This window comes from Rhizobium sp. CECT 9324 (assembly GCF_918741265.1).
Lineage (GTDB): Bacteria > Pseudomonadota > Alphaproteobacteria > Rhizobiales > Rhizobiaceae > Allorhizobium.
Genome location: NZ_CAKKMZ010000001.1, coordinates 166,716 through 397,401, shown reverse-complemented (window position 1 = coordinate 397,401; position 230,686 = coordinate 166,716). Strand labels below are relative to the sequence as shown.

Sequence of the window (230,686 nt, the reverse complement as noted above, 5' to 3'; positions counted from 1 at the left end):
CGGCTCCCGCAACAGCTTGATCAGATCGGCATTCACCCCCGAGACGATCACCTGCGCCAGCGGCAGCACGAGAAACAGCCCCGCCAGCAGGAGCACGGCAGCATCCAGCAACCGGATCGGCAGCCCCATGCCGTCAAATCGGACAAACCGCCGGCCGCTGGTCTGGCCGGTATCGACCGCCGCCGGCAGCAGGCTCAGGGCAGAAAGGATCGCGCCGGTGACGACGATCTGCATCAGCGCCAATGACACCGCCCGTTCCGGATCGAAATCGAAGCGCAGCGCCTGATAGATCGCCACCTCGATCGTCGTTGCCGCCGGCCCGCCGCCAAACACCAGAACCAGGGTGAAGCTGGTAACACAGAGCATGAAGATCAGCCCGCTGGCACCCGGAATGACCCGCGCCAGCACCGGCCATTCGATGAAGCGGAAGATCGACAGCGGCGACAGGCCGAGGCTTGCCGCCGAGCGCCAGTATTCCGCCGGCACCCGCTCTAGCGCCGACAGCATCAGCCGGGTCGCCAGCGGCAGGTTGAAGAACACATGCGCGATCAGGATGCCGGAAAGTCCGTAGATCGACACCGGTTCGGCAAGGCCGACAAAGGCTAGGCCATCATTGATGATGCCCTGCCGCCCGAAGATACCGATCAGCCCGAGCGCCCCGATCAGCACCGGCAGGCCCATCGGCACGGCCATCAGCCGGATCAGCCAGCGGCGACCGGCAAACCCCGGCTGGCGCGCCAGCGCACTGGCAACCGGCAGGGCAAGCATGACCGACAGAGCCGTCGACAGGGCCGCCTGAAACAGCGTGAAGCGCAGCACCGAATGCACCACCGGATCGCCGATCACGCCAAGCGATGCGCCGTCCATCCGGCCGCGGAGCAGCGCAACCAGCGCCGTCCCGATGAAACCCGCGACCAGCGCCAGCACCAGAAGACCGCCGGCCAGAGCCGGCAGCCTTTCCGCGTTTGACAGGATGCGCGGGCGTGCCATGCCGCAAGGCTCAGTTCAGCGTCATCGCTGCCAGCCATTCGTCGATCCACGCCTTGCGGTTGGCAGCGACCTCGGCCGAATTCATCAGGAAGGTGGTCTTCGGCTGTACCAGCTTGCCAAAGGCGTCGGGCAGCGGCTCGGATGTGGCCGCCGCCGGCATCATCCAGTTGTTCGTCGGAATGGTATCCTGGAAGCCCGGTTCCAGCATGAAGGCGAGGAACTGCCGGGCCAGATCCTTGTCCGGCGCGTTCTTCAACAGGCCCGCGACCTCGATCTGGATGTAGTGGCCCTCGGAGAATTCCGCCGCCTGGTAGCGATCGGTCTCTTCCGCCACCATGTGATAGGCCGGCGAGGTCGTATAGGACAGCACCATCGGCGCCTCGCCCTTGGTGAACAGGCCGTAGGCCTCCGACCAGCCGGGTGTCACCGTCAATACGCGGCCCTTGAGCTTCGCCCAGGCTTCCGGCGCCTTGTCGCCATAGACCGACTTGACCCAGAGCAGCAGACCGAGCCCGGGCGTCGAGGTGCGTGGATCCTCGATGACGATCTTCTGGCTCGGGTCGCCCTCGACCAGTTCCTTCAGGCTCGTCGGCGGATTTTTTACCGTCTCACTGTCGTAGACCACGGCGAAATGGCCGTAGTCATAGGGCACGAAGACATCGTCGGAAAAGCCGCCCGGCACCTTGGCCTTGGCAAGATCGATGCCGGAGGCTTCAAAAAGGCCGGTCTGCTTGGCTTCCTCGGTCAGGCTGGTATCGAGCCCGAGAACCACATCAGCCTTCGAGCCTTCGCCTTCCAGCTTCAGCCGGGTCAGCAGGGCCACGCCATCGGCAACGCCGACGAAATTGACCGTGCAGCCGCAGCTCTTCTCGAAGGCTTCCTTAACCTTCGGACCCGGACCCCATTCGGAAATGAAGCTCTCATAGGTATAGACGGTCAGCACCTTGTCGGCGGCATGCGCCGGCAGCACCAGACCTGACCCGAGAAAGGCTGTTGCGAGAAGCGCTGCGGCAAGACCGGAACGCAAGGTGTCGACGAGATATGATGGCATGACGCCCTCCTCCTAAAAAACAATTGATCTCGGGATAGGGCGCTTTGCGATCGACGCGTCTAATCCCTCCGCCGGTGTTAACCGGATCAGGTTCCGCGGGTTGGCTGTCGCCTCTCAGCATTTCGTCCCGATGGAACGAAAGGCACCCCGTTAGAGCAGTCTTGAGATAGCGCGCCGCGCGGGTCGGCGCAAGATGGGCCTTGCGTATCGTGCACGGCAGGGCCGCGCCAAAGGGTAAGGGAAACGCAAGCCCTGCATGCTAGACCTTGTCTGCGATCGATGGGATGAGTGCGCATGGTAACCTTTCATACCGAACAGCAGAGCGCTGCCGAGGGCACGCTGCCGGCTGCCGAACTGAGCTTCAACCGCCAGCTTTCGATAGCCCTGGACAGTTTCTGGCAGTCGGCGGTGCGCAACCGCATTCTGGCGTTCGCCACCGCCCTGCTCGGCATCATTCTTCTCACCGCCTACGGCACGGTACTTCTCAACCAGTGGAATGCACCCTTCTACAACGCGCTGGAACGGCGCGATCTTTCAGCCTTCCTCAACGAATTGCGCAACTTCGCCTTCATCGCCGGCTTCCTGCTGCTGCTCAATGTCATCCAGACCTGGCTCAACCAGATGACGGCGCTCTATATGCGCGAGGGCCTGTCGCGCGATGTCGTCGACCAGTGGCTGACGGACAGGCGGGCCTTCCGCCTGTCGATGTCGAGCCCGCTCGGCGTCAATCCCGACCAGCGCCTGCATGAAGACGCGCGCAAACTCGCCGAAATGACCACCTCGCTGACCATTGGCCTGGTCCAGTCGACCATCCTTCTCGTCAGCTTCATCGGCGTGTTGTGGAACCTGTCGAGCAATTTCACCTTTCATGTCGGCACATACAGCTTTGCCATCCCCGGCTACATGGTCTGGGGCGCCATCCTCTATGCGCTCGCAGCCTCGCTGCTCAGCCAGCTTGTCGGCACCAAGCTCTCGCGGCTCAATGCCGATCGTTACGCCCGCGAGGCCGAGCTGCGATTTTCGCTGATGCGGGCGAACGAAAATCTCGAGGCGATCGCACTCGCCCGCGGCGAGGAAACCGAACGCCGCCATATCCACCAGACGCTCGACACGGTCATCGGCTCGATCCGCCATCTGGCCATGGCGCTGACCAATCTCACCTGGGTCACCGCCGGCTTCGGCTGGCTGGCGATCATCGTGCCGATCCTGATCGCCTCGCCCGCCTATTTCGCGGGCCCGATGAGCTTCGGCGGCCTGATGATGGCGGCCGCCGCCTTCACCCAGGTCTATTCGGCGCTGCGCTGGTATGTCGACAATTTCGGCGCCATCGCCGACTGGCGCGCCGCCCTGATGCGCGTCACCGTCTTTCGCGCCGCCCTGATGGATCTCGACCGGCAAGTCCCGACGGCTGGTCGCATCGCGGTGGCAAGCGGCAAGCCAGGGCAGGTCGATCTCGATGCGCTCGAGATCTGCGTTCGGGTCAACGGTGATGCCTGCGAAAGTGCCTTCCGCCTCAAGGAACGCCAGATCACCATCAAGGCCGGCGAACAAATCATGGTCAATGGCGATCAGGGTGTGAACCGCAAGCTTCTGTTCAATGCGCTGGCGGGCCTCTGGCCCTTCGGCGAAGGCAGCATCACGCTGCCGGCCAACGAGGAAATCCTCTTCGTGCCGCAGGTCGGCTACCTGCCGGAAGGCCGTCTGCGCAGCCTGCTCGCCTATCCGGCGCCCTCTGCCAGCTTCACCGATGCCGAACTGGGTGCCGCACTCACCCGCGTCGGCCTCGACGAACTGGTCCGGCGCCTCGATGACCGCGCCCGCTGGGACCGCGTGCTCGACAAGGACGAACAGATGGCGCTGGCCTTCGCCAATATTCTCCTGCGCAAGCCGCGCTGGGTGGTCTTCTATGACGTCCTCGAAGGCCTGGAACCCGCCACCGAAGAGCGGCTATGCCGCATCCTCGGCGAACTCGGTGACGCGACACTCCTCTATATCGGCCGCTCCGCCGCCTATCTCCGGGCCACCAATCCAAGGCTGCTGCATCTGGAACGCACCGGTCATGCTGCCGAAGCGCTGGTGGATTGATCAACGTCTGTCCGCCGTCCCGTATACTGGTTTTACAAGGCCGGCGCGCGGCCCCGCGCCGCCTGAGCGGAAGAAGTCGCCGCAAAGCGGACGGCAAGGGTGGGCAGTGACTTCCTTCTCCCCTCGAGGGAGAAGGTGCCCGAAGGGCGGATGAGGGGGCTCACCCGCCAAACCGCCAAAAAACCACCTCCCGCGGGGATGACTTTTTCAAATTCCCCAACGTTTTCAATAAAACTGCCCCCATTTCATCCCCCTGGTTTTGAGCTGTGCCATACTCCCCTCCGTTCCGCTTTCGGATACACCGGGGATTGCGAGCCCGGCGAAGCGGAACCGGCGCCGGAGGGCGCGGCTGTCGCTGGCCAGACCCTCCGGGCCGGATGCAACGGTCTCCCTCCGGTGGCGGGACGGTGGATGGTGAAAACCTCGGATGGTTTGAGCCAGCCTCGATCCCAACGGCCATCGGGCGTGCCTCAGGGGCACACAAACAAGGCGCCGGATCCGGTCAAACGGATCTGGTGACAAAGACGGCGGGAGCTGGGATCGCAAATGACCCGCTCCCCGGGCGAGGGTCAGGTCGGGATGTGCGCACATCCGCCGGAAACCTGAAACCTCCCGGGCACCCGGCCAGGACGTCTCAACGAGACGTTTCGGACCCGCGCCCGGTTGACGACGAGACGCCAAGTTTCGTCGGCCAAAGCCGCCTTGCCAGAGAGACGCATGCAACCGGCAAAAATCGCCGAACGGGGCGCCGGAAGGAGCCATATAAATTATTCAACAGGTTGCTTCTGGCGCCCTGTCCGAGACTGCCACCATCCCCGGAGGAGGAAAGTCCGACCGGTGTATTGGCATGGGATTTTTGAAGGTTCTGAGTGATGAAGAGGACGTTGAACCATGTGGATGGAAGTCGAAGCGTGGCCGTAGCAACAGTCTTGCCGGCAGCCGTCAGCGCCAGTTCGCCCCCCTCTGTCGGCTCCGCCGACATCTCCCCCACACGGGGGGAGATCACCGAGACCTCGGCGCAAGGGAGAGGATGGTGACCTTGGTGCAAGGGCGACAAAACACCGACAGTCAGAAATTCCTCGTCGCACCGGCCTCATTTGCACAAGCTATCCGGTTGGACGAGCGGCCAGCCACCTGCCGATCTCCCTCCTTGTGGGGGAGATGCCCGGCAGGGCAGAGGGGGGTATCCAGAGGCAGCCGGTATCGTCAGTGGGACAATCCCCGGATACATCCGCGCTCCAGGCCCGGCAGGCAAGTATCGCCCCCTACCCTTCCAGTTCCTCGCGCAGCATTTCCAGCTCGAGCCATTCCTCTTCCATGCGCGTCACACTGGCGCGCAGCTTTTCGGTCTCGGCGGCGAGCGTGTTGAAGGTCGCCGGATCCTTGGTGAACAGCTTGGGATCGGCCATCTTCGCCTCGTGGGCGGCGATCTGCTTCTGCGCCTTTTCCATCTCCTTCGGCAGGTTTTCCAGCGCGAACTTCTGCTTGAAGGACAATTTGCCCCGGCTCTTTACGCTGCCGCTCTCGGCCGGCTTGCCCGAGGCCTCCTGGGCTTTCGCCTTCTCGGCTTTCTCCGCCTTTTTGCGCTCGTCCTCGACGCCCTTGCGCTGCGCCAGCATGTCGGAATAACCACCGGCATATTCGATCCAGCGGCCATCCGGGTTTTCCGGATCGGCCGGCGCGATCGTCGAGGTCACGGTGCGGTCGAGGAAGTCGCGGTCATGGCTGACCAGGATGACGGTGCCCGAATAACCGGCGACGATTTCCTGCAACAGGTCGAGCGTCTCGATGTCAAGGTCATTGGTCGGCTCGTCGAGGATCAAGAGGTTGGACGGCTTGGCCATGATCCGCGCCAGCATCAGCCGCGCCCGCTCGCCGCCCGACAGGTTGCGGATCGGGGTGCGTGCCTGTTCCGGCTGGAACAGGAATTCCTTCATATAGCCGGTGACATGCTTCTGCTCGCCATTGACCAGCAGGTTCTCGCCGCGGCCGTCGGTCAGGTAGTTTGCCAGCGTATCGTCCGGATTGAGATCCTCGCGCTTCTGGTCGAGCACGGCGATCTCGAGATTGGTGCCAAGCTTGATCTTGCCCGAATCCGGCTTCATCTGGCCGGTCAGCATCTTCAGCAATGTCGTCTTGCCGGCGCCGTTCGGGCCGATCAGGCCGATGCAGTCGCCGCGATGCACGCGGATCGAAAACGGCGCGACAATGGTCCGGTCGCCGTAAGCCTTGGTGATCTTGTCGGCCTCGACCACCAGCTTGCCGCTTTCGCGACCCTCGGTGGCGCCGGCCTGGATCGTGCCCTGCGGTCCCTTGTGGCCGCGATAGTCGGCGCGCAGGCTCTGCAGATTGCCGAGGCGGCGCATGTTGCGCTTGCGCCGTGCCGTGACGCCGTAGCGCAGCCAGTGCTCCTCGCGCTCGATCTGCTTGCCGAGCTTGTGCTGCTCGATCTCTTCCTCTTCCAGCACCTTGTCGCGCCATTCCTCGAAAAAGGCAAAGCCGCGCGCCAGGCGCCGCGACAGGCCGCGGTCGAGCCAGACGGTAGCGGTCGAGATCTTTTCGAGAAACCGCCGGTCATGCGAAATCACCACCAGGGCGCTGCGGCTCTTGGAGAGTTCGCCTTCCAGCCATTCGATGGTCGGCAGATCGAGATGGTTGGTCGGCTCGTCCAGCATCAGGATGTCGGGCTCGGGTGCCATGACGCGTGCAAGCGCTGCACGCCGCGCCTCGCCGCCCGACAGGCTGGCCGGATCTTCCTGGCCGGTCAGGCCGAGATGCTCGAGCAGATAGGTCACACGATACGGATCGTCGCCCGGCCCAAGACCGGCTTCGGCATAGGCCTGGACCGTGGTGTAGCTGCCGAAATCGGGGGCCTGTTCAAGGTAGCGGATCGTCGAGGACGGATGGCGGAAGACCTCGCCCGACTGCGCCTCGACCAGGCCGGCGGCGATCTTCATCAGCGTCGACTTGCCCGAACCGTTGCGGCCGACCAGGCAGATCCGGTCGCCCGGTTCGATCTGCAGATTGGCGCCGTTGAGCAAGGGTGCTCCGCCGAAGGAGAGGAATATGTCGTCGAGTTTCAGAATGGGAGGCGCCAAGGCTCAGGCTCCGGTCATGTCATGAGGGCGGGCAAGGATCACCGCGTCACCGCTTGTCAGCGAAAACCGCACGGGACCGTCCGCGACGTTGGAAATGGTGCGCGACGATCCGAAGGCAAGATCGTAGTTGGCAAGCGGATAACGGGCATTCTCGATCGTCAGGCCGGCAAGATCGGTGAGACCGAGGACGGAAAACAGCGAGCCCCTGGGCAGGTCGATCACCAGCGGCTGACGCAGCAGCGGATAGGCCTCTTCGAGACCAGAGCTCATCACCACATCGACCCCGCGCTTGGCCAGCGCCACCGCCGAGAGAAGATGCATCAGCGCATGATCGGAGCGTTCGCCGCCGAGCGCACCGGCCAGGATCAACCGTGAGGCCCCACGCGCGAGCGCCTCATCGACGGCGATCTCGCCATCGGTCGAGGCCTTGCGCGCCGGATAGGGCATGCGCTGTACGTCGGGGAAATCCTCGACGGGCAGATCGTCAGAACTGTCGAAATCGCCGACCCAGAGCTCGGGCTTGAGGCCGAGCGCCAGCGCATGGCGCATGCCGCCATCGGCCGCAATCACACGGCTTTCAGCGACCGCGGCCTTCAGCCGGTCGGTCGGTTCGACAAGCCCGCCGAGAAGGATGGTGAAAATGCGCTGCATCATGGCTCTGCCCATAACCCATCTTGGGCCAAAAGCAAAAGCCGGATCGCACGATGTCGGATCACAGGATGCCGATCACAGCATGAAAGCGCGGCAACGCAGACCGTTGCCGCGGATCGTGCTGTTCGCTTAAAGGGCCGAAATGGCTCAGCGCTTCTTGGTGCCGGAGGTTTCGGCCGTCTTCATCTGGTTGGTGAAGCTCGAGACCGGCGCGGAAGAGGCGGGCTTGTCCTTGTCCTTCTTCGGCTTTCTTACTTCGCGGTTCGAACGCTGTTGACCTTTAGCCATGGACCTTGTTCCTTCTGTATATGGGCCGGCGCCTGTTTCGGCGTCTGGCTGCGGGTGGGGTCGATATCGTCTTCGGCGACGCAACGATCGAAATTCTCGGCTTCGAAGCGCACGCGGTATTGGCGTTTGCCGCCGGTCTCGGGCAGCGTCGCGGTGATCTTGCAGACGCCCGGCGTCCGCGCCACGCGGACAGGGCCATCCTTCAGGAAGATCATGTCGCCGATTTTAAATTTATGTCCACTCATCAGGGTCTCCTCCGCGCGCCGGTGCTGCGGGTGTAGCAAAGCCGCCCGGACGCGCTGTTCGCATACCGGGGGCAGTTTCTGTTTCAAAAAGCACGCAGATCCGCCCTTGCGGCGGCTGGTGGCGACGACCGCAGGACGGTGGTCGGCTTTGTTGTGATCAAGGAAGAATAATCTGACACATCCGGCGCCGGTGATCCCGTCCCTGTGGGGGGAGACGCGCCTCAACTGGACATGTGAAACTGAAGTCCCTTCAGACTGTCAGATTTCCGCATAAATACAAGCTTTATCTTGCATGACGGGACCACCGATCCCTTACGTCGACGGCCGGCTTGCGCTTGCATGAACCGGTCCGGCTCACTAGGTTTTGCACCAGATATGGCATGGAATGGCATGGGGCAGACAGACAATGCAGTTCACCGGGACCGCCGATTATGTGGCCGACAAGGATCTGATGATCGCGGTCAATGCCGCGATTGCGCTGGAGCGGCCGTTGTTGGTCAAGGGCGAGCCCGGCACCGGCAAGACCGAACTGGCGCGCCAGGTGGCGGCAGCCCTCGGTCTCGACATGATTGAATGGAACGTCAAGTCGACGACCAAGGCGCAGCAGGGTCTCTACGAATACGATGCCGTGTCGCGGCTGCGCGACAGCCAGCTCGGCGATCCACGCGTCAATGACGTCGGCAACTACATCCGCCGCGGCAAGCTCTGGCAGGCCTTCGCCTCAGACAAGAAATGCGTGCTGCTGATCGACGAGATCGACAAGGCGGATATCGAGTTTCCCAACGACCTGCTGCAGGAACTCGACCGCATGGAATTCCATGTCTACGAGACCGGCGAACTGGTCAAAGCCAGGGTCCGGCCGATCGTCATCATCACCTCGAACAACGAGAAGGAATTGCCGGACGCATTTCTGCGTCGCTGCTTCTTCCACTATATCCGCTTTCCCGAGGCAGACACGCTCGCCCGCATTGTCGAAGTGCATTATCCGGGCATCAAGCAGACACTGGTGCGCAATGCGCTGACCCAGTTCTACGAGATCCGCGAGACGCCCGGCCTGCGCAAGAAACCGTCGACCTCGGAGGCGCTCGACTGGATCCGGCTGCTGGTTTCGGAGGATATCGATCCGGCCGACCTGCGCGGCGATCCGAAACAGGCGCTGCCGAAACTGCATGGCGCGCTGTTGAAGAACGAGCAGGACGTGCATCTCTTCGAGCGGCTCGCTTTCCTGGCGCGGCGAGAGGGGCGCTAGCGCGCACCCACTTTCACGCGCTGCGTTGCCACATGTTTTTTCGTTGATTTGCAGGCATGACAGGCGTAAACAGCGCGGGTGTTTCGTGGTGATTTGGCCGGCCGGCTTGCAGCCACGTAAAATAAGTCGCTAAAGGGCCGAGGCAAGTTCCAAGACTTTCCGAGGACCGGTAGCGATATGCAAAGCTGCCGGTATTTTTGTTTTGGCGGTCAAGCACCGTCGCGACACGGAAAGTTGAGAGCAAGATGCCGATCAGGATTCCCGATACACTGCCCGCCTTTGAGACCCTCGTGCATGAGGGCGTGCGGGTGATGACCGAAACGGTGGCCGTCCGCCAGGACATCCGCCCGCTGCAGATCGGCCTGCTCAATCTCATGCCGAACAAGATCAAGACCGAGCTGCAATTTGCCCGCCTGATCGGCGCCTCGCCGCTGCAGGTCGAGCTGACCCTCGTGCGCGTCGGCGGCCACAAGGCGAAGAATACGTCCGAAGAGCATCTCCTGTCCTTTTACCAGACCTGGGACGAGGTGAAGGAGCGCAAGTTCGACGGCTTCATCGTCACCGGCGCGCCGGTCGAGACCATGCCCTATGAGGACGTGACCTACTGGGACGAGATGGCGCAGATCTTCGACTGGACCGAGACGCATGTGCATTCGTCGATGAATGTCTGCTGGGGCGCGATGGCGGCGATCCATCATTTTCACAAGGTTCTGAAGCACCCGCTGAAGGAAAAGGCGTTCGGCGTCTACCGCCATCGCAACCTCGCGCCATCCTCGGTGTTCCTGAACGGCTTTTCGGATGATTTCCAGGTTCCGGTGTCACGCTGGACGGAAGTCCGCCGTGCCGACATCGAGAGGGAAAAGAGCCTGAACATCCTGCTCGAATCCGACGAAATGGGCGTCTGCCTGGTGCAGGAAGATCGCGCCAAGCGTCTCTATATGTTCAACCACGTCGAATATGATTCCACCTCGCTGGCGGATGAATATTTCCGCGACGTCAATGCCGGCATCCCGATCAAGATGCCGCACAACTATTTCCCGCATAACGACGACACGCTGGCGCCGCTCAATCGCTGGCGCGGCCATGCGCATCTGTTATTCGGCAACTGGATCAACGAGATCTACCAGACGACACCCTATGATCTGGACGAGATCGGCAAGGATTTGTAGCCATGGCCAATGCAGACGCAGCACCGGTGGACATCCGACCGCTCACCGCAGCCGACGAGGCCGACTGGCGGCGTCTGTGGAAGGCTTATCTGGCCTTCTATGAGACCGAACTGCCGGAGGAGATCTACCAGGCGACCTTTGCCCGGCTGATCTCCGGCGATGCCGGCGAATATCGCGGGCTGCTGGCATGGGTCGGCGGCAGGCCCGTCGGCCTTGCCCATATCCTCTTTCATCGCTCCTGCTGGCATATCGACAACATCTGCTATCTGCAGGACCTCTATGCCGACCCGGACATTCGCGGCAAAGGCATCGGTCGGGCATTGATCGAGGCGGTCTATCGGGTTGCCGAAGGGGAAAATGCCAGGGAGGTCTACTGGATGACCCAGGAATTCAATGGGACAGCCCGCAAGCTTTATGACAGGATCGCCGACAAGACGCCCTTCATCATCTACCAGAAGAACCTCTGAACGCCGATGTTCCTGCCTTTCTTCCTGCGGCTCAGACAAGAGAAGGTCCCGGTCACGCTGCGGGAATATCTGTCGCTGCTGGAGGGCATGCAGGCAGGGCTGGTCGACTACGATATTGATGGTTTCTATTTTCTCGCCCGCACCACGCTGGTCAAGGACGAGCGTTTCATCGACCGTTTTGACCGGGTGTTCGGCGAAATCTTCGGCGGCCTTTTATCCGCGCCGGCAGGCGACGGCGTCGAGACGGTTGCCATCCCCGACGAATGGCTGCGCCGCCTTGCCGAAAAGCACCTCTCCGACGAGGACAAGAAACTGATCGAGGCGCTCGGCGGTTTCGATGCACTGATGGAGACGCTGAGACAGCGGCTTGCCGAGCAGAAGGAGCGCCACCAGGGCGGCTCGAAATGGATCGGCACGGCCGGCACCTCGCCCTTCGGTGCCTATGGCTACAATCCGGAAGGTGTTCGCATCGGCCAGGAAGAGAGCCGCCACCGCCGTGCGGTGAAGGTCTGGGACAATCGCGAATTCCGCAATCTCGACGACAGTGTCGAACTGGGAACCCGCAATATCAAGGTCGCCTTGCGCCGGCTGCGCCGTTTCGTCCGGCAGGGGGCGGCCGAGGAATTCGACCTGGCCGGCACGATCCGCGCCACCGCCGAACACGGCTATCTCGACGTGAAAACCCAGGCCGAGCGCAAGAATGCGGTCAAGCTCTTGATGTTCTTCGATATCGGCGGCTCGATGGACGATCATATCAAGGGCGTCGAGGAACTGTTTTCCGCCGCCCGGTCCGAGTTCCGCCACATGGACTATTTCTACTTCCACAACTGCCCCTATGAACGGGTGTGGAAGGACAATCGCCGCCGCCATGCCGATACGATCGCGACGGGCGATATCATCCGCACCTACGGCCCGGACTATCGGCTGATCTTTGTCGGGGATGCGTCGATGAGCCCCTATGAGATCACCCAGCCCGGTGGCTCGGTCGAACACTGGAACAGCGAAAGCGGCGCCGTCTGGCTTGAGCGGCTGACCGGACATTTCCGCCGGCACCTGTGGATCAATCCACTCACCGAGCCGCAATGGGACTATACGATGTCGGTCGGATTGATTCGCCGGTTGGTGGAGAACAGGATGTTTTCCCTGACGCTGGGCGGCCTGGAGGCGGCGGCCCGCGAACTGGCACGATAAAATAGAAGAGCAATCGGAATACCGGGAGAGACACATGGCAAGGCAGGCATTCGGACAGACGGCAAACGGCGAGACGGTGGACCAGGTGACGCTGACCGGCGGCGGCCTGACGGCCTCGATCATCACCTATGGTGCAGCGCTGCAGGATCTGCGCCTGGACGGCCATGACGCGCCGCTGGTGCTCGGTTTCGACACGCTCGACGGCTACCTCAACCACTCGCCCTATTTCGGCGCCACGCCCGGCCGCTGCGCCAATCGCATCGGCAACGGCCGCTTCACGCTCGATGGCACCGATTACCAGCTCGAGCTCAACGAACGCGGTGTCAGCCATCTGCATGGCGGCTCCGAAGGCATGGGCAAGCGCAACTGGAAGATCATCGGCCTGTCGCACAACAGCGTGACGCTGGAGATCAGCGACGCGGACGGCCGCGCCGGCTATCCTGGCACCACGCGGACCACGACGACCTATACGCTGAAGCCGGAAGGCACATTGTCGATCCTCTTCGAGACCACGACCGACACGCCGACCATCGCCAATGTCTGTCACCATTCCTATTTCAATCTCGACGGCCGTGACGACATTCTCGGCCATGACCTGATGATCGCTGCCGATCACTATACGCCGGTCGACGCAAATCTGATCCCGACCGGCGAGATCCGTGCGGTGGCCGGCACCGACTTCGATTTCCGCGAGATGCGACCGATCTGCCATGCCGTGGACGGCGCCCAGCTCGGCTATGACCACAATTTCTGTTTCTCGACCGAGCGCACGGAAAAGCGCAGCGTGGCGCTCGCCCGCAGCGTCAATTCCGGCGTTTCAGTGGAAGTCCGCACCACCGAACCTGGCGTGCAGTTCTATGCCGGCGGCATGGTCAACCCGGCTGTGCCGGGCCTTGAAGGCCGCCGCTACGGCGCATTTGCCGGTTTCTGCCTGGAAACCCAGACCTGGCCGGACGCGATCAACCACGAGGGCTTCCCCAATGCGGTCCTGCGTCCGGGCGAGGTGCTGCGCCAGGAAACGGATTACGTGTTTTCGAAGAGCTGACTATGCGCTTGAAGGGACAGGTTCGCGTGCGAGCCTGTCCTGACATTCACGATACGGGAAATCGGGATACAAAACGCAACACGCAATGGCGTGCCAATTTCATCAATGTCGTGATTGGGAGAAAATGGAGCGGGTGAAGCGATTCGAACGCTCGACCCCAACCTTGGCAAGGTTGTGCTCTACCCCTGAGCTACACCCGCTCATAACCTCGATCCTGGGGTAGTCAGTGGATCGTGGGCCGCCGTTTCTGCGGCGACGGGCGCTATATCGCTCAAACGATTTTCAATTGCAACAGGGAAATGAAAGTTTGCTGCGAAAAAAATGTAGCGTCGCTCAAAAAATCTCGCAAACCCCAGAAAATGCGGGCTTTTTTGCCGCGCGTTAGATTGTCAGTTGTCGGTGGCGGGCCTATCTCTGGCGGCGAAATCCGCTAGACCTGCCGCAATAGTCATCAACAGGAATGCCAAAATGACCGCTGATACCGATATCGCCCCGCCGCAGAATGCCGATGCCAGGACCGCGGAAGACCTGTTCCGCTTTCTCGATGAACTGAAGATCGAGCACAGGACGAAGAGCCATGCGCCGGTCTTCACCGTGGCCGAATCGGTGTCTCTTCGCGACGAGATTCCCGGCGGCCACACCAAGAACCTCTTCGTCAAGGACAAGAAGGACCAGTTCTTTCTATTGACCGTCGAGGAAAACGCCGTGGTCGACCTGAAGACCGTGCACACGATCATCGGTGCTGCCAGCAAGGTGTCGTTCGGCAAGCCGGAAAAGCTGATGGAATATCTCGGTGTGGCTCCGGGTTCTGTGACCGCGTTCGGCGCGATCAACGATACGGGCCACAACGTCACCTTCGTGCTCGATGCGGATCTGATGAAACACGACATCATCAACGGACATCCGCTGTCGAATGATGCGACAACGTCGATCGGCAGCCAGGATCTGCTGCGCTTCATCGAGGCAACCGGACATCAGCCGCTTGTCTTGAAAGTGACAGCCTGACATACGATCTTTAAGGCAGTTCAGCAGCCCTGATCAGGCGGGCGAATAACAGGCGGGAGATACGCACATGAGCGACTACGGCAATCCCTTTGGCGGTTACGGCAACCAGCAGATGACGGCCAAGGCGCAATTCGGCGACAGCCCAGCCGCCGCCCCCGCCCCCGTAGCGGCGCTGATCAAGGATACGACGACCGCAGGCTTCACCAAGGACGTGCTGGAAGAATCGCGCCAGCAGCCGGTTCTGGTCGATTTCTGGGCGCCCTGGTGCGGCCCATGCAAACAATTGACGCCCGTGATCGAAAAGGCCGTCAACGAGGCCGAGGGCCGCGTCAAGCTGGTCAAGCTCAACATCGACGACCATCCCGCCATACCGGGCCAGCTCGGCATCCAGTCGATCCCCGCCGTCGTCGCCTTTGTCGACGGTCGTCCGATCGACGGCTTCATGGGCGCGCTGCCGGAAAGCCAGGTGAAGCAGTTCATCGACAAGGTCGCAGGCCCCGCAGGCGCCGACCAGGCAGCCGAGATTGCCGCCGTTCTGGAGGAAGCCGCAGGCCTGGTGACCGCAGGCGATATCGACGGCGCGGCGCAGCTGTTTGCCGCCGTGCTCCAGGCCGATCCGGACAATGTCAAGGCGCTGGCCGGCATGGCCGAATGCATGATCGTCGCCAACCAGCATGTCCGCGCCCGCGAGCTTCTGACGCAATTGCCGGAAGAGCTGGCAAAGGCACCGGAAGTGCAGGCGCAATTGAAGCGTCTCGACCAGATCGACGAGGCGCGCAAGCTCGGCGACCCGGTGGCGCTCGAACACACGCTGTCGCTCGATCCCGACGATCATGACGCGCGCATGAAGCTTGCCAAGATCCGCAATGTCGAAGGCCGGCGCGAGGAAGCGGCCGAACATCTGCTGCTGATCATGCGGCGCGATCGCGCCTATGACGACGACGGTGGACGCCGCCAGCTGCTGCAGTTTTTCGAGGTCTGGGGACCGAAGGATCCGGCCACCATCATGGCGCGCCGCAAACTGTCCTCGATACTCTTTTCGTGAGGGAGCCGCGCGCGGCCTTGAGATTTGCCGCTCGCGATCCACATAGAGAAGCGTGAGTGAATGCCGGCTGTGACCGGACAGGATGTGCTTCGATGCAAGTGGGAAATGCCAGATATCTGACCGCGGGTGACCTGCCGGAGACGATCCCGGTTTTTCCGATCTCCGGCGTGCTGCTTTTGCCGGGCGGACAGTTGCCGCTGAATGTCTTTGAACCGCGCTATCTGGCGCTGTTCGACGCAGCACTTTCCGGCAATCGGCTGATCGGCATGATCCAGCCGGCGATGAGCGAACCGCAGACCAATATCCTCCCGGAACGCCCGGCCCTGTCGCAAGTCGGCTGCATCGGCCGCATCACATCGTTTACCGAGACCGGTGACGGTCGTTATGTGATTTCGCTGTCGGGCATCTGCCGGTTCCGGCTGCTTGAGGAAGTGGCAGGCTCCAAGCATTACCGGACATTCCACATCGCCCCTTTCATGACCGACCTCACCAGCAGCGAGGACGAGGGTCAGGTCGATCGCGTCGGCCTGCTTGCCGCCTTCCGCGCCTATCTCGAGGCCAACAAGCTGGAAGCGGACTGGGAAAGCGTCGAGCGCGCCAGCAATGTGACGCTGGTCAATTCGCTGTCGATGATGTCGCCTTTCGGTCCGGCGGAAAAGCAGGCGCTTCTCGAAGCCCCGGATCTGAAGACCCGTGCCGAAACGCTGATCGCCATTACCGAAATCGTGCTGGCGCGCACCTTCGGCGATGCCGACAGCATGCTGCAATAGGTGATGCATGGTCGACAACCGCATCAGCCTGATCGATCCGAAACTGCTCGAGCTGCTGGTCTGCCCGTTGACGCAGAACACGCTGAAATTCGATCGCGAACACAATGAACTGATCTCGGAAAAGGCACGGCTTGCCTATCCGATCCGGGACGGGATCCCGATCATGCTGGTATCGGAAGCCCGCAAGCTGGAAGACTGAGCGGTCGCTGACACCGTGCAGGGCGGTGCCGAGCGCTCGCTGCTGACACCGGCCGTACAGGAATTCCTTCAGATAGACTGGCCGGACAGCAGCCGCGGCGCCCCGCCGGCCGATGTGCCGGCCGCCTCGCGGATGAAATAACCCTTGAGGCTCGGCAGGCGATCGACGATCCCGAGGCCGAGATCCCGCAAGACCCGGACCGGCGTGCTGTCGTTGGAAAACAGGCGGTTGAGCACATCTGTGGTCACGCCCATGCGGAAGGTGTCGAACCGCCGCCAGGTCTGGTAGCGCTCGAGCACGGTGAGCGAACCGATGTCGAGCCCGAGCCGGTCGGCCTCGACGACGGTTTCGGCGAGTGCCGCGACATCCTTGAAGCCGAGATTGAGACCCTGGCCGGAGATCGGATGAATGCCATGCGCCGCGTCACCCGCCAGCGCCAGCCGCGGCGCGACAAAGGCACGCGCCAGCGTCAGCCCGAGCGGGAAGGCGCGGCGATCCTCGGTCGCGCGGATCTGGCCGAGCTTGTGGCCGAAGCGCCGCTCCAGCTCGGCCTCGAAAACGAGGTCGTCCGAGGCGACCAGACGGTCTGCATCGGCGGTGCGCTCGGTCCAGACCAGCGAAGAGCGGTTGCCCTTGAGCGGCAGGATGGCAAATGGACCGGCCGGCAGGAAATGCTCTTCCGCCACGCCCTCGTGCGGGCGCTCATGCTCAACCGTGGTGACGATGCCGGACTGATTGTAATTCCAGGTAACGGTCTTGATCCCGGCCAGATCGCGCAGCTTGGAGCGCACGCCGTCGCAGGCGACGACGAGGCGGGCGGCAACCGTGGTACCATCCGAGAGCGTCAGTTCGGCCGACGGGCCGGTGTCGCGAAAACCAGTCGCGCGCAGACCATGGCGGATCACGATACCAGCCGTGGCGCAGGCATCGCGCAGGGCAGCCACCATGCTGACATTCGGGATCATGTGGGCAAAGGGCCGCCCGTCCTCGACGGCGCCGTCAAAGGTGAGAAACACCGGGCGCACCGGATCGGAGGTCTTCGAATCGGTGACGATCATCCGGTTGATCGGCTGGGCATCCGGCTGGATACGGTCCCAGAGACCAAACACTACGAGCATCTTGGTTGCAGCGGCGATGATGGCGGATGCGCGCGGATCCTTTGTCCAGGCAGTCTCCGGGGCCGCCTCGATCACCTCGACATTCAGATGCGGCGCAGCCTGCTTGATCGCAACCGCAACCGAAAGACCGACATAGCCGCCGCCGACAACCAGCACATCCAGCATGGCGAAATCCTTTGCTCTTGTAGACATTCTGCCACCTATATAGATCAGCCTTGAACGGGTGCCTATAAGCGGAGCAATGCATTATGTCGCAGCCACATGAACAGACGAAACCGATGCGGGACCTGATCGAACGCCTCGATCTGGAAAAGCTTGAGGAAAACCTGTTTCGCGGCAACAGCCCACAGAATGGCTGGCAACGCGTCTTCGGCGGGCTGGTGATAGCCCAGGCGCTGATGGCAGCGCAGCGCTGCGTCGACGAAGATCGCCTGGTGCATTCACTGCATGCCTATTTCATGCGGCCCGGCGATCCCTCGGTACCGATCGTCTATCAGGTCGAACGCATTCGCGACGGTGCGAGCTTCACCACCCGCCGGGTCGTGGCGATCCAGCACGGCAAGGCCATCTTCTCCATGTCCGCCTCCTTCCAGCTCGCGGAACCGGGTTTCGACCACCAGGCCGCCATTCCCGATGTGCCGCAGCCTGAGCAACTGATGGGCGAGATGGAATTTCGCGAGGCTTTTCTCGCCAGGGCTCCGGACACGGTGAAAAAATACTGGGGCCGGGAACGGCCGATCGAAATCCGTCCCGTGTCTATGGTGCATTACCTGTCGAAGGAAAAGCTCGACCCGCAGGCGCATATCTGGGTCCGCGCCGCCGGCTTCGTTCCCGAGGACAAGCACTATCAGGCAGCGATCCTTGCCTATCTCTCCGACATGACGCTGCTCGACACCTCGCTGTATGCGCATGGCACGTCGATCTTCGATCCGGAGCTTCAGGTGGCCAGCCTCGATCATGCGATGTGGTTCCACCGGCCCTGCAAGCTCGACGACTGGCTGCTCTATACCCAGGACAGCCCGAGTGCGGCCGGTGCGCGCGGCATGACCCGCGGCAGCATTTTCACCCGGGATGGCCGGCTCGTCGCGTCGGTCGCCCAGGAGGGGTTGATCCGCAAAAGAGCAAATGATTAAAACGCGGGCTATTTTGTTTTTTTGCACATATTTTATGCGCCCAGCGCCCGTTCATTTGCCTGTTTATTAGATCGCATCTTTATATCCTTTACATTTCAATAACTTATTTCCCATCTTCCAAACTGGCACATAGTTTGAATGGCAAGGGCTGGTCGCTCGGCGAATTGATCTAGCCAGCGTCAAGGAGAGTCGGCCCCGCGCCGAGGACAAGCAAAGGATGGGAAACCAGATGAAGATTGTGATGGCTATCATAAAGCCGTTCAAGCTGGACGAGGTGCGCGAAGCCCTCACCGCTGTGGGCATCCAGGGCCTGACCGTGACCGAGGTCAAGGGATACGGACGCCAAAAGGGACATACTGAAATCTACCGCGGCACCGAATATGCCGTCAGCTTTCTGCCGAAACTGAAGATCGAAATCGCAGTGTCCTCCGAGCTTGCGGACAAGGCAGTCGAAGCCATCGCATCGTCGGCCAAGACGGGTCAGATCGGCGACGGCAAGATCTTTGTCTATCCGATTGATCAGGCCGTGCGTATCCGCACCGGCGAAACCAATACCGAAGCTCTGTAAGAACGGCCGCTAGGGGAGTTTTTTCTGATGTCATTTGCCAAGTTGAATTCCACATTGCTGCGCATTGGCGCCGCGTCGGCAGCAATGCTGGCGCCGGTTGTCGCCTTCGCGCAGGAAGCAGCACCTGCTGCTGCCGAGGCGGTCGCTGCCGCACCGGTTCCGAACAAGGGCGACACCGCCTTCATGTTCGTCTGCACCATCCTCGTCCTGTTCATGCTGATCCCGGGCCTTGCCCTGTTCTACGGCGGTCTCGTGCGCGCCAAGAACATGCTCTCCGTTCTCATGCAGTGCACGGTTATCGGCTCTGCGATCATGATCGCATGGGTTCTCTACGGCTACTCCTTCGCCTTCGGCGGATCGACGAACCCGTATTTCGGCGGCTTCGCCAAGCTCTTCCTGGCCGGCGTCACGCCGGACAGCACGGCGGCAACCTTCTCGGACGCCGTCATTCCGGAATACATCTTCATCGTCTTCCAGATGACGTTCGCCGCCATCACCCCGGCCCTGATCGTCGGCGCCTTTGCCGAACGCATCAAGTTCTCGGCATCGGTTCTTTTCTGCCTGCTCTGGGTCACCTTCATCTACTTCCCGATCGCCCACATGGTCTGGGACGCAAACGGCCTGATCTTCGGCTGGGGCGCGCTTGACTTCGCCGGCGGTACCGTCGTGCACATCAATGCCGGTGTTGCCGGTCTGGTTGGCGCGATCATGGTCGGCAAGCGTACCGGCTACGGCAAGGACATGATGGCTCCGCATTCCATGACCCTCACCCTGGTTGGTGCGGCCATGCTCTGGTTCGGCTGGTTCGGCTTCAACGCCGGCTCGAACCTCGAAGCCACCGGCGGCGCCATGCTCGCCACGATCAACACCTTCGTTGCAACGGCTGCCGCTGTTGTGTCCTGGTCGATCGTCGAAACCTTCACCCGCGGCAAGGCATCCATGCTGGGCGCGGCTTCCGGCATGATCGCCGGTCTGGTCGTCATCACCCCGGCTGCCGGCATTGCCGGCCCGATGGGCGCGATCGTCATGGGCCTGATCGTCTCCCCGCTGTGCTACTTCTTCGTCTCCGTGATCAAGAACAAGTTCGGCTACGACGACACCGCTGACGTCTTCGGCGTCCATGGTATCGGCGGTCTGTTCGGCGCGCTGGCAACCGGCATCTTCGCCTCGTCCTCGCTCGGCGGCATCGGCTACGCAGACGGCGTGACCATGGGTGCGCAGTTCTTCACCCAGGTAAAGGCAGTGCTCGTCACCGTCGTATGGTGCGGTGTCGGTTCGGTCATCCTGTTCAAGATCACCGACGTCATCGTTGGCCTGCGCGTTCCGGTCGAAGCCGAGCGCGAAGGTCTCGACCTCGCCTCGCACGGCGAAGCTGCCTACCACAACTAAGAGACGGATCGCGCTCCGGCGCGGTCACCTCGCCAGCATCATGAACGCCCGGACCGCAAGGCCCGGGCGTTTTTTGTGCGCAAATCCTGTTTCGGCCTGCCTGTGGGCCGATCGGCCCACCATGGTTAATGCCACATTAACCCTCGGGCCTGTAGGGTATCGTAAAGCCATGCCGGTTCCCCAGCCGGCGCAAGGCGTAGCAGTGACCTCACGTGGACGGGCAGGCAATCACATGGACAGAGGAAATTCGGCAGCGCTTCCCGATCACCCGGCTCGCTTCGTGCTGACTGCTTTCGTAGTGCGTCAGATGCTCTCGCTGGCCGGTTTCGGCCTTTTCCTGCTGCTGGTTCTCGCGGTTGCATCGCTGGCCACCTGGAATGTCGCGGATCCGAGCCTGTCCTATGCGACCGACAATCAGCCAACCAACATCCTCGGTCTCTGGGGTGCGGTCTTTGCCGATCTGATGATGCAATTCTTCGGCCTTGCCAGTCTGCTGGCGCTGTTGCCAGTGCTCGCTTGGTCCTTCGCCTTGATCGGCGGACGCAGACTGACCCGCGTGCCGGCTCGCCTCGCCGCCTGGCTGGTGGGCGCACTGGTGGCCGCCGCCACCGTCGGCTGCTTTCCGCCGCCGCTGACATGGCCGCTGCCGAGCGGTACGGGTGGGGTTCTCGGCGACCTGATCCTGCGCTTCCCGGCTCTGTTCATCGGTGCCTATCCGACCGGTACATTCGCCTTGGTGATGGGGGCCATCCTTGCCGCGCCGACCGCGTGGCTGATGCTGTTTGCCGCCGGCATCATCGGGCGCAGCGAGCCGGAGATCCATGCGCCCCAGATCAAAGCCCCGGCGGACAAGAGCCGCAGCATGGCGCAATCGATCGAGGCCGATGACGAGGATGAGCCGGAAGGTCCGATTGCCCTGGCGCTCGGCGCGATTGCCCACAACTGGTACACGACGCGGGCGCGCATGCGCCGGCTGTTCGGCCTAAAGCCGGCCGAGCGCAGCCGCCGCGACTTCGACCAGCCCTACGACTTCAACGATGACGAATTCGGCACTTTGAACGAGCCGAGCCGGCCGAAGGCGCCCGCCTTGCATGCCCGCCAGGAACCGGTGCTCGATGGCGCGCCGCGCGCCACAACGCGATCCATCGTCTCGCCACCGCCGATGACCAGCGGCCATTTCGACGATGACGATGGCGCGTTCGACATGGATGACATGCCCCGTCCGGCCGGAATCCTGCCGGATGACGAGGACGACTGGAATTCTGCCCCCGCGGCCCCATCGCGCAATCTTGGCGCCGGTCGCAGTTCGCCGCGCGTCTCCGCGCCCGCCAGCCGCCCCAAGCCCGGCGCCCGGGTCGAGCGCGATGCGCAGGGCTCGCTGCTGCGCCCGGACGGTTTCCAGCTTCCTTCGGTGCATCTGCTGGCCGAACCGCGTGCGGTTGCCCGCGACGCGACGCTGTCGGCCGAGGCGCTGGAACACAATGCCCGCCTGCTCGAAGGCGTGCTCGACGACTTCGGCGTCAAGGGCGAGATCATCCATGTGCGTCCCGGCCCCGTCGTCACGCTCTACGAACTGGAGCCGGCACCGGGCATCAAGTCGTCGCGCGTCATCGGCCTTGCCGACGATATCGCCCGCTCGATGAGCGCGATCGCCGCCCGTGTCGCCGTCGTGCCCGGGCGCAACGCGATCGGCATCGAATTGCCCAACCAGACGCGCGAGACCGTCTATCTGCGCGAACTGATCGGCTCGAAGGACTTCGACGGCAACAAGGCCAAGCTCGCCATGGCGCTCGGCAAGACAATCGGCGGCGAACCTGTCATCGCCGACCTTGCCAAGATGCCGCATCTTTTGGTCGCCGGTACCACCGGATCGGGCAAGTCTGTCGCGATCAACACCATGATCCTGTCGCTGCTCTACCGCCTGTCGCCGGAAAAATGCCGGCTGATCATGATCGATCCGAAAATGCTCGAACTCTCAGTCTATGACGGCATCCCGCACCTGCTGTCTCCCGTCGTCACCGATCCGAAAAAGGCCGTCGTGGCCTTGAAATGGACCGTGCGCGAGATGGAAGAGCGCTACAAGAAGATGTCGAAGATCGGCGTGCGCAATATCGACGGCTTCAACAGCCGCGTCGAGCAGGCGCTGGAAAAGGGTGAGGTCTTGACCCGCACGGTCCAGACCGGCTTCGACCGCCAGACAGGCGAGGCGATCTACGAGACGGAAGAATTCGACCTGCAGCCGATCCCTTATATAGTCGTGATCATCGACGAGATGGCCGACCTGATGATGGTCGCCGGCAAGGACATCGAAGGCGCCGTGCAGCGTCTGGCACAGATGGCACGTGCGGCGGGCATCCATGTGATCATGGCGACGCAGCGCCCGTCTGTCGATGTCATCACCGGCACGATCAAGGCGAATTTCCCGACCCGCATCTCCTTCCAAGTGACGTCGAAGATCGACAGCCGCACCATTCTCGGCGAGCAGGGGGCCGAACAGCTGCTCGGCATGGGCGACATGCTCTACATGGCCGGCGGTGGCCGCATCCAGCGCGTGCACGGACCGTTCGTGTCCGACACCGAGGTCGAGGAAATCGTCGCCTATCTGAAGACCCAGGGCTCACCGCAATATCTGGAAGCGATTACCGTCGACGATGACGAAGGCGAGGACGGCGGTGGCCCGACCGGCACCTCAAACCTGTCGGAATCCGACGATCCCTATGACCAGGCGGTGGCCATCGTGCTGCGTGACGGCAAGGCGTCGACCTCCTATGTCCAGCGCCGCCTCGGCATCGGCTACAACCGTGCCGCCTCGCTGATCGAGCGCATGGAGAAGGAAGGCATCATCGGGCCGGCCAATCACGCCGGCAAGCGCGAGATCCTCGTGCCAACCGAATCCGACATCGAAAGGTGATGGAACAACTGCGACTGGGACGAGTTGCCGCACTGGACGCGCAGGCTTGCGTCATGAAGCCGCCGCCTTTTTCGGCAAGACATGCACGCATATGAAGGAGTACCGGATGAGTGAAGATAATGCAGAACGCGAGGCCTTCCTGCCTGCGTTGACCAGCCGTCGCCAGTTCGTCCTGGGCGCTGCAGCTTTCATGGCCTATGCCGCCCTGCCGCCTATGCCTGCGTTTGCCGCGACCGATGCCGCCCAGAAGATCGCCGACCATTTCTCCAGCGTGAAGAACATGATGGGCGAATTTGTCCAGTTCGGCCCGCGTGGCGAGCAGACCGGCGGCAAGTTTTTCATCCAGCGTCCCGGCAAGCTGCGCTTCAACTACGAGAAGCCGTCGCCGATGCGCGTGATCGCCGACGGCAAGAATGTCGTGATCGGCAATACCAAGCTGAAGACCTGGGATCTTTATCCGCTGTCGAAGACGCCGCTCAGCCTGCTTTTGGCCGAGCGCATCGACCTGGGCAACAAGATGGTCCGCGACGTCAAGGAAGAGGCTGACCTCACCACAATCGTGCTGGGCGACAAGACGCTGCTCGGCGATTCGACGATCACCCTGATGTTCGACCCGAAGACCTTCGAACTGCGCCAGTGGACGATCACCGACCTGCAGAAAAAAGACACGTCGGTGATGATTTTCAACGTCCAGACGGGTGTCGATTTCGACCAGACCGTCTTTGAAATTCCCTATGCGGACGTTCACAACCAGCAACGCTGATTGCAAGTCTCACTTGTGGAGAAAGGCGGCGGACAGAAATGTCCCGCCGCCTTTTCCTGTTCATTGCGGGTGAAACTTCCTAAGAACGGAAGACATCTGGGGAACAACCGCCATGACGCTTTCGATAACCACCTGGAACATCAATTCGGTGCGGCTGCGCCTGCCGATCGTCGAGGATTTCCTCAGGCAGACAAGCCCGGACATTCTCTGCCTCCAGGAGATCAAGTGCCAGAACGACCAGTTCCCCGCTGAGCAGATCGCCGCACTCGGCTACACGAACATCGTCCTGCATGGCCAGAAGGGCTATCACGGCGTTGCCATCTGCTCGCGCCTGCCGCTGACCGAGGATCACCGCCAGGACTATTGCGGCGTCGGCGACAGCCGCCACATCTCGGCTGTGTTCGAATGGGCCGGCCGCCGCATTCGCCTGCACAATTTCTACGTCCCCGCCGGCGGCGACGAGCCCAATCGCGAGATCAACCCGAAATTCGGCCACAAGCTCGACTTCATCGCCGAAATGAAGGCGCTGTCGGCCGATGGCGAGCCGGGCACGGCGTCGGTTTTGGTCGGCGACCTGAACATCGCACCGCTCGAGCACGACGTCTGGTCGCACAAACAGATGCTGAAGATCGTCAGCCACACGCCGGTCGAGACCGAAGGCCTGCTGGAGATCATGCGCCAGGGCAACTGGGTCGACCTGATGCGCCAGCATGTGCCGGACAGCGAGAAGCTCTACACCTGGTGGAGCTACCGCGCCAAGGACTGGGCCGCCGCCAACAAGGGTCGCCGCCTCGACCATATCTGGTCGTCGGCCGATCTGGCGCCGCTGCTCAGGCGCGTCGATATCCTGAAGGAAGCGCGCGGCTGGAACCAGCCGTCCGACCATGTGCCGGTCACAGCGACGTTCGATATCTGATAGCAGGCTATGTTTATTCGAAGCGGCCTGCCATGGCGGCCGTGCCGTCGACCAGTGCGCTGATGGACTGCTTGATGCGCGCCTCGACATGGCGGGCCATCGACGGGTATTCTTCCAACAGTCTGTGAAACATTGCCCGGGTGATGCGGATAACGTCGACGTCTTGGCTCGCAACGGCGGTGAACTTGCGCTCGACCATGGTGACCAGCGCAAGCTCGGACAGCATGAAACCCGGGCCGACCGTGGTCTCGAGCCGAGACTTGCCGCCACGGCCGATGACATGCAGTTCCAGCGTGCCGCTGACCACAACATAGGCGCATTCGGCCGGCGATTTTTCGCGAAACAGCACCTGGCCCGTCGCGATCTGCCGATGTTCGGCGCCGAAGGCGACCAGACGCAATTGATCCTTATCGAGGCCGGAAAACAGCGGCACCGCCGAAAGCAGATCGATATCGTCGCTCAGTGCCATCAAGCTCTCCCGTCGCAAGCCGCCAAGTCGTCGCAAAGTCCTGGCAAAGTCACCGCCAGTCTGGCAGCGGTGCTCAAGCCTTAGCGCAAAAGCGCAGGCGAGACGAGCCATGCGCACGCATCATCCCCGGCTGTCCGATGCCGGCTGCGGACAAGGGACAGGCCAGAGCCGGAATGAAGGCCGATAGCAAGACCGATATCTGGGCCGATTTCAGGGAATGATCTTGTAGCCGCCGTTCTCGGTGACCAGGATCTCGGCATTCGACGGATCCCGCTCGATCTTCTGGCGCAGCCGATAGACATGGGTTTCCAGCGTATGGGTGGTGACGCCGGAATTGTAGCCCCAGACTTCCTCCAGCAGCACGTCGCGCGTGACCACCTTCTGGCCGGCGCGGTAGAGATAGCGGATGATCGCCGATTCCTTTTCGGTCAGCCGGATCTTCTTGCCGTCGTCGGTGGTCAGCAGCTTCTGGCTGGGCTTGAACAGATAGGGACCGACGCCGAAGGTCGCGTCCTCGCTCTGCTCGAACTGGCGCAGCTGGGCGCGGATGCGGGCGAGCAGGACGGCAAAGCGGAATGGCTTGGTGACGTAATCATTGGCGCCGGCTTCCAGGCCGAGGATCGTGTCGGAATCGGTATCGTGGCCAGTCAGCATGATCACCGGCGACTTGAAGCCGCCCTTGCGCAACAGCTTGACCGCCTCGCGCCCATCCATATCCGGCAGGCCGACATCCATGATCAGCAGGTCGACCTGGCTGGTCTTTGCCGTCTGCATGGCGCGCGTGGCATTGTTTTCCTGCAGAAGCTGGAACTCTTCATAGTGCGAGAGCTGTTCGACGAGGATCTGCCTCAGATCCTCGTCGTCATCCACGAGCAGAATGGTCCGCGCCGTCATCCTTGATCCTTCCAGATTGGGTCGTATTTTCGAAGGCTTATGCTCTTATCTTCAGGCAATTATGGCTTTGCCGAAACATATGAAGTGCTATGAATACAACATTCTTCACGAACAAGGCAAAATCTCGTGAATGTGACAGCCGACAAGCCTAAAATTCCGGAAAAGACGCTGCGCCGCCTGCTTGTTCGTCGGGCGCCGACCGGCAAAAGCCAGGCGATCCTGCAGGCCGGGCCGTTGCGCCTGCGCGCCGCCATTGGCCGCTCGGCCACCACCAGCCGCAAGCGCGAGGGTGACGGTGCGACCCCCATTGCGACGATGAAACTCGTCTCCGGCTACCTGCGTGGTGACCGGGTGCGCGAGGCGAAGACTGCCTTGCCGATGCAGCGCGCCAGCGCGGCCATGCTCTGGTGCGACGCGTCCGGCCATGCCAGCTACAATCGCCCGGTCAAGGCGCCGTTCCGGCCGAGCCACGAACGGCTGATGCGCGATGACGAACTCTATGATCTCTGCATCGTGCTGGACTGGAACCTGTCGTCCCGAAAGCGCGGCCGCGGCTCGGCAATCTTCTTTCATATCGCCCCCCCCGGCTACCAGCCGACGGAAGGCTGTGTTGCCCTCCATCCGCGCGACATGCGCCGCCTTCTGCCTTTTCTGACGGCCAGAACCAGCCTTCAGGTTCTCTGACAGAACGATCAGGCTAATTGCATCTCGATCCCCTTTCATTGGCCAGCAGCCTTCCTAAGTAGGGAATGGGAAACAGGGGCCAGCCCATTTGAATAGTTATGTGCTGGCCCGATTCCGACAGCTGGACAAACCGTGCCGGCATCAATCATTTCCGAAGACCTCCGCCGTCTTCAATCGCCCGATACTTCATGGAGATTTCACCGATGACAGAGCAAACCCATATCACCCTGAACGATGGCAATCGCATCCCCCAGGTCGGTCTCGGCGTCTGGCAGACCCCGGACGACGAAGCTGCGCCCGCGGTCAAGGCGGCGCTGGATGCCGGTTATCGCCACGTCGACACGGCCGCCGTCTATGAAAACGAGGAAGGTGTTGGCAAGGGCATAAAGCAGTCGGGCGTCGCCCGTGGCGAAATCTTCCTGACAACCAAGCTGTGGAACGTCGACCAGGGCTACGATTCGACGCTCAAGGCATTTGACGCCAGCCTGAAGCGTCTCGGCACCGACTATGTCGATCTCTATCTCATCCACTGGCCATCGGCCCATCGTGGCCTGTTTGTCGATACCTGGAAGGCTTTTGCCAAGCTCAAGGAAGAAGGCCGGGCAAAATCGATCGGCGTCTCGAACTTCTATCCGGAACATCTGGAAAAGATCATCGGAGAAACCGGCGTCGTGCCTGTCATCAACCAGATCGAACTGCATCCGGACTTCCAGCAGAAGACGACGCGCGCCTTCCACGACAAGCACAAGATCACCACGCAGTCCTGGAGCCCGCTTGGTCAGGGCAAGCTGCTGAACAACCCGGTCATCGGCAAGATTGCCGAGCGTCTTGGCCGCACGCCGGCACAAGTGATCATCCGCTGGCATATCGACAACGGCCTGGTGGTCATTCCGAAGTCCGTCACGCCATCGCGTATCGTCGAAAACTTCAATGTCTTCGACTTCACGCTTTCGAGTGACGACCTGGCAGAGTTGAATGCGCTGGACGATGCGGGCGCCCGCATCGGCCCGGATCCGAAGACCGCAACCTTCTGATTCACGTGTAACGCTTGGTTAACCACGACAAGAAAGGCGGCCCGACAGCCGCCTTTTTCATTGCAGAGACGGTTACAGACTGACGCAGATCGCGCCGGCCGCCACGGTCAGGCAGGCGGCCACCCGGCGGATCGTCAGGGGTTCGCCGAGAAACGCTGCCCCGATCAGGACCGCGAAGACGACACTGGTTTCGCGCACCGCCGTCACCAGGCCGGCCGGCGCAAAGGAATAGGCGACGACGACGAGGCCATAGGCCATCATCGCGACAACGCCGCCGGCAAACGCCTTCCAGGTGACACTGGCGCGAAAATCGATCAGCAAACCACGACGCAGCACGGCATAGGTGACGCAGATCATCACGCCGAACAGGAACAGCACCCACATGGCATAGGCGACCGGCTGTTCGACCAGTTTCACGCCCTTGGAATCCACCGTTGAATAGCAGGCGATGATAAAGCCGGTGGCAAGCGCAAACAGCAGCGAGGATGTGGCTGCCCGCGTCTTGCCGAGCGACAGGCTCATGATGCCGGCGGCGACCAGAGCGACGCCAAGCGTCTGGTAGGGCCCGAGCACCTCATGGAAGAACAGGAAGCCGCCCAGTGTCACCAGCATCGGCACGGAGCCACGCACGATCGGATAGACCTGGCCCAATTCGCCCTGGCGGTAGGCCGCCACGAGAAACAGGCTGTAGCCGACCTGGAGGCTGGCCGAGAGCAGGATATAGGGCCATGCGGCAAGATCCGGCAGGGGGAAATAGAACAGGAACGGCAGCGCGATCACACTGCCGGCGAGGCTCATCACGGTGATCGACCAGAGACGATCGTTGCCGGTGCGCAGGAAAGCGTTCCAGCTCGCATGCAGGATGGCGGCAACCAGGGCAAGGCCGATGGCGATCGCGCTCATGCACGCACCGCGCCGGCGCTGGCGATCAAGGAATTCGGCTGGGGCATGGAATGGGCCATCAAGGAGGGTTGCATGACAATTTTGTGACGGCGCGACGATAGCGGCTTTGCCGGCCTTTGCAATTGCCACTTTTGCAATTGCCCGTCTTTACGATCGTCCGGTGACACAACCGCAAAAAGAAGCCGCCCGCGTTGCTGCGGACGGCATCTGAAGTCACACGTGCGGCTTTCGCCTTACTTCCAGTCGCGGATATCGACGAAGTGTCCGGCAACGGCCGCGGCGGCGGCCATGGCCGGCGACACAAGATGCGTGCGGCCCTTGAAGCCCTGGCGGCCTTCGAAATTGCGGTTCGAGGTCGAGGCGCAACGCTCGCCCGGCTTCAGCCGGTCGTCGTTCATCGCCAGGCACATCGAGCAGCCCGGCTCACGCCAGTCGAAACCGGCCGCCTTGAAGATCACGTCGAGGCCTTCGGCTTCCGCCTGTTCCTTGACCAGACCGGAACCCGGCACGATCATCGCAGACACGGTCGAGGCGACAGTGCGGCCTTCGACAACCTTGGCGACTTCGCGCAGGTCTTCGATGCGGCCATTGGTGCAGGAACCGATGAACACCCGGTCGATGGCGATATCGGTGATCTTGGTGTCCGGCTTCAGGCCCATATAGTCGAGCGCGCGCCATTTCGAGGTGCGCTTGTTCTCGTCTTCGATGAGATCCGGGTTCGGTACCACGCCCTGGATGGAAACGACGTCTTCCGGCGAGGAGCCCCAGGAGACGATCGGCGGCAGATCGGCGGCGTTCAGCACGACGACGCGGTCGTAATGGGCGCCTTCGTCGCTCTGCAGCGTCTTCCAGTATTCGATCGCCTGTTCCAGCTGTTCACCCTTCGGCGCGCGCGGCTTGCCCTTGATATATTCGAAGGTCTTTTCGTCCGGCGCGATCAGGCCGGCGCGGGCGCCGCCTTCGATCGTCATGTTGCAGACGGTCATACGGCCTTCCATCGACAGCGCACGGATGGCTTCGCCGGCAAATTCGATGACATGGCCGGTGCCGCCGGCCGTGCCGATTTCGCCGATGATGGCAAGGATGATGTCCTTGGCGGTCACATGCTCCGGCAGAACGCCATCGACACGCACCAGCATGTTCTTGGCCTTCTTCTGGATCAGCGTCTGGGTGGCCAGCACATGTTCGACTTCGGACGTGCCGATACCATGCGCCAAGGCTCCGAAAGCACCATGCGTCGAGGTGTGGCTATCGCCGCAGACGATGGTCATGCCCGGCAGGGTGAAGCCCTGTTCCGGACCGACGATGTGCACGATGCCCTGGCGCTTGTCGCTGGCCGAATAATATTCGACGCCGAACTCGGCGGCATTGGTGGCGAGCGCCTCGACCTGGATGCGGCTTTCCTCGTTCTTGATGCCAAGATGGCGATCCGGCGAGGTCGGTACGTTGTGGTCAACGACGGCCAGCGTCTTTTCCGGCGCACGGACCTTGCGGCCGGCCATGCGCAGACCTTCGAAGGCCTGCGGGCTCGTCACTTCGTGAACGAGGTGACGGTCGATGTAGAGAAGACAGGTTCCGTCGTCCTGCTGATCGACCATGTGGTCGTCCCAGATCTTGTCGTAAAGAGTACGCGGTGCGCTCATGGCTTTATATCCGTGTGAAGATGATAGATGGCAATCGGGCGTGTGGTCGCCAAACGGCAAACCGGCGTTACGGCGTCCTAGACTAGACGGCTGTTGAGCGCCCCGGAGACACGCGCGAAAAAGCGTGCCGGCAGACGCTTGTGGTCTTGCAGCACGAAAATGTCTGGCGCGAGGCATCCGAATTTCGATCCCATGCGCGGTTCTTTAGCAGTTTTTCGTGCGGTCGGCAATGTGGCAGTAACCGGCGGCGTTATCGTCCTGCACGCATCACGCAATGGTTTGGCGAGCCGGGCTGGCCGGCCCATTTTCCAGCTGTCATAAAGCATTCGCGCAAACATGCGTTGATCTGCCGTTCGAACCCGGAAGGAGCCTTTATGTCCGCGCCCACGCATGACGACGTCAACCGCATCAAGAACGAGATCATCGACAGCTTCGACGAGGAACTGGAACTGGAGATGGAAGAGGAGCGGCTGGACGAACTCGTCGCCGAGGGCCTGTCCGAGCCGACGATCGACCGCAGGGTCTATTTCCGCGAACTGTTCAAGCTGCAGCACGAACTCGTGCGGCTGCAGGACTGGGTGCATTACAAGAAACTCAAGGTCGTGCTGCTGTTCGAAGGTCGCGATTCGGCCGGCAAGGGCGGCGCAATCAAGCGCGTGACGCAGCGCCTCAATCCGCGCGTCTGCCGCGTCGTGGCGCTTCCCGCACCGACGGAACGTGAACGCAGCCAGTGGTATTTCCAGCGCTACGTCAATCATCTGCCGACGGCCGGCGAAATGGTCATGTTCGACCGCTCCTGGTATAACCGCGCCGGCGTCGAACGGGTGATGGGTTTCTGCAGCCAGGACGAACTGGAGGAATTTTTCCGCTCCGTGCCGGAATTCGAGCGCATGCTGGCCCGCTCCGGCATCATCCTGCTCAAATACTGGTTCTCGATCACCGACGAGGAACAGGAATTCCGCTTCCGCATGCGCATCAACGATCCGCTGAAGCAGTGGAAACTGTCACCGATGGACCTGCAGAGCCGTATTCATTGGGAGGAATATACCAAGGCCAAGGAAGAGATGCTGGAGCGCACCCACATTCCCGAGGCGCCGTGGTGGGTTGTCCAGGCGGTCGACAAGAAGAAGGCGCGGCTGAACATGATTACCCATCTGCTCGGCCAGATCCCCTATGAAAGCGTGCCGAAGGAACAGGTCGTCCTGCCGGACCGGGTGCGCAACAGCGACTACCTTCGCCATCCGGTGCCGCAGGAAATGTATGTGCCGGAAATCTATTGAGGCTGGATCGGCCGGAAGCGGAAAGAATGGTCTTCCGCTTCCGGCCGAAAAACTCAGGAGCGCTCGGCCCGCGCGCGCATGCGCTTCTCGAAGCCGCGCAGCATCAGTGACAGGCCGATCGTCAGTACCAGATAGACATAGGCGACGATCGAATAGGTCTCGAAAAAGCGGAACGACCCGGAGGCATAGACCTTGCCCATCTGGGTGATGTCGGCGACGCCGAGCACCGAGACCAGCGACGAATCCTTGACCATGGCGACGAAATCGTTGGACAGCGGCGGGAAGATCACCCGGATCGCCTGCGGGAAAACGACGAGGCGGAACCGCTGGCTGCGGCTGAGTCCAAGCGCCTTGGCCGCTTCGATCTGGCCCTTGTCGATCGACTGGATGCCGGCCCGGAAGATTTCGGCGATGAAGGCCGAATAGCCGATCATCAGGGCGATGATCGCCCGCCACATCAAAGAGACGTCGCGCACCACCATCGGCTCCAGATAGCCGGCGGCCGTCAGTGGCGAGACGATGAGGTTGTAGAGCGCGACAAAGCCCGGAGCGCCGACGAAGGCGACATAAAACAGCAGGACGAGGATCGGCACGCCGCGTACCACCTCGACATAGAAGCGGGCGATCTGGCGCAGCACCATGCTGTCGGCCATGCCGAGCAGCGCGATCATCAGCCCGAGCGTGGTCGCCAGCAGGAAACCGGTCAGCGTTACGAAGACCGTCACCCAGATGCCCTTGGCGACCGTGTTGAACACTTGTGTGTACAGATCGCTGAACACGATGACGAGGCCGACCAGGACGGCCAGCACGACAAAGGCGACCAACCACCAGGGTCGGTCGCCCTTCTGATTGCCTTGCGGCAGGGTCTGGAAGCTCATCAGCCAGCGGCCCTGACGCCGTTTATGGCCAGCGGGCTCATTCGCCCATCTTGTAGTCGAGGAACCACTTCTTGTTCAGCGCGTCGAACGTGCCGTCGGCCTTCAGCGCCGCAATCGCGGCGTTGATCGGCTGAACCAGGTCGGAGCCCTTCGGATAGATGAAGCCGAAGTCCTCGGCACCGAGCGCGCCACCAACGACCTTCAGGCCACCCTGGGACGCATCGACATAGCCCTTGGCCGCAACGCTGTCGGTCAGGACCAGATCGACGTCACCGGCCTTCAGTGCCTGCACCGTGGCGCCGAAGGTTTCGAACAGCTTGATGCGCGGGTTCTGCTCGTTGCCGTCGAGGATCTCGTAGACGGCGGTGTAGAATGGCGAGGTGCCGGGCTGCGCGCCGACCAGACCGTCGGTCAGGGCCGCGAAGCTCTTGGCATCGGTAAAGCGGGCCTCATCACCGCGCACCAGCATGAACTGCTCGGAACGCATGTAGGGATCGGAGAAATCGACCTTCTCCTTGCGGTCGTCCTTGATCGTGATGCCGGTCATGCCGAGATTGTACTGGTCGTCGGACACCGCCTGGATCATCGCGTCCCAGGAGGTGTTCTGGTATTCGACCTTGAAGTTCAGCCGCTTGGCGATCTCGTTCATCGCGTCATATTCCCAGCCGATCGCCTGGCCGGACTTCGGATCGACGAACTGCAGCGGCGGGTAGGCGTTTTCGGTGACGACGACGACCGTCTTGCCGCCGAGATCCGGCAGGGCGGCAGCAGACGCTGCGAGCGGTGCGAGCACGAGGGCGGACAGACCGGCAAGAACAGCGCGGCGAAACAACATGGAACTCTCCTGAATTGTGGCAAGGCAGAGTGTCACAGTTTGTTTGGCCAAGGCAAGTGCTGCCCGCCTTTCCAAGGGCATGGTTTCACGGCCCGTATTGAATGCCAGCGGCCGATTTGATCAGCCGCCGGCGTTGAAATCTCAGCTGACGGCCCGCTTCAGCGGTTTCACGTGACGGATCACCAGCAGGTCGAGCAGCAGCACGCCGACAAGCACGGCGCCGGACAGCGGAAACAGCAGCGACACGGCAAGCATCACGACCGCCCCGGTCTTCCACAACGGCCCGGGTTCGCTGACCACCGGCGCAACGAGACGGGCGGCACCCTTCGGGCGACGCTTCCACCACATGACGATACCGCTGACCGACAGGAAGATGATCGACAGACAGAAGATCGTCACCAGTGCCAGGTTCCACAGACCCATGTCCCCCTCATGGAAGGCGATGCCGACCGCCATGGCCTTGCCAGCCGTGCCATAGTCGGAAAAACCGACATTGGCGAGGATCTTGCCGGTATACTGGTCGACATGCACGGTACGATCCGACAGCGGATTGGAGCTGTCATTGCTCATCGTGTCGCGCGAGATTGTCCAGACGCCATTCGCATCGCCCGGAAAGGCAAGCTGGAACCGCTGGTCGAAGCCCAGCGCGCGGGCAAGCGAAACGATTGCGTCGAGATCGACCGGCCGGCCTTCCGGCGTGCCTGCGACACCAGCTGCCGAGCCGGAAACCGGCATCGGCGTCTGCTCCAGCGTCCATGGCACGTCCTTGACCCCGCCATGGTTCATCTTGGCATGGGTTTCGTCGGACAGCGGCACGTTGTCCCATTTTTCCGCCGGGAAGGTGCTCCAGGCCTGGGTCATTTTTTCGCCCCAGATACCGGCCCAGGTCAGGCCCGACAGGAGGAAGACCAGCAGGATCGCCGAGATGTAGAAGCCAACGGTCAGATGCAGCGACTTCCACAGCGCCCGTCCCTTCGCGGCAAAGTTGGGAACCAGAACGCTGGCAAAGCCCTGACCGCCCCGCGGCCACCAAAGATAGAGACCCGTGACGATCAGCACCACACCGAAGCCGGCGGCGATTTCGATCAGCCGGTCACCGACCGTGCCGAGCATGAGCGTGCCATGGATCGTGTTGGCCAGATCATAGAGGCCGTTGTGCCGCTCCCAGGTGCCCAGAACCTCTGCCGAGTAGGGGTCAACGGCGACCATGCTGGAAGCATCGCCCCGGTTGATGCGGAATACGGCTGAACCGTCTGCCGTTCGCGGCGCGATATACTGGACGATCTGGCCGTCGGGCGCCGTCATGAAGGCGGCCTCGGCCTGTCTGGATACGGAAGCGGTCTCGGCCTGAGGTGTGGCGCTATAGAGTTTTTCGCCATCACGGCCGACGAAGACCGCGGACCACAACATGATGAGGCCGGTCACGGCGAGCATCAGCAGGAAGGGCGCGACATAGAGGCCGGCATAGAAATGCCAGCGCCAGGCGGTGAAATAGAAGCGGCGCGAGGCACTCTGCTGTGCCTCCGCTGCGGGGGCAAGACCTTGAACACTCGACATGGGATCCTCTTAGATCGATGGAAGCGGGAGATGCCCGTCACCGGCTGCCACCCGCGCCAGCGACGCCGGTTCGAGCAGGGTGACGAGATCGGACGTCTGGAAGTCGATGAAACCGACGCGCTTCAACCGGGTGAAGCACCGGCTGACGGTCTCGATCGTCAGGCCAAGCCAGTCGGCGAGATCGGCGCGGGTCGGGTAGAGATGGAAGGTGACTGCGCCACGCTTGCGCTGGCGGGCGGGGCGACCGAATTGTCCGGCAAGATCGAGAATGGCAAAGGCAACCCGCTCGGACGCCGTCTTGCGACCGAGCAGCATGGTCAGTGCCTGTGACCGCGCCAGCATCTCGTGCAGCGCCATTTCCAGCAAAGGGCCGGCACAGTCGCCATAGGGTTCAAGCCTGGTCCAGCCGAGGGTTTCAGCCGAGCAGTGGTTGCGATCGCCAAGGCCGAGCCCGAACACGCGCCCGGGGCCGACAATATCGATAATCTGGCGGCGGCCATCCGACAGAGCCTGCGATGTCGCCACGCATCCCTCAATCACCCGGTAGAGTGGCGAGCGGGCAAAGCCTTCGAGAAAGATCGTGGTGCGCGGCGGCAGACGTGCGGCGCTGTGGCGATCGGCGCGCTGCGTGTCCTGGTGCGCGGTGCCCATGGGAGGCATGGAAACCATGGTGGACGAAGCGCGCGAATGGGGAAGTGGATCAAGCATGGGCAGGTCCGGTCTTTGGCCGGACATGCCATATGGGCATGTTTAGCGGCCAGATTTGACGTATCCGGACGCAGGCAGCAGGGCCGCCGACGTACCGGGCTCAGTTCAAACGACCGAAACGGGAGGGGCTCGGGGGCCGCCATTGGGAGGAAAAAGCTGCCGGTAAAATGCCTCGGCGCGAAGCGGCAGGGCAATATGGGTGGCGATCGGCAGGCGCGTGCCGACCAGGTCGGTCGGCGTCAGCGGTAGGATCTGCCCGGAGATTCGGCAGGCTTCGCAATCGGTGGAAGCCGTATGCGTCTTCGATTTGCCGTCATCGCCCTGCCCGGGCAGGCACAGGTCGGGCAGCGATCCGTCGGGAAGCGTCAGGGCGGCAATCTCAGCCGCACTCAGGACCGTGGCATGGGCGACAGGTGCGCGATGGGCAAAACCGACAGCGCACAGGGCGACGACGCACGCAATGCGCATCATCGTCATCCACGTCGCAATTGGTCCACGCTTCGTCATTCTATCCCCCGACAGGCAAAAAGGGATAACAGGCAGACCGGCTCATCACAAGTCGCGAAATCCGGCAATGGCTGCGCGCGGATGTCGCACCAGCTTAAAACAAAAAAAGGCGACCCGAAGGCCGCCTTTCCCAAATCCCGAAACGGGAAAGTCTTATTCTGCGGTGCCTTCGGCAGCCGTTGCTTCCGCAGCAGCGGCAGCTTCTGCAGCGGCCTTGGCTTCAGCGGCTTCGGCAGCTGCCTTTTCGGCGGCCAGAGCCTGTGCTGCTGCTACCTTTTCGGCTTCCAGACGTGCCTTTTCTTCAGCGATCGCGGCGCGCTCGGCGTCGTTCAGCTTGCGGGCGCGGACGCCGGTGTCTTCAATGATACGAGCCGACTTGCCGCGACGATCGCGCAGGTAGTAGAGCTTGGCGCGACGGACCTTACCACGGCGAACGACTTCGACGCTTTCGACCATCGGCGAGTAGACCGGGAATACGCGCTCGACGCCTTCGCCGTAAGAGATCTTGCGAACGGTGAAGCTCTCGTTGATGCCGCCGCCCGAACGCGCGATGCAAACGCCTTCGTAGGCCTGTACGCGGGTACGTGTGCCTTCCTTGACGGTGACGTTGACGCGAAGCGTATCGCCAGCCGAGAATTCCGGCAGCTTGCGCTTGGCTTCGATCTTGGCGGCCTGTTCGGCTTCCAGCTGCTGAATGATGTTCATGTCTAACCTCAATTTCTTCTGAAACGGCCAGAGCGCTCAACGTTCATCCATTGGCCGTGGCCTCCGGATCTTGCCTCGAAAGGCGGGAGCGAATACGCGGTTCTTTGTTTTGGCAGACGGGCTTGTTGCCCATATCCGAGCGGGCCATTACACCATGGGGCGCGGCTTGTCACCCCTCGGGCCCCAATTTTATCCGCCGGAAGCCCTTGAAATGCGGCTTGTCGGTCGATTTTACGATGCTATGACTGCGACCAGTCGCATCAAAGGGAGTTTGCCGAATGTCCGTCGCCTTGATCTGCCTATTGTTCGTCGCAGGCTTTTTGTCCGGCGCGGTCAATGCCATTGCCGGCGGCGGCACTTTCCTGACCTTCGGCGCGCTGACACTGGCGGGCCTGCCGCCAATCAGCGCCAATGCCACCTCGTCGGTAACACAGTTTCCCGGGTACATCACCTCGACATTGGCCTATCGCCGCGAATTCGCCGGCCTCTGGAAAAGTGCGCTGGCGCTGGGCATCGTGTCCGCCATTGGTGCATTCGGCGGTGCGCTCTTCCTGATATCGCTCTCCAACCCGTCGTTCCGCGCCATGGTTCCGTGGCTGCTGCTGGCCGCAACCGCGGTCTTTGCGGCCGGTCCGAAACTGCGACCGAAGACGGCGGGAGAAAGCCACCCGGCCAGCCCGCTGGGCCTCGTGCTTCAGGCCGCAACCTCGTTTTATGGCGGCTTTTTCGGCGCCGGCATGGGCATCATGATGCTGGCATCGCTGGGGCTCGCCAGCGGTGGCGACTATCATCGCCTCAATGCGCTGAAAAACTTCCTGTCGATCGTCATTGCCGCCGTGGCGATCGCCGTCTTCGTCGGTGCGGGTGCGCTGTCCTGGTTACATGCCGCGATCATGATCCCGGCTGTCGCGCTCGGCGGCTATGCCGGCGTCGCCATGGCAAAGAAGGTTCCGCAGCCGGTGATGCGCTGGCTGGTCGTGGCGGCCGGTGTCGGCCTTGCGATCTATTACTTCGTGACAGGTTGAGATTTTGACGCGGCCAGCAGGTCCGGGCGACGTTCCTTCGTCAGCTTGACCGCTTCCGCCTGACGCCATTTCTCGATCGCCGCATGATTGCCGGAGGTCAGGATCTCGGGAATATCGCGACCCTCGAAAACTTGCGGCCGGGTATAGTGCGGATGTTCGAGCAGTCCGCCTTCGAAGCTCTCATGCACGCCCGACAACTGGTTGCCCATGACGCCGGGCAGAATGCGCACCACGGCATCGAGCAAGGTGAGGGCTGCCGGCTCGCCGCCGGACAATATATAGTCGCCGATGGACACTTCCTCGAGTTGCCGCGCATCGATGACGCGCTGGTCGACGCCCTCGAAGCGACCGCAAACGATCACCACGCCTTCGCCGTCCGCAAGTTCACGCACGCGCTGCTGGGTGAGCGGCCGACCACGCGGGCTCATCAGCAGTCGCGGCCTTGCATCGTCGGCTATGGAATCAATCGCCCGCGCCAGCACATCCGGCTTGAGCACCATGCCGGCACCGCCACCAGACGGGGTGTCATCCACACTGCGATGTTTGTCCTCGGCAAAATCACGGATCTGAACCGCTTCCAGCGACCAGTCGCCGCGTTCCAACGCCCGTCCCGCAAGCGCCTGGCCGAGATGGCCCGGAAACATGTCCGGATAGAGGGTCAGGATAGAGGCCTTGAAGCTCATGGCAGGATCATTTGCTGCCATAGGGCGGGCGCGGCTTGCCGAGGCCGTAGGGCTTTTCCTCGCCGTCGTCCTTCAGGCCGGCGGCGATCGGATCGACCAGGATACGGTTGCCTTCAAGATCGATCTCAAGCACGGCGGCTTCCGAGAAAGGAATGAGCACCGGCCGTTTGCCGGGACCTTTCAGCTCCAGCAGATCGCCGGCGCCGAAATCATAAACGCCGGACACCGCACCATAATGATTGTTCTCGGCATCATAGACCTCGAGACCTTCGAGATCGGCATAGTAGAATTCGTCATCGTCCAGGTCCTCATTGGGCAGGCTGTCGCGGTCGACGAACAGTTCCAGCCCGTTCAGCGCCTCGGCGGCATTGCGGTCGTTGATACCGCGGAAGCGCACGATCGCGACCGTCTTGGCTTCACGGATATCGAGGATCTCGAACTTGCGTCCGTCGGCACTGTAAAGCGCACCGTATTCGCCAAGCGACAATTGCTCGGCAGTATAAGTTTTCACCCGGACCTCGCCGCGCAAGCCCTGGGCAGCGCCGATCACGGCCATCAAGACGGGGTTCTGCAGCACGGTCATGGGTCTTTGTTATCCTGAAGAGAGGCTGGTGTGCCTACCCTTTTAAGGGCAAGCGCAGATAAAGAAAACGCAAAAACGGGCGGTGAGAGACCCACCGCCCGCTTGATCAGGGGGAGACCCTGTTATTCAGCAGCAGCTTCGGCAGCGGCAGCAGCGGCGTCTTCAGCCTTCTGCTTGCGCTCGGCAACGCGCTCCAGGGCCTTCTTGCCCGGCTTTGCCTTTTCCGGGTTGCTGCGGGCGTCGCGGGTCACGAGACCGGCATCGGCGAGGAACTTGGCAACGCGGTCGGTCGGCTGTGCGCCCTTGACCAGCCATTCCTTGATGCGGTCGGCGTTCAGTTCAACGCGCTTGTCGTTGTCCTTGGCGAGCATCGGGTTCCACGAACCGACCTTCTCGAGGAAGCGGCCATCGCGCGGCGAGCGGGCGTCAGCGATAACGATCTGGTAGTAAGGGCGCTTCTTGGAACCACCGCGGGCGAGACGAATCTTCAGGGACATTGCATTACTCCTTGGTTTTCAGTCCGGACTGCGCACGGCTGGTCCGGTTTTTTGTTGAGGCCGCCGTCAGGCGGTCTTTTCAGTTACGCCACCATGTTCGGCGGCAATGGCTTCATGATGCCGGATGACTTCGGTGATGATGAAGTTCAGGAACTTCTCGGCGAAATCCGGATCCAGATTGGCATCCTGGGCCAGGCGGCGCAGGCGGGCGATCTGGTATTCCTCGCGCGCCGGGTCCGCCGGCGGCAAATCGTATTGGGCCTTGAGCACGCCCACGGCCTTGGTGCAGCGGAAACGTTCCGCCAGCATATGGACCAGCGCCGCGTCGATATTGTCGATCGACTGGCGATAGCCGGAAAGCTGCTGCTTGACGGTCTGATCAGTCATGCGCGTCCTTTCACTTCTTCTTCGGCAGGCCGGGCAGGCCGGGGAAACCGCCGCCGAGACCCGGCAGTTTCGGGCCGCCGAGACCCGGCAGGCCGCCACCACCCAGACCCGGAAGACCGGCCCCCGGCTTCAAGCCGGCAGCTTCGGCCTGCTTGGCCAGCGCTTCAAGCTGCTTCGGGTCGAGGCTGGACAGATCGGGCATGCCGCCCATTCCACCCCCAAGGCCACCCATGCCGCCACCAAGCCCCATCTTCGAAGCCAGACCGCCCATCATCTGCTTCATCATGCCGCCGCCCTTCTTGCCGCCCATCATTTTCATCATGTCGGCCATCTGGCGGTGCATTTTCAAAAGCTTGTTGATCTGCGCCGCATCCGTGCCGGAGCCGGCGGCGATGCGCTTCTTGCGGGAATGCTTGAGCAGGTCCGGATTGGCGCGCTCTGCCTTGGTCATCGAGGAGATGATCGCGAGCTGGCGCTTGAATAGCTTGTCGTCGAGGCCGGCGGACGCCATCTTGTCCTTCATGCCGGCCATGCCGGGCATCATGCCCATGATGCCGCCCATGCCGCCCATCTTCTGCATCTGGCCGATCTGGTCGGCGAGATCGTTGAGGTCGAACTTGCCCTTGGCCATGCGGGCCGCCATGGCGGCCGCCTTTTCGGCATCGATGTTCTCGGCAGCCTTCTCGACCAGCGAGACGATGTCGCCCATGCCGAGGATACGGTCGGCGATGCGGCGCGGATGGAACTCGTCGAGTTCCGACATCTTTTCGCCGACGCCGATCAGCTTGATCGGCTTGCCGGTGACGGCGCGCATCGAAAGCGCTGCACCGCCGCGGCCATCGCCATCCATGCGGGTCAGCACGAGACCGGTGATGCCGACGCGTTCGTCGAAATTGCGCGCCAGGTTGACGGCGTCCTGACCGGTCAGCGCATCGGCGACCAGCAGGATTTCATGCGGCTTCGAGCGGGCCTTGATCTCGGCCATCTCGATCATCAGCGGCTCGTCGATATGGGTACGACCGGCGGTGTCGAGGATGACCACGTCATGGCCGCCGAGCTTGGCGGCCTGCACAGCGCGCGCGGCGATATCGGTCGGCGACTGGCCGGCGATGACCGGCAGCGTGTCGATACCGGTCTGGGCGCCGAGCTGGCGCAACTGTTCCTGGGCCGCCGGACGACGCGTGTCGAGCGAGGCCATCAGGACCTTCTTCTTGTCACGCTCGGTCAGGCGCTTGGCGATCTTGCCGGTGGTGGTGGTCTTGCCCGAGCCCTGCAGGCCGACCATCATGATGACGACCGGGGCAGCCGCCATCAGGTCGACGCCGACACCCTCGGTGCCGAGCATCTCGACCAGCTCGTCATGGACGATCTTGACGACCATCTGGCCGGGCTTGATCGACTTCAGCACGGCGGCACCGACGGCCTTCTCGCGGACCCTTTCGACAAAGCCGCGGACGACTTCAAGGGCGACGTCGGCTTCCAGAAGTGCACGACGAACCTCGCGCAACGCTGCCGAGACATCCGCCTCGGACAATGCGCCACGGCCGGTCAGTCCATTCAGAATGGAACCAAGGCGGTCCTGGAGGTTTTCAAACATCGGCTCTTCCTTGCTCGGTTTCGGATCTTCGAAACCTCGGTATTCCCTTGGACGAAAACAAGACGCAAAGCCAAAAAGCACCCGAGGGCGCATCGCGCTGTCGGGTGTTGACCTCCGGGAACTCTTTATACCTTGCGGGTCCCGGTCGGCGGCTCGGAGTGCATGTCTCGTCGCAGATGGACGGGGGTAAACAGCAAAACGGCGGGAAAGTCAACAATGCCGGCAGTTGCACTGGAGCTACCCCATTGCGACCACAAGAATGCACCCCTCATAATTCATTACATCAGAATTTACGTTAATTTGAATGTTTTCCGTGATTTTCCTCTGCACGGACAGGGCTGAGGAGAGAAACCATGACCGAGACGACAATCAAACGACCCCTTTGGGTCAAAATCACGGCCTATGGCTTTGCTGCAGTCCTGTTTACCAGCGCCGCTATCGGCGGCACCGCTTGGTATCGCCAGTCGAACATGAACGAGGAAGCGCTGCGCAAGGAGATGCAGAGCGACCTGGCGCTGATCGAAAACGACATGAATGCCCAGAAGAAGACGGCATCGACCGTTGCGCTGGCACTGGCCGGCGAACCCGAAACGGCAGGCCTGATCGAAAGCAATGCACGCGAGGAGATCATCAAGCGGTATTCCGGCAGCCTGCCGGAAATCATCAGCTCCGGCGGCGTCCAGCTGATTACCTTCATCAATTCCAAGGGTGAAGCCGTTGCCCGCATCCACACGCCGGACAAGTTCGGCGATGACATGACGGGCCGGCGCAAGACCGTCGTAGGCGCCCTGTCGAGCGGCAAGCTGGTTGCCGGCACGGAACCCGGCCGCACCGCCGTCAGCATGTTCGCCTCGGCTCCCGTTCTTCGCGACGGCAAGGTGGTCGGCGCCGTCGATACCGGCACGAGCCTTGCCAATGCCTATTTCAAGCCGCTGGCGGAGCGCATCCAGGGTGAAATCGCCGTCCATGTGCTTGTCGAAGGCAAGCTCGTGCAGCAGGCCTCGACGCTCGGCGACAAGCCGCTTCTGTCGGACGCGCAGTTGCAGTCCGTGTTCGACGGCAAACCCGTGCAGGCCCAGATGACGGAAGGCGGACGCACCTACATCATCGAAGGCGTGCCGTTCAACAATTTCTCCGGCGACAAGATCGGCGTCATGTCGATTGCCTCCGATGTCACACCAATCGTCGAAGGCAGCCGCGCGGCTCTCTGGACGACCGCGATCGTGACCGTGCTGGTTGCACTCCTGTCGTCGCTCGGCTTCCTGTTCTTTGCCCGCTCGCTGGCATCGGTGATTGCCAACATCACCGGCACGATCTCGCGTCTGGCTTCGAACGACCTGTCGGCAACCGTCGACAATGGTAACCGTGCGGACGAAATCGGCGCCATGGCGCGAGCCGTTCAGGTCCTGAAGGACAATGCGATCAGGGCTGTGCAGCTCGAAAACGAGGCCGACAAGCAACGCGACCAGAGTGAAGGTGAACGCCGCCGCACGGCCCAGCTCGAGCACGACCGTGCTGAAGCGATGAGCAAGGCCACCGCGACGCTGGCCGATGGCCTGAAGCACCTGGCGGCCGGTGATCTGTCCTTCCAGATCGACAAGCAGCTCGACGCCGATTTTGAAACCCTGCGGACCGACTTCAATCTTGCCGTCTCGCAACTGCGCCAGACGCTTGCGGAAGTGGCCCAGGCCGGCGGTGCAATCGACAGCGGTTCACGCGAGATCAGCCAGAGCACCGACGACCTGTCGAAGCGCACCGAACAGCAGGCCGCTTCGCTCGAAGAGACGGCAGCGGCGCTCGACGAAATCACCGTCAATGTCAGCAATTCTTCCAAGCGCGCCGAAGAGGCCCGCACGGTTGCGATCCAGGCCAATGACAGTGCCCGTCAGTCCGGCGCCGTCGTCGCAAACGCGGTCGCCGCCATGGGCAAGATCGAGCAGTCGTCCGGCCAGATTTCCAACATCATCGGCGTCATCGACGATATTGCCTTCCAGACCAACCTTTTGGCGCTGAATGCCGGCGTCGAGGCAGCCCGTGCGGGTGAAGCCGGCAAGGGCTTTGCCGTCGTCGCTCAGGAAGTGCGCGAGCTTGCCCAGCGCTCGGCCAATGCGGCGAAGGAAATCAAGACACTGATCCGCAATTCCAGCGACGAAGTCAGCAGCGGCGTCAAGCTGGTCAGCGAGACCGGCGAAGTGCTGAAGACCATCGAAACCTATATTGTCACGATCAACCAGCACATGGATTCGATCGCCACGTCGGCGCGCGAACAGTCGGTTGGCCTGTCGGAAGTCAATATGGCGGTCAACCAGATGGACCAGGTTACCCAGCAGAACGCCGCCATGGTCGAAGAGGCCAATGCGGCCTGCGCGACGCTTGCCAGCGAAGCCAATCGCCTGCGTGACCTGATCAGCCAGTTCCAGCTCAGCGGCAATGCAGGATCACTGCGCTCCGTCGTTGCCGAAATGGCCGCACCGCGCCGCACCGCTGCTCCCGCCGCACCCATGTCCGCACCTGCTTCGCCGCGCCGTGCGCCGGTTCGGGTAGCGGCCGGTGGCGTTGCAGTCAGCGCAGACAACCAGGATTGGCAGGAATTCTGATCTGATCCAGACCGGTGCCGCGTCCATGCGGCACCGGTCTCTCATCTTCCCCCTTACCCCACCTTCCTCTTGCTCCAGCCTTGGCCAGAAGAGTTCAAGGCAATTTTCGCGTCGGCCGCTGGATACCCTCATCTGCCTCCCCCATATGCTTGCCACACCAAAGGCAACAGGACAGACGAATTGACCGCGCCAGACAGCAAGAACCCCTACTACAAGGGTCCCGTTTCCGATCATTTCGACGGCATACGATTTTTCAATCCCAATGGCGTCGAGCCGGGCAATTTCCGCGACCTTCTGAAATGGCAGTTCAATGGCGAGCGGGCCCGTTGGCCGAAGTCGGTCGTCAGCCCTTTCGCCGGAGCAAAACCGGTGGAGCGCATCACCGGTGACGGTCTGCGTGTAACCATGGTCGGGCACGCCGCGCTTCTGGTCCAGGTGGCCGGGCTCAACATCGTGACCGATCCACTGTGGTCCAATCGCGCCAGCCCGGTTTCCTTCGCCGGACCCAAGCGTGTGGTCGCGCCGGGCATCGCCTTTGCCGATCTGCCGCCGATCGATCTCGTGCTCGTGTCGCACAATCACTATGACCATCTCGATGTCGCGACATTGAAACGCCTGCACAAGGAGCATGCGCCACGAATCGTCACGCCGCTGGGCAATGATACGATCATCCGTCGCGCCATACCTGATGCCGAGATCGCGACGCTCGACTGGGGTGGTGAAGCGAGGATTTCCGCCGATGTCCGCATCGTCGCGGAGCCTAGCCATCACTGGTCGGCCCGCGGAACCGGCGACCGGCGCATGGCGCTCTGGGCCGCCTTCGTCATCGAGACACCGGCCGGCCGGATCTATCATGTCGGCGACACAGGCTTTCACGACGGCATCAACTACGCGAGCGCTGCCGAGAAATATCAAAGCTTCCGCCTCGCCATCCTGCCCTTCGGCGCCTATGAGCCGCGCTGGTTCATGAAGGGGCAGCACCAGAATCCGGACGAAGCCGTTCGTGGCATGCTGGCGTGCCGGGCATCCCATGTCGCCGGCCACCATTTCGGCACGTTCCAGCTGACCGACGAACCGATCGATCACCCGGTCACCCATCTACGCGCGGCACTCGACCAGCATGGAGTCGATCACGCGCTTTTCCGCCCACTGCTGCCGGGAGAGGTCTTCGACGTTCCGGCAGGGTGAGACGCTTCGCGCTGCAGCACTGGTAATTTCATCGCTTTTCCGCCATATAAACCCTCAACAGGGCAAGGAAGCATGGCAATGGACAATCGGGTCGACTTCGCGAAGATGAACGGGCTTGGCAACAAGATCCTGGTCGTCGACATGCGCGGCCGCACCGACCGCGTCACCCCGGCAGCAGCCATTGCGCTGGCCGCAGGTGCCGAGACCCATTTCGACCAGATCATGGCGGTTCATGATCCGAAGATCGATGGCACGGACGCCTATATCGACATTCTCAACTGTGATGGCACCAAGGCTCAGGCTTGCGGCAATGGCACGCGCTGCGTCGTGCAGGCGCTGGCCTCGGAAACCGGCCGCAAGACATTCACCTTCCAGACCGTTGCCGGCATTTTGAACGCCGCCGAACATGACGACGGAACCATTTCGGTCGACATGGGCAAGCCGGTGTTCGAATGGGACCGCATTCCGCTGTCGGAAGAGTTCTACGATACCAGCAAGATCGAGCTGCAGATCGGCCCGATCGACGCACCGATCCTGCATTCGCCCTCGGCCATGTCGATGGGCAATCCGCATGCGATCTTCTGGATCGACCGCGACCCGATGGACTTCGACCTGGAACGCTTCGGCCCACTGCTGGAAAACCATCCGATTTTCCCGGAAAAGGCCAATATCACCCTGGCCTACGTCACCTCGAAAACCACGATAACCACCCGCACCTGGGAGCGCGGCGCCGGCCTGACGCTCGCCTGCGGTTCGGCTGCCTGCGCCACCGCCGTCTCTGCGGCCCGCACCGGCCGTACCGAACGCAAGGTGACGATCACTGTGGCCTCGAGCCCGAACCGTGGATCGCTGATGATCGAATGGCGCGAAAGCGACAGCAAGGTCATCATGACCGGTCCTGCCGAATGGGAATGGTCGGGTTCTGTCGATCCTGTCAGCGGCGATTGGCAGCGGGATGCTGACAAAGCCGATACTGTCGCCGGGGCGTCGGCCTCGTGAGCGGCATCGACGTTATCACCTTCGGCTGTCGCCTCAACACCTACGAATCCGAAGTGATGAAGGCAGAGGCGGCCAAGGCAGGCCTGAACCATGCGATCCTGGTCAATACCTGCGCCGTCACCGGCGAAGCCGTAAAGCAGGCCCGCCAGGCCATCCGCCGCGCCCGCCGCGAAAACCCGGAAGCCCGCATCATCGTCACCGGCTGCGCCGCCCAGACGGATGCCGAAGGTTTCGCCGCCATGCCGGAAGTCGATGTCGTGCTCGGCAACGAGGAAAAGCTGAAGGCCGAGAGCTATCGCCGGCTGCCCGATTTCGGGGTTTCGGCCGAGGAAAAGCTGCGCGTCAACGACATCATGAGCGTCACCGAGACCGCGCCGCAGATGGTTGCCCATATCGACGGCCATGTGCGCGGCTTCCTGCAGGTGCAGAATGGCTGTGACCACCGCTGCACCTTCTGCATCATTCCCTATGGCCGCGGCAATTCCCGCTCGGTGCCGATGGGTGCCGTGGTCGAGCAGGCGCGCAAGCTGGTGGAAAACGGCTATCGCGAGGTGGTGCTGACCGGCGTCGATGCCACCAGCTACGGCGCCGACCTGCCCGGCCGACCAACGCTTGGTCAGCTGGCAAAGACGCTGCTGAAGCAGGTGCCGGAAATCCTCAGGCTGCGGCTGTCCTCGATCGACAGTATCGAGGTCGACAAGCATCTCTTCGACCTGATCGCCGACGAGCCGCGTTTCATGCCGCATCTGCATCTGTCGCTGCAGCACGGCGACGACCTGATCCTGAAGCGCATGAAGCGCCGGCATTCCAGTGCGGATGCGATCGCATTCGCCAGGAAGGTCCGTGACCTTCGCCCGGATTTCGCCTTTGGCGCTGACATGATCGCCGGATTTCCGACAGAAACGGAAGAGATGGCCGCCAATTCCGCACGGATGGCAGAGGAAATCGGCATCGCCCATCTGCATGTCTTTCCCTATAGCCCGCGGCCGGGCACGCCGGCGGCCCGTATGCCGCAGCATGACCGCGCCGTCGTCAAGGCCCGCGCGTCCACCTTGCGCGCCGTGGCCGAGCGCCTGCATGTAGCCCACCTCGATCGCCTGATCGGCACGCGACAAATGCTGCTGGTCGAACGCAACGAAATGGCCCATACGGAAGACTTCACCTTCGTTTCAGCGCCAGGCTTTACGCCGGGCATGCTGGTCGAGGTTTCGATCGGTGGCCATAATGGCCGCCATCTGACGATTGCATCGGCAACGGCCTCCAGCGCCGCGGCCTGAGAAGACGGATTAACAAGACCCATGGCCCTCGGTTTCTTCAAAAAAGTCTTCACCTTCGGCAAGGAAAAGCCGACTGAAACGGTGACGGAGACCGATGAAGACAAGGCGCTTGACGACAACACGCTTGAAGAGAGGGCGCTTGAAGACAGGGCGCTGCCCGCTGAGGTCGAAGCCGCGATCATAGCCGAAAGCGAGCCGCGCGACCGGGTAGAGGACCTGCCGCTCGCCGACGATCCGGTCCTAGCCGCGGACATCGATACCGCTGGCGGCCCGGCACCTGACCTCGACGCAGAACCAGCGCAGGCACAAGCGCCCGAACCGTCCGACGTCGATCTGGCCATGGTGCCGCTGGAGCTTTTGAAGGCCGAAGACGAAGCCGAGCAGCAGGCTGTCGAGCCGGTCCAGACCGAGACCCTGGCCTTCCACGAAAATCCGGTCCAGCCGGCTGATATCTCGCATAGTGACAATGTTGAAACATCGGCTCCGGTGGAAGCAGTTGTGCCGGTCGCTCTGCCGAAGGGATTTGCCACGGCCGACACCCTGCCGGTCGAGCCGGCGGACGAGGCGCCGACGGCAAAACTCACCTGGTTCCAGCGCCTGACAGCCGGCCTGTTTCGCACCTCCTCGCAACTGACCAGCCAGATCACTGCGCTGTTTACCAAGCGCAAGCTGGACGAAGAGACCCTGGAAGAGCTGGAGGACCTGCTGATCCAGGCCGATCTCGGTGTCGAGACCGCGTTGCGTGTTACCGACACACTGTCCTCCGAGCGCTATGGCAAGGATGTGACCGGCGAGGACGTGACCCGGATCATGGCCAGCGAGATCGTCAAGGTTCTGAAACCGGTCGCCAAACCGCTGGCGCTCGACCTCAATCACAAACCGCATGTCATTCTCGTCGTCGGCGTCAATGGCACCGGCAAGACCACCACGATCGGTAAGCTGGCCGCCAAGCTGTCGGGTTCCGGCTTGAAGGTCATGCTGGCGGCCGGCGACACCTTCCGTGCCGCAGCCATCGAGCAGCTGAAGATCTGGGCCGACCGCACCGGCTCGACTTTCGTCGGCACCAAGCTTGGCGCCGATGCCTCGGGCCTTGCCTATGACGCCTTCGAGCGCGCCAAGGCCGAAAAGGCCGATGTCCTGATCATCGACACGGCCGGCCGCCTGCAGAACAAGACGGAGCTGATGGCCGAGCTCGAAAAGATCGTTCGTGTGCTCGGCAAGCTCGATCCCGATGCGCCGCATACCGTGTTGCAGACGCTGGATGCCACGACCGGCCAGAACGCCATGAACCAGGTCGAGATTTTCCGCAATGTCGCCGGCGTCAACGGCTTGATCATGACCAAGCTCGACGGCACCGCCCGCGGCGGCATCCTTGTGGCGATTGCCGCCAAACACAAACTGCCGGTCTATTTCATCGGCGTCGGAGAAGGCGTCGACGACCTCGAGCCCTTCGAGGCCGAGGATTTCGCCAGCGCGATTGCAGGTATCGCCCGATGAACAATTTTCCGGACAAAACCACGAAAGACGACACCATGACCGTGCATTCCAGCGATGTCGAATCGACCCCGGCCGAAAAACATCACCCGATGCTGAAGATGGCGCTGGAACTCGGACCATTGCTCGTCTTCTTCTTCGGCAACCTGCGCGGCGAATGGCTGGCCAAGACCTTCCCGGTGCTGACCGCCGTCGGCGGCCCGTTGTTCATCGCGACCGCGCTGTTCATGGTGGCGACGATCATCTCGCTGATCGCCTCCAAGCTGATCTTCAAACACCTGCCGATCATGCCCTTCGTCTCCGGCATCGTCGTCACAATCTTCGGCACGCTGTCGATCTGGCTGCAGGACGAGACCTTCATCAAGATGAAGCCGACCATCGTCAATTCGCTGTTCGGGGTCGTGTTGCTCGGCGGCCTGCTGTTCGGCAAATCGCTGCTCGGCTATGTCTTCAACGCCGCCTTCCAACTCGACGCCGAGGGCTGGCGCAAGCTGACGCTGCGCTGGGGGATCTTCTTCCTCTTCCTGGCGGTGATCAACGAAGTGGTCTGGCGCAATTTCTCCAACGATGTCTGGGTGAATTTCAAGGTCTGGGGCACGATGCCGATCACCATCCTGTTCACGCTGGCGCAGATGCCGCTGATCATGAAGCACTCGCTGGAAGACGATAGCGCGGGCAGCAAGCCGGGCAGCAAGCAATGACCGCGCCGACGATGAGCGAAAGCGAAAACAGATCCAGCCTGAGCTTCTGGCTGATTGCCACGGCCGTCGTGCTGATCGTCCAGATCGCCGCGCAATATTTCATGGGCCGCCTGTGGATCTGCTCCTGCGGCTACATCAAGCTGTTCGAGCCGGGCGTCAACACGCCGGGCAATTCCCAGCACCTGTTCGACTGGTACACGCCGTCGCACATCATTCACGGCTTCCTGTTCTACCTGCTCGGCTGGGCCGTGCTGCGCAAGGCCTCGATCGGTGCGCGCCTGACACTGGCCGCCGTCATCGAGGCTGGCTGGGAAATCCTGGAAAACTCGCCGATCATCATCAACCGCTATCGGTCCGCAACCATGGCGGTCGGCTACGAGGGTGACAGTATCCTGAATTCGGCCATGGACATGGTCGCGATGTTCGCCGGCTTCTGGTTTGCCGCTCGCGCACCGATCTGGCTGACGGTGGTGATTGCCATCGGCTTCGAACTGGCCACGGGCTACATCATCCGGGACAACCTCACACTCAACGTGCTGATGCTGATCTGGCCGGTCGATGCGATCAAGGAATGGCAGGCGGCGCTCTGAGGGTGCTCAGGCGGCTTTGAAAGCGGGAATTTGCGCCAATTCCGCTTCGAGAGCGGAACTTTCCCGCTTCAGATCATAACCGGCCTGCAGGTTCAGCCAGAACTCCGGTGTGGTTTGAAAGAATTTGGCCAGCCGCAAGGCCGTATCCGCGCTGATGCCGACTTTCTCGCCGACGATACGTTCGATACGCGTCCGCGGGACGCGTAGCTGGCGGGCGAGGGAGTAGGGTGTCATGTTCAACGGCGCGAGATAGAGCTCTTTCAGAATTTCTCCCGGATGGATCGGCGGTGCCTTGCTGATACTCATCTTGTCGTCTCCTTGCAGCCTTCTGGCTCAATGGTAGTCGGTGATCTCGACGTTTTCAGGCCCGGCATCAGTCCATACGAAACAGATGTGCCATTGGATATTGATCCGGATTGAATACTGGTCTTCTCGATCGCCACTGAGTTTCTCCAGCCGATTTCCGGGCGGCGATCGCAAGTCTCTCAGATCCTTGGCTGCATCAAGCAAAGCCAGCAATTGTTGCGCCCGACGAACGAGATCGGCGGGGAACCCTTTACGGATGGATCCATCATCTATCGAACGGGTGCGCTTGTCCTTGAATGAACGGATCATGGTTCGACCTCCGCCAGCGTATCATCAAGAGATACGAAACGGATGTCAAGACTTAGTATCAAAGCATGATACGGGCTAGCTGCCTGCGGCCAGCGCCTTTTCGATCGCCGGCATCAACTGCGTCTCGATCGACTGCGGATCGAAGGGACCGACCTTCTTGTAGAGGATCGTGCCGTCGGGGCCGACAAGATAGCTCTCGGGGATTCCGTAGACCCCCCAGTCGATCGCCGCCTTGCCGTTCGGATCGATGCCGATCGCCTGGAACGGGTTGCCGAGTTCACCGAGGAACCGCAGCGCATTGTCAGTGCGGTCCTTGTAATTGATGCCGACGAGATTGATGCGGGGATCCCTGGACAGCTCCAGCAGCATCGGATGTTCCTCGCGGCAGGGCACGCACCAGGAGGCAAAGACATTAACCAGCGTCAGCTTGCCGGCCATGACGGCTGTGGTGAGGGCTGGTCGCTTGGATCCTTCGAGGGCGGGCAGCGCCAGGTCCGGCGCTTTGGTGCCGATCAGCGCCGAGGGAATGACGGAAATGTCGCGGCCGTTGACATCCTGCTCGTAGAGCATCTTCGCCGCAGTGCCGGCAATCACGGCAAAAAAAGCCAGTGGCAGCAGCGCGAAAACATAGCGACCGAACCCCTTGCGGGTCCTTACTGGTTCGGAGGGCTGCGTGTTCATGCCCCCTCACCCGGCTTGACGGCTGCAGAGCGACGGCGAATGCCGGAAGCCTCAAGGGCCTTCAATTCGCCCTGCCGTGCCCGGCCATCGAGCCAGACCCAGCCGATCAGCACGAGACAGATCAGCGCCGTCAGGAGATAGGAACCATAGACATAGAAGGCATGGCTCATGCGGCGTGCTCCCGGCTGGCCTGTCGGGCGGCCATGCGGCGCTGGGCGCTGACACGGCGCCGCCAGATCTCGTTGCGCATGGCGGCAAAATGCAGGGTGAAAAACAGCATGGTGAAGGCGACGGCCATGACCAGCAAAGGCCAGAGGAATTCCGGATCCACCGTCGGGCCATCCAGCCGGATGACGCTTGCCGGCTGATGCAGCGTGTTCCACCACTCGACCGAAAACTTGATGATCGGGATGTTGACGAAGCCGACCAGGATCAGCACCGAACTCAGACGCGCGGCCTTGGACGGATCGTCCATCGCGCGGTTGAGCGCAATCAGGCCGAGATACATCAGGAACAGCACAAAGACTGAAGTCAGGCGCGCATCCCAGACCCACCAGGTGCCCCACATCGGCTTGCCCCAGAGCGAGCCGGTTATCAGCGCGATCAATGTGAAGGCAGCGCCCAGCGGGGCGGCGGCCTTGTGGCTGACATCGGCCAGCGGATGGCGCCAGACCAGCGTGCCGATCGCCGACAGCGCCATCACCGAATAACACATCATCGACAGCCAGGCAGCCGGCACATGCACATACATGATGCGCACCGTGTCGCCCTGCTGGTAATCGCCCTCGGTGGTGAAACTCATGTAGAGACCGACGGCAAACAGCAGCAACGTGATGCTGGACAGCCACGGCAGCAACCGCGCCGTCAACGCGAGGAAACGTGTCGGATTGGCGAGGTCGCCGATTTTCGAGATGGCAAGGCTGGTATCGCTCATGAGACTGCTTCTAACCTGTCATCCCTGTTGCTGCAATTGATCCTGGTCAATCCGGGCGTGCTTAGTCTGCGGCATTGCGCAGCGCCAGCGCTGCCGCCAGCGGACCGATGACCGCAAAAAACAGCATGATCGCGACCAGAAACAGGAAGGGTGGCATAAATGGGGCCGGATCCTCGACGGCGGCATACGAAGCGCTGACACCGAAGATCAGCACCGGGATCGCCAGCGGCAGGACCAGGATCGAAACCAGCAGGCCGCCGCGCGGCAGTGCGACCGCGACCGCGGCGCCCGCCGCACCGATGAAGGTGATCGCCGGAGACCCGACCAGCAGCGTCAGCATCACAGCACCGATCGCGACCTCGCTCATGTTCATGAACAGGCCGAGCAGCGGCGATGCGATGACCAGTGGCAGGCCGGTCGCCACCCAATGGGCCAGGCATTTGACGAAGACGGTCAACACCAGCGGCGTTTCCTGCATCAGGAGCACGTCCAGCGCGCCGTCGTCGCGCTCGGCCTGGAACAGCCGGTCGAGCCCGAGCAGCGCCGACAGAAGGGCACCGATCCAGACGATCGCCGGGCCTATGCGGGCCAGAAGGTTGAGATCGGGTCCGACGCCGAAGGGGATGACGGCGACGACCGTCATGAAAAACAAGACGCCGATCAGCGCGCCACCACCGGCACGCACGGAAAGCTTCAGGTCACGCAGGAAAAGCGCGATCATTGCACGCCCTCCATCCCGGCATGGTCGAAACCGAGCATCTCCAGTTGCTGCGCGCCTTCCAGACCGAGCGGCTGATGCGTGGCGGCGAGCACAATGCCGCCGGATGCGCGATGCCGGCGCACCAGGCCTTCGAACATCGCATCGGCACGCGAATCAAGTGCGGCCGTCGGCTCATCGAGGATCCAGATCGGCCGGTAGGCGACAAGCAGTCGCGCCATGGCGAATCGCCGCTGCTGACCGGCCGAAAGATAGCCATAGGGCAGGTGCGTAATGTCTTCGAGACCGACAGCCTGGGCTGCATCTTCGACCGACATGCTCTCGCCGCCCCCGACATCACCGAGATATCGGCGCCAGAAACCGAGGTTTTCATCAACCGTCAGTTCCCGCTTCATGCCATTGCAATGACCGAGATAGTGGCTGAATTCACCCGCCGGACGAACCTCGCCATCCGCCGAAATCAGGCATTCCGCCTGGCCTGTCTCGGGTCGCAGAAGCCCTGCAACGACACGGAGAAGCGTCGATTTTCCCGACCCGTTACGGCCTGTCAGCACCAGCGCATCGCCTGGACCCAAGTCAAAGGAAATGTTTACGAAAATGAATTCCTCGCCGCGTCGCGCACTCAGGTTTTCTACCGTCAGGCGCATGGCCGACCCTTCATTAAGATTTTAATCATCGCGTTGCAAAAATTTGTCAAAATTCGCCATTGGTCGGTCTGGAACCTTTCTTAGAAACTATCTATAAGACCTGCAAGCACGCCAGCGGTCGGCGTGAACTTCATCCTTGTGCCGAACATGAACGTTGCGACAGCAATATTTCACGGGCGGACAGCGGAAATGGCCGTACCCGCATCCTGATGTGCATGAAGTGCATAGGCGTCCGCACGATTGTGTTGGCTATCAGTATCAGCGGGGTTTCTATCCGTGGCTAAATCTCTCGACAGTTTCAATTGCCGTTCGGTCTTGACCGTAAACGGCAAAGACTACGTCTATTACAGCATCCCGAAGGCCGAGGCGAACGGCCTCGCCGGCGTGTCGAAGCTGCCCTATTCCATGAAGGTCCTGCTGGAAAACCTCCTGCGCAATGAAGACGGTCGGTCCGTCTTCAAGAAGGACATCGAGGCAGTCGCCGCCTGGCTCGTCGACAAGGGCACGGCCGAAAGCGAAATCGCCTACCGTCCGGCCCGCGTGCTGATGCAGGACTTCACCGGCGTTCCGGCCGTCGTCGACCTGGCTGCCATGCGCGACGCCATGGTCAACCTCGGCGGCGACCCGGAAAAGATCAACCCGCTTGTGCCCGTCGACCTCGTGATCGATCACTCGGTCATCGTCGACGAATTCGGCACCCCGACCGCCTTTGCCCGCAATGTTGAGCTCGAATATGAGCGCAACGGCGAGCGCTACCGCTTCCTGAAATGGGGCCAGCAGGCGTTCAAGAACTTCCGCGTCGTTCCTCCGGGCACCGGCATCTGTCACCAGGTCAATCTGGAATACCTCGGCCAGACCGTCTGGACCAAGGATGAGGACGGCGAAACCACCGCCTATCCCGACACCTGCGTCGGTACGGACAGCCACACCACAATGATCAACGGTCTCGGCGTTCTCGGCTGGGGCGTTGGTGGCATCGAAGCCGAAGCCGCCATGCTCGGCCAGCCTGTCTCCATGCTGCTGCCTGAAGTCATCGGCTTCAAGCTGACCGGCAAGGTCAAGGAAGGCGTGACCGCAACCGACCTCGTGCTGACCGTCGTGCAGATGCTACGCAAGAAGGGCGTCGTCTCGAAGTTCGTCGAATTCTTCGGCCCCGGCCTCGATTCGATGTCCCTCGCCGACCGCGCCACCATCGGCAACATGGGCCCGGAATATGGCGCGACCTGCGGCTTCTTCCCGGTTGACGGCGAAACCATCAACTACCTGACCATGTCCGGCCGCACCAAGGACCGCATCGCGTTGGTGGAAGCCTATTCCAAGGTTCAGGGCATGTGGCGTGATGGCGACGGTTCTGAGCTGGTCTTCACCGACACACTCGAACTCGACCTCGGCGACGTCGTGCCGTCGATGGCCGGCCCGAAGCGTCCGGAAGGCCGCCTGCCGCTCGAAACCATCGCGCCGAACTTCGCGACGGCCCTGGAAACCGACTACAAGAAGCCGGGCCAGCTGACCAATCGCTACGCGGTCGAAGGCACCGACTACGATATCGGCCATGGCGACGTGGCGATTGCCGCCATCACCTCCTGCACCAACACCTCGAACCCGAGCGTGCTGATTGCGGCCGGCCTGCTGGCCCGCAACGCGGTCGCCAAGGGCCTGAAGACCAAGCCCTGGGTGAAGACCTCGCTGGCACCGGGATCCCAGGTCGTCGGCGAATACCTGGCGAAGTCCGGCCTGCAGGTTTCGCTCGATGCACTCGGCTTCAACCTGGTCGGCTTCGGCTGCACCACCTGCATCGGCAATTCCGGCCCGCTGCCGGCGCCGATCTCGAAGACGATCAACGACAAGGGCCTGATCACCGCGGGCGTCCTGTCGGGCAACCGCAACTTCGAAGGCCGCATCTCGCCGGACGTCCAGGCCAACTACCTGGCTTCGCCGCCGCTGGTCGTGGCTTACGCGCTTGCCGGTACCGTCCAGAAGGACCTGACCACGGAACCGCTCGGTGAAGACCAGAACGGCAACCCGGTCTATCTCAAGGACATCTGGCCGACCTCGCACGAGATCCAGGAATTCATCCTGAAATACGTCACCCGCGAACTTTACGAATCGAAGTATGCCGACGTGTTCAAGGGCGATGCCAACTGGCAAGCCGTTCAGGTTCCTGCCGGCCAGACCTATGCCTGGGACGACAAGTCGACTTATGTGCAGAACCCGCCTTACTTCGTTGGCATGGGCAAGACCGGCACCGGCCTGAAGAACATCAAGGGCGCCCGCGTTCTCGGTCTCTTCGGCGACAAGATCACCACCGACCATATTTCTCCGGCCGGCTCGATCAAGGCGGCTTCGCCTGCCGGTGCCTACCTCACCGAAAACGGTGTGGCCGTGGCCGACTTCAACCAGTACGGCACGCGCCGCGGCAATCATGAAGTGATGATGCGCGGCACGTTCGCCAATATCCGCATCCGCAACCACATGCTCGGCCCGAACGGCAAGGAAGGTGGCTACACCATCCACTATCCGTCCAAGGAAGAGATGTCGATCTACGACGCGGCCATGCAGTACAAGGCTGAAGGCACGCCGCTGGTCATCTTCGCCGGCGTCGAATACGGCAACGGTTCGTCGCGTGACTGGGCTGCCAAGGGTACCAACCTGCTCGGCGTTCGCGCCGTGATCGCCCAGTCTTTCGAGCGTATCCACCGCTCGAACCTGGTCGGCATGGGCATCGTGCCCTTCGTCTTCGAGGAAGGCACGACCTGGGCCAGCCTCAACCTCAAGGGTGACGAGATCGTCGAGATCGACGGCCTGGAAGGTGACATCAAGCCACGCGAGAAGAAGATCGCCAAGATCACCTATGGCGACGGCACGGTGAAGGAGCTTCCGATCCTCTGCCGCATCGATACGCTGGACGAAGTGACCTACATGAACAATGGCGGCATCCTGCAGACGGTTCTTCGCGACCTGGCTGCCTGATACCCGTTTTCTTCGTGAACGAAACGAAGCCGCTGGCGCCCTGCCAGCGGCTTTTTTTGGGACCGGTGCGCAGCAGAAAAACGATGACGCAAATTTCACCCCATCGTGACTTTGCTGTCGACGATGGAAGGGCTATCTCTGCACCACCATAAAGCAAGGCTATGTCACGAAACATGCGAATGGATACTGCATCGATGAACAGGAACCGCACGTTTGCCAGCATGGCAACGTATTGTGCGGTCTTGTTTTGCCTGGCAATTCCATACGCCGAGGCTGAAGAGGTCATCAAGCCGAAGGGTGTTGTCGAGCTGTTCACCTCGCAGGGCTGCCGCTCCTGTCCTCCCGCAGATCGGGCTTTCGAGCAGCTGGTGCGCCAGGGGGACGTCGTGGCGCTCGCCTATCATGTCGACTACTGGAACTATCTCGGCTGGGCCGACACGCTGGCCTCGTCCGAAAATACCGAGCGGCAATATGGCTATGCCAAATCCTTTGGCCGTAGCGGCGTCTATACGCCTCAGGCGGTGCTCAATGGCCGCGACCATCTGAAGGGCACCGACGCGGCCGAAATCAATCGCCGGATCGACAGCATGAACGGCAAGGGACAGGGCCTGATCGTGCCGATCGACGCGCGCCGCACCGGCGACGAGCTGACGATTTCGATCGGTGCCAGCACCGTCGCCGGCATTGGCAAGGCCGACGTCGTGGTCGTCTACTTCCGTGAAAACCAGACAGTGGAAGTGCTGAAAGGTGAAAATACCGGCCAGAAGCTGAACTACTGGCACAGCGTGACGGATGTACAGACCGTCGGCATGTGGGACGGCAAGCCGCTTGACATCGTGCTGCCGGCAAAGGTCATCGGCTCCGACAAGAGCAATGGCTGTGCCGTGCTGCTGCAGGCCGCAAGCCAGGATGGCCAGCCGTCGCGCATCATCGGCGCTACCGTGATGATCAAAAAGCACAAGATCTGAGAGACTTTGGGATCGGAAAACCTGGTGTGGTCCGGCCCGGAAGCATTGGGGGGCTGGGGGTAAGGGGTCAATGCGCCAGACCGGACCTTTTTGGCGCCAGGCGCCAACCAAGTTGATTGGTTATATTTCATCGCAAATCTGGGCGCTGTTTTGTTCAAAATGCGGCAGATACGAATTTCTCTGTCACTGGTGAAATCCCCGGTGACGGATGTCACCGCACCGGCACCTCGTGACTATTGCCGACAAAAAGGCCGCCAGCGTTTCCGCCGGCGGCCTTTTTCGTTGTCAGGTTGATGTGTGGCGCCGGGTTACCAGGTCTTCGTCAGCTTGAAGGTGATCGTGCGCCCTTCGCCATACCCGCAGGTCAGCGTGCCCTTGCAGCCGGCGACATATTCCTTGTCGAACAGGTTGTTGACGTTCAGCGATGCGCCCCAGCTGTCTTTCTGGTAACGCAGGGCGAGGTCGGCCAGCACGACATCCGGCACCTTCGACGTGTTCGGCATGTCAGCCCAGGACTCGCCCTGGTAACGCAGACCACCACCGATGCTCACCCCTTCGAAGACACCAGTCGGCACCGTGTAGTCCACCCAGGCGGATGCCAGCACTTCGGGCGTCAGGTAGGGCGTGCTGCCGAGCAGCGAGCCGTTCTGGTCTGCGGTGACTTCGAGCGACTGATAGGTGAAGGAGGCCAGAAACTTCCAGTCGTCGTTGAGATCGACCTTACCCTCGATCTCGACACCATCGGAGGTGACTTCGCCGACCTGGGTCGAGATGCCGAGGTTTGTGTCCGTCCAGTTCTGCTTGGTGATATGGAAGACGGAGGCTGTGATCATGCCCGGAAATGCCGTCGGCTCGTATTTGAAGCCGCCCTCAACCTGATAGCCCTCCTCCGGCTCCAGCGCATCGCCCAGCGTCGTACCGATCACCGGATTGAAGAAGGTGCCAGCGCTGGCGTAGGGCGTGAGGCCATTGGCAAACTGATAGGCGAGACCGGCACGACCGGAAAACGCTGCATCGTTGGACTTGTAATCCGCGGTGTAGAGGTGGTCATCGAGTTCGGTATCGATGATGTCATAGCGCCCATTCAGCGTCGCAATCCAGCCATCGCCGAAGCGGATCTGGTCCTGGGCGTAGAAGCCAAGCTGCTGAAGGGTCAGCGTCTGATTGAGATAGACGCTGTTGGTCGGCTGCGTGACACCGTGGACCGGATTGACAGCGGTGACCGGCGTTGCAAATGCGAAGGCCTGGACGCTCTCGAGCTGATAATGCTTGTAGTCGAGACCGACCATCAGCTGATGATCGAGCGCGCCCGTCTCGAATTCGCCGCTCAGGCGATTGTCGACAGCGAAGCTATCCACGGCAGTTTCGTGATCGAAACCATAGCGCTGCAGCTGGGCATCGGCAGTCACCGGCGCCTGGAAGCTGGAATAGGCATTGGCCGGGTCATAGTAGCCGTAGGTATAGGGTGAGTTCTCATCCCGCTTGACATGACCGTAGCGGGCATTCTGCGATACCGTCCAGCCATTGTCGAATTCGTGCTCGAACTCGTAGCCGATCATCTGTTGGCGGATCGTGCTGTAGTCCGTGCCCGGTTCACCGTAGTCAACGGTGGGGTCGATCTTGCCGAAGGATGCATCGACCACGGTGCCGATATACGGCAGGAATCCGTTGGTGCCATATTGCTGGTCGAGATAGGAATAATAGCCGTAGACGTTGAGCTTGGTTGCCTCGTCCGGGCTCCAGGTGATCTGCGGATTGATCACGCCGCGGAATTCATCTCCAGTCTCGGTGTTGCCGCCGTCGATCTTGCCGGTGAGGCGGGTAGAAACGCCCTGCTCCTCGAACACACGGTTGACGTCAAAATTGAAGAAGGCCGTGCCGTGGTTGTTGATGCCGGTTTCGGTATAGGCCAGGTCCTCGTCGAGGGGACGCTTGCTGATCATGTTGGCGATGCCACCCGGATTGGCGCCACCGTAGAGCACAGAGGCCGGCCCCTTGAGCACTTCGACCCGCTCCAGGAAGAACGGATCCATCTGGAATCCACCGAAGCCGTAGCTCCACAGGTTGAGACCATCGAGGAAGACACCGGTCTGTGTCGCGTCGAAACCGCGAATATAGATCCAGTCGGTATCGCCGTCCGCACCGAAGGGCTGCGCCGTTACGCCCGAGGTATAGCGAAGAACCTCGTCGACCTTATTGGTGACCCCGCGGTCCTCGATCTCCTCGCGACCGACGACCGACACGGATTGCGGGATTTCGCTGATCGGCGTTGCGGCCTTGGAACCGGTGCCGGTCTGGCGTGCGGCATAACCCTCGACCGGACCCGTGGCGGTCTGCTTTTTGCCTTCGACGACGATGGTGGAAAGCTGCGTGCTGGTGTCCTGGGCCTGTGCCAGGACCGGTGCCAAGACCGGCGCGCCGACCACAGCCAGGGCAACACCCGCATAGCACGCCCGCGTCAACGACCGGTAATTCCTCACTGAAACCATCTTACTTACACCCCATCTGGCTGGATCTGGCATCCGCCTCAATTCCGTCAAATAAGATGAGTTTCTATATCAGGTATTATTGTGCTGCTTGTCCGATCCTGCTGCGACTGGATCAATTCTGGACAAACTTTGTGGCAGTGCACCCAAGAGCAGCGTGCAAACAGAAGGCGCTCAGGCCGCATAAGCCTTGCGCCAGGCAGACGGCGACAGGCCTGTATGGCGGCGGAAGGTGCGGGCGAAATGCGCTGGATCGGAAAAGCCCGTCTCGGCTGCAACCATGGTCAACGACATGTCGCGCTTTATCAGCAAGGCCTTGACCCGATCCATCCGCGCCCGCAATTGCCATTGATGCGGCGGCACGCCGGTGCTTGCCTTGAAGGCATGGCTGAAATGCGATTGCGACAGGCCGGTGATCGCAGCAAGCTCTTCCAGGCGGATCGCCCGCAGGCAATTGTGCTCCATGAAAGCCGTGACCTTGCGCAATTGCCAGGGCGCCAGCCGCGATCGGCTGCGCAGGGTCGGCGGCGCGATTTTCAGCACGTCGATCAGAAGCGCAAGCGTCAGCCCGTCGCCGTAGAGATGGTGCAGCGGATCGGGCGAGGCGCATTCGGCCGCAATCAGATCGGCAAGCGACAGCAGTCGCTGATCCTGCACCATGAATTTCGGTTCCTCGAGCCGGTCGAGCGGCAGATCCTCGCCGAAACGGCGGGTCAGCCCGTCCACATCGAAATGCAGATCGAGATGCTGGAGAAACTGCATACCCGACATTTCCGTGCGCAGTTCCAGCCCGGCCGGGATGAAGGAGACCGAGCGGCGATAGCAGGCGTCCACGAGCGGTCCGCCGATTTCCGCCATGACAAAATTGCCCTCGGGCCGTCGCCGCGCCGCGAGCACCGCAAACAATCTTGGATGCGGCCCCATGTAGTAGCCACCGGCATCGACCGCGCAATCGACATCCCAGAGATCGACGACCATGCCATCCCAATAGCGGCGGTGGAAATTGCGCAGGACCGAAAATCCTTCGGTCCGGGTCTGCATCTGGGGGAGGAAACTCATCTGGCCAAACCATCTGCGCCCGAACAGGCGAGCGCATGTGAAAAACAATACTTGAAGACGTTTATCATATTTAGTAGTTCGAGCTCAACACCTGTCACGTCTCGAGGGAGAGCGGTCAATGAGCCGGCAAGCAGCAGACCAACCGGCCGCATTTTCAGCCCATGACATTGGCCTGACCATTGATGCGCGGCAGATCCTGAAACAGGTGTCGCTCGATTTCGGCAGTGGCGAAATCACCAGCCTGGTCGGCCACAACGGCTCCGGCAAGTCCTCGCTTCTCAAGATCCTTGCACGGCAGAACAAGGCGACTGCCGGAAGCTTGCTGTGCGCCGGACAGGAACTCGACGGCTTTTCCTCGCGGGATTTTGCCCGGAAGGTCGGTTATCTGCAGCAGGATCTCGGCGCCGGCAGCGGCATGACCGTGCGCGAACTCGTCGCCTGCGGCCGCTATCCCTGGCATGGCGCGCTCGGCCGCTTCAGCGACATCGACAGGCGCAAGGTTGAGGACGCTCTGGCCCTGACCCATATCGAGCCGCTGGCGGATCGTCCTATCGAGACGCTGTCGGGTGGAGAACGCCAGCGTGCCTGGATCGCGATGCTGATGGCGCAGGATACCGAATGCCTGCTGCTGGATGAGCCGACCTCGGCACTGGATATCGCCCACCAGATCGAGGTTCTGTCGCTCGTACGCCGGCTATCGGCCGATCGCGGCCTGAGCGTGGTGATCGTCTTGCATGACATCAACATGGCGGCGCGCTTCTCCGACCGCATTCATGCCCTGAAGAACGGCGAAGTGGTGGCCAGCGGCACGCCGGCCGACATCCTGCAAGCCGATACCTTGCGCCAGATCTATGGCATCGACATGGACGTGACCCCGCATCCGTCCCTCAATGTGCCGATCGCCTATGTCCGCTGATCCGATGCGCCTGAACACCGCCCTGCCCTTCGGTCGCCGTCAATTGCTCGCCGGCCTTGCCACCAGCCTGCTGGCACCGCACCTTGCCATCGGTGCCCGGGCTCCGCAACGGCTCATCAGCCTCGACTACGGCCTTGCCTCGACAGCCATGGCGCTCGGCGTGGTGCCCAAGGCCATCGCCGCCGGTGCCGACTGGGACAGATGGGTCATCGAGCCGCCCCTGCCGCCGGAGGTCGCCGATCTCGGCTCTCCCTGGGAGGTCAATTTCGAGATTATCTCGGCGCTGAAGCCGGACCTGATCCTGAACACACCCTATGGCGGCGCCCTGACGCCGAGGCTCGAGGAAATAGCGCCGGTCCTGCAGCTCGAAGTCTATACGGCCGACGGCGGCGATATTCTGCCGAAGGCGGTCGCTGCAACCCGCAAGCTCGGCGAGGCGCTGGGCCGCGGCGCCGAGGCAGAGCAGTTCATCCTTGAGGCCGACGCGTTTTTCGATGCCTGCCGTGAGCGGATCGCCAAGGTCGGGTCTCGGCCATTGGCAATGGTCTATTTCATGGACCCGCGCCATGTTCGCATCTACACGTCGCCCGGCCTCTACGCCAATGTGCTAACCCGCATCGGATTGACCAATGCCTGGAGCAAACCGGGAAATTTCTGGGGTTTCGAAACGATCCCGATCGAAAACCTGGCCGAGATCACCGATCCCGAGGCGCGCCTGGTTGCCTTCGATCCCCTGCTACCCGATGTCCTGCCGATCCTGGAGCGAAGCCCGCTGTGGCAGGCCTTGCCCTTCGCCCGGCCGGGGCACCTGACCGTGCTGCCCGGTTCACTGATGTTTGGCATGCTCAGTGACGCCATGCGATTTGCCCGGATCATGACGGACTATGCGGAGGCCAGCGCATGATCAGCCGCGCGACCATTTTACCTTCCCTGATCACGTTACTTCTGATCGGGATGGGCATGAGTCTTTCATGGCTGCAGATTGCGCCCACTCTGGATCTGGCCACGACCGCGCCCGACTATGCCATTCGCTGGATGGTTCTGATCAATTCCACCTTGCCACGCCTGGCGACGGCATTGCTGTGCGGCGCAGCACTCTCGCTATCGGGAGCGCTGTTCCAGCAGGTCCTGCGCAATCCGCTCGCCTCGCCGACCACGCTCGGCATATCGGCCGGAGCCAATCTGGCGCTGGTTCTGACCATGCTGTTTTTCCCGGCGCTGCTGGGTGTCGGGCGCGATCTGGCCGCTCTTGTCGGCAGCGGAGCGGCAGCCGGACTTGTCTTCCTCCTGGGCTCACGGCGGGGATTTTCACCTTTCTCGCTGGTCATGGCAGGCCTCGTCATCAGTCTCTGGTGCGGCGGCCTTGCCGCGATCCTGACGCTGCTCAATGAGCGCTACCTGGTCAGCCTCTATATCTGGGGCGCCGGGTCTCTCTCGCAGCAGAGCTGGGACACGCCGGTCTCGCTGGCGTTGAAGCTGACCGTCATCGGCATCCTGTCAGCGCTGATCATCCGGCCCCTCGCGCTGATCGAACTCGGCGAGGCCGGTGCAGCCTCCGTTGGCCTGAGACCTTCTCGCCTGCGCTTCATCGCCGTGACACTGGCGGTCATGCTGGCAGCCTTTGTCACCAGTGCCGTCGGCGTCATCGGCTTTATCGGCCTGGTGGCCCCGACACTGGCAAGGCTCGCCGGCGCCAGACGTCCGGCCAGTCTGCTCGGCTGGTCGACAGCGATCGGCGCGAGCCTGCTGTTTTTCGCCGACAGCGCCCTGATGAACCTCGCCGGCGCCTGGTCCGACATGCTGCCGACGGGGGCGGTCACCGCTGTCTTCGGTTCGCCTCTGCTGCTTGCCATGTTGCCACGCCTGAAGATCCGCAACCGGATCATCGAGCAGCCGCGCTTATCGGGTTCGGGCCTGCTGTCGGCGCGATGGGGGCTTTGGATCGCCGGCCTTGGCTGCCTGGCAATCCTGATCGGCGCCATGTTCATCGGCCGCGCCACCAATGGCGATTGGGCGGTTGTCTCCCCGGATCTCTGGCAGAGCATTCTGCCGCTGCGCTGGCCCCGCCTGGTCGCGGCCTTTGCCTCAGGGGCCATGCTGGCTGCCGCCGGCACCATCCTGCAGCGCCTCACCGGCAACGAGATGGCCAGTCCCGAAGTGCTCGGCATCAGCGCCGGCGCAACGCTCGGCATCACCATCGCCGTGTTCTTTGTTGCTGTTCCGAGCCTCACCGGTCAGCTCGGGTATGCCGCGATCGGCGCGCTGTCGGTTCTGGCCCTGATCTTCCTGCTCGCCGCGCGCTCGGGTCTGGCGCCGGAACGGGTGCTGCTGGCCGGCATTGCCCTGTCGGCGATGGCAGATGCCGTCGTCGGCATACTGGGTGCGACCGGCGATCCACGCACGGTCTTCCTGATGCGCTGGATGAGCGGCTCGACCTACAACGTCAACCAGCAGATCGCGTTCACGGTTCTATGCCTCGCCGTCTTGCTGGTCGCCGCGAGCCTGCTGCTCAGGCGCTGGCTCGACCTGCTGCCACTGGGACAGCGCCCGGCAGGCTCCCTCGGCGTGCCCACAAGCGCCGCAAGACTGGCGCTGCTGCTGCTGGCAGGCCTTCTCAGCGCCGCGGCCACGCTCAGCGTCGGCCCGCTCACCTTCGTTGGCCTGATGGCGCCGCATCTGGCGCGCGAATTCGGCGCACGGCGCGCCACGAGTCAGCTTGTGATAGGTACGATCACCGGCGGTGGCTTGATGGTCTTGGCGGATTGGATCGGCCGGACGCTGCTCTTTCCGTATGAGGTTCCAGCCGGCCTGGTGTCTGCCCTGATCGGAGCACCGTTCCTGATCATCCTGATGCGGCGCAAAGCTTAAGGGTTCCGGCATCACAATGCCCGGACGCTGGAGCGATATGGTGCTGTGTCAGGAAAGCTACAGCCCGCAGCGGCCCTCGGCCACCGGGCAGACATTGCCGCAGCCGCCAACACCGGGAACGGCATAACGCAGGCAGCAGATGCGGCGCTGGCTGATGACCGAGCCATCCGGGCCGGGTTCAAAACGAAGCGTGCGATAAAGCGGGTTGCGCCAGCCATCCGGCCATGCTGCGTCTTCGATAAGGGGTAGGGCCTCGATCTCCAGCGCCTTGCTGCCCAGCCGACCAATTTCCCGGATCATCCAGTCGAGATAGCCGGCAGCATTGGTCCACAGCACTTTCTTGCCAAGCCCGGAATGCGCGGCCACAGCGCTGATCCAGGGCTCGAGGTGGTTGCGAATGACCGGGCGCAACGCGTCGTGAATGCGGATCCCGTTGCCACTGCGACCGGAAACGGTGCCGCTGTCTGCCAGCAGGAAACCCTTCGGTGCGCCTGTCGCCGGATCGATCAGCACCGTCAGTTCATCCAGAGCCAATGGCAAGGTTCGACGCAACTCCAGCCATGCGATTGCAGCGCCCATGCCGAGTGCACTCAGGTAATAGAGCGACCACAAGGAGACCAGCGCCCGGCGGTCCGTACCTTCGGGAAACTGGGCAGCGTAGCGATCGATGACGGCATTGAACCGACCTGCATCGAGCAGATCGGCGCAAGCGATGCCTTGAGTATTGTCCGGCTGGACGAAATGGAAGTAGCCCGCGGCATAGGCATAGCGCTCACCGACCACCGCGCAGAGAAGACCGCCAAAATCCTTCGGCTCTGGCGCTGCAAGTTCGCCCTTGCCCGCAAGAGGTCCCTGAACGCCGATCACAGTAGGCGTGCCGTTGCGGAGATCATCTGCCGTTGATGGCAATGGCGGCCGGACATCTGTCGGCTCACCGCTCCTGGACAAGGCATGGCAGCAATATCTCCAGTCATTCGGCCGGCCCAATGGGACCGACTTGCGTCAAATCATTGGCGCAAGGTAAATACCGAACAAAAGAGTCAACTTTAAATCTGCAGACGGCGATGACTTTTATCCGACGGCGATCTCGGCGATCAGTCCGACAGGGCGTCGTAGGCCGCCACGGACTTGATCGCGCGCTCGGAAATCAGAGCCGCTGAATCGCCAGGCTTGTACAGGCTTGTTCCGAGACCGAAGGCACGCACGCCGACCTTCCAGTATTCGGCAAAATTGCTGTCAGACACGCCACCAACGGCACCGATCGGCAGGTTCGGCGGCAGGATCGCCTTGATACCGGCGATGCCTGACGGACCAAGCGCGCTGGCCGGGAAGAATTTCAGCGCTGCCGCACCGGATTTCGCCGCCAGCAGGGCTTCGGTGGCGGTGAAGACGCCAGGCATGGTCACCATGCCGTACTGTACGGCGCGACGGATGACATCAGGCTCGACATTCGGCGTCACCAGCAGATTGCCGCCGACATCCTTCAGCCGATCGACCTGCGCGACTTCAAGCACGGTGCCGGCGCCGATCAGGCAGTTTGCCGGCGCAAGCCGGCGCGCCTTTTCGATCGAGGTGAAGGCATCGGGCGAATTCAGCGGAACTTCGATCGCTTCAAATCCGGCGTCGACAAGCGCTTCAACGGCCGCTTCGATGGCATCCGGCGTGATCCCGCGCAGAATGGCAACGAGATTGCGGCGGAGGGCAGGCCAGGCGACGACGGGAGCGGTCATGAAACTATTCCTTGAATTCGTGATCGAAAAGAGAAAGGGCGGAAGCCAGCAGGCCACGGCGCACCAGAAGTCCGCCGTCGAGCATGACAGCCTCGCCGCCGGCCCGGGCAATGGCGCGCGCATAGAGACGCGTCAGCTTGCCGGTACCGATCAGATAGGCCTTGCCGTGGCGCTTGAGGTCATCGGCGATCGCGGCGATCTCCGAACCAATCAGCAGGCCTGAGAGGCGAGCAGCCGGGCCTGTGTTGCCACCTGCCGACAGAAGACCTTCGGCGCGGATGGAAAACAGCCGCGAGGTCAGGGCAAAACCGGGCAGGAGTGCCTGGTCGACAGCCTGGTCGAAGATATCGAGATTGGCTTCGGCATCGCCGTCTTCCGGAACCGAAAGCCGCAGGATCGATTGCCGGCTGATGAGATTGTAGAGTTCGCCCGTCATCACGGTGGTGAAGCGGCTGATCTGGCCATCTTCCACCAGGGCCCATTTGGAATGGGTGCCGGGCAGGCAGATCAGTGCATTGTCGAGACCCTGTTCCAGCGCACCGGCCAGCTGGGTTTCTTCGCCGCGCATCACATCGAAGGCGCCATCCTTGCGCTGGCAGACGCCGGGCAGGATATAGACCGGACGGCTGGCGCCGTCCGGAATGATGGCATGCTGGAACAGGCCGACGAGCGGGGCCGGCGTTTCGACATACGGTGCCTCACGCCATCCGGTGCGCGCACCGGCCATGCCGGCAACGACCACGGGCAGGTCGGGTGACGCGCCGAAGGCCGATAGATGGCTTTCGAGCACGGCCGGGTAGGCGGAGCGCTCCAGGCTCCCCATGCCTTCGGCCGATTGCCGTTCGGCCAGAACCTCGCCCTGGCTGTCGACCAGCCAGATGCGGAAGTTGCTTGTGCCCCAATCGACCAGTGCTGCGAATGCTCTACCAGCCATGGCGCGGTCTCAGCGCAGATCTTCAGGCAGCAGGGCTGCCGGAATGTTCTGGTAGCTCACCGGACGCAGGAAGCGGCGGATCGCCATGGTCCCGACCGAGGTTGCACCGAAATTAGTGGTAGCCGGGTAAGGACCGCCGTGAACCATGGCGTCGCAGACTTCGACGCCGGTCGGGAAGCCGTTGGCCAGAACGCGGCCCGACTTGCGCTCGAGGATCGGCAGCAGCGCCTGTGCGGTCGGCGTGTCGGCATCGTCCATGTGCAGCGTCGTGGTCAACTGGCCGACAAAGCTCTCGGCAATCTTGACCATCTCGGCCTTGTCCTTGACGGTGACGAGAATGCCGAGCGGACCGAAGACCTCTTCACCGAGCACATGATTGCCGAGCCAGTTCTCACCGGTGGTGGCAAACAGATACGGCTTTGCATTGCGTAGGTCGCAGGTCGAGGTCAGCACGGCCTGCACACCTTCGGTGCCGGCAATACGGTCCGCACCGGCGCGATAGGCATTGGCAATGCCATCGGTCAGCATGGTCTGCGCATTGGTGGCAGCCAGGGCGGTCTTGGCGGTTTCGAGGAAGGCGTCGGCCTCGGCGCTTTCTTCGATGATCGCAATGCCCGGATTGGTGCAGAACTGGCCAGCACCCATGGTGAGCGAACCGGCCCAGCCCTTGGCCAGTGCTTCGCCGCGTGCAGCAACGGCTGCCGGCAGCAGGAACATCGGATTGACCGAACCGAGTTCACCGAAGAACGGGATCGGTTCGGCGCGACGGACGCAGAGATCGAACAGCGCGCGACCGCCGCCGAGCGAGCCAGTGAAGCCGACGGCGCGGGTCAAAGGATGCAGGCAGATCGCCTCGCCGGTTTCGCGGTTGCCACCCTGGACGAGCGAGAACACGCCCGGATGAACGCCGCAACGCTTGATCGCCGCATCGATGGCCTGGCCGACGATTTCCGCCGTGCCGGGATGCGCTTCATGACCCTTGACGACAACCGGGCAACCGGCAGCCAGCGCCGATGCGGTATCGCCGCCGGCCGTCGAAAACGCCAGCGGGAAGTTGGACGCGCCGAATACGCCGACCGGACCGATCGGGCGCTGCATCAGGCGGATGTCGGGACGCGGCAGCGGCTGGCGATCCGGAAGTGCAGCATCAAAGCGGCGGTCGAGATAGTCACCCTTGCGGATATGCTCGGCAAACAGCTTCAACTGGCCGGTGGTGCGGCCGCGCTCGCCGATCAGGCGGGCTTCCGGCAGGCCGGTTTCCTGGCTGCCGATCTGTGTGATCGCATCGCCACGCGCATCGATTTCCTCGGCAATCGCCTCAAGGAACTTGGCGCGGTCTTCGCGGGAAGAATAACCGTAAGTGACGAATGCCTCTTCGGCCGCCTTCATGGCGCGATCAACCAGCGCGGCAGATCCGAGCGAATAGGTGCGGCTCTCGCCGGAGGCGGGATTGGAGGCAAAGGTTCCAGAGCCTTCAACCCATTCGCCGGCAATCAGGTGTTTTCCGGTCAGGTTCAGCGTCATTGGGTAATCCTTTCAATAGAAGTCGAAATTATTCGACGAAGGGCTCGACGATACGGCGTTCGCCTGTGAGGAAGGCGTCTGCGACGAGCCGGAGAGGTTGGAAATCCGCGTCGCTTTGGCGGGTGCGGATGAGGTCGGCAAATCGGTCATAGATGCGGGCGTATTCGCGGTCCGGAGCTTCGATCGCCTGCTTGCCGTCTATATAGAGTTCGGCGCCGCCTTTTGCGAGGCGCAAGGTGCCCTGATCCGTCTCGACGACGATATCCCAGGTCTGCGGGCCTTCCTGGCGCCAGTCGAATTCCGCGGTGATCGGAGCGCCGGCGGCACTTTTCATTACCAAGCTGGCGGCGATCGGCTGCTGGCGATTTTCGGGGAAGTGCAGCAAGGCTTTTTCCACAATGGTCTGGCCGGGGATGATCGCGGTCAGGATCGACAGGGCATTGATGCCCGGATCGAACACGCCGAAACCACCGGCTTCCCAGATCCACGCCTGGCCCGGATGCCAGCGGCGCACGTCTTCCTTCCAGGTGATCTCGATCTTGCTGATCGTTTTGCCCAGCAGCCATTCGCGGGCCGGTTCGACGCCATTGGCAAAACGCGAATGCCAGGTGGCAAACAGGGTGACGCCGGCAGCATGGGCCAGTTCGGCCAGCGCCTGCGCTTCACCGATCGTTGCCGCCGGCGGCTTTTCCAGCAGCACATCCAGACCTTCAGCGATGGCCTTCTTGGCCATGTCGAAGCGCACTTCCGGCGGGGTGCAGAGCGAGATTGCACGAACGTCGCCACGGGCCTCGAGAAACTTCTCGTAGCTCTCGAAATTTTCGGCGCTGTCGATCTTGCCGTTGCGGCTGATGGCCGCCTTGATGGTGAAATCACCGCCGTTTTCAACCGAGGGAATGTGCTGGTCGCGGGCGATCTTGCCAACGCCGGCCAGTGCCAGCGCTATCTTCTGAGAAGAGGTCATAGCCTGCTCATCCTGTAATGTTCAATGGAATGAAGCGCGCCGGTGAGGCGCGCTTCCAGGGTCAGATCAAGAGATCAATGCGAATCCTTGCCGACGGCAGAACCGCGACAACCCTTGAGGAAGTCGAAGTCGGCGCCGGTATCAGCACCTTCGACATGGTCGTGGAACATGCGGGCATAACCGCTGGCCGGCGGCTCGACCGACGGACGCCAGTCGGCCAGGCGGCGCTGCATTTCCTCTTCCGAAATGTCGAGGTGAACGCGACGTGCTTCGACATCGATCTCGATGAAGTCGCCGTTGCGAACGATCGCCAGCGGACCGCCGCGGGCAGCTTCCGGCGATGTGTGCAGGAGAACCGTGCCATAGGCCGTGCCGGACATGCGCGCATCCGAGATGCGCACCATGTCGGTGATGCCCTTGCGCAGGACCTTCGGCGGCAGGCCCATGTTGCCGACTTCGGCCATGCCCGGATAACCGCGCGGACCACAGTTCTTCAGAACCATGACGCAGGTTTCGTCGATATCGAGCGCCTCGTCGTTGATCTTCGCCTTGTAGTCGTCGATGTCTTCGAACACCACGGCACGACCGCGATGCTTCAACAGATGCTCGGAGGCTGCCGACGGCTTCAAAACGCAGCCCTTCGGCGCGAGATTGCCGCGCAGAACCGCGATGCCGCCCTGCTGAGTGAGAGCGTTTTCAACCGGCAGAATGACATCCTCATTCCAGTTGCGAACGTCCTTGACCTCGTCCCAGATCGTCGTGCCGGAAACCGTCAGCGCATCCTTGTGCAACTTGCCCGCTTCGCCGAGACGCTTGAGCACAACCGGCAGGCCACCGGCGTAGAAGAACTCTTCCATCAGGTACTTGCCCGACGGCATCAGGTTGACGATCGTCGGAATGTCGCGACCACAGCGATCCCAGTCGTCAAGCGTCAGGTCGATGCCGACCCGACCGGCCATGGCAAGAAGATGCACGACGGCATTGGTCGAGCCGCCGATCGCGCCATTGGTGCGAATGGCGTTTTCGAAGGCTTCCTTGGTCAGGATGTCGGAGGGCTTGAGGTCATCCTTGACCATCTGCACGATGCGACGGCCGGACAGTTGCGCCATGACGCGGCGACGGCTGTCGACAGCCGGGATCGCGGCATTGCCGGACAGAGCCATGCCGAGCGATTCGATCATCGAAGCCATGGTCGATGCGGTGCCCATGGTGTTGCAGGTACCCGTCGAGCGCGACATCGAGGCTTCGGCTTCGAGGAACTCCTCCTGGGTCATCTCGCCCGCCTTGACGGCTTCGGAGAACTTCCACAGATGCGTGCCGGAACCGACGCGCTCGCCGCGGAAATAGCCGTTCAGCATCGGGCCGCCGGTGACCATGATGGTCGGAATGTCGGTCGATGCGGCGCCCATCAAAAGCGATGGCGTGGTCTTGTCACAGCCGACGAGCAGCACGGCGCCGTCGATCGGCTGGCCACGCATGGCTTCCTCGACGGCGAGTGCCGCAAGGTTGCGGTACATCATTGCCGTCGGGCGGAAGGTGTTTTCCGAGGCCGAGAAGACCGGAACTTCGACCGGGAAACCGCCCGCTTCCCAAATGCCTGCCTTCACCTTCTCCGCGAGTTCGCGCAGATGGCCGTTGCACGGCGTGAGGTCGGACCAGGTGTTCATGATGCCGATCACCGGACGACCGTCGAACAGGTCGTGCGGGTAGCCCTGGTTCTTCATCCAGCCACGGTGATAAATGGTATCGCGGGACGTGCCGCCATACCAATGCTGTGACCTGAGTTGGCGCGGCCATGCCGCTGGCTTGAAATTGCTCATGACGTTTCTCTGTCTCTATCTGGGAGCCCGGCGCGGAACGCGCCAGCAAGGCTCAGAGCATCTGGATGGCAACCGTTTCCTTGGCGGCAACGACAAGCTTGTTGCGCAGCGGAAGGCCGAATTGCGGAGCGTCGATCTCGAATACATCGCCTTCCCGCGTGACGAAGCCGTCAGCGACGGAGAGCGTTGCCGTGCCGTACATATGCACATGCAGGTCGCCCGGCTGGCAGAACAGCGCATACTTGAAATGGTGATATTCCAGGTTCGCGATCGTGTGGGACATATTGGCTTCCCCAGAGAGGAAAGGCTTTTCCCACACAGTCTTGCCGTCGCGCAGGATGCGGGACATGCCTTCGACATGGTCGGGCAGGGCGCCGACCAGAAGCTCCGGGCTGAACGACGCAGGCCGCAGCTTGGAATGGGCAAGATAGAGGTAGTTGATCTTTTCCGTCACATGGTCGGAAAACTCGTTGGCGACGGAAAAGCCCAGCCGGTACGCGACGCCATCGTCGCCGATGATGTAGAAACCGGCCATTTCCGGTTCTTCGCCGCCATCCAGAGCAAACGACGGCGAAATTAGGTCATCGCCATGGGCGACCGCATTGAAGCCGTTGCCCTTGTAGAACCATTCCGGCTGAACGCCGTTTTCGCCGGGCGCGGGCTTGCCGCCCTCGATGCCCATGCGGAACATCTTCATCGAATCGCTCATGCCGACCGTGTCGGCATGCATGCTGTCGCGCGCCGAAGCGGATCCAGTGTGGGTGAGGCCGGTACCGGTGAGGTACATATGGGCCGCATCCGGATGGCGCACCGGACAATCCAGCTTGCCAGCCGCGGCGAGCGCGACGATGTCCACGGCATCGCCGAGGCCCTGACGCTCGATCAGCGCTGCGACGGATACCTTGGCGGCGATGGCGGCCTTGGCGAGTTCATAGGTGGACTGAAAGCCATGAACCAGGCGTGCAGCGTCACCCTGGCGGCAAATGACGCCGCCAGTCTTCAATTGCGAGAGAAACATAGCCTTATCCTCAGACTGCTTTGTTCTTGTTGTAGACGTCGAAATACACGGCTGCGAGAAGCACGAGGCCTTTGACCAGCTGCTGGTAGTCGATGCCGAGACCCATGATCGACATGCCGTTGTTCATCACACCCATGATCAAGGCGCCGATGACCGCGCCGGTGATCTTGCCGACACCGCCCGACGCCGATGCACCGCCGATAAAGCAGGCCGCGATGACGTCGAGTTCGAAGCCGACACCGGCCTTCGGCGTTGCCGAGTTCAGGCGGGCCGCGATGATCATGCCGGCAAGCGCTGCCAGCACGCCCATGTTGACGAAGGTGTAGAACGTCAGCCGTTCGGTGTTGATACCGGAGAGCTTGGCCGCCTTTTCATTGCCGCCGAGCGCGAAGATGCGACGGCCGACAGTCGAGCGGGTGGTGATGAAGGTATAGAGCGCGATCAGCACGGCCATGATGACCAGCACGTTCGGCAGACCCTTGTAGGTCGCCAGCTGGTAGCCGAGGAAAATCGCGACAATCGAGATGACGGCGATCTGCAGGAAGAAGAACACGAAAGGTTCGTTTTCCGAGCCATGCTGAGCGTTGATCTTGCGCGAACGGAAGCCGTTGTAGACCATCCAGGCAACGGCCAGCAGGATGACGACGAGGGCGGTCCAGTTCTTGATCACGTCGGTTGCCGGATCGCTTGCCAGGAACCACAGAACGTCCGGGATGAAGCCGGTCGAAAGGATCTGGAAGTCCTTCGGGAACGGGCCGATCGGGCGGTTCTGCAGGACCAGATAGGTAACGCCGCGGAAAACCAGCATGCCGGCCAGCGTGACGATGAAGGCGGGGATCTTCTGATAGGCGACCCAGTAGCCCTGGGCCGCTCCGATCATGCCGCCGAGAACCAGACACAACGGTATGACGATGGCGAAATGGATGCCCATCTTGACCAGCAGGATCGCCGAGAGCGCGCCGACAAGCGCCACGATCGAGCCGACCGACAGGTCGATATGACCCGCCACGATGATCAGCAGCATGCCCAGCGCCATGATGACGATGAACGAGTTCTGCAGGATCAGGTTGGTGATGTTGACCGGACGCAGAAGAACGCCGCCTGTGACCACCTGGAAGAACAGCATGATGACGACAAGCGCCAAGAGCAGGCCGTATTCACGGATGTTCTTGCGCAGATAGTCGCCAACGGAAACTTTGGGGGTTTCTGTGTTTGTGTCGATAGCCATTAGTGTTTCTCCCCAGAGCGCATGATGGCACGCATGATGGACTCCTGACTTGCCTCTTCCTTCGAAAGCTCGGCAACGATGCGTCCCTCGTTCATCACATAGATGCGGTCGCAGGTGCCGAGCAGCTCGGGCATTTCCGATGAGATCATCAGGATACCCTTACCTTCGGCGGCAAGCTGGTTGATGATGGTGTAGATTTCGAATTTCGCGCCAACGTCGATACCGCGGGTCGGTTCATCGAGGATCAGGACCTCGGGGTTGGTGAACAACCACTTCGACAGAACGACCTTCTGCTGATTGCCGCCCGACAGGTTGACGGCTTCCTGATAGATCGAATGCGACCGGATACGCAGCTTCTGGCGATAGTCGGACGCAACCTTGGCTTCCTGGCGTTCGTCGATGACGCCCGCGGACGACACGGCGTTGAGGTTGGCAAGCGTCGTGTTGTCCTTGATGTTGTTGTTCAACACCAGGCCAAGATGCTTGCGGTCTTCGGTGACGTAAGCGAGGCCGGCCTCGATCGCCTTCGGGATCGTGCTGACATCGACCGGCTTGCCATGCATCGAGACGTCGCCGGTGATCTTGTGGCCCCAGGCCTTGCCGAAAATGCTCATGGCCGTTTCGGTACGACCTGCACCCATCAGGCCCGCGATGCCGACGACTTCGCCGGCACGCACGGTGAAGTTGACGTCGTGCAGGAACTGGCGGTCGCGATGGTTCTGGTGGAAAACGTTCCAGTTCTTCACCTCAAGCAGCGTGTTGCCGATATTGGGCGTGCGCGGCGGGTAGCGATCTTCCATGTCGCGACCGACCATGCCCTTGATGATCCGGTCTTCACCGATATCCTGGGTATGACAGTCCAGCGTTTCGACAGTGCCACCGTCGCGCAGGATGGTGATCTGGTCGGCAACCTTGCGGATCTCGTTGAGCTTGTGCGAAATGATGATCGAGGTCATGCCCTGCTTGCGGAATTCCATCAGCAGGGTGAGCAGGGCGTCCGAATCGGTTTCATTGAGCGATGCGGTCGGCTCGTCGAGAATAAGAAGGCGCACCTTCTTCGACAGCGCCTTGGCGATTTCCACCAGCTGCTGCTTGCCGACGCCGATATCGGTGATGCGCGTGCTCGGCGAATCCTTCAGCCCGACCTTTTCCAGCAGCGTCTTGGTACGCGCGAAGGTCTCGGGCCATTTGATCACGCCATTGGTGGCGACTTCATTGCCGAGGAAGATGTTTTCGGCAATCGACAGGAGCGGCACGAGCGCCAGTTCCTGGTGGATGATGATGATTCCGAGATGCTCACTGTCGGAGATCGTGGAAAAGCGGCGGACCTCTCCATCAAAATGGATGTCGCCGTCGTAGGTTCCTGCGGGATAGACGCCGCTGAGCACCTTCATGAGCGTGGACTTGCCGGCGCCGTTTTCGCCGACCAGCGCGTGGATTTCTCCCTCGCGCACCTTGAAACTGACGTTGTTCAGCGCCTTGACGCCCGGAAACGTCTTGGTGATGCCACGCATCTCGAGAATGATGTTGTCCATGTGCAGATTCCAGCGCGTGCTCGATGACGATTACGTCAGGTCGGCGGCGCAAGCTCCCTCAATGCGAAAGAAAAAGGGTCCGCGACGTTGTCGCGGACCCGCATGTATCCGAACGATCAGTTGTCGATCTGCTCAGCAGTGTAGTAACCGGAGGTGACCATGACATCCTTGATGTTGGCCTTGTCAACGGCAACCGGCTTCAGCAGGTAGGACGGAACAACCTTGACGCCATTGTTGTAGGTTTTGGTGTCGTTCACTTCCGGCTCCTTGCCACCCATGATGGCATCAACCATCGAGACGGTGACCTTGGCCAGTTCGCGAGTGTCCTTGAAGACGGTCGAATACTGTTCGCCAGCGAGGATCGACTTGACCGAAGGCAGCTCGGCGTCCTGACCGGTGACAACCGGCATCGGCATGTCGCCAGAACCGTAGCCAACGCCCTTCAGAGCCGAGATGATGCCGATGGAGAGACCATCGTAAGGCGACAGAACGCCGTCAACCTTGGCATCGGTGTAGGTCGAGGACAGCAGGTTTTCCATGCGAGCCTGGGCGACGGTGCCGTCCCAACGCAGGGTACCGACCTGGTCCATGCCCATCTGGCCGGACTTCACGACGATCTTACCGGAGTCGATCAGCGGCTGCAGAACCGACATTGCGCCATCGTAGAAGAAGAAGGCGTTGTTGTCGTCCGGCGAACCGCCGAACAGCTCAACGTTCTTGGCTTCGGTTGCAGCGTCAAGCTTCAGGCCTTCGACGAGCGAAGTAGCCTGCAGAACGCCAACCTGGAAGTTGTCGAAGGTTGCGTAATAGTCGACATTGCCGGAGTCGCGGATCAGGCGGTCATAGGCGATAACCTTGACGCCAGCATCAGCGGCCTTCTGGAGAATGTCCGACAGCGTGGTGCCGTCGATGGCGCCGATGACGAGAACCTTGGCACCCTTGGTGACCATGTTTTCGATCTGAGCCAGCTGGTTCGGGATATCGTCGTCAGCAAACTGCAGGTCTGCCGTGTAGCCGGCTTCCTTGAACAGCTTTTCCATGGTCTCGCCGTCGGAAATCCAACGGGTCGAGGTCTTGGTAGGCATCGAAATGCCGACGGTGCCCTTGTCCTGTGCAAAAACAACAGGTGCAAAAGATGCGATGCCGATTGCGACAGACGCAATCAGAGTGCCTAATTTCTTCACGGTAAACCTCCCTGGTCATACAATGCGGGACCAAGTCCTCCTGGTCACGCCGAAATCGTGAACGGGCGACCACCGTAGCGGACCCCAGCTCCGCCGCGAGTCTTATCGTGTGCTACATATCGATCAAATGATTATTTTGACTTTCTGCATATCGTGGTTGATATGTAGTTTATGTCTGAAACACGTATTGATCGTTTGCAGCCCAAACATTTGAGCCTGATCCGCTCGATCACAGAGCTCGGCCAGCTCAGTCTGGCGGCGCAGGCACTTGCGCTGACGCAGCCTGCCGCATCGCGGATGTTGAGCGAAATCGAACGCGATGTCGGTTCTGCCATCTTCACCCGCACGCCAAAGGGCATGGAGCCAACGGCGGTCGGCAGCGCGCTCGCGCGCCGGGCCCAGAATGTGCTTGAAGAGATGCGCGAGGCGGCGCGTGAGATCGATGCCATCCAGCGCGGGCTGATTGGGAAGGTTCGGGTTGGTGCCGTGACCGGGGGTGCGGTTGGCTACGTTGTCCCGGCGATACAGATCCTCAAGGGAGAAGCAGAGACGGCGGATCTCTATGTCGACGTGGCCTCGAGCGGCGAACTGATCCGCGATCTTTTGTCCGGTCAGTACGACTTTGTCCTCGGGCGCATTCCCAGCGGCATCGATTCGCGGCAGTTCAATCTCGAGGGCGGCATGATGGAAGAGGTGGAGCTCGTGGTCCACCAAAGTCATCCGCTGGTCAATGTCGATCGTCTGGCAATTGCCGACATGGCGCATTTTCCCTGGGTCATGCAAGCGCCGGGCACGCCTTTGCGTCAGGCTGTCGAGGGTGTTTTTATCGAGCAAGGTGCCCCTATCCCGTCCAATATCGTCAATACGACCTCGCTTCTGGTCATGATCGCGATGCTGGCGGCGTCCAATGCAATCGCGCCGATGTCGCGCGAAGTCTCCGACCTGCTCTGTCGCCAGACGGCAGCCGCGGGCCTATGTTCGCTGAAGCTGGAAGTACCGATCGTGGTCATGCCCTATCACCTGATCACCGTGGCCGGTAAGCGCCTGTCGCCGATTGCGGCACGCCTGCGCGACCTGCTGCTCAGCGAATTCAGCGCTCGCGGGAAGATGCGTGGCCTATGACTGCGCATCGGCCATATTCCGCAAAGCCTGAAGAGCTTGCAATTTCGTCCATGTCAGGCACACTGTCATGCATCCGTCATGAATGAAAGCTTCGAGGAGCATTGATGACCGACCAGCCGGAAGGGCAGCGCCAGGAGACCGACGGCGCGGATCAAAGGCTCGCAAGCGTCGTGGATTTGGGGACGTATCGTCAAGCACTCGACCCTCTGCCCGTAACCTTCCACAGGCGCGAACTCGACGCCATCCTCTGGATCTATGGCCGTATGGTCGGCGAGGGTGATTGGCGCGACTACGCGATCGATCACCTGAGGGACAAGGCGGTCTTCTCGGTGTTCAAAAGGTCCGGGGAATATCCGCTCTATCGGATCGAGAAGAATCCCAAGCTCGCTGCCAAGCAGGGTGCATTTTCAGTGATCGGTGCCGATGGCCGCATTTTGAAGCGCGGCCATGAACTGAAGGCGGTTCTGAAAGTGTTCGACAAGGGTCTGAAATCGATCGATTGAGTTCCCGCTCACTTTGCCCAACCGAGCGGCCCGCCTAGAAAGGCTTCTCGAAGATCTTGCTATGGGATGATGCCGGGGTAAGCGTTGAGATCGGGAGCGGTGGTATTTCCATCGCCCAGCGAGCGTTGCATAAAAACGGTATCCAGCCAGTTGCCATGCTTGAAGCCCGTGGCGGTCAGACGGCCGACCTGTTCAAAGCCGCAACTCAGGTGCACGGCAATCGACGCGGTACTGGCGCCGCCAATGACGCCGACCATCTGGCGGAACCCCAGCGACGTACAGCGAAGGACCAGTTCATTGAGAAGGGCCTTGCCGATCCCCATGCCGCGCGCCTCCGGCGCGAGATAGATTGAATCCTCGACGAGCCAACGATAGGCGGGTCTGGTGCGGAAAGCCGATGCATAGGCATAGCCCAGCACGGTCGCATCTGGCGACACCGCCGCGATATAGGGATAGCCCTTGTCGATGATTGCCTGGAAGCGCTGGTTCATTTCGGCCGCGTCCGGGGCGGTGAGCTCATAGCTTGCGCCGCCGTGATTTACCGCTTCGCCATAGATGGTGGTAATCGCAGCAATATCGGCCAGGTTCGCATCCCGGATGTCGATATCCATGCACGAAGCTCCTTTAGTCTGGCTTCTTTTTCCATGGCATCAAACGCGTCGCAAGATCTCACTTGTCACAGTGACAGGACGCAGACCGCAAAATGGAAGGACCCGGCGAATGAAGCCGGGTCCCTCGTGATCGAAGCATCTGTCGATGCGGAGACGGTCACACCATCAGGCGTGGATATCGTTGTCCTTGGTTTCCTTCAGGAAGAACATGCCGATCACCAAGGTGATGCCGGCAATGACGATCGGGTACCAGAGACCGTAGTAGATATCGCCAGCGGCCGCGCTCATGGCAAAGGCCGTTGCCGGGAGAAGGCCGCCAAACCAGCCGTTGCCGATATGGTAGGGCAGCGACATGCCGGTGTAGCGAATGCGGGTTGGGAACATCTCGACGAGCATGGCAGCGATCGGGCCGTAGACCATGGTCACGTAGATCACCAGGACCGTCAGGATGGCGATAACCCGCGTCCAGTTCACAGCGGCCGGGTCGGCGACCATGGTGAATGCACCAGCGTTCGGAACCGTGAATACAGCCATTTCAGGAGCGGCGGCTGCCTCTTCGGCCGTCAGCAACTTCTGAGTGGCGAGATCGGCTGCCGGTAGCATGACCTTTTCGCCGCCGCGGATGGCCGTGGCATCAAGGGCAAGTTCCGGATTGGCAGCTACGAACGCATCAAGCTTGCTGTCCGGAACCTTGGCGGGTGCGCGAACCAGCGGATAACCGTTGGCCTGCAGAGCCAGGTTGACCGCTTTCTGCATGCCGGCTTCCAGGCCCTTTGCCTTGTCACCGGCGGCAATCGCGTCGAAACCTTCGATCGTCTTGTCGCCAATCTGGATGGTCGCGATCGAGCCGGCCGGGCCAGGAACCACGTCATAGGGAACGGAGTTGCGGGTCAGGAAGGCCGTTGCGATATCGCAGGACGTGGTGAACTTCGCCGTGCCGGTCGGGTTGAACTGGAACGTGCAGTTCGCCGGATCGGCCGTGACCGTGGCACGAATTGTATCCTGCGCCTGAGCCAGGGCAGGGTTGCCGGCCCAGGTGAGTGCCTTGAACAGCGGGAAATAGGTGAGCATGGCAAGTATGAGGCCGGCCATGATGATTGGCTTGCGGCCGATTTTGTCGGAGAGCCAGCCGAATACGACGAAGAACATCGTGCCGATGGCAAGCGAGATCGCGACCATGATGTTGGTCGCCTGCGCGTCGACCTTCAGAACGTTCTGCAGGAAGAACAGCGCGTAGAACTGACCCGTGTACCAGACGACGGCCTGGCCGGCGACGGCGCCGAACAGGGCGAGCAGTGCGACCTTGGCATTTTTCCACTGGCCGAAAGCCTCTGAAATCGGCGCCTTCGACTGGGTGCCTTCCGCCTTCATCTTCTGGAACGCAGGCGATTCATTCATCTGCATGCGGATCCAGACAGACACGCCAAGCAGAATCGCCGAAAGCAGGAACGGAATGCGCCAGCCCCAGGCAGCGAAGTCTTCCTTGCCGAGCAGCATCTGGATTCCGAGAATGATCATCAGCGACAGGAAGAGACCGAGCGTTGCCGTGGTCTGGATCCAGGATGTGTAGAAGCCGCGACGGCCATGCGGCGCGTGTTCGGCCACATAGGTTGCAGCACCGCCGTATTCACCGCCAAGAGCCAGGCCCTGCAGCATGCGCAGGATGATCAGGATGATCGGGGCAGCGATGCCGATCGAGGCAGAGCCGGGCAAGATACCGACCAGGAAGGTCGATGCGCCCATGATCAGGATGGTGACGAGGAAGGTGTATTTGCGGCCGACGAGGTCGCCAAGACGACCGAAGACCAGCGCGCCGAATGGACGCACAAGAAAGCCCGCTGCGAAGGCGAGCAAGGTGAAGATATTGCGTGTGGTTTCCGGGTACTGCGAGAAGAAGGTGGCGCCGATATAGAGCGCCAGAGAACCGTAAAGATAGAAATCATACCATTCAAAAACAGTGCCGAGCGACGAGGCGAAGATGACCTTTCGCTCCTCGGCAGTCATGCTACGAGACGCACCGGTCTCGATTGCAACATTTGCCATTGTAGTTCCTCCAACCAAAAAGGGCCCCCCTGCACCGCCGGCCCAAGTCTCCTCCGGGTCGAATTGTCGCGGTAACGGGTTGTTTACAGACTGGCAGAAATCGCGGCAGAACAAGAGAGATGCTTTGGGCTTATGACTTTAGTCTAAAGCGGGCCGCCAAGGTGTGGCCCGGTCCCGTGATCGCGGCGCATCTCCCGCCACCAAATGCCTTTTCGACGCTTAGGCAGGCTGGTTGGCTTGACTCCTTTGTAAAACCTTGTAATGCCTCGGCCAGAAGAGGATTCTGGATCATGCCTTCCGGGCTGCATTTCATTGCGGACTCCATCAGCCTACGGCTTCCGGCCGCAGGTGGCGCATCCTTGTCCCTTTCTTCCACGACAATGGCCAAAACGACGACGAAAACCGTCTGACGTCTCCGGCCACCGCTCTCTCCCCGGCACGGCCGGGGATAAGGAAGGTGCGCGATCGCCGCGAACTTTCCTTCTCACCAGTTCCGCGGAGAGATAGAAAGAGAGCATTTAAATGGGTTTCAAGATCGCAATCGTAGGCGCTACCGGCAATGTCGGACGCGAAATGCTGAACATTCTCTCCGAGCGCGGCTTTCCGGTTTCGGAAGTCGTGGCCTTGGCGTCGGCCCGGTCCCAGGGCACAGAAGTGTCGTTTGGCGACTCGACGTTGAAGGTCCAGAACCTTGAGAACTATGACTTCTCCGACACCGATATCTGCCTGATGTCGGCCGGCGGGACGATATCGCAGAAGTGGTCGCCGAAGATCGGCGCCAAGGGCTGCGTGGTGATCGACAACTCATCGGCATGGCGTTACGATTCCGAAGTGCCTCTCATCGTGCCGGAAGTGAACCCTGACGCGATCGTCGATTTCAAGAAGCGCAACATCATTGCCAACCCGAATTGCTCGACCGCCCAGCTGGTTGTCGCCCTGAAGCCGCTGCATGATTTTGCCAAGATCAAGCGCGTTGTCGTCTCGACCTACCAGTCGGTTTCCGGCGCCGGCAAGGAAGGTATGGACGAACTCTTCACTCAGACTCGCGCCGTCTTCGTGGCAGATACGATCGTCTCGAAGAAGTTCACCAAGCGTATAGCCTTCAACGTCATTCCGCATATCGATAGCTTCATGGAAGACGGCTACACGAAGGAAGAGTGGAAGGTTCTGGCAGAAACCAAGAAGATGCTCGATCCAAAGATCAAGGTGACCTGCACCGCCGTGCGCGTTCCGGTCTTCATCGGTCATTCGGAATCGGTCAACATCGAGTTCGAAAACGAAATCTCCGCCGACCAGGCACGGGATATCCTGCGCGAGGCGCCGGGTTGCCTTGTCATCGACAAGCATGAAGATGGCGGCTACATCACGCCTTACGAATGCGCCGGCGAGGACGCGACCTACATCTCCCGCATCCGCGAGGACGCGACCGTCGAGAACGGCCTGAACATCTGGGTTGTTTCCGACAACCTGCGCAAGGGCGCTGCCCTGAATGCGATCCAGATCGCCGAACTGCTGGTCAACCGCGGCCTGATCAAGCCGCGCAAGGAAGCCGCCTGATCCCAATCTCTGGCCGCCCGTCGGAATGCTCCGGCGGGCGGGCTGTCTTCATGCAAACGTGAAGGCTTTTTCAGGCCATGCTGCAGGGTAAACATGTTGCCGCGGGTGACAGGAAGACCTTTCGCTGGCATGGTGCACGCAAATCAATTCAGTAAATAACGAGGCTTTAATGCGACTGACCAAGTATCTGTCGGCAGCTCTTCTTACAGTGGCGGCCACTGTTTCGAGCGCTCATCTGGCAATGGCTGCTTCATGCGGCAATACATCGGCCGGATTTGACGAATGGAAGGGCGCATTCAAGGCACAGGCTGCGGCAGCGGGCATAGACCAGAGAACGCTCGATACCGCTTTTTCCGCCGTCAACTACAGCACGGGCACGATCCGCGCCGACCGCGGCCAGAAGAGCTTCAAGCTGAGCTTTGACCAGTTCATGCAGAAGCGCGGCGGCCAGACCATCATCAACCGCGGCAAAAGCATGAAAAAGAGCAATGCGGCGCTGTTTGCCAAGCTCGAGCAGCGCTACGGCGTCCCGGCTGGTCCGCTGATCGCGATCTGGGGCATGGAAACGGGCTTCGGTTCCTTCCTCGGCAAGGAGCACACGCTCTCGGCCGTGGCGACCCTTGCATTCGACTGCCGGCGCAGCGACTTCTTCACAGACCAACTCTATGCGGCGCTCGAACTGGTGCAGCGCGGGTCGCTGGATGTCAGCGCGCGGGGTGCCGCCCATGGCGAAATTGGCCAGACCCAGTTCCTGCCGCGCAATGTCGTGCGTTATGGCACTGACGGCGACGGTGACCGGCGCATCGACATGGTTCGCTCCAAGGCGGATGCCCTGGCATCGACCGCGAATTTCCTCAAAGGCCATGGTTGGCAGGCCGGCGCGGGCTATCAGCCCGGCGAGCCCAACTTCGCCGCGATCCAGGGCTGGAACGCCGCCACTGTCTATCAGCAGGCAATTGCCCATATCGGCGCCCGGATCGACGGGCAATAACATCCATACAAAAACCGGCGGTCGATCCAGACCGCCGGTTTTTTTCGAAACAGTTGCGAAAATATCTTGTCGCTTTGATGGGAACGTCTGTCAGCCAACTGGCACCGAATGCCCCCGAGAACGGCTCCCAGTCTCAAAGTCGCAGTAGCGAACGATTTAGCCGAGAATCGGGCCTTCGAGCCGCACAAAATCGCGGGTTTTCGGATCCATCACCCACAATTCGCCGTTGCTGATGTCGAACCAGCAGCCGTGAATGCGCAGTTTTCCGCTCTCTTCCATGCTTTTGACATAAGGGAAGGTACGCAGATTGGCGATGGAATTGCGGATCGAAATCCGCTCAAGCGCTGTCTGCCGCTCCGTCGGCGTCATGACCGAATTTCCCTGGATTTGCTCGGCCGCCGGCGCCACGAGGTTCATCCATTTGCCGATGAAATCACCGGGTGACAGGGGTTCGGCATTCGGATCGAGGGCTGCGCGGATGCCGCCACAGCGACCATGGCCCATCACGATGATGTCGCGAACCTGCAGGGCCTGGACGGCAAATTCCAGTGCAGCGGAGGTCGAGTGATACTGACCGTCCGGCTCGTAAGGCGGCACCATGTTGGCGACATTGCGAACGACGAAGAGTTCGCCCGGATCCGCATCGAAGATCATTTCCGGTGCAGCTCTGGAATCGCAACAGGCAACAACCAGCGTATGTGGCTTCTGCCCCTGTTCGGCGAGCACGCGGTAGCGTTCCCGCTGGTCGACATAGCGGCCACTCATGAAATTGTTGTAGCCGGTCAAAAGAGAAGGAGGAAAACTGCTCATAACCTACCGATTACAGCGCAAGACGGGCCAAGGCAACCACTCACCTTGCACTGCAGCGTAACGGTGCTGAAAAAAATCAGAGCGGTTTGCGCGGCCTCTGTGCCGGATGGAGCAGTCTGCGCATCTGCACCAGCGCCATCGGCGTCGACAGGCTGGCAGCGTCGCTGGCCAGCGCGAGCTCATCGGCGCCGCGCTTGGCGGTCCGCGCCAGGATCTCGAACACGCTTGCCGTTGCCAACTGCAAGGCTCTTTCCTCATCGCAGCCTTCCAACAACCGTGCCAGAAATACGGCGCCAAGCAGATCGCCAAGGCCATTGGGTGCGTTGTCGATCAACCGATGCTCGGCGAGCAGCGCATTGCGGCCGGTGAGCAGAAGATTGCCGGTGCCGCCGGTCATCATCGGCACCGCCGATGTCACCAACATGCGCGGCGGGCCGAGCGACAGTGCCGCCTCCATGATCGCGGTGTTGCTGTCGAGCGTGCTGCCGACCAACCATTGCAATTCGTAGCGATTGGGCGTTGCGACCGAGGCCAGCGGGATCAGGCGGTCGCGCACGGCCGCGGCCGTTTCTTCCGGAATGTAGAGACCGCCGAGATCGCCCATTACCGGGTCGCAGACATAGAGCAGATCGGGGTTTCTGGCTTTCGTCGCCTCGACAAGCCGGGCGACGGCGGCCGGTTGCGCCGGGCTGCCGAAATAGCCGGTGAGGATAGCCTTTACCTCACCCAGCCATGGTGCCCTGATCAAATCGTCTATTGCTTTTTCGAAGTCATCGTCGGCAAATCGCAGACGGGTTGAGGCACCATGGCCCGGATGCCAAGGCAGGACCACCGTCGGCAAAGCCCAGACCGGGTGCCCCAATGTCTCCAATGCGAATACCGCGGCACGATTGCCGACAGAGCCACGCACGACATGGCTGGAAATGACGATGACGGCGCTTGGTGAATTATCGGGCATGAGGCAATTCCGCATTAAAAATTGAGCTTAAAGCGCATTCTGATGTCAGTTTTATCAAAAAGTTGAAGAATTCCGGGTGGGGAATGCGTTTTTTGACAATTTCTCCTCCGAATTTGCATCATACATACTTCTGCAAAACAATTTCTCAATTATGCCGACAAAGCCGACCAAGAGGAGAGGGTACATGGCCAAGACGCGGACCACCAAGCGGGAACAGCAGCTGCGAGGTGCCGGCCAGATTGCCGAAGCGCTGGGCGATGCCTTTGTCACGCCGGCAACACTTTTCGGCCGTGCAAGCAATGACGATCTCGATCGTTATACCCCGGAAATGCTGGCCTTTTCTGCGGTTCGCGCGGCCTCCGATCTGGCCGCCTGGGACCGCAAGATGCCGTATGTCAGCGTCACCCCGATCGCAGAAGTCAGCCCGGACGGCATGCCTGTCAGCGTGCTGTCGATCGTCGACCACAACAAGCCGTTTCTCTACGATTCGGTGATGGCGGAAGTGACCAGCGTCTATCGCGATATCTACATGGCCGTTCACCCGATCCTCGCCATGGGGCCCAAGGGTGAGGTTTCCCTGGCCAATCCCGATACGGATCCGGAGACTGTCGTCAAAGTCAGCTATATCCAGCTGCATCTCGCGACGCTGACCGATGAACAGGTGAAGGGGTTGGTTCAGCGCCTGCAGCATGTCCTCAGTCAGGTGAAGATGGCGGCCACCGACTGGAAACCCATGCTGGGCCTGCTGGACAGCGCACTTTCGGAGTTGACGGACCTCGCACCCGGCCGGAAAAAAGCCGATCGCGACGAAGCTCTCGCCTTTCTGGTATGGCTGCGCGACGACAATTTCACCTTCCTTGGCATGCGGGAATATATCTATTCCGGCGAAGGCACCGATGCCACGGTCGAGCGCGGCAAGGGCAAGGGATTGGGCATTTTGTCCGACCCGGATGTCTTGGTCCTGCGCCAGGGCAAGAACCATGTCACCACCACCCCCGAAATCCTCGCCTTCCTGCAGGGGCCGGACTTCCTGATCGTCACCAAGGCAAATGTGAAATCGGTGGTGCACCGCCGCGCCTATATGGATTATGTCGGCATCAAGCGTTTCGGACCGGACGGCAAGGTCGTTGGCGAATTGCGGATCGTCGGTCTGTTCACGTCCACCGCCTATACGCGCTCGGCCAACCAGATCCCGCTGCTCCGCGCCAAGATCGAAAAGATCGTCGAACATTTCGACTTCGATCCGCAGAGCCATTCCGGCCGCATGTTGCAGAACACGCTGGAAAGCTATCCGCGCGATGACCTGTTCCAGATCGAACCCGAACTGCTGGCGAAATTCAGCGAGCAGATCAACGATCTCTCAGAGCGTCCGCGTGTGCGCGTCCTGCCGCGTATCGACCAGTTCGACCGTTTTGTCTCGCTGATCGTCTATGTCCCGCGCGAAGACTACAATTCCATGGTCCGCGAAAAGATCGGCATCTATTTTAAGACCGTCTATGACGGCCATGTCTCCGCCTACTACCCGGCCTTCCCCGAAGGTGGCGTGGCGCGTGTGCACATCATCATCGGCCGCTCTGAGGGCAAGACGCCGCGCATTCCACAGGCCAAGCTCGAGGATGCCGTCCGCGAGATCACCGCGCGCTGGAGCGACCGTTTCATCACGCTGGCCGGTGCCGACGCGCCGCAACTGGAGGTCAGCCAGGCTTTTCAGGAAGCCTTTGCCCCGGAAGAGGCGGTCGCCGATCTGAAACATATCGAGGCATGTCTCGCGGGCGCACCACTCTCCATCGCCTTCCATCAGGTCGCGGGTGCAGACGGCCCGCTGCTGTATCTGAAGATATTTCATTCCGGTCATCACCTTCCACTGTCGCGGCGCGTGCCGCTGCTGGAAAACCTCGGCTTCGGCGTCATCAGCGAGCGCACCTTCGACATCGGCATTGCCGGCACCAATCCGGAGGAAAAGCCCGACAAGCTGGTCGTCCTGCATGACATGGAACTTCAGGTTCTCGGTGGCGGCAATTTCGACATCCTCCGCCAGGGCGGGGAAATCGAGGAAGCCTTCATCGCAGCCTTTACCGGCACCGTCGACAATGATGCCTATAACCGCCTGGTCCTCAATGCCGGCCTGAATGCACGCGAGGCATCGGTGCTGCGCGCCTACGGCGCCTATCTGCGTCAGGCCGGGTTCGTCTTCTCGCAGGGCTACATTGCCGAAACGCTGAACAAATATGCCGCAATCGCAACCGATCTGGTTCGTCTTTTCCGCAACCGCCTCGATCCATCCTTGAACGAAAAAAGCCGCGCAAAGCGGTCGGCCGAGCTTCACCAGGCGCTGGAGACCAGCCTTGCGGCGGTCCCGAGCCTGGACGAGGATCGCATCCTGCGGCGCTACATCAACGCCATCGAGGCGACGCTCCGAACGAATTTCTTCCAGAAGGGCTATATCGACAGCGACCGGCCGATGCTGGCGTTCAAGTTTGACCCGCATCGGCTCGACGGACTGCCGGAACCGCGTCCGTTCCGGGAAATCTTCGTCTATGGCGTCGAGGTCGAAGGTGTTCACCTGCGCTTCGGCAAGGTTGCCCGCGGCGGCCTGCGCTGGTCGGACCGCGCCCAGGACTATCGCACCGAGGTGCTGGGCCTGGTCAAGGCCCAGCAGGTCAAGAATGCCGTGATCGTGCCGGTCGGTGCCAAGGGGGGCTTCTATCCCAAGCTTCTGCCGCAGCCTGGCAATCGCGAGGCCTGGCTTTCCGCTGGCACCGAAGCCTACAAGACCTATATCCGGACGCTGCTGTCGATCACCGACAACATTGTCGGCGGTGACATCGTGCCGCCGGCCGACACCCTGCGGCTGGATGAGGACGATCCCTATTTCGTCGTCGCAGCCGACAAGGGCACAGCGACATTTTCAGACACCGCAAACGGTCTGGCCCAGGCGGCAGGCTTCTGGCTCGACGATGCCTTTGCCTCAGGTGGTTCGGCTGGCTATGACCACAAGAAGATGGGCATCACCGCCCGCGGCGCCTGGGAAACGGTCAAGCGCCACTTCTGCGAGATCGATACGGACATCCAGACCACGCCCTTTACCGTGGCCGGCGTCGGCGACATGTCGGGCGACGTCTTCGGCAATGGCATGCTGCTCTCGGAAAAAATCCGCCTGATTGCCGCTTTCGATCATCGCGACATCTTCATCGATCCGGACCCGGACACGGCCCGTTCGTTTGCCGAGCGCAAGCGCATGTTCGCGCTGCCGCGCTCGAGCTGGCAGGATTATGATCGCAAGGCGCTCTCGCCTGGTGCGATGATCATCTCGCGGTCTGAGAAATCGGTAACGCTGACGCCGGAAGCGGCCGCAGCCATCGGGTTGGAAACCCGCACGGCATCGCCCTTTGATATCCTGACTGCAATCCTGAAGGCGCCTGTCGATCTCATGTGGTTCGGCGGTATCGGCACCTATATCAAGGCTGCCGGCGAGACCGATGCCGAGGTTGGCGACCGTGCCAATGACGCAATCCGTATCACCGCGACCGAAGTCCGCGCCAAGGTGATCGGCGAAGGTGCCAATCTCGGCGTGACTCAGAAGGGGCGCATCGCCTATGCACTGAACGGCGGTCGGGTGAATTCGGATGCGATCGACAATTCGGCTGGCGTCAACTCGTCCGACCTTGAGGTCAATATCAAGATCGCATTTGCACCGGCCATGGCCGAAAAGCGCCTTACCCGGGACAAGCGCAACAAGCTGCTGGTCGAGATGACCGACGAAGTCGCCGAACTGGTCTTGCGCAACAACTATCTGCAATCGCTTTCCATCTCGCTGGTGGAAGCAAAGAATGCCGGCAATCGCGAAGAGCTGAGCCGGCTCATGGATTATCTGGAAGGCCTCGGCAAGCTGAACCGCAAGGTCGAGACCCTGCCGGATGCGGCGTCTGTCGCCGAACGTTACGTCTCTGGAAAGACCCTGACGCGGCCGGAAATCGGGGTGCTGCTGTCTTATGCCAAGATCGTCCTGTTCGATCAGCTGATCCAGTCCGACCTGCCGGACGATCCGTATTGCCAGAGCGCCCTGTCGAACTATTTCCCGGCCGGCATGCGCAAGAGCTTTGCCGCCGATATCGCAGGTCATCGCCTTCGTCGCGAAATCATCGCAACGGTTCTGGCAAACCATGCGATCAACCGGGGCGGACCGGGCTTTGTCGTTGCCGTGGGTGATGCAACAGGTGCAGCACCCGATGCAGTCGTCAAAGCGGCTCTGGTCACGCGTGATGCCCTGAACCTTACGTCTCTTTGGGACAAGCTCGACAATCTGGACGCCAAACTCTCCGGCCAGACCCAGAATCGTCTCTACGGCATCGTCACCGAAGTCTATGTCGGTATCACACGCCTGTTGTTGGATACCGGGCTCGCAACCGGTCCAATCAGTGCTGCGGTGGCCCAGTTGAAAGCGGCGGTCAAATCGGCGGGAGCGGTCTTTTCCACATCCCTGCCGACGTTGCTGCGTCAGCATTTGGACGAGCAGGTCGCGGAGCTTATTTCGGCCGGCGCGCCGGAGGAGATTGCTCGCGAGGTCGTCAACCTTCAGACCATGCTGCTGCTTCCGGAAACCATGCAGATTGCCGACAGGACCAAGGCGAGCCTCGCCCGGGCGATGGATGGTTTCTTTGCCGTCTCGGAAGCATTCCGGATCGGACGCATCATCGGCAATGCCCGCAGGCTGCAGCCGACGGATCATTATGACAGCCTGGCGTTGACGAGAAGCATCGATCGCATCGGTGCGGCGCGGCGCGAGATCGTTTGTGCCGCTCTCACCGCGCACGACGATCAGAAGCAGCCGGTCGAGGCATGGCTTGCCAAGGACAAGCTGCGCATCGACCGGATCGGCAAGGAAATCGCGGCGCTGGTCGACAGCGGCGAGCCAAGCATCTCGAAAATGGCCGTGGCTGCCGGCCTGCTCGGTGATCTTGCACAAGATCCCGCAAGATGACAGTGTCCCGGCAACTCGCCGGGGATGACGCATGAACGGATCGGCCGTAACCGACACCAAGGAGACTGGACGCCTCAACCGAGGCGTCCTTAGCTGGATGTTCTTCGACTGGGCGGCACAGCCGTTTTTCACGGTCGTGACAACCTTCATCTTCGGCCCCTATTTCGTGGCCCGCATGACCAGTGACCCGGTGTCTGCCCAGGCGTCATGGAGCAATGCCGCGACCATCTCTGCCATTGTCATCGCAATCCTCTCGCCGATCCTCGGGTCGATCGCCGATGAATCGGGCGCACGAAAGCCCTGGATTGCCTTTTTTGCGGCGATCAAGATCGTTTGCCTCCTGGGTCTATGGCTTGCGGCGCCGGGGGCTCCCGTCGGCATGATCATGCTGTTGATGATCTTTGCCAGCATTGCCGCAGAATTCTCGATCGTCTTCAACGACTCGATGATGACCCGGCTTGTGAGCCAACGGGATGTCGGCCGCGTGTCGAATATCGCCTGGGGGCTCGGCTATCTCGGCGGTATGATCGTTCTGATCGCGATCGTTCTGCTGATTGCCGCAAACCCGACCACGGGGCTCACCCTGATAGGTATTCCCCCCTTGTTCGGGCTCGATGCTGCAGCCGGTGAAGATGCCCGCATTACCGGCCCGATCTCGGCCATCTGGTATCTTGTCTTCATCCTGCCGATGTTCCTCTTCACCCCGGATGCAGCCCGCGGAAAGCCGCTGCGCCAAGCCGTCGGCTCGGGCCTGAAGGAGATCCGCAAGACACTCTCCGAAGTCCGTCACCGGACCGCCATCCTGCGTTTTCTCGTGGCGCGGATGATCTACCAGGATGGGGTCAACGGACTGCTGATCCTTGGCGGCGTCTTCGCGGCTGCCATGTTCGGCTGGTCGACGATGGAAATGGGCGTTTACGGCATCATCCTGAATGTGGTTGCGATCTTCGGATGCCTGATTGCGGGCCGTATCGATCGGCTCATGGGGTCGAAGGTCGTGGTGCTGATCAGTCTTTGCATGCTGATCGCAGCAACGCTCGGCATCATTTCGACTGGACCGGACTTCACCCTCTTTGGACTTGTCAGCCTGCCGATTACCACCACGGAAGGTCTCTTCGCCACGCCGGCTGAAAAGGCCTATATTCTCTATGGATTGCTGATCGGCCTGTCCTTCGGACCTGTGCAGGCATCGTCGCGTTCGTATCTGGCTCGCAGTGTAAAGCCGCATGAAGCGGGCCGCTATTTTGGTATTTATGCCCTATCGGGACGGGCAACCAGCTTCATGGCAACCCTGTCCTTCTCGCTGCTCACCGCCTGGACGGGTTCGCCGCGGGTCGGAATGGCCAGCATGCTGGTCTTCCTGGTCGTTGGACTGGCGATTCTGTGGAAGACAGCCTATCCGGCCGGTGACGGCAACGGAGCCCAGCACACCTGAAGGTAAAGAAAAAGCCGGCATCGCTTCCGCTGCCGGCTTTTCAATCGCGGATCGTCGATGCTTAGTGGCGGAAGTGGCGCACGCCGGTGAAGACCATGGTCACACCGTGCTCGTCTGCCGCCGCAATCACTTCCTCGTCGCGCATCGAGCCGCCTGGCTGAATGACGGCCGTCGCACCGGCCGCAATCGCGGCCAGCAGACCATCGGCAAAGGGATAAAAGGCTTCAGAGGCGACGGCGGCACCCTTGGTCAGCGGCGTCGTCAGGCCAAGCGCCTTGGCGGCATCTTCCGCCTTTAGGGCCGCGATGCGGGCCGAGTCGACGCGGCTCATCTGACCGGCACCGATGCCGGCCGTCTGGCCGTTCTTGGCATAAATGACGGCATTGGACTTCACATGCTTGGCGATCTTGAAGGCGAATTTCATGTCTTCAAGCTCGGTTGCCGTCGGCGCACGCTTGGTGACCACCTTGAGGTCGAGATCCTCGACCAGAACATTGTCGCGGCTCTGCACCAGAAGGCCGCCGGAAACCGTCTTCGCCATCAGGCCGCGCGAACGTGGGTCGGGCAGCGCGCCGGTCGTCAGAAGCCGTAGATTGGGCTTTGCCGCGATGATCGCCTTGGCTTCATCCGTCACCGAGGGCGCGATGATGACTTCGGTGAACAGCTTGACGATTTCCTGCGCGGTCGCGGCATCCAGCGTCTGGTTGAGCGCGATGATGCCGCCGAAAGCCGATACGGAATCGCAGGCAAGCGCTCGGCTGTAGGCTTCGACCAGCGTCGCGCCGGTCGCCACGCCGCACGGGTTGGCATGTTTGATGATCGCGCAGGCCGGGCCGTTTTCCGGCGCGAACTCGGCAACGAGCTCGAATGCCGCATCGGTATCATTGATATTGTTGTAGGAGAGCTGCTTGCCCTGCAGAAGCGTCGCCGTGGCAACGCCCGGGCGGTTCTCGCCGGTTACATAGAACCCGGCGCTCTGGTGCGGGTTCTCGCCGTAGCGCATCTTTTCCTTCAGGGCGCCGCCAACCACACGGTAGGCCGGCATCTCGATTTCCAGGGCTTCGGCAAACCAGTTGGAGATCGCGGTATCATAGGCTGCAGTCCTGGCATAAGCCTTGGCCGCCAGACGCTGGCGAAGCGCGTACGTGGTCTGGCCGTCGTTCTGCGACAGGGCCTCGATCACGTCGCCATAGTCGGCAGCATCGGTCACCACCGTGACATAGGCATGGTTCTTCGCCGAAGCGCGGATCATGGCAGGTCCGCCGATATCGATATTCTCGACCGTTGTCGGATAGTCACCGCCGGCCGCGCGCACCTGTTCGAACGGATAGAGATTGATCACCGACAGATCGATTGACTCGATGCCATGCGCCTTCATCGCCTCGACATGCTCGGCGTCATCACGGATCGCCAGCAAACCGCCATGCACCAGCGGGTGCAGCGTCTTGACGCGGCCGTCCATGATTTCAGGAAAACCGGTGATCTCCGATACGTCCGTTACTGGCAGGCCGGCTGCCGCGAGCGCCTTGTGCGTGCCGCCTGTCGACAGCAGCCGAACGCCGCGCTGGTGCAGCGCCTGGGCGAATTCGACGATCCCTGTCTTGTCGGAAACCGAAAGCAAGGCGGTACGGACGCGGACGAGGTCCGGGGCGGGGATTTTCTTGGAAACGACGGCCATGGTTCAGCTCCGATCTGACGGGCGCCCGTCGAAAAGATCTGCATGACGAGCGCGATGCCGCCGCCTAGCACAGCTTGCCCGCAGAACCAACAGTCTATGCGTGATGTGCGAGAAACCAGCGTATTTCCGGGCCGTGAAACACAATTTCCAGCTGCTGCGAAGGCCGAACGCCGGAGACGTCGGCGAAGAAGATGTCCTCCGCTATCGCCACCTCGCCGACCGGAAGCGAAAACACCCAACTCTCGCCATCCGGCGCGATCAGGCGGACCTTGCGCTCGTCCAGGCGGTCGAGCGAGATTGCAGGATGAACATGGAACCGGGCTATGGCCGGTTCAGACGGGAGGCTTGGAGCAGGCAGACCGTCCGGCAGAAGAAAGCGGTCGCGGCCTGCGATCTTGGTGCCGGCCTCGTTGATCCGCACTTCGCGCTCATGCAGCAGGCCGAAGCGCTTCAGGTAGCCATCATGGCTTGCTGACAGGCGGTCGCTGCCGTCCGGTCCTGTCTGGCGGCTGATCTCGACCTTCGCAACCCCTGAAACCAGCAAGGGGCCAAGGAAGTCTGACGATGACATTCGGGCCGAAGATACATCGCCGATGGCAACGGTTGAATGGGCAGCCGACGTGCGCGCCAGCTGCCGCAGTTTTTCACCGGCAAAACGCGGCGATCCACTGTTGACGATAAAGCGGTTGCGGCCCGACGAAAGTTCCAGCGACAGACAGCCGGCATGGGCGGTTCGCGACAGCGAGCCCATAGGCGGATGACCGGTGTCCAGGAGCAGGACCGTATCGCCGCCGGAAAGGCGCTGGTAGGCGGCGTGGGGCAGTGCCTTGAAGGGTTGTCCCGCCGTTTCGTCATAGCGCAGCACCGACATCAGATCCGTCGCGAGCGTCGAACTCGCACCGTTGAACAGGGCAAGATCTCCATTGCTGTGACGGAAGAAGCGCACGGCGGGATACATCCGGTCGATCGCCGGGATCAGCCTCTGCGGCACGTCATGGCCGAGATTGATGTAGGTCTGGCGAAGCGGCAACAGGTCGAAGAGCAATTCGACAGCCGACTGCGGATTGCGCGAGATGTGGCTGCCATCGGGGAGGATCTGGCGCTCCAGCTCACGATTGAGCTGGCGGCCCGCGCGTCGGATGGCGGAGGTCCGGGCTTCCGTGGAAATCGACGCCATCGCCAGCGCGATACGCGCGCGCATCCGCGGCAGGCCCTCGGGCAAGTGGCTCGCTATGCGGTGCAGATAACCGATCTGGTAGCTGAGTGACGCCATGAAACGCCGGTAGAAGCCGGCATCGGCGTCCTGAAGCACCACGGGTGAGTGGGATAGCCAGGCTATGATGCGTTGTGCAATGACATCGGCATCCCAGGCGATACCCGTCACACGTGATCCGTGCAAGTTGATCCACTGGTCGACGACCCAGCGGGCGTTTTCGCAGGCCGCATGCGACTTGTCGGCGCGGATATGGCGCAACCATCCGAACCCGTGCAGGCGCACCGCGAATTGCTGAGATGGCAGTTCAAGGTCGAAGGGCGATTGCTGGCCAGCGTCAAGCACGCGGCCGGCAAGCGGATATCGCCCCTGGAAAATCTCTTCGGCGACGAATGGATCGATCGCGCGAAGATCGGTTGGCGCAACGACCAGACGCATTGAACGAAAGCCGGCACGACCCTTGACCACGGGTAGTGCCAGCGCGATGGCTAGCCTTGCTCGGCGCCAGCCCTCCGCGAGATACAGTGAGATCAGTCTTCGACGATCCGTAATTCGCATTCTTATTCCCGTTGCTGCGGCCGGTAACTCAATGGTTTCCATGGGAAATTCATTTAGTTTCTACGGCGCAAGCCATTCCTCAAATCGCTTCATGACAAATCAGCCGATCGCAAAGGAAAAGTTCATAGCGAGTCTGCCGACGGGCAAGTGGCGCCCGTCAGCGGGATTTTCAGGTTCTAACAGTGTTATTGAATATTTCGCTAAATTTTAGCAATTACGCAAGCGTAGAATCCATCGAGACCACCCTCTGCGTGCAACATCGCCGGGGTGGTGCGGAATTCACCGCGATCGGTGATTGCAGCGTCCAGACCTGGCCAATCCTCCTTGCCGATCGGAAGGAGTTTCAACTCCGGATGGTCGGCGAGAACCCGGTCGACGACTTGCTCCCCCTCTGACGGGTCGATCGAGCAATTCGAAAAGACAATGCGTCCGCCCGGGGCCAGCAAGGTGAGGGCATGTCGGAGCAGTTTTTCCTGCAGGGCTGCGAGCTTGGCGATGTCTTCGGCGTCCTTGCTCCAAAGAACATCGGGATGTCGGCGGGTGGTGCCGGTGGACGAACAGGGCGCATCGAGAAGGATGGCGTCAAAGACCGTGCTGCCATCGAGATCAAGCAGATTGCTGGTGACGAATTCAGCGGAAAGACGAAGCCGCTCAAGATTGGATTGAAGTCGCTTCAGACGGGAAGCGGACTGTTCGACCGCAGTCACGGCGGCGCCAGCCAGAACAAGCTGCGCGGTCTTGCCGCCGGGTGCGGCGCAAAGATCGGCAACGCGCTTGCCGCTCAGGTCGCCAAAGAGCTTGGCAGGAATGGCGGCCGCAGCATCCTGGACCCACCATTCGCCATCTTCGAAGCCTTCGAGCGAGGGAATGCTGCCCTTGAAAGGCGCCAAACGCACAGTACCGGACGGCAGGACCTGGCCACCGAGTTTGTCGGCCCAGCCCTGGGCATCGTTCTTGACCGTGAGATCGATCATTACCGGCTGCAACTGAGCCTCGGCAATCGCCAGGGCGTGATCCAGGCCATAGACCGCAATCAACCGCTTCAGGAACCATTCCGGAATGCAGGGAATGTCATTAACCCACTCCAGCAGTGCTTCCTTCTCGCGCCCGACGCGGCGCAGGATCGCGTTTACCAGCTTGGCAAAGCGGCGGCTGCGGGGATCACGATTGGCCTGCTCGACAGCCAGATCGACCGCCGAATGATCCGGAACATCGAGGTAGAGCATCTGCGCTGCGGCGACGACCAGCAGATGGTGCAGCGAGCGGGCGCCTTCCGGCAGCGGCGTATCGAGCAATTCGTGCAGGATCGCTTCAATGCGCGGCAGATGACGAAGTGCGCTGTGCAGGATCGCGCGAACCAGCCCGCGATCGGCTTCGTTCAAGGCCCGGAATGCCGGATTGCCATGTTCGGCATCGAGCATGCCGTCCAGTGGCGTCTTGCGTTCAATCACGGCCGCCAGCAGGCGAGATGCCGCGATACGTGCATCGAGGCCTGGTTTTGCCTCGGCCTGTTCCGCCGGACGGGATCCGCCATTGCCCTTGTTCAAGTGCTTCTGCGGTTTTCCCGGTGCTTTATCGTTCAAGACCATGGTCCTTTGGGCGGTTCGGAGTTGCCACGTCCCCATCCGGTGTTCGGAACGGAGCGCGCTTTGGGCCTTGCATTAGCAGCGGGACCGGTTGGCGTCGATACCCCCGGCTGAATGTCGGTCATCGCCAGAAGCGCCTCGATACGGTTGCGCGTGTCCGGATGGGTCGAAAACAGATTGTCCATACGCCGGCCGCTGAGCGGATTGATGATGAACATATGGGCCGTTGCCGGATTGCGCTCGGCATCCATGTTTTCGATATGGGCAGCATCGCCGGCAATTTTCTGCAGCGCCGAGGCAAGCCCGCGCGGATTGCCGCTGATCTCGGCGCCGCGCCGGTCGGCGGCGTATTCCCGTGTCCGGCTGATCGCCATCTGCACCACCATGGCGGCCAGTGGCGCGACGATCATTGCAACAATGACGCCGATGAAGCCGAGCGGATTGCTGCGCTCGTCGCGACTGCCGGAAAACAGGAAGGCGAAGTTCGAGAGCATGGAGATCGCGCCGGCCAGCGTCGCGGTGATCGTCATGGTCAGCGTATCGCGATTTTCGATATGCGCCAACTCATGAGCCATGACGCCCGCGACCTCCTGCGGGTTCAGGCGCTGCAGCAGGCCGGTCGAGGCGGCCACGGCTGCATTCTGCGGATTGCGGCCAGTGGCAAAGGCGTTCGGCTGCGGGCTGTCGAACACGTAGACACGCGGCATCGGCAGATTGGCATTGCGCGCCAGTTCCTTGACCATCAGGTAGAATTCCGGCGCCGTGCGTTCATCGACCTCCTGTGCCCGGTAGGAGGAGAGCACCATGCGATCGGAGTTCCAGTAGGAGAAAAAATTCATGCCCGCTGCAACGATGAACGCGATCATCATCCCGCCACGGCCACCGATCAGAAAGCCGACGCCCATGAAGAGCGCCGTCATGAAGGCCAGCAACATTGCCGTGCGCATGAAGTTCATGTCTTGCTCCTATGAGATATGCATGCGGCAACGGGCCTGTTGCCGATTTCATCCGTTGATTTAAAAAGCGGCAATGCCAATTTCAATGTTTGCGCATAAAAACCGCGAAATAGAGGTGTAGTTATGTCCGAAGATCAAGAACACGAAGACATGGCGCCGGAACCGGCGCGCGAACTGAGTCCGGCAGCCAAACGGGCACTCGCCGAAGCCGAGGAACGGCGCAAGCGGGAGAAGCCAGCCAAGCCTGCTGCGGAAATCGGCGGTCGGGGAGGATCTGATCCAGCGCGTTTCGGCGACTGGGAGATCAAGGGCCGCGCGATCGACTTTTGAGCTGTAAATATTCCTATTGCCGACACGGTGTTATCGGAATATATTCCTTTTATGTTCAGATATCACGCACCGATCGTCATGCTGCTGGCCTTGCTTCAGCCGGGAACAGGGGACGCTGGCCAATATATCGAAGGCCCGGTGATGGCCGAAGTGGTGCGCGTGATCGATGGTGATACCGTTCTGGTTGAAGCCATGCCCTGGCCGGATCACCGCATCAATACTTATGTCCGACTGCGTGGCATCGACACGCCGGAACTGAAATCCAGCTGTCCGGCTTTCCGCGAGGCGGCCCGTAAGGCACAAGACCAGCTGAAAAGCCTGATGTCGGATCAACAACAGGTCGAATTGACCGAAATCTCAGGCGACAAATATTTCGGGCGGGTCGTCGCTACCCTAGTTCTCGCCGATGGCCGACGCCCGGCCGAACTCCTGCTGGAGCAAGGGCTGGCGGAACCCTACAAGGGCAATGCAAAAACACGACACGACTGCCCGTCCGGGTAGCCTAAAACAATTTCTGGCTGCATAAAATACCTAGACAATCTGCGGCAGAAATGGCTTCTATGCCGCCGATGACCAGAACCAGCCGCCGAAAAAGTCCCAAACCCCTCAAAATGCTGCTTTCGCTGATCCCCCTGCTCGCCGTCATGGAAACGGCAGCGGCACAGGAAACCGGAAATCTGGTTCTCGTCGCGGGCCGCACCTGCAAGCAGGTATCCAGTTGTGAAGAGGCAGTTGAGCTCTGGTGCGGCGGCTATCGGCGCGCAGATGCCGACAGTGACGGAATTCCTTGCGAAAACGTCTGCCGTTCGGTCGACCAGGTCAACGAAATCCGCCAATCGATCGGCTGCTGAAAAGGGCCCTCGTTGGAGAGCCCTTTCCAAGATCGGATCAAGCGCTGCGGTTCTGCCGGTTGTCGATCAGGTCATCGACCACCGCCGGATCGGCCAGGGTCGAGGTGTCACCGAGCGCACCAAAATCATCCTCCGCGATCTTGCGCAGGATACGCCGCATGATCTTGCCGGAACGGGTCTTCGGCAGGCCCGGGGCAAACTGGATCTTGTCCGGCGTTGCGATCGGGCCGATCTCGGTGCGGACGTGTTTGACCAGATCCTGGCGCAACGCGTCCGTTCCGTCATGTCCTGCCATCAGGGTGACATAACAATAGATGCCCTGGCCCTTGATGCCATGCGGATAGCCGACGACGGCGGCTTCCGAGACAAGATGATGCGAGACCAGCGCCGATTCGACCTCCGCCGTTCCCAGGCGGTGACCCGAGACGTTGAGGACGTCATCGACACGTCCCGTGATCCAGTAGTAGCCGTCCTCATCACGCCGGCAGCCGTCACCGGTGAAATATTTGCCCTTGTAGGTGGAGAAATAGGTCTGCACGTAGCGATCGTGATCGCCATAGACGGAACGGGCCTGGCCAGGCCAGCTGTCGGTGATGCAGAGATTGCCGTCGGCCGCCCCCTCCAGCACATTCCCTTCATTGTCGACCAGTTCAGGCTTGACGCCGAAGAACGGCAGGGTGGCCGAACCGGGTTTCAGTGCGGTCGCGCCAGGCAGAGGCGTAATCATGATACCGCCCGTCTCGGTCTGCCACCAGGTATCGACAACCGGGCAGCGCTGATCGCCGACCACGTTGTAATACCATTCCCAGGCTTCCGGATTGATCGGCTCGCCGACAGAGCCGAGCAGCCGGAGGCTGGAGCGCGAGGAGCGTTTCACAAACTCGTCGCCGACGCCCATGAGTGAGCGGATGGCGGTCGGTGCCGTGTAGAAGATGTTGACCTTGTGCTTGTCGATCACTTCCCAGAAGCGTCCCTGATCGGGGAAATTCGGCACGCCTTCGAACATCAGCGTCGTCGCGCAATTGGCCAGCGGTCCATAGACGATATAGGAATGGCCCGTCACCCAGCCGACATCGGCCGTGCACCAATAGACATCGCCATCGTGATAATCGAAGACATATTCATGCGTCATCGAGGCATAGACCAGATAACCGCCGGTCGTGTGCATCACGCCCTTGGGTTTGCCCGTCGAGCCTGACGTGTAAAGGATGAACAGCGGATCTTCCGCCTTCATCTTTGCCGGCGGGCAATCGCCCTTCACCGTCACGATTTCCTGATGATACCAGACATCGCGGCCGGGAGCCCAGCCGATCTTGCCGCCGGTTCGGCGCACAACCAGAACCTTGTTGACGATCACATACTGCTTGGCAGCAATATCGATGGCGATGTCGGTATTTTCCTTGAGCGCCACCGGCTTGCCGCCACGCACGCCTTCATCGCAAGTGATGACAAAGGTCGATTCGCAGTCGACGATGCGCCCGGCCAGTGCTTCCGGCGAAAAGCCGCCAAAGACCACCGAATGGATGGCGCCGATGCGGGCACAGGCGAGCATCGCATACGTCGCCTCCGGGATCATCGGCATATAGATGGTGACGCGATCACCCTTCTTCACGCCGTGCTTCTTCAGCACGTTCGCCATGCGGCAGACATGATCATAGAGCTCGTTATAGGTGATCTTCTTGTCGATATACGGATTGTCACCTTCCCAGATGATCGCCACCCGTTCGCCATTGGTCTTCAGATGGCGATCGATGCAGTTGTAGGAGACGTTCGTCAGGCCGTCTTCGAACCACTTGACCGGGACCTTGCCCTTGAAAGACGTGTTCTTGACCTTGGTATAAGGCTTGAACCAGTCGATACGCTTGCCGTGCTTACCCCAGAATTTCTCGGGATCCTCGATGCTTTCCTCGTACCACTTGCGATACTTGTCTTCATCGATCAGGGCCTGGGCTTTCGCCGACTTGAGCACCGGATAGGTCTTGGCTGACATTAACTCCTCCTCATTTAACGGCCAGGACTGTCGAACTTCGGACCGTCCTCCTCGGGCCTCTTGTACCCATTCTTATCAACTCAGAAGCGTCCAGCAATTAGACAAAGGTCATTCGTTACTTCGCGAATTGCAATTTCGTTACATAATCGGTATAAGGACGCCGAATTCCCGGAAATAGTGGTTTAAACCCACGGCTCGCGACAACCGGCGCGGACCTCAGAAGGATTGTATCCATGGCACAGACATTGCTTATGCCGAAGGCAACGGCCGTATGGCTCGTCGACAACACGGCGCTGTCATTCGACCAGATCGCCCAGTTCTGCAAACTGCACCCGCTTGAGGTCAAGGCGATTGCCGACGGCGAAGCGGCGCAGGGCATCAAGGGCCTGGACCCGATCGCGACAGGTCAGCTGTCGCGCGACGAGATCGCCCGGGCTGAAAAGGACGTGAACCACAAGCTGAAGATTTCCGAGCCGAAGGTTCGTGTTCCCGAATCCAAGCGTCGTGGTCCGCGCTACACGCCGGTCTCCAAGCGCCAGGATCGTCCGAACGCCATTCTCTGGCTGGTTCGCAACCATGCTGAACTGAAGGACGCACAGATCTCCCGTCTGGTCGGCACGACCAAATCGACCATCGAACAGATCCGCGAGCGCACCCACTGGAACTCGACCAACCTGACGCCGATGGACCCTGTCACGCTCGGGCTCTGCAGCCAGATCGATCTCGACCTCGAAGTTGAAAAGGCTTCTAAGGGCCGTCCGCTGCCGACCGCTGCCGAACTCGGCGCCACGCTGCAGGCCGCCACCGAGACCGAAAACCTCGACTTCGGCTATGGCCGCGACCGCGACGAAGAAAAGACGATCGACGCCAACGCCGTATTCGCCAAGCTGCAGTCGCTCAAGTCCGACCGCAACAAGGACGAGGACGACGATCAGTACTGATCGTCCCTCCGGTTCCACCAGACACCGAGCCCCGGTCGCACCATCAGCGCCCGGGGCTTTTCTTTGGCCAGATCAGGCAGCCACCTGGCCACAGGCTTTGAGCACGGCGGAAATCTCGTCCAAGACAATCGGATCATCGATGGTCGCCGGCATTTTCCAGGGAAGGCCGTCGGCGATCTTCTGCATCGTCCCGCGCAGGATCTTGCCTGACCGTGTCTTGGGCAGGCGATCGACCATCAGCACCGTCTTGAAAGCCGCGACTGGACCGATCTCATCGCGCACCAGTTGCACCACCTCTTTTGAAATGGCTGCATGATCCCGGTGCACATTCTTCTTCAACACGAGGAAGCCGCAGGGTATCTGCCCCTTGAGTTCGTCGGCAATGCCGATGACGGCGCATTCTGCCACATCCGGATGCATGGCGCAGACCTCTTCCATCGCCCCCGTAGAAAGACGATGTCCAGCGCAGTTGATGATGTCATCCGTGCGCGCCATGACGAAGACATAGCCGTCGTCGTCGATCACGCCGGCATCGGCTGTCTTGTAATAGCCGGGGAATTCTTCGAGGCAGGATGTCCTGAAGCGCTCGTCCGCGCCCCAGAAGGTCACCAAACAACCAGGAGGCAAAGGGAGTTTGGCAACGATGTTGCCTAGTGTTCCGTGGGCGACAGGATGACCGGCATCATCCAGAATCTCCAAGTCGTAACCAGGCATCGGTTTCGCCGGTGAACCATGTTTCACCGGCAAGAGCCCGAGACCGGCCGGATTGGCGGCAATGGCCCAGCCGGTCTCGGTTTGCCACCAGTGGTCGATGATCGGGATGTTCAAAATACGCTCGGCCCATTTCAGCGTCTCCGGATCCGCTCGCTCTTCCGCCAGGAAAAGAGCGCGCAGACCCGACAGATCGTACCGCGCAACATGTTCCCCTTCCGGGTCATCGCGCCGGATCGCCCGAAAGGCCGTCGGTGCTGTGAACAGCACCTTCACGTCATGGTCGCTGACCACACGCCAGAAAGTACCGGCATCCGGCGTGCCCACCGGTTTCCCCTCGAAGATGACCGTCGCATTGCCGGCGAGCAGCGGGCCGTAGACGATATAGGAATGGCCGACGACCCAGCCGATATCGGAGGCAGCCCAGAAAACCTCGCCCGGCTTCACGCCGTAGATATTGGCCATGGTCCAGTTGAGTGCCACCATGTGCCCGCCATTGTCGCGCACGACACCCTTCGGCTGGCCCGTGGTTCCGGACGTGTAGAGAATATAGAGCGGATCGGTCGCCAGAACGGGCGTGCAGTCTACGCTTGAACCATTGATCTTCTCGGCCTCGGCCGCCTGGGCAAGATCGACATCCCCATGCTCGTAGCGCAGGGGGGCGTGGTATTGGTCGCGCTGCAGGATAAAACAGTAGTCAGGTTTCACCTTGGCTATGTCGATGGCATGGTCGAGAAGCGGCTTGTACGGAACGATCCGCCCCGGCTCCAGGCCGCAACTCGCTCCGATAACGACCTTTGCGCCGCAGTCGTCAATACGGGTCGCCAGTTCATGCGCGGCAAATCCGCCAAAGACCACCGAATGGACCGCACCCAAGCGGGCGCAGGCAAGCATGGAAAACACCGCTTCCGGGATCATCGGCATGTAGATGATGACCCTGTCGCCTTTGCCGACCCCATGATTGCGCAGCACTGCGGCAATCGCGCTTACCTCGCTCAGCATCTGATCGTATGAGTAGCGTGCCGTCTGTCCGGTCATCGGACTGTCGTAAATCAGCGCGGTTTCGGACCCGTGGCCGGCCGCTATATGCCTGTCGATGCAGTTGTAGCAGGTATTGGTTTCACCGCCGACGAACCATCTTCCATACGGTCCTTGATCCGGATCGAAGGTTTTTTCCGGCGCCTTGAACCAATGCACCTGCGCGGCGGCCGTGCGCCAGAATTGTTCTGGATCTGCCTGCCAGAGGGCATAGGTTTCCTGATAGTTGCCCCGCATGTCGATCCTCCCGATGCCATGCATGCCTCTTGTCTTATTGGCAAGTGTAGGAAGCCGATGGGTCGGTGGAAACCCAGACGAAAGAGCTACGCCAAAGGTATTCGAATGAATCCGGTTGACTCTTGGGCGGAGCTCTGGAATTTATAGAACATAAAGTGAACATTATGCAGGAGAGACCGTCATGGGCGCAGGCCCTCAGGCGCAGGAGCAGCTTTTTGCCCTCAGACAGGCCGTCGCCCTGATCGAGGGAAAGGCGAGCCATGCCGCCCGCATGGCGGCCGAACCCGACCATGCCTATCTGTCAACACCGTCCGACCGGCCGATGGAGCCTGTTGCGGCAGCTTCTGAAAATGTCGAGTTCGCCAAGCTGATGGCCGAGATCGTGCGGGCGGGCGTGATGGTCGAGATCCGCAGCCAGCGCATGCAGGATGCGGGATCGGCCAGCGGGTTTGTGCTCGCTCTTGCCCGGTTGCTCAAGGGCCGCAATGGCGCGCCACGTCGTTCTCTTCTGATTGCCGATGCCTTTGGCGGGCGCGAGGCGGGCATGGTCTATGCACCCGGCCTTGTCGATTTTGGTCTTGAGCCTGGCGAGTTGGTGCATGCCATGCCGCGGCGCATGGAGGATGCGCTCTGGCTTGCCGATGCGGCGCTGACCTCACGTGCCTTTTCCGCCGTGCTTCTCGAAGTGCATGGCAACCCCAAGAAATTCGGGCTGACCGAAAGCCGCCGCCTCAGTCTGCGCTCACGCGATACAGGCGGTGCCCTTTTTCTCCTTCGTCAGGCCGGAGAGGAGGAGGCTTCCAGCGCTCCTCTGCGCCTGCTTGTCGAACCGGCGCCAGCGGTGGCGCGCAAACTCTCGGACGGCAGCCTGCTTGGCGGCAGCATTGGCCATCCCGTTTTTCGTGTCCTTGTCGAGAAGTCCCGATCGCCGGGGCTGTCTCAGTTCATTCTGGAGTGGAACATCCATGAGCGCCGCCTTTACCCTCTCTCTGCCGGATCCGTCGCATCCCCTGGACCGGCGTATCCTGGCGATCTTCTTTCCGAGACTGGCAACCGATCGGATCGCACGCCGTCGATGGGGACTGTCGTGGCGCTCGACCGGGCGTCCTGACCCTGCGCCGATCGTCTGTGCCGAGCGGATCTCGAATGCCATGCGCTTGACAGCGCTCGACGAGGCGGCCGAGGCGATTGGCCTGCGTGTCGGTCAGGGGCTGGCCGAGGCACGTGCGATTTGTCCGTCGCTCGATGTGATCGAGGCCGATGTGCAGGCCGACAGACATTTCCTCGATGCGCTGGCGGATTGGTGCGATCGTTACACGCCTCTGGTGGCCATCGATGGCGAGAACGGGCTGGTGCTCGACATCACCGGCTGTGCGCATCTCTTCGGTGGCGAGGCGAGGTTGCTGGACGACCTTCTCTCGCGCCTGACCGATTTCGGCCTCGATGTACGCGGATCGGTTGCGCCCACGCCAGGCCTCGCCTGGGCTGCGGCTCGTTTCTCCCGGGCGCAGATCATTGCGGCTGACGAGATGCCCGCAGTGCTTTCCCCCTTGCCAATGAAGGCATTGCGGCTTGCAGCCGAAACCTGTCTGACGCTCGCCAAGGTCGGCCTCAAGCACATCGGAGAGTTGATGACGGCGCCACGGGGGCCGATCATGCGGCGGTTCGGACCTGAGCCGCTGTTGCGTCTGGACCGGGCGCTGGGCCGTGAAGGCGAACCGATATCGCCGCGCCGGCCACTCGCCATGCTTTCGGTCGAGCGACGCCTGGCGGAGCCGATCAGCATGGAGGCACAGATTCTCGATCTTGCCGGTCGACTTGCTTGTGGCTTGAAGGCTGGCCTTCAAGCCCGGGGCGAAGGCGGTCGGCTGTTTGAACTTCTGCTTTTTCGCGTGGATGGACGGGTGTTCCGCATCGAGGTCGGCACATCGGGGCCCCTGAACGATGCGGTTCGGATCCGATCGTTGTTTTCGGAAAGGCTGCAGGTGCTGCGCGATGATCTGGATGCCGGCTTCGGTTTCGAGCTGGTCAGGCTCAATGTGTTGCGCAGCGAGAGCCTGTCGCCCAGTCAGCCGCTGTTCGATCAGGAGGCGGAAGCGGAAGGACGTTTCGGTCGCTTTATCGACCAGGTTTGCGCCCGGCAGGGGGCCCGCTGTCTGAGTGTACCGGTGGCGCTGGCCAGCCATTGGCCGGATCGGGCCGCGACATTGGCTCCGTTGGGCGATGGCCTGTCGCCAGGCCGACTACCCCATGCCTCGCCGCTCCGGGGCGAGCGGCCGATCCGGCTGTTTACCCGGCCGGAACCGGTGGAAGTGACAGCCGAGGTGCCGGATGGTCCGCCGGCGAGCTTTCGCTGGCGTCGGACACGGCACCGGGTGGCGCGTGCGGAGGGGCCCGAACGGCTGGCAGCGGAATGGTGGGTCGACGACGACAAGCATAAGCCACGCGATTATTTCCGTATCGAAGACAGCGCCGGCCACCGTTTCTGGCTGTTTCGCGAAGGGCTCTACGAGCGCGGTTCCGACATTCCGAGCTGGTACATGCAGGGGGTGTTTGCCTGATGGAGCAGGTCTATTTCGAGATTGGCGCGCGGAGCAATTTTTCCTTTCTCGAGGGTGCCGCGCATCCGGAAGACATGGTCTTGGCAGCGAAAGCGCTCGGCATTTCAGGTCTGGGGCTTGCCGATCGGAATACGGTCGCGGGCGTTGTACGCATGCATGCCGTGGCCAAGGCGCATGGCTATGCCTTTCGTCCCGGGGCTCGGCTGGTGTTTGCCGACGAGACGCCGGATCTGTTGGCCTATCCGATGAACCGGCGTGGCTGGGGCCAACTCTGCCGTCTGCTCAGCGTTGGAAACCTGCGATCCGAAAAAGGCAGTTGCAGGCTTCACGAGGCCGATCTTCTGGACTGGTCGGAGAATCTGCTGTTTGCCGCCATGCCACCGGACCTGACCGACCACGCGCAGGTTGACGGTTTTCGTGCTTGCCTCAAGCGTCTTTTACCGCATCTCGCCGATCGTCTCTATCTGGTGTTGGTGCCCCGTCACAATGGACGCGACCGGCAGAGCTTTGCCGAGCTGGCCGCTATCGGGCAGTCTCTGAGCCTGCCGCTGATTGCCAGCAATGACCCATTCTACGCGCTCGCCGAACACCAGCCGCTTGCCGATATTGTCACGGCCATTCGTGAGCATGTTACGGTCGCCGAGGCGGGATTTCGTCTTGCGGTGAATGCCGAGCGGCACCTGAAGACGCCTCTGGAGATGGCCCGTCTGCTCAGACTCCAGCCCAAGGCAATTGAGGCAACACAGAGGTTTTTTAGCCGGCTTCACTTTTCACTCGATGAGCTCAGCCATCAATATCCCGATGAGAGCATCGATGGGGAAGCCCCGGCTGATGTGTTGCGGCGATTGACCTATGAAGGTGCAGCAAGGCGTTTTCCCGACAGGGATATCCCCGCAAAAGTTCAGGGCCTGCTTGAATACGAATTGAAACTGATCGGCGATAAACGCTACGAACCCTATTTTCTGACCGTCCACCGGATCATCAATCATGCCCGAAGCGAAAGAATCCTGTGCCAGGGGCGCGGATCGGCGGCCAATTCCGCGGTCTGCTACTGCCTCGGGATCACGGAGGTAAATCCGGAAAAGACGACCCTGCTGTTCGACCGTTTCATCTCGACGGAGCGCGACGAGCCGCCGGATATCGACGTCGATTTCGAGCACAGCCGGCGCGAGGAGGTCATCCAGTTCATCTACAAGGCTTACGGACGTGAACATGCAGCACTGACGGCAGCGGTGATCAGCTACCGGGCTCGTTCGGCCGGTCGCGAAGTCGCCAAGGTCTTCGGCCTTTCGGATGATGTGCAATCGGCACTGGCCGGTTCGATCTGGGGCTGGTGGACAAAGAATTTCACCGAGGAACAGGCCAAGGCGGCCGGGCTCGATCTTGGCGATCCGACGACGCGGCGCGTGATGCATTATGCCGACCGCATTCAGGGCTTCCCGCGCCACCTGTCCCAGCATGTCGGTGGCTTCGTGATCACCCGCGACCGGCTCGACGAGGTGGTTCCGGTCATGAATACGGCCGACGGCCGTTATATGATCGAATGGGACAAGGACGATCTCGATACGCTGAAGATCCTGAAGATCGACGTGTTGGCGCTCGGCATGCTGACCTGTCTTTCCAAGGCATTGAAGCTGTTGGAGCAACACTACCGGCGCACGGAAACGCTTGCCTCGATCTTCAATGATGAGCAGCCGGCGGTGTATGACATGATCTGCCGGGCCGATACACTGGGCGTCTTCCAGATCGAAAGTCGTGCGCAGATGAGCATGCTGCCGCGGCTGCAGCCGCGCGTTTTCTACGATCTGGTGATCGAGGTGGCGATCGTCCGGCCCGGACCGATCCAGGGCAATATGGTGCATCCCTATCTGAAAAGCCGGCAGGAGTTTCGAAAATACGGCCGGCAACCGACCTATCCGAAGGCGGAGCTCGTGCCGGTGCTGGCCCGCACACTTGGCGTGCCGCTTTTTCAGGAGCAGGCGATGCAAATCGCGATCACGGCGGCCGGTTTCAAGCCAGCCGAAGCCGACCGATTGCGGCGAGCGATGGCAACATTCCGCCGGACCGGCCAAGTCAGCGATTTCAAGATACGCTTCGTCGAGGGCATGGTTGGACGCGGTTACGAGCGGACGTTTGCCGAGCGCTGTTTCAGTCAGATCGAAGGTTTCGGTGAGTACGGCTTTCCGGAAAGCCATGCCGCTTCATTCGCGCTACTGGTCTATATTTCCTGCTGGCTCAAGGCCTTTTATCCAGACGTGTTCTGTGCCGCCCTGCTCAACTCTCAGCCGATGGGGTTCTATGCGCCGGCGCAGTTGATCCGTGACGCGCGCGAGCATGGCGTCGAGATGCGACCCGTCGACATCAATCATTCCGATTGGGACACCGGGCTGGAAGAGGCCGAGTTCGAAACCGCGCGGATTTCGCCGCGCCATCGATCGATGGCGGGCGTCATCCTGACGGAAAAGGCGGTGCGGCTGGGTTTGCGGCAGGTCAAGGGCGTCTCGAAGACGGATATGGATCTGCTCGTGACGCGACGCGGATCAGGCTACGATTCGGTCCGCGATCTCTGGCTGCGCACGCGCCTCACGCGTTCGGTGATCGAAAAGCTGGCGGATGCGGATTGTTTCTCGTCGCTTGGACTTGCGCGACGCGATGCACTTTGGGCAGCTCAGGCGCTGGATGGCGAACAGGCGGTGGAAACGTTGCCGTTATTTGCAACAGTGCCGCAGGAGGGCATTCACATGGAGGCCGAGATGGCTTTGCCGCACATGCTGCCTGGCGAAGAGGTGCTCAGCGACTATCGCTCGCTCACCTTCTCGCTCAAGGCCCATCCGGTGTCCTTCCTGCGGGCGGACATGACACGAGCGGGGCTCCGTCGTGCCGTCGATCTGGAGACCCTGCGCAGTGGCGACAAGATCCTCATTGCCGGATTGGTGCTGGTGCGGCAGCGGCCAGGTTCGGCCAAAGGCGTTATCTTCATGACCATCGAAGATGAGACAGGTGTCGCCAATATCATTGTCTGGCCGAAGGTGTTCGAACAGTATCGGGCAATCGTCATGGGCGCGCGCTTCGTCTGTCTGCGCGGCAAGCTGCAAAAGGCGGATGGGGTTATTCATGTGGTCGCCGATCACCTGGTTGATGCAACGGTCCGGCTCGGTATCCTGCAACGCGATCTGAAGGATTTTACCACGCTTGCCCGCGCCGATGAGGTTCGACGGCCGGGTATCGATCATCGCCAGGGCAAGGAAGGCGCGACGGGTAGCAGCCGCGCGTCGCTCGCGGTGCAACGAAACCCGGCAGATGGACGCAAGGCGGACGGCGCTGCGATTGCAAGCGTCATGCCGAAAGGTCGCAATTTTCACTGAGCGACCGGATGTCGCGGTGCATCGGATTTTTCTTGACAAAGCGCATCCGGTTCAGCAGAAAGGCGACAGTAAGAGTCATGTTTGACGGTGCGCTTCATGCTGGTCTGCAGCTGCAATTACATCACCGACAAGGACATCAAGTCAGTCATCACTGAGTTGCTTGATGAAGATTGTTGGCAGTTGATCGTTCCCGCCAAGGTCTATCATGCCATGGGCAAGCGCGGTCGTTGCTGTGGTTGCTTCCCAAATGTGGTCGAGCTGATTATCCGCACGACCGAAGACTATCACGCTGCCCGCGAGACCGAGACGGCCGAGGTCGTTGATTTCATGGACCGTCTGAAGCGTTTCCATGAAGAGCAGCGTGCCGCGATCCAGGAACGTCGCTTGGCCTCCGTGGCGGCCCGTCGCGCTGGCTGATAGCTGCCTTTCATGGGATGCCTCGATTGGGCATGTGCCTATAAGTATCTCTCCCTCTTTTTTTTGACATGTCGGGCTCGCGTAAGTATCGGTGCTATTTCAGAGTGCTGGGCGTGCGTTCCTTCCACCGGCAATTATTGCTTGACGGATTGGTTCGCTTGCTTGCAGGCCAAACTACCTACCCAGCTTGAGTTGAAGGTGGCTTTGCATCCCGGGTAACTCACTTGGTTTCGCATGTCCGACAGTGATCTGGTTCCGTGGCGATGCTGCCGCGCGACATAAACCCCGTCCTTGAGCGCGCGTCCGACAACGGGGCTTGCCTGGCTGAGTTGTGTTTGGTTGCACTCAAGAATGGCAGGGAGCAAGCAGGAGGCCACGGGTGAGCGATGGTCCCTGAGGAGGCGCGAGATTGACATTGATCAATCGCTTTTCTCAAGCTCAGCGGATCCACACCAGGCCTAACGAATGACCCTCAGAGGCGGAGGGATCTCCTGCCAGAGGCATTCTGGACGTATGGGCAAAAGCGCGGAGCAGGATGTTCTTGAACCCACTTCGAGAGCACGAGATACGGCACCGCCGACGAAAGTCCGGCCGCGACAAACCGATCGTGGGCGAAACCATTGCGAAGGGAAACACTGCGCGCCTTACCTCGAGTGTGAAGGCGCAGGTGCAGTAGAACGAAAAGGCGGCTTTTAAAGGTGTCCGATGTGACGCGGTTCCTCATGGCACTTCTCATGGCAGCTCGCGGTACCGCAATCATGCTGCTGTCGCTGCTTGGATGCAGGTATGATGGAGTAAGCCTGTGGATGCTCGGGCTCCGCGCCCTTGCCCAAAGCTGGCGGTTGGTCGATGTCAGGGCTTGCATGGCGCGGAGGCCAACGTTGACCCACGGAGGTCGATGTTCAATCGCGGCGTTTCATCCCCTGTTTCAAGGCTGCGTGGCTGCATGGAAAGCGGTTGGGGTGACAGACAGGTTTCGCAGTGGGTTTTCACCACGAATGCAATGCAACCATATTAGAATACTTCTAAAAAACTGCTCGACAGAATTTCAAGCAGGGCGTAGAGTTCCGCCATTCCATTCACGTAGAGGACGAATTTCATGAAGGGTGATCCGAAGGTCATTGAACGGCTCAACGAGGCACTTTTCCTCGAGCTTGGCGCAGTCAATCAGTACTGGCTGCACTACCGCCTGCTTGAGGACTGGGGCTATACCAAGCTCGCCAAGAAGGAGCGGGCCGAGTCGATCGAAGAAATGCAGCATGCGGACAAGCTGGTTGCCCGCATCATCTTCCTGGAAGGTCATCCAAACCTGCAGCAGGTCGGCGCGTTGCGCATCGGCCAGAATGTCAGGGAAGTCCTCGAAGCCGATCTTGCCGGCGAATATGATGCACGCACCGCCTACAAGGCATCGCGCGATGTCTGTCACCAGGCTGGCGATTACGTCACAATGAAGCTGTTCGAAGAGCTGCTGATCGATGAAGAAGGCCATATCGACTTCCTCGAGACGCAGATCGAGTTGCTCACGAAGCTGGGCGAGGAAAAATACGGCCAGCTCAACGCCGACTCGGCCGACAACGCCGAATAATCCGTCGATTGCTTGCCTATTCAAGACCCCGGCGCCCTGTGCGCCGGGGTCTTTTTCATCTTGGGTACCGCAAGCGATCAAATCGGCCGCCCGGGCGCCAGATGGTGCCAAGGCCCGGAATCATCTGGGACCGCAGCGTTATGCATCGCATTCAATCTCAGACCAATGCGTCTGGCTGACAACGATTTCGCATGTCAGGCGTCGAGGCGAAAGCGTGCCCGATAGGCGGCCGGGCTTGTGGAAAGCCGGCAGCGAAAATGATGCCGCATCGTGGCAAGCGTGTTGAAGCCGGATATTCGGGCGATATCGTCCAGTGGCGCGGATCCGGGTTGCTGTAGCAATTCGATGCGGTCCATTGCGGCGCCGGCCAACTCCTCGAGAATGGCGAGATCCCTGGCGGTGAAGAGTCTCGGGTTGCGATCACTGGCGCATACTGTTCCGATGACATGTCCGTCTCTGGTCTTCAGCGGGACGCCGGCATAAAGGCGGATATGGCTGTCGCCTGTCACTGCCGGATGCTGTGCAAAACGCAGATGCTTGCGTCCTTAATGACCACCGGTTCCTGGTCATCGACCACATAGCGGCAGAAACTGTCTTCGCGCGGCACTTCATTGACGGACATGCCGGAACAGGCCTTGTACCACTGGCGATGGGCATCGATCAGGGTGACCAGACCGATGTCGATGGAAAACACCTGTTTGATCAGTCGGACAATGCGGTGGAAGCCTTCGTCTCTTGGGGTGTCGAGGAGGTCGAGCTGCTCCAACGCAGCCAGCCGCTCGAATTCCCGATTCTTCTTCTCTGCGGACGACTTCCCGAATGCTTTCGCAATCACCATTGCGCATCTCCTCAACAGGCTGAGATAGAAATGCCTGCCATAAATTGGTGAGCCGGAAATTGGTGACCAGGAAAGGCCTCAGGTCGTCAGGCGGCCAAATGTGAAAATTCCGCCACGACCTGATCATAGACCGCGCGCTTGAAGGGAACGATCAGGCCGGGCAGGTCCTGCATCGGTTTCCATTCCCAGGCATCGAATTCTGCCTGGTGGCCGCCGGGCGGCGGGTTGATGGCGATCTCGCTTTCGTCGCCTTCGAAGCGGAAGGCGAACCAGCGCTGGGTCTGGCCGCGGTATTTGCCGCGGAGGCCGATGCCGATCAGTTCAGGTGGCAGATCGTAGTTGATCCAGCGGCTTGCCTCGGCGAGCAGGGAAACCGACTTGATCCCGGTTTCCTCGTAGAGTTCCCGAATGGCGGCCGGCAGCGCATCCTCGCCGGCATCGATGCCGCCCTGGGGCATCTGCCAGAGCTGCGGCGAGCCGTCATATTCGGAATTGCCTTCAACCATGCGGCGGCCGGCCCAGACATGGCCCGCCTTGTTCAGCACCATGATGCCAACGCAGGGGCGGTAGGGAAGATCCTCGGCCTTGACCGGCTGTGCAGGTGCTTTGTTCATCATATCCTCAGGGCTTGTTGTCCGTGGCCAGGGCGGAGACGCCGACGATCTCGATGCCGCGGGCGACCGCCTCCTCGCGCCATTCGGCGACGGCGGAGATGGTCTCGTCGAAGGCAGAGCCGATACCGATCGCCTGGCCGTTGCGCTGGGCGATGCGTTCCAGTTCATCAAGCTTGGCGAGGATCGCCTTGCGATCCAGCTGGGCGTCGATCATCACGTCGCCGAAGGCATGGGGAATGCCGATCGCCTTGGCGAAGTCGCCCGACAGCGAGCGGGCGGTCGAGCCGTCGTCGAGGAACAGCAGGCCGCGATTGCCGATGTCGCGCATGATCGGGTCCATGGCTTTCTCGTCGGAGAGGAAACGCGCGCCCATATAGTTCATGATGCCGGTGTAGTTGGTGATCTGCGCCATCGCCTGATGCAGGTTGGCGAGATTGGTGACTTTACCCTTTTCGGCGACCAGCGTGCCGCGGCCGGGATCGTTGTTGGGGTAATCGAAGGGCTCCATCGGCACCTGGAGCACGACTTCATGGCCCTTGCGGCGCGCTTCCTGCATCCAGCGGGTGAGGCTGTTGCCGGTGGCGGCAAAGGCGAGCGTCACGTCGTCGGGCAGGTCGCGGATGGCCTTCTGGCTGCCGGTCTGGCTGAGCCCGATGCCGCCGATGACGATGGCGATGCGGTTGCCACGGGCGCCGGACCAGGGGCGGGCGTAGAATTCGACCGGTTTCAAGCCATCGGCGCCGATGATCGGCAGTCGTCCTTCAGGGCTGTCTTCGAGCAGGTCATCATTCGGCTGGCCGGCCAGGCGCGGGTCCTGGATGTGCGATCCGATGATCACCGGGCCTTCGCCGTCGCGCGGCTTGGGCGTGTATTTGGTCACGACGGAGCCGTCATCGGTCACGGTGCGCTGGACGTTGGCGCCATCCTGCGGCCGGCTCCGGCTGAGGCCCGAGCCCGCTTCGTCGAGGGCGGTTCTATCTTCAGCGACGGCAACGGGGGTCTCTTCGTCGGCGCCGGCGAGAATGATCGGCGGGGTGCCTTGAAGGGGAAGCGGCGAGAGTGCGGTCAGAGCGGAAAAGCCGACAAGCACCAGCACGGCGGCCGTCGAACCAAATGCCGAAAGGCGGAACCGTCGCTTGACGCGACTTCCGCCTTTTCGCTCCTGGCCGAGCGGTGCATGCAGATCCATGCGGAAATTCCAACGGCTACCGACGGGTCGAAACCCAGGCGCCTGCGCCCGTCGGGGCGCAGGCTATGGCTTGTTCGATTACTGCAGCGAGGCCTTCTGCGGATCGGCCGGGAAGGCCGGGTCCGTCTTGACGCCACGCAGCAGGTCGAGGGCATAGTTCAACTGGACGTCGTCCTTTGCTTCCGGCGGGACATAGGCGACCGAACCCGAACCTTCATCGTTCTCGTTCTGGCCCTTGATGTGACCCGGCAGTGCCGATTCACCTTCGGCACGGACCTTGCCCTGCAGTTCTTCCGGCAGCGGCTGTTCGACCTTGATGTCCGGCTCGATGCCGGTGCCCTGGATCGACTTGCCCGACGGCGTGTAATAGAGCGCCGTGGTCAGGCGCAGCGCACCCTTTTCGCCCATCGGAATGATGGTCTGGACGGAGCCCTTGCCGAAGGAACGCGTGCCGAGAACGGTGGCGCGCTTCAGGTCCTGCAGGGCGCCGGCGACGATTTCCGATGCCGATGCCGAACCGCCGTTGACGAGAACGACGAGCGGTTTGCCGTCGGTCAGGTCGCCTGCGCTGGCGTTGAAGCGACGGGTGTCTTCCGGATCGCGCGAACGGGTGGATACCACTTCGCCACGCTCGAGGAAGGCGTCCGAGACATAGATCGCCTGATCGAGCAGACCGCCCGGATTGAGACGCAGATCGAGAACGAAGCCCTTCAGCTTGTCGGCCGGAACGTCCTTCTTGATCTTCTCGATCGCCGCTTCCAGATCGTCATAGGTTTTTTCGGTGAACGAAATGACGCGCAGATAACCGACATCGCCTTCGACGCGCGACTTGACCGCGCGGATCGGGATAATTTCGCGCATCACGCTGAGTTCGATGGGCTTGTCGGCACCCTTGCGCAGGATGGTCAGCTTGATCGCGGTGTTGACCGCGCCGCGCATCTTTTCGACGGCTTCCTCAAGCTTGAGGCCGCGCACCGACTCGCCGTTGATCTCGGAGATGAAGTCGCCGGCGAGGATGCCAGCCTTGGAACCGGGTGTGTCATCGATCGGGGTGATGACCTTGACCAGTTCCTCTTCCATCGTCACCTCGATGCCGATGCCGCCGAATTCGCCGCGGGTCTGGGTCTGCATGTCCGCCGCGTCCTTGGCGTTCATGTAGACGGAATGCGGGTCCAGCGAGGTGAGCATGCCGTTGATCGCGCTCTCAACCAGCTTTTCCTCATCCGGCGGCGTGACATACTGGGCGCGGATGCGCTCGAACACGTCGCCGAAAATCGACAGTTCCTTGTAGGTGGAAGGGCCAGCCGCTTGCGCGGGGACACCAGCCGAGTAAATGACGCTCATCGCGGTTGCGCCCATCAGTGCGCCGACGAGTAGAAGAGAAGCTCTACGAATCATTCTGTGCCTTTCCAGAATCGCCTCCGACCCACCAGGGGCGGGAATCAACCGGTTTTCCGTCTTTCCGAAGTTCTATGTAAAGTGTCGGGCGGTCGGTTTCCAGCGCCAAAGCTGTGGCGCTTGCCACTCTTTTCTCACCCATCGTCGCGAGGGGTTCACCGGAAAGCACAAACTTGCCCTGACTGGTGCTGATCCGGTCCATTCCGGACAATACCATATGATAGCCGTCGCCCGTATTCAGAATGATCATCTGGCCGTAGCTTCGGAAATTTCCTGCAAACACCACCCATGCATCCGCCGGTGCGGTGACCAGGGCTCCCGGCGACGAGGCAATGACCATGCCCTGCGCCTGGTGGCCGGTTCCGTCCGGATCACCGAAATGCCGCAAGGTCTCGCCGGCGGCCGGCAATTCCAGTTTCTGCTGCAAATCCGAGAAGGGATATGCTGGCGCAATACGGTTTTTATCGGGCAATCCGGACTGCGCAAGCTCACGGGCGCGGGTGCGCTGTTCCTCGGTCATCTGGTCGCGCCTGGCCTCTTCGGCACGGGCCATTTCGGCCGCCTGGCGGGATGAAAGGATCTCGTTTTCCAGCGACTGGATGAGCGCTTCCATGGTGGAGGCGCGTTCGGCAAGTGCTTCTGATTGCTTGCGTTCTGCCTGCAGCTGCAGCGTATTGGTGCGGGCCAGCCGATCGTTTTCGGCAAGCAACAGATCCATGCGGCGCTCTTCTTCCTGGCGGCTGGAAATGGCCGCCACGAGCTGGTCCATTTCCGTCTTTCCGGCCTCTCGAAGGTCGATCAACTCTTTGAGATCGGCGGCGAGCTTGTCGGTCTGGTGGCGCATGCCAGGCACGACGGAGCCGAGCAGGATCGCGGTGCGCACGGAGGCCAGCGCGTCCTCGGGGCTGACGAGCAAAGCCGGCGGGGGATTGCGACCCATGCGCTGCAGGGCGGCCAGCACTTCGGCAAGAACGGCGCGGCGTTCACGGAAGGAGGCGCGGATGCCATCCTCCCTGATGCCGATATCAGCGAGCCGCTTTTCGCCACTGGTGATCTGTTTCTCGATGTCCTTGCGACGCGTGGCGGACTCGATCAGGGCGGTCTTGAGGCTCTCCGTTGTCTTGGCCAGCGCGTCGATACTTTTTTGCAGCTCGGCGGCCTTGTCATTGGATAGCCGCATGGTCTGCGAGATGTCCTGCAGTTCCCGGCCAATCTGGTCGCGCTTTGTCCGCAGTTCCACTTCGGCATTTGTCGGGGGGACTTCTGGTGTCGTCGTGGCGGGGACGCGTGCGCCGGTCTCGGCGGCTGGAGGTGTCGATCCGGTGATTGCCGGCTCCTGCGCCTGCACGCCAGACAGCGCGGTCGCGGTGATGAGCATGATGGCGAGGGGCAAAACACGCGACAACCACGTGGGCTGTCTGCGGCTGCGCGCATCGCTCATGCCAGTCAGGGCTGGCTGGGACATCTGGGTGGTTATCGATGGCAAATGCTGATCCCGGTTCGGCGGGAAAATACGCTGATTTGCCGCGCAGGCAAAGCGGCTTTGCGCCCATGCGGTCAAACGCGATGATAAGGATGTCCGGTGAGGATGGTGACGGCGCGATAGAGCTGCTCGGCCAGCAGGATACGGACCAATTGATGCGGCCATGTGAGGCGGCCGAGATTGAGCACCAGCCTTGCCCGGTCGCGCAATTCGGGATCGACGCCATCGGCGCCGCCGATGATGAAGACCATGTCGCGTTGGCCATTATCGGCGGCATCGCCAATGAATTTTGCGAATTCCGGGCTGTCAAACGCCTTGCCGCGCTCGTCGAGGACGACAATCAGCGCGCCGTCGGGGACCGTGCGGGAAAGCTCGGCGCCTTCCTCGCGTTTGCGGGTCTCGGCATTGCCGGCGCGGCTTTCGTTGAGCTCGACGGAGCGGGTGAATTCGAGCCCGCAGCTTGGTCCCGCCTTGGCAACGCGGTCCAGGTAACGGGACGCAAGTTCCTTCTCCGGTCCAGCCTTCAGCCGGCCCACGGCATAAATGCCAATTTTCATGACGGCGTTCCTCGTCCCTGGGTCACAAAACCATTTGCCCGGCATAGCGGGATGCTTGCCGCGTCACTCCGGCTTCGGGACCGCCTGAACGACGGCCGGCCGTTTCTAGTGCAGGCGACCTTCCTCGATATCCGGCGCGGACCACATTCTTTCGATGCTGTAGAACTCACGGATTTCGGGACGGAATACATGCACGATGATGTCTCCAGCGTCGATCAGGACCCAATCGCCCACTTCCAGACCTTCGACGCGGGCGGAGCCCAGGCCTTCGTCCTTCATGTCGGAGATGAGATGTTCGCTGATCGCCGTCACGTGCCGGTTCGAGCGTCCGGACACGACGACCATGTAGTCGCCCAGTGCGGATTTGCCGGCTATGTTGATCGAGACGATGTCTTCTGCTTTTGAGTCCTCAAGGCTCGCGAGGACCAGCTCAAGCGCGCGGGCTGCAGCATCGGCGCCACGTTCCGGGCTTTTCGGGATCGCGCTGTGCGCTCTTCCCTTGGTGTGCACTGTTGTCAGAGGTCTTCCTTTCCTTGGTATAACAGAACAGCACGTCTGTGATTCCCTGTTGCGGAAATCAGATTAAAAGGTGGCATCGATCCGTTAATCTTTCAAGACAGTCCATTGAAATGGAACAATCGACCGTTCAGTTCTCGGCGGCAGCGCGAAGGGCCGAGGAACTGAGCGTCGAGCGCGGGCCATGGATGAATGTCCAGGCGGGGGCAGGCTTGCGCCAGAGCACGCCGGCATCGTCCTCGTCGATGCGGGCGTAGTCGAAGGTGCGGGCCATTTTCGACGAAAGATAGGACAGCGTCGAGCCGGGCCGGTCGATCACGGCGATGGGGAAGGTGGTGGCGATCTTCTGCCAACGTTGCCAGTGATGGAAACCGGCGAGATTGTCGGCGCCCATGATCCAGACGAAATGCACATGTGGATTGCGGCTGCGGATGAAATCCAGCGTGCGCGCGGTGTAGCTGGTGCCGAGCGTCTGCTCGAAAGCGGTGACCTTGATGCGCGGATCGGCGGCCATTTTTTCGCAGAGCGAGAGGCGTTCGGCGAGCGGTGCGAGTTCGCGACGGCTCTTCAGCGGATTGCCGGGCGTGACCATCCACCACAGCTGGTCGAGGCCGAGACGGCGCAGGGCGATCTCGGCCACGAGCACATGGCCCTGATGCGGCGGATTGAACGAGCCGCCGAACAGGCCGACAACCATGCCCCGCTCGACATGCGGCATGACGCGGTGGTGGTGGGCGACATGTTCCACGATGTTCGGGACCGAGTTCAGGGTCGGACCTGGCCGGTGCCGCGCACGCGATATTTGAACGAAGTCAGCTGTTCGACGCCGACGGGGCCGCGCGCATGCATCTTGCCGGTGGCAATGCCGATCTCGCCGCCCATGCCGAATTCGCCGCCATCGGCAAACTGGGTCGAAGCATTGTGTAGAAGGATGGCGGAATCGATCTCGTTGAAGAAGCGCTCGACCACCCGTGGATCCCCGGCGATCACCGCCTCCGTATGATTGGACGAATAGCGTGCAATATGATCGATGGCGCCGGAAATGCCATCGACGATGGCAACCGAGATGATCGCATCGAGATACTCTGTGCGCCAGTCTTCCTCAGTTGCCATTTTCAGGCCGGGGAATGCGCGCAGGACCGTGGCCGAGGCGCGGATCTCGCAGCCGGATTTGGTCAAGGCTTCCAGCAGCGGCGTCAGATGGGTGGCGATCGCGCCGCTGTCAACGAGCAGCGTTTCGGCCGAGCCGCAGACGCCGGTGCGGCGCATCTTGGAATTGACGACGATCTTCCTCGCCATGTCGAGATCGGCCGAGGCATCGACATAGACGTGGCAGAGGCCTTCGAGATGGGCAAAGACCGGAACGCGGGCTTCCGACTGGACGCGGGCGACCAGGTTCTTGCCGCCGCGGGGCACGATGACATCGATCGAATTGTCGAGGCCGGACAGCATGGCGCCGACGGCGGCACGGTCGGTCGTCGGCACGAGCTGGATGGCATCGGCGGGCAGGCCGGCTGCGACAAGGCCCTTGACCAGGCAGGCATGAATGGCACGCGAGGAGTTGACCGAGTCCGAGCCGCCGCGCAGGATCACGGCATTGCCGGCCTTCAGGCACAGGGCACCCGCATCGGCCGTGACATTGGGGCGGCTTTCATAGATGACGCCAATGACGCCGAGCGGCGTGCGCACGCGTTCGATATGGAGGCCGTTGGGACGATCCCATTCGGCAATGATCGACCCGACCGGATCCGGCAGGTCGGCAATTTCGCGCAGGGACTGGGCAATTCCGGCGATGCGCGCGACGTTCAGCGTCAGACGATCGATGAAAGAGGGCGCGACACCGGTGTCTGCCGCGTTCTTCAGGTCGATGGCATTGGCGGCGAGAATGATCGCTTCTGCCGCGACAAGCGCATCGGCCATGGCGCGCAGCGCGGCATTCTTGGCGTCGGTCGATGTGTTGGCCAGTGGCCTGGCCGCGGCCCGGGCGCGCCGGCCAATGTCCAGCATCAGGGCTTCGACGGAATTCCCATTGGCTGCGGTCTCAAGCATGGGCTGTACCTTTCGTGGCGCTCCCGGCCAGCGTCTCTTCGACACGCTCCCTGCCGGCACTGTCCTGGCGATTGCCGGTTTCGGTCATGACGAGGTCGTCGCGGTGGATCATGGCGGCCCGGCCAGCATAGCCCAGAATCTGTTCAATCTCGTTCGACTTGCGGCCACAGATGCGGCGTGCTTCCTCTGCATCGTAGCCGGCAAGACCGCGGGCGATCTCGCGGCCCTCCGCGCCAATAATGGAAACGGTGTCACCGCGGTGGAATTGTCCCGCGACGGAGCGTACGCCGGCGGGAAGCAGGCTCTTGCCGGCCTGCAATGCACCTTGCGCACCTGCATCGACATGCAGCTCGCCTGCCGGCTGGAGCTGACCGGCAATCCAGGTCTTACGGGCGGTGACCGGCGACTTCGAGGCGGAGAACCAGGAATGGCGGGTGCCGTTTTCGATGCCTGCCAGCGGGTTCATGGTCTTGCCCGAGGCGATGATCATGGCGCAGCCGGCGCTGGTGGCGATCTTGCCGGCATCGATCTTGGTGCGCATGCCGCCGCGCGACAGTTCGGACGCCGCACCGCCGGCCATCGCCTCGATCTCCGGGGTGATGTCCTCGATGGTTTCGAGGAAACGCGCGTTCGGGTCGAGATGCGGCGGGGCGGTGTAGAGGCCGTCGATATCCGACAGCAGGATCAGCAGGTCGGCGCCGGCCATGGTGGCGACGCGGGCGGCCAGCCGGTCATTGTCGCCGTAGCGGATTTCGGTGGTGGCGACGGTGTCGTTCTCGTTGATGATCGGAATGGCACCGATCTTCAGCAACTGTTGGAGCGTGGCGCGGGCGTTGAGGTAACGCCGGCGTTCTTCCGTGTCGCCCAGGGTCAGAAGGATCTGACCTGCGACGATCGACGCGCGCGACAGGCTTTCCGACCAGTGGCGGGCGAGCGCAATCTGGCCGACGGCCGCTGCCGCCTGGCTTTCCTCAAGCTTCAGGGCACCTTTCGGCAGATCGAGCACCGTGCGGCCAAGGGCGATGGCGCCCGAGGACACGACCAGAACATCGGTACCGCGTGCCTTCAGGGCGGCGATATCGTCGCAAATGGCATCAAGCCAGGCCTTGTTCAGGCCGGACGCGCGATCGACCAGCAACGCCGAACCGATCTTGATCACGATCCGCTTGCAGCGAGAGAGCGAGCGAAGCTTGGTGGCCATTACGCGTCGCCTTCTCCGTCGAGGTCGTCCTCTGTCTCGGCATTGCTGTCGGTGCGGCTGTGCTTGCGGTTCTTTTCGCGGCGCTGGGGTTGCTCGCGGTTGCCGCCCGCCGAGACGATGACGTCGCGTAGCGCACGCAGCGCGTCGGTCATGCCCTTGCCGGTGATCGCCGAGAGCAGCAGCGGGGTCTGGCCGCTCGCCTTTTTCAGCTCGGCCATCTTCTTCTTCAGTTCTGTCTCGTCGAGCACGTCGATCTGGGACAGCGCGACGATCTCGGCCTTGTCTTCGAGCCCGCCGCCATAGGCTTCGAGCTCGTGCTTGACCGTCTTATAGGCCTTGCCGACTTCTTCTTCCTGGGCGGAGACGAGATGCAGGAGCACGCGGGTACGCTCGACATGGCCGAGGAAGCGGTCGCCAATGCCGATGCCCTCATGGGCGCCTTCGATCAGGCCGGGAATGTCAGCCAGAATGAATTCGCGCTCGTCGATCGTTGCAACACCGAGGTTCGGATGCAGCGTGGTGAAGGGATAATTGGCAATCTTCGGCCGGGCGCGGGTGACGGCGGCGAGGAAGGTCGACTTGCCGGCATTGGGCAGGCCGACAAGGCCGGCATCGGCGATCAGCTTCAGCCGCAGCCAGACGTTTTTCTCTTCACCTTCGAGGCCCGGATTGGCCCAGGTCGGCGCCTGATTGGTGGCCGACTTGAAATGGGCGTTGCCGAAGCCGCCATTGCCGCCGGCGGCGAGCCGGAAGCGCTGGCCTTCCTGGGTCAGGTCGATGATCAGGGTTTCGAAATCTTCCTCGAAGATCTGCGTGCCGACCGGCACTCTCAACGTGACATCGCCGCCATTTGCGCCGGTGCGGTTGCGACCCATGCCGTGGGTACCGGTCTGCGCCTTGAAATGCTGCTGGAAGCGGAAATCGATCAGGGTGTTCAGGCCATTGACGGCCTCGACCCAGACATCGCCGCCACGGCCGCCGTCACCGCCGTCCGGACCGCCGAATTCGATGAATTTTTCGCGCCGAAACGACACAGCGCCGGCGCCGCCGTCGCCTGAGCGAATGTAAACTTTTGCTTCGTCGAGAAATTTCATCTTGGTGCCGTTGATCTTCTGTCTGGTTTTGCGGATGGATGGGGCTATGGGGCATCGATATAGCCGGTTGAGGCGGAGGTCAAAGAGTATCGTGAAGTTCGTCAGCTACAACATCCAGTATGGCATTGGCCAGGATGGTCGTTTTGACCCGGAACGGATTGCACGCGCCGTCGAGGGGGCCGACGTGATCGCGCTGCAGGAAGTGACGCGCGGATTTGTGCGCAATGGCCATGCTGATCTTGTCGAAATCGTCACGTCGCTGTTTCCGACCTATTTCTCGTCCTTCGGCGCGGCCAGCGACGTGCTGGTCGACCATGCGATGGTCGAGGGCCGGCTCTGCGAGCGGCGTTTCCAGTTCGGCAATATGGTGCTGTCGCGCTATCCGCTTGTGGCTGCGCGCAATCTGCTGCTTCCCCGGACGCGCACCTTCGACAAGCTCAACCTGCAGCGTGGCGCGCTGGAGGCGGTGATCGATGCGCCGGACGGGGCGGTGCGCGTCTATTCGGTTCATCTCGACCATGTCTCTCCCGACGAGCGCATGGCCCAGATCGCCTATCTGAAGGAGCGGGCCAACGGCTTTGTCGACGAAGGCGGGGCGCTGACCGGCGCGATCGAATTTGCCGTGCCGGATCCGGCACTGCCGGCCGACTATCTGCTGATGGGCGATTTCAACATGGAGCCGGAGGGGCCGGAATATCTGAGCATGGTTGGCCGGGACGATGCCTTCTATGGCCGCGTGGCACGCGCCGACCGGCCGATCGACGCGGCCGCGCATCTGAAGGCGCGGACGGCGGACGGCTATAGCTGGATCAGTCCCGACGGAGTGGTGCGCAAACATCTCGACTACTGTTTCGTCAGCGGCGGCCTGGTTTCACGATTGAAGGCCGCCTTCGTGGATAATGAGACGACCGCCTCAGACCATTACCCGGTCTGGGTGGAGCTCGCCTGAGGCTTGTCCGGGCGGCGAACCGCCCGGATATCGGTGGACTAGCGGTCCCGATTGCGGCTTTGAAAACCGGACTGGGTTACCCGCATGTCGATCATCGGTGCCATGGCATTGCGCGACAGCGAATAGACATCACTGACTCCGACAATCGTGCAGCCGAGCTTTTCCAGCACCTTGAACGAGGCCGGATTGTCGGCAAAGGCACCGGCGGCGATCTCGGCCTGCGGCATGCGGCGGAAGACATGATCGAGCACGGCTTGCGTTGCCTCGCTCATCAGCCCCTTGCCCCAGTAGAAGCGGTTCAGCCAGTAGCCGAGATGCCAGAGGCCATGGCGCAGTTCGACCGACACCGTGCCGATATGCACGTCATCGGCCATGGTTATGGCAAAGAACCAGTCCGACTTCAGGCCGGATGTCACCGTGTTCAGCCAGTCGAGCGCATCCTGCCGGTCATAGGGGACCGGCACACGCGTCAGCATGCGGGCGACGGCAAAATCACCCAGCGAGGCGGCGATCGGATCGGCATCGCCGATCTTGTGCGGGCGCAGGACGAGGCGATCCGTCTCGATGACCGGGCAGGGGCCGGGCATCGGCATGTCGCTCCGCTCCGTCCGGGTGCGGGGCTTGCTCAACAGCGCGCTCACCGCATTTCCCCCCAGCTCTTCAGCGACAGCCAGGTCTTGCGATCGAGCCTGTACCATTCGACCGGCACCATGCCGCCCATGGCGAGGTTTCCGACCATGCCGGAGCCCTGGAACTGGAAGCCGCATTTCTGGATGACCCGGCGCGAGGCGATGTTGGTCACCCGGCATCGCGCATCGATGCGGGCAATGTCACGGGTGCGGAAGGCCATGTCGATCAGGGCATGGGCCGCTTCCGTGGCATAACCTCTATTCCAATAGGGTTCGCCCAGCCAGTATCCCATTTCCAGCGTGTCTTCATCCGCCGCATGCGGCTCCAGCGCGCAGCAACCGAGGAATTCGCCGTTTTCGGCTTTGGTGATGGCGTAGACGCACTTGCCAATCTCGCCAATATTCGTGCGTCGCACAAAATCGGCGGCGTCTTTTGCCGTATACGGGTGCGGCATGCGCGAGACCATGGTGGCGATCGCGGCATTGTTGGCGAGATAGGCAAGGGCGTCGATGTCTTCTACGTGCGGGCTGCGCAAAACGAGCCGTTGCGATAACAAGACGGGGCAATCGGTTCTCGACCGATCGGGCCTTGGCCGATCTTCGGGCGACCGCGATTGGTCGTCCCTTAACAGTAAGCTGTCCATGGTTCAGTCTCCTTCTGGTTGAAAAAAGGCATAAAAAAGAGGGGAGATGGCGCCCCATCTCCCCTTTTTTCTAGACTGAACCTGGTACGGCCAGCCGGGTCGATGAGACGCCGGCTGGTTTAAAACGCTACCGGCTTTTATTCTGCTGCTTCGGCCGCTTTCGGCATCACAGACACGTATACGCGGCCATTGGCCTTCGTACGGTAGGCGACATTGCCGGCGGTCAGAGCAAAAATGGTGTGGTCCTTGCCGAGGCCGACATTGGCGCCCGGATGCCACTGCGTGCCACGCTGGCGCAGGATGATGTTGCCTGGAATGACGACTTCGCCGCCGAACTTCTTCACGCCAAGGCGCTTGGAGTTGGAATCGCGACCGTTGCGCGATGAACCGCCAGCTTTTTTATGTGCCATGGGATTTCTCCTTTAAACCGTGTTTCTCGTTGACCGTTAGGCTGCCACGATGTCCGTGATACGGACGACCGTGTGATGCTGGCGATGACCGCGCGTGCGCTTGGAATTCTGGCGACGGCGCTTCTTGAACGCGATGACCTTCTTGCCACGGTTGTGTTCGACAACTTCTGCCTTGACGGACGCGCCAGCAACGAAGGGTGCGCCAAACGTGGCATCAGCACCTTCGCCGACAACGAGAACTTCGGTGAATTCGATGGTTGCACCAGCTTCGGCTTCCAGCTTTTCGATGGTCAGCACGTCGTTGGCGTTCACGCGGTACTGCTTACCGCCGGTCTTGATGACTGCGAACATTTTTTATCCTTTCATGTTCGTTCCGGCTCTGCCCTTGGGGCGGCCGTCTTTTTGTCAGTCGGATGGCAGGACGACGCATGCGCCTTTGTCCTGCCGGTGGGGCTCCGCCTGTGGCGAAGAACGAAAGACACAGTTACCCACGCCTTAAGTCACCGGTCGCATACGTGAGGCCCCTATCTCTGTCAAGATAAAAGCTTCTGAAGCCGTCACATTCGCTCTTGCATGGGGGGTGAACTCTCGCTAAGAGACAGCCCGCGCACAACTTGCGCCGACCAGCAAAGCGGAGAGGTGGCTGAGTGGTCGAAAGCACCGCACTCGAAATGCGGCATACGGGCAACCGTATCGTGGGTTCGAATCCCACCCTCTCCGCCATAGCTTGATCTAATGTGTTGATTTTACGTGATTTTCTTTGTGGCGATCTTCTTGGCCCATCATTCAGCCCATCACGCTGAATTGGATCTTCTCGCCGGAATTTTTTTCACGGCGGCGTGTTGCGCCATGAGAATATTCTGATACGCATAAAAGCTCATCCGGTGAACAAGTCACTGTGATGATTTTCGATTCGAAGTTTTGCGCAAGACGTGCTGGCTTCCCCAACACCGCGGAATGCGGGGAAAGGGGACGGTATGCGTAAATCTTCCGACGCGCACCCCCATGATTGCAAGCAATATGAGCGTGCCGATCTGGCCGCAGACACGATTAATGGTTATGCCGCCGCAAAGGGCTTGGCTGAGCCTAGCGCAAGCGAGGACGAGTACGCAGCCCAGATGGCGGGTCTGATCGCCCGACTTGTGGCGGACTTGCTACTTCCCAAGATCGGCGCCGCTCAAAAGCGGACATCTACCTCACCAGTTCTTGCGCCAGCCAAAGCAGAGCAACTTCTTACCGACAACGAGGTTGCCGCCCTCTTTAAGGTCAGCAAGCAGACCATTTGGCGCTGGATCAAAACGTCTGAGGGGTTTCCCAAGCCGTTGAAAGTCGAGAAAGGATCTACCCGCTGGCGTCTCAGCGAGGTCGTGGCATACGAAGCGCGTATGGCAGGTGAGCGATGAGAAAGCCCCGCCGCCGTAATCTCCACAGCGGGCGCCTCGCGAAGGTCAATCACTTCTACTCTCCCGACGAGGTGCAGGCCCTCTACGGAGTATGCCGCAACACGGTGGGCAATTGGCTGAGGTCTGGCTTATGTTGCTTCGAAAACGGCAGCCGCCGTCTGTTCCGAGGCGACCAATTGAATGATTTTCATCGCGCCCGGCGCGACCGTAGCAAATCACCATGCGGTCTATATGAGATCCACTGCGTCTCATGTGGGGGGAAACATTCCCTGCTGGAAGGGGGGCTTACCGTCCATCCAGGCCGCACCGGGTTGGTACGTCTGTCATTGGCTTGCTCGGAGGGACGTGGTCGCGCAAGCCGGTGGATGACGAATGAGCAATGGGCCGTGATCAAGGACGCCACAGAGCACAATCCCAATGGCACGATTCCAGACTAATGTAATGGTCACCTTCCCATTTGGATTGGGCAAATCAGACTAAATTGCCTTCGCCTGCAAAGGTGCCGGCCATCGATAGATTCTCGACGTCTTTCGATCGACCGCTGGCACCCCAACATCCCCGCAAACCGCTGTTTCCGGGGATGTTCGCAGAGGCAAAACCATGAGCAATGAATATATAAGAGAGTGAGACAGCATGCCTTCTCATCAGAATGCATTCGTTATCTACGACTATCAGACCAATCTTAAGCAAGCCCACGGCTTGAACGACAAGACGATTGATGCTGCTCTGCGGCACATACGTCAGTTCGAAGAGGCAACGGGCAATGTCGACTTCAGCCAGGTGAACCGCGATCAAATCATCGCATATAAGAATATCATGCGAGCCAAAGCCGAGGAGGAGGAGACGTTGTCCGCATCAACGGTCGTCCATAGCCTTGGCGCACTTAAAACGTTCTTCTTATGGCTCTCCAAGCAGCACAGCTTCGGCAAGATGCCACGCGATCTGCCGGACTACTTCACCCCCTCCAAACGCCTTGTAAAGATTGCCAAGGCGGCGACGGAAAAACATGTGCCGACTGCGGATGAGATCAGGACGTTGATTGCGGCGGCTCCGGTCAATACCGTTCTACAGCGGCGCGACCGCGCAATGATCGCCTTTCTCTATCTGACGGGCGTGCGTGATGGGGCGCTGGTCACGCTGCGTGTCAAGCACGTTAACACCTCGCGCAAGCTGGTCTTCCAGGATGCTAAGCAAGTCGCGACCAAAGCAAGCAAGACGATGCGGACGGCCTGGTTTCCGGTTGGCGAAGACATCGAGAAAATCGTCGTCGATTGGCTTGAGGAACTGCGAAGTCTTGGTGCACAGGATGATGATCCGCTCTTCCCCCGGGGCTCTAAAAAGCATTGGGGCGAGCTGAAGGATATGCGTTTCGATTTTCTTGCGTCCGCCACGCCTGTCCGGCATATGATGAAAGCCGCGGCCGAAACAGCGGAAGCACAATATTTCCGGCCTCATGCAATCCGTTCAACAATTGCCAGAATGATTGAACGGTGGGGTGCGACGGCCGAAGAGCGAAAGGCACTCAGCCAGAACCTCGGGCATCAGGACTACCGTACCACGTTGGTCTATTACGGTGCCCTGGACGAAGATCATCAGCACGCGCTCGTGGAATCTATCCGCAATCGAGGGGAAGTCGACCCACACCTCGATATCCTGCAACCATTCAGTAAAGCGCCCGATAATATCCGAACGGCGATGTTTGCGTTGCTTCAGCCCTATCGTTGAAGACCTAACGGCTCTTGCCGTCTGACCTTCGCGTTATCGAAATGCCCTTGCAAGCCTAGCAAGATTATGGAACTCGTGCGTATCGGTTCGCTAACTAGTCACGTAGCGACGAAGAGGAGCGGTGTCTGTCCTGGCGCTCCTGCCGATAGTCTCGGTGGCGCCGACGGAGGAACCAATCCGACAAGTAACAAACTGCCCTCGCTATGAAAATCATATCTAAGATGGTTCTCATGATGCTATCAAGCCGCGTATTACGCGCGGGTTGTCCAGTCTAGAACAACCCGCCTAAGATGAGAATACTGCGCGAAGCTCTGTTGCTTCGCTCTTCGGATTATGGAACCTATTTTGTCGGGTTGCTCACCAGTCATTGAGCTTTCAATGGAATGGTGCGTGAATTGGCATTCCTACCAGCTAAAACAGGGTCCTTACCGAAGGCGGCGGCCTAGGCTGCTCACTACCCCTTTCAGAGCGCAGCACCAAAGGCTAAGTGCCTAATTACCTCGACCGGCGATCGCTCCAGCGGCGCTGAGCGTTACTGCTTCTTACTTGGAGGTGATCATAATGCCGGTCTCGAAGCTCGAAATCGAAAAGCGTCAGGTAACCGTGATCCGGAAAGTCCCGGTCCTGAGAACCACATTCGAACCCCTTGAAGTATGCGACGTGGTTTTGAAGCACGTTAGGAGTACAGAGGTGGTACGGCTCGGGCTCAGCGAGAAGGCTCAGCCGGTTTCCAACGTGAAAATGCTGATAGACGAAACGACGAACGAGTTTCTCGGCTGCGAGGTTGAAATATTTTTCGAAGATGAAAGCTAGCCGGTCTCGTTTCGGGTCGCACTAGTTCGAAATGGTTGAGCGTGAGGAAATTTCCTACGCGAATGCAGATTCACGGTTTAAAGTTTTGGTCGCGTCGTGTCTGATTTGGGGCCGAGAGCGGACAGTCTGCTGCCAAGCACCGCCAGCGCATAGCGGCTGTTCGGAGCCAATCGATAGTTGCCAGACAGAGTGGTCGCCGTGACGCCAGACTAGCCATTCGCTCATGGGTCTTTCAAATCAGACGTTGCCGTCAGCGGCTCATTGCGCGCAAGCTACCTGGCTTCTACACTGGTTCCACGTTCAATCTCGCTACTCGGATACAGAACAACCGGCTCTTGTTTGCGGAGGCCTTCGAGAACCTGAGCTGCCAGCGCGTTTCGCTGGCCAATGGCCACCTTGCGAAGTGCGGCTCGGCCATCTTCAACGACGAAAACTCCCCAATCATCCCCGATCCGGAAAAAAGCGCCGAGAGGAAGCTGGGGAACAATCTCGTCGAACATGATGATATCGACATCCGCGCGGAATCCATGACCAAGGCTGCGCCAAAGCGCTGGTGAGGAGGCAATGTCGAGCACCACCGTCACACGTTGTTCCTCGATCCCAAGCGCCGACACCTTGGTTTCTGCGAGAGGCTCTATTCGTTTAACCCGCGCCTCAAGGTTGGCTCCACCCCAGTTGCGCACCACCGCACGCTGACCAACGCTCACTGTAACAGCATCCTCGGAGACGAGATCTACTGCGATCTCGATGTCTTCCGGATCACCAATTTCGAGCAGCGGCGTGCCAGCCTCGACGACACCCTCGCTGCGCCTGAGGACCTGAAGCACGAGACCATTAATGGGTGCCATCACGCTGATGCATTCACAGGCATTGCTCCGGCTCTTAATCTCTTGGCGCGTCAAAAGCTGCGTGCGTGTTCGACTGAGCTCGGATTCATGAACCTCAAGTGAAGCCCTCGCAGTGGCCAGGCTCGTCTCCGCAACACGAAAGGTCCTTTCCGCCTCATCAAGCGTGCGCTGTGAGATCGCCTGATGCTCGCTCTGCATCCGGGCCCGCGTGAGCTCGGTTTTGGCATAATCGAGGTTGACCCGGGCTGCTTCCACTTCGGCTGCCGCAAGCGCGCGCGCTGCCGTAGCCGCGTCAACTGCGGCGCGTTGCCCAGCCTCTGTCCGGACATCCAAAAATTCGGGAGGGGCAGGCTCGATCCTGGCGAGTTCCGTCTCGTTCGCTGCAACTCTATCCCCCGGGTCCATGGTCAGCCGCTGGAGGTAACCCCGAAGTGGGGCATGAAGAGTGTAAACATGGCGAACACGGGTTTCGCCTTCCTCGCTGATCGCAACCGTAAGAGGAGCTGTTTTCACATATGTGATATCTACAGGGACCGGTTTCGGCCAAAGTGAATAGGTCATGCCGCCGGCCAAAAGCACAAGCAGGCTTCCCCAAATGATAATCCTTCTGCCGATCACGCGCACGACACTACTCCCGTGTTTTAAGGACACTGATCAAGTCGAGGTGGTCAAGGCGCCCGCGTATGAAAGCCGCACAGGCGACGACTGTGACGGTGGCAATTAGTGATGCCTCCCCATAGGTTTGTGGCTCGACCACCAGAGGCACTCGGTAGAGCTCAGTCTGGAACGCTGACGACATGTACCAAGACAACAGGAAGCCGATGCCGCAGCCGAGGGGAATGGCAGCAATCGCCAAAAGCCCTATTTCGCCAAGCAAGATGTATGAGATCTCCCAGCGGCTAAATCCGAGAACCGCGAGCGTCGCAAGTTCACGCCCGCGCTCTGATAACGCGATCCGGATTGCATTATAGCTGACACCAAAGGAAAGGATGATGGAGAAGGTGACGAAGAAGCCGACGAAAATCAGGATCGTTTCGCCCATCGTCTTGAAGAAGGTGTCGAGTGCCGCCTGCCTGAATAGGATAGCTGTAATGCCAGGCAACGCCTTGAGCTTCATCAAGAGGCGGCCTTGCTCGGATGCGTCAAGCTTCACATGCAGTCCCGAGATGACTAAACCGTCATTCATCAAGCGATTGAGCGCATTGAGCTCCAGGTACACGGGCGTGCCAATATATGTCTGGAAGGTCTGCAACACCGGCAAGTCGAAAGTTGGTCTGTTTCCTTCCAAAACTTGTACCTGAACCATGTCGCCGACGCTGACATGGAGTAGTTCCGCCAGGATCGATGACATGACGAGCCCCTCGGCTCGAGGAGACAGGACCAGCCCGCGTTCGTCGTAAATCGGGCTGAGGCTCGCATGTTCAGGGATCCCACTTATCCCTTGTCGCTTCGTCCGATGCCCATGCGAAATCTCTGCCGCCACGCTGCGGAAGGGCTCAGTTGCAAGCACCGCCGGAAGGTGCATGAAATCGATTTCACTCTTGCGCGGCTCTATCTCGTTGAAGATGATCGTCGCATCCTGGTGTTGCGACCTCTCGAAGACCGTTCGAGCCAAAAGGTTCACGGCGTCCATCCATTGCAGCGCCAATACAAGCACAGCGACAGACATGGCGAGACCAAGCGTGGTGAGAAACGCCCTGACAGGCCAGCGCATGATCCGCCTGAGGATAATTCGCGTCGGCTCGTCCAGCATGTTCAAGCGCGCCGATGCGCGGCTGTAACTGGGTGGGCTGGGGGGAAGCATCGCAGCGGCCGGTGGGAGCCGAACAGCTCGCACCACCATAGCAGCCGAGCCGGCGAGCGCGGCGGCAAGGCTGACGGAAGCTGCAATTACAAAACCTTGTGGGCTTGGTCGGTAAAGGAGAAAGGGAAATCGATAGAAGTTGGCATAGAGGCTGGTATTCCAGTGCCCGAGCCAGGCGCCGAGCGCCCAGCCGAGGAGCACGCCGATTGAGGAGATGGCGAGCACCATTTTGGCATAATGCCAACCGATTGCCCAGTTGCTGTAACCGAAGGCCTTGAGCAGACCGATCTCCCGCCTCTCCGTCTGGATCAGCCTGCCCATCACCATATTGGTGAGAAATGCCGCCACTGCGAGAAAGATCGTCGGCAAGATGCGTGACATATTGATCTGCTGGCGGATCTCACTCTGCAGGAACCAGTTGGAAATCTGATCTTCGCGCGCATATCCACCTTGGCCTGCATAAGGCTCAAGAAGGATGTCCAGGCCGGCGATTACGGCCTTGGTGTCTGCACCACGCAATAGTGTCAGCGTCACGCTGTTGAAGGCCTGATCCATGTCGAAAGCTGCGGCGAGGCTGGTCCGGTCCATCCACAGAATTCCGAAACGACGGTCATCAGGCATCATGCCACCAGGGGCGATTGCATAGATAAACTCAGGGCTCAGGGCCGTCGCCACTACCCGAAGGATACGCCTCTGCGAGCCTAACACTGCTTCGAATGTATCGCCGACCACGAGCCCATGAGCCACGGCGAAGGGTTCGTTCAAGACCACAGCGTCTGTTTCGCCCTGCTCCGGCAGCCTCCCGGACCGGACGACAAGGACATTGTGCAACTGTGGACTGCTTGCAGGCAGTGAGATCACCTGGCCAATTGCAGGCTCGTTGAAGTTCGATATGGCGAGGATGGCGCCGCGGACGATCCGGCTTTCGGCAGCGGCGACACCCGGAATATCGGCAATGTTGCGAATAAGCCGCTCCGGTACGCGCTTCGCCTGAGCAAAAACCTCTGCGAACCGTGAGCGCTGGTAATAGGCATCCGTGGTTTCCTGGAGCGCTTGAATGGTGGTCAAAGCCATGACAAGCAGGGCAGCACCGGAAGCGACGACCAGCGAAACCGCCAAGACCTGCATCTTTAGACGCCACAGATCCCGGACAAGTTTGTAATCAAGGCTAGACATAATCACCACGTCACCTCGGCCAGGGCGCGCCGTGTCTGGTTGACATGCGTCTCGACAATTCTACCGTCGCCGAAGAAGAGCACACGGTCAGCGACATCGGCGATGCCGGCATTGTGGGTGATGATTGCGGTTGTCGTTCCGAGCTCGTTGTTGACCCGCAGAATAGCTTCCAGCACCAAAATTCCGGTCTTACTGTCGAGCGCACCCGTTGGCTCGTCGCACAAGAGCAAGGCGGGTCGCTTGGCGATGGCGCGTGCCACAGCCACGCGCTGTTGCTCGCCGCCCGAGAGCTGGGAGGGGAAATGATCTTGTCGCTCGCTCAGCCCCACGAGTGCCAGAGCCTCAGCGGGATGCATGGGATCACTGGCAATCTCCGTGACCAGAGCGACATTCTCCCGCGCTGTCAGGCTGGGGATGAGATTGTAGAACTGGAAAATAAAGCCCACGTGCTCACGCCGGTACGTCGTCAAAGCCCGGTCGGTCGCGTGTGTGAGATCATGATCGCGGAAACAGACTTCACCGCTTGTTGGTTGATCCAAACCACCCAAGATGTTGAGCAGGGTCGATTTCCCGCTGCCAGACGGGCCAAGAAAAACGACAAGCTCGCCCTCGTAGAGATCAAGGTCTACCTGATCAAGAGCTGTGACCTCGACCGCACCCATCTTGTAGATTTTCGTCAAGGCGCGACCCTTGAGGGCCGCAGGTTTCACATCGCCCATTAGCGCTGCCTTCCATGCCTGGTGGGAAGATTTCCACTGCACCTTCAGATCGATTGCAGAAGGATTAGCGTAACTGCTCTGTGAAGGAGTTGCGATAAATCAAAGCGCCACACCGCCTGGCTCGGTATCGAAAAAAGTGTCTCGTGTCGGGGATCGATTCAAAGGCGATTCTGCAAGGGCAAGCATTTGGGGGAAGCGTCTTACTGTCGGGAAGAGGCTCATGGCAGCGGGTTGCCGGAAAGGTTCGCATACGTCTGAGACACGAATTGTGTACGGTTAGACCTTCACACATTACTGGTGAGTTCGCAGCCACCTCCCCTTAGGACAGTGCTTATGCCTTCCGATCACTCCAAGACTGCAGAACCCCAGCTCCTGCGGCGTCTCGGTCTGCTTCACGCCGTCCTGTACGGTCTGGGTGTCACGATCGGCGCCGGCATTTACGTGCTGGTGGGTGTCGCGGCCGGTAGATCGGGAATGCATGCGCCGCTTGCCTTTGCACTGGCCGCGATCGTCATGGGCTTGAGTGCGGCTTCATTTGCCGAACTCGGGACACGCATGCCGGTGAGCGCCAGCGAAGCGGCCTATGTCGACCGGGCTTTTCACCGCCCTTGGCTCAGCCTTGCCACCGGCCTTCTGGTCATCATGACCGCAGTGATTTCCGCCTCGACGATCAGTTCAGGCAGTGCCGGATATCTGCAGACCTTCCTTCCCGTCGACAGGGGGTGGATCATCGCCGGGGTGGTCATCGCGATGGGGCTCGTCTCCTGCCTCGCAACCATTCACTCCGTCACCTTTGCGGGCCTCATGACGCTGGTCGAGGTCGCAGGGCTGGTGCTGATCGTCGGGGCTGGTGTCTGGAACGGAACGGGCTTGCTCACGCGCCTGCCCGAGATCTGGCCCGGCGGCGATTTTGTGGGATGGCTGGGCGTGGCAAGCACAACCATGATAGCGGTTTTTGCCTTTATCGGCTTCGAACACCTGGTCAACGTGGCCGAAGAGATGAAGGCGCCGCGCCGCACGCTGCCCGCTGCCCTGTTCCTCACTCTGGGCCTGACCGCGGTCATCTATGGACTGGTTGTCTGGGTATCGATCACAGCCGTACCGCCTTCAGAACTTGCCGCTTCCAGCGCGCCACTTGCGCTGGTCTTCGAGCGGTTGACGGGTTGGCCGCCATCCAGCTTGAGCGTGATCGCCATCGTCGCAACGCTCAATGGCGTCATCGTCCACATGATCATGATCGCTCGGGTCATCTATGGCCTGGCCCAACAGGGAAACCTTCCTCCAGTTCTGGGACGGGTGAGCGGGATGACAGGGACACCGCTTGTTGCTACCGGCATCGGGGTTACCCTCATCCTGTTCTTCTCGACCGCGCTCCCGCTGGAGGGGCTCGCCGAACTCACCTCGCAGGGCACACTGGTTCTTTTTGCAATCGTGAACCTGGCTCTGATCCGCATCAAGTGGCGGGAGGCTAGCCCGCCCTCTGACGTCTTCGTCTGTCCGAGATGGGTACCCTATGCTGGTCTTGCGGCCAGTCTCTTGCTCTTGGTGTTCGACAGTCTTCCCTTGTCTTGATGTCGATCAAGTCCCGCATGGGGCCTGATGATACCGTGCATCTCGTGAACCTCCAGGAGGATCAGATGAGGAGGACGTGGGATGCTTGAATACAGGATCTCGGCGCAGCGGCTCGATCCCAGCCAGAGCGTGGCGCGTAGCCAGAGTGCAGAGATCAGGCTTGCCACCGGACTGACCGGTCCGGTCGACGCCTTCAATCCGGCCGAACTGTTGCTGGCATCTGTTGCAGCCTGCATGATCAAGGGGATCGAGCGTGTCCTGCCCCTTCTCGATTTCTCTCTCGATGGCGTCGAAGTGATGCTTTACGCCGTCCGGCAGGATGATCCGCCGCGTATCGTCTCCATTGACTATGAACTCGTGGTCGATACCGAAGAGAGCGACCAGCGGCTCGAACTCTTGCACAAGAACGTCCGCAAATACGGCACGATCTCCAACACCGTGGCTCTCGCGACCCGCCTTGATGGCGTGATCCGGAGGGCCTCATGAGGAGCCTTCACAGCGAAACGCATCTCGTTTCCCGGATCGGATGGCTGCGAGCCGCCGTTCTCGGCGCCAATGACGGCATCGTATCGACCGCAAGCCTGATCGTCGGGGTGGCAGCCTCTGCGGCGGGAGTTCCGAGATCCTGATCGCCGGCATCGCCGGACTGGTGGCCGGAGCCATGTCCATGGCGGCGGGCGAATATGTTTCGGTGAGCTCCCAGGCCGACACCGAACAGGCCGATCTCACCCGCGAACGGCTGGAGCTTGAGAGCCAGCCCGATCTGGAGCGCGAAGAACTTGCACAGCTATATGTCAAGCGCGGTGTCGATATCGACCTGGCCAGAAGGCTGGCCGAGCAGTTGATGCAGAAGGGTGCGCTCGAAGCGCATGCCCGCGAAGAACTCGGCATTTCCGAGATCACCACCGCCCGACCGATCATGGCTGCCCTGACATCGGCGCTGACCTTTGCTATCGGCGCCATGATGCCGCTTGCCATGGTGTGGCTGGCGCCCGCCAACCAGCTCGTGTGGCTTGTCTCTGCAGCGTCACTGCTGTTTCTCGCGCTGCTTGGAGCCATAGGCGCCAAGGCTGGCGGGCAGACGTGCTGAAGGCCACAATCCGCGTCACCTTCTGGGGTGCCTTTGCCATGGCGCTGACCGCAGGGATTGGCGCGCTGGTCGGAACCGCCGTCTAGGTGGTGTACGACGCTCACAAGGGTATGCTTCGGTGTGGGTGCCACACCGCTAACAGGACCGGCATGCGCCGGTCGCGAGGGAGTGAGATCATGACCTATACACTCGACAAGACAATCAAAGGCATGCCATTTGACGCTGCGGTCGCAGCCACCAGGGAGGCCCTGTCGACCAAAGGATTCGGTGTGCTGACCGAAATCGATGTGCGCGCGACAATGAAGAAGAAGCTCGACGTCGATGTGGCTTACTATCTCATTCTCGGCGCATGCAATCCGAAAATGGCGCTCGAGGCGATGAAGATGGAACCCAGGGTCGGGGCCATGCTGCCCTGCAATGTGATCGTGCGATCGCTGGAGGACGGGACCATCATGGTCAGCGCCATCGATCCCGTCGCCTCGATGCAGGCGATCGACAACCCGGAACTCAAGACAGTCGCCGGACAGGTCCGGTCTCTCCTGCACGACGCCGTTTCCGCCATCTGAGGCGTCGGTTCCCCGGCTCTGCCGCAGGCTCACTGAACGGGTCAGCATTGTGCCCGGCCCACGACGGCGTCTCCGCTCGCACCGGCCTTAGGTCTCGAGGGCGCACCTGATCTTGCGGACGATGGCGCGGCGAGCCTTGTCGTCTGCAGCCATGCGAAGCTCGGCCTGGAGATCCTGGATCAGTCCTTGATAGTCGTTGTTCCAGTCGCGATGACCCGCCTGCGCAGGTTCGATGCGAGGCGGGGGCAGGAAGGTCGAGATGTCGACGGGGCCATCGGCGTCGAGCCGAAAGGCCGAGTCGATGTGGGGGATGAAGATCCGCTCCTCGCCAACAACAGCGGCAACCCGTGCCTTCATGGCAGCCAGTGCCTGATCTTCACCATGCACCAGGAAAGCTGCGTGGCGGATCGGCTTTCGGGCTGAGAGCCAGTCCGCCAGCTCGCCACCATCAGCATGTCCGCTGTAGACATCGATCGAACGGATCCTCGCCCTCACGGCGATCTCGTCGCCCTGGATCTTCACGGTCGCCGCACCGTCCTGGAGTATGCGTCCGAGCGTTCCCGCAGCCTGGAAGCCGACGAGAAGCACCGTCCCCTCCTCCCGCCACAGCCAGTTTTTCAGCCTGTGGCGGATGCGTCCTGCCTCGCACATGCCACTCGCTGCGATCACGATATGAAAGCCCTTCACGAAGTCCAGCGCCTTGGATTGCTCGACGCTTTCGGTGAAGCGTACGAAGTGCGAGCGGATCGCGCGCTCTAGAAGGTCGCCATTTTCCAATTCGCTGGCATGGGCCTTGAATATCTCGGTCGCCCTTGTTGCCAGCGGGGAGTCGATGATGACGGGGCATTCGGGGATCTTCCCTTTCTCCATCAGGAAGGCGAGATCGGCCAGAAGTTCCTGGGTTCTCTCGACGGCGAAGGAGGGAATGATCAGAGCCCCGTCCTGATGCCGCGCGGCGGCGTTCACCTCATCCTGCAAGATCCGTCTGCGCATCTCGTCGGTCGTGTCGATCCGGTCCCGGTCGCCATAGGTGCTCTCGCACACCACGTAGTCCCAGCCTTGAGGCGCTTCCGGATCAGCCTGGAGCAGTTTAAAGGCCGGCCCGAGATCACCGGAAAAGAGAAGCCGGACTGGCGCCTCGCTGCTGATCTCGATCTCCACAGAGGCCGATCCAAGCAGATGACCGGCATTCCAGAAGCGGATGCGAATGCTGTCACCCAGATCCTGCCACTGACGCAACGGCAACGGTCTGAACTGGGTGAGCGTCGCCTCCGCATCCTCGGCGGTATAGATCGGCTCGACGACCTCACGGGCGCGCCGCCGGTTCCGGCGGTTTAGCTGCTCGACTTCGAATTCCTGTATATGGGCCGAATCCGGCAGCATCACGCTGCACAGATCAATCGTACCACGCGTTGCGTAAATCGGTCCGGCATAACCATGCTTCACGAGCTTCGGCAGAAGGCCCGAATGATCGATATGGGCATGGGTCAGGATCACAGCGTCAATCTGGCGGGGATCGAACGGGAAAGCCCTGTAGTTCAATTGCTTCTCGCTCTTGGAGCCTTGGAACATCCCGCAATCCACAAGGATGTGCCGACCATGGGTCTCGAGACTGAAGCATGATCCTGTTACCGTGCCTGCGGCGCCATGGAAACTGAGTTTTGGGGCTGAACGCATTGTGTTGTCCTCCTCAGGCAGCACACTAGGCCTAAACGGACGTTGGTCGCTTGACTGGCATCAAGCCATGTCGCGATCATTCCGAAATCTGCGTCCAAGACTATTCAAACGGCCGGATGCGAGGCGCTGAACGCCGCCGTCAGGCGTATTCCAGGAGCAGCAAGCGAACTGGCAGCTTTCAGGTTCACGCCTTGGTGCATTTAGTGACCGTTCAGAGGGCGCGTTGCAGATTGGCAGCTTTCGCCTCACTCAGTGATCACTGATCTCCGTTATCCGACCCTCACGTGTCGTCGGGCCTTCTCAAGGATCTCAACGGCGGGGTCATGATCGAATGATCGTCGGCGCCATCGTCGCCTTGCCGGGTGACCAGATCCTTTAGTTCAAGGGCACTGAGAATAGGGACTACCCGACCTTGCCACCCGCATCCCAAACATACTGGTCGCTCCCAAAGTCGGCCGACATCGTTGTCGTACTCTCCGACCTCCGGATGTAGATGGGAGGAGCCGCACTTGGGGCAGGCAAGTGGGACGCCACGTATTTCGTGGAGAATGATGGAGCTGATATTTCCGACAGCAAAATCCATCATCGAGAGCGCCAGTTCGGCGTCTCGCCAAGTCGATGATTTCGAGTGCGCAAGCCAGTTTGCAAAGGTCCAGGCTGACTCTGCTGCACCTTTCAGTAGGCCGCGCCGTTCCTTGTTTGTGTCGCCTGGATAAAGGTCGTTGATGATGATCTCGATCCAGCCTCTGAAATTTTCTCGTTTCGGAGGATCCCCGGTCCATCGCGCAGTGTCCTGCGCAGTACCGATGAAGTCCAGCATCACTTCTCGAGATCTCACTCCTATGGTCTGAAAATCAGAGAGCCGCATCGCGCTGGAAAGCGAGTCATGAGCGTCACGGAGTTTCGCGAACGTTGTTCCGAAAGGGAGCAGCCGCATTGCTTCAGGAGCTTGATCTTGAGGTCTTTCCTTCGGTGTCCGGATCTGCAATCCCATATGGAAGGTGAAGCAGAGATCCATGTTTGGAAACTGCTCTTGGGAATAGAGGTTAAGCGGATTTGTTATCACCCACCACCGGTCCTTGTTGGTATGGATGTCCCAAACGGCGTGTGGCGTACCAAGTATTGCCTCGACGTAAACCTTCTGCATGAAGGTGATATCAAGCTCGGGAGCTTGCCATTGGAAGTACCCGCGAACGTCTTCCTCTTCTTCTTTCGTTACTCTTAACATCATTTACCTCCACACGAGCTCGCGACCTCCGAAGTTGCCGCCGCGGGGAAACGCCTCCAACAAAGACCATGCGCATTGCTCTGGTTGAAGACAATCCCTGCCAGCGCAAAGACTTGGATAAGTCAGATACCCAGACGACATATGTCACTTGTGCGACACGCTTCCGCAATGTCCGCTTTCGGATTTCGCGCAGGGTCCTAGTTATGCACTACTTCGTAGTCTTCTCCGGCCATCACCTTCTTGAACAGGTTCACAGCCTCGTGGGACCATTTCCGAGCCATGCTGGAAGCCTTGGTGCCAGTCTTGATCCGGCAATGATAGCGATTGTCAGTCGACCTGAGGTCGACTCCCTTTTCCGCTTTGATCCTATGGATCAACTTGTTCAACGGCGCCCAGTGCGGAAGATCAAGCCGGGCTGCGAGCTGCGTGATGGTAAGCGGGTGAGACTGGTTGGGATTGTCGACGACGGTAATGCCGAGCAACGTCGGCAGAAAGTCCTTCTCGTCAGCGACCTTCTCAAGCGTCTCGTAGTTGACCTCGACCGCGCCGGAGGGAATATCGTGGCGGATCAGTTTCATAGTCCTCGCCGCAAGCGCGCGCACGAGCTTAGGATTGATTGATTTCAGCGCCGACTGGCTCTTCAGCGCTTCGAACACCCAATTGAAGTCGTTGGTGTGGATCGCACGGATACGAAACTCCTTTCCATCGACGGCAAAAACCGCCTGGTCCGGAGGATGCTTTTCGATATGGTCGGCCCTCCAGACGACCTGGTAGACGTTCGGAATAAGCCCGTCCTCATCCGCGACCAACTCGCCGATATCCCTCAGGATTGACTTAACATTTGGATCGCCCAGCCCGTAACCCAGGATGAAGACCGGGTGCTCCGCGAAGTACGTCAGGAGCTTTGCCGACACATACTTCTTCTTTTCCGTCCATTCCTCATAGTCGGCCTTCGTCAGTACAATCGATTTGGGATTGGTGACGTCACCATGGATGTGAAAGATCTCGCCAAAGCTATTGGTATTATACCGGAGGATGGTCTGGCCACTGATCGGTTCGTATCCATCGAAAACCTGCTCGAGGAACATGTCGTAGTTCGTCGTGATGATAGCGTGAGGCTTGATGTCCGCGAATGCTGCAATCTCTTTCGCCAAGTGGTCGTCTGTGATTTCCGAAAGCGTCGGGGTGCCAGAGGCGATATGCTCGCAGACAAGATGCTTCAGGAAGACGTCCTTGCTCACTTTCGACGAGAAGTATTCCGCCGGGAACTGATCCCTCGCGTCCTTCCATGCCCATTCGAAGGTAAGTTCCGAAAGCACGGTCCCCACCTCGACCATGTCGTCATCGTACTTTTGCCGATTGTATTCATAGGCATCGACGCCGGCCGGAAGCTTTCCGAACATGGCTTTCAAGAGTTCCGCCCAGTTGGGCGCGCCGAAGTATCTCCGGGATATTCCGCTTCCTACGAATAGGATTGGCTGGCATTCGAATTCCAGCAGCAGGTCTCTGATGGCCGCGTCCGCCTTCAGTTGATAGGATGCTTCCTGTTCCACGAATCTTTCTCCACCACCTACTACGATACCGCATGTGGAGCGACCGCAAGTCAATCTCACGTTGAGTAGATAAGCACCTGACTCACAGCCTTTTTCGGAATCAATTCCGCATCATCCCGTCCTTACTTAAACGCCGTCAGCAGTTTACTTCAGTAGGAATCGGGAAGCTCCACTGTCCGTATACAGCGGCCACCCGAAGAGGATTCGAGCCTCCCGTTCGGGATCCCTCAGTGTCATGTCTGGCTGAGAAACTGAAGTGTTCGAGCTGTGGACAACGCGGTGCGGCAAGGGGCGCCTTGATCGATTGGGAAAATCTACTCCGCGACTATATCTGACGTAGGAAGCCATAGTAAATTGGCCCCAGCCTATGGCGCCCGCACTTAGTGCGTCCTAGGGATCACCACTCGAATAGCAGACTGGCTGCTTCCAGGAGTGACTGCGCGTGGTATGAACGACCGATTCGATGGCGCAAAGCGGAAATGATTTCCGCAAGGGGGCCGGGAGGGGAAAGGCCGGTTTTGGCGTGCGGACATATGAAGTGGTCATTCGTTTTGAGGTCTCACGCGGCTAGAAGGCACCTTTCGGACTCTCAGTTTGTTCAGTTAGTCCCAAAACCGGCCATTCGTTCAACCCGCCGGCGCAGTGACCGCATGGGCCACAACATGCCAATCCTGTTCGAATTGCAAGCGGATATCGCCCTCCGTTCCACATGCACCGACCACGGGGTGAATCGCGCCCAGATAATCCAAAACCTTATCGCGGCTCGGCTGGCTGGTGAAAAGAAGCCGGACATCGTCTTCTTCGCGCAATGCCGTCATCAGGAAGTCGTGAAACACATTTGACGGGCGGGTCTTATCGTGGGTAGCGTGCGACAGGAGCATATAGGAGCGCGTTTGCTGTTCGGGATAGCCGGCAGCGGCGAGAACTCGGTAGAAATGCGCATTATTTCCGCCGTGATGCGCAATCTGAACGACATGCAGCGGCTTCATGGCTTTTAGCAGATCTGGGAAGTATTCGCCGTGAGGCGGGCGGAAGTCAACGCAGCCGGCGTCGCCCGAGATAAGGATCCCCTGGTCAAAATGATTAAAGCAGCCAATATAGCTGAGCTGATTGCTCGGCGTGATCGAGCGGATTTCGCCCGCGAAGGCAAGCGCAATCCGAGTGGCCTCGAGCACCGGCAGCTTGATGCGATGCTTGTTAACGAGGGTCCTAGACGGCCCTAGCAATGTGAAGGTCAGGCCCTGGCTGTCGGGGCGGGCCAGAATGAAGCGGCGAAGTTCCGGCGTCCAGCGATAACGTTTGGGAAGACCATCCTCGATGATTTCGGAGCGTACCGGGATCTTGCGCTTGGCCAGTGCAAGCAAGACGTCATGCAGCGACTTCGCGTTGATCGCGTCCTTTGCTGCTGATTTTCGCAAGTTGGCGAGCGACAGCATGCGCGGTTGGATCGATGAGGCTTCACGGGTTCTCAGTTCTTCTGCGAGACCTTTAATCCCGTGCCGATAGTAATGGCTGCGAAAACTATAATAGCGGAAACGCGATTGCATCGCCTCGTCGACCATGGCTGAAACCACGGCGTGAGGTTCGATCTCCTGCTCTGAACCATGATCAATCGCGCACGAGTCTTTCTCATCTGCCCTAAGCTGCGCTCGGAAGAATGCCAAGTCGTAGGGGTCTCTGTCGAAGAGGTTGGCGTCGTTTTCAAGCCGTACTGCGTAATCTTGATCATCCGGCCGCGCTTTGAACTGAAACTCTGGGTCGATTTCGCTCTCGACTTCCGCGATGGTCTCGATGTCGGTGCGCTTGGCGGCAAGATAAGCGTCAAGAACGTCACCGCGATTCTCGCCGGCCAATTGCATGGTCAGCAAATCCGATGCCGCAAGCGGCTGGTCTGCGGGACGGATCTGGGTGTCGTTGACAATCGGCGGCATCCACGCCTCACCGATGGAAATCGCAGGGTCTGCGATTATGGGCACCAGCCCGCTTAAGTGATCCTCGTCATAATGGGTGCCGATGATCAGATCTATACGGGCGTCAACATCCAAGAGAGGCTTCACTTTGTCGAGAACGTGCGTCGCCGCATAGCCGCTCGCCTTCACGCCAGCATCGGCCAGCACACGGACTGTGTCGCCGTCTTGCTCGAACTGGAGGAGCATGGCAGCGCCGAGTTGGACCTCAAACATATCAACTTGAATCGTTGCCATGGCGTCAGAGCCTGCCCAGTTTTTCCCTCAGCTTCATTCTTCGTCATTTCTGGAATTTAAGGAAGGCAATTTCTATTGAGTTGGCAAACAGCACAATATCGCAGGTACAGTCAGGCGCGAATAGATATACCAAGTCAATATGACGCCTAGCCAACTTACGATTATGATCGCTAGCAGAACCCAGCGGTGTGTCCGCACGCGTTTCTTCAGCTTGGCGTAAGATAGAAGAAATGTGTCCGCGATGCTCGCATAGTCTTTGGCTAGCTTGCCCTCCTGGCTAACGAGATCATCTTCGATGCTCCGAAGCGTCATCAACTGATTGTAGATCGCCACGGTGAGAAGCATGACGAAGAGGGTCGCGCCGATAGAGATCGCAAGGTTCGCCCAGAACTCGATCCCGCAAGCGGCGGCCGCCTTGAATTGTGTGGCTACGATGACCGTGGCTACCGGGACCCCCATGACCTGGTTCTGAATATCATGAAAGGTCTTGTGGATTTTGCCAGTGTAGTCACTAATGGCCTCTTCGGTCTTTCCCCGGATTTTCTCGTAGGAGAACTCCGACGCGAAGAGCTTGTAACCATCCTGGGTCCTGGCGACCAGATCGCGAAGATGCGTCAATAGAAATCTGAACCGCGTTGGCTCCGGTTGGGATTTGCACATGTCTATGACGGTGGACGACAGGATCGCAAGCTTCTGGTCCTGATGGATCTTCGCGAAGACGAACGTCTCAAGTTCTTCGACCAGCGCCGGGACGACGGGCGCGAGATCCGCGGTCTCATAGATGATCGGGATGCGGAGTCGTCCCGTCCCCAAGAAGGTGGCTTCGGCTTGATGGGGATCGACGAAGGCGGCTGCCTCGGACAAGGCCTTCACCAGCCGCACCGCGAACTGGTAACGACGGACACCCTCGGGTACTGCCGCGTCGTTGTAGGCGAAGCGTTCTTCGATTAAGTAGTACCTTTGCGGTGCGGCGATCCGGTAGGCGGGAGCGGCTATGATTCCGTCAACGTCTCTCGCGAGCACTCCGAGACCGAGCCGCGGCGCATCAATTTCGATCTCAATCTCGTTTTCGAGAATCAACTTTCCCGGATCATCCACAATCCGAATGCCGGAGTCGCTGAAGGCGTCCTCGTCCTCGCTGATGAACTTCAATGTCTCGAGAACGGCGTGATCGCCTATGCGAATTCTTCCGCCAGTTCTCGTGGCGTTGAAAGCCGTACCCCGGTATATCGGAATGAGCTGATCGAATGTTATCTTCGGCATGCTATTCCCGTTCGCGTTCAAGTTCCTCTACTAGATCGTCGGGCAGTTCCTTGAATGTAATCGTCCTCTTTTCGGGGTCGTAGACGATCTTTCCGCTGGCGAGAGCTGCGCGATCAAACTCGACACTCCACAAGGAGGTCCTGGCCCTGAAGCGGACAAGTGCCCTCAGCGAGCGTCGGTTAGGCACGAAACCATCACCTAGCGCCACATCGGGATCACCCAGTGCCCTTGCAAGATCCTCCGGTTTATCCGGATAAAGCTCATTTGCAAATGCCTCAAAATCGAGTGGCGCGGCTTCGCGCACGTGCCGCTCGCAGATCTCGTAGGCACGCTGAAGGAACTCGTGCTTATCCTTGACGGCACCCTTCGCGGGGTCCGCGAATTTCTCAAGAACCTGGATGAGTGTCCTGGTATCCTGAAGGTCCTGAACCGTAGTGTCGCAGCCGAGGAACTCCTTGAAATACTCCGCGACATCACCCTTACCTTTCAGGAAACCGATGTAGCGATCGGCCTCACCAAGCCACGCCGTGATATTGACGCGCCCTGCAAACCGGAAGCCATCGAGATCAAGATGCTTCACGTCCGCGATGTCGAAATCCTGGGTCAGCAGAGCGCCGAGCTTGTCGTTGATGATCGCTACCATTAGGTAGATGCTGGCGTCCCGCTCGATGTGCGCGAAAAGGACATGGCCGCCGGTCGCGCCCGCCTTTTTACGAGCCTGCACAGTAAGGGTCGCCATGAGCTTCGTGGTTAATGCTGCGAAGTCTTGGAATCCACCTTTTTGGAACTCGCCGATATATGTCTGTGCAGGGTAATTGTCGGCGTCTTCCGAGAACCGACCGTGCGCCTTCGATGCCTTGCTGGCATACAGCGTATAGAGTTCGTTCACGACGCGCTCCACTGTCTTCGAAACGTTCAACTGAGCTTTACCGAGAACTGTCTCGAAGTCGCCCGGTCCTTTGCGTTTCAAGTCATGGACTGCAACCTGAATTACTTTGTCGACCATCGAATCTCCCTCGAGTTTACTAGTTCCGTTTGATCACAAGCACGCTAAAATTCAAGTCCTAGCTGTACTATTCAGGGGGCACAACAAAGAGGTGAGGTCTCCTTCCGCAATCACGAGTTCTTGCTGAACGCTCGTCAACGGTCGTCTTATTATAGCATTCACTTGGAGAGCGCGGGGGGGGTACTTGCGTAACAAGGCTTCTGGATGGGAGCGTTCGATATCCGATGCGTTAAGGTCGCGACACTGGACGTCCCATAGTGAATTCCGCTGGCAGAAAACACTTAGCGCATAGAAGACGACCGTCTTTGAAATGTCGTTTCCCGAGACTGCGCGGTCAATGATCGGCTCTGGGCGAAGTCTGCCACAGCGGTCAACCAGTCAAATGGCCGCTTTCGAAGAAAGCACTCCTACTGCCGCTAGCCAGCTTTCACCCCAAACTGGACATCAGCCCACATAAGCGACTGGCAGTCTTGGGGAGTTCTCGCGGCCGAGCTAACGGCAGGAATGAAGGCGCTAAGCGGAAATAATTTCCGCACGGGGGGCGGTAGCGGAATGGCAGGTCTCAGGCGTGTTAAACGGGCTAGCGGATGCTTGCGCCACGCGTTGACGGCATCAGGAAGCGCATCTGTTCCAGTCATTTGATGTTAGTAATCGAGCAAGTTGAAAAGATGACATTCGTTGAAACAACTCTTTGTATTATGATCTAAGTGAAATCGATGAACGCTGAGCGAAGCAGCCGATTTCTGTCCATTTATGATTGCAGTCGACGATGGCTGATACAGGAGCGCCTATGGCTGACCCTTCGATCTATTCTTTGAACACAAATGGCCGGGTGTCATGGCCGGCCTGGTAACTGACCCCGCGCGGCAGGCGAATGACACGTTTCGGGGCTATATCTATCAAATTCTGCGCAGCATGCTGGTCTGGTTGGAGCTTGGTGATGACGAGCAACTCTTTCTCGAAGGCGCCGAAGACCTTGACCGGATCGATCCTGCGGGCGCTTTAACCGAGCAAGTCAAAGATACGCGCGGCTCTGGCAACATCACCTTCCGCACGGCCTCGGTTGTCGAGGCTATCAACAATTTCTGGTCACATCGGACCCGCAATCCGGGAGTGAACATCCGGTTTCGATATGTGACTACATCGGGCATTGGTGTCGAGCAAGGTGCGCCCTTTGGCGCCGGACGTGGAGGGCTCGACCTCTGGAATGCGCTCCGTATCTCTGGCTCCGGGGATGAGAATGATGGCCAGATAAAGTTGATCGCCGACTTTCTCCTCGGCGAAGGAAATTTGTCGAACGCGGTTAAACAGCGATTTGCCGACGCCAGCCCCGCCACGCTGCTCAAGGAGATCATCAGACCGATCGAGTGGCTGGCTGGACAACAGGATGGCGATGCACTGGTGCGCCAGATCAAGGATCACCTCGTCATTCACGGCGCGGAATCGTCAGTACCGCCGGCTGATGCGGAGCTAGCCTTTAACTCCCTCTACGCTGCCGCGTTTGATGCGGCGAAACAGAAGGACGGTGTTCCACTCACCCGCGCACAGTTTCTGCGTATCTTCGCGAGCGCGACCCGCATCCATGTGCCCAAGCAGGATTTACTTGCGTTGATCCACGCTGCGATGGCACCGGGCGGCGCCGACATCGCGGTGCAAGCGCGGCCGCTTATCCTCGAAGGACCGCCGCCCCCTCTCCAGCTTTATTTCCGTCGAAAGACGCTTGAGCAGTCCCTTGAGGTTGCCCTATCCGCCGGAACGGTCTTGCTCCACGGATCGACCGGCTCGGGCAAGACGCTCCACGCCGCAAGCACTTTCGCAGAGCGCGATCCCCTCTGGCTGAACTTGCGCGACCTTACCACTGCGGAGGTAAAGACGCGCCTTTTCGCTGCAACCGAACTGCTGCGTGCCGAAGGCGTGGCTAGGATATTGGTGGTCGATGATCTCGACACGCTGTCGGACCCAAGGTCGATCGAGAGCGTGCTCAGAACCCTTCGACACTGTCAAAGCGCGCTCGGAGGACAGCTCATTGTCACGGCGGACCGTCCTCTCCCTGAGCGGCTGGCGCAGGCGGTCCAGTTGGAACCAATGCGGGAATTCCAGATGCAGCCCTTCGGCTCGGGTGAAATCGAGGCTTTCCTCCGCGAGGCCGGCTGTCCGGACGATCGCGCTGTGCTCTGGTCGAAGTTGCTTGAGCTATCGACACTCGGTCACCCGCAACTCCTAAGCGCGCGCGTGCGCACATTGCGAGCAAAGACGTTTCCGAAACCAGAAGCGTCCGACCTACTCGGTACTGCAGACGATGTCGATCGCATCAGATTCGAGGCGCGGAGACTGATCGCGGAACTTCCCGACGGAGCGCGGGAGCTGCTTTTGCGGGTGAGCTTGGTGACCGGCCGCGTAACACGCCAGCGCCTCATGGCCGTCGGCGGTCTGCAAGAGGCGATCCCCGAGCCCGGCGCCGCGATCGACATAATCGCTGGACCTTGGCTCGAAATGACCGATGAGCGAGAGTTTCGCGTGTCGCCTCTGGTGCGAGGCGCGGCCGAACAACTCCGCGGTCAGGACTGGACGAAGGCGATGCACGGGCAGCTTGCTTGGACCTATCTTCGTGACCGCACAGTGAGTCCTTGGGATATCTCCGCGATTCTGATGCATTGCTATCTCGCGGGCGCGGCAGGGCCGCTCGTGTATGTCTTGCAAGGAATTTTCTCGGCGAGCGACGAGACCTGGACCGCGGTGGGCGAGGCGTGCGGCTTCTACACAACGCTTGGTCTCGACGCGGGCAATCCGCTGCCGTTCAAGAAGCCGATTGATGTCTTTCCGTTTCGCATTCTCCAATATCGTATCGCTGCCGAGACCAACGCAGACACCGCAATGCTTGTTGCCATGAAGATTGAGGAGGAATTCGCCTCGGCTCCGGACGACGATCTGCGCCTCTTCTTCCGGTTCCTCTATCTCAGCCAATTCCTATCTATCGTGAAAGTTCGCTATCCGATCGCATTCGTCGTTGCCCGCGCACTCGAATTCAACGATGTGGCGAAAGCGCTTGAGGTCAGCCAGCCTGATCGCATGGCCCAAGCAGGCTTGGCGGCAGACGAGGATCTTCCCTCTGCTGGCTATTCGCAATTAGCGTCGTTACGCCTGTACAGTTACATCGAGAATATCGACGAATTCGCCTCGCTCTTCGAAGCCTTGAACGCTCGCACACCAGACGATTCGCGCGAGTTGCTCGATCCCATTGGCCTACCGGACGAGATGTCGTCTCTTCTCGTTGAACGGTTGTGGCTCGCCCAGCACAATATGAAGGACGATCGATGGGGACAGTTCAGGGACAAGCTGCGCATCGCTTTTGATTTCTGCGTGCAGGTTGGCGCGAATAACATGGCGCGTGCAATCGCGCCGGTCCTTCTGCGCACCATCAATGAAGATTTGGGTGATGCATTTGGCGCGGTGGCGATAGCGGGACATATCGGACCTGCGGTGGGAGATGACCCAATCTATCTCTGCGCGCTGGCGAAGGTCACGAGCGATGCCGGACACTATTCCAAAGCCAAAGAGATTTGGCGTGACGCTCTGCCGCGCTGGCCGAAGGCCGACGACGATATCGGATGCGCCTTTGCTCATCGAACGGCGGCGATTGCCTCGGGACGCCATGGCGATTGGCTGGACGCGGCAAGTTACTTCGACACCGCAAAGCGTCTGGCTGAAAACGGAAATCGGCCGACGTTCACGATTGGCCTCACCGTCGACGCCGCTTTCGCTCGATTCATGGCCGGGCATCGCGGCGAAGCGGTAACAGCATTCGGGACTATTTTGGCGGTGCTCGAACCCTTGCAAGCCGACTATGACCGAGAGCCCTTACTCTCACTGCAACGGCGAGCGGGGGGCGTCCTTTCTGCGACGGTCGCCTGGAGCGCTGGCGAACGGACGGATGATGAGCTGTGCAAGCTTGTCGGGCTCTGTAGCAATCTCGACCCGTTCGAAACAGAGGCACCGGTTGCGCCGCCCCTCGATACGCTGCGGCTTGACCTCATTCGATTGGAGTTGGCCTGCGGTGCCTCGCTTGATGTCGCTCTGAGGGAGGCGCCGAAATTGCGCGCTAGCCCGATCATGTCATTTCGCGCGGTCAGCGCGCCTCTGCTCTTCACGCTCGCCCAGCGCACACTTGACTTCCGTGATGTTGTTGCCGATGGCCTGAGGCAGCTTGACGCCTTGGCAATGATCGCCGAGCAGAATGCGGCAAGCGATCGTAACGTCATGTGCGAGGATGATGGGAAGCCGAGGAACTGGCCTCCGGGTGCTGATGAGCTGCTCATCGGCAGTATGATCGTGGCGGTGTTCGGCCTGGCCGCAGCCAACGAACTGGATCGCCTGCCGCTTGCGCGATGGCGGGCAGACGGCGTAGCGCATCCGCAAGGTGGCCGGGCCTTGCGACTGGTCGACCATCTCGAGGGTATGTTCTTCACAGGGGCGATCGAGCCATGGGAAACCGTACTCAAATGTCCATCGAGCGACTGGTCGCATCACGCGGCGTCTGCCCTGGCGGCGACCTTGCTGGAGAGACTCGCACCGGACGCGTTGCTCGCTGCGCAAGCGCTCTGGGTTCACTACCTCAATCGGGCGAATCTCGCGCCGCTTGTCGTCCACTATCTGGAATATTTGATTACCCGGCAGTGGCGGGTGGTCGTGACGATGGCTGCCTTGTTTGGATTAGCAGCGCCATCGCTTTCGCCGCTGATCGCGGCCCTCGACGAACCCGGTGAGGGTTGGCCTAAAGTTCGGACGGTACTCCAAGGCGCGCTCTTAGCTGTCCCGTTGGCTGTCGATGATGCTGCGAGAATGACGATCGAGGGGATGGAGCTCTGACGGCACCCATCTTAGCCATGCTCGGTCCTCTCAGGGGGCGAACAAAGCCCCAGCCCGCGAACGAGTGGCAGCTTACGGGATCGCACCCCATTCGGCTTAACAACTGAAATGAAGGCGCAAAGTGGAAATCATTTCCGCAATGGGGGCCGCTCCTCTCTCAGTATCCCAGACTGGACCAAATGATCCATTGCAGAGAGCAGACGCTTTGCAGGCGCGCCTCTACCGGAAAGATACTCGCGCGAGAGCGAGTTTTGTAGCGTGAGGAGCACAATTGATCTCGGTTTCGCACAAATTGTCGGTTTTCGCTCAATGCTCGTCAAAAATACACGGAAACCAGAATGTCTGAAAATACACTGAAATTACAATGATTTATGAAATCGGAATGAGTGGAAGTGCACAGTGAACGCGTGCAGAATCCAACAAGGACCGCAGCGGATGGATCGCAGCGGAAGTCCGATGGAGCTAACATGAAAAACGATACATTCATCACCCGCCTGACGGCTGTCGCAACCTTAATTCTTATCGCCATCAAGATCTGGATCGCGGTGATGGGCGGAGAGGCTAGCGATAAGCTATACACCCACAGGATGGGCAACCACTGCTTGTGCAAGTGGTGTATGTCGTTGCTGAAGGCCCGCATGATGTTTCCGACCCACCTCACGTTGGGAGGTGGTAGGAGATGGGGGTGAGGTCACGGAAGGAAGTTCTTAACGCGGTCGATGCCCTTCCAGCCCAACGCAATGTCTTTCCCAAGTGGTCATCATCGACCTTCGCTGCTCTAGCAAGTCGGTTCTATGATAAGCAGCCTCGACCGCGCTTCTCACCGTATGTGCGAGCGCTCTCTCTGCCACATCTTTTGGGAAGCCATTTTCAGACGCCCAGTCCCGGAAGCTCGACCGGAAGCCGTGAGCGGTTGCCATTCGACCTGCCACGTCGCTGGTCACCTTTTGATCGCGCAAAAACTTAGTCAGTGTCATGTCACTCGCTGGCGTGTTCTTTCTTGAAGGGAAAACCAAGCCCTCACCAGTTGCGGACTGGTGCAACTGGTGTTCGAGTATCTCGATGCCGCGAGGAGTTAACGGCACTCTGTGGATGACCTTCGCCTTCATGCGCGACGCAGGAACAATCCAGACCGCGCTGCTAAAATCGATCTCCTCCCAGCGCATCTGACGAACCTCGCCTGATCGGCTTGCAGTCAAAATCAGAAGCTCAAGCATTCGCTTCGTCTGAGTGGCTGCCCCAGAGTGAAGTACATCGCGAAATAGGTCGGGAAGGTCGCGCCATGGCATTGCTGGTTGATGTTCGACGCGCTCTCTTTTTCCAGGCTGCTTGGGTAGCAACTTGTCAACTACTCGAACGGGGCTTGCTAGAATGAAGCCGTTAGCGGCGCACCACTCCATGACAGCGTCGCAGCGCTGTTTTATCCGGGATGCTGTTTCAGGCTTCTCGAGCCAGATTGGTTTCAAGCAGGCGGCAAAATCAGCGGGGCCCAGTTCGCTAACTGGTCGATTGCCGAGCTTGGGAAAGACAGAAGCTACCAGAGTATTTATCCATTGATCTGAATGCTTGGCGTTCCGGAATCCCACTGAGAGATCGGCGTGCACCGCTCGGGCAGCTTCCTCAAATGTTGGTATGCGGGCCCTCAAGCTTGCATCGTCTGCGGCGGCGCGTCGCTCCTCAAGAGGGTCAATTCCATCCTCGATCTTCGTGCGTGCCTCGAATGCTCGAGTTCGAGCATCTCGGATCGGCACCGTGGGGTAGCTGCCTAGTCCCATGTCTCTTCGCTTGGAGGTTTTGGGTGACACAAACCGTAAGATCCATTTTCCGGTGCCGGGGGTCTGAGCCGGGAAAAGGTATAGCCCCTTGATCGTACCATCGAGCACGGGCTTGTCAGTCGGCTTTAGCTTCCTGGCTTTCGCGTCGCTGAGCATTTCGAACTCCTTAATCTCTCCTTAAGGGTCAGCTCTAGCCCATCATTTAGCCCATCACAAGAGTTAAGACTGGACGCGAAAGGACGCGATTAGATGCGACTAAATCTAACAGTGACTAAGAAGATTACCAAATAAAATCATGACTTTAATCCGTTACATGTAATAACATATAGTCTCGTAGCTGGCGGACACCCTCTCCGCCATTATCTGTTGTTGTCTTGTCGTCGCATAAGCCGCCGGGAAGGTCTGTAATTGCGGCCGTGCCGGGGCCTCACAGTCCTCATGTTTGTGCAAACCAACTAAGAAATGATCCTGGGGCGTTTCCCGTGGGAGTGGCATGCTAGGGCAGTTCATTCCGCATGCGCATACGCGAGACCGTTGGTCACCTCCGATGCTGCCGCCCGGTTGGGCGACAGCGCGTTGCCGGTTGGGATGGCCGACCTCAATCGTCGTCGTCGGACGAGTTCGACGACGAATTTGACGAGGAGTTGGAGCTTGAATTGCTGGACGAGTTCGAGCTGCTGTTCGAGCTGGAATTGTTCGAGGAGTTCGAGTTCGAATTGCGGCTGGAATTGCTCGATGAGTTGGAGGAACTGTTCGAGTTGCGGTTTGCTGACGAGCCGCCGCGGTCGTCATTGCCGCGGTCGTCGTTGCTGCGGGCGCGGCTATATTGTTGGCTCTTTGCCGATTTCTTCAGGAAGCGGGTCAGCGGATCGTCGTCCGCGATTGCCGGCGCGATGGTGGCCGCCGTGCCAAGTGTCAGCACGGAGGCCATGATGGCGATGAACTTTTTCATGATGGTTCTCCTTGTTATCAGCAGCGCATCGGCTGCAGGGGAGAAACGTCGCGGGTTCAAATTTATTCCCAATAAATAATTATTTATCAGATGGTTATCGTTTCTGTTTATGAACAAGCGAAAGCGCCCGGCGGCGTTTGTCCACTAGGTGCCGGGGCAGATCCCATCCGTGTTCAGCGTTGGGCGCGGGCGAATTTCCGATACCAGCCATCGGCCGCGAGCGTCTTGCGCAGGATCGTCGTGCGCGTATTTTTTTCCGCCTCGGTCTCGCTGCGGATCACGCCAGCGATATCGGTCGTCTCGCGGCGGAAGGGAATGACCTGGACGATCGGTGTTGCGCGTTCGAGCACATGCACGCCGTCCTTGCCGGTGGCGAAGAAGGGAAAGTGGATCTCCGAGCGATAGGTGTCGGTATCGACCACGCCGGCGACCACGTCAAACACGCCGTTTTGCCGGTTGAGCGGCGGCACGAACAGACAGCTCCAGCCCGGTGGCGTGACGATCGTCCAGTAGTTGTGGAATTTGCAGGGCGGCATCGGGTCGCGCGGATTGCCGGCTAGCTGGTGCGTCGCATGATTGGACACCAGCGTGCGGTCGAAATCCCAGCCGCAGTTGACCGTCTTGCCGCCATCGGCGATCTCCATGCGCACCGTGGCGGGCAGACCGATGACCCAGCCGGTCGCCATTGCGTCGATGAAAGGCATGCAACGCTTGACGGTCAGGCCGCTGTCATTGGGGCCGACCCGGTCTGGCGTTATGGCCGGTAACTTGCGGAACCAGTCGGGCAGGGCGGTCTTGGCGCGGACCGGTGCCGGAATGACGCCCTCGTCCTCCTTGCGGCAGAGGAAGGTGATCGTCGGTGTCGGGCGTTTCAGCAGCGATAACATCGTCGCGGTCTCCACGGGTTTGATTGCCATGGATAACGGCCGATCGACGGTGTTATTCCCGCCGACCGGAAATTATTCGAGTTCGGACAGTGCTGTTTGCTCGTCCTCGGCCGATAGCGGCGCGCCCGCGCCCATGGCGGCCAGGAATGTATCGAGGGTTTCCTGTGCCGACGCCGGCATGTAGCCGTCGGTGGCCGGATTGCTGAGTGCCAGCCGGGTCACCCAGCCGCTCGCCCCATGGCAGGCAATCTCGGTTCTCTGGAGTGCGATCGTGGTCACCTCATACTCGCGGCACAAATGGCCCTGCTGATCGCGAAAGCTGGCGACCAGATGCAGGGTCTCGCCGGTTTCGGCAAGGGCTATGTCGGCACCGGAAGCTTCGGTCTGCAGCGCTGCGATGCGTGGCGAGGTGGTGTCGGCCTCGTCGTGCCGATTGGCCTGCCCGGCGAGGAAGCCGCCGAGTCCGGCGGCAATGACGGCAATGGAAGCGGCGAGCGGCATGGCCCAGCGGCGCGGGGCTGGGCTCGCCGATCCGGGCCTTGACCGGAAAGCGATCACCGATGCCTCAGCCGGCGCCTGGTCGATGGCCGCTGCCGCGGCCTGCGCCACCGAGGCCGTGAGAGCCGTCGGTACCGGCTCATCGATCAGCGGCTTGAACGCAGCAGACACAAGCAATCGGCTGTCGATGAAGGCTGCCATGCGTTCGGCCAGGCTGTCATCCAAGGCAAGCGCTGCCTCGATGTCCGCGGCGCGTTCATCATCGAGCTCGCCATCCGCAAAGGCCATCAGCGTTTCGTCGTCGAATTCCCGTGTCATCAGTTTACCCGTCCTTCTCGGGGGAGGAACGTTTGGCTCCGGTGGTTATTCCCGTGAGTTCGGCAAGAGCTTTTCGTGCGCGCGCGAGCCGGCTCATCACCGTGCCGATCGGGATTGCCAACACGACTGCGGCGTCGCGGTAGCTGAACTCCTCCACGCAAACGAGAATCAGGACTTCGCGCTGTTCCTCGGGCAGGGTCTGGACAGCCGCCCACACCTGTTTCAGCGCGATGCTTGCCTCTGCTGATGCTTCGCCGAAGGCCGAGGGCAGATGCAGCGCGTCATCGATCTCGACCGCCGTGCCACTGGTCTTGCCGCGGCGGACCTGGTCGATCCACAGATTGCGCAGGATGCGGAAGACCCAGGCGTCGAAACGGGTATCGGGGTCGAAACTTGCCGCTGCCGCCAATGCCCGCTCGCAGGTCGCCTGGACCAGATCATCGGCCAGTTCGCGTGAGCGGCAGAGCGATATGGCGAAGCGCCGGAGGTTGGGAAGAAAGCTGATCAGGCGTTGTCCAACGGTCTCGGCGGGGTTTGTCATCGAAAATCCACGGAACCAAGGGAATAAGCTGGCGGGATGTGCGTTTGCCCCTATATCCCCTCAAGCGCACGGACGGGGCGGGGAGCGCACATTCCTCGAGGGAGAATTGGACAATGCTGCCGACGATTGCAAGCTGTATTCGGCTTTTCCTTGTCGCCGTCCTGGCGTTGCCGTTTTCGGCATTGTCAGTTTCTGTGACACCGGGATTTCCGCTTGTATCGTCCGCGCACGCTGATGACGATGACGGTGGCGACGATGGGGGGGATGATGATGGCGACGATGGTGGCGACGACGACGATGGCGGAAGCCGTGCCGGTGGCGGTAGTGGTGGGCGGGGTGAAACCAGCCGGCAACGTGTCGGTGGTTCCGGTTTTCGATTTCCCTTTTTCCAGCAGCGTCGCCAGCCGCAGGCGAGAACAGCGCGGCCGGTCGTCATTCCTGACCGCGTGCCCGATGAGCTTGTTGCGAGCGGCCTTGACGACGCGGCTTTGCGTTTGCTTGGGGCCGATGGCTTCCAGCTCGTTGAGCGCCGGCCAATCGGGCTTATCGGCGATAAGATGATCCGCCTCAGGGTTCCGCGCGGGATCGGCATGGATGATGCGCGTCGAATGGTGGCCGAACACGCGCCGGCTGCCGTGGTCGATTTCAATCACTATTATCGGCCGGAACAGGCCAATGCAGGCCCCTGCAGTGAACGTGGCTGCGCGCTGGTCCGCAACCTTGTCGGCTGGCCAGAGCCGGGGACAACGACCGGTGATCGATGTTCGGTGAGCGTCGGTGTCGGCCTCGTCGATACGGGCATCAATCCCGATCATGCAGCGCTCTTGGGCGGCAAGATCGAGGTGCTGCGACTGTCGGATGCGGCGTTGCCGGCGTCCGGCCAGCAACACGGAACAGCGGTTGCCGCACTTCTCGTCGGTGCCGACGATAGCCGGACCCCAGGTCTTTTGCCGGCAAGCAAGTTAATCGCAATCGACGCCTTCCGCCGCATCGGTGGGAATGCAGATGTCGCAACGGCTTTTGACCTCGTCCGGGCTCTCGATGAACTGGCGCGCCGTCAGGTGCGCGTGGTCAACTTGAGCCTTGCAGGTCCCGACAATGTATTTTTGAAACGCAGCGTCGAGGCGATGATCGCCGGGCACAACACCATTCTTGTCGCAGCCGTCGGCAATGCCGGCCCGAAGGCGAGCCCGCTTTATCCGGCAGCTTATGCCGATGTGCTCGCGGTCACCGCCGTTGACAAGAACCTCAAGGTCTACCGCAGGGCCAATCGCGGCACCCATGTCGATATCGCAGCACCCGGTGTCAATGTGTGGACGGCTGCATCCGTCAGCGGTGCTCGCACCAAGAGCGGAACGTCGTTCGCCGCTCCCTTTGTCAGTGCGGCCGCGGCGCTTATCCTGTCCGACGAACCGGACCTGACCGTGGCCGAGGTTGCTGAACGCCTGACGGCGAAGGCGCGAGATATCGGAGAGCCCGGCAAGGACGGGATATTCGGCTGGGGCCTTCTGGACGCCCGCAGCCTCTGTATGGAAGCATCGGGGCGGTGACATGCGTCTCGGTCGCACAGGTGCCTGGCGCGGCCTGCTAAAGCCTGAGCAGGCTTGCGGTTTCTGCAAAGTCTTGTGGGAAATCAAGCGGGCCAATGTCCTGCATGTTGGTCTGACTTTGGGTGTTGTCCGAGCGCCCTGTCCTATCCCTGCCATTGGTCTCCCAAGAATTCTGCCGCGCATCGGTCGTCGCATCGAGGGCTTGACGCGTTCCACGCAATTTGCACTATTGATCAGATGTCAGACCAATTATTGTGGAAACCGCAACGCGGATGATGAAGCCACGGGACGATCGAGCCGCACTGTCGCCTTTGCCTCCTGTCGACCGGGTGCAGCAGGTCACGGCGGCTCTTGCCGACTATATCAAGGGTTCCAACCTTGTGCCCGGCGACCGTTTGCCGGCGGAGCGCGAACTGATGCTGGCGCTCGCCGTCGGTCGTTCGACCATCCGCGAGGTGATCCGGCATTTCCAGGCGCTCGGCGTGGTCGAGGCGCGCAAGGGCAGCGGCACCTATCTGCTCAAGCCGATTTCGGGAACCACCATCCATATGCCGCTGTCGCTGGACACGACGCATCTGCGCGACGTGCTTTTGAAGACGCTCGAGGTTCGCCGCGGCATCGAGGCTGAGGCCGGCATGGTTGCCGCGCGCAAACGCACCGCCGAGGACCTGAAGGATATCGAGCTGAAGCTCAACGAGATGGAACGGGTGCATCTGTCCAAGGGCACATCCGGGCCTGAGGACCTGCAATTCCACCTCGCCATCTATGACGCGACCCACAATCCGCTGTTTCGCCAGCTGCTGGAACAGATGCGCGACGCCTTCGAGCGCTTTTGGGAAAAACCATTCGACCGGCCGGACTTTGCCCGCCGGTCCTTCCCGTTTCACCGCACCCTGTTCAACGCGATCGCCGACCAGGATCCCGAGGCCGCGCGCGCCGAGACACTGAAAATCCTCGACATCGTCGAGCAAGACATCAAGGAAATGTCCCAATGAGCAACGGCTTTGATCCGTTCGAGAATGCCTCCCTCATCGTCGCCCATGACGAGGGCAATGCCTATGATGCGGTCGTCCCGCCGATCGTGCAGACCTCGCTTTTCACCTTCACCGACTATGACGACATGGTTTCGTCCTATCGCGGCGAGAAGGTCCGGCCGATCTATACCCGCGGTCTCAATCCCACCGTGCGCATGTTCGAGGAGATGCTGGCCAAACTCGAAGGTGCGGAAGACGCGATCGGCTTTGCCAGCGGCATGTCGGCGATCTCCTCGACCGTGCTGTCCTTCGTCGAGCCCGGTGACCGGATCGTCGCGGTCAAGCATCTCTATCCCGATGCCTTCCGGCTGTTCGGCACACTGCTGAAGCGGATGAAGGTCGAGGTCACCTATGTCGACGGGCGCGACGAGGAAGAGGTGGCCAGGGCGCTGCCGGGCGCCAAGCTCTTCTACATGGAAAGTCCGACCAGCTGGGTGATGCAGACCCATGATGTCAGGGGATTGGCGGCTTTGGCTAGACGACATGGTGTGATCACCGCGATCGACAACAGCTGGGCGAGCCCGATCTTCCAGCAACCGATCGCGCTGGGTGTCGATCTGGTCATTCATTCGGCCTCGAAATATCTCGGCGGCCATAGCGACGTGGTCGCGGGTGTCGTTGCCGGTTCGAAGGACCTGATCGGCCGGATCCGGGCGGAGGCCTATCCCTATCTCGGCGGCAAGCTGTCGCCGTTCGATGCCTGGCTTTTGATCCGCGGCCTGCGCACCCTGCCGATCCGCATGCGGGCGCATGAGACCTCGACGATAGCGATTGCCCAGCGGCTGCAGGGCCATGATGCGGTGGAAACCGTTTGCTATCCGGGGCTCGCCAACCAGCTGCCGCCCGGCCTGTCCGGCACGTCCGGCCTGTTTTCCTTCATCTTCAAGGACGGCGTCAATGTCCGCACCTTTGCCGACCATCTCAGGCTGTTCAAGCTGGGTGTGAGCTGGGGCGGCCATGAAAGCCTGATCGTGCCGGGCGAAGTCGTCCTGTCACAAAAAGCGCAACCCAATTCCGCGGAAGCCTTCGGCATCAGCCCGCGGTCGGTACGGCTCCATGTCGGCCTGGAGGGAACGGAGGCCCTCTGGAGCGATCTCGATGCGGCGATCACTGCCGCTTCGTCTGGCTGACACCACGACAAGCAACATCAAAACAGAGGGGAATAAACAATGAAAAAACTGATTACGGCGACATTGTTCGCCACCATGATGGCGGGAACCGCCATGGCCGACACGACGCTGAAGCTGGTCGAAGTGATCACCAGCCCGGAGCGCACCGAAACGCTGAAATCGATCGTCGGCAAATTCGAAGCCGCCAATCCCGGCACCAAGGTCGAGATCATCTCTCTGCCCTGGGGCGAAGCCTTCCAGAAATTCGCCACCATGGTTTCGGCCGGCGAAATTCCCGACGTCATGGAAATGCCGGACACATGGCTGTCGCTCTATGCCAACAATGGCATGCTGGAAAGCCTTGAGCCCTATCTGAAGGACTGGGAACACACGGCCGGCATGACGGACCGCGCGCTGGAACTTGGCCGCGACGTCAAGGACACCGCTTATATGCTGCCTTACGGCTTCTATCTGCGTGCCATGTTCTACAACAAGAAGATCTTCGCGGAGGCCGGTATCGACGGCCCGCCGAAGACGATGGACGAATTCGTCGCGGCATCCGAGAAGATCTCCAAACTGCCCGGCAAGTACGGCTACTGCCTGCGCGGCGGCCCGGGTGGCCTGAACGGCTGGATGATGTTTGCCGCCACGATGGCCGGCAACAACGAATTCTTCAATGCCGATGGCACTTCGAAGTTCAGCGAGCCGGACTGGGTCAAGGGCATCGAATGGGTCGTCGACCTCTACAAGAAGGGCTATGCTCCGAAGGACAGCGTCAACTGGGGCTTCAACGAGATCGTCGCTGGCTTCTATACCGGGACATGCGCGATGCTCGACCAGGATCCGGATGCGCTGATCGCCATCAGCGAGCGCATGGATGCCGCCGACTACGCGGTGGTGCCGATGCCCAAGGGTCCGGCCGGCAAGTCGTTCCCGACCATCGGATATGCCGGCTGGTCGATGATGTCGGCGAGCGCCAACAAGGATCTGTCGTGGAAGCTGATCGCGACGCTTGAAGGTCCGGAAGGCAATATCGAGTGGAACAAGCGGATCGGCGCCCTTCCAGCGCTGAAGGCGGCAGAGAAGGATCCCTTCTATGCCGGCGAACAGTTCAAGGGCTGGTTCGACGAACTGGCTGACAAGGATGCCGTTCCGACCGTCATGCCGACATACCTGGAAGAATTTGCCTTCTTCAAGGATTCGCTAGCGATCAAGACCACGCAGGAAGCCCTGCTCGGCGACATCACGCCGGAAGAACTGGCCAAGCAGTGGGCCGAATACCTGACGGCTGCCCAGCAGAAGTTCCTGGCGAGCAAATAATCCTCGCCAATGACGACCGGCAGGCGGCGGCCTCGAACCCGCCGCCTGCCGGCTCATTCCCGACTGGAAACACGGCCCGCCGATCGGCCCGCCGCGAAACGGATACTTGACGATGGCTTCACTTGCAGCCCGCGGCAGCGGCTCACCAAGAGACCAGCGACCGCTGAAGAAGCGCCTGGCGGACGCATCCGCGCCCTATCTCTACAGTGCACCGGCGCTGATCCTGATCGTGACCGTGATGCTGGTGCCGCTGGTTCTGGGCATTTCCTATGCCTTCCGCGATATCCAGCTGCTCAAGCCGTTTTCCGGCGGCTTCATCGGCCTTGATCATTTCGTGGCACTGGCCAAGGACGACAATTTTTACCGAGCGCTGAGAAACACTCTCTGGTGGACCGGTTGGTCCGTCGTGCTGCAGTTTGCCTTTGGTCTGACGCTCGCACTGCTGCTCGACAAGCCCTTTTATGGCCGCGGTATCGTCCAGGCTCTGGTCTTTCTTCCGTGGGCCGTGCCGAGCTTCCTCGCCGGCCTCAACTGGGCCTGGCTGTTCAATCCGCTGGTTGGCCCTCTGCCGCATTGGCTCTTTGCGCTCGGGTTGATGAGCGAACCGGCCAATATTCTCTCTGACCCACAATTGTCGATGTGGGGGCCGATCATCGCCAATGTCTGGTGGGGCATTCCGTTTTTCGCCATCACGCTGCTGGCAGCGCTGCAGGCGATCCCGCGGGATCTCTACGAGGCAGCCAGCATCGATGGCGCCGGTCCCGTCCAGCGTTTCCTGTCGATCACCCTGCCGTTTCTTGCGCCGACCATTGCGATCACGGTTCTCCTGCGCACGGTGTGGATCTCCAATTTCGCCGACCTGATCATCGTCATGACCAATGGCGGGCCGGCCGATCGCAGCCAGATCGTCGCCAGCTATATCTTCACCCAGGCGTTCAAGCGCCTGGACTTCGGCTACGCCTCGGCCATCGCATTGGTGCTGCTGGTTTTGCTGATCACCTATTCCATGCTGATCGTCGTGTTGCGGCAGTGGCTGTTGAGCAAGGATTGAGACCATGACCGGCAAACGCGTAATTTCCATCCTCGCCCATCGCCTCGCCATCCTTGTCTATGTGGTGTTCGCGCTTTTCCCGCTCTACTGGCTGCTCAAGGTCTCGGTGACGCCCAACAAGCTGCTCTATTCCGAGGGCATTCGCCTGTGGCCGTCGCGAACCACGTTCGAGCATTTCGAATTTGTCCTGCGCCACAGCGACTTTCCGATCTTCTTCAAGAACAGCCTGATCGTTTCGGGGTCGACGGCGATCATCGTCACGGTGCTTGCCTCGCTTGCCGGCTATGCGATGTCGCGGTTCACCTTTCGCGGCAAATACTGGATCGTGACGCTGATGCTGCTGACCCAGATGTTTCCGCTGGTGATGCTTGTCGCGCCGATCTTCAAGATGCTGTCGCCGCTCGGCCTGACCAACAGCCTGACCGGCCTGGTCATCGTCTACACGGCGTTCAACGTGCCGTTTGCCACGTTCCTGATGCAGTCGTTCTTCGACGGCATTCCAAAGGATCTCGAGGAGGCGGCGATGATCGACGGCGCGACGCAGTTCGTGGCGTTTCGCGAAATCATTCTGCCGCTGACGTTGCCCGGCATCGCCGCCACGCTCGGCTTCGTGTTCACTGCCGCCTGGAGCGAGCTGCTGTTCTCGCTAATGCTGATTTCCGGCAATGCCGCGGCCACATTCCCGGTTGGCCTGTTGTCCTTCGTGTCGAAATTCTCGGTCGACTTCGGACAGATGATGGCGGCGGGCGTCATGGCGCTCATTCCCGCCTGCCTGTTCTTCCTGTTGATCCAACGTTATCTCGTGCAGGGCCTGACGGCCGGTGCCGTGAAAGGCTGATCCCATGGCATCCATCGATATTGCCGACGTCCGCAAGTCCTACGGCATCCATCCGGTGCTGCATGGCATCGACCTGAAGATCAAGGATGGCGAATTCGTCGTTCTGGTCGGACCGTCCGGCTGCGGCAAGTCCACGCTATTGCGGATGATTGCCGGTCTTGAAGGCGTCACCGACGGCGAAATCCGCATCGACGGCAAGCGGGTCAACGATCTCGCCCCGAAGGACCGCGACATCGCCATGGTGTTCCAGTCCTATGCGCTCTACCCGCATATGAGTGTCGCCCGCAACATGAGCTACAGCCTGCGCCTGCGGAAGATCGCCAAGGAGAAGATCGCCGCCGTGGTTGCCAATGCCGCCGGCAAGCTTGGGCTCGATCCGCTGATGGAGCGGCGGCCCAAGGCACTGTCTGGCGGCCAGCGTCAGCGCGTTGCCATGGGGCGCGCGATCGTGCGCGAGCCGAAGGCCTTCCTGTTCGACGAACCGCTGTCCAATCTCGACGCCCGCCTGCGCGAGCAGATGCGCGCCGAGATCAAGAAGCTGCACAAGGACCTGGGTGCCACCTCGATCTACGTCACGCATGACCAGATCGAGGCGATGACGCTGGCCGACCGTATCGTCGCCATGCATGGCGGCGTGATCCAGCAGGTCGGCAGCCCGCTCGAGCTTTACGACAGTCCGGCCAATCTCTTCGTTGCCGGTTTCATCGGATCGCCGGGCATGAACTTTTTCGAGGGGCGTTACACGACCAGTGGCGATGCCGCGGCGTTTACTCTCGATGGCGGCGTTGTCCTACCGCTCGGCGCCAAGGCGAACCTGCCGGACGGCAGCGCTGCGACGCTCGGCATCCGGCCGGAGCATGTCATCCTCGGCGCAGAGGGTGCCGATGTGTTCAAGGCGACCGTTGATCTCGTCGAGCCGACGGGCTTCGGCATCATCGTGCATCTCAAGCTTGGCCCGGTCGCCTTCAAGGCGTTTACGCTGGACCGGCGTTTCCTCGGCATGCAGGGCGAAGTTTCGGTCGGAATGCCGGTGGCCAACCTGCATTTCTTCAACGAGGCCGGCGACAAGGTGTAGCCGTGGAAGGCTTGCTTCAGGCGGGTTTTTCCGTGCTGTAGAAGTCGCGGTACCACTCGACAAATCGGCGCACGCCTTCGTCGACGGAGATGGCGGGTGTATATCCGAGCTCCCTAGTGAGGTCGCTGACATCGGCATAGGTGTCGAGCGCGTCGCCGGGCTGGCGCGGCAGCATTTCCCGGATTGCCGCCTGTCCCAAAGCCTCTTCAAGGGCTTCGATATAGGCCATCAGCTTCACCGGTGCGCTGTTGCCGATATTGTAGAGGCGGAAGGGCGCCAGGCTGGAGGCCGGATCCTGCCGGCTTCCGTCCCATTCCGGGTTCGGCTGCGCGATCGCGTCGCTGGCGCGGATCACACCTTCGACGATATCGTCGATATAGGTGAAGTCGCGGGTGTGATTGCCGTTGTTGAAGACGGTGATCGGTCGACCTTCGATGATATTCTTGGTGAACTTGAACAGCGCCATGTCCGGACGGCCCCATGGGCCGTAGACGGTGAAGAAGCGCAGGCCGGTGGTCGGCATGGCAAACAGATGCGAATAGCTGTGCGCCATCAGTTCGTTGGCACGCTTGGTTGCGGCATAGAACTGCAGCGGATGGTCGGCCATGTCATGTTCGCTGAACGGCATCTTTGTATTGGCACCATAGACGCTCGACGTGGATGCATAGGTCAGATGGGCAACGCGGGCATATCGGCAGGCCTCAAGGATGTTGGTGAAGCCGATCAGATTGCTTTCGACATAGGAATGCGGGTTTTCCAGGCTGTAGCGAATGCCGGCCTGGGCGGCGAGATGGATGACCCGGTCGAACGTGTGATCGGCAAAGCAGGTTTCGACGGCGGCGCGATCGGCAAGATTGGCGCGGACGAAGCTATAGCGACCGCCCTGCCTGCCCGCCGCTTCCTCAAGCAGGGCCAGACGCGCTTCCTTCAAGGCGGGATCGTAATAGTCGTTGACAACATCGAAGCCGACGACCTCGTCACCGCGTTCGATCAGTCGCCTGGCGACATGATACCCGATGAAACCGGCATTGCCGGTGACGAGGACTTTCATTGCGCCTGCTCCACGGCGCGCGGTCGCGGCAAGACGGTGGCACGGCCGATGCTCAGATAGGTCCAGCCGTCGTCCCGGAGCCTTTCGGGGGCAAACAGGTTGCGGCCGTCGAAGATGGTCTTCGTCGTCATGCGCAGCGCCATTTCGCCGAAATCGGGCGCGCGGAACTGCTGCCATTCGGTGCAGACGGCCAGTGCATCGGCACCATCGAGCGCCGAATATTTGTCACCGACCAATGTCAGGTCCGCATGTGTGCCATAGATCCGGGCCGCTTCGTCGCCGGCTACCGGATCGAAGGCCCTGACCTTGGCACCAGCAGACCAGAGCGCTTCCATCAATATGCGGCTGGAGGCTTCGCGCATGTCGTCGGTATTGGGCTTGAACGACAGGCCCCAGATGGCAATCGTCTTGCCGGCCAGATTGCGCTCCCCGCCGAAATGGTCGGCGATCTTGTCGAAAAGCCGGTGCTTCTGGCGGTTGTTGACGGCTTCGACCGCCTCGATCAGATGGGCATCGTAGCCGACCTCGCGTGCCGTGCGGGCGAGCGCCTGCACATCCTTGGGAAAGCAGCTGCCGCCGTAACCGATGCCGGGATAGATGAAATGATAGCCGATGCGCGGATCAGCGCCGATGCCGCGGCGAACATGCTCGATATCGGCGCCCAGCTTCTCGGCCAGGTTGGCGATCTCGTTGATGAAGGAAATCTTCGTCGCCAGCATGGCGTTGGCGGCATATTTGGTCAGTTCAGAAGAGCGCCGGTCCATGTAGATCGTGCGCTCGTGATTGCGGTTGAACGGCTCGTAGAGCTCGGCCATCATGGCGCGCGCGCGTGCCGAGTCTGTGCCTACAATAATGCGATCGGGCTTCAGGAAGTCCGAGACCGCAGCGCCTTCTTTCAGAAACTCCGGATTGGATACGACTTCGAAGGTGGGCGCATTGCTGCGCGCACCCAGCACGGACTTCAGGCGCTCGGCAACCTTGTCGCAGGTGCCGACGGGCACTGTCGACTTGACCACGACGAGCTTGAAGCCGGTCATGGCCTTGCCGATGGTTTCGGCGACAGCCAGGACATATTGCAGATCGGCGGCCCCGGTCTCATCCGGAGGCGTGCCGACCGCCACGAACTGCATATCGGCATGCGACACGGCCTTTGCGGCGTCGGTGGTGAAGACAAGCGTGCCGTCCTTGATATTGCGCTCGACGATCGCCTGCAGGCCGGGCTCGTAGATCGGGATCTCGCCCTTGTTCAGCCGGTCGATCTTGCCCTGGTCGATGTCCATGCACATGACGTTGTGGCCGACATCGGCGAGGCACGCGCCCGTGACCAAACCGACATAGCCTGTTCCAAAGATCGTAACGTTCACTGATGGGTTCCTTGCCTTGGCTCAAAGCGCTCAATCAAAGCGTGATGCGAATGCCTGCCGGTCGTAGGCCATGTGCCGCGGGATGGCAAGATTTGAGCTGTGTTGCAGAAAATGCGTCGTGGTAGCGCAGCTCGAAGACATCCTTATGAAATCCTTATGTCAGACGCCTGGATTCCCTATCGAGATTTAATGCGTGTTGGCGCGATGGTGCAGCCTGAACTCAACAACAGGAGTCCATCGTGACTGATCTTTTGTTCATTGTGCTCGGCCTCGGCAGTTTCGCTGCTCTCGCCGTCTATGCACGTCTTCTCGGCCGATTGTGAGGTTTACCATGTTCGAACCCCTGCTTGGCCTCGCCGCCGCAATTTTCATCTCGGTCTATCTCGTCGTGACGCTTATCCGTCCCGAGCGCTTCTAGACCTCACATCCGGAGCACATCATGTCTTCCAACGGTTGGCTGCAAATCGGCCTGCTGCTCATCCTCGCGCTCGTCACCATCAAGCCGCTTGGCCTTTACCTGGCCCGCGTCTTCGAGGGTGAACGGACGTTTTTGTCCCCCTTGCTGTCGCCCATCGAGCGCGGCATTCTTTGGACTTCGGGCGTCGATCCGCGGCGTGAGCAGGGGTGGCTGGCCTACACGCTCGCCATGCTTGCCTTCAACGCCATGGGCTTTCTGGCGCTTTATGCGATTCTGCGTCTTCAGGCCCATCTGCCCTATAACCAGCAGGGCTTTGCCGGCATGACGCCGGATCTCGCCTTCAACACGGCAATCAGCTTCGTTACCAATACCAACTGGCAGTCCTATGCCGGTGAGACGACCGTCAGCAACTTCTCGCAGATGGCTGGCCTTGCCGTACAGAATTTCCTGTCGGCTGCGACCGGTATCGCGATTGCGCTGGCTGTTACGCGTGCCTTTGCGCGCTCGGCGGCCAATACGCTTGGCAATTTCTGGGTCGATATGACGCGTGCAGCGCTCTACGTGCTGCTGCCTCTGTCGATCGTGCTCGCCCTCATCTTCATCTGGCTCGGCCTGCCGCAGACGATGGATGCATCGGTGACGGCGACCACGCTGGAAGGTGCACAGCAGGCCCTCGGTCTTGGCCCTGTCGCCAGCCAGGAGGCGATCAAGCAGTTGGGCACCAATGGTGGCGGCTTCTTCAACGTCAACGCGGCCCATCCGTTCGAAAACCCGTCGGCGATCAGCAACTATTTCAATATCCTTGCCATGCTGTCGATTTCGACTGCTCTCATCTATGCCTTCGGCAAGATGGTCGGCGATGTTCGCCAGGGTTGGGCACTGATTGCCAGTGTCGCCATCCTGCTGGTTGCCGGTATTGCTGCGGTATATGTGGCGGAAACCTATGGCAATCCGATCCAGCTTGCGCTCGGACTGGACCCAACCTTCGGCAATATGGAAGGCAAGGAAGTGCGTTTCGGCCAGGCTATGAGTGCCGCCTATGTGGCGATCACCACCGGCATTTCGAACGGCGGCGTCAATGCCATGCATGGGTCGCTGACGGCGCTGGGTGGCCTGGTGCCGATGTTCCTGATCCAGCTTGGCGAGATCCTGCCCGGCGGCGTCGGTTCCGGTCTGTACGGCCTCTTGGTCTTCTGTGTGCTCACCGTCTTCGTCGCCGGCCTGATGGTTGGCCGCACGCCGGAATTCCTCGGCAAGAAGATCGAGGGCCGCGAGATGAAATACGCGATGCTGGCTGTTCTCGTCCTGCCCTTTGCCATCCTCGGCTTTTCGGCTGTCGCAGCGGTTCTGCCTATGGCGCTCGCTTCACTCGGCAATGCCGGTCCGCATGGCCTGTCCGAGATCCTCTATGCCTATACGTCTGCTGCCGGCAATAACGGGTCTGCTTTCGGCGGCCTGTCGGCGAACACACCCTGGTACAACACGACGCTCGGCATCGCCATGGCGCTTGGCCGTTTCGCTTATGCCGTTCCGGTTCTCGCAATTGCCGGTTCTTTGGTCGGCAAGACCCGCGGCACGCCGTCGGCCGGTACCTTCCCAACCCATACACCACTGTTCGTCGGTCTGCTCGTCGCGATCATCCTGATCCTCGGCGGCCTGCAATATTTCCCGGCGCTCGCGCTTGGTCCCATTGCCGAGCATGTCAGCATGCTCGCCGGCAAAACCTATTGAAAGAGGCTGTCATCATGACACCGTCCCATTCCACGTCCCAATCCAAATCGGGCCAGAGACTGTTCGAGCCCTCGATCATCAAGGGTGCGCTCAAGGATGCCGTGCTCAAGCTCGATCCGCGCCAGATGATCCGCAATCCGGTGATGTTCGTCACCGAAATCGTGGCATCCGTCGTGACGATCCTGTTCCTGCGGGATCTCTTATCCGGCGCGCCGTCTGCCTTTTCCGGCCAGATTGCCGCCTGGCTGTGGTTCACAGTGCTGTTTGCCACATTTGCCGAAGCCGTTGCCGAAGGGCGCGGCAAGGCGCAGGCCGACAGCCTGCGCCGGACCAAGAGCGAGCTTTCCGCCCGCAAGGTCACCGGCAACGGTCGCGACATCATTACCATCCCAGCCACATCGCTGAAGATTGGCGATGTGGTGGTGGTTGCCGCCGGGGAACTCATTCCGGGCGATGGCGAAGTGATCGAAGGCGTGGCCTCGGTCAATGAAAGCGCGATCACGGGCGAATCCGCGCCGGTCATCCGTGAAGCCGGTGGCGATCGTTCGGCGGTGACCGGCGGCACACAGGTCCTGTCCGACGAGATCCGCATCCGGATCACCGTGGCACCGGGATCGTCCTTCGTCGATCGCATGATTGCGCTGATCGAAGGTGCCGAGCGGCAGAAGACTCCGAACGAGATCGCCCTGTCGATCCTGTTGTCGGGCCTGACGCTGATCTTCGTGATCGCCGTCGTGACGCTGTTCGGGCTCGCCAGCTATTCCGGCGTTCTGCTCTCGGTCACTGTGCTCGCGGCACTTCTGGTGACGCTCATTCCGACGACGATCGGTGGCCTGCTGTCGGCGATCGGTATTGCCGGCATGGATCGGCTGGTGCGGTTCAACGTCATCGCGACCTCCGGCCGTGCCGTCGAGGCCGCAGGCGACGTGGATACACTGCTGCTCGACAAGACCGGTACGATCACCTTCGGCAACCGCATGGCAAGCGACTTCCTTGCCGTTCCGGGCATTTCGCCGGAGGAGCTAGCCAAGGCGGCACTGCTCGCCAGCCAGTCCGACGAGACGCCGGAGGGGCGCTCGATCGTGGCGCTCGCCACCGGCGAATATGGCCAGGTCCAGCCGAAAACAGCGCCGGATGCCGTTATTCCCTTTACCGCCGAGACGCGGCTTTCAGGTGTCGACATCGGCGGCCAGCGTCTGCGCAAGGGGGCCGTCGATTCGGTGCTGAAATTTGCCGGCCTTGATGAGGCGTCCGCGCCGAAGGCCTTCAACGATGCCGTCGCCCGTATCGCACAATCCGGTGGTACGCCGCTCGCCGTTGCCGACGGCAATCATCTGCTGGGCGTCATCCACCTGAAGGATGTGATCAAGCCGGGCATCAAGGAGCGCTTTGCGGCGCTGCGTGCCATGGGTATCCGCACAGTGATGGTGACGGGCGACAATCCGGTGACCGCAGCGGCAATCGCCTCCGAGGCCGGGGTGGACGATTTCCTCGCTCAGGCAACGCCGGAAGACAAGCTTGCCTATATCCGCAGAGCCCAGGAAGGCGGACGGCTGATCGCCATGTGCGGTGACGGCACGAACGATGCTCCGGCACTGGCCCAAGCGGATGTCGGGGTCGCCATGCAGACAGGCACTCAGGCGGCGCGGGAGGCGGCCAACATGGTCGATCTCGACTCCAGCCCGACCAAGCTGATCGAAATCGTCGAGATCGGCAAACAATTGCTGATGACGCGCGGTTCGCTGACGACCTTCTCGATCGCCAATGACGTGGCCAAATATTTCGCCATCATCCCCGCGCTGTTCATCTCGGCCTATCCGGGGCTGGCGGCGCTCAACATCATGGGGCTTGCCTCGCCGCAATCGGCGATCTTGTCGGCGGTCATCTTCAACGCGTTGATCATCGTCGCGCTGATCCCCTTGGCGTTGAAGGGTGTTGCCTATCGTCCGGTTGGGGCCGCAGCCCTGCTGCGCCGCAACCTCTTCGTCTACGGGCTTGGCGGCCTTGTCCTGCCCTTCATCGGCATCAAGGTCATCGATATCGCCATCACCACACTGCAATGGGTGTAACCATGTTGTCTTATCTTCGTCCGGCGATCTCGATGGTCGTCATCTTCACCGGCCTTTGCGGTCTTGCCTATCCTCTGGCCCTGACAGGTGCAGCTCAGGCTGTCATGCCGGCGCAGGCCAATGGCAGCCTCGTCCGCCAGGGCGATGTCGTCGTCGGCTCGGCACTGATCGGGCAGGCATTCTCCAGCGATCGCTATTTCTGGCCGCGGCCGTCGGCGACGGGCGGTTCCGCCTACAACGGGTTGGCGTCCAGCGGCACCAATCTTGCGCCCACCTCGCAGAAACTCAGCGACCAGACTGCGGCTGCGGTTGCGGCGTGGCGGGATGCTGGCGGCACGGGCGATGTTCCTGCCGATGCCGTGACGTCTTCCGGGTCCGGTCTCGATCCCGACATTTCGCCAGAGAACGCCCTGAGCCAGGTCGAACGCATTGCCAAGGCGCGCGACATGCAGACAGGCGACGTTGCATCTCTCGTCAACGCCCAGGTGCAGCCGCGTCTTTTCGGCGTGATCGGCGAACCGCGGATCAACGTGCTGCAACTGAACATGGCTCTCGATTCAGTTGGGGCGCCAAGATAAGGTTTTCGGATGCCCGACGAATCGAGAGACAGCCATAGCCGACCCGATCCCGATGCGCTTCTCGGGCTGGCCAACCGGGCCGGCCGCGGTAAGCTGACCATCTTTCTCGGGGCTGCTCCGGGTGTCGGAAAAACCTTTGCCATGTTGTCGCGCGCCCGTATTCGCAAGAATGCGGGCGCCGATGTCGTGATCGGTCTTGTCGAAACCCATGGAAGGGCCGAGACCGAGGCACTGATCGAAAGCCTGGAGTTTCTGCCGCGCCGGCATGTCGACTACAAAGGCCGCGTCGTCGACGAGTTCGACATCGATGCGGCGCTTGTGCGACGTCCCGCCATTCTGATTGTCGACGAACTGGCGCACACGAATGCGCCGGAAAGCCGTCACCCGAAGCGTTATCAGGATATCGAGGAACTGATCGCAGCCGGCATCGATGTCTGGACGGCGCTCAATATCCAGCATCTGGAAAGCCTGTCGGAAATCGTCACCCAGATCACCGGGGTGCAGGTGCGCGAGACCGTGCCCGATCGTGTGCTGAAGCAGGCTGACGAGGTGATCCTGATTGATCTTGCGCCCGAGGAACTGATCAACCGGCTGAAGGAGGGCAAGGTCTATCTGCCGGAGAATGCGCGGCGTGCCGCCGACAGTTTCTTTCGCCTCGGCAACCTGACAGCGCTCCGCGAATTGGCGCTCAGGCGCACGGCTGACCGGGTCGACGACCAGATGGTCGATTTCCTCAAGCAGAACGCCATCGAGGGGCCCTGGCGGACAGGCGAACGGCTCCTGGTCTGTGTCGGTCCCGACATGCTGTCGGACAAGGTCGTGCGCACCGCCAGCAATCTGGCGTCCGGGATGAATGCGCACTGGATCGTCGTCTCACTGGAACAGTCTGACGTCGTGGATGACGATCCATCCCGGCAGATGCGGATCGATGAACTTTTTCGCCTGGCAGAGCGGCTGGGTGCAGAGACGAAGCGCGTGCAGGGGCGCGATTTCGTCCAGGAGATCCTTCGTATCGCCAAACGCGAGCATGTCACCCAGATCGTGATCGGGGCGCCGCAGCGGTCGCTGTGGCAGCGGCTGCTGAAAAAGTCACTCACCGATGCGCTGCTGGAGGAGTTGTCCGGCATCGGCATTCATCTGATTACCTCGGAAACGCCGGTGAAGATGGATCGGCTTGCTCAGCTGCAACGACGCCTGGCAAGCAATCGTCTGGCGATCAGACCGAAGGACGTGCTGACCGCACTGGCGACCACGGCGGTGGCGACACTTGGCGGTCGCGCCATGGTCGAGATCGTGTCGCTGCCGAATGTTTCCATGCTGTTCCTTCTCGCCGTGCTGGTCTCCGCGTTGCGGGGCGGATATTTCGCCGCCCTGCTCGCGTCGATGCTCTCGGCGATCGCCTATAATTTCTTCTTCATCTCGCCTGTCGGCACGCTGACAATCGCGGCGCCCCATGAGGTCTTCGCCTTTGCCATTTTCGTTGCTGCCGCTTTGATTGCCGGCGGTATTGCTTCGCGCATACGCGAGCAGGGAAAGGTTGCCGCCCGCCGCGCTGCACAAACGCAGATCCTCTACGATGTCTCATCGAAACTTGCGGGCACGGTTGATCAGGACGCGATCGTCTGGACGGCCGTTAGCCAGCTCAATGGCACCATCCAGCGGCCGGTTGCGTTGCTGTCTCCCCTCGAGGGCACGCTGTCGCTGCGTTCCTGTTGGCCACCCGATACGGAACTCGGCGTGGCGGAGATGGCCGCGGCACGTTTTGCCTATGAGAAAGGCGAGACGACGGGTGCCGGCACGGGCACGCTGCCGAATTCGAAGTTGCAGTTCCGCCCTCTGCGCGGTCCAGCCGGCACGCTCGCCGTTTGCGGTTATGGCACGGAAGGCCATGCTCTTGACCCGACCGAGGAGCGAGCACTCGGCGCCATCCTGGACCAGGTCACGATCGCATTCGACCGGGCAACGCTGACGACACGGAGCGTCGAGGACAAGGCGAGGCTGGAGCGCGAACGTTTCCAGTCGACGCTTTTGTCTTCAATTTCCCATGATCTGCGAACGCCGTTGGCGACGATCACCGGTGCCGTCACCAGCCTCAAGGAGTTTGGCGAGCGCATGCCGGCAGAAAGCCGTCGTGACCTGCTGACGTCAATCGAGGAGGAGGGCGACAGGCTGTCACGCTTCGTCGGCAACCTTCTCGACATGACCCGTATCGAGGCGGGTGCCGTGGAGCCTGCGCGCGACTGGGTCGACCTCAGCGACATTGTTCTGGATAGTGTCGCACGTGTTCGCAGAATCGCGCCTGACCTGGAGATCTCCACCAGTATCGCCAGCGATCTGCCCCTGATCCGCGCCGACAGCATTCTGCTCGGCCAGGTGCTGTTCAATCTGCTCGACAACGCGTTCAAACATGGCGGCGGCGAGCCCGTGATGCTGTATGCCAAGAGGGATGCCGGTTCGGTGTTGCTGTCGATCACCGATCTTGGCAAGGGCATTCCGGAGAGAGACATCGACCGGATCTTCGAGAAATTCTATCGTCGCGGCAAGAAAGCGGATGGGCGCAAGCCGGGTACCGGTCTGGGCCTTGCGATCGCAAAAGGTTTCGTCGAAGCCATGGGCGGCTCGATCATGGTCGAAAGTCCGGCCGTAAAGAGACGGGGCACGCGGTTCACGTTGCGATTTCCGCTCGAAGAAACTGCCAAGGAAAGGCCGGAGGTATGAGAGGCCAGCGCATCGTCGTCGTCGATGATGAACCACAGATCCTGCGTTTTCTGCGACCTGCGTTGATGGCTGCAGGCTATGACGTGGTTGAGGCGGAGACAGGCAAGCAGGCGCTGGCGCTGGTGGCGACTGCGGCTCCGGATCTGCTTATCCTCGATCTTGGCTTGCCTGACATGGATGGCAAGGAGGTGATTGCGCAGTTGCGCAGCTGGAGCAAGATCCCGATCATTGTCCTGTCGGCGAGGGACCGGGAGACGGAAAAGATTGCAGCGCTCGATCTCGGCGCCGATGACTATCTCGAAAAGCCTTTCGGAATCGGTGAGCTGACGGCGCGTATCCGGGTGGCCCTGCGCCATAAAACCCATACGGATCCGGCGCCATCGACCATCCGCAGCGGCGATCTGACAATCGACATGGAACACCGGTTGGTGAGCAAGGGCGAGCGGTCGGTCAAGCTGACCCCGAAGGAATACGATCTCCTGTCGCTGCTCGCTTCACATGCCGGTCGCGTGCTGACGCATGGGGCGTTGTTGAAGCAGGTCTGGGGACCTGCGCATGAGCACGACCTGCAATATCTGCGGGTATTCATTCGTCAGATCCGCGCCAAGATCGAGACAAACGAGGCGGAACCGGCGATTATCCTGACGGAGCCGGGAGTCGGCTATCGATTCGTCACCCTCTGAGATTTGATGCCCCTGAACGCGCAGCGCATATTGGGTATGCTGTCACGATGCGCCCCAGCTTTCCTTGATATACGCTTCGAAGAAATCGGAAAAAGTCGCCACCCGAAGCGGTAGCTGCTCATACGGCGGATAGTAGAGGGTCAGCCAGATCTCCGGCGTCGACCAGCCTTGCAGCACCTCAACCAGCCGACGTTCCCGCAGATCCTCCTCGACGATAAAGCGTGGCAGGAGAGCAATGCCTTCTCCGGCCACGGCGAGCTGACCGAGAAAGTCGCCATTGTTAACCGCGAACCGGCCTCGGGCCTCGATATTGCGGGTTGAGCCGGCCCGGCTGAGCTCCCAGACCTCGGTCATCGACTGGTCTTGATAGCTGAGGCATTCAAGCTGGACCAGGTCCTCCGGCACTTGAGGACTGCCATGGGTTTCGAGGAATTTTGGTGCGGCGACAAGAAGGCGCGGCACCGGGCGGATCTTGCGCCAGATCGTCGACTTGTCGCTCGGTGGACCCGAAATACGGATCGCCAGATCATAGTCTTCCTCGACAATATCGACAAAGCGGTCAGAGAGATCGATCGCGACATGGGTCTGCGGGTGAATTATGCCGAACTGGCCAAGAACAGCGGGCAGCACCTTCATGCCAAGCGACATCGGAGCCGAGACTTTCAGTGATCCGGCTGTCACCTTCTGCAGGTCCTTGGTTTCTTCCGTGGCCCTTGCGAGACCTTCGGCCAGAGGCGCGACGCGGGCCGCGTAGGCAGCGCCTGCCGATGTCAGCGACACCTTGCGTGTGGTGCGCAGCAGAAGCTGGACCCCGAGCCGGTCTTCAAGTGCCGCAACCGTACGGGTAATGGATGCCGGTGTGGTGTTCAGCCGTCGTGCGGCTGCGCTGAAGTTGCGTTCTGCTGCGACGGTCAGAAATGTGCGGATGGCTTCCAACTCGCCCACGGCGTCACCTTTACGCAAAGTGCAATAGTCTGTGCCGCATTATGCCTATTCAACGAAATTTATCCATCCCCCATATTCGCTTCAACACTGAACACGAACCGTTTGGACGGGAAGGATCAAAATCATGATTACCCAGATCAAAGGACTGCATCACGTCACCTCGATGGCCGCCGATGCCCAGACCAACAATGACTTCTTCACTAAGACGCTCGGCCTTCGCCGCGTCAAGAAGACGGTCAACTTCGATTCACCGGATGTCTATCATCTCTATTACGGCGATGAAGTCGGCAATGCCGGATCGGTGATGACCTATTTCCCCTTCGCCAACATGGGTGCCGGCAAGCGCGGCACCGGCGAAGTGGCCGATACGGTCTTCTCCGTTCCGAAGGGCACGCTGCCTTTCTGGCAGGAGCGCCTGAGCAGCCAGGGTGTGACTGAACTGGCTCCCTATACCCTGTTCGGCGAAAATCGCCTGCGCTTTGCCGGTCCGGATGGCGATGGTTTCTCGCTGGCGGAAGTCGACGGCGACCAGCGCATTCCGTTTGACCGCGGCCCGGTGGCCTCCTCCGAGGGCATCCACGGCTTTCGTGGCGTGACCATGCGGCTGCGTGACGAAGGTGCGACCGGTGAGCTGCTGAAGTTCATGGGGTACCAGCAGATCGACAAGCAGGGTGAGATGGTGCGTTACGCCATTCCCGGCGGCAACGGTGCCGATTACGTCGATCTGGAAGTGCTGCCGGGTGCAAAACATGCACAGTCAGGCGCGGGTTCGGTTCACCACGTCGCCTTTGCCGTGGATGATCGCGCAGCCCAGCTCGAAGTGCGCAAGGCGCTGCTCGATACGGGTTATCAGGTCACGCCGGTGATCGACCGCGACTACTTCTGGGCGATCTATTTCCGCACGCCCGGTGGCGTGCTGTTCGAAATCGCCACGAACGAGCCCGGCTTCAATCGTGACGAGGATACTGCGCATCTCGGCGAGGCGCTGAAGCTGCCGACCCGCTATACCCAGTATCGCTCGCAGATCGAGGCGCATCTGCAGCCGATCAAGGATTGATCTGCTTTGCCGGCCCGATCAGGGCCGGCACCACACGCCCGACATTTCTCCAGCTAGAGGATCTTCCATGTCCATCGATAGCTATCAACATCTTCATCAGGCGCCCGAGGGCGATGCCCCGGTTGTCTTTACCTTTCACGGCACTGGTGGCGATGAGCACCAGTTTCCGGGGTTGATCGCCCGCATCCAGCCCAAGGCCGGCATCATCTCGCCACGCGGCGATGTTTCCGAATATGGCGCCAATCGCTTCTTTCGTCGCACGGGGGAGGGCGTCTATGACATGCCCGATCTGGCCAAGCGAACGGATGCGATGATCGCCTTTGTCGCGGCATACAAGGAACGGTATCCGGGTCGGCCATTCCAGGCGCTTGGGTATTCCAACGGTGCCAATATCCTGGCTTCGGTGATGTTCAAGGCGCCCGATCTGTTCGATCGGACCGTGCTGATGCATCCGCTGATCCCGTGGACGCCGGCTGCGCAGCCGGGTCTTGCCGGCCGCCATGTCCTGATCACGGCGGGTCAGCGGGATCCGATCTGCCCGCTGCCGCTGACGGAAGCGCTTGCAGCTTATCTTGAAGGTCAGGGCGCGATCGTCCAGACCGTGCTGCATCCGGGCGGACACGAGATCTCGCAGGGCGAGATCGAGGCCATCAGCACGTTCCTTCGGGCGTGACACGAGAAGGCGGTCCCGGTTTTTCCGGTGCCGCATTTTTGCAGGTGGTTTTGTCTGTTCTAGCCGTTGCCGATGCGGATGATTGCCTTGATCAGCCCGGTCTTCTCGCTCGCCCAACGCGGCAGGTCCTCCGCGACCTTATCGAGCGTCGTGCGATGCGTGATCAACTGGTCGATCGGCACAAGACCCTTGCTGATTGAATCCCGGACATGATCGAAATCGATCCTGGTCGCGTTGCGGCTGCCGATCAGGGTCATTTCACGCTTGTGGAATTCCGGGTCGGAGAAACTGATCTCTTCCTTCACAACGCTGACGAAGACCAGGCTGCCGCCATGGGCGACGTAGGCGAAGGCTTTTTCCATCGAACCGCGATAGCCGGTGGCGTCATAGACGACATCGAAGCCGTCGCCACCCGTCTTTTCGGCAACGGCGGCGCTGGCGCTATCGCCGGCGAGAATGCCCGAGGCAAAGCCAAGCCGATCGGCGGCCATGGACAGGCGTTCGGGGCTGGTGTCGAGCAAGGTCACCTCCTGACCGGCGATGCGGGCAAAGATTGCCGTGCCAAGGCCAATCGGGCCAGCACCGATCACCAGTGCACGGATCGCCTCTGGGCCTGGGGCCGGCATCGCCGCGCGGCGCACGGCATGGGCGCCGATGGCGAGAAACTCCACCGTTGCGGCCGCCTCAAGGGAGAGGTTGCCGGCCGGATACAGATTGCCCGCAGGCACGACGATTTCTTCGCACATGGCGCCATCGGAATGCACGCCGAGCACACTGATGGCCGTGCAGCAATTCGGCTTTGCCTTGCGGCAGGCGATGCAGGTGCCGCAGGCGATGTACGGATTGACGATGACGGTCGTGCCCGGCGCCAGATCGACACCCTTGCCGACTTCAACGACGGTCGCCGAGATTTCGTGCCCCATCACACGGGGATAGGCAAGGAAAGGATGCTTGCCCTCGTAGATGTGGTAGTCGGTGCCGCAGATGCCGACATGGCTGACCGCAAGGCGGGCAAAACCCGGAGCTGGCGTCTGCGGCGATGGCCGATCAACGATTTCGAGGCGACCCGGTTCAAGGCAGAGCGCGGCTTTCATGGCATGTCCTTCCGGCAGACCCGGGATGTTGGTCAGAAACGAGAGCGGGAAACCCGCTCCCGGGCGTGTGGCGATCAGCGACTGCCGCGGCGCCGCAACTGGTCGAAATAGACGATCAGGATGATCAGGGCACCGGTGATGATGCGCTGCCAGAACGAGTTGACGTTCAGCAGGTTAGCGCCGTTGTTGATCGTCGCCAGAATGAAGGCACCGAGCAGCGGACCCTGGACGGAACCAACCGCACCGAACAGGCTGGTGCCACCGATGACCGATGAGGCGATGGCCTGCAGTTCCCAGCCTTCGGCCTGGGTGGCATTGCCGATGCCGATGCGGGACGCGAGCAGGATGCCGACGAAGGCAGCACAGGTGGAAGACAGGATATAGGCGAGATAGATCGTCCGGTTGACGTTGACGCCGGACAGCCGGGCCGCCTCCCGATTGGAGCCGACGGCGAACAGATAGCGACCCCAGCGGCTGAGATGCAGGAAGATATAGGCCGGAATGGCGACCACGATCACCATCCAGAACAGGCTTGGCACGCCGAGGAAATCGGCGCGGGCGAAATTGGTGAAAGCGTCGTTCGAGATCGAGATGGTCGAGCCATTGGTGATCAGCAGGCCGATGCCGCGCAGCGAGGTCAGTGTCGCCAGCGTGATGATGAATGGCGGCAGGCCCATGCGCACGATGCCGAAAGCATGGAACATGCCGATTGCGACGCCGACGAGGAGTGTGATGCCCATGGCGATCCAGAGCGGTACGCCTGCGGCGAGCAGCCAGGCGAGAATGACACTGGCGAAACCGACCACTGCACCGACCGACAGGTCGATGCCGGCGGTGATGATGACGAAGGTCTGGCCCACGGCGAGGATGGCCGTCATCGCACCCTGGCGCAACAGGTTGCTGATGTTGTTGGGTGTCCAGAAGCTGTTGGTCGAAAAGGCCAGCAGCAACCAGAGGAACAGCAGGAGGCCGAGCAGGGTCAGACTGAAAAGGATGCTCATGCCCCTTTTTGGCGCGACCTTCGTGTCAGTGGTGTCCAGGCTCATTGTCGTTCTCCCTGTCGTCTTTTTTGGTATCGTTCGTCTGGCAATGCCGGATGGAAAGCGGTTTTACACGCCGATCGCTTCGGTCAGCACGTCCTCATGCGAGGCGGCCCGGTAATCATGGCTGGCGACCAGCCTGCCCTGTCTGAAGACATGCAGGCGGTCGGCGAGTTCGTAGACTTCCGGCAGGTAGGAGGAGATCAGGATGATGCCCGCCCCCTGTTTCAGCAGTTCACCAAACAGCCGGTAGATTTCCGCCTTGGTGCCGACATCGACGCCGACGGTCGGCTCGTCGAAGATGAACAGGCGGGCGCCGTGGCTGAGCCATTTGCCGATGACGATCTTCTGCTGGTTGCCGCCGGACATGGCGGACGCGAGCACCGCACGGGTCGGCGTCTTGATCTTCAGGTCGTTGATCTGCTTGTCGGCATTGGTGGTCTCGAGCTTGCGACTGATGGTCAGGCCGCGGCTCAGGCGCTTGAAGACCGGCAGGTTGATGTTCAGGCCGATCGGCAGGTTGAGGCAGAGCCCCTGGTCACGGCGGCTTTCCGGGGCAAGCGCGATACCGAGATCCATGGCCTTGCGCTCGTTGTCGATCGTGACCTTGCTGCCGTCCCAGTAGACTTCCCCGCCCGAGCAGGGCTGACGACCATAGAGGCCAAGCGCAAATTCGCTGCGTCCGGCGCCGATCAGGCCGTAGAGGCCAACGATTTCGCCGGCGCGAACCTTGATCGATACATCGTTGAAGCCTGGGCCGCTGAGGTTCTTCGTTTCCAGGATGGTCGCGCCGATCGGCAGTTTTTCCTTGTGGTAGATCTGCTCGATCGAGCGGTTGATCATCAGGGAAATCAGTTCGGCGTCATTGGTCTCGGTGATCAGGCGGGTGCCGACATGGGTACCGTCGCGCAGGACCGAGACGCGGTCCGCCAGCTCGAAGACCTCTTCCATGCGATGGCTGATATAAACGATGGTGACGCCTTCGGATTGCAGGCGGCGGATCAGGCGGAAGAGCTGGGCCGATTCCTGGCGGGTCAGATAGGCTGTCGGCTCATCGAAGATGAGGAAACGGATGCCGCGCATGGCGGCGCGGGCGGTGGCGACCAGCTGCTGCTGGCCGATGGTGAGATTGGCGAGCGTTTCGCCGGCGGGCAGATTGAAGCCGAGATCGTCCAGGACATTCTGGGCCGCCGTGGTCATGGCGCCCTTGCGCATGATGCCGCCGGACGACATCTCGTCGCCGAGGAACATATTGGCGGCGACGGACAAATGCGGGCAGAGCACGACTTCCTGATGCACGGCATTGATGCCGCGCTGGATCGCCTCGTTGGGGTCGGCAAGCGGCACGGGTTTGCCGCACCAGCGGATCTCGCCGGATGTGCGCGGAATGACGCCGGTCAGAAGCTTGATCAGGGTGGATTTTCCAGCGCCGTTTTCGCCGACGATGGCGTGGATCTCGCCGGCCAGGAAGGCGATGGTCGCCGGTTTCAGGGCTTCGACGGCGCCATATTTCTTCTGCAGGCCGACAAGCTCGAGGATCGGTGTTCCCGGTGTAATCCGGTCCGTCTCCAGAAGCTCCGGCGTGTCGTCGTGCCTGTGGCTGAGATCGTGCAGTCCCGTCATCGTTTCCTCCCGCGATCGCGGTTGTCTCAAGGGCAGGCAGGCTTTCTCCCAAAGCCTTGCCGTCCCTGCATGAAAGTCACGCGCGACTAGAGCCGCGCGTGACGGACTTTTGGATCAGTTGACCTTGGGGTTCAAAAGGGCGTCGATCTTCGGCTCGGCCATGTTGGCCTTGGTCACCAGATTGGCGCCGGTGTCGACGAAGGTTTCGACCTTCTCGCCCTTGGAGACGGCAAGCGCCGTCTTCACGCCATCGTAACCCATGCGGTAAGGATCCTGCACGACGAGGCCGGCGAGCACGCCTTCCTTGAGGAAACCGACCGTCTTTTCGTCGCTGTCGAAGCCGATGACCTTGATCTTGTCGCCGAGCTTGTTTTCGGCAATCGCCTGGCCAACGCCCTGCGCCATGATCAGGTTGGAGGCAAAGACGCCGACGAGGTTCGGGTTGGCGGTGATCAGGTCGGTCATCATGTTGAGACCGGTGGTCGCCTGGCCATCGGCATATTTGTCGGCGACGACCGTCAGGCCCGGATACTTGGCCTTGATCTGTTCCATGAATCCATCATGGCGCTGATCGAGCGAGCCGACGCCCGGCAGGCTGGTGATGACGGCGATTTCGCCCTCTTCCTTGCCGGTGACTTCCTTGATGGCCGCGGCAAGGCCATCGGCGGCAATGCGGCCGCCCTGGACGTTGTCGGTGGTCAAGAAGGAGGTGAAGGCCTTGGAGTCGGCGCTGGAGTCGATGCCGATGATCGGAACGGACTTGGCAGCTTCATCGATTGGCTTGCCGAGCGCCTTGAATTCGGTCGGCGAAATGACGACCGCGGCTGGCTTGCCGGCGACGGCGTTTTCAAGAATGCTGATCTGGCCGTTGATGTCGGATTCCGACTGCGCGCCGAGCTCCGGAACGGTGACGCCGAGATCCTTGCCAGCGGCGCGGGCGCCGGCCAGCACGATCTGCCAGTAGAAGGATGTGGTGTCCTTGACGATGATCGGGATGGTAACGTCCTGTGCGAAGGACGCGGCCGGCATTGCCGATACCATCATTGCAGCACCGGCGACCCCGATCAGGGCGCGGCGCGTCATGCTCTTCAGAATAGACATGTGGTTCTCCTCTCAATTTGCGTCCTGTTCCTCCAGTGAGACCCTCCCGCAGAACGCGACCGAGACGATCTTTTATCGATAAAAAACATTTTACCGAGGCACGCTACTCCAGCATTCTGGAGAAATCAAGCAGGCAGAAAACGCATGCTCCCATTGCGTCAAATGCCTTGTTTTGCGGGCGTTCGGACAGAAATTCCCGCGCAAGCCTGCGGCTAAACCCGGTGGATTTCCTCCGGATAGACGACGCCCTTTTTCAGGATGATATTGCCATAGATTCTAAGTTCCGTCGTGGCGACGATGAAGGCCGCATTGGCGGCACGCTCATAAAAGGCGAAGCGCTCGAGCGACGTCAGCTTGAAGTCGCCGCTGAGGCGCTGGACCATGTCGCCGAACTCCTGGCAGATTTCCGGCACGGTGACCGGATCGCCGACGATCTGCATGGTCCAGGCGGCCTCATCGACGAACTGGTCGAGTGGCATATGCGCGAGGATGGCTTCAAGGACCGCCACAGCGCCGAGGCCGTCGGCCCGCACGACAGGCGGCCCGATCGTGCTGGCGGGGAAATTGCCATCGGCGATGACGATTTCGTCGCCATGGCCCATGGTGGCGATGGCATGAAGCAGGTCAGGCCCGAGCAGGGGATGAATACCTTTCAGCATCCGCAGGTCTCCTATTCGCGGACCGGTTCATCGCCGAGCGGCGGAGCAACCAGAGTGTAGGGGTCGAAGGGCGCGAAGGCGGACGCAGGCAATTCTTCTGCAGTCAGCGCCATGTTGCGGGCCAGGCTCTCCGGTTTCGCCGTTCCGATGATGACCGAAGCAACGGCCGGGTGGTGCAACGGGAATTGAAGCGCATATTCAGCAAGCGGCTTGCCTGCGGATTTCGCCACCGCCTCCATGGCGCGAACCTTTGTCAGGATCTCTTCGGTTGCCGGCGTGTAGTCGAAATGGGCACCGGGGACCGCACCTGTCGCCAGGATGCCGGAATTGAAGACACCGCCCGCAGTGATCGAGGTGCCGCGTTTCTCACAGAGCGGCAGCAGTTCCTCGACGGCGGAGCGATCGAGCAGCGAATAGCGGCCGGCCATAAGGATGACATCGATATCGATGTCGGCCATCATGTCCAAGCAGGCCGGCACTTCGTTGACACCAAGGCCGAATGCCTTGATGGCACCGGAGGATTTGAGCGCGTCGAGCGCCTTGTAGCCACCGTCGCGCAGTTGCTTCACATAACGGTCGTTGATCTCGCGGCCATGCGTATAGACGCCGATGTCGTGGACATAGAGCATGTCGATGCGGTTGAGGCCGAGCCGCGCATAGCTGAAATCGACCGACCGCATGATGCCATCATAGCTGTAGTCATAGACCAGCTTGAACGGCAGGGCATCGACGAAGCCGACATTGGGGATTTGGTCGCGCGGAACCGGCGCGAGAAGCCGGCCAACCTTGGTCGAGAGCACATAGCTGTCCTCCGGCTTGTCGCGCAGGAAATCGCCGACATAACGTTCGGCCTGGCCGAAGCCGTAATGGGGCGCGGTGTCGAAATAGCGGACGCCGTGATCCCAGGCGGCCTGGAGCGTCGCCAATCCAGCCTCCCGCGGGCAGGCGCGATAGAGGCCGCCGAGCGGAGCCGTGCCGAAACTGTATTCGGTGACTTCCAGGGAGGTTTTGCCGATGCGTCTCGTTTTCATGCTGTTCGTTCCGTCTGGTTCATGTCGCTCAGAGCGTGGCACCGAGGTGCCAGGGCACGAATTCGTTGTCGCCGTAGCCGAACAGTTCGCTCTTGGTCTTCTGGCCGGACGCGGTCTCGATGATCAGGTCGAAGATCTCGTGCCCGAGACCAGACACGGAGGCGTCGCCGGTGGCGATGACGCCGCAGTCGATATCCATGTCCTCTTCCATCGCGCGGTAAAGCGCGGTGTTGCTGGTCAGCTTGATCGACGGTACGGGCCGTGAGCCGAAACAGCTGCCGCGGCCGGTGGTAAAGGCGATGACATTGGCGCCGCCGGCAACCTGGCCGGTGGCGGAGACCGGATCGTAGCCGGGCGTATCCATGAAGACGAGGCCGTGTTCGGTGACGCGTTCGGCGTAGTTATAGACGGCGGTCAGCGGCGAGCGGCCGCCCTTGGCCACGGCCCCGAGCGATTTTTCGAGAATGGTGGTCAGGCCGCCCTTCTTGTTGCCGGGCGAGGGGTTGTTGTCGAGCGAGGCGCCGTGCTGGGCGACATAGGCCTCCCACCAGGAAATCAGTCCGTCGAGCTTGACGGCCACATCCTCGGTCACCGCGCGGCTGCGCAGCAGGTGCTCGGCGCCGTAGATTTCAGAGGTTTCCGACAGGATCGCCGTGCCACCGGCACCGGCGAGAAGATCAACCGCAACGCCAAGCGCCGGGTTGGCAGTGATGCCGGACAGACCGTCCGAGCCGCCGCATTGCAGGCCGACGATGATTTCGCTGACCGAGATCGGTTCGCGGCGGGCAGTGCCGATTTCGGCGGCGATCTCGCGCAGGATGCCCAGCGCATTTTCCACCGCGCGGCGCGAACCACCGGCATCCTGGATGTTGAAATGGCGTTTTCCGGCGCCTGCGCCGCTCTGGCCATAAAGCGTAAGCTGATTGACCTCACAGCCGAGCCCGACCATCAGAACGCCGCCGAAATTCACATGTCGTGTGTAGCCGGCTAATGTTCTGTGAAGCGTGCGCATGCCGTCACCGGTGGAGCTCATTCCGCAGCCCTGGTCGTGGACGATCGGCACGAAGCCGTCGATGCCTTCATAGTGGGGCAGGATGGTGCGATTGGCCGCTTCGGCAATGGCCCGACAGACCGTGGTGGAACAGTTGACGCTGGCGATGATGCCGACGAAATTGCGGGTCGCCGCGCGGCCATCGGCGCGGCGGTAACCCATGAAGGTGCGCGCCTTGTCGGCCGGGGTTGCGGCCTCGGGCTGGGCAAGGCCGGTGACCGACAGGCGGTCCTCATCGAAGGCGAGATTGTGGGAGTGCACATGATCGCCGGCGGCGATATCGCTGGTCGCGCGGCCGATGGCTTGGGCGTATTTCACCACCGGCTCACCTTTGCGAATGGCGCGGACGGCGACCTTGTGGCCGGGGTCGATCTTCATGCCCGCCGCGGCGCCGCCAGGAAGCGCTTCGCCGGCTTCGATGGCGATTGTCGTGACGGCGACATTGTCGTCTGCAGACAGCAGAATACAGGCAGTCTTGCTCACCCGGTCTTTCTCCCTATAGCCCAACCTCAAGGTCGGATCCTTGCTTTTGTCTTTTATCTACAATAGACAGATTGGCGTCAATGGTAATGATGCTGCTATTGAAGAAAACCGCGAAAACGGGACTTTCCGAGGTAGAGAATTGATAAAAAAGAACTGAATTTCCAAGCTTTTCAGCTTGGTGGTTCTCTTTGCGGCCAATCGAGGATAGAGCGGGGCAGAAGCGCCGGATCCTGGATTCGGCGATGGACTTCATCCAGACATGGCGGACAGATGGCCAAGCAAAATACCGTCTTCAAGGACGCTTACAACCGCACACTGAAGCTGATCGAGGAGACCGACAGCCTGCCGTCTGAACCTGAGCTTTGCGGAAGCCTGGGGGTCAGTCGCACAACGGTGCGCGCCGTCCTGACGCGGCTCGGCGACGTTGGCCTGATCATGTGGGACAAGCGGGCCAAAACGGTACTGCGGCGGCCCAGCAAAGCGGACTTTTTTCCCTCAGAGGAGACGGATTCACTTTCGGAGATCATCGAGCGGAGTTTCATGCGGCGCATTCTTGCAGGTGGTGCGCAGCCAGGCATGCAGATCAACGAGCTGGAACTGGCGCGCGAGATCGGCACCGGTACGACAAGCGTACGGGAGTTCCTGATTCGATTCAGCCGGTTCGGGCTAATCGAAAAGCGGCCGAACAGCCATTGGGTGCTCAAGGGTTTTACCCGCGAATTTGCGCTCGAGTTGACCGAAGTGCGCGAAATGTTCGAGCTGCGATCCGCTGCAAGGTTTGCCGATCTGGCGCAGGATCATCCCGCCTGGGCCGAATTGAAAGAGGTCGAGGCGCAGCATCATGCGCTGTTGGCGGATATCGACAGGCGCTATCCTGAGTTTTCCGAACTCGATGAGCGCTTCCACCTGCTGGTGCAAAAGGCATCCAGCAATCGCTTCATCATCGATTTCTACGACATTATCTCGATCGTCTTCCACTATCACTACCAGTGGAACAAGACCAATGCGCGGGCCCGCAATGCCCGGGCGCTGGAGGAGCACCTCGATTATATCGGCGCGCTGTTTTCCCGCGATGGAAGGAAGATCGAGGAGGCATGCCGACGACACCTGAAGTCGGCCCGGGAGACGCTTTTGCAATCAATTCAGGACAGCGAATGAAGGGTGCCTTCTGCATTGGCTCTTGCCAGACCGCTGCCCGGCACTCTAACCACCATTGTCTGTTCAATACCGATGGCCGCATGCCGGGCAAGATGTCGGCGAACGCTTGTTGAAATGGAGTTCACCGACGATGGAACGCGTTGCCCTTAATCCTGACCTGTCTTTGAGCAGGATCGTCTATGGCATGTGGCGGCTTGGAGAGGATCAGGATACATCAATCGCTCATGTGCAGGCCAAGGTCGAGAGCTGTCTAGCGCAAGGCATAACGACAATCGATCACGCCGATATCTATGGCGGCTACACTGTCGAGGCAATCTTTGGCGCGGCACTGAAGGCTGCGCCGCAGCTGCGCGAACAGATCGAGATCGTGACCAAATGCGGTATCGTTGCCCCGGCTGGGCGGCATGCGAGCGCCAGGGTGAAGCATTACGATACGACCACTGCGCACATCAACGCTTCGGTCGAGGCCTCGCTGCGCGACATGGCGACCGACTATATCGACCTTCTGCTGATCCACCGGCCGGACCCTCTGCTCGACCCGGACGAAACCGGTTCGGCGCTGGATGCGCTGGTGGCGTCCGGCAAGGTTCGCGCCGTCGGGGTCTCCAATTTCCGGCCGTGGGACTATGCGCTGCTACAGTCCTCAATGGAATCAACGTTGGTGACCAACCAGATCGAGATGGGCCTGATGGCGCCCCAGGCGTTTACCAATGGCGATCTTGCCTATCTACAGGAGCGCATGATCGCGCCGATGGCCTGGTCGCCGCTCGGCGGCGGCTCGCTGTTCAATGGATCCAAACCAGAATTGCTTGCGGTGATCAAGCGCATCGCCGGCGAACACGGTGTCGATGAAACGGCCGTCGCAATTGCCTGGCTGCTGCGTCATCCAGCGAAGATCATGCCGGTCATGGGGACGAATGCCATGGCGCGGATCGCCAAGATCAGCGATGCGGCGAAGGTGGAGCTGGATCGACAGAGCTGGTTTGAGCTCTATACGCTGGCGATTGGCCATGAAGTTCCCTGACGCGCTGTCGTGACGTCATCCCACGACCGATCGTCTCACGTCGGCGCACCGCCCTTGGATCGCATACGCTTGCGGAAGGCCGTCGGTTTCTCACGGAAGCGATCGCTGAATGCTTCGTAGAAGCGCGAAACCGAGCCGAAGCCGGATTCGAAGGAGACGTCGGTGATCGACAGGTCGGTTGCGATCAGCAGTGACTGGGCCGTATCGAGGCGATGGCGGACGATCGCCTGGTTGATCGTCAAACCGACGGCGCGTTTGAAGACGGACATCGCATAGTTGGGGTGAAGGCCGGCATCGCGGCCGACGTCTTCGGCCGAGATTTCATCCAGCGCGTGCTCGGCAATGTAGCGCAGCATACGCTCGACGTTTTCCACCCGCTCGCTGTCGCTATGGCCGAGGCTGGCAATTGCCGAGCCTTCCTCGCGCAGGTCGCGCCATCCGTCGCGCTCGATGCGAAGGACGCGGGCGGTCAGTTCGTTGCGGACGATTTCGCTGAGGCCCTCGTCGCCGGACAGAAGCTCCTCGCGCCAACGCTGGAAGATGTCGCGGTCATAGGGGCGCAGTTCGGTCGCCTCGATCATCGCGCCGCGAAACACCGCGTCGCGAAAGCGGGTCAGGTTGGCGAGGCCGAGGAAGAAGGACATGGGCACATAAAGGCAGATGAAGCGGGTTCCCTCCGCGCGATCGATCACCTGGTGCGGGATCATGCCCCAGAACAGGCAGAGGCGGCCTTTGCCGACGGTCAATTCGCGGCCGTCGAACCAGTAGGTCATATGTCCGTCCAGCACGAAGTTGAGTTCGATCTGGCTGTGCATATGCGGTCCCGCCATGCGCTGGACGAGGAGGGCTTCACCGGCGCAAAAGCGATGATCGCCGAAGATCACCAGCGGATGACGCGGGTCATGGTCGGGATGGACCGGGACAGATTCGTCCTGAACAACAGGCTGCAGAGGCGTCATGCTTAGGATCCCGGAGAAGTTACGCAGAAAGTCGGTAGATTATTACGGCTTTGCGCCTGATGATCAAGGTGAGCTGACATGCATGTCCGGTGGGATCCGGATCGCACCAGCTCTGCGATATGCGATGCATACCGGTCATAGGGAGGAAAACATGACCCTTTTCAAGAGCCTGAGCGGGCTCGCGCTCTCCGTAGTGCTGTTCTCGACTGCCGCATTTGCCGGCGAAATCACCATCAATTCCGACCATTCCGATCCGGTGCCGAAAAAGGCGATGGAAGAGCTGATTGCCGACTTCCAGAAGGCCAATCCGGATGTGACGGTCAAGTGGAACAATTTCGACCACGAAGGCTACAAGTCTGCGATCCGCAACTTCCTGACGGCTGACGCGCCGGACGTGGTTGCGTGGTATGCCGGCAACCGCATGGAGCCCTTCGTCAAGGCTGGCCTGTTCGAGGACGTCACCGATGTCTGGACGGCCAATGGCCTCGACGAGCAGCTTAAGTCGTCGGCGCCGTCGATGACGATCGACGGCAAGAAATGGGGCATGCCCTATACCTATTACCAGTGGGGCATCTACTACCGTAAGGACATCTTCGCCGAGCAGGGCATCACCCCGCCGAAGACCTGGGCCGAGCTGCTGGCCGCTTCGGAAAAACTGAAGGCTGCCGGCATCACGCCATTCACCATCGGCACCAAGGCCCTGTGGCCGACCGGCGGCTGGTTCGATTATCTGAACCTGCGCGTCAACGGCTACGAGTTCCACATGGAGCTGACGGCTGGCAAGGTTCCCTACACCGATCCGCGCGTAAAGGCCGTGTTCGAAAAGTGGGGCGAGCTGGTGAAGGCGGACTACTTCATCGCCAACCATGCCGCGATCGACTGGCAGGACGCCGTGCCGCAACTGGTGCAGGGCAAGGCTGCCATGTATCTGATGGGCAATTTCGCCGTCGCCACCTTCAAGGAAGGCGGCCTGAAGGAAGAGCAGATCGGCTTCCTGCAGTTCCCGGAAATCACCCCCGGCATTCCGGTGGCTGAAGAGGCTCCGACCGATACGTTCCACATCCCATCGGGTGCGAAGAACAAGGAAGACGCCAGGAAATTTCTGGCCTATCTCGCGTCTCCGGCCGCTCAGACCAAGATGAATGCGACGCTCGGCCAGCTGCCGGTGAACAATACCGCCGAAAAGCCGAAGGACGTGTTCCTCGACGCCGGTTTCACCATGCTGTCCAATGCCCATGCGCTGGCACAGTTCTATGACCGTGATGCGCAGGCCGAAATGGCCAAGGCCGGCATGGAAGGCTTCCAGGAATTCATGGTCAAGCCCGACAATCTCGACCGCATTCTCGAGCGGCTCGAAAAGGTTCGCGCTCGCGTCTACAAATAAGGACCAAGGTCCTCCCGCGCCGGGTGCCGTCGACCTCGTTGTCTTCGGCATCCGGTTGCCATTCCCTTCCCGTTTCCAAAGGTGCCGCCGTGAGCAACGCCGTCTCCCCCTCATCCAGCTTCTGGAAGAAAAACCAGCAGAAGCTCGCGCCCTGGCTGTTTCTTGCGCCGGGCATGCTGATGTTCGTGATCTATGTCCTGGTGCCGATCTTCCAGTCCATCTGGATCAGCTTCCACGACTGGGACGGGCTGGGCGAACAGGTCTGGATCGGGTTTGACAACTATGTCGAACTGCTCGACGACGACACGTTCTATGTCGCCCTGAAGAACAACCTGATCTGGCTGGTACTCTATCTGCTGTCGATCCCGGCGGGTCTTGCGGCCGCCCTGTTCCTCAACCAGACGGTCACCGGCATCCGGCTCTACAAGTCGCTGTTTTTCTTTCCCTTCGTGATCAGCCAGGTCGTGGTCGGCCTGATGTTTACCTGGTTCTATGCGCCGGATTTCGGCCTGTTTTCCAAGCTGACGGAATGGCTGACGGGCGAGCAGATCGCCGTGCTGGCCGACGAGCGTTTCGTCACCTACGGCATCATCGTTGCCGGTCTCTGGCCACAGACGGCCTATTGCATGATCCTCTACCTGACCGGTCTCAACAACATCAATCCCGAGCAGGTGGAAGCTGCCCGCATGGACGGCGCCAAGGGCGTCAAGCTGTTGTGGAACATCATCCTGCCGCAGCTCGGACCGGCAACCTTCATCGCCATGGTGGTGACCGTGATCGGCTCGCTGCGTTCCTTCGACCTTGTCTCGGTGATGACTGCCGGCGGTCCCTACGGTTCCAGCCAGGTGCTGTCCTACTTCATGTACGAGCAGGCGCTGTCGGAATACGGTTTCCGCATGGGTTATGGTGCGGCAATTGCCGTCGTCCTGTTCCTGATCATGATGGTCTTCATCTCGCTGTTCATCGTGCGCATGCTGCGCCAGGAAAGGAACGCCTGATGTTCCCGGCACCCATCGAAAAAGCCTCGCGCTTCGTCCAGACCGGCTACAAGATCCTGCTGCCGGTGGCGCTGTTTCTCTGGCTGCTGCCGCTGATCGGAGTGGCGATCACCTCGGTGCGCCCGGCGGGCGATCTGGCGGCCGGCAATTATTTCGGCATTCCGTCCTCCTTCGCCGGGGTGGAGAACTATACCGCCGTGTTCCGCGATTCGCCGATCGGCTGGTACATCCTGAATTCGTTCAAGGTGACGATCCCGACGGTGATCGGGGCAGTTGCGCTGTCGTGCCTGACCGGCTTTGCGCTCGCGGTTTACCGCTTCAAGAGCAATCTCGTGCTGTTCTTCCTGTTCGTCGCCGGCAATTTCATTCCGTTCCAGATCCTGATGGTGCCGGTGCGCGACATGACGCTGAGGGCTGGCCTTTACGATACGACAATGGGCCTGGTGCTGTTCCATGTCGCTTTCCAGACCGGCTTCTGCACGCTGTTCATGCGCAATTTTATCAAGGGCCTGCCATTCGCACTGATCGAATCCGCCCGCGTCGAGGGCGTCTCGGAATGGCGGATCTTCCGCCATATCGTGCTGCCGCTGATGCGTCCGGCCATTGCGGCGCTCTCCGTGCTGGTCTTCACCTTCGTGTGGAACGACTACTTCTGGGCCACAGTGCTGGTCCAAGGCCAGCATGCGATGCCGGTGACGGCGGGTCTCTATTCGCTGAACGGCCAATGGGTCGCCGCCTGGCACCTGGTTTCCGCCGGCTCGATCGTCGCGGCGCTGCCGCCGGTCGCCATGTTTTTCCTGATGCAACGGCATTTCATTGCCGGCCTGACACTTGGAGCCACCAAGGGATGAGTGAAATCGTAACCGTCGATTCAGGTCAGCTTTCGCTCAGCCTGCGCCTGCCTGATCTCGGCATGCCGGAAATCCTGTCCTTCGGCACAGTCCCGGTCGAGGTCGATCCGCTGTTCGACATCGAACGCTCCAGCCGCGTGAACGGCATGGATATCGCCGTGCCGACATCGGTCCTGCTGCCAACCGGCGGCATGGGCTTCTTCGGCTGGCCGGCAATTTCAGGTCATCGGGCAGGGCGCGATTTCGTCGCGCAGTTCGGCGGCTGGTCGGTCGAGCGTGACGGCAACCGCACCGTTTTGAACGGTGCCGACACGGTGGCAAAGCTCGGCATCAACATTGCGCTCTCCGCCCATGCGTCCGGCCTGATCTCGATGGCGACGGAACTGACCAATCTGGGCGATGGCGATTACCAGCTCGATCGCTGCATGGCCGCGACCTTCCTGGCGCCCGCCGGCGACCTGCAGGTGATGAGCTTTACCGGCATCTGGGGCCGCGAGTTCCAGACGCGCCGCGAATTGCTCGGCAATGGCACCTGGATCCAGGAAAGCCGGCGCGGCCGGACCTCGCATGACCGTTTTCCGATGCTGTTCATCGAGAGCGAAACGCAGGTCTTTGGCGTGACGCTCGGCTGGAGCGGCAATCACCAGATGGTCATCGACCGCACCGACGACGGCCAGCGGCTGGTGCATCTGGGTGAATTGTTCGAGCCGGGTGAGATCGTTTTGCAACCGGGCGAGAGCTACAAGAGCCCGATTGCCTATGCGGGTACCGACAGCCAAGACTTCCACGCCTTCGTTCGTGACGAGCTGACCCAATGGCCAGGCGGCAGGATGAGCCCGCGTCCGGTGACGCTGAACACCTGGGAAGGCAATTATTTCGACCACCAGATGGGGTCGCTCAAAGCTCAGGCGACGGCGGCCGCCGAGCTTGGCATCGAGCGTTTCGTGCTCGATGACGGCTGGTTCGGCAAGCGCGACAACGACACGACCAGTCTCGGCGACTGGGACATCGATGCGCGCAAATACCCTGATGGCTTGAAGCCGCTGGTCGATCACGTGACGGGCCTCGGGATGCAGTTCGGCATCTGGTTTGAGCCGGAAATGGTCAATCCGGTGTCCGAACTCTACAAGGCGCATCCGGACTGGGCACTGCAGATCGAGGGGCGACCGCTGCTCGAATCGCGCACCCAACTGGTGCTCGACCTGACGCGGCCGGAGGTGTCCGACTACCTGTTCGCCAAGATCGATGCGGTGCTGGCCCATCATGCCGTGTCCTATGTGAAATGGGACATGAACCGCGACCTGACCCATGCGGGTGGGCGTGATGGCAAGGCGAAGATCGCCGCCCAGACGCGCGCCGTCTATGCGCTGATGGACCGGGTCCGTGCGGCGCATCCGGGTGTTGAAATCGAAAGCTGTGCGTCCGGTGGCGGCCGCATCGACTATGGCGCGCTGGCGCGCACCCACCGCGTCTGGACCTCGGATTGCACCGATGCGCTGGAGCGGCTGGAAATCCAGCGCGGCGCCTCGGTCTTCGTGCCGCCGGAAATTCTCGGAAGCCATATCTCGGCCTCGCCGAACCACCAGACAGGGCGGCGCCATACGCTGTCCTTCCGGGCCCTGGTGGCGATCGCCTATCATCTCGGCGTCGAGCTTAATCCGCTGGAACTGACCGAAGACGAACGGTCGGAGCTCAAGGTCTATATCGAGGCCTACAAGCGGCTGCGCGGTCTGTTGCATGCGCCGGGCGCCGCGTTCCGGCTGGAGCCGATCGATGGGCGCTATGTCTGGGGGGCGGCCAGCGCCGAGAAGATCGTCGTAATCGTTGCGCAGGGGCCGCAGATGGTCGGCGAGCAGCCGGCACCGCTCAAGCTGCCCGACAGCGTCACGGAACTCGGCGGCACATGGCGGATCGCCAATGCGCTTCCGGCCGCACCGCAATTCATCCGTATCTCCGAGGGGCAGAAAAAACTGCTGGCCGGCGAGATCAGCTTCCAGTTGTCGAGCACCGGCCTTGCCGGCCTGCCGCTGCCGATGCTGATGCCGGAAAGCGCGCTGCTCCTCGAACTCATTCCTTCAAAGGGAGGCAAGACCCATGGCTGATGTGCGCCTGCGCGACGTCAAGAAACAGTTCGGCGCACTCAGCGTCATCAAGGGCGTCGATCTCGACGTCAAGGATGGCGAGTTCTGCGTCTTTGTCGGCCCGTCCGGCTGCGGCAAGTCCACGCTGCTCCGGATGATCGCCGGTCTCGAGGACATCACCTCTGGCGCGCTGTCGATCGGCGGCCAAGATATGACCAAGGTCGGTCCGTCCGAGCGTGGCGTGGCCATGGTGTTCCAGTCCTATGCGCTCTATCCGCATATGACGGTGGCCGAAAACATCGGCTTTGGCCTGCGCATGACCGGTCACTCGAAAGAGATGATCACTGATCGGACGGCGGTTGCGGCCAAGATGCTGCAGCTCGAGCCATTGCTAGAGCGCAAGCCCGGCCAGCTTTCCGGAGGCCAGCGCCAGCGCGTGGCGATCGGCCGTGCGATCGTGCGCAATCCGGAGGTCTTCCTGTTCGACGAGCCGCTGTCCAATCTCGATGCGGCGCTGCGCGTGCAGATGCGCGGCGAGTTGTCGAAGCTGCATCAGGACCTGAAGTCGACGATGATCTATGTCACCCATGACCAGGTCGAGGCGATGACCATGGCCGACAAGATCGTCGTGCTGTCGGCCGGCAAGATCGAGCAGGTCGGCTCGCCGCTCGAGCTCTACCATCGGCCGAACAATCTCTTCGTTGCCGGTTTCATCGGCTCGCCGAAGATGAATTTTCTGAAAGTGAATGTCAGTCAGGCCGAAGGCGGCACTCTCAGCGTCGCGCTTCCGGGTGGTGTGTCCCTTACGATGGCCGGCGAGGGAAAGCCGGCGCTTGGCGAGATGACCTTCGGTATTCGTCCCGAACATATCGATGCGACGGGCAAGGGCGATGTTGTGCTCGAAAGCACTGTCAACCTTGCCGAATATCTCGGCTCCGAGACGCTGTTCTTCGTCACGCTCGCCGATGGTTCGGAACTGTCGCTCAAGGCCGATGGCCTTGCGCGTGAAAAGCCGGGCGACAGGCTGAGGATCGGGATCAATGCCAAGGCCTGCCATCTGTTCAACAAGGATGGCCTTGCCGTCATCAACGGAGATCTGACGCGATAATGCTGGGCGTATGTTACTATCCGGAGCACTGGGACGAAACGCGCTGGGCCGAGGACGCCCGCCGCATGGTCGAACTCGGCATCTCCTTCGTTCGGATCGGCGAGTTCGCCTGGTCGCGGCTGGAGCCCGCGCGCGACACATTCGATTTCGGCTGGCTCGACCGGTCGATGGATATCCTGACCAAGGCCGGCCTGAAGATCGTGCTCGGCACACCGACGGCGACGCCACCGAAATGGCTGGTCGACGAACATCCCGATATCCTGCCCTATGACGAAGACGGCAAGGTGCGCGGCTTCGGTTCGCGCCGGCACTATACGTTTTCGTCCGAGACCTGGTGGCGCGAAAGCGCGCGCATCGTCGAGATCGTGGCCGCGCGCTACGGCAATCACCCGGGGCTGGTCGGCTGGCAGACGGACAATGAATATGGCTGTCATGACACGACGGTGTCCTGGGGGGCTGAAGACCTGAAGAGTTTCAAGCGCTGGCTCAGGCTGCGCTACCAGTCGACCGACCAGCTCAACGAGGCCTGGGGCTCGGTGTTCTGGTCGATGGAATTGAACAGCTTCGACGAGGTCATGCTGCCGAACCTGACGGTGACGGAGCCCAATCCGGCCACAAGGCTCGACTTCTGGCGCTTCCAGTCGGACCAGGTCGGGGCCTATGACAAAATGCAGTGCGAGATCATCCGCAAGCATTCACCTGAACGCTGGATCACCCATAACTTCATGGGCTTCGTTTCGGATTTCGACCACTTCAAGGTCGGCGACAATCTCGATCTGGCGTCCTGGGACAGCTATCCTATCGGTTTCGTCGAGAAGTTTCCGTTCTCGGAAGACGAGCGCAATCGCTGGGCGGAAACCTCGCATCCGGATATTGCACCCTATCACCACGATCTCTACCGCGCTGTCGGCAAGGGCCGTTTCTGGGTGATGGAGCAGCAGCCGGGCCCAGTGAACTGGGCGCCGTGGAACCCGGTGCCGAAGCCCGGCATGGTGCGGCTGTGGACCTTTGAAGCGCTGGCGCATGGGGCCGACGTCGTCAGCTATTTCCGCTGGCGCCAGGCACCGTTCGCGCAGGAGCAGATGCATGCCGGTCTCAACCTCGCCGGTCTCGACGAGCTGTCGCCGGGCGGGATCGAGGTGCTTCAGGTGGCCGAAGAGTTGAAGTCGCTCGGGCCTCTGCCGGTGACGGGCAAGGCTTCCGTTGCGCTGGTCTTCGACTACCAGAGCTACTGGACGACGATGATCCAGCCGCAGGGCAAGGACTTCCGCTACGAGGAACTGTGCTTCCGCTGGTACGAGGGCCTGCGCCGTCTCGGTCTCGACATTGATTTCGTCCGTCCGGGCGCGTCGCTGGAAGGCTACGCGCTGGTTGTCGTGCCCTGCATGACCGAGGTCGATACGGCGACCCAGTCGGCGCTGGAAGAGGCGACCGGCCATGTGCTGATCGGCGCGCGCACGGGTTCACGCGATCGCAATTTCGTCATTCCGGAAAACCTGCCGCCGGGTCCGCTCGGCGCGCGAACCGGCAATCGCGTCATCCAGGTCTCGACGCTGCGGCCGGGACTTTCGGATGCCGTTTCGGGCGCTGTTTCAGGTGCCGGCATCCGCTGGCGGGAATATCTGGAGACGTCAGCCACGGTTCTCGCCCGCTTTGCCAATGGCGATCCGGCGCTGACCGAGAAGGACCGTATGCTCTATCTCGCCTGCTGGGCCGACGAGACCTTGCTGGGAAGCGTTCTGACGCTTGCCGCGGAAAAGGCCGGCCTTCAGACGATGCCGGTGCCGGATCACATCCGCATTCGTCGTCGCGGCGACCTGACCTTTGCCTTCAACTATGGCACCGAGGACTGGGCGGTTCCCGCCGGCGCAAAACTTGCGCTCGGCGAGGCCGTTCTCAAGCCACAGGCGGTTGTCGCCTGGCGCTAGTTGCAGGCGTCAAAAGCGGTTCAGATCGAAGATCATGGGAGGGGCGCCACGGGTGCCCCTCGTTGATTTTGGCCCTTGCCTTCGCGGCGGGTCATGGCAAGTTGCGCGCCATGACAAAAGTGATCCTCATCGTTCTCGATGGCTTGCGCTATGACGCAGCCCGTAGCTGTCTCGGATATATGGAAGGCCTGGTGCAGGCGGGCATGGCGGAGGTGCGCAGGCTGACCTGCGAGTTGCCAGCGATGTCGCGGCCACTCTATGAGACGCTGTTGACCGGGCGGCGTCCGGTGGAGCATGGCATTGTCAGCAATGGCGTGGTGCGGCGTTCTGAGGGCGACAATCTCTTTGCCCGCTGTCGGGCTTCAGGCAAGGTCACGGCCGCTGCGGCCTATCACTGGGTGTCGGAGCTTTATGTCTCCTGCCCGTTCGATCGGCATCGCGACCGTATCCTGGTGAATGGCGGCGGTGATATCACGCATGGCGTCTTCTATTGGGACGACCACTATCCCGACAGTCATCTGTTTGCCGATGCCGATTGGCTGATCTCCAGCCACAGTCCCGATTTCCTGCTGCTGCATCCGATGAATGTCGATGATGCCGGTCACCGCCATGGCGGGGACAGTGTCGGTTATCGCAATGCCGCGCGTGTTCAGGGCGACCTGCTGGCGCGGCATCTGCCCGGTTGGCTGGCGCTTGGTTATAAGGTGATCGTCACGGCCGACCACGGCATGGGCTATGACGGCAATCATGCCGGACCTACACCTGAGGAGACGCATGTGCCGTTTTATGCGCTCGGCTTTCGCCTGGGCGAGGACGCCGCATTGCCACAAACGGAGATTGCCGGTCTGATCTGCCGGTTGATGGACGTGGATGCGGGACATATGCCGGGCTATCAGGGGCCGCTTGAAATTCTGGCCTAAGACCCGTGCTGCGTGATCCGAAACCGCTTCCGCTACCGTAGTTGTCCGCAGATTGGGTCGACCAGGAGCGGACGATGACAGACTTTCCCGGCATGACGTCACTTGGCTCTGGCTACAGGGCGCTGGTACTCGGGGCGAGTGGCGGCATCGGGTCTGCCTTTGTCGAGGTGCTGCGTTCCGATCCCCGTTGCGGCGAGGTCTCCGGCCTGTCGCGAAGTGTCGATGGGTTCGACATCACCGATGAGGACAGTGTTGCTGCCGCTGCAACGCATCTGTCTGATTCCGGGGCTCGTTTCGACCTCATCCTGTGTGCAACAGGGGCTTTGACAATCGATGATGTCGGGCCGGAAAAGGCGATCAAGGCCATCCGGCCGGAGGCCATGGCAGCGCAGTTCGCGGTCAACGCGATCGGTCCGGCGCTGGTTTTGAAACATTTCGCGCCACTGCTTGCCAGCGATCGCCGAAGCCTGTTTGCGGCGCTTTCCGCCCGTGTCGGCTCAATCGGCGACAACAGGCTGGGTGGCTGGATTTCCTATCGCGCGGCCAAGGCGGCACTGAACCAGATCGTGCGGACGTCCGCGATCGAGATCGCCCGGACAAGGCCGAACGCCGTTGTCGTCACTCTGCATCCCGGCTCGGTGGATACGGGATTGTCTTCGGCTTTTGCCAAAGGCCATGACCGCCTGGCGCCAACGGACAGTGCGGCACGGATGTTGTCCGTACTTGACAGCCTGGAGCCCGCCCAGAGCGGTGGTTTCCATGCCTATGACGGCCAGCCGATCGAATGGTAGGCCGGGCCATTCGGGATTGGGTGGCATTGTGGCTACCAGCTCATATTGCCGGAGAGGTCTCTTCAATCAGCAGGCCGCTGGTGCGCAGCAATGAGGTGAAGCGGCCACCAAGGGCGCTTAACTGGTCGTAATTGCCCAGCTCGATGACCTTTCCGTGGTCAAGGAAGACCACGAGGTCGGCTTCGCGGATGGTCGAGAGACGGTGGGCGATGATGAATGTCGTGCGGTGCTTGCGCAGCCGGTCGATCGCCTGTTTCACCCGTGCTTCCGTTTCGACGTCGAGCGCGCTGGTCGCCTCGTCAAGCACCAGGATCGGGGCGTTTTTCAGGATGGCGCGGGCGATCGCGATGCGCTGGCGTTCGCCGCCCGACAGGCGGTTGCCACGCTCGCCGACGACCGTATCGTAGCCGATCATGCGACTTTCGATGAAATCGGTGGCCGCGGCCGCCTCAGCCGCCTTGATGATGTCTTCTTCGCTGGCATCCTCGCGGCCAAGGCGGATGTTTTCTTTGATCGAGCGGTTGAGCAGGCCTGCATCCTGGAAAACGGTGGCGATGGCGTGGCGCAGCGATTTACGGGTGATCCGGGCAATGTCGTGGCCATCGATCAGGATCTGTCCCGATTGCGGCTGGTGGACGCGCTGAAGCAGATTGATCAGCGTCGTTTTTCCAGCGCCGGTCGGGCCGACAATGGCGACCGTCTGGCCTGCCTGGACGGTGAACGATACGTCGCGCACGCCCTGGGTGGTGGAGGCAAAGTCGAAGGAGACGTTGCGAAACTCCACGTCACCGCGGACATTGTTCAGCTCCGTCGATCCGACCGATTCCTCCCGGTCCTGAACGGCATCTTCCAGTTGGTAGAAGTCCTCGAGCTTAGAGCGCGCCTCGAAAATCTGATTGGCGAAGGTGATCATCTGGTCGAGACGGGCAATCAACAGGCCGGCAAAACCTGTAAAGGCGATGACATCGCCGACCTTGAGCTGGCCGCTCTGCACGAACATCGTGCCGATCACCAGGATGATCAGCATGGAGAGCGTCGAGGCGATCCGGTTCAACGCGCCGGCAATCGCCCACCAGTCAAGGACGGGATACTGGGCTGCGAGAAGTTTCGTCGTGTATTCCTTGAGCGCCCGGGTTTCGGCTTCGATGCGGTTGTAGCTGTGCAGCACTGAAACGTTGCTGATCGAGTCGCTGACATGGGAAAAGACGGTGTGATAGTGGCTCTCGACAGAGGCCTGGCCTTCTTTGGTGCGGTTCATCACGGTCTTGCCGATGATGACGTAAAGAACTGCAAGCACGATCAGGACCGAGGTCAGGCGAACATCCATGGAAAAGGCGGTCGGGATCAGCAGCGTCAGAGCAACGGCGGTTGCAAGATGCGTCCGCATGAATTCAAGCCATAGGCCGAACAGGGTTTCGCCGGCGCGCAACAGCGTGTGCAGCGCGTTGGAGGTGCCCCGCTGCTGGTGCCAGCTTAGCGGCATTGAGATGATCTTGCCGAAGGATTCGGTCAGGAGATCCGCACGGCGGCCATGCGCCAGGCGATCTGCTTGTCGGGCCACGAGGACATAGGCGACTGTGTTGAATACGCCGAAGCAGCCCCAGGCGATCAATATCGATGTCGCGTCGCTCTTTTCCGATATCGCATCAATGATCCGACCGAACAGAATTGGCTCGATGATGGTTATGGCGGCAAGAACGACATTGGCGAGCACCACAAAGGAGACACGCAGCCGATAAGTCGCAAGATATTTCAGGGCCTTGAAATATACCTGTATCAGGGACAACCGCTTATACCTCCAGATGCGCATTCAGTGGTGATCTGCTTGAAACGGGTTTCGCCTCGTCTGACAAGAGCAAAGCCCAGGATTCCTGCGCCGCGATCCTGCAGTCTTGTATTATTCAACTGAGGCCGGGCGGGGGCAGAATCTGCACGAACCATTATCATGCGTTCGCTACGAAATTTCGTGGTCGATTTTTAATACCCTCCTAACGCAATATGATAATATTTGTTCATATTGCGTTGGTTCATTCAGAATGACGAGCCTCGTGGCTTTTTCGTGATTTTATAAGCACACAGTTATTCAGGGGGTCTGGGTGAATATTAACCAGCTATTGCATTTTTTGGTCGTTGCGGACGAATGTCGGTCAGCAACGGAGATCGTGGCAGAGCTGGAAAAACTCGTTGCCGCTTACGGGTTTGACTACTACGGGCTGGTTCGCCAACCGAAGCCGGACGAAAATCCGCTGGAGCTGGTGTTGTGTGGGCGTTGGCCGGAAGGCTGGCCGCAGATGTATATTGCCAAGAAATATGTGCTGATCGACCCGACCATTCGATATCTATCGCAAGCCCAGTCCGGCTTTCGCTGGCGCGATACAGCGCATGCGTTTCGCGCCGACCCGCATCGCAAGCGCATGGAGCGCATGCTGATGGACGGCATGCGCTTCGGATTGCTGGATGGTTATATATTTCCCGTCCATGGCCGCACGGGATTGCTGGGCAACATGACGGTGGGTGGCAAGCCGATCGATCTGTCACCTATCGAAATCAGCCTGTTCGACGCCGTGGCAAAAAAGGCGTTCTGGCGGATGCTTGAACTGACCCGCGAAGGTGATGTCAGTTCGGCGAAGGCGATCGATACCAGGATGACCCGACGCGAGATGGAAGTCTTGAGTTATCTGGCCGATGGCCTGACCTCGATCGAGATCAGCAAGATCCTGAAAATATCCAATCACACTGTCGATTGGTACATGAACGGCATTCAGGACAAGTTGAATGCCAAGAACCGCCAGCATGTAGTGGCGCTTGCCTTCCGGCTCGGGCTGGTAACCTGAGCATGGCGGCAATTTTCAGATAGCCGCTCAAGGTAAATTGAACTTCCTAAAACAACGCGCTATGAATTTTCTTCGCAGGTGCACAATGCCCTGGCATATCGTTTTGGGGAGACCGAATTGCCAATATCCAAGATCCTTGTCGCCAACCGTTCCGAAATTGCAATTCGCGTGTTTCGCGCCGCAAACGAACTGGGCATAAAAACGGTTGCGATCTGGGCGGAGGAGGACAAACTGGCTCTCCATCGCTTCAAGGCGGACGAGAGTTACCAGGTTGGCCGGGGGCCGCATCTGGCGCGTGATCTTGGACCGATCGAAAGCTATCTCTCCATCGAGGAAGTGATCCGCGTCGCCAAGCTGTCGGGTGCCGATGCCATCCATCCAGGCTATGGGCTGCTGTCGGAAAGTCCTGAATTTGTAGACGCCTGTAACGATGCAGGTATCATTTTCATCGGGCCCCGCGCCGATACGATGCGCCGGCTCGGCAACAAGGTCGCGGCACGCAATCTCGCCATCGAAATCGGCGTTCCCGTCGTACCTGCGACGGAACCGCTGCCGGACGACATGGCGGTCGTTGCCAAAATGGCCGAGGAGATCGGCTATCCGGTGATGCTGAAAGCCTCCTGGGGCGGCGGCGGACGCGGCATGCGCGCCATTCGCGATCCGAAGGATCTCGCCAAGGAAGTGACCGAGGCCAAGCGCGAAGCGATGGCCGCCTTCGGCAAGGACGAAGTCTACCTCGAAAAGCTGGTCGAGCGTGCGCGCCACGTCGAAAGCCAGGTTCTCGGCGACACGCACGGCAATGTCGTGCATCTGTTCGAGCGCGACTGCTCCGTCCAGCGTCGCAACCAGAAAGTCGTCGAGCGTGCGCCAGCACCTTACCTGAGCGAAGCGCAGCGGCAGGAACTGGCGAGCTATTCGACGAAGATTGCCAAGGCGACGAACTATGTCGGCGCCGGCACAGTCGAGTATCTGATGGATATGGACACCGGCAAGTTCTACTTCATCGAGGTCAATCCGCGTATCCAGGTCGAGCATACCGTGACCGAGGTCGTGACCGGCATCGATATCGTCAAGGCGCAGATCCACATTCTCGACGGTTACGCGATCGGCACGCCGGAATCGGGCGTGCCCAAGCAGGAAGACATCAAGCTCAACGGCCACGCGCTGCAGTGCCGCATCACCACGGAAGACCCGGAGCAGAACTTCATCCCCGACTACGGCCGTATCACCGCCTATCGTGGCGCGACCGGCTTCGGAATCCGTCTTGACGGCGGCACCGCCTATTCCGGTGCGGTGATCACCCGGTTCTATGATCCGCTTCTGGAAAAGGTCACGGCCTGGTCGCCGAGCCCGGAAGAGACGATCGCCCGCATGCACCGCGCGCTGCGCGAATTCCGGATCCGCGGAGTGGCTACCAACCTGACCTTCCTCGAGGCGATCATCACGCACGAGAAGTTCAGGGACAATACCTACACGACGCGTTTCATCGACACGACGCCGGAACTGTTCCAACAGGTCAAGCGTCAGGACCGTGCGACCAAGCTCTTGACCTATCTCGCCGACGTGACCGTGAACGGCCATCCGGAAGCCAAGGGTCGGCCGAAGCCGTCGAAGGAAATCGCCGAGCCGGTGGTGCCGTTTACACCGGGCGATATCCGGCCAGGCACGAAGCAGAAGCTGGACGAGCTCGGCCCGAAGAAGTTCGGCGAATGGGTGCGGGCGCAGAACCGTGTGCTGGTCACCGACACGACGATGCGTGATGGCCACCAGTCGCTGCTGGCGACGCGCATGCGCACCTATGACATTGCCCGGATCGCCGGGACCTATGCCCGCGCATTGCCGAACCTGTTTTCGCTGGAATGCTGGGGTGGCGCGACCTTCGACGTTTCCATGCGCTTCCTGACGGAAGATCCGTGGGAGCGGCTGGCGAAGGTCCGCGAAGATGCACCGAACCTGTTGCTGCAGATGCTGCTGCGCGGTGCCAATGGCGTCGGCTACAAGAACTACCCGGACAACGTGGTCAAATACTTCGTCCGACAGGCGGCCAAGGGCGGCATCGACGTGTTCCGCGTGTTTGACTGCCTGAACTGGGTGGAAAACATGCGCGTCTCGATGGATGCGGTCGCCGAAGAAAACAAGATCTGCGAAGCGGCGATCTGCTACACGGGCGACATCCTGAATTCGGCGCGCCCGAAATACGATCTGAAATATTACACCGACCTTGCCGCCGAACTCGACAAGGCGGGTGCGCATATCATTGCGGTCAAGGACATGGCCGGCCTGTTGAAGCCAGCAGCGGCGCGCGTGCTGTTCAAGGCGCTGCGCGAGGCAACGGATCTGCCGATCCACTTCCACACGCATGATACGTCCGGCATTGCCGCGGCAACCGTGCTGGCTGCCGTTGAATCGGGTGTCGATGTCGTCGATGCGGCGATGGACGCCTTATCGGGCAATACCTCGCAGCCTTGCCTTGGCTCGATCGTCGAGGCCTTGCGCGGCACCGAACGCGATCCGGATCTCGATCCGGAATGGATCCGCCGCATCTCCTTCTACTGGGAAGCGGTGCGCCACCAGTATGCGGCCTTCGAAAGCGACCTCAAGGGGCCGGCTTCCGAAGTCTATCTGCATGAAATGCCCGGTGGCCAGTTCACCAATCTGAAGGAGCAGGCACGCTCGCTGGGTCTCGAGACCCGCTGGCACGAGGTGGCGCAGACCTATGCCGATGCCAACCAGATGTTCGGCGATATCGTCAAGGTGACGCCGTCGTCGAAGGTCGTCGGCGACATGGCGCTGATGATGGTCAGCCAGGACCTGACGGTGGCCGACGTGGTCAATCCGGCCAAGGACGTGTCCTTCCCGGATTCAGTCGTCTCGATGCTGAAGGGCGATCTTGGCCAGCCTCCGGGCGGCTGGCCGGAAGGGCTGCAGAAGAAGGCGCTGAAGGGCGAAAAGCCGTACACGGTTCGTCCGGGCTCGCTGCTGGAAGACGCTGATCTCGATGCCGAACGCAAGGCGATCGAGGCGAAGCTCGAACGTGAGGTCAGCGACTTCGAGTTCGCTTCCTACCTGATGTATCCGAAGGTCTTCACCGACTATGCACTGGCGGCTGATACCTATGGCCCGGTCAGCGTGTTGCCGACGCCTGCCTATTTTTATGGTCTCGGTTCGGGCGAGGAACTGTTCGCCGATATCGAGAAGGGCAAGACCCTGGTTGTCCTCAATCAGGCGCAGGCTGAGATCGACGAGAAGGGCATGGTCAAGGTGTTCTTCGAGATCAACGGCCAGCCGCGTCCGATCAAGGTGCCGGATCGCAACCGGGGTGCTTCAAGCACCATTCGCCGCAAGGCGGAGGCCGGAAATGCCGCCCATCTCGGCGCGCCGATGCCGGGTGTTATCTCGACCGTTGCCGTGACGGCCGGCCAGACCGTAAAATCCGGCGATGTGCTGGTCTCGATCGAGGCGATGAAGATGGAAACCGCGCTGCATGCGGAAAAGGATGGCACAATTGCTGAAGTTCTGGTGCGCACCGGCGACCAGATCGATGCCAAGGATCTGCTGATCGTCTACGGCGCCTGACACTCCGTTTGGGATTGCAGAATAGAAGAAGCCCCGCCGAGCGATCGGCGGGGCTTCTGTCGTTCCGTCTTAAGGCTTCAGGCGAAGATCACTTCGCCTTGCCGAGCTTGACGCCCTTTTCCGGGCTTGCAACCTTCTTGCCATCGACTGTGATCGCGTAGGCGCCCTTGTCTGCGCGCGTGACGGCGATCGCCACGGCGCGGCCATCGAGGGTCACATTGGCTTCGAAACCGTTCCAGTGGTCAGGCAGGGCCGGCTTGACGAAGAGCTGGCTGCCCTTGCGGCTGATGCCGAGCAGTCCTTCGACGGCAAAGCGATAGAGCCAGCCTGCAGAGCCTGTGTACCACGTCCAGCCGCCGCGGCCGACATAGGCCTCGCCACCGTAGATGTCGGCAGCGACGGCATAGGGCTCGACGCGGTAACGTTCGGCTGCCTCGGCATCGAGCGCGTGGTTGATCGGGTTGAGCAGGCCGAAGACGCGCCAGGCGTCGCTGGTGCGGCCGGCTTTGGCCAGCGCCAGACCCAGCCAGATGGCGGCATGGGTATACTGGCCACCGTTTTCGCGCACACCCGGCGGATAGGCCTTGATGTAGCCCGGATCGACCGGTGCCTTGTCGAAAGGCGGGGTGAACAGGCGCACAATGCCGCCTTCGTCATCGATCAGCTTGGATACGGCCGCATCAAGCGCCTTTTCGACATGGTCCGGCTGGCCCAAACCGGAGAGAACGCTCCAGGACTGCGCGATCGAATCGATGCGGCATTCCAGCGATGCGTCCGAGCCGAGCGGCGTGCCGTCGTCGAAATAGCCACGACGATAGTATTCGCCGTCCCAGCCCGCCGTTTCGAGCGCTGCGGTCAGGGTTTCGATATGGGCGGTCCAGCGTTCGCTGCGGGCGGTATCCTTGCGCGCTTCGGCATAAGGCAGGAAGGCCTTGAGCGTGGCGGCGAGGAACCAGCCGAGCCAGATGCTTTCGCCCTGGCCCTTGGCGCCAACGCGGTTCATGCCGTCGTTCCAGTCGCCGCCGAGGATCAGCGGCAGGTTATGTTCGCCGGTGCGGGTAATCGCGAGATCCAGCGCACGGGCGGCATGTTCGTAGAGGTCGGCCTGTTCTTCCGAGCGGGTCGGCTGGAAGAAGGCATCGTGCTGCGACATGCGCAGTTCCGGTCCTTCGATGAAGGCGATCTTTTCGTCCAGAATGGCTTTGTCGCCGGTGGTGGAGACATACTGGTCGATGGCGTAGGCCAGCCAGACGACGTCGTCGGAGATATGCGTGCGCACGCCAGCCTCGGTTTGCGGCAGCCACCAATGCTGCACGTCGCCTTCGATGAACTGGCGGGCGGCGGCATTGAGGATCTGCTTGCGGGCCAGCGATGGCTGCTGGAGCAGGAAGGCCAGCGTGTCCTGCAACTGGTCACGGAAGCCGAAGGCGCCGCTTGCCTGGTAGAAGCCGGCGCGGGCGAAGATGCGGCATGCCAGCGCCTGATAGGGCAGCCAGCGATTGACGAGATGATCGAACGCCTTGTCGCCGGTCGAGACCTGCAACTGGCCGGTAAAGCCGTTCCAGAACGCGCGGTTGGCTTCCAGCACGCTGTCGAAATCGACGCCGCGCATGGTCGTGACCAATGCTGTTGCCTTTTCGGCCGTGTCGGTTTCCCCGAGTAGGAAGGTCAGGTCACGCTGCTGGCCTGCGCCGATCTCGATGTCGAAGGCAAGTGCCGCGCACGGATCGCTTTCGGTGTCGATGGAACCGGACAATTTGGCAGTCCGGGCTAAGGCCTGCGGTAGCTTGATCGTGCCATGACGGCCGATGAACTCGCGACGGCTGGACGTGTGCCCGACCGGCGCCGAGGGACCGGCGAGGAAGGCAAAACGACCTGGATAGTTGATGTCGAAGGGGTTTGTCGCCAGAAGCGCGCCGGTCTCCTCGTCATAGGTTGAGAGCACGAAGGGAGCGGTCTTCTGGCCGTTGTTGCCGAGGATCCATTCTGCGTAGCCGTAGACGCGGAATATCCGCGATTCCGTGCCGGTGTTGCGTAGGACAAGTCGAGACAGCTTCACCGGACGCTCGCGATCGACCGTCTGGGTCAACTCGATGTCGAGATCGCCGTGCTGGCTTGCGAATATGGAATAGCCCTGGCCATGCCGTGTCTCGAAGCGCGCGTCATTGTCCTGGTTCAGGGCACTGACAGGCGCATAGGTACGGCCACTTTCCAGGTCGGCGACATAGAAGGCTTCGCCCGGGCGGTTGGTGACGGGATCATTGGTCCACGGGGTTAGCTGGTAATCGCGGGAGTTCTGGCTCCAGGTGAAGCCGGCACCTTCCGCCGCTACGTGGAAGCCGAACTGCTCGTTGGTGATGACATTGATCCACGGCTGCGGCGTCGCAGAGCCCGCCGCCAGGCGGACGACATATTCGCTGCCGTCTCTGGAGAAGCCGCCGAAGCCGTTCCAGAAATCGAGATCGTTGCCGTCCGGGGCCTTTGCCGTTGCTTCAATCGCTGCCGGCAGGGCAGGGATGATGCCGGGCCATTCCGGTTCGGCGCCATCGGGCACACGCGGCGTGGCAAACAGGGACACGGCGCGATTGACCTGATCGACGATCTTGCCGTTTCGGGCATGCAGAACGACCCGTGCAGCGCCGAGAAGGGCCTGGGTTGCGGTCTCGTCGTTGAGATCGTTGCGCACAGTGAAGACATGCTGACGACCTGCGCCGTCCGGCAGACGGTGGCGCAGGTTTTCCGCCAGCTGATCCAGCGCATGCTGCATATCCTGCGCATAGGACGTGGCGCGTTCGTTGACGATCGCCAAGTCGATCACCAGCCCGCGGCGACGCAGGTATTCCAGCGCACTCAGGGCTTCCCGGGCGATCTCGATGTCCATGTCATCGTTGATGCGCAGCGCAAAGATCGGGAAGTCGCCCGAGATCGCCATCGGCCAGAGCGCCGACTGCGAACGCAGGCCGGTGCGTACCGTTTCCGGATCGGCTCTCAGATGCGTATCGGGATAGACCAGGTAGCGGCCGAGATGCTGGAAGGCTGCGGCCTGCTGCGAGGTGATGCCGATATGGCGCAACTCGACCTGTACGCGGGTCCAGGCATGGATCAGTTCATGGCTGAAGGCATCCGGGTGGCGGTAGCGGTCGATCGCCTTGTCGATTTCCTCACGATTCGGGGCCGCGATCGTCCAAAAGATTACCGAGACCTTCTTGCCGGCGGGGACACGAACGACGCGGCGCAGGCTGAGGATCGGATCGAGCGTGTAGCCATCGGTACCCGACAGCGTGGCACCCGGATCGAAGGCTGCGGCTTCGGCGAGGCTGCGGCCCCGGCCGAGGAAGGCGCGGCGATCGGTTTCGAATTCCGTCGGGCGGCCCGGTCCGGCATTGTCGACGATCAGGTGGGCGACGCAGATATCCGGATCGTCCGGGCTGCGCTTGTTGCGCTCGGCGCGAATGACGTCGCCGCGCTTGCCGATCTCGGTCTTGACGAACATGCGCGAAAACAGCGGATGGGCATTGTCGGCATCGTCATAACCGAGCACGGGCTCAAGATAGGACGTGACTTCGATGAAGCGGTCTTCCGTCCCGGTGTTGAGGATCGTCAGGCGACGGCCTTCGGCGTCATGCTCGGTTGCGACGATGCATTCGACCGTGGTCGAGATCTCGCCGACCGTCTTGAAGAATTCGGCCTTGTCGTCGCCGAAGATGACCTTGGACTTCTCGTCTTCGGCGCGACGTGGCGTTGCTGTGGCAGACCACCACTGGCTGCTGGTCGTGTCACGCAGGAAGATGAAGGTGCCCCAGCGATCCTCGGTCGGATCGGCCTTCCAGCGGGAAACGGACTGGCCGTTCCAGCGCGAGAAACCGGTCCCTGTTGCCGTCAGCATGACCGAGTAGTGGCCGTTGGACAGGAAGGCGACTTCGCGGTCCTTGGAGGCCGGATCGTTGATGGTGCGGATTTCGGCGCGCAACAGATCGGCCTGGCCCTTGCCGGGGGTCTGCGGTTCGTATTTGGCGCTCATCACCGGAATTTCACGCGGGGCCTTTTCCTGAAGCAGCAGTTCGGCCGCCTCGATCACCGGATCGGCATGGAAGAGGGTACGCAGGCGGCCGTTGAAGGCGACGTTGGCGACAGCGGCGATCGACATGCCATGGTGGTGGGCATAGTAGTTGTAGACCACCGCGCATTTCTTGCCGTCGGGCAGGCGGGTCGGGGTGAAATCGACCGCATCGTGATAGCCGTAGGCGCCCAATGCGCCAAGCTTGCGCAGGCGTTCGAGGTTTTCGAGCGAGGCTTCCGGATAATACTGGCTGGCCAGGATCGAGGCATAAGGCGCGATGACGGCATTCTGGCCGAGGCCACGTTTGAGGCCGAGCGTCGGCACGCCGAAATTGGTGTACTGATAGGTCAGTTCGTGGTCGCGGGCGTTGAAGGCCGCTTCCGAGATACCCCAGGGGATGTTCAGGCGGCGGCCGTGGTTCATCTGCTCGATGACAACCAGATTGTTGGTCTGGTTGAGGATGCCACCCTGGCGCTCCTGCATGACGAGCGGCGGCATCAGATATTCGAACATCGAGCCGGACCAGGAAATCAGCGCCGCACGGGCGCCGATCGGCACGACCTGACGGCCGAGGCGGTACCAGTGTTCGGTCGGCAGGTCACCCTTGGCGATGGCAAACAGGCTGGTCAGGCGGCATTCGGAGGCGAGCAGATCATAGCAGGCTTCGTCGAGTTCACGACCATCGACGCGGTAGCCGATCGACAGCAGGCGGCGCTCGGGGCGGAACAGGAAGGTGAAGTCCATCGAAAACGCGATGCCACGGGCGCGTTCGCAGAGCTGCGACAGGCGCTGGCGGATCGGATCGATGTTCGACAGGTCAAAGGCCGTGTCGGAGATATGCGCCTCGCAGACGGAGACCAGCGATTCCGTCCAGCGGATCACTTCGACGCTCTGGTCGGAGCGGACCTCGTGATGCAGGTTTGCCGCCAGCTTCTGAATATCGCGGGCAAGCACGGCCAGATTGATGGTGCGGATCGAGGCGAACTCGTGCTCGCGCTTGACCGCGGCAAGCGCGGTGTTGAAGCCGACAATGCGTTCTTCCAGGCGACGGCGGAGCGGGCGAACGGTCTTGCGGTCGTCCGGCAACTGGGCGAGGACTTCCAAGAGGATGCCGCCGACATCGCCGATGCCGTCGAGATTGCCCTGCAGATGGGCAGAGGGTGCTTCGGCCCATTCACGGCAGGCCGACGAAATTGCGATCAGGTGACCGGCAAGGTTGCCGCTGTCGACCGCCGAGATGTAGCGAGGGCCAAGCGTCTGCAGCGTGTCGGTATGGTACCAGTTGAACAGGTGTCCGCGATATTTATCCATCCGCTCGATGGTGGCGATCGTCTGCTCCAGGCGCTCGATCGTTTGTTCGAAGCTTAGCCAGCCGAAATGGCGGGCCGACACGACGGAGAGAAGATAGACACCGATATTGGTCGGCGAAGTGCGATGGGCAACGACCGGCTCCGGCGTTTCCTGGAAGTTGTCCGGCGGCAGGTAGTTGTCGCCGGCGGTGACGAAGGTTTCGAAGTAACGCCAGGTGCGGCGGGCAATCTTGCGCAGTTCGATTGCGACGTGTTCGGGAACTTCCAGGCTGTCTTCAGTCTCTGCCGACTGGCTGACATACCAGGCAAGCAGAGGCGAGAGCACCCAGAGACATGCGAAGGGCAGGCCGATCAGGTAGCCATAGCCACCGGGCAGCGCCGCGACGCCGACCGACAGGACGGCGAGGATCGGCGCATGACGCATCGAGCCGTAGTAGGAGCCGATGGAGCCCTGGGCGGCCGACTGCACGCTTGAGGCGGTGCGCCATTCCAGGAGCAGCTTGCGGCTGACGGTCAGACGATAGAGGGACCGGGCAATGGCGTCGGCCATCATGCAGGCCTGGTCGGCGATGAAGACGATGCGCAGCGCGACCTGGGCATTGATCGAGCGGATTTCCGACCAGAGGGTCTGGAAATGGGCAGCCGGAACGATGTCGGTCTGGCGCGGCACGATGCCGGAGAGCAGCGAGAGTGTCGGCGCGACGAACAGGCTGAAGATCAGAACGAGCTGCCAGATGGTGGCGCCGACGGGATCCATCGTCGCCCAGCCGAGAACCGAGGCCATGAACCAGGCGATCGGTGTCAGCGAACGACGCAGGTTGTCGATCATCTTCCAGCGGGCAAGGGCGGTGATGCCGCGGGCCGGATCGCCGATATAAGAGAGAAGCTGCCAGTCGCCGCGGGCCCAGCGATGCTGGCGGGAGATTTCGACCTCGTAGCGTGTCGGGAAATCCTCGACCAGTTCGACGTCGGTGACCAGGGCGCAACGCGCCATCGAACCTTCGAGCAGGTCGTGGCTGAGCACGGTGTTTTCGTCGATACGGCCCTTGAGCGCGCGCTCGAAGGCGTCGACATGATAGAGGCCCTTGCCGGTGAACGAGCCTTCGCCGGTGATGTCCTGATAGACGTCGGAAACGGTGAAGACATAAGGGTCCACACCGCGGTTCATCGAGAAGATCCGCTGGAAGACCGAGGCATCCTTGCCGGTGGTCAGCGACGGTGTGACGCGCGGTTGCAGCACGCCATAGCCGCTGATTACGCGGCCGGATTTTTCGTCATGCACCGGACGGTTGATCGGATGGTGCATCTTGCCGACGAGCTTGGTGACGGCGTCGCGCATCAGGCGCGTGTCGGCATCGAGCGTCATCACGTATTGGACGTTTTCCGGCACCATGTTGGCACCTGGCAGGTACGAGGTGTCACGGTCGCCACGCAGAAGCAGGTTCAGTTCGTGCAATTTGCCGCGCTTGCGCTCCCAGCCCATCCAGGCGCCTTCGGCCGGATTATAGAGGCGACGGCGATGCAGCAGGTAAAATCGGGTCTTGCCGTCGGTTGCGTAGCGGGCGCTGAGCTGCGCCACTTCGCGCTTGGCGTAGTCCAGGACTTCAAGATCGGCGATCGTTTCTTCGACATGGCTGTCCTTCCAGTCGCTGAGCAGCGCGAAATAGATCTCGCCATGCGGATTGGTCAGATAGTGGACTTCGAGATTGCGGATCAGTTCATCGACATCATCGCGCTTGGAGATCAGGCAGGGCACGACGACCAGGGTGCGTGCCTCTGCTGGAATCCCATCCTTGAATTCGTAGCCGGTCAGTCGTGTCGGTTTGACAAAGAAGGTCACCAGCGTGTTGAACAGGCCGGTCGCGCCTTCGGAAACGGGCAGCGAAACCATGGCAAGCAAAAGCAAGATGAGGGGCGTCGACAGGCCGGCGAGCACCAGAAAATGCCCGATGACCCAAAGCGCTGCAATCGTCAGGCCGAGGACCGGAATGGTAATCGACAGCCAATTCAGTTGTTTGATGCTGTCGGCGATGATGCGTGACAACGGGCGGCTGTAGCCGATCGTCTCTTCGAGTTCCAGCCGCCGTGCGCCGACGAAATAGCTTCCAACGTCAAGTACATCGCCGGAAGACCGGACATTTTCGGTTGCCAGATCGATCGCGGTCTGGGCGATTTCGATCTCGGAGCGGTCGGAACGCCGGGCAAGTTTTTCGATCGTATTGCGATAGGCGTTGCGCGAACCGAAATCGAGCTCGCGATAATCTGTGTGCTGGCCGAGAACCTTGTCGACATGGCAGACTTCCTCGACCCAGACAGACCATTCCTTGTCGTCGATCTCGCGCAGGCCGCGGACGATATTGCCCATGGTGACATTGCCGGAGGACAGACGGTTGTGCTCGGCGTCCATCGCCTCCTGCGCGGTGCGGCCGGCGGCTTCCAAACGGGCTTCAAGCCAGGTCACGGCAAAGCTGGTATTCTGCGAGCCGTTGCGCAGGCGGTAGAGGAACTGGGTGGCAAAGGTATTGTCGTCGGCCAGCGGTTCGATCTGGCGCAGATATTCCGCAGCCGTGACCGGATCGTTCAGGCGCACGATCTCGTCGGCGACTTCGTTGGCCTTGCGGCGCATCCGGCGCGAACGATCGACGCGAGTGGCGATGCGGCGCAGGTTCTCGACGAGAACGAAGCGCACGATCGACGGCAGCGCCCAGAGCTCCCCGATCTCGAGCGTCTGATGCAGCTGGAAGCCTTCGACCAATGCGGTCATGCTTTCCTGCGAGACGGTCGAATGGGTATGGGCGACATAGAGCCATGCCATCGCCATCGTCCGCGGAATTTCGCGGTTGCCGATCTCCATCGTCGGCAGTTGCCGATAGAACTTCTTCGGGAAGTCCCGGCGGACTTCCTGGATCGCTTCTTCGATGACGTAGTGGTTGTCGAGCAGCCATTCTGCTGCCGGCGTGATCGTAGCGCCTGCCTCGACATCGGCCGCCGTCGCGCGGTAGACGCGCAGGATTTCCCGCTCGTTTTCCTTGTGGCGGGCAAAAAAGTCAAAATCATTCAGGCTGGGCAACTCATCGGCGCCGTCGCGCGCGAGGGCCGCCGCACTTTCGTGCAACTCCTCGATCGTGAAATAGGCAGCTCTGATCGAGTCGTTATGGTCGATCTGTTTGGTTTCGAGGTCGCGCGACGGGACATGCAGCGTCATGGGATGAATTGGATCTCGGGTTGTCTGTTAAAGAATGCTGTCAGGGCTTGCCTTAACCGCTGGTCTTCCTGGGGCGTTGGCTTTGCACAATTTCTGGCGTGTATTCAACAATTGAAGCAGAAAAAGGCTGCAATGCGACGTGGAGCCGGCAAGGAAACTGGTCTGGGCGGATATGCTTTCGGGCCTTGGCTGGGAGAATTGGCTTTTTATGCCTTATTTCAAGGCAGTAGCCAAGGGGTGCGGCGACAGACAATGATCTGCGCCGCCGCAGGCTTTTTTATAAGTCACGCTGCCCAAATCGTTGGATACAGCGATTCAGGCGGCTTCGGCGGCGAGCATGTTGGCGATCTGGATCATGCGGTCTGCGGCCTCCGCCAGCATGTCATCGGACACGGTCAGGGATACCCGGATCAGGTCACGTGCCGCCTCTCCGAAGGAGGAGCCGGGCATAACCGCCACATGCTGTTCCTCCAGCAGTCTCGCTGCAAATTCATACCCTGTCAGCCCGGTCGCTCCGACATCCACGACAATGAACATCCCACCTTCCGGCATGATCGGCTTGAGGGTGCTGATTGACTTCAGGCGGGTCGCAATCAGGCGGGCGCGGCGCTCGTAGTTGGTCCGCATGATGCCGGATGTTTCAATCGGTTGCGTCAGCGCCATCGCGGTCATGTCGGCGATAAAGGGCTGCATGCCGAAGAGCATGGTTTCCGAGACCGGCAGCAGGCGATCGCAAAAGTCACTCGGACCGACGGCCCAGCCGCTGCGAAAGCCCGGCGCTGCATGTGATTTCGAGATCGAGGACACGACGACGGTACGCTCGGCGAGAGCCGGATTGTCGAAGGGAGATGCGAAGGTCTTGCTGAGGTTCTGGCCAAAGGCCAGTTCCTCATAGACCTCGTCGCAGACGATCCAGAGATCGTGGCGGCGGCAGACCTCGCCGATGGCGCTGATTTCGTCAGACGTCAGGACCGCCCCGGTCGGATTGTGCGGCGTGTTCATGAGGAGAACACGACTGCGCGACGTGATTGCCGCCTCCAGATCCCGGGCATTCAGGTGAAAGCCGTTCTCCATCTTCAGCTTTACCGGTGAAAGCCTGGCGCCACTCGATGCGATCAGGCCCTCATAGGTGGCATAATAGGGATCGCCGACCAGGACTTCATCGCCGGCATCGAGTAGGCCCATGAGAACCACGAACAATGCGGATTGAGTGCCCGGAAAACATAGTACATTCCGCTCGGTGATGTTGTCGCGGCGCTTGCGATACTTTTCAACGAGCGCAGACACCACCGACGCTTCACCACGTCCATTGGAATAGCGGGTGCGGCCGGCATGGAGCGCGCGGGTGCATTCTGCCAGCAGGGTCGGATCGGGCGGGAGATCGGGTTCGCCGATGGTGAGCTGGATGACCGGAATACCTTCGGCAGCCTTTTTGCGGGCTTCGATGTGAATGGCCCATTTGCCGGAACCAAGGCCGGCCAGTCGTTCGGTGATGGAGGCGTAACGCATGGGAATTGTCCGATGTCAGGCCGATGCCGGCGTGTTTTTCAAGGATAGGCCGCCGAGCAGCGCCTCGACCGCGTCGAGGGCAATCTGCTGCAGGCTCTGGTCGTCAAACAGATCGCTGGCCAGCGAGGCCTCCAGCCACAGGCCGTCGATCAAACCGTTGATGGCGATGGCCAGCCTGCGGCATTCGTCCGGTCCCGGTCGACGAGCATGCTCTTCCAGCACGGTCGAGATCAGGTTTTCCAGAATGCCCAGCAAGGTCAGATAGTTTTCCCGGTGAATGCGGGCGAACTCATCGTCGGAACGAACCCGGCTGATGAAGGCGGCCCAGAGCGATAGCGCCTTCGCGTCAGCAATCGGCGGACTGACATTGGCGATGATGAAACGCCGCAAGCGGCCGTGCGGATCGTTGTCCACCTGGTCGATCGCCATCATGGCCGTCTGCGTCATGCTTGACAGAACCTCGCGATAGGCAGCCTGCAGCATCTGGTCCTTGCCGGCGAAATAGTGGCGGATCAGGCCGCCCGTAACACCGGCGCGGGCTGCGATGTCCCGCACTGTTGCGCCTTCAAGGCCATGTTCGGAAATACTGTCCAGCGTCGCCGCGATGAGATCGTTGCGGCGTTCGGTTTCCCCAGCCCGGTGGAAGCTGCGTCTTGTCATGCGGCCCTTCCGGATGCCCGGCGTGTCTGAGGCCAGCGGCGTTTCAACGAGAACAAAGCAATCTGCCAATGTTCTAATTATACGCACGGACAACAAGCGGACAAGTGCGAAAAATCCATTTGCGGGCTGGCTGGCGTGTCAAGCACGCATCAACCGCCGCTCGCCGACGATGATGATGATACCGGCACTGGCAATCAGCAGGGCGCCGACAATCACGTTGTTGCCCGGAATGTCGCCCCAGATGGCGTAGCCGAGAACGAAGGCCCAGATCAGGGCGGTATATTCGAACGGTGCAATGACCGAGATCGGTGCGCGGCGCATGCCTTCGAAGAAGGCGAGTTGCCCAATACCGCCCATGACGCCGACGGAGAGCAGCAATATCGCTGCCGAACTGTCCGGCGACACCCAGGAACTGACGGCCATGGGAGCGGTCAGGACGAGGAAGAAGAAATTGGTGACGGTCATTTGGACGATCGTTCGGGCGCCCATGGCGGTGCGACGCAAGAGCACCGTGCCGAATGCCCAGAGACAGGCGGCGAGCAGCGCCAGATAGACTGGCCACTCGATCGTCATGCCGGTTGGGTCGGTTGCGATGACCACGCCGACAAAGCCGATGCCGACGGCCAACCAGCGGGACAAAGTGACATGTTCGCCGAGCATCGGGATCGACAACAGTATCGCGACGACGGGAGCCGCGAAATAGAGCGTTGTGATGTCGGCAAGCGGCAGGAACCTGGCGGCATTGAAGTAGCAGAGCCAGGCGGCCAGAAGGATGAAGCTGCGGATGAGCAGCGGCTTGATCACCGGCGAGGCAACGGTTTCGCGCAAGTGATCCTTGCCGCCCATGGCGAAACAACCGATCAAAATGGTCAGGCTGCGGCAGAAAAGGATCTGCCAGACGGTCGTCGTTTCGACCAGCAGCTTGATCATGCCGTCGTGTACCGAAAATAGGAAATAGGCGAGGCTGGTCAGCAGAATGCCGGCGCCGATGGCGGTCTTCACGATGGTGGCCTTTCAGGGACGGACACCGTTGCGCAGGAATGGCATGGTGCGGGTGCCATCTCATGGTTTGTCCGACGGGTGTCAATTGCGAATTTTGACGATAGTGACGATCATGTTCGGTCGAAACAAAATGTGAAATTTTAAACCGCTTTGGAGATTGCCGTTTAAATCGATTAAATTAAATTGCCTGCCGATTGCAGAGGAGTGCATTACAATGACGATTGGCAATATCGCCGTGTCGGCGCAAGGGCCGGCACCGCTGGTCACACGCGAGAGAGCGGCGGTATCGCTGCTGTTTTTCCTGAACGGAATGGTGATTGGTGCCTGGGTCCCGAAAATCCCACTGTTTGCCAATGCGCTGTCTTTGTCCGAGTCCGCCCTTGGCATGATGATTTTCGCCTTCGGCATCGGATCGCTGGTGCTGATGCCGATTGCCGGCATGCAGATCGCTCGTCTGGGGTCGAGCGGCGTGGTCAAGGTAACGACGTTGCTGTTCATTCCGACCATCGTGCTGGTCACGCTCGCGGACACTATTTGGACCGGGGCCATTGCCGTCTTCCTGTTCGGGGGGCTCACGGGCGCAATGGACGTGGCGATGAATGCCAACGCGGTCGAGGTCGAGCGCAAGATGCGTCGCTCGATCATGTCGTCCTGCCATGCCTTCTGGAGTCTCGGTGGACTTGTCGGCTCGGCAACCGGCGGTATTCTGATCGCGGCCATCGGTGCGACCGGGCATGTTGTGCTATTGGCCGCCGTCTGCCTGGCGCTGTTCCTGGTGGCTTGGCCGATGATCCTGCCGGATGCGCCGCATCCGAGTGAAAAGGCGGCAGGCGGGAAGCTTCCGCTGACGCCGCTGCCTTGGCTGATCGGCTTGATGGCACTGTTTTCGATGGTCCCGGAAGGAACGGTGCTGGACTGGAGCGCACTGTATCTGCGCAACGAACTCGGTGCATCGACGGCCTTCTCGGGCTTTGCATTCGCGGCCTTTTCGCTGACCATGGCGATCCTGCGTTTTGCCGGCGATTTCGTTCGCGATCGCTTCGGCGCGGTCAAGACCATGCGCTTCTGCGCTATCGCCGCCTTTGTCGGGCTGATCCTGGCTGGCCAGGCGCCGAATGTCACCGTGGCGCTGATCGGCTTTGCGATTGCCGGGATCGGTATTTCCAATCTGGTACCGATCGCGTTTTCGGCCGGCGGAAACGTGCCTGGCCTTGCGCCGGGTATCGGCCTCTCCGTCGTGACGACGATGGGCTATTCGGGCATTCTGTTCGCTCCATCGCTGATCGGCTTCATTGCCGAGCACACATCGTTATCGAACGTCTACACGGCGATCTCGGCGCTGCTGCTGGTGGTGCTGGCGCTGTCCGGTCTTGCTCGCCATGCAGACCGGGTGTCGGGCCATTAGGCAAAGTTTACCGAATACGACAAAGGCAGGCGCCGGTGGCGCTTGCCGGTCAGGGCGAAGATCGCATTGGCCAGTGCCGGCATGACCGGGGGCGTTCCGGGTTCGCCGGCGCCGCCCATGTGCCCGGAATTCTCCAGCAATTCGACGGAAATGACCGGGCACTGGTTGATCCGCAGGGCGTCGTAGTCGTGAAAATTCGATTGCTGCACCATGCCGTCGGCAAAGGTGATTTCCTGGCTGATGGCGGCCGATAGGCCATAGACGATTCCCGACATCATCTGCGCCTTGAAATTCAGTGGGTCGAGCACGATGCCTGGGTCGGCGGCGCAGAACACCTTGGTCACTTCGATCGCACCGTTCCTATCGGTGACTTCGACGACCTCGGCAACCCAGGTGCCGAACGATAGCGCGAAGGCCATGCCGCGGGCGTGGCCCCGGGGAAGCGGCGTTGCCCAGGCGGACATGTCCGCGACCTTGTCGATGACGCCCAGCGCTGCCGGATGGGCAGCCAGCAACTCCCGGCGCAAGGCGAGCGGATCTTGGCCACCGGCATGGGCAATCTCGTCGATGAAGCTCTCGTGCATGAAGGTGTTGAACGAATAGCCGACCGACCGCCAGAAGCCGACCGGGACGGCGAGATCGACCTTGCGGCCATCGATGCGGTAGTTCTCGATCGCATAAGGCTGGTTGTAGGCGCCATCGAGCAGGGAATTGTCCGGCCCGCCAACGGGAAGGTTCGGAAAATAGCGACCCAGCGCGCTGGTGATGACAGAAGGCGAGGCGACGGAGCCGATGACGGCCTTCGGCTTGCCAGCCTGGTCGAGCACCGCCTTGTATCGCGACTTCGCCATTGGCCGGTAGGGACCATGGGTCATGTCCTCCTCGCGGCTCCATGTGACCTTGACCGGGCGACCCTTCACGCGCTGGGCGATGCGAATGGCGTAGTCGGCATAATCCGGTTCGATGCGACGGCCGAAACCGCCGCCGAGAAAGGTGGTGTGCACCTTGATCCTGTCATGCTCGAAGCCGGTGATGCGCGCGGCGATGTACTGGATAATCGTCGGTCCCTGGTTGGGGGCCCAGACCTCGACGCCGGTGTCCGTGACACGTGCCGTCGCGTTCATCGGCTCCATCGTTGCATGCGAGAGAAAGGGTACGTCATATTCGGCTTCGATGCGCTTTTCCTGCGCGGCATCGGCGAAAGCCGCATCCGGGTGGCCAAGGGTGCGAAGCGAGAAGCTGTCCGTGCCGTCGAGAGCCGCCGTATGAAGTGCCTCCATCTCACCGGTCGAGGGCGGTATCGGGCCTCTTTCCCAGTCGACATTGATGGCTTCGGCGGCCTTGAAGGCGCGCCAGGTATTGTCCGCAATGACGGCGACACCCTGTCCATAGGGGCTGTCGATGGCGATCACCTGCTTGACCCCCGGCATGGCGCGCGCCGGATCGCCATTGAAGCTCCTGATCCGGCCGCCGGGGCTGGGGTTCATGCGCACGGTCGCATAGAGCATGTCCGGCAGATCGACATCGACGCCGAAGATGGGGGCGCCGGTCACCTTGGCGCGCATGTCCTTACGCGGCTGCGGCTTGCCGAGAATGGTCCAGTCCCTGCGGGGTTTGAGCTGGACTTCGACCTTGCCGGAGAGCGGTGCGGCCTCGAACGCGAGTTCGCCATAAGTGGCGCTGCGGCCGCTGGCGGGATCGGTCACGACGCCTGCATTTGTATCAAGGTTTTCGGCTTCAACATTCCAGCGTGCGGCCGCGGCGGCCTTCAGCGCTTCACGCGCAGTTGCGCCGGCATGGCGCAGTTTGTCGAAGTGATCGATCATCGAGCTCGATCCGCCGGTAAACTGGATGGAGACCAGTTTCGCCACAACGCCGAGCGCACCGCGCAGGCTTTCTGCGACGATCCCGTCGTCAAATTGCGGCAGCGGTGCGCCTTCGCGCATCGCGGCGGCGTTGTAATAGGCGGCCGATGCCTGACCGTGCTCGATATTGACCTGATCCAGGGTCACATCCAGTTCTTCGGCCAGCAGGGCGGCGAGCGTCGTGTAGCTGCCCTGGCCCATTTCGGCGCGCGGCGCGATGATGGTGATGCGGTTGTCGGTTGCGATCTTGAGGAAAGGATTGAAGGTGGCTTCCCCCTCGCCGAGCTCATTTTCGAGCGGGTTCTCAGCCGGCGTTGCATAGCGATAGTAACCGAAGGCGACACCGCCGGTCAGGGCGACGGCACCGAATAGGAAAGAGCGTCGCGCGATGGTGCCGAGTTTCGACATGCTATGCCCCCGCCAATTCGCCGGCCGCGCGATGGATGGCGGCGCGGATGCGCGGATAGGTGCCGCAGCGACAGAGATTGCCGGCCATGGCTGCGTCGATGTCGTCGTCCGTCGGTCTGGAATTGGCTTGGAGCAGGGCCACCGCATTCATGATCTGGCCGGCCTGGCAGTAACCGCATTGCGCCACTTGCTCATCCATCCATGCCTGCTGGACAGGATGGAGGCCTGCGTCGTCGGCCAGCCCCTCGATGGTGCGTACAGGGGCAATCACGTCGCCGACAAGCGTCTGGCAGGCCCGAACAGCTTCGCCACCGATGATCACGGTGCAGGCGCCGCAAAGGCCTGCGCCGCAGCCGAATTTCGGACCCTTGATGTTGAGGATATCCCTGAGTGCCCAGAGCAACGGCATGTCGGGTTCGACCTCAATCGCGTGGGATAGGCCATTGACGATGATGTTCACGAAAGCCTCCGGCTGGACTATAACGATGCTTCAACGAGGATATTTGACATAATGACAAAAAATGTCAAAACGTCAATCATGGATGATTCAAAGACTGACCAGCGCCGGGCGACCATCTTGCGGGAGGCGTTCAATGCCTTTACGCATTATGGTTTCAAGCGCACGACGATGGACGATATTGCCCGCGCTGCCGGCATATCCCGGCCCGTGCTCTATCTGGTCTACCGCAACAAGGCGGATATCTTCCGGGCTTGCATGCTGTCGATGATGGACGAGATGCGCGCGCGCGTCGCGGCCTGTTTTTCGGCAGATACCGATATCGTGCGCAAGGTCGAGCACGCACTGGACGAAGGCATCCTCAGGCCGCACCGCGAGATTTCCGCCACCACGCACGGCGCGGAAATCTTCGACACCAGCCACGAATTCGCAGCCGACCTGTTTCTTGCCTGGATGCAGACGATGGAAGAGGAGATCGCCAGGGGTCTGGAGGCGGAGGCTCAAGCCGGGCGCATCACATTCGCGTCAGCGCTCGGGCCTGCCACGGTTGCCTCCTTGATGCTTGACGCGGTCGAGGGCATGAAGAGCCGCAATTCCGACATGGATCTGGTGGCAAAGAAAATCCGAGATCTGGTTGCCTTGATGATCGAACCTTTGATCCGTTAGGCTTTTGCAAGTCGCGATGGCAGACTGTCGCATCCGGTTGACAATTTCGGGGCTTTGGGCCACCTCCATGTCACATTGAAGACTTTCAGAGACGATGCTCATGTCCACAGCAGACGCATATGATCCTAAACCGCGCCGCGCTTCTGTCGCCGTCGATGTCGGTGGCGTGATTATCGGGGGCGGCGCACCGGTCGTGGTGCAGTCGATGACCAATACCGATACGGCTGATGTGGATTCGACCGTTGCCCAGGTCGCAGCCCTCTACAAGGCGGGTTCGGAAGTCGTGCGTATCACGGTTGATCGCGACGAGAGTGCGGCGGCCGTGCCGAAGATCCGCGAGCGGCTGCTCCGGCTCGGCATGGATGTACCGCTGATCGGCGACTTCCATTATATCGGCCATCGCCTGCTTGCCGATCACCCGGCCTGTGCCGAAGCGCTGGCGAAATACCGCATCAATCCTGGCAATGTCGGCTTCAAGGACAAGAAGGATAAGCAGTTCGGCGATATCGTCGAAATGGCGATCCGCTACGACAAGCCGGTGCGCATCGGCGTCAACTGGGGCTCGCTCGACCAGGAACTGCTGACGAGCCTGATGGACAAGAACCAGGCGGAAGGATTTCCGCTGTCTGCCCGTCAGGTGACACGCGAAGCCATCGTGCAGTCCGCACTGATTTCCGCCGAGCTTGCCGAGGATATCGGCCTGCCGCGCAACCGTATCATCCTGTCGGCCAAGGTCAGTCAGGTGCAGGACCTGATCGCCGTCTATTCGATGATCGCCGACCGGTCGGACCATGCGCTGCATCTCGGCTTGACCGAAGCGGGCATGGGCACCAAGGGCATCGTCGCCTCGTCGGCGGCCATGGGATACGTCCTGCAGCATGGTATCGGCGATACGATCCGCGTTTCCCTGACGCCGGAGCCGAATGGCGACCGCACGCGCGAAGTGCAGGTGGCGCAGGAATTGCTGCAAGTCATGGGTTTCCGGCAGTTCGTGCCGGTGGTGGCCGCCTGTCCGGGTTGCGGCCGAACGACGTCGACGGTTTTCCAGGAACTCGCCCAGAAGATCCAGGATGACCTGCGCAAGAACATGCCGGTCTGGCGCGACAAATATCCGGGCGTCGAAGGCCTGAACGTTGCGGTCATGGGCTGCATCGTCAACGGTCCGGGGGAAAGCAAACACGCCGATATCGGCATTTCGCTTCCCGGAACGGGCGAAAATCCCGCGGCGCCGATCTTTATTGACGGGCAAAAGGCGATGACCTTGCGCGGTCCCAATATCTCCAGCGACTTCGAGGCACTGGTGGCGGACTATATCGAGAAGCGCTACGGTCAAAAGACGGCGGCGGAGTAACGGCTGGACTGCAACTTTATCTTGCCGCAATTTCACTGTTCAGGGATTATCAGCCTGTTCTTGGAGGGACATCCAGCATGATCAAGAAGATTGCCATCGTCGCGCTGTCTGCGACTTTCCTCAGTGCCTGCACGACGACTGACCCCTATACGGGCCAGCAGAAGGTTTCCAATACAGCAGGCGGTGCCGCGCTCGGTGCCGCTGTCGGGGCGCTCGGTGGCCTTGCCGTGGGCGGCTCGCCCGTCGGTCGCCGCAATGCGGCGCTGATCGGTGCCGGTGTTGGCGCGCTGGCCGGTGGTGCCATCGGTAACTACATGGATACCCAGGAATCCGAACTGCGTGCGCAGTTGCAGGGCACCGGCGTTTCGGTCACGCGTGCCGGCGACCGCATCATCCTCAACATGCCGTCGAACATCACCTTCGCAAGCGACCAGGATCAGGTGATCCCGGCCTTCTATGCGACGCTCGATTCGGTCGCGATCGTGCTGAACAAATTCGGCCGGACCCTCATCGACGTCAACGGTCATACCGACTCGACGGGCAGCCTGCAGCATAACCAGGCCCTGTCGGAACGCCGAGCCGCGTCGGTCGCCAATTATCTCGGCAGCCGTGGCGTCGACCAGCGTCGCATGTCGACCTTGGGCTTCGGTCCGTCGCAGCCGGTGGCATCGAATGCGACGCCGGACGGCCGCGCACTCAACCGCCGCGTCGAAGTGCAGATCGCTCCGATCACCCAGTAAGTCCGGGTTCGGAACCGTTCGAAGGGCGCCGCCGCAAGCGGCGCCTTTTTTCGTTGGTCAGCGGGTCAGAAGAAGCTTAGTGCCGGCTGCGGCAAAAAGCACGCCGAGCGTGCCGTCGATGGCGCGGCGGGCGCTCTTGTAGATCTTCAAGGCCCGCGGCGTGGAAAAGAGCAGTGCGTAGCCCATGAAGACGCAGAAACCCGTCACCAGGCAGCCGCCGACGATCAAGGCGACGGCGGCTGCTGAGGCATTTGGCGGCAGGCCGAGCGAGATGATAGCCAGCCAGCCAAAGATCGCCTTGGGGTTGGTCAGGTGGACGGCATAGCCGAGGAGAAAATTGCGCTTCAGGCTCTGGCGGCTGCCTGCGGTCCATTGGGCGGGATCCGCAGCGGTTGTTGCCGAGCGGAAAGCCCGCCATGCCAGATAGAGCATGTAAAGCCCGCCGAGGATGCGCAGGATGACCAGCGACTGGGCATAGTGGGTCAGCAGGGCGGCGAGGCCGAGCGAGGCTGCGGTCGCCCATGTCGCCGAGCCGGCAAAGATGCCGGCCGCCGTGGCAATGCCCCGGCTACGGCCTTGGCCGATGGAGGCCGATGCGATCGCCATGGTCGCAGGCCCTGGACTGATGACGGCGACCAGATAGACGAGATAGGTCGAGAAGATCTGGGGCAGGTGTTGCAGGATATCGTTCATCCGAAGCGCTCTGGTATCGTGGCGGGAATTTTTACGATAGCCGGAACCGCAGCACTTCACACGTCAGATGATTTGATCGATCGCGGTCAAAAACTGATGGCATTCCTGATCGGTGCCGATGGTGATGCGCAGATAGTCGGCGATCCGCGGCTTGTTGAAATGGCGCACAAGGATCGCGCGTTCGCGCAAGGCCCTCGCCAGATCGATGCCCTGATGGGCCGGATGGCGGGCGAAAAGGAAATTGGTTTTCGACGGAAGCACCTCGAAGCCGCGCTTTTCGAGCTCTGTGGCAAGCTGATCGCGGTTGGCGACGATCGTGTTGCGGGTCTGATCAAACCAGTCCTTGTCCTCGATGGCGACCGTCGCCGCTGCCTGGGCGATGGCATCAAGGGGGTAGGAATTGAAGCTGTCCTTCATGCGCTCCAGCGCCTCGATCAGCGGGCGCTGGCCGATGGCGAAGCCGACGCGCAGGCCGGCAAGCGAGCGCGACTTGGAGAAGGTCTGCACGACCAGAAGATTGTCGTACTGCTTGACGAGCGTGGCAGCGCTCTCGGCGCCGAAATCGACATAAGCCTCGTCGATCACCACTACCTGGTCACGATGGCTCTCCACGAGGCGCACGATGTCTGCCAGTGGCAAGGCAATACCGGTCGGGGCGTTGGGATTGGCCAGAATGATCGCGCCGCAGGGGCGGTCGAAATCCTCTATGCGGACCGCGAGGCCGTCGATGAGCGGCACTTCCTCGACGGTAATGTCGAAGAGGCGGGCATAGGTCTTGTAGAAACTGTAGGTGATGTCGGGATAGAGCAGCGGCCGATCATGCTTGAGAAGGGCGGCGAAGGTGAAGGCCAGCACTTCGTCGGACCCGTTGCCAACGAAGACCTGATCGGTCTCGACGCCGTTGCAAGCGGCGATCGACTGGCGCAGCTTCAGCGAATTAGGATCGGGGTAAAGTCGCAGGTTGTCGCCGGCCGTAGCCCGGATCGCCTCGATCACCCGTGGCGAGGGACCGAACGGGTTCTCATTGGTGTTGAGCTTGATGAGGCCGGCAATTTTCGGCTGCTCGCCGGCCACATAGGGCTCGAGGTCATGAACGGCGCTTGACCAGAAACGGCTCATCTCAATTCTTTCTCTGTGCAATGAAGCGGGCGGCCTCGGCCAGGCGATCGGCGGCGCTGCCATAGGGGCTCAGGATCTCGTGGGCTTCGCTGACAAGGCGTGCCAGTTCCACTTCAGCCCAATCCCTGCCCTTGAGGGCAACCAGGGTACCCTTGCCCTTGGCGGCGTCCTTGCCGGCTGCCTTGCCGAGGGTGGCGGCATCAGACGTCAGGTCCAGCAGGTCGTCGGCCAGTTGGAAGGCACGGCCGATGACTTCGCCGAAGCGGCGAATACGGGCGCGGTCCTCGCCGGACGTACCGGCGATGATGGCGCCCGCCTCGCAGGCAAAGCGCAGCAGGGCGCCGGTCTTCATCGACTGCAGCAGGATGATGCCGGCTTCGTCCGGCGGGGCCTTCTCGGCGGCGAGATCCAGCGCCTGGCCGCCGGCCATGCCGCCGATGCCGGCTGCACGGGAAAGCTCCAGCACCAGCGCGATCTTGGCGCTGTCCGGCAGGTCCGTCTCGGGGGCCGCAATGATATCGAAGGCATAGGTCAAAAGGCCATCGCCGGCGAGGATCGCGGTGGCATAGTCATAGGCGATATGCACGGTCGGCTTGCCACGACGAAGATCGTCGTCGTCCATGGCCGGAAGATCGTCATGCACGAGGGAATAGCTGTGCAGGCATTCCAGCGCACAGCCGACGCGCAACGCCGTTTTTTCGTCGCCGCCGAACAGACGGGTGCTTTCGATCACAAGATAGGGCCTAAGCCGCTTGCCGCCGTTGAGCGCGCCATAATGCATGGCCTCGATCAACCGGCCGGGACGAGCGATCTCGCTGTCTCTCGGTCGGGCATCGAGAAGTTCCGACAACGTCGCCTCGACCTGTTCGGCCAAGGCGAGGAGGCTTGTTTCGAAGGGAGTGTCCGGGCGGGTCATAGGGGCTATTTGGCATGCGGCCATGTGGCTGGCAACGGGAATCTGCGGGATGAACGCTGCTCCGGTCTGTCGCCGGACTGGTCATTCGTCAACAGGATGGCTATGACAGGCGAGACCCTGAACAACTGGACCGATCTTCGTTGACATTGGAAGCCGAGACCGTGGAGGACGAGAGCCATGCAGCAACCGAGGCAGCAACCGAGGATGAGGGGCGGCGCATACCGCGTTTGATCCGCCGACTGTTGATCGCACTGTTGGTGTTTCTGGTGGCGCCTTACGTCCTGATCCTGATCTACCGGATCGATGTCGTCAGACCGGTTTCAACCCTGATGCTGGCGGATCTGGTGACCCTGCAGGGTTATGATCGCCGCTGGGTTGATTTCGAGGATATTTCGCCCAATCTGGTCCGGGCCGTGATGATGTCGGAGGACGGCCAGTTCTGTGCCCACGGCGGCGTGGACTGGAAACAGATGCGCGGTGTCGTCGACGATGCGCTGGCCGGTGAGGCGACCCGTGGAGCGAGCACCATCCCGATGCAGACATCGAAGAACCTGTTTCTCTGGAACAGCCGGTCCTTTGTGCGCAAGGTGCTGGAAATCCCGCTGGCGATGGTCTCGGATTTCATCTGGCCCAAGCAGCGGATGATGGAAATCTATCTGAATATCGCCGAATGGGGCCCCGGAATCTACGGGATCGAGGCGGCAGCCCAGCATCACTTCAAAACCTCGGCGGCCAAGCTCAGCCCGCGCCAGTCGTCGCTGCTTGCGGTGGCTCTGCCCAACCCGGTGGATCGGGTGGCAAGCAAGCCCGGCAATGGCATGAAGCGGCTCGCGTCCCTGATCGACCGCCGCGCCAAGCGCTCGGGCGCATATATCACCTGCCTTTATGATTGAGTTTCATAAGTTTCATTGGTCCTGAGGCGCGATGGCTCCTAGTTTCGGTTCCAATGCAAACCGGATGCGCGCCATGTCTGACCTGATCCTCTATATCGCCAACAAAAATTATTCGTCCTGGTCGTTCCGGCCGTGGATCGCTATGACCGCCGCCGGAGTGCCGTTCCGGGAAGAGCTGGTCCGGTTCGGGGAGGGTGCTACCAATCCGAAGTTTCGAGAGATCTCGCCCACGGGCCGGGTGCCGGTGCTGCACCATGGCGAACTGAGGATCTGGGAATCGCTGGCGATCATCGAATATGTGGCGGAGCTCTCTCCGCAAGCCGGGCTCTGGCCTTCCGATGCCGGGCATCGGGCGATGGCGCGCTCGATCTCGATGGAAATGCTGTCCGGCTTCCGGGCGCTCAGGGGCGCCTGCCCGATGAATATGCGACGGCCGGTGCGGGCCATCGACCTGCCCGAGGGCGTGGAAGCCGATGTGCGGCGGATCGAGCAGATCTGGCGCGAGATGCGCGCCCTGTCGGGCGGTCCCTTCCTGTTCGGGGCGTTCAGCGCGGCCGACGCGATGTTTGCGCCGGTGGTCAATCGCTTCGTGGCGTATGATCTGGTGCGTGAAGCTGATACGCTCGACTATATGGCGGCGATGCGTTCGCATCCGGCCTGGCTCGCCTGGGAACAGGCGGCCCTTGCCGAAAGCTGGATCGTTCCCGAAGACGAAGCCTGAGCCGGTTTATCGCTAGATTCGAAAAAAGTGTCTCGGGGACTGGTCAAAGGCCTGGATGGCATGTATAAGCCCGCCAAATTCCGAGATCGAGACAGGTGCTGTTCGGCCTCATCTGGGCCGCTGAACCTGTTTTGTCCGTCACGTGGAGTAAGTGAAATGGCTGTACCTAAAAGAAAAACAAGCCCGTCCAAGCGCGGTATGCGCCGCTCTGCAGACGGTCTCAAGGCCCCGACCTATGTCGAGGACAAGAACTCTGGCGAACTGCGCCGTCCGCACCATATCGATCTGAAGACCGGTATGTATCGCGGCCGCCAGGTCCTGACGCCGAAGGAAAGCGCATAATCTTCGGATTTGCGTAAAGCATTTTGCAAAGGCCGGCCTCGCGCCGGCCTTTGCTTTTTGTCGAACGTACCGCTAAATCGTGCGGCAGATCCGCTCGACATCCGGACCCGATAGCCGGTAGGGATCCTGCGCCAATACGAGGGATCCGCCATATGTTTGCCGCCGTGCCTTTGATGCTTGTTCCGCTCGCCTTCTACAATCTGGTCATGATTGGCTTCTGGGGCGGAGGGATTACAGCTTTCTCCGACACCGTGATGTCCGTCGCTATGCTGTCTGGAGCGCTCTGGACGCTGAGCCTCGGCGATGTCCTTGTTCTCGTCGCTCTGGTCGTGCTGTTCATCGAAGTGTTGAAGGCGACGCGCAGCGGCAACGGTTCGTTGCTTAATCACATGCTGTCGATGCTGGTGTTCATCGTCTTCCTGGTTGAGTTCCTGCTGGTGCGGAATGCTGCAACCCCGATTTTCTTCATGCTGATGATCATTGCCTTCATCGACGTCGTGGCGGGTTTTGCCATATCCAATCGTGCTGCCGGGCGGGATGTGTCGATCGGTCTGTGACCATCCGACATGCCGCTGCGCTTGCAGAAAAAAGGCCGCGAGATGATCGCGGCCGTATAGGTCAGAGACTGTCGAGCTTGGTCTGCAGGGTTCGAAGCTGCTCCTTGAGTTCATCAATGTCCTTGGCTTCTGCCTTGCGCGTTTCCTTCGTCGGCTGCTGACCGGCAACGAAGGGCGAGAACATCTGCATCGCCTGCTGGAACATTTCGGTATTGCGCTTGACCTGCTCCTCCAGCAGTTGAATCGGCATCTGCAGGTTCTTCGACATCGGATGATCGCCGAAAGCGCGGGTCATCTGCTCGCGCATCTGAGTCTGCTGCTCTGTAAATGCCGTCATCGAATGTTCGAGAAAGCTTGGAACGACCATCTGCATTTGATCGCCGTAGTAGCTGATCAACTGGCGGAGGAAGGAGATGGGCAGAAGCGTATTGCCGGTTTTGGACTCCTGCTCGAAAATGATCTGGGTGAGGACAGAATGGGTGATGTCGTCTCCGGACTTGGCGTCCTGCACGACGAAATCCTCGCCCTTCTTGACCATCTTGGCCAAGTCTTCGAGCGTCACATAGGTGCTTGTACCGGTATTGTAGAGGCGTCGATTGGCGTATTTCTTGATCACGATATCGCCATCGGCTTTGGCCATGTCTGTCTCCTAACCCGTCGTTTTTCGTTAATTTTTGCTCTTCCCGCCGAGAATGTAAGCGCAAATCAAGGCTGGTGACAATCTCTTTGTGCAATGCACGAAGCGCATTTGACGAAAGTCAGCAAGTTGCAACCAAAGAACGAAAGCGCCGCTCCGATCCTGTTTGACACCGGATGAAACCTTTGTCAGGTTCTTGCGAAAGATCGATAAACTGGAGGAGACGTCCCATGAGCAGCCCATCCATCGTGATCGCCAGTGCGGCCAGA

General features: G+C 60.8%; 194 protein-coding genes, 2 tRNA genes, 3 pseudogenes and 2 riboswitches (2 of these 201 only partly in view). Of the genes and pseudogenes, 96 read left to right on the top strand and 103 right to left on the bottom strand.

What is annotated here, in order from left to right:
- Together thiP and thiB are read right to left on the bottom strand one after the other, a co-directional pair.
- Positions 1-990: the 5' portion of a thiamine/thiamine pyrophosphate ABC transporter permease gene (gene thiP, locus LQ231_RS01835; protein ID WP_230170061.1), read on the bottom strand. The gene continues 645 nt to the left of window position 1, outside the view; the window shows 990 of its 1,635 coding nt (coding positions 1-990); its start codon is at positions 988-990; its stop codon lies off the left edge, out of view.
- 10 nt (positions 991-1,000) lie between these two features.
- Complete coding sequence (gene thiB / locus LQ231_RS01830) at positions 1,001-2,041, bottom strand: thiamine ABC transporter substrate binding subunit (protein ID WP_230170060.1); 1,041 nt, start codon at positions 2,039-2,041, stop codon at positions 1,001-1,003.
- Between the two features lie 46 nt (positions 2,042-2,087).
- Positions 2,088-2,201: riboswitch (TPP riboswitch) on the bottom strand.
- Positions 2,202-2,335: 134 nt separating this feature from the next.
- On the opposite strand from thiB, the gene LQ231_RS01825 reads away from it, so the two are divergent.
- Positions 2,336-4,126: an ABC transporter ATP-binding protein/permease gene (locus LQ231_RS01825; RefSeq protein ID WP_230170059.1), complete on the top strand. Its 1,791-nt coding sequence runs from the start codon at positions 2,336-2,338 to the stop codon at positions 4,124-4,126.
- Between the two features lie 1,265 nt (positions 4,127-5,391).
- On the opposite strand, the gene LQ231_RS01820 is transcribed toward LQ231_RS01825, so the two are convergent.
- From LQ231_RS01820 to LQ231_RS01805, 4 genes are all read right to left on the bottom strand, one after another.
- Positions 5,392-7,224, bottom strand: a complete 1,833-nt coding sequence (locus LQ231_RS01820; RefSeq protein ID WP_230170058.1) for an ABC-F family ATP-binding cassette domain-containing protein — start codon at positions 7,222-7,224, stop codon at positions 5,392-5,394.
- A 3-nt stretch (positions 7,225-7,227) separates the two neighbouring features.
- Positions 7,228-7,878: a thiamine diphosphokinase gene (locus tag LQ231_RS01815; protein WP_230170057.1), complete on the bottom strand. Its 651-nt coding sequence runs from the start codon at positions 7,876-7,878 to the stop codon at positions 7,228-7,230.
- Between the two features lie 144 nt (positions 7,879-8,022).
- Positions 8,023-8,163 (bottom strand): hypothetical protein, encoded by a 141-nt coding sequence (locus LQ231_RS01810; protein ID WP_230170056.1) that lies wholly within the window; start codon positions 8,161-8,163, stop codon positions 8,023-8,025.
- Positions 8,127-8,408, bottom strand: a complete 282-nt coding sequence (locus LQ231_RS01805) for a cold-shock protein (protein ID WP_113142892.1) — start codon at positions 8,406-8,408, stop codon at positions 8,127-8,129. The genes LQ231_RS01810 and LQ231_RS01805 overlap by 37 nt, the downstream gene beginning before the upstream one ends.
- A 406-nt stretch (positions 8,409-8,814) precedes the next feature.
- On the opposite strand from LQ231_RS01805, the gene LQ231_RS01800 reads away from it, so the two are divergent.
- From LQ231_RS01800 to LQ231_RS01780, 5 genes are all read left to right on the top strand, one after another.
- The gene (locus LQ231_RS01800) at positions 8,815-9,657 is read left to right on the top strand and encodes a MoxR family ATPase (protein WP_230170055.1); all 843 of its coding nucleotides are present in this window, start codon (positions 8,815-8,817) and stop codon (positions 9,655-9,657) included.
- A 75-nt stretch (positions 9,658-9,732) separates the two neighbouring features.
- Positions 9,733-9,810, top strand: a riboswitch (SAM riboswitch).
- Between the two features lie 92 nt (positions 9,811-9,902).
- Positions 9,903-10,826 carry a homoserine O-succinyltransferase gene (gene metA / locus LQ231_RS01795; RefSeq protein ID WP_230170054.1) on the top strand — a complete coding sequence of 308 codons (924 nt, stop codon included), beginning with the start codon at positions 9,903-9,905 and terminating at the stop codon, positions 10,824-10,826.
- Positions 10,827-10,828: 2 nt separating this feature from the next.
- Entirely contained in the window at positions 10,829-11,293 is a 465-nt protein-coding gene (locus LQ231_RS01790) for a GNAT family N-acetyltransferase (RefSeq protein ID WP_230170053.1), read from the top strand.
- A 6-nt stretch (positions 11,294-11,299) separates the two neighbouring features.
- The gene (locus LQ231_RS01785; RefSeq protein ID WP_230170052.1) at positions 11,300-12,484 is read left to right on the top strand and encodes a VWA domain-containing protein; all 1,185 of its coding nucleotides are present in this window, start codon (positions 11,300-11,302) and stop codon (positions 12,482-12,484) included.
- Positions 12,485-12,518: 34 nt separating this feature from the next.
- Positions 12,519-13,529, top strand: a complete 1,011-nt coding sequence (locus LQ231_RS01780) for an aldose epimerase family protein (protein WP_230170051.1) — start codon at positions 12,519-12,521, stop codon at positions 13,527-13,529.
- Between the two features lie 125 nt (positions 13,530-13,654).
- Here the strand turns inward: LQ231_RS01780 and LQ231_RS01775 are convergent.
- Positions 13,655-13,729, bottom strand: a tRNA-Gly gene (locus tag LQ231_RS01775).
- Between the two features lie 268 nt (positions 13,730-13,997).
- Here LQ231_RS01775 and LQ231_RS01770 point away from each other — a divergent pair.
- The 4 genes from LQ231_RS01770 (at position 13,998) to LQ231_RS01755 (ending at position 16,548) form a co-directional block, all read left to right on the top strand.
- Entirely contained in the window at positions 13,998-14,534 is a 537-nt protein-coding gene (locus LQ231_RS01770) for a prolyl-tRNA synthetase associated domain-containing protein (RefSeq protein WP_230170050.1), read from the top strand.
- A gap of 67 nt (positions 14,535-14,601) precedes the next feature.
- Positions 14,602-15,579 carry a thioredoxin gene (gene trxA, locus LQ231_RS01765; protein ID WP_230170049.1) on the top strand — a complete coding sequence of 326 codons (978 nt, stop codon included), beginning with the start codon at positions 14,602-14,604 and terminating at the stop codon, positions 15,577-15,579.
- Positions 15,580-15,671: 92 nt separating this feature from the next.
- Positions 15,672-16,349 carry an LON peptidase substrate-binding domain-containing protein gene (locus LQ231_RS01760; RefSeq protein ID WP_230170048.1) on the top strand — a complete coding sequence of 226 codons (678 nt, stop codon included), beginning with the start codon at positions 15,672-15,674 and terminating at the stop codon, positions 16,347-16,349.
- A gap of 7 nt (positions 16,350-16,356) precedes the next feature.
- Positions 16,357-16,548, top strand: coding sequence for a Trm112 family protein (locus LQ231_RS01755; RefSeq protein WP_113142858.1), 192 nt, complete (start codon positions 16,357-16,359; stop codon positions 16,546-16,548).
- A 68-nt stretch (positions 16,549-16,616) separates the two neighbouring features.
- Here LQ231_RS01755 and LQ231_RS01750 read toward each other — a convergent pair whose 3' ends face one another.
- A complete protein-coding gene (locus LQ231_RS01750) occupies positions 16,617-17,858 on the bottom strand; it encodes a ubiquinone biosynthesis hydroxylase (RefSeq protein WP_290371340.1) in 1,242 nt (413 codons plus the stop codon).
- A gap of 56 nt (positions 17,859-17,914) precedes the next feature.
- Between LQ231_RS01750 and tesB the strand changes: the two genes are divergently transcribed.
- The 6 genes from tesB (at position 17,915) to LQ231_RS01720 (ending at position 25,346) form a co-directional block, all read left to right on the top strand.
- Positions 17,915-18,799 (top strand): acyl-CoA thioesterase II, encoded by an 885-nt coding sequence (gene tesB / locus LQ231_RS01745; protein ID WP_230170047.1) that lies wholly within the window; start codon positions 17,915-17,917, stop codon positions 18,797-18,799.
- 217 nt (positions 18,800-19,016) lie between these two features.
- Positions 19,017-19,367 (top strand): P-II family nitrogen regulator, encoded by a 351-nt coding sequence (locus tag LQ231_RS01740; RefSeq protein WP_007601534.1) that lies wholly within the window; start codon positions 19,017-19,019, stop codon positions 19,365-19,367.
- Positions 19,368-19,394: 27 nt separating this feature from the next.
- Entirely contained in the window at positions 19,395-20,756 is a 1,362-nt protein-coding gene (locus LQ231_RS01735; protein WP_230170046.1) for an ammonium transporter, read from the top strand.
- A 232-nt stretch (positions 20,757-20,988) separates the two neighbouring features.
- A complete protein-coding gene (locus LQ231_RS01730; RefSeq protein WP_230170045.1) occupies positions 20,989-23,667 on the top strand; it encodes a DNA translocase FtsK in 2,679 nt (892 codons plus the stop codon).
- A 106-nt stretch (positions 23,668-23,773) separates the two neighbouring features.
- A complete protein-coding gene (locus LQ231_RS01725; RefSeq protein WP_230170044.1) occupies positions 23,774-24,430 on the top strand; it encodes an outer membrane lipoprotein carrier protein LolA in 657 nt (218 codons plus the stop codon).
- A 112-nt stretch (positions 24,431-24,542) separates the two neighbouring features.
- Complete coding sequence (locus LQ231_RS01720; RefSeq protein ID WP_230170043.1) at positions 24,543-25,346, top strand: exodeoxyribonuclease III; 804 nt, start codon at positions 24,543-24,545, stop codon at positions 25,344-25,346.
- Positions 25,347-25,359: 13 nt separating this feature from the next.
- On the opposite strand, the gene LQ231_RS01715 is transcribed toward LQ231_RS01720, so the two are convergent.
- On the bottom strand, positions 25,360-25,815 hold the full coding sequence (locus tag LQ231_RS01715) for a cyclic nucleotide-binding domain-containing protein (RefSeq protein ID WP_230170042.1): 456 nt from the start codon (positions 25,813-25,815) through the stop codon (positions 25,360-25,362).
- 210 nt (positions 25,816-26,025) lie between these two features.
- Positions 26,026-26,709 carry a response regulator transcription factor gene (locus LQ231_RS01710; protein ID WP_007601544.1) on the bottom strand — a complete coding sequence of 228 codons (684 nt, stop codon included), beginning with the start codon at positions 26,707-26,709 and terminating at the stop codon, positions 26,026-26,028.
- 126 nt (positions 26,710-26,835) lie between these two features.
- Here LQ231_RS01710 and LQ231_RS01705 point away from each other — a divergent pair, with 126 nt between their 5' ends.
- Both LQ231_RS01705 and LQ231_RS01700 read left to right on the top strand, forming a co-directional pair.
- Positions 26,836-27,393 carry a L,D-transpeptidase family protein gene (locus tag LQ231_RS01705; RefSeq protein ID WP_230170041.1) on the top strand — a complete coding sequence of 186 codons (558 nt, stop codon included), beginning with the start codon at positions 26,836-26,838 and terminating at the stop codon, positions 27,391-27,393.
- A gap of 203 nt (positions 27,394-27,596) precedes the next feature.
- Positions 27,597-28,427 (top strand): aldo/keto reductase, encoded by an 831-nt coding sequence (locus tag LQ231_RS01700; protein ID WP_230170040.1) that lies wholly within the window; start codon positions 27,597-27,599, stop codon positions 28,425-28,427.
- 72 nt (positions 28,428-28,499) lie between these two features.
- Here the strand turns inward: LQ231_RS01700 and LQ231_RS01695 are convergent, their stop codons facing one another.
- Together LQ231_RS01695 and leuC are read right to left on the bottom strand one after the other, a co-directional pair.
- Positions 28,500-29,330 carry a DMT family transporter gene (locus tag LQ231_RS01695; RefSeq protein ID WP_230170039.1) on the bottom strand — a complete coding sequence of 277 codons (831 nt, stop codon included), beginning with the start codon at positions 29,328-29,330 and terminating at the stop codon, positions 28,500-28,502.
- 233 nt (positions 29,331-29,563) lie between these two features.
- Positions 29,564-30,973, bottom strand: coding sequence for a 3-isopropylmalate dehydratase large subunit (leuC, locus tag LQ231_RS01690; RefSeq protein WP_113142848.1), 1,410 nt, complete (start codon positions 30,971-30,973; stop codon positions 29,564-29,566).
- A 374-nt stretch (positions 30,974-31,347) separates the two neighbouring features.
- Between leuC and ppk2 the strand changes: the two genes are divergently transcribed.
- Positions 31,348-32,253: a polyphosphate kinase 2 gene (gene ppk2 / locus LQ231_RS01685; protein ID WP_230170038.1), complete on the top strand. Its 906-nt coding sequence runs from the start codon at positions 31,348-31,350 to the stop codon at positions 32,251-32,253.
- 53 nt (positions 32,254-32,306) lie between these two features.
- Here ppk2 and LQ231_RS01680 read toward each other — a convergent pair whose 3' ends face one another.
- The 6 genes from LQ231_RS01680 to rplS form a co-directional block, all read right to left on the bottom strand.
- Positions 32,307-33,131: an amino acid ABC transporter permease gene (locus LQ231_RS01680; RefSeq protein ID WP_230170037.1), complete on the bottom strand. Its 825-nt coding sequence runs from the start codon at positions 33,129-33,131 to the stop codon at positions 32,307-32,309.
- A 37-nt stretch (positions 33,132-33,168) separates the two neighbouring features.
- Positions 33,169-33,966 (bottom strand): transporter substrate-binding domain-containing protein, encoded by a 798-nt coding sequence (locus tag LQ231_RS01675; RefSeq protein ID WP_230170036.1) that lies wholly within the window; start codon positions 33,964-33,966, stop codon positions 33,169-33,171.
- A gap of 141 nt (positions 33,967-34,107) precedes the next feature.
- Positions 34,108-35,523 (bottom strand): PepSY domain-containing protein, encoded by a 1,416-nt coding sequence (locus LQ231_RS01670; protein WP_230170035.1) that lies wholly within the window; start codon positions 35,521-35,523, stop codon positions 34,108-34,110.
- 9 nt (positions 35,524-35,532) lie between these two features.
- On the bottom strand, positions 35,533-36,231 hold the full coding sequence (locus LQ231_RS01665) for a helix-turn-helix domain-containing protein (protein ID WP_230170034.1): 699 nt from the start codon (positions 36,229-36,231) through the stop codon (positions 35,533-35,535).
- 105 nt (positions 36,232-36,336) lie between these two features.
- Complete coding sequence (locus LQ231_RS01660) at positions 36,337-36,738, bottom strand: hypothetical protein (protein WP_230170033.1); 402 nt, start codon at positions 36,736-36,738, stop codon at positions 36,337-36,339.
- Positions 36,739-36,891: 153 nt separating this feature from the next.
- Positions 36,892-37,443 carry a 50S ribosomal protein L19 gene (gene rplS, locus LQ231_RS01655; protein WP_113142840.1) on the bottom strand — a complete coding sequence of 184 codons (552 nt, stop codon included), beginning with the start codon at positions 37,441-37,443 and terminating at the stop codon, positions 36,892-36,894.
- Positions 37,444-37,721: 278 nt separating this feature from the next.
- On the opposite strand from rplS, the gene LQ231_RS01650 reads away from it, so the two are divergent.
- A complete protein-coding gene (locus LQ231_RS01650; RefSeq protein WP_113142839.1) occupies positions 37,722-38,468 on the top strand; it encodes a sulfite exporter TauE/SafE family protein in 747 nt (248 codons plus the stop codon).
- On the opposite strand, the gene trmD is transcribed toward LQ231_RS01650, so the two are convergent.
- The 5 genes from trmD to ffh all read right to left on the bottom strand — a co-directional run bounded on the left by trmD (position 38,450) and on the right by ffh (position 42,215).
- Positions 38,450-39,151 carry a tRNA (guanosine(37)-N1)-methyltransferase TrmD gene (trmD, locus tag LQ231_RS01645; protein ID WP_113142890.1) on the bottom strand — a complete coding sequence of 234 codons (702 nt, stop codon included), beginning with the start codon at positions 39,149-39,151 and terminating at the stop codon, positions 38,450-38,452. The two genes, LQ231_RS01650 and trmD, sit on opposite strands and share 19 nt — an antisense overlap.
- Positions 39,152-39,158: 7 nt before the next feature.
- Positions 39,159-39,734 carry a ribosome maturation factor RimM gene (gene rimM / locus LQ231_RS01640; RefSeq protein WP_230170032.1) on the bottom strand — a complete coding sequence of 192 codons (576 nt, stop codon included), beginning with the start codon at positions 39,732-39,734 and terminating at the stop codon, positions 39,159-39,161.
- Positions 39,735-39,856: 122 nt separating this feature from the next.
- A complete protein-coding gene (gene rpsP / locus LQ231_RS01635; RefSeq protein WP_007601626.1) occupies positions 39,857-40,231 on the bottom strand; it encodes a 30S ribosomal protein S16 in 375 nt (124 codons plus the stop codon).
- Between the two features lie 66 nt (positions 40,232-40,297).
- Positions 40,298-40,618 carry a chorismate mutase gene (locus tag LQ231_RS01630; protein WP_230170031.1) on the bottom strand — a complete coding sequence of 107 codons (321 nt, stop codon included), beginning with the start codon at positions 40,616-40,618 and terminating at the stop codon, positions 40,298-40,300.
- A 10-nt stretch (positions 40,619-40,628) separates the two neighbouring features.
- Positions 40,629-42,215, bottom strand: a complete 1,587-nt coding sequence (gene ffh, locus LQ231_RS01625) for a signal recognition particle protein (protein ID WP_230170030.1) — start codon at positions 42,213-42,215, stop codon at positions 40,629-40,631.
- A 353-nt stretch (positions 42,216-42,568) separates the two neighbouring features.
- Here ffh and LQ231_RS01620 point away from each other — a divergent pair, with 353 nt between their 5' ends.
- From LQ231_RS01620 to LQ231_RS01590, 7 genes are all read left to right on the top strand, one after another.
- Positions 42,569-44,812, top strand: coding sequence for a methyl-accepting chemotaxis protein (locus tag LQ231_RS01620; RefSeq protein ID WP_230170029.1), 2,244 nt, complete (start codon positions 42,569-42,571; stop codon positions 44,810-44,812).
- Between the two features lie 180 nt (positions 44,813-44,992).
- Complete coding sequence (locus LQ231_RS01615) at positions 44,993-46,000, top strand: MBL fold metallo-hydrolase (protein WP_230170028.1); 1,008 nt, start codon at positions 44,993-44,995, stop codon at positions 45,998-46,000.
- A 78-nt stretch (positions 46,001-46,078) separates the two neighbouring features.
- On the top strand, positions 46,079-46,999 hold the full coding sequence (gene dapF, locus LQ231_RS01610; protein ID WP_230170027.1) for a diaminopimelate epimerase: 921 nt from the start codon (positions 46,079-46,081) through the stop codon (positions 46,997-46,999).
- Entirely contained in the window at positions 46,996-48,276 is a 1,281-nt protein-coding gene (gene mtaB / locus LQ231_RS01605; RefSeq protein ID WP_230170026.1) for a tRNA (N(6)-L-threonylcarbamoyladenosine(37)-C(2))-methylthiotransferase MtaB, read from the top strand. Before dapF ends, mtaB begins: the two co-directional genes overlap by 4 nt.
- A gap of 21 nt (positions 48,277-48,297) precedes the next feature.
- On the top strand, positions 48,298-49,773 hold the full coding sequence (gene ftsY / locus LQ231_RS01600; RefSeq protein WP_230170025.1) for a signal recognition particle-docking protein FtsY: 1,476 nt from the start codon (positions 48,298-48,300) through the stop codon (positions 49,771-49,773).
- Positions 49,774-49,808: 35 nt separating this feature from the next.
- The gene (locus tag LQ231_RS01595) at positions 49,809-50,471 is read left to right on the top strand and encodes a septation protein A (RefSeq protein ID WP_230173210.1); all 663 of its coding nucleotides are present in this window, start codon (positions 49,809-49,811) and stop codon (positions 50,469-50,471) included.
- Entirely contained in the window at positions 50,468-51,061 is a 594-nt protein-coding gene (locus LQ231_RS01590) for a DUF2585 domain-containing protein (RefSeq protein WP_230170024.1), read from the top strand. Before LQ231_RS01595 ends, LQ231_RS01590 begins: the two co-directional genes overlap by 4 nt.
- Before the next feature lie 6 nt (positions 51,062-51,067).
- On the opposite strand, the gene LQ231_RS01585 is transcribed toward LQ231_RS01590, so the two are convergent.
- From LQ231_RS01585 to ccmA, 7 genes are all read right to left on the bottom strand, one after another.
- Positions 51,068-51,367: a HigA family addiction module antitoxin gene (locus tag LQ231_RS01585; protein ID WP_230170023.1), complete on the bottom strand. Its 300-nt coding sequence runs from the start codon at positions 51,365-51,367 to the stop codon at positions 51,068-51,070.
- 27 nt (positions 51,368-51,394) lie between these two features.
- Positions 51,395-51,676 (bottom strand): type II toxin-antitoxin system RelE/ParE family toxin, encoded by a 282-nt coding sequence (locus LQ231_RS01580; RefSeq protein ID WP_230170022.1) that lies wholly within the window; start codon positions 51,674-51,676, stop codon positions 51,395-51,397.
- A 75-nt stretch (positions 51,677-51,751) separates the two neighbouring features.
- Positions 51,752-52,357, bottom strand: coding sequence for a DsbE family thiol:disulfide interchange protein (locus LQ231_RS01575; RefSeq protein WP_230170021.1), 606 nt, complete (start codon positions 52,355-52,357; stop codon positions 51,752-51,754).
- On the bottom strand, positions 52,354-52,527 hold the full coding sequence (ccmD, locus tag LQ231_RS01570) for a heme exporter protein CcmD (RefSeq protein WP_113142826.1): 174 nt from the start codon (positions 52,525-52,527) through the stop codon (positions 52,354-52,356). The genes LQ231_RS01575 and ccmD overlap by 4 nt, the downstream gene beginning before the upstream one ends.
- Positions 52,524-53,291: a heme ABC transporter permease gene (locus LQ231_RS01565; RefSeq protein WP_113142825.1), complete on the bottom strand. Its 768-nt coding sequence runs from the start codon at positions 53,289-53,291 to the stop codon at positions 52,524-52,526. The genes ccmD and LQ231_RS01565 overlap by 4 nt, the downstream gene beginning before the upstream one ends.
- Positions 53,292-53,352: 61 nt before the next feature.
- Positions 53,353-54,012, bottom strand: coding sequence for a heme exporter protein CcmB (gene ccmB, locus LQ231_RS01560; RefSeq protein ID WP_007598888.1), 660 nt, complete (start codon positions 54,010-54,012; stop codon positions 53,353-53,355).
- Positions 54,009-54,656, bottom strand: a complete 648-nt coding sequence (gene ccmA, locus LQ231_RS01555) for a heme ABC exporter ATP-binding protein CcmA (RefSeq protein WP_230170020.1) — start codon at positions 54,654-54,656, stop codon at positions 54,009-54,011. Before ccmA ends, ccmB begins: the two co-directional genes overlap by 4 nt.
- A gap of 276 nt (positions 54,657-54,932) precedes the next feature.
- Between ccmA and acnA the strand changes: the two genes are divergently transcribed.
- Both acnA and LQ231_RS01545 read left to right on the top strand, forming a co-directional pair.
- Positions 54,933-57,626, top strand: a complete 2,694-nt coding sequence (gene acnA, locus LQ231_RS01550; RefSeq protein ID WP_230170019.1) for an aconitate hydratase AcnA — start codon at positions 54,933-54,935, stop codon at positions 57,624-57,626.
- Between the two features lie 221 nt (positions 57,627-57,847).
- Positions 57,848-58,594: a thioredoxin family protein gene (locus LQ231_RS01545; protein WP_230173208.1), complete on the top strand. Its 747-nt coding sequence runs from the start codon at positions 57,848-57,850 to the stop codon at positions 58,592-58,594.
- A 308-nt stretch (positions 58,595-58,902) separates the two neighbouring features.
- Here the strand turns inward: LQ231_RS01545 and LQ231_RS01540 are convergent, their stop codons facing one another.
- Both LQ231_RS01540 and LQ231_RS01535 read right to left on the bottom strand, forming a co-directional pair.
- Complete coding sequence (locus LQ231_RS01540) at positions 58,903-61,083, bottom strand: TonB-dependent siderophore receptor (RefSeq protein ID WP_230170018.1); 2,181 nt, start codon at positions 61,081-61,083, stop codon at positions 58,903-58,905.
- 171 nt (positions 61,084-61,254) lie between these two features.
- Positions 61,255-62,139, bottom strand: a complete 885-nt coding sequence (locus LQ231_RS01535) for an AraC family transcriptional regulator (protein ID WP_230170017.1) — start codon at positions 62,137-62,139, stop codon at positions 61,255-61,257.
- Positions 62,140-62,257: 118 nt separating this feature from the next.
- On the opposite strand from LQ231_RS01535, the gene LQ231_RS01530 reads away from it, so the two are divergent.
- From LQ231_RS01530 to fhuB, 3 genes are read left to right on the top strand one after another with little or no spacing between them, the layout of a single operon-like run.
- Entirely contained in the window at positions 62,258-63,055 is a 798-nt protein-coding gene (locus tag LQ231_RS01530) for an ATP-binding cassette domain-containing protein (protein WP_230170016.1), read from the top strand.
- Positions 63,045-63,959 carry an iron-siderophore ABC transporter substrate-binding protein gene (locus LQ231_RS01525; RefSeq protein WP_230170015.1) on the top strand — a complete coding sequence of 305 codons (915 nt, stop codon included), beginning with the start codon at positions 63,045-63,047 and terminating at the stop codon, positions 63,957-63,959. Before LQ231_RS01530 ends, LQ231_RS01525 begins: the two co-directional genes overlap by 11 nt.
- Positions 63,956-65,923 (top strand): Fe(3+)-hydroxamate ABC transporter permease FhuB, encoded by a 1,968-nt coding sequence (gene fhuB, locus LQ231_RS01520; protein WP_230170014.1) that lies wholly within the window; start codon positions 63,956-63,958, stop codon positions 65,921-65,923. Before LQ231_RS01525 ends, fhuB begins: the two co-directional genes overlap by 4 nt.
- Positions 65,924-65,980: 57 nt before the next feature.
- Here fhuB and fhuF read toward each other — a convergent pair whose 3' ends face one another.
- The 10 genes from fhuF to chvE form a co-directional block, all read right to left on the bottom strand.
- Positions 65,981-66,790 carry a siderophore-iron reductase FhuF gene (gene fhuF, locus LQ231_RS01515; RefSeq protein ID WP_230170013.1) on the bottom strand — a complete coding sequence of 270 codons (810 nt, stop codon included), beginning with the start codon at positions 66,788-66,790 and terminating at the stop codon, positions 65,981-65,983.
- Positions 66,791-67,017: 227 nt separating this feature from the next.
- Positions 67,018-67,653, bottom strand: coding sequence for a 2-dehydro-3-deoxy-6-phosphogalactonate aldolase (locus tag LQ231_RS01510; RefSeq protein ID WP_230170012.1), 636 nt, complete (start codon positions 67,651-67,653; stop codon positions 67,018-67,020).
- A gap of 4 nt (positions 67,654-67,657) precedes the next feature.
- Positions 67,658-68,587 (bottom strand): 2-dehydro-3-deoxygalactonokinase, encoded by a 930-nt coding sequence (locus LQ231_RS01505; RefSeq protein ID WP_230170011.1) that lies wholly within the window; start codon positions 68,585-68,587, stop codon positions 67,658-67,660.
- A gap of 9 nt (positions 68,588-68,596) precedes the next feature.
- Positions 68,597-70,111, bottom strand: coding sequence for an aldehyde dehydrogenase (NADP(+)) (locus LQ231_RS01500; protein ID WP_230170010.1), 1,515 nt, complete (start codon positions 70,109-70,111; stop codon positions 68,597-68,599).
- Between the two features lie 28 nt (positions 70,112-70,139).
- Entirely contained in the window at positions 70,140-71,075 is a 936-nt protein-coding gene (locus LQ231_RS01495) for a Gfo/Idh/MocA family oxidoreductase (protein WP_230170009.1), read from the bottom strand.
- A 74-nt stretch (positions 71,076-71,149) separates the two neighbouring features.
- Positions 71,150-72,895: an L-arabinonate dehydratase gene (gene araD, locus LQ231_RS01490; protein ID WP_230170008.1), complete on the bottom strand. Its 1,746-nt coding sequence runs from the start codon at positions 72,893-72,895 to the stop codon at positions 71,150-71,152.
- A 52-nt stretch (positions 72,896-72,947) separates the two neighbouring features.
- Positions 72,948-73,913 (bottom strand): AraD1 family protein, encoded by a 966-nt coding sequence (gene araD1 / locus LQ231_RS01485; RefSeq protein ID WP_113142811.1) that lies wholly within the window; start codon positions 73,911-73,913, stop codon positions 72,948-72,950.
- Positions 73,914-73,923: 10 nt separating this feature from the next.
- A complete protein-coding gene (gene mmsB, locus LQ231_RS01480; RefSeq protein WP_113142810.1) occupies positions 73,924-75,141 on the bottom strand; it encodes a multiple monosaccharide ABC transporter permease in 1,218 nt (405 codons plus the stop codon).
- Complete coding sequence (mmsA, locus tag LQ231_RS01475; protein WP_113142809.1) at positions 75,141-76,676, bottom strand: multiple monosaccharide ABC transporter ATP-binding protein; 1,536 nt, start codon at positions 76,674-76,676, stop codon at positions 75,141-75,143. Before mmsA ends, mmsB begins: the two co-directional genes overlap by 1 nt.
- Positions 76,677-76,792: 116 nt before the next feature.
- Positions 76,793-77,860 (bottom strand): multiple monosaccharide ABC transporter substrate-binding protein, encoded by a 1,068-nt coding sequence (gene chvE, locus LQ231_RS01470; RefSeq protein ID WP_113142808.1) that lies wholly within the window; start codon positions 77,858-77,860, stop codon positions 76,793-76,795.
- 171 nt (positions 77,861-78,031) lie between these two features.
- Here chvE and LQ231_RS01465 point away from each other — a divergent pair, with 171 nt between their 5' ends.
- Together LQ231_RS01465 and LQ231_RS01460 are read left to right on the top strand one after the other, a co-directional pair.
- Positions 78,032-78,982 (top strand): LysR family transcriptional regulator, encoded by a 951-nt coding sequence (locus LQ231_RS01465; RefSeq protein ID WP_230170007.1) that lies wholly within the window; start codon positions 78,032-78,034, stop codon positions 78,980-78,982.
- Positions 78,983-79,086: 104 nt separating this feature from the next.
- Positions 79,087-79,485 (top strand): DUF2794 domain-containing protein, encoded by a 399-nt coding sequence (locus LQ231_RS01460; RefSeq protein ID WP_113142806.1) that lies wholly within the window; start codon positions 79,087-79,089, stop codon positions 79,483-79,485.
- Positions 79,486-79,544: 59 nt separating this feature from the next.
- Here LQ231_RS01460 and LQ231_RS01455 read toward each other — a convergent pair whose 3' ends face one another.
- Both LQ231_RS01455 and LQ231_RS01450 read right to left on the bottom strand, forming a co-directional pair.
- Entirely contained in the window at positions 79,545-80,096 is a 552-nt protein-coding gene (locus LQ231_RS01455; protein ID WP_230170006.1) for a GNAT family N-acetyltransferase, read from the bottom strand.
- A 165-nt stretch (positions 80,097-80,261) separates the two neighbouring features.
- Positions 80,262-82,139 carry an MFS transporter gene (locus LQ231_RS01450; protein WP_230170005.1) on the bottom strand — a complete coding sequence of 626 codons (1,878 nt, stop codon included), beginning with the start codon at positions 82,137-82,139 and terminating at the stop codon, positions 80,262-80,264.
- Between the two features lie 522 nt (positions 82,140-82,661).
- Between LQ231_RS01450 and LQ231_RS01445 the strand changes: the two genes are divergently transcribed.
- Both LQ231_RS01445 and LQ231_RS01440 read left to right on the top strand, forming a co-directional pair.
- Entirely contained in the window at positions 82,662-83,696 is a 1,035-nt protein-coding gene (locus LQ231_RS01445; RefSeq protein WP_230170004.1) for an aspartate-semialdehyde dehydrogenase, read from the top strand.
- Positions 83,697-83,865: 169 nt separating this feature from the next.
- Positions 83,866-84,687: a lytic transglycosylase domain-containing protein gene (locus LQ231_RS01440; protein ID WP_113142802.1), complete on the top strand. Its 822-nt coding sequence runs from the start codon at positions 83,866-83,868 to the stop codon at positions 84,685-84,687.
- Between the two features lie 156 nt (positions 84,688-84,843).
- Here LQ231_RS01440 and LQ231_RS01435 read toward each other — a convergent pair whose 3' ends face one another.
- Both LQ231_RS01435 and pdxY read right to left on the bottom strand, forming a co-directional pair.
- Entirely contained in the window at positions 84,844-85,497 is a 654-nt protein-coding gene (locus tag LQ231_RS01435) for a carbonic anhydrase (RefSeq protein WP_113142801.1), read from the bottom strand.
- A gap of 76 nt (positions 85,498-85,573) precedes the next feature.
- The gene (gene pdxY, locus LQ231_RS01430) at positions 85,574-86,455 is read right to left on the bottom strand and encodes a pyridoxal kinase PdxY (protein WP_113142800.1); all 882 of its coding nucleotides are present in this window, start codon (positions 86,453-86,455) and stop codon (positions 85,574-85,576) included.
- A gap of 184 nt (positions 86,456-86,639) precedes the next feature.
- Between pdxY and LQ231_RS01425 the strand changes: the two genes are divergently transcribed.
- A complete protein-coding gene (locus tag LQ231_RS01425; RefSeq protein ID WP_230170003.1) occupies positions 86,640-91,436 on the top strand; it encodes an NAD-glutamate dehydrogenase in 4,797 nt (1,598 codons plus the stop codon).
- Between the two features lie 31 nt (positions 91,437-91,467).
- Positions 91,468-92,871, top strand: coding sequence for an MFS transporter (locus tag LQ231_RS01420; protein ID WP_230170002.1), 1,404 nt, complete (start codon positions 91,468-91,470; stop codon positions 92,869-92,871).
- Positions 92,872-92,932: 61 nt separating this feature from the next.
- Here LQ231_RS01420 and purH read toward each other — a convergent pair whose 3' ends face one another.
- The 4 genes from purH to htpX form a co-directional block, all read right to left on the bottom strand.
- Positions 92,933-94,549: a bifunctional phosphoribosylaminoimidazolecarboxamide formyltransferase/IMP cyclohydrolase gene (gene purH, locus LQ231_RS01415; RefSeq protein ID WP_230170001.1), complete on the bottom strand. Its 1,617-nt coding sequence runs from the start codon at positions 94,547-94,549 to the stop codon at positions 92,933-92,935.
- Positions 94,550-94,643: 94 nt separating this feature from the next.
- Positions 94,644-96,320: a heparinase II/III family protein gene (locus tag LQ231_RS01410; protein ID WP_230170000.1), complete on the bottom strand. Its 1,677-nt coding sequence runs from the start codon at positions 96,318-96,320 to the stop codon at positions 94,644-94,646.
- 200 nt (positions 96,321-96,520) lie between these two features.
- Positions 96,521-97,909, bottom strand: coding sequence for a transcription antitermination factor NusB (locus LQ231_RS01405; protein WP_230169999.1), 1,389 nt, complete (start codon positions 97,907-97,909; stop codon positions 96,521-96,523).
- Complete coding sequence (htpX, locus tag LQ231_RS01400; protein WP_113142795.1) at positions 97,900-98,862, bottom strand: zinc metalloprotease HtpX; 963 nt, start codon at positions 98,860-98,862, stop codon at positions 97,900-97,902. Before htpX ends, LQ231_RS01405 begins: the two co-directional genes overlap by 10 nt.
- A gap of 123 nt (positions 98,863-98,985) precedes the next feature.
- Here htpX and LQ231_RS01395 point away from each other — a divergent pair, with 123 nt between their 5' ends.
- From LQ231_RS01395 to LQ231_RS01385, 3 genes are all read left to right on the top strand, one after another.
- Entirely contained in the window at positions 98,986-99,192 is a 207-nt protein-coding gene (locus LQ231_RS01395; RefSeq protein ID WP_230169998.1) for a DUF1674 domain-containing protein, read from the top strand.
- Between the two features lie 51 nt (positions 99,193-99,243).
- Positions 99,244-99,693, top strand: a complete 450-nt coding sequence (locus tag LQ231_RS01390; protein ID WP_230169997.1) for a thermonuclease family protein — start codon at positions 99,244-99,246, stop codon at positions 99,691-99,693.
- Positions 99,694-99,803: 110 nt separating this feature from the next.
- On the top strand, positions 99,804-100,043 hold the full coding sequence (locus LQ231_RS01385) for an excalibur calcium-binding domain-containing protein (RefSeq protein WP_230169996.1): 240 nt from the start codon (positions 99,804-99,806) through the stop codon (positions 100,041-100,043).
- Positions 100,044-100,080: 37 nt separating this feature from the next.
- Here LQ231_RS01385 and acs read toward each other — a convergent pair whose 3' ends face one another.
- Positions 100,081-102,033 (bottom strand): acetate--CoA ligase, encoded by a 1,953-nt coding sequence (gene acs, locus LQ231_RS01380; RefSeq protein ID WP_230169995.1) that lies wholly within the window; start codon positions 102,031-102,033, stop codon positions 100,081-100,083.
- A gap of 233 nt (positions 102,034-102,266) precedes the next feature.
- On the opposite strand from acs, the gene LQ231_RS01375 reads away from it, so the two are divergent.
- Complete coding sequence (locus LQ231_RS01375) at positions 102,267-102,974, top strand: DUF1013 domain-containing protein (RefSeq protein WP_007605627.1); 708 nt, start codon at positions 102,267-102,269, stop codon at positions 102,972-102,974.
- Between the two features lie 72 nt (positions 102,975-103,046).
- Here the strand turns inward: LQ231_RS01375 and LQ231_RS01370 are convergent, their stop codons facing one another.
- A complete protein-coding gene (locus LQ231_RS01370) occupies positions 103,047-104,960 on the bottom strand; it encodes a propionyl-CoA synthetase (protein ID WP_230169994.1) in 1,914 nt (637 codons plus the stop codon).
- 181 nt (positions 104,961-105,141) lie between these two features.
- On the opposite strand from LQ231_RS01370, the gene LQ231_RS01365 reads away from it, so the two are divergent.
- From LQ231_RS01365 to bfr, 5 genes are all read left to right on the top strand, one after another.
- Positions 105,142-106,071, top strand: a complete 930-nt coding sequence (locus LQ231_RS01365) for a hypothetical protein (protein ID WP_230169993.1) — start codon at positions 105,142-105,144, stop codon at positions 106,069-106,071.
- Positions 105,971-107,521 carry a DNA polymerase Y family protein gene (locus LQ231_RS01360; protein WP_230173206.1) on the top strand — a complete coding sequence of 517 codons (1,551 nt, stop codon included), beginning with the start codon at positions 105,971-105,973 and terminating at the stop codon, positions 107,519-107,521. The genes LQ231_RS01365 and LQ231_RS01360 overlap by 101 nt, the downstream gene beginning before the upstream one ends.
- Complete coding sequence (locus LQ231_RS01355) at positions 107,521-110,886, top strand: error-prone DNA polymerase (protein WP_230169992.1); 3,366 nt, start codon at positions 107,521-107,523, stop codon at positions 110,884-110,886. Before LQ231_RS01360 ends, LQ231_RS01355 begins: the two co-directional genes overlap by 1 nt.
- A 96-nt stretch (positions 110,887-110,982) precedes the next feature.
- The gene (locus LQ231_RS01350; protein ID WP_113142885.1) at positions 110,983-111,303 is read left to right on the top strand and encodes a (2Fe-2S)-binding protein; all 321 of its coding nucleotides are present in this window, start codon (positions 110,983-110,985) and stop codon (positions 111,301-111,303) included.
- Positions 111,304-112,402: 1,099 nt separating this feature from the next.
- On the top strand, positions 112,403-112,888 hold the full coding sequence (gene bfr / locus LQ231_RS01345; protein WP_113142788.1) for a bacterioferritin: 486 nt from the start codon (positions 112,403-112,405) through the stop codon (positions 112,886-112,888).
- 302 nt (positions 112,889-113,190) lie between these two features.
- On the opposite strand, the pseudogene LQ231_RS27260 reads toward bfr, so the two are convergent.
- From LQ231_RS27260 to obgE, 11 genes and pseudogenes are all read right to left on the bottom strand, one after another.
- Positions 113,191-113,726 (bottom strand): annotated as a pseudogene (locus LQ231_RS27260) (GAF domain-containing protein); the annotation flags it as partial.
- An 86-nt stretch (positions 113,727-113,812) separates the two neighbouring features.
- Positions 113,813-114,340 carry an RNA pyrophosphohydrolase gene (locus LQ231_RS01325; protein ID WP_230169990.1) on the bottom strand — a complete coding sequence of 176 codons (528 nt, stop codon included), beginning with the start codon at positions 114,338-114,340 and terminating at the stop codon, positions 113,813-113,815.
- 7 nt (positions 114,341-114,347) lie between these two features.
- A complete protein-coding gene (locus LQ231_RS01320) occupies positions 114,348-115,529 on the bottom strand; it encodes a divergent polysaccharide deacetylase family protein (RefSeq protein WP_230169989.1) in 1,182 nt (393 codons plus the stop codon).
- Positions 115,530-115,607: 78 nt separating this feature from the next.
- Positions 115,608-116,927 (bottom strand): S41 family peptidase, encoded by a 1,320-nt coding sequence (locus tag LQ231_RS01315; RefSeq protein WP_113142781.1) that lies wholly within the window; start codon positions 116,925-116,927, stop codon positions 115,608-115,610.
- Positions 116,917-118,368: a murein hydrolase activator EnvC gene (locus LQ231_RS01310; RefSeq protein ID WP_230173205.1), complete on the bottom strand. Its 1,452-nt coding sequence runs from the start codon at positions 118,366-118,368 to the stop codon at positions 116,917-116,919. Before LQ231_RS01310 ends, LQ231_RS01315 begins: the two co-directional genes overlap by 11 nt.
- A gap of 116 nt (positions 118,369-118,484) precedes the next feature.
- Positions 118,485-118,967 carry a 23S rRNA (pseudouridine(1915)-N(3))-methyltransferase RlmH gene (gene rlmH, locus LQ231_RS01305; RefSeq protein ID WP_230169988.1) on the bottom strand — a complete coding sequence of 161 codons (483 nt, stop codon included), beginning with the start codon at positions 118,965-118,967 and terminating at the stop codon, positions 118,485-118,487.
- Positions 118,968-119,072: 105 nt separating this feature from the next.
- Complete coding sequence (rsfS, locus tag LQ231_RS01300) at positions 119,073-119,507, bottom strand: ribosome silencing factor (protein ID WP_113142779.1); 435 nt, start codon at positions 119,505-119,507, stop codon at positions 119,073-119,075.
- 106 nt (positions 119,508-119,613) lie between these two features.
- Entirely contained in the window at positions 119,614-120,201 is a 588-nt protein-coding gene (locus LQ231_RS01295; protein ID WP_230173204.1) for a nicotinate-nucleotide adenylyltransferase, read from the bottom strand.
- Positions 120,202-120,248: 47 nt separating this feature from the next.
- Entirely contained in the window at positions 120,249-121,532 is a 1,284-nt protein-coding gene (locus LQ231_RS01290; RefSeq protein WP_230169986.1) for a glutamate-5-semialdehyde dehydrogenase, read from the bottom strand.
- On the bottom strand, positions 121,525-122,733 hold the full coding sequence (gene proB, locus LQ231_RS01285; RefSeq protein ID WP_230169985.1) for a glutamate 5-kinase: 1,209 nt from the start codon (positions 122,731-122,733) through the stop codon (positions 121,525-121,527). The genes LQ231_RS01290 and proB overlap by 8 nt, the downstream gene beginning before the upstream one ends.
- 59 nt (positions 122,734-122,792) lie before the next feature.
- A pseudogene (gene obgE, locus LQ231_RS01280) lies at positions 122,793-123,827 on the bottom strand (GTPase ObgE); the annotation flags it as partial.
- 91 nt (positions 123,828-123,918) lie between these two features.
- On the opposite strand from obgE, the gene LQ231_RS01275 reads away from it, so the two are divergent.
- Positions 123,919-124,776, top strand: a complete 858-nt coding sequence (locus LQ231_RS01275) for an endonuclease/exonuclease/phosphatase family protein (RefSeq protein ID WP_230169983.1) — start codon at positions 123,919-123,921, stop codon at positions 124,774-124,776.
- A 38-nt stretch (positions 124,777-124,814) separates the two neighbouring features.
- Here LQ231_RS01275 and LQ231_RS01270 read toward each other — a convergent pair whose 3' ends face one another.
- From LQ231_RS01270 to rplU, 4 genes are all read right to left on the bottom strand, one after another.
- Complete coding sequence (locus LQ231_RS01270; RefSeq protein ID WP_230173203.1) at positions 124,815-125,369, bottom strand: GNAT family N-acetyltransferase; 555 nt, start codon at positions 125,367-125,369, stop codon at positions 124,815-124,817.
- A gap of 44 nt (positions 125,370-125,413) precedes the next feature.
- Positions 125,414-126,049 carry a GNAT family protein gene (locus LQ231_RS01265; RefSeq protein WP_230169982.1) on the bottom strand — a complete coding sequence of 212 codons (636 nt, stop codon included), beginning with the start codon at positions 126,047-126,049 and terminating at the stop codon, positions 125,414-125,416.
- Positions 126,050-126,186: 137 nt separating this feature from the next.
- On the bottom strand, positions 126,187-126,459 hold the full coding sequence (rpmA, locus tag LQ231_RS01260) for a 50S ribosomal protein L27 (protein ID WP_007604271.1): 273 nt from the start codon (positions 126,457-126,459) through the stop codon (positions 126,187-126,189).
- Positions 126,460-126,495: 36 nt separating this feature from the next.
- Complete coding sequence (rplU, locus tag LQ231_RS01255) at positions 126,496-126,810, bottom strand: 50S ribosomal protein L21 (RefSeq protein WP_007604273.1); 315 nt, start codon at positions 126,808-126,810, stop codon at positions 126,496-126,498.
- Between the two features lie 282 nt (positions 126,811-127,092).
- On the opposite strand from rplU, the gene LQ231_RS01250 reads away from it, so the two are divergent.
- The 5 genes from LQ231_RS01250 to LQ231_RS01235 all read left to right on the top strand — a co-directional run bounded on the left by LQ231_RS01250 (position 127,093) and on the right by LQ231_RS01235 (position 130,400).
- Positions 127,093-127,182, top strand: a tRNA-Ser gene (locus LQ231_RS01250).
- Positions 127,183-127,436: 254 nt separating this feature from the next.
- Positions 127,437-127,862 carry a helix-turn-helix domain-containing protein gene (locus LQ231_RS01245; RefSeq protein ID WP_230169981.1) on the top strand — a complete coding sequence of 142 codons (426 nt, stop codon included), beginning with the start codon at positions 127,437-127,439 and terminating at the stop codon, positions 127,860-127,862.
- On the top strand, positions 127,859-128,299 hold the full coding sequence (locus LQ231_RS27255; protein ID WP_356634608.1) for a helix-turn-helix domain-containing protein: 441 nt from the start codon (positions 127,859-127,861) through the stop codon (positions 128,297-128,299). Before LQ231_RS01245 ends, LQ231_RS27255 begins: the two co-directional genes overlap by 4 nt.
- Before the next feature lie 196 nt (positions 128,300-128,495).
- Positions 128,496-129,587 (top strand): tyrosine-type recombinase/integrase, encoded by a 1,092-nt coding sequence (locus tag LQ231_RS01240; RefSeq protein ID WP_230169980.1) that lies wholly within the window; start codon positions 128,496-128,498, stop codon positions 129,585-129,587.
- A 561-nt stretch (positions 129,588-130,148) separates the two neighbouring features.
- Complete coding sequence (locus LQ231_RS01235; RefSeq protein ID WP_230169979.1) at positions 130,149-130,400, top strand: hypothetical protein; 252 nt, start codon at positions 130,149-130,151, stop codon at positions 130,398-130,400.
- A gap of 272 nt (positions 130,401-130,672) precedes the next feature.
- On the opposite strand, the gene LQ231_RS01230 is transcribed toward LQ231_RS01235, so the two are convergent.
- The 3 genes from LQ231_RS01230 to LQ231_RS01220 all read right to left on the bottom strand — a co-directional run bounded on the left by LQ231_RS01230 (position 130,673) and on the right by LQ231_RS01220 (position 134,947).
- A complete protein-coding gene (locus tag LQ231_RS01230) occupies positions 130,673-131,872 on the bottom strand; it encodes an HlyD family efflux transporter periplasmic adaptor subunit (protein ID WP_230169978.1) in 1,200 nt (399 codons plus the stop codon).
- Positions 131,873-131,876: 4 nt separating this feature from the next.
- Positions 131,877-133,823 (bottom strand): FtsX-like permease family protein, encoded by a 1,947-nt coding sequence (locus LQ231_RS01225; RefSeq protein ID WP_230169977.1) that lies wholly within the window; start codon positions 133,821-133,823, stop codon positions 131,877-131,879.
- 407 nt (positions 133,824-134,230) lie between these two features.
- A complete protein-coding gene (locus LQ231_RS01220) occupies positions 134,231-134,947 on the bottom strand; it encodes an ABC transporter ATP-binding protein (protein WP_230169976.1) in 717 nt (238 codons plus the stop codon).
- Positions 134,948-135,280: 333 nt separating this feature from the next.
- On the opposite strand from LQ231_RS01220, the gene LQ231_RS01215 reads away from it, so the two are divergent.
- The 4 genes and pseudogenes from LQ231_RS01215 to LQ231_RS01200 all read left to right on the top strand — a co-directional run bounded on the left by LQ231_RS01215 (position 135,281) and on the right by LQ231_RS01200 (position 138,175).
- Positions 135,281-136,519 carry an amino acid permease gene (locus LQ231_RS01215; RefSeq protein WP_230169975.1) on the top strand — a complete coding sequence of 413 codons (1,239 nt, stop codon included), beginning with the start codon at positions 135,281-135,283 and terminating at the stop codon, positions 136,517-136,519.
- An 81-nt stretch (positions 136,520-136,600) separates the two neighbouring features.
- Positions 136,601-137,005, top strand: a complete 405-nt coding sequence (locus LQ231_RS01210) for an OsmC family protein (RefSeq protein WP_230169974.1) — start codon at positions 136,601-136,603, stop codon at positions 137,003-137,005.
- Positions 137,002-137,695 (top strand): annotated as a pseudogene (locus LQ231_RS01205) (VIT family protein). Before LQ231_RS01210 ends, LQ231_RS01205 begins: the two are co-directional and overlap by 4 nt.
- A gap of 90 nt (positions 137,696-137,785) precedes the next feature.
- Positions 137,786-138,175, top strand: a complete 390-nt coding sequence (locus LQ231_RS01200; RefSeq protein ID WP_230169973.1) for a DUF302 domain-containing protein — start codon at positions 137,786-137,788, stop codon at positions 138,173-138,175.
- Positions 138,176-138,262: 87 nt separating this feature from the next.
- Here LQ231_RS01200 and LQ231_RS01195 read toward each other — a convergent pair whose 3' ends face one another.
- The 6 genes from LQ231_RS01195 to LQ231_RS01170 all read right to left on the bottom strand — a co-directional run bounded on the left by LQ231_RS01195 (position 138,263) and on the right by LQ231_RS01170 (position 147,106).
- Positions 138,263-139,852, bottom strand: a complete 1,590-nt coding sequence (locus tag LQ231_RS01195; RefSeq protein WP_230169972.1) for an MBL fold metallo-hydrolase — start codon at positions 139,850-139,852, stop codon at positions 138,263-138,265.
- A 280-nt stretch (positions 139,853-140,132) separates the two neighbouring features.
- Positions 140,133-141,083, bottom strand: coding sequence for a hypothetical protein (locus LQ231_RS01190; protein WP_230169971.1), 951 nt, complete (start codon positions 141,081-141,083; stop codon positions 140,133-140,135).
- A gap of 194 nt (positions 141,084-141,277) precedes the next feature.
- Positions 141,278-142,633, bottom strand: a complete 1,356-nt coding sequence (locus LQ231_RS01185) for an SIR2 family protein (protein WP_230169970.1) — start codon at positions 142,631-142,633, stop codon at positions 141,278-141,280.
- A gap of 626 nt (positions 142,634-143,259) precedes the next feature.
- Positions 143,260-144,837 (bottom strand): hypothetical protein, encoded by a 1,578-nt coding sequence (locus LQ231_RS01180; RefSeq protein WP_230169969.1) that lies wholly within the window; start codon positions 144,835-144,837, stop codon positions 143,260-143,262.
- A 72-nt stretch (positions 144,838-144,909) separates the two neighbouring features.
- Complete coding sequence (locus tag LQ231_RS01175) at positions 144,910-146,100, bottom strand: hypothetical protein (protein ID WP_230169968.1); 1,191 nt, start codon at positions 146,098-146,100, stop codon at positions 144,910-144,912.
- A gap of 1 nt (position 146,101) precedes the next feature.
- The gene (locus tag LQ231_RS01170) at positions 146,102-147,106 is read right to left on the bottom strand and encodes a nucleoid-associated protein (protein ID WP_230169967.1); all 1,005 of its coding nucleotides are present in this window, start codon (positions 147,104-147,106) and stop codon (positions 146,102-146,104) included.
- 837 nt (positions 147,107-147,943) lie between these two features.
- Here LQ231_RS01170 and LQ231_RS01165 point away from each other — a divergent pair.
- A complete protein-coding gene (locus LQ231_RS01165; RefSeq protein WP_230169966.1) occupies positions 147,944-151,972 on the top strand; it encodes a hypothetical protein in 4,029 nt (1,342 codons plus the stop codon).
- A 467-nt stretch (positions 151,973-152,439) separates the two neighbouring features.
- Positions 152,440-152,661 (top strand): hypothetical protein, encoded by a 222-nt coding sequence (locus LQ231_RS01160; protein ID WP_230169965.1) that lies wholly within the window; start codon positions 152,440-152,442, stop codon positions 152,659-152,661.
- 18 nt (positions 152,662-152,679) lie between these two features.
- On the opposite strand, the gene LQ231_RS01155 is transcribed toward LQ231_RS01160, so the two are convergent.
- Positions 152,680-153,903 (bottom strand): tyrosine-type recombinase/integrase, encoded by a 1,224-nt coding sequence (locus LQ231_RS01155; protein WP_230169964.1) that lies wholly within the window; start codon positions 153,901-153,903, stop codon positions 152,680-152,682.
- A 359-nt stretch (positions 153,904-154,262) separates the two neighbouring features.
- Between LQ231_RS01155 and LQ231_RS01150 the strand changes: the two genes are divergently transcribed.
- Complete coding sequence (locus LQ231_RS01150; RefSeq protein ID WP_230169963.1) at positions 154,263-154,778, top strand: hypothetical protein; 516 nt, start codon at positions 154,263-154,265, stop codon at positions 154,776-154,778.
- 94 nt (positions 154,779-154,872) lie between these two features.
- Here LQ231_RS01150 and LQ231_RS01145 read toward each other — a convergent pair whose 3' ends face one another.
- The 4 genes from LQ231_RS01145 to LQ231_RS01130 all read right to left on the bottom strand — a co-directional run bounded on the left by LQ231_RS01145 (position 154,873) and on the right by LQ231_RS01130 (position 157,758).
- Entirely contained in the window at positions 154,873-155,586 is a 714-nt protein-coding gene (locus LQ231_RS01145; protein WP_230173202.1) for a hypothetical protein, read from the bottom strand.
- A gap of 72 nt (positions 155,587-155,658) precedes the next feature.
- Positions 155,659-156,402, bottom strand: coding sequence for a hypothetical protein (locus LQ231_RS01140; protein WP_230169962.1), 744 nt, complete (start codon positions 156,400-156,402; stop codon positions 155,659-155,661).
- A gap of 4 nt (positions 156,403-156,406) precedes the next feature.
- The gene (locus LQ231_RS01135) at positions 156,407-156,943 is read right to left on the bottom strand and encodes an RNA polymerase sigma factor (RefSeq protein WP_230169961.1); all 537 of its coding nucleotides are present in this window, start codon (positions 156,941-156,943) and stop codon (positions 156,407-156,409) included.
- Between the two features lie 185 nt (positions 156,944-157,128).
- Positions 157,129-157,758 carry a hypothetical protein gene (locus LQ231_RS01130; protein ID WP_230169960.1) on the bottom strand — a complete coding sequence of 210 codons (630 nt, stop codon included), beginning with the start codon at positions 157,756-157,758 and terminating at the stop codon, positions 157,129-157,131.
- Here LQ231_RS01130 and LQ231_RS01125 point away from each other — a divergent pair.
- The 7 genes from LQ231_RS01125 (at position 157,711) to ugpC (LQ231_RS01095) (ending at position 164,920) form a co-directional block, all read left to right on the top strand.
- Positions 157,711-158,493: a S8 family serine peptidase gene (locus tag LQ231_RS01125; RefSeq protein ID WP_230169959.1), complete on the top strand. Its 783-nt coding sequence runs from the start codon at positions 157,711-157,713 to the stop codon at positions 158,491-158,493. The genes LQ231_RS01130 and LQ231_RS01125 overlap by 48 nt on opposite strands.
- Positions 158,494-158,765: 272 nt before the next feature.
- Positions 158,766-159,488: a FadR/GntR family transcriptional regulator gene (locus tag LQ231_RS01120; RefSeq protein WP_230169958.1), complete on the top strand. Its 723-nt coding sequence runs from the start codon at positions 158,766-158,768 to the stop codon at positions 159,486-159,488.
- On the top strand, positions 159,485-160,657 hold the full coding sequence (locus LQ231_RS01115; protein WP_230169957.1) for a PLP-dependent transferase: 1,173 nt from the start codon (positions 159,485-159,487) through the stop codon (positions 160,655-160,657). Before LQ231_RS01120 ends, LQ231_RS01115 begins: the two co-directional genes overlap by 4 nt.
- Positions 160,658-160,696: 39 nt before the next feature.
- On the top strand, positions 160,697-161,956 hold the full coding sequence (locus LQ231_RS01110; RefSeq protein ID WP_230169956.1) for a sugar ABC transporter substrate-binding protein: 1,260 nt from the start codon (positions 160,697-160,699) through the stop codon (positions 161,954-161,956).
- Positions 161,957-162,068: 112 nt separating this feature from the next.
- Positions 162,069-163,007 (top strand): sugar ABC transporter permease, encoded by a 939-nt coding sequence (locus LQ231_RS01105; protein ID WP_113142749.1) that lies wholly within the window; start codon positions 162,069-162,071, stop codon positions 163,005-163,007.
- A gap of 4 nt (positions 163,008-163,011) precedes the next feature.
- Positions 163,012-163,845 carry a carbohydrate ABC transporter permease gene (locus LQ231_RS01100; protein WP_113142748.1) on the top strand — a complete coding sequence of 278 codons (834 nt, stop codon included), beginning with the start codon at positions 163,012-163,014 and terminating at the stop codon, positions 163,843-163,845.
- Between the two features lie 4 nt (positions 163,846-163,849).
- A complete protein-coding gene (ugpC, locus tag LQ231_RS01095; RefSeq protein ID WP_230169955.1) occupies positions 163,850-164,920 on the top strand; it encodes a sn-glycerol-3-phosphate ABC transporter ATP-binding protein UgpC in 1,071 nt (356 codons plus the stop codon).
- 16 nt (positions 164,921-164,936) lie between these two features.
- Here the strand turns inward: ugpC (LQ231_RS01095) and LQ231_RS01090 are convergent, their stop codons facing one another.
- Together LQ231_RS01090 and LQ231_RS01085 are read right to left on the bottom strand one after the other, a co-directional pair.
- A complete protein-coding gene (locus tag LQ231_RS01090) occupies positions 164,937-165,971 on the bottom strand; it encodes an NAD-dependent epimerase (protein ID WP_230169954.1) in 1,035 nt (344 codons plus the stop codon).
- The gene (locus LQ231_RS01085) at positions 165,968-167,335 is read right to left on the bottom strand and encodes a UDP-glucose/GDP-mannose dehydrogenase family protein (RefSeq protein ID WP_230169953.1); all 1,368 of its coding nucleotides are present in this window, start codon (positions 167,333-167,335) and stop codon (positions 165,968-165,970) included. The genes LQ231_RS01090 and LQ231_RS01085 overlap by 4 nt, the downstream gene beginning before the upstream one ends.
- A 331-nt stretch (positions 167,336-167,666) precedes the next feature.
- On the opposite strand from LQ231_RS01085, the gene LQ231_RS27250 reads away from it, so the two are divergent.
- Genes LQ231_RS27250 through LQ231_RS01060 form a run of 6 tightly spaced genes read left to right on the top strand, consistent with a single transcriptional unit; the run spans position 167,667 to position 175,532 of the window.
- A complete protein-coding gene (locus tag LQ231_RS27250; RefSeq protein ID WP_037074485.1) occupies positions 167,667-167,753 on the top strand; it encodes a potassium-transporting ATPase subunit F in 87 nt (28 codons plus the stop codon).
- A 21-nt stretch (positions 167,754-167,774) separates the two neighbouring features.
- On the top strand, positions 167,775-169,484 hold the full coding sequence (gene kdpA / locus LQ231_RS01080; RefSeq protein WP_230169952.1) for a potassium-transporting ATPase subunit KdpA: 1,710 nt from the start codon (positions 167,775-167,777) through the stop codon (positions 169,482-169,484).
- 14 nt (positions 169,485-169,498) lie between these two features.
- The gene (kdpB, locus tag LQ231_RS01075) at positions 169,499-171,553 is read left to right on the top strand and encodes a potassium-transporting ATPase subunit KdpB (protein ID WP_230169951.1); all 2,055 of its coding nucleotides are present in this window, start codon (positions 169,499-169,501) and stop codon (positions 171,551-171,553) included.
- Between the two features lie 2 nt (positions 171,554-171,555).
- Complete coding sequence (kdpC, locus tag LQ231_RS01070; protein ID WP_230169950.1) at positions 171,556-172,131, top strand: potassium-transporting ATPase subunit KdpC; 576 nt, start codon at positions 171,556-171,558, stop codon at positions 172,129-172,131.
- Positions 172,132-172,140: 9 nt separating this feature from the next.
- Positions 172,141-174,849: a sensor histidine kinase KdpD gene (locus LQ231_RS01065; RefSeq protein WP_230169949.1), complete on the top strand. Its 2,709-nt coding sequence runs from the start codon at positions 172,141-172,143 to the stop codon at positions 174,847-174,849.
- Positions 174,846-175,532: a response regulator gene (locus LQ231_RS01060; RefSeq protein WP_113142741.1), complete on the top strand. Its 687-nt coding sequence runs from the start codon at positions 174,846-174,848 to the stop codon at positions 175,530-175,532. Before LQ231_RS01065 ends, LQ231_RS01060 begins: the two co-directional genes overlap by 4 nt.
- 42 nt (positions 175,533-175,574) lie before the next feature.
- On the opposite strand, the gene LQ231_RS01055 is transcribed toward LQ231_RS01060, so the two are convergent.
- The gene (locus tag LQ231_RS01055) at positions 175,575-176,477 is read right to left on the bottom strand and encodes a LysR family transcriptional regulator (protein ID WP_230169948.1); all 903 of its coding nucleotides are present in this window, start codon (positions 176,475-176,477) and stop codon (positions 175,575-175,577) included.
- 124 nt (positions 176,478-176,601) lie between these two features.
- Between LQ231_RS01055 and LQ231_RS01050 the strand changes: the two genes are divergently transcribed.
- Together LQ231_RS01050 and LQ231_RS01045 are read left to right on the top strand one after the other, a co-directional pair.
- Entirely contained in the window at positions 176,602-177,534 is a 933-nt protein-coding gene (locus tag LQ231_RS01050) for a VOC family protein (RefSeq protein WP_230169947.1), read from the top strand.
- A 67-nt stretch (positions 177,535-177,601) separates the two neighbouring features.
- The gene (locus tag LQ231_RS01045; protein ID WP_230169946.1) at positions 177,602-178,207 is read left to right on the top strand and encodes an alpha/beta hydrolase; all 606 of its coding nucleotides are present in this window, start codon (positions 177,602-177,604) and stop codon (positions 178,205-178,207) included.
- A gap of 59 nt (positions 178,208-178,266) precedes the next feature.
- Here LQ231_RS01045 and LQ231_RS01040 read toward each other — a convergent pair whose 3' ends face one another.
- The 7 genes from LQ231_RS01040 to LQ231_RS01010 all read right to left on the bottom strand — a co-directional run bounded on the left by LQ231_RS01040 (position 178,267) and on the right by LQ231_RS01010 (position 186,289).
- On the bottom strand, positions 178,267-179,301 hold the full coding sequence (locus LQ231_RS01040; protein WP_230169945.1) for a zinc-binding alcohol dehydrogenase family protein: 1,035 nt from the start codon (positions 179,299-179,301) through the stop codon (positions 178,267-178,269).
- A gap of 74 nt (positions 179,302-179,375) precedes the next feature.
- A complete protein-coding gene (locus LQ231_RS01035) occupies positions 179,376-180,347 on the bottom strand; it encodes an ABC transporter permease (RefSeq protein WP_113142736.1) in 972 nt (323 codons plus the stop codon).
- Positions 180,348-180,410: 63 nt separating this feature from the next.
- Positions 180,411-181,964 (bottom strand): sugar ABC transporter ATP-binding protein, encoded by a 1,554-nt coding sequence (locus LQ231_RS01030; protein WP_230169944.1) that lies wholly within the window; start codon positions 181,962-181,964, stop codon positions 180,411-180,413.
- 114 nt (positions 181,965-182,078) lie between these two features.
- Entirely contained in the window at positions 182,079-183,065 is a 987-nt protein-coding gene (locus LQ231_RS01025; protein ID WP_159951979.1) for an ABC transporter substrate-binding protein, read from the bottom strand.
- 212 nt (positions 183,066-183,277) lie between these two features.
- On the bottom strand, positions 183,278-183,724 hold the full coding sequence (locus tag LQ231_RS01020; RefSeq protein WP_230169943.1) for an RbsD/FucU domain-containing protein: 447 nt from the start codon (positions 183,722-183,724) through the stop codon (positions 183,278-183,280).
- Between the two features lie 11 nt (positions 183,725-183,735).
- Positions 183,736-184,755, bottom strand: coding sequence for an aldo/keto reductase (locus LQ231_RS01015; protein WP_230169942.1), 1,020 nt, complete (start codon positions 184,753-184,755; stop codon positions 183,736-183,738).
- Between the two features lie 28 nt (positions 184,756-184,783).
- The gene (locus LQ231_RS01010; protein ID WP_230169941.1) at positions 184,784-186,289 is read right to left on the bottom strand and encodes an altronate dehydratase family protein; all 1,506 of its coding nucleotides are present in this window, start codon (positions 186,287-186,289) and stop codon (positions 184,784-184,786) included.
- Positions 186,290-186,559: 270 nt separating this feature from the next.
- Here LQ231_RS01010 and LQ231_RS01005 point away from each other — a divergent pair, with 270 nt between their 5' ends.
- Positions 186,560-187,447, top strand: a complete 888-nt coding sequence (locus tag LQ231_RS01005; RefSeq protein WP_230169940.1) for a GntR family transcriptional regulator — start codon at positions 186,560-186,562, stop codon at positions 187,445-187,447.
- A gap of 130 nt (positions 187,448-187,577) precedes the next feature.
- On the top strand, positions 187,578-188,471 hold the full coding sequence (locus LQ231_RS01000; RefSeq protein ID WP_230169939.1) for an aldo/keto reductase: 894 nt from the start codon (positions 187,578-187,580) through the stop codon (positions 188,469-188,471).
- A 35-nt stretch (positions 188,472-188,506) separates the two neighbouring features.
- On the opposite strand, the gene LQ231_RS00995 is transcribed toward LQ231_RS01000, so the two are convergent.
- Positions 188,507-189,430: a helix-turn-helix domain-containing protein gene (locus LQ231_RS00995; protein WP_230169938.1), complete on the bottom strand. Its 924-nt coding sequence runs from the start codon at positions 189,428-189,430 to the stop codon at positions 188,507-188,509.
- A 151-nt stretch (positions 189,431-189,581) separates the two neighbouring features.
- Between LQ231_RS00995 and LQ231_RS00990 the strand changes: the two genes are divergently transcribed.
- The 8 genes from LQ231_RS00990 to LQ231_RS00955 all read left to right on the top strand — a co-directional run bounded on the left by LQ231_RS00990 (position 189,582) and on the right by LQ231_RS00955 (position 199,491).
- Positions 189,582-190,814: an extracellular solute-binding protein gene (locus tag LQ231_RS00990; RefSeq protein ID WP_230169937.1), complete on the top strand. Its 1,233-nt coding sequence runs from the start codon at positions 189,582-189,584 to the stop codon at positions 190,812-190,814.
- An 89-nt stretch (positions 190,815-190,903) separates the two neighbouring features.
- Positions 190,904-191,812, top strand: coding sequence for a sugar ABC transporter permease (locus LQ231_RS00985; RefSeq protein ID WP_230169936.1), 909 nt, complete (start codon positions 190,904-190,906; stop codon positions 191,810-191,812).
- Positions 191,812-192,663, top strand: coding sequence for a carbohydrate ABC transporter permease (locus LQ231_RS00980; RefSeq protein ID WP_230169935.1), 852 nt, complete (start codon positions 191,812-191,814; stop codon positions 192,661-192,663). The genes LQ231_RS00985 and LQ231_RS00980 overlap by 1 nt, the downstream gene beginning before the upstream one ends.
- Complete coding sequence (locus tag LQ231_RS00975; protein ID WP_230169934.1) at positions 192,660-194,765, top strand: alpha-galactosidase; 2,106 nt, start codon at positions 192,660-192,662, stop codon at positions 194,763-194,765. The genes LQ231_RS00980 and LQ231_RS00975 overlap by 4 nt, the downstream gene beginning before the upstream one ends.
- A complete protein-coding gene (ugpC, locus tag LQ231_RS00970) occupies positions 194,758-195,852 on the top strand; it encodes a sn-glycerol-3-phosphate ABC transporter ATP-binding protein UgpC (RefSeq protein ID WP_230169933.1) in 1,095 nt (364 codons plus the stop codon). Before LQ231_RS00975 ends, ugpC (LQ231_RS00970) begins: the two co-directional genes overlap by 8 nt.
- Positions 195,852-197,780: a beta-galactosidase gene (locus tag LQ231_RS00965; RefSeq protein ID WP_230169932.1), complete on the top strand. Its 1,929-nt coding sequence runs from the start codon at positions 195,852-195,854 to the stop codon at positions 197,778-197,780. Before ugpC (LQ231_RS00970) ends, LQ231_RS00965 begins: the two co-directional genes overlap by 1 nt.
- Positions 197,781-197,890: 110 nt before the next feature.
- Positions 197,891-198,700, top strand: a complete 810-nt coding sequence (locus LQ231_RS00960) for an alkaline phosphatase family protein (protein WP_230169931.1) — start codon at positions 197,891-197,893, stop codon at positions 198,698-198,700.
- A 74-nt stretch (positions 198,701-198,774) separates the two neighbouring features.
- Complete coding sequence (locus LQ231_RS00955; protein ID WP_230169930.1) at positions 198,775-199,491, top strand: SDR family NAD(P)-dependent oxidoreductase; 717 nt, start codon at positions 198,775-198,777, stop codon at positions 199,489-199,491.
- Positions 199,492-199,531: 40 nt separating this feature from the next.
- Here the strand turns inward: LQ231_RS00955 and LQ231_RS00950 are convergent, their stop codons facing one another.
- Positions 199,532-201,277, bottom strand: a complete 1,746-nt coding sequence (locus LQ231_RS00950) for a glucan ABC transporter ATP-binding protein/ permease (protein WP_230169929.1) — start codon at positions 201,275-201,277, stop codon at positions 199,532-199,534.
- A 310-nt stretch (positions 201,278-201,587) separates the two neighbouring features.
- Here LQ231_RS00950 and LQ231_RS00945 point away from each other — a divergent pair, with 310 nt between their 5' ends.
- Together LQ231_RS00945 and pyc are read left to right on the top strand one after the other, a co-directional pair.
- Positions 201,588-202,325, top strand: coding sequence for a LuxR family transcriptional regulator (locus LQ231_RS00945; RefSeq protein ID WP_230169928.1), 738 nt, complete (start codon positions 201,588-201,590; stop codon positions 202,323-202,325).
- A 117-nt stretch (positions 202,326-202,442) separates the two neighbouring features.
- Positions 202,443-205,901, top strand: coding sequence for a pyruvate carboxylase (gene pyc / locus LQ231_RS00940; protein WP_230169927.1), 3,459 nt, complete (start codon positions 202,443-202,445; stop codon positions 205,899-205,901).
- An 88-nt stretch (positions 205,902-205,989) separates the two neighbouring features.
- Here pyc and LQ231_RS00935 read toward each other — a convergent pair whose 3' ends face one another.
- The 4 genes from LQ231_RS00935 to LQ231_RS00920 form a co-directional block, all read right to left on the bottom strand.
- On the bottom strand, positions 205,990-214,476 hold the full coding sequence (locus LQ231_RS00935) for a glucoamylase family protein (RefSeq protein ID WP_230169926.1): 8,487 nt from the start codon (positions 214,474-214,476) through the stop codon (positions 205,990-205,992).
- Positions 214,477-214,791: 315 nt separating this feature from the next.
- On the bottom strand, positions 214,792-215,985 hold the full coding sequence (locus LQ231_RS00930; protein ID WP_230169925.1) for a pyridoxal phosphate-dependent aminotransferase: 1,194 nt from the start codon (positions 215,983-215,985) through the stop codon (positions 214,792-214,794).
- Between the two features lie 15 nt (positions 215,986-216,000).
- Positions 216,001-216,645 carry a transcriptional regulator BetI gene (gene betI / locus LQ231_RS00925; RefSeq protein WP_230169924.1) on the bottom strand — a complete coding sequence of 215 codons (645 nt, stop codon included), beginning with the start codon at positions 216,643-216,645 and terminating at the stop codon, positions 216,001-216,003.
- A gap of 138 nt (positions 216,646-216,783) precedes the next feature.
- The gene (locus tag LQ231_RS00920; protein ID WP_230169923.1) at positions 216,784-217,647 is read right to left on the bottom strand and encodes a DMT family transporter; all 864 of its coding nucleotides are present in this window, start codon (positions 217,645-217,647) and stop codon (positions 216,784-216,786) included.
- A gap of 214 nt (positions 217,648-217,861) precedes the next feature.
- Here LQ231_RS00920 and LQ231_RS00915 point away from each other — a divergent pair, with 214 nt between their 5' ends.
- Positions 217,862-219,052 carry an MFS transporter gene (locus LQ231_RS00915; RefSeq protein ID WP_113142716.1) on the top strand — a complete coding sequence of 397 codons (1,191 nt, stop codon included), beginning with the start codon at positions 217,862-217,864 and terminating at the stop codon, positions 219,050-219,052.
- Here LQ231_RS00915 and LQ231_RS00910 read toward each other — a convergent pair.
- Both LQ231_RS00910 and LQ231_RS00905 read right to left on the bottom strand, forming a co-directional pair.
- The gene (locus tag LQ231_RS00910; protein ID WP_230169922.1) at positions 219,049-221,325 is read right to left on the bottom strand and encodes a molybdopterin cofactor-binding domain-containing protein; all 2,277 of its coding nucleotides are present in this window, start codon (positions 221,323-221,325) and stop codon (positions 219,049-219,051) included. The two genes, LQ231_RS00915 and LQ231_RS00910, sit on opposite strands and share 4 nt — an antisense overlap.
- A 1-nt stretch (position 221,326) precedes the next feature.
- Positions 221,327-221,785: a (2Fe-2S)-binding protein gene (locus tag LQ231_RS00905; protein ID WP_290371339.1), complete on the bottom strand. Its 459-nt coding sequence runs from the start codon at positions 221,783-221,785 to the stop codon at positions 221,327-221,329.
- Between the two features lie 78 nt (positions 221,786-221,863).
- Between LQ231_RS00905 and LQ231_RS00900 the strand changes: the two genes are divergently transcribed.
- The 3 genes from LQ231_RS00900 to LQ231_RS00890 all read left to right on the top strand — a co-directional run bounded on the left by LQ231_RS00900 (position 221,864) and on the right by LQ231_RS00890 (position 224,539).
- Positions 221,864-222,448 carry a TetR/AcrR family transcriptional regulator gene (locus LQ231_RS00900; RefSeq protein ID WP_162742693.1) on the top strand — a complete coding sequence of 195 codons (585 nt, stop codon included), beginning with the start codon at positions 221,864-221,866 and terminating at the stop codon, positions 222,446-222,448.
- A 100-nt stretch (positions 222,449-222,548) separates the two neighbouring features.
- A complete protein-coding gene (gene ispG / locus LQ231_RS00895) occupies positions 222,549-223,799 on the top strand; it encodes a flavodoxin-dependent (E)-4-hydroxy-3-methylbut-2-enyl-diphosphate synthase (protein ID WP_230169921.1) in 1,251 nt (416 codons plus the stop codon).
- Positions 223,800-223,876: 77 nt separating this feature from the next.
- Positions 223,877-224,539 carry an OmpA family protein gene (locus tag LQ231_RS00890; RefSeq protein WP_113142712.1) on the top strand — a complete coding sequence of 221 codons (663 nt, stop codon included), beginning with the start codon at positions 223,877-223,879 and terminating at the stop codon, positions 224,537-224,539.
- A 57-nt stretch (positions 224,540-224,596) separates the two neighbouring features.
- Here the strand turns inward: LQ231_RS00890 and LQ231_RS00885 are convergent, their stop codons facing one another.
- The 3 genes from LQ231_RS00885 to LQ231_RS00875 form a co-directional block, all read right to left on the bottom strand.
- On the bottom strand, positions 224,597-225,232 hold the full coding sequence (locus LQ231_RS00885) for a LysE family translocator (RefSeq protein ID WP_230169920.1): 636 nt from the start codon (positions 225,230-225,232) through the stop codon (positions 224,597-224,599).
- Positions 225,233-225,295: 63 nt separating this feature from the next.
- On the bottom strand, positions 225,296-226,351 hold the full coding sequence (gene hisC / locus LQ231_RS00880) for a histidinol-phosphate transaminase (protein ID WP_230169919.1): 1,056 nt from the start codon (positions 226,349-226,351) through the stop codon (positions 225,296-225,298).
- A 1-nt stretch (position 226,352) separates the two neighbouring features.
- Positions 226,353-227,267, bottom strand: coding sequence for a polyprenyl synthetase family protein (locus tag LQ231_RS00875; protein ID WP_230169918.1), 915 nt, complete (start codon positions 227,265-227,267; stop codon positions 226,353-226,355).
- Between the two features lie 218 nt (positions 227,268-227,485).
- Here LQ231_RS00875 and mtgA point away from each other — a divergent pair, with 218 nt between their 5' ends.
- The 4 genes from mtgA (at position 227,486) to LQ231_RS00855 (ending at position 229,780) form a co-directional block, all read left to right on the top strand.
- Positions 227,486-228,160: a monofunctional biosynthetic peptidoglycan transglycosylase gene (gene mtgA / locus LQ231_RS00870; protein ID WP_230173200.1), complete on the top strand. Its 675-nt coding sequence runs from the start codon at positions 227,486-227,488 to the stop codon at positions 228,158-228,160.
- A 73-nt stretch (positions 228,161-228,233) separates the two neighbouring features.
- On the top strand, positions 228,234-228,881 hold the full coding sequence (locus LQ231_RS00865) for a glutathione S-transferase family protein (RefSeq protein WP_230169917.1): 648 nt from the start codon (positions 228,234-228,236) through the stop codon (positions 228,879-228,881).
- A gap of 156 nt (positions 228,882-229,037) precedes the next feature.
- A complete protein-coding gene (gene rpmF, locus LQ231_RS00860; RefSeq protein ID WP_007604390.1) occupies positions 229,038-229,223 on the top strand; it encodes a 50S ribosomal protein L32 in 186 nt (61 codons plus the stop codon).
- Between the two features lie 152 nt (positions 229,224-229,375).
- Positions 229,376-229,780 carry a hypothetical protein gene (locus tag LQ231_RS00855; RefSeq protein ID WP_230169916.1) on the top strand — a complete coding sequence of 135 codons (405 nt, stop codon included), beginning with the start codon at positions 229,376-229,378 and terminating at the stop codon, positions 229,778-229,780.
- Positions 229,781-229,841: 61 nt separating this feature from the next.
- On the opposite strand, the gene phaR is transcribed toward LQ231_RS00855, so the two are convergent.
- The gene (gene phaR / locus LQ231_RS00850; RefSeq protein WP_113142706.1) at positions 229,842-230,420 is read right to left on the bottom strand and encodes a polyhydroxyalkanoate synthesis repressor PhaR; all 579 of its coding nucleotides are present in this window, start codon (positions 230,418-230,420) and stop codon (positions 229,842-229,844) included.
- A 227-nt stretch (positions 230,421-230,647) separates the two neighbouring features.
- Here phaR and LQ231_RS00845 point away from each other — a divergent pair, with 227 nt between their 5' ends.
- A protein-coding gene (locus LQ231_RS00845) for an acetyl-CoA C-acetyltransferase (RefSeq protein ID WP_113142705.1) crosses the window boundary here: on the top strand, positions 230,648-230,686 show its 5' portion. Its footprint extends 1,143 nt past the window's final position; only the first 39 of its 1,182 coding nucleotides appear in the window; the start codon lies at positions 230,648-230,650; the stop codon falls past the right edge of the window.

Bases quoted from the DNA above. Each gene is read 5' to 3' on its own strand.
- thiB (WP_230170060.1), bottom strand. From the start codon at position 2,041: ATGCCATCATATCTCGTCGACACCTTGCGTTCCGGTCTTGCCGCAGCG.
- LQ231_RS01825 (WP_230170059.1), top strand. From the start codon at position 2,336: ATGGTAACCTTTCATACCGAACAGCAGAGCGCTGCCGAGGGCACGCTG.
- LQ231_RS01815 (WP_230170057.1), bottom strand. From the start codon at position 7,878: ATGATGCAGCGCATTTTCACCATCCTTCTCGGCGGGCTTGTCGAACCG.
- LQ231_RS01810 (WP_230170056.1), bottom strand. From the start codon at position 8,163: ATGGCTAAAGGTCAACAGCGTTCGAACCGCGAAGTAAGAAAGCCGAAG.
- LQ231_RS01805 (WP_113142892.1), bottom strand. From the start codon at position 8,408: ATGAGTGGACATAAATTTAAAATCGGCGACATGATCTTCCTGAAGGAT.
- LQ231_RS01800 (WP_230170055.1), top strand. From the start codon at position 8,815: ATGCAGTTCACCGGGACCGCCGATTATGTGGCCGACAAGGATCTGATG.
- metA (WP_230170054.1), top strand. From the start codon at position 9,903: ATGCCGATCAGGATTCCCGATACACTGCCCGCCTTTGAGACCCTCGTG.
- LQ231_RS01790 (WP_230170053.1), top strand. From the start codon at position 10,829: ATGGCCAATGCAGACGCAGCACCGGTGGACATCCGACCGCTCACCGCA.
- LQ231_RS01785 (WP_230170052.1), top strand. From the start codon at position 11,300: ATGTTCCTGCCTTTCTTCCTGCGGCTCAGACAAGAGAAGGTCCCGGTC.
- LQ231_RS01780 (WP_230170051.1), top strand. From the start codon at position 12,519: ATGGCAAGGCAGGCATTCGGACAGACGGCAAACGGCGAGACGGTGGAC.
- LQ231_RS01770 (WP_230170050.1), top strand. From the start codon at position 13,998: ATGACCGCTGATACCGATATCGCCCCGCCGCAGAATGCCGATGCCAGG.
- trxA (WP_230170049.1), top strand. From the start codon at position 14,602: ATGAGCGACTACGGCAATCCCTTTGGCGGTTACGGCAACCAGCAGATG.
- LQ231_RS01760 (WP_230170048.1), top strand. From the start codon at position 15,672: ATGCAAGTGGGAAATGCCAGATATCTGACCGCGGGTGACCTGCCGGAG.
- LQ231_RS01755 (WP_113142858.1), top strand. From the start codon at position 16,357: ATGGTCGACAACCGCATCAGCCTGATCGATCCGAAACTGCTCGAGCTG.
- LQ231_RS01750 (WP_290371340.1), bottom strand. From the start codon at position 17,858: ATGTCTACAAGAGCAAAGGATTTCGCCATGCTGGATGTGCTGGTTGTC.
- tesB (WP_230170047.1), top strand. From the start codon at position 17,915: ATGTCGCAGCCACATGAACAGACGAAACCGATGCGGGACCTGATCGAA.
- LQ231_RS01740 (WP_007601534.1), top strand. From the start codon at position 19,017: ATGGGAAACCAGATGAAGATTGTGATGGCTATCATAAAGCCGTTCAAG.
- LQ231_RS01735 (WP_230170046.1), top strand. From the start codon at position 19,395: ATGTCATTTGCCAAGTTGAATTCCACATTGCTGCGCATTGGCGCCGCG.
- LQ231_RS01730 (WP_230170045.1), top strand. From the start codon at position 20,989: ATGGACAGAGGAAATTCGGCAGCGCTTCCCGATCACCCGGCTCGCTTC.
- LQ231_RS01725 (WP_230170044.1), top strand. From the start codon at position 23,774: ATGAGTGAAGATAATGCAGAACGCGAGGCCTTCCTGCCTGCGTTGACC.
- LQ231_RS01720 (WP_230170043.1), top strand. From the start codon at position 24,543: ATGACGCTTTCGATAACCACCTGGAACATCAATTCGGTGCGGCTGCGC.
- LQ231_RS01715 (WP_230170042.1), bottom strand. From the start codon at position 25,815: ATGGCACTGAGCGACGATATCGATCTGCTTTCGGCGGTGCCGCTGTTT.
- LQ231_RS01710 (WP_007601544.1), bottom strand. From the start codon at position 26,709: ATGACGGCGCGGACCATTCTGCTCGTGGATGACGACGAGGATCTGAGG.
- LQ231_RS01700 (WP_230170040.1), top strand. From the start codon at position 27,597: ATGACAGAGCAAACCCATATCACCCTGAACGATGGCAATCGCATCCCC.
- LQ231_RS01695 (WP_230170039.1), bottom strand. From the start codon at position 29,330: ATGAGCGCGATCGCCATCGGCCTTGCCCTGGTTGCCGCCATCCTGCAT.
- leuC (WP_113142848.1), bottom strand. From the start codon at position 30,973: ATGAGCGCACCGCGTACTCTTTACGACAAGATCTGGGACGACCACATG.
- ppk2 (WP_230170038.1), top strand. From the start codon at position 31,348: ATGTCCGCGCCCACGCATGACGACGTCAACCGCATCAAGAACGAGATC.
- LQ231_RS01680 (WP_230170037.1), bottom strand. From the start codon at position 33,131: ATGAGCTTCCAGACCCTGCCGCAAGGCAATCAGAAGGGCGACCGACCC.
- LQ231_RS01675 (WP_230170036.1), bottom strand. From the start codon at position 33,966: ATGTTGTTTCGCCGCGCTGTTCTTGCCGGTCTGTCCGCCCTCGTGCTC.
- LQ231_RS01670 (WP_230170035.1), bottom strand. From the start codon at position 35,523: ATGTCGAGTGTTCAAGGTCTTGCCCCCGCAGCGGAGGCACAGCAGAGT.
- LQ231_RS01665 (WP_230170034.1), bottom strand. From the start codon at position 36,231: ATGCTTGATCCACTTCCCCATTCGCGCGCTTCGTCCACCATGGTTTCC.
- LQ231_RS01660 (WP_230170033.1), bottom strand. From the start codon at position 36,738: ATGACGAAGCGTGGACCAATTGCGACGTGGATGACGATGATGCGCATT.
- rplS (WP_113142840.1), bottom strand. From the start codon at position 37,443: ATGAACATCATTCAGCAGCTGGAAGCCGAACAGGCCGCCAAGATCGAA.
- LQ231_RS01650 (WP_113142839.1), top strand. From the start codon at position 37,722: ATGTCCGTCGCCTTGATCTGCCTATTGTTCGTCGCAGGCTTTTTGTCC.
- trmD (WP_113142890.1), bottom strand. From the start codon at position 39,151: ATGAGCTTCAAGGCCTCTATCCTGACCCTCTATCCGGACATGTTTCCG.
- rimM (WP_230170032.1), bottom strand. From the start codon at position 39,734: ATGACCGTGCTGCAGAACCCCGTCTTGATGGCCGTGATCGGCGCTGCC.
- rpsP (WP_007601626.1), bottom strand. From the start codon at position 40,231: ATGTCCCTGAAGATTCGTCTCGCCCGCGGTGGTTCCAAGAAGCGCCCT.
- LQ231_RS01630 (WP_230170031.1), bottom strand. From the start codon at position 40,618: ATGACTGATCAGACCGTCAAGCAGCAGCTTTCCGGCTATCGCCAGTCG.
- ffh (WP_230170030.1), bottom strand. From the start codon at position 42,215: ATGTTTGAAAACCTCCAGGACCGCCTTGGTTCCATTCTGAATGGACTG.
- LQ231_RS01620 (WP_230170029.1), top strand. From the start codon at position 42,569: ATGACCGAGACGACAATCAAACGACCCCTTTGGGTCAAAATCACGGCC.
- dapF (WP_230170027.1), top strand. From the start codon at position 46,079: ATGGACAATCGGGTCGACTTCGCGAAGATGAACGGGCTTGGCAACAAG.
- ftsY (WP_230170025.1), top strand. From the start codon at position 48,298: ATGGCCCTCGGTTTCTTCAAAAAAGTCTTCACCTTCGGCAAGGAAAAG.
- LQ231_RS01595 (WP_230173210.1), top strand. From the start codon at position 49,809: ATGACCGTGCATTCCAGCGATGTCGAATCGACCCCGGCCGAAAAACAT.
- LQ231_RS01590 (WP_230170024.1), top strand. From the start codon at position 50,468: ATGACCGCGCCGACGATGAGCGAAAGCGAAAACAGATCCAGCCTGAGC.
- LQ231_RS01585 (WP_230170023.1), bottom strand. From the start codon at position 51,367: ATGAGTATCAGCAAGGCACCGCCGATCCATCCGGGAGAAATTCTGAAA.
- LQ231_RS01580 (WP_230170022.1), bottom strand. From the start codon at position 51,676: ATGATCCGTTCATTCAAGGACAAGCGCACCCGTTCGATAGATGATGGA.
- LQ231_RS01575 (WP_230170021.1), bottom strand. From the start codon at position 52,357: ATGAACACGCAGCCCTCCGAACCAGTAAGGACCCGCAAGGGGTTCGGT.
- ccmD (WP_113142826.1), bottom strand. From the start codon at position 52,527: ATGAGCCATGCCTTCTATGTCTATGGTTCCTATCTCCTGACGGCGCTG.
- LQ231_RS01565 (WP_113142825.1), bottom strand. From the start codon at position 53,291: ATGAGCGATACCAGCCTTGCCATCTCGAAAATCGGCGACCTCGCCAAT.
- ccmB (WP_007598888.1), bottom strand. From the start codon at position 54,012: ATGATCGCGCTTTTCCTGCGTGACCTGAAGCTTTCCGTGCGTGCCGGT.
- ccmA (WP_230170020.1), bottom strand. From the start codon at position 54,656: ATGCGCCTGACGGTAGAAAACCTGAGTGCGCGACGCGGCGAGGAATTC.
- LQ231_RS01545 (WP_230173208.1), top strand. From the start codon at position 57,848: ATGGCAACGTATTGTGCGGTCTTGTTTTGCCTGGCAATTCCATACGCC.
- LQ231_RS01540 (WP_230170018.1), bottom strand. From the start codon at position 61,083: ATGGTTTCAGTGAGGAATTACCGGTCGTTGACGCGGGCGTGCTATGCG.
- LQ231_RS01535 (WP_230170017.1), bottom strand. From the start codon at position 62,139: ATGAGTTTCCTCCCCCAGATGCAGACCCGGACCGAAGGATTTTCGGTC.
- LQ231_RS01530 (WP_230170016.1), top strand. From the start codon at position 62,258: ATGAGCCGGCAAGCAGCAGACCAACCGGCCGCATTTTCAGCCCATGAC.
- LQ231_RS01525 (WP_230170015.1), top strand. From the start codon at position 63,045: ATGTCCGCTGATCCGATGCGCCTGAACACCGCCCTGCCCTTCGGTCGC.
- fhuB (WP_230170014.1), top strand. From the start codon at position 63,956: ATGATCAGCCGCGCGACCATTTTACCTTCCCTGATCACGTTACTTCTG.
- LQ231_RS01510 (WP_230170012.1), bottom strand. From the start codon at position 67,653: ATGACCGCTCCCGTCGTCGCCTGGCCTGCCCTCCGCCGCAATCTCGTT.
- LQ231_RS01505 (WP_230170011.1), bottom strand. From the start codon at position 68,587: ATGGCTGGTAGAGCATTCGCAGCACTGGTCGATTGGGGCACAAGCAAC.
- LQ231_RS01500 (WP_230170010.1), bottom strand. From the start codon at position 70,111: ATGACGCTGAACCTGACCGGAAAACACCTGATTGCCGGCGAATGGGTT.
- LQ231_RS01495 (WP_230170009.1), bottom strand. From the start codon at position 71,075: ATGACCTCTTCTCAGAAGATAGCGCTGGCACTGGCCGGCGTTGGCAAG.
- araD (WP_230170008.1), bottom strand. From the start codon at position 72,895: ATGAGCAATTTCAAGCCAGCGGCATGGCCGCGCCAACTCAGGTCACAG.
- araD1 (WP_113142811.1), bottom strand. From the start codon at position 73,913: ATGTTTCTCTCGCAATTGAAGACTGGCGGCGTCATTTGCCGCCAGGGT.
- mmsB (WP_113142810.1), bottom strand. From the start codon at position 75,141: ATGGCTATCGACACAAACACAGAAACCCCCAAAGTTTCCGTTGGCGAC.
- mmsA (WP_113142809.1), bottom strand. From the start codon at position 76,676: ATGGACAACATCATTCTCGAGATGCGTGGCATCACCAAGACGTTTCCG.
- LQ231_RS01465 (WP_230170007.1), top strand. From the start codon at position 78,032: ATGTCTGAAACACGTATTGATCGTTTGCAGCCCAAACATTTGAGCCTG.
- LQ231_RS01460 (WP_113142806.1), top strand. From the start codon at position 79,087: ATGACCGACCAGCCGGAAGGGCAGCGCCAGGAGACCGACGGCGCGGAT.
- LQ231_RS01455 (WP_230170006.1), bottom strand. From the start codon at position 80,096: ATGGATATCGACATCCGGGATGCGAACCTGGCCGATATTGCTGCGATT.
- LQ231_RS01450 (WP_230170005.1), bottom strand. From the start codon at position 82,139: ATGGCAAATGTTGCAATCGAGACCGGTGCGTCTCGTAGCATGACTGCC.
- LQ231_RS01445 (WP_230170004.1), top strand. From the start codon at position 82,662: ATGGGTTTCAAGATCGCAATCGTAGGCGCTACCGGCAATGTCGGACGC.
- LQ231_RS01440 (WP_113142802.1), top strand. From the start codon at position 83,866: ATGCGACTGACCAAGTATCTGTCGGCAGCTCTTCTTACAGTGGCGGCC.
- LQ231_RS01435 (WP_113142801.1), bottom strand. From the start codon at position 85,497: ATGAGCAGTTTTCCTCCTTCTCTTTTGACCGGCTACAACAATTTCATG.
- pdxY (WP_113142800.1), bottom strand. From the start codon at position 86,455: ATGCCCGATAATTCACCAAGCGCCGTCATCGTCATTTCCAGCCATGTC.
- LQ231_RS01425 (WP_230170003.1), top strand. From the start codon at position 86,640: ATGGCCAAGACGCGGACCACCAAGCGGGAACAGCAGCTGCGAGGTGCC.
- LQ231_RS01420 (WP_230170002.1), top strand. From the start codon at position 91,468: ATGAACGGATCGGCCGTAACCGACACCAAGGAGACTGGACGCCTCAAC.
- purH (WP_230170001.1), bottom strand. From the start codon at position 94,549: ATGGCCGTCGTTTCCAAGAAAATCCCCGCCCCGGACCTCGTCCGCGTC.
- LQ231_RS01410 (WP_230170000.1), bottom strand. From the start codon at position 96,320: ATGCGAATTACGGATCGTCGAAGACTGATCTCACTGTATCTCGCGGAG.
- LQ231_RS01405 (WP_230169999.1), bottom strand. From the start codon at position 97,909: ATGGTCTTGAACGATAAAGCACCGGGAAAACCGCAGAAGCACTTGAAC.
- htpX (WP_113142795.1), bottom strand. From the start codon at position 98,862: ATGAACTTCATGCGCACGGCAATGTTGCTGGCCTTCATGACGGCGCTC.
- LQ231_RS01395 (WP_230169998.1), top strand. From the start codon at position 98,986: ATGTCCGAAGATCAAGAACACGAAGACATGGCGCCGGAACCGGCGCGC.
- LQ231_RS01390 (WP_230169997.1), top strand. From the start codon at position 99,244: ATGTTCAGATATCACGCACCGATCGTCATGCTGCTGGCCTTGCTTCAG.
- LQ231_RS01385 (WP_230169996.1), top strand. From the start codon at position 99,804: ATGCTGCTTTCGCTGATCCCCCTGCTCGCCGTCATGGAAACGGCAGCG.
- acs (WP_230169995.1), bottom strand. From the start codon at position 102,033: ATGTCAGCCAAGACCTATCCGGTGCTCAAGTCGGCGAAAGCCCAGGCC.
- LQ231_RS01375 (WP_007605627.1), top strand. From the start codon at position 102,267: ATGGCACAGACATTGCTTATGCCGAAGGCAACGGCCGTATGGCTCGTC.
- LQ231_RS01370 (WP_230169994.1), bottom strand. From the start codon at position 104,960: ATGCGGGGCAACTATCAGGAAACCTATGCCCTCTGGCAGGCAGATCCA.
- LQ231_RS01365 (WP_230169993.1), top strand. From the start codon at position 105,142: ATGGGCGCAGGCCCTCAGGCGCAGGAGCAGCTTTTTGCCCTCAGACAG.
- LQ231_RS01355 (WP_230169992.1), top strand. From the start codon at position 107,521: ATGGAGCAGGTCTATTTCGAGATTGGCGCGCGGAGCAATTTTTCCTTT.
- LQ231_RS01350 (WP_113142885.1), top strand. From the start codon at position 110,983: ATGCTGGTCTGCAGCTGCAATTACATCACCGACAAGGACATCAAGTCA.
- bfr (WP_113142788.1), top strand. From the start codon at position 112,403: ATGAAGGGTGATCCGAAGGTCATTGAACGGCTCAACGAGGCACTTTTC.
- LQ231_RS01325 (WP_230169990.1), bottom strand. From the start codon at position 114,340: ATGAACAAAGCACCTGCACAGCCGGTCAAGGCCGAGGATCTTCCCTAC.
- LQ231_RS01320 (WP_230169989.1), bottom strand. From the start codon at position 115,529: ATGGATCTGCATGCACCGCTCGGCCAGGAGCGAAAAGGCGGAAGTCGC.
- LQ231_RS01315 (WP_113142781.1), bottom strand. From the start codon at position 116,927: ATGATTCGTAGAGCTTCTCTTCTACTCGTCGGCGCACTGATGGGCGCA.
- LQ231_RS01310 (WP_230173205.1), bottom strand. From the start codon at position 118,368: ATGAGCGATGCGCGCAGCCGCAGACAGCCCACGTGGTTGTCGCGTGTT.
- rlmH (WP_230169988.1), bottom strand. From the start codon at position 118,967: ATGAAAATTGGCATTTATGCCGTGGGCCGGCTGAAGGCTGGACCGGAG.
- LQ231_RS01295 (WP_230173204.1), bottom strand. From the start codon at position 120,201: ATGCCGCATGTCGAGCGGGGCATGGTTGTCGGCCTGTTCGGCGGCTCG.
- LQ231_RS01290 (WP_230169986.1), bottom strand. From the start codon at position 121,532: ATGCTTGAGACCGCAGCCAATGGGAATTCCGTCGAAGCCCTGATGCTG.
- proB (WP_230169985.1), bottom strand. From the start codon at position 122,733: ATGGCCACCAAGCTTCGCTCGCTCTCTCGCTGCAAGCGGATCGTGATC.
- LQ231_RS01270 (WP_230173203.1), bottom strand. From the start codon at position 125,369: ATGCCGATGCCCGGCCCCTGCCCGGTCATCGAGACGGATCGCCTCGTC.
- LQ231_RS01265 (WP_230169982.1), bottom strand. From the start codon at position 126,049: ATGGACAGCTTACTGTTAAGGGACGACCAATCGCGGTCGCCCGAAGAT.
- rpmA (WP_007604271.1), bottom strand. From the start codon at position 126,459: ATGGCACATAAAAAAGCTGGCGGTTCATCGCGCAACGGTCGCGATTCC.
- rplU (WP_007604273.1), bottom strand. From the start codon at position 126,810: ATGTTCGCAGTCATCAAGACCGGCGGTAAGCAGTACCGCGTGAACGCC.
- LQ231_RS01245 (WP_230169981.1), top strand. From the start codon at position 127,437: ATGCGTAAATCTTCCGACGCGCACCCCCATGATTGCAAGCAATATGAG.
- LQ231_RS27255 (WP_356634608.1), top strand. From the start codon at position 127,859: ATGAGAAAGCCCCGCCGCCGTAATCTCCACAGCGGGCGCCTCGCGAAG.
- LQ231_RS01240 (WP_230169980.1), top strand. From the start codon at position 128,496: ATGCCTTCTCATCAGAATGCATTCGTTATCTACGACTATCAGACCAAT.
- LQ231_RS01235 (WP_230169979.1), top strand. From the start codon at position 130,149: ATGCCGGTCTCGAAGCTCGAAATCGAAAAGCGTCAGGTAACCGTGATC.
- LQ231_RS01220 (WP_230169976.1), bottom strand. From the start codon at position 134,947: ATGGGCGATGTGAAACCTGCGGCCCTCAAGGGTCGCGCCTTGACGAAA.
- LQ231_RS01215 (WP_230169975.1), top strand. From the start codon at position 135,281: ATGCCTTCCGATCACTCCAAGACTGCAGAACCCCAGCTCCTGCGGCGT.
- LQ231_RS01210 (WP_230169974.1), top strand. From the start codon at position 136,601: ATGCTTGAATACAGGATCTCGGCGCAGCGGCTCGATCCCAGCCAGAGC.
- LQ231_RS01200 (WP_230169973.1), top strand. From the start codon at position 137,786: ATGACCTATACACTCGACAAGACAATCAAAGGCATGCCATTTGACGCT.
- LQ231_RS01195 (WP_230169972.1), bottom strand. From the start codon at position 139,852: ATGCGTTCAGCCCCAAAACTCAGTTTCCATGGCGCCGCAGGCACGGTA.
- LQ231_RS01190 (WP_230169971.1), bottom strand. From the start codon at position 141,083: ATGATGTTAAGAGTAACGAAAGAAGAAGAGGAAGACGTTCGCGGGTAC.
- LQ231_RS01180 (WP_230169969.1), bottom strand. From the start codon at position 144,837: ATGGCAACGATTCAAGTTGATATGTTTGAGGTCCAACTCGGCGCTGCC.
- LQ231_RS01175 (WP_230169968.1), bottom strand. From the start codon at position 146,100: ATGCCGAAGATAACATTCGATCAGCTCATTCCGATATACCGGGGTACG.
- LQ231_RS01170 (WP_230169967.1), bottom strand. From the start codon at position 147,106: ATGGTCGACAAAGTAATTCAGGTTGCAGTCCATGACTTGAAACGCAAA.
- LQ231_RS01165 (WP_230169966.1), top strand. From the start codon at position 147,944: ATGGCCGGCCTGGTAACTGACCCCGCGCGGCAGGCGAATGACACGTTT.
- LQ231_RS01160 (WP_230169965.1), top strand. From the start codon at position 152,440: ATGAAAAACGATACATTCATCACCCGCCTGACGGCTGTCGCAACCTTA.
- LQ231_RS01155 (WP_230169964.1), bottom strand. From the start codon at position 153,903: ATGCTCAGCGACGCGAAAGCCAGGAAGCTAAAGCCGACTGACAAGCCC.
- LQ231_RS01150 (WP_230169963.1), top strand. From the start codon at position 154,263: ATGCGCATACGCGAGACCGTTGGTCACCTCCGATGCTGCCGCCCGGTT.
- LQ231_RS01145 (WP_230173202.1), bottom strand. From the start codon at position 155,586: ATGTTATCGCTGCTGAAACGCCCGACACCGACGATCACCTTCCTCTGC.
- LQ231_RS01140 (WP_230169962.1), bottom strand. From the start codon at position 156,402: ATGACACGGGAATTCGACGACGAAACGCTGATGGCCTTTGCGGATGGC.
- LQ231_RS01135 (WP_230169961.1), bottom strand. From the start codon at position 156,943: ATGACAAACCCCGCCGAGACCGTTGGACAACGCCTGATCAGCTTTCTT.
- LQ231_RS01130 (WP_230169960.1), bottom strand. From the start codon at position 157,758: ATGATCGGGATTGATGCCCGTATCGACGAGGCCGACACCGACGCTCAC.
- LQ231_RS01120 (WP_230169958.1), top strand. From the start codon at position 158,766: ATGATGAAGCCACGGGACGATCGAGCCGCACTGTCGCCTTTGCCTCCT.
- LQ231_RS01115 (WP_230169957.1), top strand. From the start codon at position 159,485: ATGAGCAACGGCTTTGATCCGTTCGAGAATGCCTCCCTCATCGTCGCC.
- LQ231_RS01110 (WP_230169956.1), top strand. From the start codon at position 160,697: ATGAAAAAACTGATTACGGCGACATTGTTCGCCACCATGATGGCGGGA.
- LQ231_RS01105 (WP_113142749.1), top strand. From the start codon at position 162,069: ATGGCTTCACTTGCAGCCCGCGGCAGCGGCTCACCAAGAGACCAGCGA.
- LQ231_RS01100 (WP_113142748.1), top strand. From the start codon at position 163,012: ATGACCGGCAAACGCGTAATTTCCATCCTCGCCCATCGCCTCGCCATC.
- ugpC (WP_230169955.1), top strand. From the start codon at position 163,850: ATGGCATCCATCGATATTGCCGACGTCCGCAAGTCCTACGGCATCCAT.
- LQ231_RS01090 (WP_230169954.1), bottom strand. From the start codon at position 165,971: ATGAAAGTCCTCGTCACCGGCAATGCCGGTTTCATCGGGTATCATGTC.
- LQ231_RS27250 (WP_037074485.1), top strand. From the start codon at position 167,667: ATGTTCGAACCCCTGCTTGGCCTCGCCGCCGCAATTTTCATCTCGGTC.
- kdpA (WP_230169952.1), top strand. From the start codon at position 167,775: ATGTCTTCCAACGGTTGGCTGCAAATCGGCCTGCTGCTCATCCTCGCG.
- kdpB (WP_230169951.1), top strand. From the start codon at position 169,499: ATGACACCGTCCCATTCCACGTCCCAATCCAAATCGGGCCAGAGACTG.
- kdpC (WP_230169950.1), top strand. From the start codon at position 171,556: ATGTTGTCTTATCTTCGTCCGGCGATCTCGATGGTCGTCATCTTCACC.
- LQ231_RS01065 (WP_230169949.1), top strand. From the start codon at position 172,141: ATGCCCGACGAATCGAGAGACAGCCATAGCCGACCCGATCCCGATGCG.
- LQ231_RS01060 (WP_113142741.1), top strand. From the start codon at position 174,846: ATGAGAGGCCAGCGCATCGTCGTCGTCGATGATGAACCACAGATCCTG.
- LQ231_RS01050 (WP_230169947.1), top strand. From the start codon at position 176,602: ATGATTACCCAGATCAAAGGACTGCATCACGTCACCTCGATGGCCGCC.
- LQ231_RS01045 (WP_230169946.1), top strand. From the start codon at position 177,602: ATGTCCATCGATAGCTATCAACATCTTCATCAGGCGCCCGAGGGCGAT.
- LQ231_RS01040 (WP_230169945.1), bottom strand. From the start codon at position 179,301: ATGAAAGCCGCGCTCTGCCTTGAACCGGGTCGCCTCGAAATCGTTGAT.
- LQ231_RS01035 (WP_113142736.1), bottom strand. From the start codon at position 180,347: ATGAGCCTGGACACCACTGACACGAAGGTCGCGCCAAAAAGGGGCATG.
- LQ231_RS01030 (WP_230169944.1), bottom strand. From the start codon at position 181,964: ATGACGGGACTGCACGATCTCAGCCACAGGCACGACGACACGCCGGAG.
- LQ231_RS01025 (WP_159951979.1), bottom strand. From the start codon at position 183,065: ATGTCTATTCTGAAGAGCATGACGCGCCGCGCCCTGATCGGGGTCGCC.
- LQ231_RS01020 (WP_230169943.1), bottom strand. From the start codon at position 183,724: ATGCTGAAAGGTATTCATCCCCTGCTCGGGCCTGACCTGCTTCATGCC.
- LQ231_RS01015 (WP_230169942.1), bottom strand. From the start codon at position 184,755: ATGAAAACGAGACGCATCGGCAAAACCTCCCTGGAAGTCACCGAATAC.
- LQ231_RS01005 (WP_230169940.1), top strand. From the start codon at position 186,560: ATGGCCAAGCAAAATACCGTCTTCAAGGACGCTTACAACCGCACACTG.
- LQ231_RS01000 (WP_230169939.1), top strand. From the start codon at position 187,578: ATGGAACGCGTTGCCCTTAATCCTGACCTGTCTTTGAGCAGGATCGTC.
- LQ231_RS00995 (WP_230169938.1), bottom strand. From the start codon at position 189,430: ATGACGCCTCTGCAGCCTGTTGTTCAGGACGAATCTGTCCCGGTCCAT.
- LQ231_RS00990 (WP_230169937.1), top strand. From the start codon at position 189,582: ATGACCCTTTTCAAGAGCCTGAGCGGGCTCGCGCTCTCCGTAGTGCTG.
- LQ231_RS00980 (WP_230169935.1), top strand. From the start codon at position 191,812: ATGTTCCCGGCACCCATCGAAAAAGCCTCGCGCTTCGTCCAGACCGGC.
- LQ231_RS00975 (WP_230169934.1), top strand. From the start codon at position 192,660: ATGAGTGAAATCGTAACCGTCGATTCAGGTCAGCTTTCGCTCAGCCTG.
- ugpC (WP_230169933.1), top strand. From the start codon at position 194,758: ATGGCTGATGTGCGCCTGCGCGACGTCAAGAAACAGTTCGGCGCACTC.
- LQ231_RS00965 (WP_230169932.1), top strand. From the start codon at position 195,852: ATGCTGGGCGTATGTTACTATCCGGAGCACTGGGACGAAACGCGCTGG.
- LQ231_RS00960 (WP_230169931.1), top strand. From the start codon at position 197,891: ATGACAAAAGTGATCCTCATCGTTCTCGATGGCTTGCGCTATGACGCA.
- LQ231_RS00955 (WP_230169930.1), top strand. From the start codon at position 198,775: ATGACAGACTTTCCCGGCATGACGTCACTTGGCTCTGGCTACAGGGCG.
- LQ231_RS00935 (WP_230169926.1), bottom strand. From the start codon at position 214,476: ATGACGCTGCATGTCCCGTCGCGCGACCTCGAAACCAAACAGATCGAC.
- LQ231_RS00930 (WP_230169925.1), bottom strand. From the start codon at position 215,985: ATGCGTTACGCCTCCATCACCGAACGACTGGCCGGCCTTGGTTCCGGC.
- betI (WP_230169924.1), bottom strand. From the start codon at position 216,645: ATGACAAGACGCAGCTTCCACCGGGCTGGGGAAACCGAACGCCGCAAC.
- LQ231_RS00915 (WP_113142716.1), top strand. From the start codon at position 217,862: ATGACGATTGGCAATATCGCCGTGTCGGCGCAAGGGCCGGCACCGCTG.
- LQ231_RS00910 (WP_230169922.1), bottom strand. From the start codon at position 221,325: ATGTCGAAACTCGGCACCATCGCGCGACGCTCTTTCCTATTCGGTGCC.
- LQ231_RS00900 (WP_162742693.1), top strand. From the start codon at position 221,864: ATGGATGATTCAAAGACTGACCAGCGCCGGGCGACCATCTTGCGGGAG.
- ispG (WP_230169921.1), top strand. From the start codon at position 222,549: ATGTCCACAGCAGACGCATATGATCCTAAACCGCGCCGCGCTTCTGTC.
- LQ231_RS00890 (WP_113142712.1), top strand. From the start codon at position 223,877: ATGATCAAGAAGATTGCCATCGTCGCGCTGTCTGCGACTTTCCTCAGT.
- LQ231_RS00885 (WP_230169920.1), bottom strand. From the start codon at position 225,232: ATGAACGATATCCTGCAACACCTGCCCCAGATCTTCTCGACCTATCTC.
- hisC (WP_230169919.1), bottom strand. From the start codon at position 226,351: ATGAGCCGTTTCTGGTCAAGCGCCGTTCATGACCTCGAGCCCTATGTG.
- LQ231_RS00875 (WP_230169918.1), bottom strand. From the start codon at position 227,267: ATGACCCGCCCGGACACTCCCTTCGAAACAAGCCTCCTCGCCTTGGCC.
- LQ231_RS00865 (WP_230169917.1), top strand. From the start codon at position 228,234: ATGTCTGACCTGATCCTCTATATCGCCAACAAAAATTATTCGTCCTGG.
- rpmF (WP_007604390.1), top strand. From the start codon at position 229,038: ATGGCTGTACCTAAAAGAAAAACAAGCCCGTCCAAGCGCGGTATGCGC.
- LQ231_RS00855 (WP_230169916.1), top strand. From the start codon at position 229,376: ATGTTTGCCGCCGTGCCTTTGATGCTTGTTCCGCTCGCCTTCTACAAT.
- phaR (WP_113142706.1), bottom strand. From the start codon at position 230,420: ATGGCCAAAGCCGATGGCGATATCGTGATCAAGAAATACGCCAATCGA.